General features: G+C 45.5%; 209 protein-coding genes and 2 tRNA genes (1 of these 211 cut by a window edge). 105 read left to right on the top strand and 106 right to left on the bottom strand.

Annotated elements, in window-relative coordinates:
• Positions 1 to 3,011 carry the 5' portion of a zinc-dependent metalloprotease gene (locus DB398_RS08965; protein ID WP_234416159.1) on the bottom strand. 646 nt of this gene lie to the left of the window's left edge, so 3,011 of the gene's 3,657 nt are visible here — the first part of the coding sequence; its start codon is at positions 3,009 to 3,011; its stop codon lies beyond the left edge, outside the window.
• Positions 3,012 to 3,181: 170 nt separating this feature from the next.
• Between DB398_RS08965 and DB398_RS08960 the strand changes: the two genes are divergently transcribed.
• The 19 genes from DB398_RS08960 (at position 3,182) to DB398_RS08870 (ending at position 17,446) form a co-directional block, all read left to right on the top strand.
• A complete protein-coding gene (locus DB398_RS08960; protein WP_108424056.1) occupies positions 3,182 to 4,111 on the top strand; it encodes a bifunctional riboflavin kinase/FAD synthetase in 930 nt (309 codons plus the stop codon).
• Entirely contained in the window at positions 4,112 to 5,428 is a 1,317-nt protein-coding gene (locus tag DB398_RS08955) for an HTTM domain-containing protein (RefSeq protein WP_108424055.1), read from the top strand. It abuts the gene before it with no gap.
• A gap of 52 nt (positions 5,429 to 5,480) precedes the next feature.
• Positions 5,481 to 6,752 (top strand): serine--tRNA ligase, encoded by a 1,272-nt coding sequence (gene serS / locus DB398_RS08950; RefSeq protein ID WP_108424054.1) that lies wholly within the window; start codon positions 5,481 to 5,483, stop codon positions 6,750 to 6,752.
• 99 nt (positions 6,753 to 6,851) lie between these two features.
• Entirely contained in the window at positions 6,852 to 7,469 is a 618-nt protein-coding gene (locus tag DB398_RS08945; protein ID WP_108424053.1) for an FEKKY domain-containing protein, read from the top strand.
• A 177-nt stretch (positions 7,470 to 7,646) separates the two neighbouring features.
• Positions 7,647 to 9,383, top strand: coding sequence for a tetratricopeptide repeat protein (locus tag DB398_RS08940; RefSeq protein ID WP_108424134.1), 1,737 nt, complete (start codon positions 7,647 to 7,649; stop codon positions 9,381 to 9,383).
• A 147-nt stretch (positions 9,384 to 9,530) separates the two neighbouring features.
• Positions 9,531 to 9,848 carry a DUF4286 family protein gene (locus DB398_RS08935; protein WP_108424052.1) on the top strand — a complete coding sequence of 106 codons (318 nt, stop codon included), beginning with the start codon at positions 9,531 to 9,533 and terminating at the stop codon, positions 9,846 to 9,848.
• A gap of 4 nt (positions 9,849 to 9,852) precedes the next feature.
• Positions 9,853 to 10,161 carry a gamma-glutamylcyclotransferase family protein gene (locus DB398_RS08930; RefSeq protein ID WP_159076369.1) on the top strand — a complete coding sequence of 103 codons (309 nt, stop codon included), beginning with the start codon at positions 9,853 to 9,855 and terminating at the stop codon, positions 10,159 to 10,161.
• A gap of 18 nt (positions 10,162 to 10,179) precedes the next feature.
• Positions 10,180 to 11,040: a 16S rRNA (adenine(1518)-N(6)/adenine(1519)-N(6))-dimethyltransferase RsmA gene (rsmA, locus tag DB398_RS08925; RefSeq protein ID WP_108424050.1), complete on the top strand. Its 861-nt coding sequence runs from the start codon at positions 10,180 to 10,182 to the stop codon at positions 11,038 to 11,040.
• Positions 11,027 to 12,382 (top strand): magnesium transporter, encoded by a 1,356-nt coding sequence (mgtE, locus tag DB398_RS08920; RefSeq protein ID WP_108424049.1) that lies wholly within the window; start codon positions 11,027 to 11,029, stop codon positions 12,380 to 12,382. Before rsmA ends, mgtE begins: the two co-directional genes overlap by 14 nt.
• Before the next feature lie 10 nt (positions 12,383 to 12,392).
• Positions 12,393 to 12,758 (top strand): cupin domain-containing protein, encoded by a 366-nt coding sequence (locus DB398_RS08915; protein ID WP_108424048.1) that lies wholly within the window; start codon positions 12,393 to 12,395, stop codon positions 12,756 to 12,758.
• Between the two features lie 19 nt (positions 12,759 to 12,777).
• Entirely contained in the window at positions 12,778 to 13,710 is a 933-nt protein-coding gene (locus tag DB398_RS08910; protein WP_108424047.1) for a 2-hydroxyacid dehydrogenase, read from the top strand.
• A 9-nt stretch (positions 13,711 to 13,719) separates the two neighbouring features.
• Complete coding sequence (locus DB398_RS18660; protein WP_108424046.1) at positions 13,720 to 14,136, top strand: response regulator transcription factor; 417 nt, start codon at positions 13,720 to 13,722, stop codon at positions 14,134 to 14,136.
• A gap of 98 nt (positions 14,137 to 14,234) precedes the next feature.
• Entirely contained in the window at positions 14,235 to 14,741 is a 507-nt protein-coding gene (locus tag DB398_RS08900; RefSeq protein ID WP_108424045.1) for a DUF4199 domain-containing protein, read from the top strand.
• Positions 14,742 to 14,748: 7 nt separating this feature from the next.
• Positions 14,749 to 15,207, top strand: coding sequence for a DUF1801 domain-containing protein (locus DB398_RS08895; protein WP_108424044.1), 459 nt, complete (start codon positions 14,749 to 14,751; stop codon positions 15,205 to 15,207).
• Positions 15,204 to 15,590, top strand: a complete 387-nt coding sequence (locus DB398_RS08890) for a VOC family protein (protein WP_108424043.1) — start codon at positions 15,204 to 15,206, stop codon at positions 15,588 to 15,590. Before DB398_RS08895 ends, DB398_RS08890 begins: the two co-directional genes overlap by 4 nt.
• 52 nt (positions 15,591 to 15,642) lie before the next feature.
• The gene (locus DB398_RS08885; protein WP_108424042.1) at positions 15,643 to 16,029 is read left to right on the top strand and encodes a hypothetical protein; all 387 of its coding nucleotides are present in this window, start codon (positions 15,643 to 15,645) and stop codon (positions 16,027 to 16,029) included.
• 99 nt (positions 16,030 to 16,128) lie between these two features.
• On the top strand, positions 16,129 to 16,452 hold the full coding sequence (locus tag DB398_RS08880; protein ID WP_108424041.1) for an ArsR/SmtB family transcription factor: 324 nt from the start codon (positions 16,129 to 16,131) through the stop codon (positions 16,450 to 16,452).
• A 2-nt stretch (positions 16,453 to 16,454) separates the two neighbouring features.
• Positions 16,455 to 16,943 (top strand): DUF6428 family protein, encoded by a 489-nt coding sequence (locus DB398_RS08875; protein ID WP_108424040.1) that lies wholly within the window; start codon positions 16,455 to 16,457, stop codon positions 16,941 to 16,943.
• Positions 16,944 to 16,954: 11 nt separating this feature from the next.
• Positions 16,955 to 17,446, top strand: coding sequence for a GNAT family N-acetyltransferase (locus DB398_RS08870; protein ID WP_108424039.1), 492 nt, complete (start codon positions 16,955 to 16,957; stop codon positions 17,444 to 17,446).
• A 1-nt stretch (position 17,447) separates the two neighbouring features.
• Here DB398_RS08870 and DB398_RS08865 read toward each other — a convergent pair whose 3' ends face one another.
• The 3 genes from DB398_RS08865 to DB398_RS08855 all read right to left on the bottom strand — a co-directional run bounded on the left by DB398_RS08865 (position 17,448) and on the right by DB398_RS08855 (position 21,105).
• Positions 17,448 to 19,265, bottom strand: a complete 1,818-nt coding sequence (locus DB398_RS08865) for a GNAT family N-acyltransferase (protein ID WP_108424038.1) — start codon at positions 19,263 to 19,265, stop codon at positions 17,448 to 17,450.
• Positions 19,266 to 19,345: 80 nt separating this feature from the next.
• A complete protein-coding gene (locus DB398_RS08860; protein WP_108424037.1) occupies positions 19,346 to 20,596 on the bottom strand; it encodes an aspartate kinase in 1,251 nt (416 codons plus the stop codon).
• Between the two features lie 26 nt (positions 20,597 to 20,622).
• Complete coding sequence (locus DB398_RS08855; RefSeq protein ID WP_108424036.1) at positions 20,623 to 21,105, bottom strand: GNAT family N-acetyltransferase; 483 nt, start codon at positions 21,103 to 21,105, stop codon at positions 20,623 to 20,625.
• A 110-nt stretch (positions 21,106 to 21,215) separates the two neighbouring features.
• Here DB398_RS08855 and fbp point away from each other — a divergent pair, with 110 nt between their 5' ends.
• Positions 21,216 to 22,223 (top strand): class 1 fructose-bisphosphatase, encoded by a 1,008-nt coding sequence (gene fbp / locus DB398_RS08850; RefSeq protein WP_108424035.1) that lies wholly within the window; start codon positions 21,216 to 21,218, stop codon positions 22,221 to 22,223.
• Here fbp and DB398_RS08845 read toward each other — a convergent pair.
• Positions 22,220 to 22,648, bottom strand: a complete 429-nt coding sequence (locus tag DB398_RS08845) for a tellurite resistance TerB family protein (RefSeq protein WP_108424034.1) — start codon at positions 22,646 to 22,648, stop codon at positions 22,220 to 22,222. The two genes, fbp and DB398_RS08845, sit on opposite strands and share 4 nt — an antisense overlap.
• Before the next feature lie 110 nt (positions 22,649 to 22,758).
• On the opposite strand from DB398_RS08845, the gene DB398_RS08840 reads away from it, so the two are divergent.
• The 3 genes from DB398_RS08840 (at position 22,759) to mfd (ending at position 29,547) form a co-directional block, all read left to right on the top strand.
• A complete protein-coding gene (locus DB398_RS08840) occupies positions 22,759 to 25,221 on the top strand; it encodes a ligase-associated DNA damage response DEXH box helicase (protein ID WP_108424033.1) in 2,463 nt (820 codons plus the stop codon).
• 101 nt (positions 25,222 to 25,322) lie between these two features.
• Complete coding sequence (gene pdeM, locus DB398_RS08835; RefSeq protein ID WP_108424032.1) at positions 25,323 to 25,955, top strand: ligase-associated DNA damage response endonuclease PdeM; 633 nt, start codon at positions 25,323 to 25,325, stop codon at positions 25,953 to 25,955.
• 178 nt (positions 25,956 to 26,133) lie between these two features.
• Positions 26,134 to 29,547, top strand: coding sequence for a transcription-repair coupling factor (gene mfd, locus DB398_RS08830; protein WP_108424031.1), 3,414 nt, complete (start codon positions 26,134 to 26,136; stop codon positions 29,545 to 29,547).
• Positions 29,548 to 29,608: 61 nt separating this feature from the next.
• Here the strand turns inward: mfd and DB398_RS08825 are convergent, their stop codons facing one another.
• The 3 genes from DB398_RS08825 to DB398_RS08815 all read right to left on the bottom strand — a co-directional run bounded on the left by DB398_RS08825 (position 29,609) and on the right by DB398_RS08815 (position 32,733).
• Complete coding sequence (locus tag DB398_RS08825) at positions 29,609 to 31,585, bottom strand: DUF3352 domain-containing protein (RefSeq protein WP_108424030.1); 1,977 nt, start codon at positions 31,583 to 31,585, stop codon at positions 29,609 to 29,611.
• A 74-nt stretch (positions 31,586 to 31,659) separates the two neighbouring features.
• Positions 31,660 to 32,319, bottom strand: a complete 660-nt coding sequence (locus DB398_RS08820; RefSeq protein ID WP_108424029.1) for an aspartate kinase — start codon at positions 32,317 to 32,319, stop codon at positions 31,660 to 31,662.
• 54 nt (positions 32,320 to 32,373) lie between these two features.
• Positions 32,374 to 32,733, bottom strand: coding sequence for a YraN family protein (locus DB398_RS08815; RefSeq protein WP_108424028.1), 360 nt, complete (start codon positions 32,731 to 32,733; stop codon positions 32,374 to 32,376).
• Between the two features lie 171 nt (positions 32,734 to 32,904).
• On the opposite strand from DB398_RS08815, the gene DB398_RS08810 reads away from it, so the two are divergent.
• The 9 genes from DB398_RS08810 (at position 32,905) to DB398_RS08775 (ending at position 45,698) form a co-directional block, all read left to right on the top strand.
• Entirely contained in the window at positions 32,905 to 34,395 is a 1,491-nt protein-coding gene (locus DB398_RS08810) for a DUF1800 domain-containing protein (protein ID WP_108424027.1), read from the top strand.
• Positions 34,396 to 34,406: 11 nt separating this feature from the next.
• Positions 34,407 to 36,119 carry a DUF1501 domain-containing protein gene (locus DB398_RS08805; protein ID WP_108424026.1) on the top strand — a complete coding sequence of 571 codons (1,713 nt, stop codon included), beginning with the start codon at positions 34,407 to 34,409 and terminating at the stop codon, positions 36,117 to 36,119.
• Between the two features lie 141 nt (positions 36,120 to 36,260).
• Positions 36,261 to 38,357, top strand: coding sequence for a methionine--tRNA ligase (gene metG, locus DB398_RS08800; protein ID WP_108424025.1), 2,097 nt, complete (start codon positions 36,261 to 36,263; stop codon positions 38,355 to 38,357).
• 13 nt (positions 38,358 to 38,370) lie between these two features.
• Positions 38,371 to 39,819: a hypothetical protein gene (locus DB398_RS08795; RefSeq protein ID WP_159076368.1), complete on the top strand. Its 1,449-nt coding sequence runs from the start codon at positions 38,371 to 38,373 to the stop codon at positions 39,817 to 39,819.
• 92 nt (positions 39,820 to 39,911) lie between these two features.
• Positions 39,912 to 42,035, top strand: coding sequence for a Tex family protein (locus DB398_RS08790; protein ID WP_108424023.1), 2,124 nt, complete (start codon positions 39,912 to 39,914; stop codon positions 42,033 to 42,035).
• A 7-nt stretch (positions 42,036 to 42,042) separates the two neighbouring features.
• The gene (locus DB398_RS08785; RefSeq protein WP_108424022.1) at positions 42,043 to 42,945 is read left to right on the top strand and encodes a histone deacetylase family protein; all 903 of its coding nucleotides are present in this window, start codon (positions 42,043 to 42,045) and stop codon (positions 42,943 to 42,945) included.
• Positions 42,946 to 42,975: 30 nt separating this feature from the next.
• Positions 42,976 to 43,815: a phosphatase PAP2 family protein gene (locus DB398_RS08780; RefSeq protein ID WP_108424021.1), complete on the top strand. Its 840-nt coding sequence runs from the start codon at positions 42,976 to 42,978 to the stop codon at positions 43,813 to 43,815.
• Between the two features lie 78 nt (positions 43,816 to 43,893).
• Positions 43,894 to 44,055 carry a hypothetical protein gene (locus DB398_RS18435; protein ID WP_199913372.1) on the top strand — a complete coding sequence of 54 codons (162 nt, stop codon included), beginning with the start codon at positions 43,894 to 43,896 and terminating at the stop codon, positions 44,053 to 44,055.
• 89 nt (positions 44,056 to 44,144) lie between these two features.
• Positions 44,145 to 45,698, top strand: coding sequence for a M20/M25/M40 family metallo-hydrolase (locus DB398_RS08775; RefSeq protein ID WP_108424020.1), 1,554 nt, complete (start codon positions 44,145 to 44,147; stop codon positions 45,696 to 45,698).
• A gap of 71 nt (positions 45,699 to 45,769) precedes the next feature.
• On the opposite strand, the gene DB398_RS08770 is transcribed toward DB398_RS08775, so the two are convergent.
• Together DB398_RS08770 and DB398_RS08765 are read right to left on the bottom strand one after the other, a co-directional pair.
• A complete protein-coding gene (locus tag DB398_RS08770; RefSeq protein WP_108424019.1) occupies positions 45,770 to 46,213 on the bottom strand; it encodes a hypothetical protein in 444 nt (147 codons plus the stop codon).
• 146 nt (positions 46,214 to 46,359) lie between these two features.
• Positions 46,360 to 46,692, bottom strand: coding sequence for a single-stranded DNA-binding protein (locus DB398_RS08765; protein WP_108424018.1), 333 nt, complete (start codon positions 46,690 to 46,692; stop codon positions 46,360 to 46,362).
• A gap of 127 nt (positions 46,693 to 46,819) precedes the next feature.
• Here DB398_RS08765 and DB398_RS08760 point away from each other — a divergent pair, with 127 nt between their 5' ends.
• The 4 genes from DB398_RS08760 (at position 46,820) to DB398_RS08745 (ending at position 49,247) form a co-directional block, all read left to right on the top strand.
• Positions 46,820 to 47,128 carry a hypothetical protein gene (locus DB398_RS08760; protein ID WP_159076367.1) on the top strand — a complete coding sequence of 103 codons (309 nt, stop codon included), beginning with the start codon at positions 46,820 to 46,822 and terminating at the stop codon, positions 47,126 to 47,128.
• Between the two features lie 386 nt (positions 47,129 to 47,514).
• On the top strand, positions 47,515 to 48,009 hold the full coding sequence (locus DB398_RS08755; RefSeq protein WP_108424016.1) for a Dps family protein: 495 nt from the start codon (positions 47,515 to 47,517) through the stop codon (positions 48,007 to 48,009).
• A gap of 49 nt (positions 48,010 to 48,058) precedes the next feature.
• On the top strand, positions 48,059 to 48,535 hold the full coding sequence (locus DB398_RS08750) for a hypothetical protein (RefSeq protein ID WP_159076366.1): 477 nt from the start codon (positions 48,059 to 48,061) through the stop codon (positions 48,533 to 48,535).
• A gap of 109 nt (positions 48,536 to 48,644) precedes the next feature.
• Positions 48,645 to 49,247, top strand: coding sequence for a GNAT family N-acetyltransferase (locus DB398_RS08745; RefSeq protein ID WP_108424014.1), 603 nt, complete (start codon positions 48,645 to 48,647; stop codon positions 49,245 to 49,247).
• Between the two features lie 12 nt (positions 49,248 to 49,259).
• Here DB398_RS08745 and DB398_RS08740 read toward each other — a convergent pair whose 3' ends face one another.
• On the bottom strand, positions 49,260 to 50,396 hold the full coding sequence (locus DB398_RS08740; protein ID WP_108424013.1) for a glycerate kinase: 1,137 nt from the start codon (positions 50,394 to 50,396) through the stop codon (positions 49,260 to 49,262).
• Positions 50,397 to 50,517: 121 nt separating this feature from the next.
• On the opposite strand from DB398_RS08740, the gene DB398_RS08735 reads away from it, so the two are divergent.
• The 4 genes from DB398_RS08735 (at position 50,518) to DB398_RS08720 (ending at position 52,740) form a co-directional block, all read left to right on the top strand.
• Positions 50,518 to 51,216, top strand: coding sequence for an SIMPL domain-containing protein (locus DB398_RS08735; RefSeq protein ID WP_108424133.1), 699 nt, complete (start codon positions 50,518 to 50,520; stop codon positions 51,214 to 51,216).
• Positions 51,217 to 51,248: 32 nt separating this feature from the next.
• Positions 51,249 to 51,740, top strand: a complete 492-nt coding sequence (locus DB398_RS08730; RefSeq protein ID WP_108424012.1) for a DUF6265 family protein — start codon at positions 51,249 to 51,251, stop codon at positions 51,738 to 51,740.
• Positions 51,741 to 51,804: 64 nt separating this feature from the next.
• Entirely contained in the window at positions 51,805 to 52,377 is a 573-nt protein-coding gene (locus DB398_RS08725) for a pentapeptide repeat-containing protein (protein WP_108424011.1), read from the top strand.
• Positions 52,378 to 52,386: 9 nt separating this feature from the next.
• Positions 52,387 to 52,740, top strand: a complete 354-nt coding sequence (locus DB398_RS08720) for a hypothetical protein (RefSeq protein WP_108424010.1) — start codon at positions 52,387 to 52,389, stop codon at positions 52,738 to 52,740.
• Between the two features lie 15 nt (positions 52,741 to 52,755).
• On the opposite strand, the gene DB398_RS08715 is transcribed toward DB398_RS08720, so the two are convergent.
• The 4 genes from DB398_RS08715 to DB398_RS08700 form a co-directional block, all read right to left on the bottom strand.
• Complete coding sequence (locus DB398_RS08715) at positions 52,756 to 53,874, bottom strand: efflux RND transporter periplasmic adaptor subunit (RefSeq protein WP_108424009.1); 1,119 nt, start codon at positions 53,872 to 53,874, stop codon at positions 52,756 to 52,758.
• Positions 53,875 to 53,878: 4 nt separating this feature from the next.
• Positions 53,879 to 57,040, bottom strand: a complete 3,162-nt coding sequence (locus DB398_RS08710; protein WP_108424008.1) for an efflux RND transporter permease subunit — start codon at positions 57,038 to 57,040, stop codon at positions 53,879 to 53,881.
• A gap of 6 nt (positions 57,041 to 57,046) precedes the next feature.
• A complete protein-coding gene (locus DB398_RS08705; RefSeq protein WP_108424007.1) occupies positions 57,047 to 58,486 on the bottom strand; it encodes a TolC family protein in 1,440 nt (479 codons plus the stop codon).
• A 622-nt stretch (positions 58,487 to 59,108) separates the two neighbouring features.
• Entirely contained in the window at positions 59,109 to 59,579 is a 471-nt protein-coding gene (locus DB398_RS08700) for a CBS domain-containing protein (protein ID WP_108424006.1), read from the bottom strand.
• 122 nt (positions 59,580 to 59,701) lie between these two features.
• On the opposite strand from DB398_RS08700, the gene DB398_RS08695 reads away from it, so the two are divergent.
• From DB398_RS08695 to DB398_RS08685, 3 genes are all read left to right on the top strand, one after another.
• On the top strand, positions 59,702 to 61,972 hold the full coding sequence (locus DB398_RS08695) for a M28 family peptidase (RefSeq protein ID WP_108424005.1): 2,271 nt from the start codon (positions 59,702 to 59,704) through the stop codon (positions 61,970 to 61,972).
• Positions 61,965 to 62,774: an SDR family oxidoreductase gene (locus tag DB398_RS08690; RefSeq protein ID WP_108424004.1), complete on the top strand. Its 810-nt coding sequence runs from the start codon at positions 61,965 to 61,967 to the stop codon at positions 62,772 to 62,774. Before DB398_RS08695 ends, DB398_RS08690 begins: the two co-directional genes overlap by 8 nt.
• A 78-nt stretch (positions 62,775 to 62,852) precedes the next feature.
• Complete coding sequence (locus DB398_RS08685; RefSeq protein ID WP_108424003.1) at positions 62,853 to 63,551, top strand: hypothetical protein; 699 nt, start codon at positions 62,853 to 62,855, stop codon at positions 63,549 to 63,551.
• A gap of 4 nt (positions 63,552 to 63,555) precedes the next feature.
• Here DB398_RS08685 and DB398_RS08680 read toward each other — a convergent pair whose 3' ends face one another.
• Together DB398_RS08680 and DB398_RS08675 are read right to left on the bottom strand one after the other, a co-directional pair.
• Positions 63,556 to 64,056, bottom strand: coding sequence for a nuclear transport factor 2 family protein (locus tag DB398_RS08680; RefSeq protein WP_108424002.1), 501 nt, complete (start codon positions 64,054 to 64,056; stop codon positions 63,556 to 63,558).
• The gene (locus DB398_RS08675; protein WP_108424001.1) at positions 64,046 to 64,543 is read right to left on the bottom strand and encodes a hypothetical protein; all 498 of its coding nucleotides are present in this window, start codon (positions 64,541 to 64,543) and stop codon (positions 64,046 to 64,048) included. Before DB398_RS08675 ends, DB398_RS08680 begins: the two co-directional genes overlap by 11 nt.
• A gap of 64 nt (positions 64,544 to 64,607) precedes the next feature.
• On the opposite strand from DB398_RS08675, the gene DB398_RS08670 reads away from it, so the two are divergent.
• Positions 64,608 to 65,546 carry an NAD-dependent epimerase/dehydratase family protein gene (locus tag DB398_RS08670; protein ID WP_108424000.1) on the top strand — a complete coding sequence of 313 codons (939 nt, stop codon included), beginning with the start codon at positions 64,608 to 64,610 and terminating at the stop codon, positions 65,544 to 65,546.
• An 11-nt stretch (positions 65,547 to 65,557) separates the two neighbouring features.
• Here the strand turns inward: DB398_RS08670 and DB398_RS08665 are convergent, their stop codons facing one another.
• The 4 genes from DB398_RS08665 to DB398_RS08650 all read right to left on the bottom strand — a co-directional run bounded on the left by DB398_RS08665 (position 65,558) and on the right by DB398_RS08650 (position 69,290).
• Positions 65,558 to 65,944 (bottom strand): hypothetical protein, encoded by a 387-nt coding sequence (locus tag DB398_RS08665; RefSeq protein ID WP_108423999.1) that lies wholly within the window; start codon positions 65,942 to 65,944, stop codon positions 65,558 to 65,560.
• A gap of 160 nt (positions 65,945 to 66,104) precedes the next feature.
• Positions 66,105 to 67,175 (bottom strand): PAS domain-containing sensor histidine kinase, encoded by a 1,071-nt coding sequence (locus DB398_RS08660; RefSeq protein WP_108423998.1) that lies wholly within the window; start codon positions 67,173 to 67,175, stop codon positions 66,105 to 66,107.
• A 128-nt stretch (positions 67,176 to 67,303) separates the two neighbouring features.
• Positions 67,304 to 68,311, bottom strand: coding sequence for a bestrophin family protein (locus DB398_RS08655; protein WP_108424132.1), 1,008 nt, complete (start codon positions 68,309 to 68,311; stop codon positions 67,304 to 67,306).
• Positions 68,312 to 68,324: 13 nt separating this feature from the next.
• Positions 68,325 to 69,290: a formylglycine-generating enzyme family protein gene (locus DB398_RS08650; protein ID WP_313777785.1), complete on the bottom strand. Its 966-nt coding sequence runs from the start codon at positions 69,288 to 69,290 to the stop codon at positions 68,325 to 68,327.
• Positions 69,291 to 69,770: 480 nt separating this feature from the next.
• Here DB398_RS08650 and DB398_RS08645 point away from each other — a divergent pair, with 480 nt between their 5' ends.
• Both DB398_RS08645 and DB398_RS08640 read left to right on the top strand, forming a co-directional pair.
• Positions 69,771 to 70,673, top strand: a complete 903-nt coding sequence (locus tag DB398_RS08645; RefSeq protein ID WP_108423996.1) for a serine hydrolase — start codon at positions 69,771 to 69,773, stop codon at positions 70,671 to 70,673.
• Between the two features lie 88 nt (positions 70,674 to 70,761).
• Entirely contained in the window at positions 70,762 to 73,497 is a 2,736-nt protein-coding gene (locus tag DB398_RS08640; RefSeq protein ID WP_159076365.1) for an NTP/NDP exchange transporter, read from the top strand.
• Here DB398_RS08640 and DB398_RS08635 read toward each other — a convergent pair.
• Together DB398_RS08635 and DB398_RS08630 are read right to left on the bottom strand one after the other, a co-directional pair.
• Entirely contained in the window at positions 73,484 to 74,749 is a 1,266-nt protein-coding gene (locus tag DB398_RS08635; RefSeq protein WP_108423994.1) for a serine hydrolase, read from the bottom strand. The genes DB398_RS08640 and DB398_RS08635 overlap by 14 nt on opposite strands.
• Positions 74,750 to 77,659, bottom strand: coding sequence for a PEP/pyruvate-binding domain-containing protein (locus DB398_RS08630; RefSeq protein ID WP_108423993.1), 2,910 nt, complete (start codon positions 77,657 to 77,659; stop codon positions 74,750 to 74,752).
• Between the two features lie 306 nt (positions 77,660 to 77,965).
• Here DB398_RS08630 and DB398_RS08625 point away from each other — a divergent pair, with 306 nt between their 5' ends.
• On the top strand, positions 77,966 to 79,588 hold the full coding sequence (locus DB398_RS08625; RefSeq protein ID WP_108423992.1) for an RluA family pseudouridine synthase: 1,623 nt from the start codon (positions 77,966 to 77,968) through the stop codon (positions 79,586 to 79,588).
• Between the two features lie 256 nt (positions 79,589 to 79,844).
• Here DB398_RS08625 and DB398_RS08620 read toward each other — a convergent pair whose 3' ends face one another.
• The 25 genes from DB398_RS08620 to DB398_RS08505 form a co-directional block, all read right to left on the bottom strand.
• On the bottom strand, positions 79,845 to 80,135 hold the full coding sequence (locus tag DB398_RS08620; RefSeq protein WP_108423991.1) for a hypothetical protein: 291 nt from the start codon (positions 80,133 to 80,135) through the stop codon (positions 79,845 to 79,847).
• 3 nt (positions 80,136 to 80,138) lie between these two features.
• A complete protein-coding gene (locus DB398_RS08615) occupies positions 80,139 to 80,675 on the bottom strand; it encodes a hypothetical protein (protein ID WP_108423990.1) in 537 nt (178 codons plus the stop codon).
• Positions 80,676 to 80,727: 52 nt separating this feature from the next.
• A complete protein-coding gene (locus DB398_RS08610) occupies positions 80,728 to 81,387 on the bottom strand; it encodes a hypothetical protein (RefSeq protein ID WP_159076364.1) in 660 nt (219 codons plus the stop codon).
• A 60-nt stretch (positions 81,388 to 81,447) separates the two neighbouring features.
• Complete coding sequence (locus tag DB398_RS08605) at positions 81,448 to 81,933, bottom strand: hypothetical protein (RefSeq protein WP_159076363.1); 486 nt, start codon at positions 81,931 to 81,933, stop codon at positions 81,448 to 81,450.
• 41 nt (positions 81,934 to 81,974) lie between these two features.
• Positions 81,975 to 82,217, bottom strand: coding sequence for a hypothetical protein (locus DB398_RS08600; RefSeq protein ID WP_159076362.1), 243 nt, complete (start codon positions 82,215 to 82,217; stop codon positions 81,975 to 81,977).
• Between the two features lie 31 nt (positions 82,218 to 82,248).
• Entirely contained in the window at positions 82,249 to 82,902 is a 654-nt protein-coding gene (locus DB398_RS08595) for a hypothetical protein (protein WP_108423986.1), read from the bottom strand.
• A 108-nt stretch (positions 82,903 to 83,010) separates the two neighbouring features.
• On the bottom strand, positions 83,011 to 83,427 hold the full coding sequence (locus DB398_RS08590; RefSeq protein ID WP_159076361.1) for a hypothetical protein: 417 nt from the start codon (positions 83,425 to 83,427) through the stop codon (positions 83,011 to 83,013).
• An 86-nt stretch (positions 83,428 to 83,513) separates the two neighbouring features.
• Positions 83,514 to 84,389 carry a carboxypeptidase-like regulatory domain-containing protein gene (locus tag DB398_RS08585; RefSeq protein ID WP_108423984.1) on the bottom strand — a complete coding sequence of 292 codons (876 nt, stop codon included), beginning with the start codon at positions 84,387 to 84,389 and terminating at the stop codon, positions 83,514 to 83,516.
• Between the two features lie 138 nt (positions 84,390 to 84,527).
• Positions 84,528 to 85,232 (bottom strand): hypothetical protein, encoded by a 705-nt coding sequence (locus DB398_RS08580; RefSeq protein ID WP_159076360.1) that lies wholly within the window; start codon positions 85,230 to 85,232, stop codon positions 84,528 to 84,530.
• Between the two features lie 63 nt (positions 85,233 to 85,295).
• Positions 85,296 to 88,559: a T9SS type B sorting domain-containing protein gene (locus tag DB398_RS08575; RefSeq protein WP_234416154.1), complete on the bottom strand. Its 3,264-nt coding sequence runs from the start codon at positions 88,557 to 88,559 to the stop codon at positions 85,296 to 85,298.
• Positions 88,560 to 88,669: 110 nt separating this feature from the next.
• The gene (locus DB398_RS08570) at positions 88,670 to 89,212 is read right to left on the bottom strand and encodes a hypothetical protein (RefSeq protein WP_108423981.1); all 543 of its coding nucleotides are present in this window, start codon (positions 89,210 to 89,212) and stop codon (positions 88,670 to 88,672) included.
• An 82-nt stretch (positions 89,213 to 89,294) separates the two neighbouring features.
• Positions 89,295 to 89,969 carry a recombinase family protein gene (locus DB398_RS08565; RefSeq protein WP_108423980.1) on the bottom strand — a complete coding sequence of 225 codons (675 nt, stop codon included), beginning with the start codon at positions 89,967 to 89,969 and terminating at the stop codon, positions 89,295 to 89,297.
• 241 nt (positions 89,970 to 90,210) lie between these two features.
• A complete protein-coding gene (locus DB398_RS08560; RefSeq protein WP_159076359.1) occupies positions 90,211 to 90,780 on the bottom strand; it encodes a BfmA/BtgA family mobilization protein in 570 nt (189 codons plus the stop codon).
• 352 nt (positions 90,781 to 91,132) lie between these two features.
• Positions 91,133 to 92,401, bottom strand: coding sequence for a site-specific integrase (locus tag DB398_RS08555; protein ID WP_108423978.1), 1,269 nt, complete (start codon positions 92,399 to 92,401; stop codon positions 91,133 to 91,135).
• Between the two features lie 231 nt (positions 92,402 to 92,632).
• Positions 92,633 to 92,704: transfer RNA gene (locus tag DB398_RS08550), tRNA-Arg, on the bottom strand.
• A 106-nt stretch (positions 92,705 to 92,810) separates the two neighbouring features.
• The gene (locus DB398_RS08545) at positions 92,811 to 93,221 is read right to left on the bottom strand and encodes a response regulator (RefSeq protein WP_108424131.1); all 411 of its coding nucleotides are present in this window, start codon (positions 93,219 to 93,221) and stop codon (positions 92,811 to 92,813) included.
• A 100-nt stretch (positions 93,222 to 93,321) separates the two neighbouring features.
• Positions 93,322 to 93,735, bottom strand: a complete 414-nt coding sequence (locus DB398_RS08540; RefSeq protein ID WP_108423977.1) for a DUF6691 family protein — start codon at positions 93,733 to 93,735, stop codon at positions 93,322 to 93,324.
• A complete protein-coding gene (locus tag DB398_RS08535; RefSeq protein WP_108423976.1) occupies positions 93,732 to 94,289 on the bottom strand; it encodes a YeeE/YedE family protein in 558 nt (185 codons plus the stop codon). Before DB398_RS08535 ends, DB398_RS08540 begins: the two co-directional genes overlap by 4 nt.
• A gap of 58 nt (positions 94,290 to 94,347) precedes the next feature.
• Positions 94,348 to 94,551, bottom strand: coding sequence for a YgaP family membrane protein (locus DB398_RS08530; RefSeq protein WP_108423975.1), 204 nt, complete (start codon positions 94,549 to 94,551; stop codon positions 94,348 to 94,350).
• 11 nt (positions 94,552 to 94,562) lie between these two features.
• On the bottom strand, positions 94,563 to 94,868 hold the full coding sequence (locus DB398_RS08525; RefSeq protein WP_108424130.1) for a hypothetical protein: 306 nt from the start codon (positions 94,866 to 94,868) through the stop codon (positions 94,563 to 94,565).
• A 1-nt stretch (position 94,869) separates the two neighbouring features.
• Positions 94,870 to 98,064, bottom strand: a complete 3,195-nt coding sequence (locus DB398_RS08520; protein ID WP_108423974.1) for an efflux RND transporter permease subunit — start codon at positions 98,062 to 98,064, stop codon at positions 94,870 to 94,872.
• A gap of 15 nt (positions 98,065 to 98,079) precedes the next feature.
• Positions 98,080 to 99,168, bottom strand: coding sequence for an efflux RND transporter periplasmic adaptor subunit (locus tag DB398_RS08515; RefSeq protein ID WP_108423973.1), 1,089 nt, complete (start codon positions 99,166 to 99,168; stop codon positions 98,080 to 98,082).
• 7 nt (positions 99,169 to 99,175) lie between these two features.
• Entirely contained in the window at positions 99,176 to 100,480 is a 1,305-nt protein-coding gene (locus DB398_RS08510) for a TolC family protein (protein ID WP_108423972.1), read from the bottom strand.
• 178 nt (positions 100,481 to 100,658) lie between these two features.
• A complete protein-coding gene (locus DB398_RS18615; RefSeq protein ID WP_262497739.1) occupies positions 100,659 to 100,787 on the bottom strand; it encodes a hypothetical protein in 129 nt (42 codons plus the stop codon).
• Between the two features lie 171 nt (positions 100,788 to 100,958).
• Positions 100,959 to 101,165: a YgaP family membrane protein gene (locus DB398_RS08505; RefSeq protein ID WP_108423971.1), complete on the bottom strand. Its 207-nt coding sequence runs from the start codon at positions 101,163 to 101,165 to the stop codon at positions 100,959 to 100,961.
• Positions 101,166 to 101,338: 173 nt separating this feature from the next.
• Between DB398_RS08505 and DB398_RS08500 the strand changes: the two genes are divergently transcribed.
• Genes DB398_RS08500 through DB398_RS08490 form a run of 3 tightly spaced genes read left to right on the top strand, consistent with a single transcriptional unit; the run spans position 101,339 to position 103,895 of the window.
• On the top strand, positions 101,339 to 102,559 hold the full coding sequence (locus tag DB398_RS08500) for a sulfite oxidase (protein ID WP_108423970.1): 1,221 nt from the start codon (positions 101,339 to 101,341) through the stop codon (positions 102,557 to 102,559).
• Position 102,560: 1 nt separating this feature from the next.
• The gene (locus DB398_RS08495) at positions 102,561 to 103,010 is read left to right on the top strand and encodes a monoheme cytochrome C (protein WP_108423969.1); all 450 of its coding nucleotides are present in this window, start codon (positions 102,561 to 102,563) and stop codon (positions 103,008 to 103,010) included.
• Between the two features lie 3 nt (positions 103,011 to 103,013).
• The gene (locus DB398_RS08490) at positions 103,014 to 103,895 is read left to right on the top strand and encodes a sterol desaturase family protein (protein WP_108423968.1); all 882 of its coding nucleotides are present in this window, start codon (positions 103,014 to 103,016) and stop codon (positions 103,893 to 103,895) included.
• Between the two features lie 45 nt (positions 103,896 to 103,940).
• Here DB398_RS08490 and DB398_RS08485 read toward each other — a convergent pair whose 3' ends face one another.
• The 10 genes from DB398_RS08485 to DB398_RS08440 all read right to left on the bottom strand — a co-directional run bounded on the left by DB398_RS08485 (position 103,941) and on the right by DB398_RS08440 (position 118,879).
• Positions 103,941 to 104,285 carry a rhodanese-like domain-containing protein gene (locus DB398_RS08485; protein WP_108423967.1) on the bottom strand — a complete coding sequence of 115 codons (345 nt, stop codon included), beginning with the start codon at positions 104,283 to 104,285 and terminating at the stop codon, positions 103,941 to 103,943.
• Positions 104,286 to 104,393: 108 nt separating this feature from the next.
• On the bottom strand, positions 104,394 to 105,803 hold the full coding sequence (locus DB398_RS08480) for an MBL fold metallo-hydrolase (protein WP_108424129.1): 1,410 nt from the start codon (positions 105,801 to 105,803) through the stop codon (positions 104,394 to 104,396).
• A gap of 58 nt (positions 105,804 to 105,861) precedes the next feature.
• Positions 105,862 to 107,595 carry a SulP family inorganic anion transporter gene (locus DB398_RS08475; RefSeq protein ID WP_108424128.1) on the bottom strand — a complete coding sequence of 578 codons (1,734 nt, stop codon included), beginning with the start codon at positions 107,593 to 107,595 and terminating at the stop codon, positions 105,862 to 105,864.
• Positions 107,596 to 107,658: 63 nt separating this feature from the next.
• A complete protein-coding gene (locus DB398_RS08470; protein ID WP_108423966.1) occupies positions 107,659 to 108,291 on the bottom strand; it encodes a Crp/Fnr family transcriptional regulator in 633 nt (210 codons plus the stop codon).
• A gap of 137 nt (positions 108,292 to 108,428) precedes the next feature.
• A complete protein-coding gene (locus DB398_RS08465; protein ID WP_108423965.1) occupies positions 108,429 to 109,499 on the bottom strand; it encodes a sulfatase-like hydrolase/transferase in 1,071 nt (356 codons plus the stop codon).
• Positions 109,496 to 111,091 (bottom strand): fibronectin type III domain-containing protein, encoded by a 1,596-nt coding sequence (locus DB398_RS08460; protein WP_108423964.1) that lies wholly within the window; start codon positions 111,089 to 111,091, stop codon positions 109,496 to 109,498. Before DB398_RS08460 ends, DB398_RS08465 begins: the two co-directional genes overlap by 4 nt.
• Positions 111,091 to 112,452: a (R)-1-hydroxy-2-aminoethylphosphonate ammonia-lyase gene (pbfA, locus tag DB398_RS08455; RefSeq protein WP_108423963.1), complete on the bottom strand. Its 1,362-nt coding sequence runs from the start codon at positions 112,450 to 112,452 to the stop codon at positions 111,091 to 111,093. Before pbfA ends, DB398_RS08460 begins: the two co-directional genes overlap by 1 nt.
• Before the next feature lie 15 nt (positions 112,453 to 112,467).
• Complete coding sequence (locus DB398_RS08450) at positions 112,468 to 114,126, bottom strand: alkaline phosphatase family protein (RefSeq protein ID WP_108423962.1); 1,659 nt, start codon at positions 114,124 to 114,126, stop codon at positions 112,468 to 112,470.
• Between the two features lie 76 nt (positions 114,127 to 114,202).
• Positions 114,203 to 115,651: a SusD/RagB family nutrient-binding outer membrane lipoprotein gene (locus tag DB398_RS08445; RefSeq protein ID WP_108423961.1), complete on the bottom strand. Its 1,449-nt coding sequence runs from the start codon at positions 115,649 to 115,651 to the stop codon at positions 114,203 to 114,205.
• 18 nt (positions 115,652 to 115,669) lie between these two features.
• A complete protein-coding gene (locus tag DB398_RS08440; protein ID WP_108423960.1) occupies positions 115,670 to 118,879 on the bottom strand; it encodes a SusC/RagA family TonB-linked outer membrane protein in 3,210 nt (1,069 codons plus the stop codon).
• A gap of 270 nt (positions 118,880 to 119,149) precedes the next feature.
• Here DB398_RS08440 and DB398_RS08435 point away from each other — a divergent pair, with 270 nt between their 5' ends.
• Positions 119,150 to 119,716, top strand: coding sequence for a helix-turn-helix domain-containing protein (locus tag DB398_RS08435; RefSeq protein ID WP_108423959.1), 567 nt, complete (start codon positions 119,150 to 119,152; stop codon positions 119,714 to 119,716).
• Here the strand turns inward: DB398_RS08435 and DB398_RS08430 are convergent, their stop codons facing one another.
• From DB398_RS08430 to DB398_RS08420, 3 genes are read right to left on the bottom strand one after another with little or no spacing between them, the layout of a single operon-like run.
• Positions 119,717 to 120,391 (bottom strand): phosphonatase-like hydrolase, encoded by a 675-nt coding sequence (locus DB398_RS08430; RefSeq protein WP_108423958.1) that lies wholly within the window; start codon positions 120,389 to 120,391, stop codon positions 119,717 to 119,719. It abuts the gene before it with no gap.
• Positions 120,388 to 121,560, bottom strand: coding sequence for a TIGR03364 family FAD-dependent oxidoreductase (locus tag DB398_RS08425; RefSeq protein ID WP_108423957.1), 1,173 nt, complete (start codon positions 121,558 to 121,560; stop codon positions 120,388 to 120,390). Before DB398_RS08425 ends, DB398_RS08430 begins: the two co-directional genes overlap by 4 nt.
• Positions 121,550 to 122,830, bottom strand: coding sequence for a DUF5690 family protein (locus DB398_RS08420; RefSeq protein WP_108423956.1), 1,281 nt, complete (start codon positions 122,828 to 122,830; stop codon positions 121,550 to 121,552). Before DB398_RS08420 ends, DB398_RS08425 begins: the two co-directional genes overlap by 11 nt.
• Before the next feature lie 399 nt (positions 122,831 to 123,229).
• On the opposite strand from DB398_RS08420, the gene DB398_RS08415 reads away from it, so the two are divergent.
• Complete coding sequence (locus DB398_RS08415; RefSeq protein WP_108423955.1) at positions 123,230 to 124,879, top strand: solute:sodium symporter family transporter; 1,650 nt, start codon at positions 123,230 to 123,232, stop codon at positions 124,877 to 124,879.
• A gap of 174 nt (positions 124,880 to 125,053) precedes the next feature.
• Here DB398_RS08415 and DB398_RS08410 read toward each other — a convergent pair whose 3' ends face one another.
• Positions 125,054 to 125,749: a LytR/AlgR family response regulator transcription factor gene (locus DB398_RS08410; protein ID WP_108423954.1), complete on the bottom strand. Its 696-nt coding sequence runs from the start codon at positions 125,747 to 125,749 to the stop codon at positions 125,054 to 125,056.
• A gap of 4 nt (positions 125,750 to 125,753) precedes the next feature.
• Positions 125,754 to 126,752 carry a sensor histidine kinase gene (locus DB398_RS08405; protein ID WP_108423953.1) on the bottom strand — a complete coding sequence of 333 codons (999 nt, stop codon included), beginning with the start codon at positions 126,750 to 126,752 and terminating at the stop codon, positions 125,754 to 125,756.
• 287 nt (positions 126,753 to 127,039) lie between these two features.
• Here DB398_RS08405 and DB398_RS08400 point away from each other — a divergent pair, with 287 nt between their 5' ends.
• On the top strand, positions 127,040 to 127,600 hold the full coding sequence (locus DB398_RS08400) for a YceI family protein (RefSeq protein WP_108423952.1): 561 nt from the start codon (positions 127,040 to 127,042) through the stop codon (positions 127,598 to 127,600).
• Positions 127,601 to 127,628: 28 nt separating this feature from the next.
• The gene (locus DB398_RS08395) at positions 127,629 to 128,177 is read left to right on the top strand and encodes a PepSY domain-containing protein (protein ID WP_262497738.1); all 549 of its coding nucleotides are present in this window, start codon (positions 127,629 to 127,631) and stop codon (positions 128,175 to 128,177) included.
• 13 nt (positions 128,178 to 128,190) lie between these two features.
• Here DB398_RS08395 and DB398_RS08390 read toward each other — a convergent pair whose 3' ends face one another.
• Positions 128,191 to 129,192, bottom strand: coding sequence for a DUF4421 family protein (locus tag DB398_RS08390; protein WP_159076358.1), 1,002 nt, complete (start codon positions 129,190 to 129,192; stop codon positions 128,191 to 128,193).
• Between the two features lie 344 nt (positions 129,193 to 129,536).
• Here DB398_RS08390 and DB398_RS08385 point away from each other — a divergent pair, with 344 nt between their 5' ends.
• Positions 129,537 to 130,757 carry a site-specific integrase gene (locus DB398_RS08385; protein ID WP_108424127.1) on the top strand — a complete coding sequence of 407 codons (1,221 nt, stop codon included), beginning with the start codon at positions 129,537 to 129,539 and terminating at the stop codon, positions 130,755 to 130,757.
• Between the two features lie 82 nt (positions 130,758 to 130,839).
• On the opposite strand, the gene DB398_RS08380 is transcribed toward DB398_RS08385, so the two are convergent.
• From DB398_RS08380 to DB398_RS08365, 4 genes are all read right to left on the bottom strand, one after another.
• Positions 130,840 to 131,586, bottom strand: a complete 747-nt coding sequence (locus tag DB398_RS08380) for a hypothetical protein (protein WP_108423949.1) — start codon at positions 131,584 to 131,586, stop codon at positions 130,840 to 130,842.
• Entirely contained in the window at positions 131,543 to 132,886 is a 1,344-nt protein-coding gene (locus tag DB398_RS08375; protein ID WP_108423948.1) for a hypothetical protein, read from the bottom strand. Before DB398_RS08375 ends, DB398_RS08380 begins: the two co-directional genes overlap by 44 nt.
• A gap of 494 nt (positions 132,887 to 133,380) precedes the next feature.
• Positions 133,381 to 133,563: a hypothetical protein gene (locus DB398_RS08370; RefSeq protein ID WP_108423947.1), complete on the bottom strand. Its 183-nt coding sequence runs from the start codon at positions 133,561 to 133,563 to the stop codon at positions 133,381 to 133,383.
• A 53-nt stretch (positions 133,564 to 133,616) separates the two neighbouring features.
• A complete protein-coding gene (locus DB398_RS08365; RefSeq protein ID WP_108423946.1) occupies positions 133,617 to 134,018 on the bottom strand; it encodes a helix-turn-helix domain-containing protein in 402 nt (133 codons plus the stop codon).
• A 252-nt stretch (positions 134,019 to 134,270) separates the two neighbouring features.
• Here DB398_RS08365 and DB398_RS08360 point away from each other — a divergent pair, with 252 nt between their 5' ends.
• Positions 134,271 to 135,878, top strand: a complete 1,608-nt coding sequence (locus DB398_RS08360) for a HEPN domain-containing protein (RefSeq protein WP_234416149.1) — start codon at positions 134,271 to 134,273, stop codon at positions 135,876 to 135,878.
• A gap of 57 nt (positions 135,879 to 135,935) precedes the next feature.
• Complete coding sequence (locus DB398_RS08355; protein WP_108423944.1) at positions 135,936 to 136,283, top strand: hypothetical protein; 348 nt, start codon at positions 135,936 to 135,938, stop codon at positions 136,281 to 136,283.
• Positions 136,284 to 136,482: 199 nt separating this feature from the next.
• On the opposite strand, the gene DB398_RS08350 is transcribed toward DB398_RS08355, so the two are convergent.
• Together DB398_RS08350 and DB398_RS08345 are read right to left on the bottom strand one after the other, a co-directional pair.
• Positions 136,483 to 136,929, bottom strand: a complete 447-nt coding sequence (locus DB398_RS08350; protein WP_108423943.1) for a hypothetical protein — start codon at positions 136,927 to 136,929, stop codon at positions 136,483 to 136,485.
• The gene (locus DB398_RS08345) at positions 136,919 to 137,500 is read right to left on the bottom strand and encodes a Panacea domain-containing protein (protein ID WP_159076356.1); all 582 of its coding nucleotides are present in this window, start codon (positions 137,498 to 137,500) and stop codon (positions 136,919 to 136,921) included. Before DB398_RS08345 ends, DB398_RS08350 begins: the two co-directional genes overlap by 11 nt.
• An 850-nt stretch (positions 137,501 to 138,350) precedes the next feature.
• Between DB398_RS08345 and DB398_RS08340 the strand changes: the two genes are divergently transcribed.
• The 4 genes from DB398_RS08340 to DB398_RS08325 all read left to right on the top strand — a co-directional run bounded on the left by DB398_RS08340 (position 138,351) and on the right by DB398_RS08325 (position 143,110).
• Positions 138,351 to 138,932: a hypothetical protein gene (locus tag DB398_RS08340; RefSeq protein WP_108423941.1), complete on the top strand. Its 582-nt coding sequence runs from the start codon at positions 138,351 to 138,353 to the stop codon at positions 138,930 to 138,932.
• A 115-nt stretch (positions 138,933 to 139,047) separates the two neighbouring features.
• Positions 139,048 to 139,953, top strand: coding sequence for a hypothetical protein (locus tag DB398_RS08335; RefSeq protein WP_108423940.1), 906 nt, complete (start codon positions 139,048 to 139,050; stop codon positions 139,951 to 139,953).
• 189 nt (positions 139,954 to 140,142) lie between these two features.
• Complete coding sequence (locus DB398_RS08330) at positions 140,143 to 141,414, top strand: SIR2 family protein (protein WP_108423939.1); 1,272 nt, start codon at positions 140,143 to 140,145, stop codon at positions 141,412 to 141,414.
• Positions 141,407 to 143,110, top strand: coding sequence for an ATP-binding protein (locus tag DB398_RS08325; RefSeq protein ID WP_108423938.1), 1,704 nt, complete (start codon positions 141,407 to 141,409; stop codon positions 143,108 to 143,110). Before DB398_RS08330 ends, DB398_RS08325 begins: the two co-directional genes overlap by 8 nt.
• Positions 143,111 to 143,493: 383 nt before the next feature.
• Here DB398_RS08325 and DB398_RS08320 read toward each other — a convergent pair.
• Together DB398_RS08320 and rseP are read right to left on the bottom strand one after the other, a co-directional pair.
• Positions 143,494 to 143,567: transfer RNA gene (locus DB398_RS08320), tRNA-Asn, on the bottom strand.
• A 178-nt stretch (positions 143,568 to 143,745) separates the two neighbouring features.
• Positions 143,746 to 145,104 carry an RIP metalloprotease RseP gene (gene rseP, locus DB398_RS08315; protein WP_108423937.1) on the bottom strand — a complete coding sequence of 453 codons (1,359 nt, stop codon included), beginning with the start codon at positions 145,102 to 145,104 and terminating at the stop codon, positions 143,746 to 143,748.
• A 151-nt stretch (positions 145,105 to 145,255) separates the two neighbouring features.
• On the opposite strand from rseP, the gene DB398_RS08310 reads away from it, so the two are divergent.
• The 8 genes from DB398_RS08310 (at position 145,256) to DB398_RS08280 (ending at position 151,659) form a co-directional block, all read left to right on the top strand.
• On the top strand, positions 145,256 to 145,930 hold the full coding sequence (locus DB398_RS08310) for an SCO family protein (protein WP_108423936.1): 675 nt from the start codon (positions 145,256 to 145,258) through the stop codon (positions 145,928 to 145,930).
• A gap of 87 nt (positions 145,931 to 146,017) precedes the next feature.
• Complete coding sequence (locus tag DB398_RS08305; protein WP_417935546.1) at positions 146,018 to 146,260, top strand: FeoA family protein; 243 nt, start codon at positions 146,018 to 146,020, stop codon at positions 146,258 to 146,260.
• Positions 146,257 to 148,473, top strand: coding sequence for a ferrous iron transport protein B (gene feoB, locus DB398_RS08300; RefSeq protein ID WP_108423934.1), 2,217 nt, complete (start codon positions 146,257 to 146,259; stop codon positions 148,471 to 148,473). Before DB398_RS08305 ends, feoB begins: the two co-directional genes overlap by 4 nt.
• Positions 148,474 to 148,475: 2 nt before the next feature.
• Complete coding sequence (locus DB398_RS18430) at positions 148,476 to 148,619, top strand: hypothetical protein (protein ID WP_177190054.1); 144 nt, start codon at positions 148,476 to 148,478, stop codon at positions 148,617 to 148,619.
• A 128-nt stretch (positions 148,620 to 148,747) separates the two neighbouring features.
• The gene (locus DB398_RS08295) at positions 148,748 to 149,272 is read left to right on the top strand and encodes an RNA polymerase sigma factor (RefSeq protein ID WP_159076355.1); all 525 of its coding nucleotides are present in this window, start codon (positions 148,748 to 148,750) and stop codon (positions 149,270 to 149,272) included.
• Between the two features lie 2 nt (positions 149,273 to 149,274).
• Entirely contained in the window at positions 149,275 to 150,066 is a 792-nt protein-coding gene (locus tag DB398_RS08290) for a HEAT repeat domain-containing protein (RefSeq protein ID WP_159076354.1), read from the top strand.
• A 19-nt stretch (positions 150,067 to 150,085) separates the two neighbouring features.
• Positions 150,086 to 150,838 (top strand): DUF4097 family beta strand repeat-containing protein, encoded by a 753-nt coding sequence (locus DB398_RS08285; RefSeq protein ID WP_108423931.1) that lies wholly within the window; start codon positions 150,086 to 150,088, stop codon positions 150,836 to 150,838.
• 107 nt (positions 150,839 to 150,945) lie between these two features.
• Positions 150,946 to 151,659, top strand: coding sequence for a DUF4097 family beta strand repeat-containing protein (locus tag DB398_RS08280; RefSeq protein WP_159076353.1), 714 nt, complete (start codon positions 150,946 to 150,948; stop codon positions 151,657 to 151,659).
• On the opposite strand, the gene DB398_RS08275 is transcribed toward DB398_RS08280, so the two are convergent.
• Genes DB398_RS08275 through DB398_RS08265 form a run of 3 tightly spaced genes read right to left on the bottom strand, consistent with a single transcriptional unit; the run spans position 151,656 to position 152,923 of the window.
• The gene (locus tag DB398_RS08275) at positions 151,656 to 152,048 is read right to left on the bottom strand and encodes a DUF423 domain-containing protein (protein WP_108423929.1); all 393 of its coding nucleotides are present in this window, start codon (positions 152,046 to 152,048) and stop codon (positions 151,656 to 151,658) included. The two genes, DB398_RS08280 and DB398_RS08275, sit on opposite strands and share 4 nt — an antisense overlap.
• Before the next feature lie 5 nt (positions 152,049 to 152,053).
• Positions 152,054 to 152,461: a DUF2141 domain-containing protein gene (locus DB398_RS08270; RefSeq protein WP_108423928.1), complete on the bottom strand. Its 408-nt coding sequence runs from the start codon at positions 152,459 to 152,461 to the stop codon at positions 152,054 to 152,056.
• A gap of 27 nt (positions 152,462 to 152,488) precedes the next feature.
• Complete coding sequence (locus DB398_RS08265; RefSeq protein WP_108423927.1) at positions 152,489 to 152,923, bottom strand: hypothetical protein; 435 nt, start codon at positions 152,921 to 152,923, stop codon at positions 152,489 to 152,491.
• A 105-nt stretch (positions 152,924 to 153,028) separates the two neighbouring features.
• On the opposite strand from DB398_RS08265, the gene DB398_RS08260 reads away from it, so the two are divergent.
• From DB398_RS08260 to DB398_RS08245, 4 genes are all read left to right on the top strand, one after another.
• Complete coding sequence (locus DB398_RS08260; protein ID WP_108423926.1) at positions 153,029 to 153,505, top strand: hypothetical protein; 477 nt, start codon at positions 153,029 to 153,031, stop codon at positions 153,503 to 153,505.
• Between the two features lie 124 nt (positions 153,506 to 153,629).
• Positions 153,630 to 154,028 carry a hypothetical protein gene (locus DB398_RS08255; protein WP_108423925.1) on the top strand — a complete coding sequence of 133 codons (399 nt, stop codon included), beginning with the start codon at positions 153,630 to 153,632 and terminating at the stop codon, positions 154,026 to 154,028.
• 79 nt (positions 154,029 to 154,107) lie between these two features.
• Positions 154,108 to 158,454: a CusA/CzcA family heavy metal efflux RND transporter gene (locus tag DB398_RS08250; protein ID WP_108423924.1), complete on the top strand. Its 4,347-nt coding sequence runs from the start codon at positions 154,108 to 154,110 to the stop codon at positions 158,452 to 158,454.
• Between the two features lie 2 nt (positions 158,455 to 158,456).
• Positions 158,457 to 159,581, top strand: a complete 1,125-nt coding sequence (locus DB398_RS08245; protein WP_108423923.1) for an efflux RND transporter periplasmic adaptor subunit — start codon at positions 158,457 to 158,459, stop codon at positions 159,579 to 159,581.
• Positions 159,582 to 159,585: 4 nt separating this feature from the next.
• On the opposite strand, the gene DB398_RS08240 is transcribed toward DB398_RS08245, so the two are convergent.
• Both DB398_RS08240 and DB398_RS08235 read right to left on the bottom strand, forming a co-directional pair.
• Positions 159,586 to 160,407: a ZIP family metal transporter gene (locus DB398_RS08240; RefSeq protein ID WP_108423922.1), complete on the bottom strand. Its 822-nt coding sequence runs from the start codon at positions 160,405 to 160,407 to the stop codon at positions 159,586 to 159,588.
• Entirely contained in the window at positions 160,407 to 161,063 is a 657-nt protein-coding gene (locus DB398_RS08235; RefSeq protein WP_108423921.1) for a metal-dependent transcriptional regulator, read from the bottom strand. The genes DB398_RS08240 and DB398_RS08235 overlap by 1 nt, the downstream gene beginning before the upstream one ends.
• Positions 161,064 to 161,136: 73 nt before the next feature.
• Between DB398_RS08235 and DB398_RS08230 the strand changes: the two genes are divergently transcribed.
• From DB398_RS08230 to DB398_RS08220, 3 genes are read left to right on the top strand one after another with little or no spacing between them, the layout of a single operon-like run.
• The gene (locus tag DB398_RS08230) at positions 161,137 to 163,413 is read left to right on the top strand and encodes a TonB-dependent receptor (RefSeq protein ID WP_417935547.1); all 2,277 of its coding nucleotides are present in this window, start codon (positions 161,137 to 161,139) and stop codon (positions 163,411 to 163,413) included.
• Positions 163,414 to 163,467: 54 nt separating this feature from the next.
• A complete protein-coding gene (locus DB398_RS08225; protein WP_159076352.1) occupies positions 163,468 to 163,950 on the top strand; it encodes a hypothetical protein in 483 nt (160 codons plus the stop codon).
• A 52-nt stretch (positions 163,951 to 164,002) separates the two neighbouring features.
• Complete coding sequence (locus DB398_RS08220) at positions 164,003 to 165,145, top strand: lycopene cyclase family protein (protein ID WP_108423918.1); 1,143 nt, start codon at positions 164,003 to 164,005, stop codon at positions 165,143 to 165,145.
• On the opposite strand, the gene DB398_RS08215 is transcribed toward DB398_RS08220, so the two are convergent.
• Positions 165,142 to 166,125, bottom strand: a complete 984-nt coding sequence (locus DB398_RS08215; RefSeq protein ID WP_108423917.1) for a polyprenyl synthetase family protein — start codon at positions 166,123 to 166,125, stop codon at positions 165,142 to 165,144. The genes DB398_RS08220 and DB398_RS08215 overlap by 4 nt on opposite strands.
• 289 nt (positions 166,126 to 166,414) lie before the next feature.
• Here DB398_RS08215 and DB398_RS08205 point away from each other — a divergent pair, with 289 nt between their 5' ends.
• From DB398_RS08205 to DB398_RS08180, 7 genes are all read left to right on the top strand, one after another.
• Positions 166,415 to 166,963: an RNA polymerase sigma factor gene (locus DB398_RS08205; protein WP_108423915.1), complete on the top strand. Its 549-nt coding sequence runs from the start codon at positions 166,415 to 166,417 to the stop codon at positions 166,961 to 166,963.
• Complete coding sequence (locus DB398_RS08200) at positions 166,953 to 167,375, top strand: hypothetical protein (protein WP_108423914.1); 423 nt, start codon at positions 166,953 to 166,955, stop codon at positions 167,373 to 167,375. The genes DB398_RS08205 and DB398_RS08200 overlap by 11 nt, the downstream gene beginning before the upstream one ends.
• Positions 167,362 to 167,505 (top strand): hypothetical protein, encoded by a 144-nt coding sequence (locus DB398_RS18310; protein ID WP_159076351.1) that lies wholly within the window; start codon positions 167,362 to 167,364, stop codon positions 167,503 to 167,505. Before DB398_RS08200 ends, DB398_RS18310 begins: the two co-directional genes overlap by 14 nt.
• 91 nt (positions 167,506 to 167,596) lie before the next feature.
• Complete coding sequence (locus DB398_RS08195; protein ID WP_108423913.1) at positions 167,597 to 168,202, top strand: TetR/AcrR family transcriptional regulator; 606 nt, start codon at positions 167,597 to 167,599, stop codon at positions 168,200 to 168,202.
• Positions 168,203 to 169,534, top strand: coding sequence for a TolC family protein (locus DB398_RS08190; RefSeq protein ID WP_108423912.1), 1,332 nt, complete (start codon positions 168,203 to 168,205; stop codon positions 169,532 to 169,534). It begins immediately after the preceding gene.
• A 25-nt stretch (positions 169,535 to 169,559) separates the two neighbouring features.
• Positions 169,560 to 170,729 carry an efflux RND transporter periplasmic adaptor subunit gene (locus tag DB398_RS08185; RefSeq protein ID WP_108423911.1) on the top strand — a complete coding sequence of 390 codons (1,170 nt, stop codon included), beginning with the start codon at positions 169,560 to 169,562 and terminating at the stop codon, positions 170,727 to 170,729.
• Between the two features lie 22 nt (positions 170,730 to 170,751).
• On the top strand, positions 170,752 to 174,264 hold the full coding sequence (locus DB398_RS08180) for an efflux RND transporter permease subunit (protein ID WP_108423910.1): 3,513 nt from the start codon (positions 170,752 to 170,754) through the stop codon (positions 174,262 to 174,264).
• A 71-nt stretch (positions 174,265 to 174,335) separates the two neighbouring features.
• Here the strand turns inward: DB398_RS08180 and DB398_RS08175 are convergent, their stop codons facing one another.
• The gene (locus DB398_RS08175) at positions 174,336 to 174,686 is read right to left on the bottom strand and encodes a toxin-antitoxin system YwqK family antitoxin (RefSeq protein WP_108423909.1); all 351 of its coding nucleotides are present in this window, start codon (positions 174,684 to 174,686) and stop codon (positions 174,336 to 174,338) included.
• 372 nt (positions 174,687 to 175,058) lie between these two features.
• On the opposite strand from DB398_RS08175, the gene aspS reads away from it, so the two are divergent.
• From aspS to DB398_RS08155, 4 genes are all read left to right on the top strand, one after another.
• Complete coding sequence (gene aspS, locus DB398_RS08170) at positions 175,059 to 176,813, top strand: aspartate--tRNA ligase (protein WP_108423908.1); 1,755 nt, start codon at positions 175,059 to 175,061, stop codon at positions 176,811 to 176,813.
• 35 nt (positions 176,814 to 176,848) lie between these two features.
• Complete coding sequence (locus DB398_RS08165) at positions 176,849 to 178,639, top strand: chloride channel protein (protein ID WP_108423907.1); 1,791 nt, start codon at positions 176,849 to 176,851, stop codon at positions 178,637 to 178,639.
• On the top strand, positions 178,636 to 178,899 hold the full coding sequence (locus tag DB398_RS08160; protein WP_108423906.1) for a hypothetical protein: 264 nt from the start codon (positions 178,636 to 178,638) through the stop codon (positions 178,897 to 178,899). The genes DB398_RS08165 and DB398_RS08160 overlap by 4 nt, the downstream gene beginning before the upstream one ends.
• 80 nt (positions 178,900 to 178,979) lie before the next feature.
• Positions 178,980 to 179,174, top strand: a complete 195-nt coding sequence (locus DB398_RS08155) for a cold-shock protein (protein ID WP_108423905.1) — start codon at positions 178,980 to 178,982, stop codon at positions 179,172 to 179,174.
• 56 nt (positions 179,175 to 179,230) lie between these two features.
• Here the strand turns inward: DB398_RS08155 and DB398_RS08150 are convergent, their stop codons facing one another.
• The gene (locus DB398_RS08150) at positions 179,231 to 179,677 is read right to left on the bottom strand and encodes a nucleoside deaminase (RefSeq protein ID WP_108423904.1); all 447 of its coding nucleotides are present in this window, start codon (positions 179,675 to 179,677) and stop codon (positions 179,231 to 179,233) included.
• An 88-nt stretch (positions 179,678 to 179,765) separates the two neighbouring features.
• On the opposite strand from DB398_RS08150, the gene dxs reads away from it, so the two are divergent.
• Together dxs and DB398_RS08140 are read left to right on the top strand one after the other, a co-directional pair.
• A complete protein-coding gene (gene dxs, locus DB398_RS08145; RefSeq protein WP_108423903.1) occupies positions 179,766 to 181,544 on the top strand; it encodes a 1-deoxy-D-xylulose-5-phosphate synthase in 1,779 nt (592 codons plus the stop codon).
• On the top strand, positions 181,535 to 182,593 hold the full coding sequence (locus DB398_RS08140) for a DUF3078 domain-containing protein (protein ID WP_108423902.1): 1,059 nt from the start codon (positions 181,535 to 181,537) through the stop codon (positions 182,591 to 182,593). Before dxs ends, DB398_RS08140 begins: the two co-directional genes overlap by 10 nt.
• Here the strand turns inward: DB398_RS08140 and dgt are convergent.
• Positions 182,590 to 183,948, bottom strand: coding sequence for a dGTP triphosphohydrolase (gene dgt, locus DB398_RS08135; protein WP_108423901.1), 1,359 nt, complete (start codon positions 183,946 to 183,948; stop codon positions 182,590 to 182,592). The two genes, DB398_RS08140 and dgt, sit on opposite strands and share 4 nt — an antisense overlap.
• 326 nt (positions 183,949 to 184,274) lie before the next feature.
• On the opposite strand from dgt, the gene DB398_RS08130 reads away from it, so the two are divergent.
• From DB398_RS08130 to DB398_RS08120, 3 genes are all read left to right on the top strand, one after another.
• The gene (locus tag DB398_RS08130; RefSeq protein ID WP_108423900.1) at positions 184,275 to 185,489 is read left to right on the top strand and encodes a porin; all 1,215 of its coding nucleotides are present in this window, start codon (positions 184,275 to 184,277) and stop codon (positions 185,487 to 185,489) included.
• A gap of 71 nt (positions 185,490 to 185,560) precedes the next feature.
• The gene (locus tag DB398_RS08125; protein ID WP_108423899.1) at positions 185,561 to 187,858 is read left to right on the top strand and encodes an inorganic phosphate transporter; all 2,298 of its coding nucleotides are present in this window, start codon (positions 185,561 to 185,563) and stop codon (positions 187,856 to 187,858) included.
• 35 nt (positions 187,859 to 187,893) lie between these two features.
• Positions 187,894 to 189,054: a glycoside hydrolase family 130 protein gene (locus tag DB398_RS08120; RefSeq protein ID WP_234416144.1), complete on the top strand. Its 1,161-nt coding sequence runs from the start codon at positions 187,894 to 187,896 to the stop codon at positions 189,052 to 189,054.
• A 4-nt stretch (positions 189,055 to 189,058) separates the two neighbouring features.
• Here the strand turns inward: DB398_RS08120 and nadD are convergent, their stop codons facing one another.
• The 6 genes from nadD to DB398_RS08090 all read right to left on the bottom strand — a co-directional run bounded on the left by nadD (position 189,059) and on the right by DB398_RS08090 (position 193,732).
• A complete protein-coding gene (gene nadD, locus DB398_RS08115) occupies positions 189,059 to 189,643 on the bottom strand; it encodes a nicotinate (nicotinamide) nucleotide adenylyltransferase (RefSeq protein WP_108423898.1) in 585 nt (194 codons plus the stop codon).
• Positions 189,644 to 189,645: 2 nt separating this feature from the next.
• Positions 189,646 to 190,245, bottom strand: a complete 600-nt coding sequence (gene gmk / locus DB398_RS08110) for a guanylate kinase (protein WP_108423897.1) — start codon at positions 190,243 to 190,245, stop codon at positions 189,646 to 189,648.
• The gene (locus DB398_RS08105; protein ID WP_108423896.1) at positions 190,242 to 191,099 is read right to left on the bottom strand and encodes a YicC/YloC family endoribonuclease; all 858 of its coding nucleotides are present in this window, start codon (positions 191,097 to 191,099) and stop codon (positions 190,242 to 190,244) included. The genes gmk and DB398_RS08105 overlap by 4 nt, the downstream gene beginning before the upstream one ends.
• A gap of 92 nt (positions 191,100 to 191,191) precedes the next feature.
• Complete coding sequence (locus DB398_RS08100; RefSeq protein ID WP_234416174.1) at positions 191,192 to 191,902, bottom strand: 3-keto-disaccharide hydrolase; 711 nt, start codon at positions 191,900 to 191,902, stop codon at positions 191,192 to 191,194.
• Between the two features lie 43 nt (positions 191,903 to 191,945).
• Positions 191,946 to 192,683 carry a 3-keto-disaccharide hydrolase gene (locus DB398_RS08095; RefSeq protein WP_108423894.1) on the bottom strand — a complete coding sequence of 246 codons (738 nt, stop codon included), beginning with the start codon at positions 192,681 to 192,683 and terminating at the stop codon, positions 191,946 to 191,948.
• Positions 192,680 to 193,732, bottom strand: a complete 1,053-nt coding sequence (locus tag DB398_RS08090; protein WP_108423893.1) for a sugar phosphate isomerase/epimerase family protein — start codon at positions 193,730 to 193,732, stop codon at positions 192,680 to 192,682. Before DB398_RS08090 ends, DB398_RS08095 begins: the two co-directional genes overlap by 4 nt.
• Positions 193,733 to 193,874: 142 nt before the next feature.
• Between DB398_RS08090 and DB398_RS08085 the strand changes: the two genes are divergently transcribed.
• On the top strand, positions 193,875 to 195,578 hold the full coding sequence (locus DB398_RS08085; protein ID WP_108423892.1) for a GMC oxidoreductase: 1,704 nt from the start codon (positions 193,875 to 193,877) through the stop codon (positions 195,576 to 195,578).
• A 9-nt stretch (positions 195,579 to 195,587) separates the two neighbouring features.
• Positions 195,588 to 196,052 (top strand): ASCH domain-containing protein, encoded by a 465-nt coding sequence (locus DB398_RS08080; protein ID WP_108423891.1) that lies wholly within the window; start codon positions 195,588 to 195,590, stop codon positions 196,050 to 196,052.
• Positions 196,053 to 196,097: 45 nt separating this feature from the next.
• Here the strand turns inward: DB398_RS08080 and DB398_RS08075 are convergent, their stop codons facing one another.
• The 5 genes from DB398_RS08075 to DB398_RS08055 are packed head-to-tail and all read right to left on the bottom strand — an operon-like array spanning position 196,098 to position 201,254.
• On the bottom strand, positions 196,098 to 197,234 hold the full coding sequence (locus DB398_RS08075; protein WP_108423890.1) for a Gfo/Idh/MocA family protein: 1,137 nt from the start codon (positions 197,232 to 197,234) through the stop codon (positions 196,098 to 196,100).
• A 21-nt stretch (positions 197,235 to 197,255) separates the two neighbouring features.
• The gene (locus DB398_RS08070) at positions 197,256 to 198,494 is read right to left on the bottom strand and encodes an MFS transporter (protein WP_108423889.1); all 1,239 of its coding nucleotides are present in this window, start codon (positions 198,492 to 198,494) and stop codon (positions 197,256 to 197,258) included.
• 50 nt (positions 198,495 to 198,544) lie between these two features.
• Complete coding sequence (locus DB398_RS08065; protein WP_108423888.1) at positions 198,545 to 199,771, bottom strand: nucleoside permease; 1,227 nt, start codon at positions 199,769 to 199,771, stop codon at positions 198,545 to 198,547.
• 20 nt (positions 199,772 to 199,791) lie between these two features.
• Positions 199,792 to 200,235 (bottom strand): DinB family protein, encoded by a 444-nt coding sequence (locus DB398_RS08060; RefSeq protein ID WP_108423887.1) that lies wholly within the window; start codon positions 200,233 to 200,235, stop codon positions 199,792 to 199,794.
• A gap of 11 nt (positions 200,236 to 200,246) precedes the next feature.
• Positions 200,247 to 201,254, bottom strand: a complete 1,008-nt coding sequence (locus DB398_RS08055) for a sugar phosphate isomerase/epimerase family protein (RefSeq protein ID WP_108423886.1) — start codon at positions 201,252 to 201,254, stop codon at positions 200,247 to 200,249.
• Positions 201,255 to 201,389: 135 nt separating this feature from the next.
• Between DB398_RS08055 and DB398_RS08050 the strand changes: the two genes are divergently transcribed.
• Together DB398_RS08050 and DB398_RS08045 are read left to right on the top strand one after the other, a co-directional pair.
• Positions 201,390 to 203,108 carry a GMC oxidoreductase gene (locus tag DB398_RS08050; protein ID WP_108423885.1) on the top strand — a complete coding sequence of 573 codons (1,719 nt, stop codon included), beginning with the start codon at positions 201,390 to 201,392 and terminating at the stop codon, positions 203,106 to 203,108.
• Positions 203,108 to 203,761 (top strand): gluconate 2-dehydrogenase subunit 3 family protein, encoded by a 654-nt coding sequence (locus DB398_RS08045; RefSeq protein WP_108423884.1) that lies wholly within the window; start codon positions 203,108 to 203,110, stop codon positions 203,759 to 203,761. Before DB398_RS08050 ends, DB398_RS08045 begins: the two co-directional genes overlap by 1 nt.
• Positions 203,762 to 203,930: 169 nt before the next feature.
• Here the strand turns inward: DB398_RS08045 and DB398_RS08040 are convergent, their stop codons facing one another.
• Both DB398_RS08040 and DB398_RS08035 read right to left on the bottom strand, forming a co-directional pair.
• A complete protein-coding gene (locus DB398_RS08040) occupies positions 203,931 to 206,399 on the bottom strand; it encodes a ribonucleoside-diphosphate reductase subunit alpha (protein WP_108423883.1) in 2,469 nt (822 codons plus the stop codon).
• Between the two features lie 131 nt (positions 206,400 to 206,530).
• Complete coding sequence (locus tag DB398_RS08035) at positions 206,531 to 207,517, bottom strand: ribonucleotide-diphosphate reductase subunit beta (protein ID WP_108423882.1); 987 nt, start codon at positions 207,515 to 207,517, stop codon at positions 206,531 to 206,533.
• 899 nt (positions 207,518 to 208,416) lie between these two features.
• Here DB398_RS08035 and DB398_RS08030 point away from each other — a divergent pair.
• On the top strand, positions 208,417 to 209,151 hold the full coding sequence (locus DB398_RS08030; protein WP_108423881.1) for a LytR/AlgR family response regulator transcription factor: 735 nt from the start codon (positions 208,417 to 208,419) through the stop codon (positions 209,149 to 209,151).
• 78 nt (positions 209,152 to 209,229) lie between these two features.
• Entirely contained in the window at positions 209,230 to 211,134 is a 1,905-nt protein-coding gene (locus DB398_RS08025) for a tetratricopeptide repeat-containing sensor histidine kinase (protein WP_234416142.1), read from the top strand.
• On the opposite strand, the gene DB398_RS08020 is transcribed toward DB398_RS08025, so the two are convergent.
• Entirely contained in the window at positions 211,124 to 211,696 is a 573-nt protein-coding gene (locus tag DB398_RS08020; RefSeq protein ID WP_108423879.1) for a DUF3109 family protein, read from the bottom strand. The genes DB398_RS08025 and DB398_RS08020 overlap by 11 nt on opposite strands.
• 124 nt (positions 211,697 to 211,820) lie before the next feature.
• Between DB398_RS08020 and DB398_RS08015 the strand changes: the two genes are divergently transcribed.
• Both DB398_RS08015 and DB398_RS08010 read left to right on the top strand, forming a co-directional pair.
• The gene (locus DB398_RS08015) at positions 211,821 to 212,405 is read left to right on the top strand and encodes a MarC family protein (RefSeq protein WP_108424125.1); all 585 of its coding nucleotides are present in this window, start codon (positions 211,821 to 211,823) and stop codon (positions 212,403 to 212,405) included.
• Positions 212,406 to 212,414: 9 nt separating this feature from the next.
• Positions 212,415 to 212,621 (top strand): hypothetical protein, encoded by a 207-nt coding sequence (locus DB398_RS08010; RefSeq protein ID WP_108423878.1) that lies wholly within the window; start codon positions 212,415 to 212,417, stop codon positions 212,619 to 212,621.
• A gap of 72 nt (positions 212,622 to 212,693) precedes the next feature.
• Here DB398_RS08010 and DB398_RS08005 read toward each other — a convergent pair whose 3' ends face one another.
• From DB398_RS08005 to DB398_RS07990, 4 genes are all read right to left on the bottom strand, one after another.
• Complete coding sequence (locus DB398_RS08005) at positions 212,694 to 214,322, bottom strand: S41 family peptidase (protein WP_108423877.1); 1,629 nt, start codon at positions 214,320 to 214,322, stop codon at positions 212,694 to 212,696.
• A 15-nt stretch (positions 214,323 to 214,337) separates the two neighbouring features.
• Positions 214,338 to 214,775, bottom strand: coding sequence for a deoxycytidylate deaminase (locus DB398_RS08000; RefSeq protein ID WP_108423876.1), 438 nt, complete (start codon positions 214,773 to 214,775; stop codon positions 214,338 to 214,340).
• 88 nt (positions 214,776 to 214,863) lie between these two features.
• Complete coding sequence (locus tag DB398_RS07995; protein WP_108423875.1) at positions 214,864 to 215,448, bottom strand: HupE/UreJ family protein; 585 nt, start codon at positions 215,446 to 215,448, stop codon at positions 214,864 to 214,866.
• A gap of 149 nt (positions 215,449 to 215,597) precedes the next feature.
• Positions 215,598 to 216,323 carry a TerB family tellurite resistance protein gene (locus DB398_RS07990; protein ID WP_108423874.1) on the bottom strand — a complete coding sequence of 242 codons (726 nt, stop codon included), beginning with the start codon at positions 216,321 to 216,323 and terminating at the stop codon, positions 215,598 to 215,600.
• A gap of 122 nt (positions 216,324 to 216,445) precedes the next feature.
• On the opposite strand from DB398_RS07990, the gene DB398_RS07985 reads away from it, so the two are divergent.
• From DB398_RS07985 to DB398_RS07970, 4 genes are all read left to right on the top strand, one after another.
• Positions 216,446 to 216,856, top strand: a complete 411-nt coding sequence (locus DB398_RS07985) for a BrxA/BrxB family bacilliredoxin (RefSeq protein WP_108423873.1) — start codon at positions 216,446 to 216,448, stop codon at positions 216,854 to 216,856.
• Positions 216,857 to 216,937: 81 nt separating this feature from the next.
• On the top strand, positions 216,938 to 217,675 hold the full coding sequence (locus DB398_RS07980; protein ID WP_108423872.1) for a lysophospholipid acyltransferase family protein: 738 nt from the start codon (positions 216,938 to 216,940) through the stop codon (positions 217,673 to 217,675).
• Complete coding sequence (locus tag DB398_RS07975; protein ID WP_108423871.1) at positions 217,672 to 218,331, top strand: HD domain-containing protein; 660 nt, start codon at positions 217,672 to 217,674, stop codon at positions 218,329 to 218,331. The genes DB398_RS07980 and DB398_RS07975 overlap by 4 nt, the downstream gene beginning before the upstream one ends.
• A gap of 59 nt (positions 218,332 to 218,390) precedes the next feature.
• Positions 218,391 to 219,815, top strand: a complete 1,425-nt coding sequence (locus DB398_RS07970) for a Gfo/Idh/MocA family protein (protein WP_108423870.1) — start codon at positions 218,391 to 218,393, stop codon at positions 219,813 to 219,815.
• A gap of 166 nt (positions 219,816 to 219,981) precedes the next feature.
• On the opposite strand, the gene DB398_RS07965 is transcribed toward DB398_RS07970, so the two are convergent.
• From DB398_RS07965 to DB398_RS07935, 7 genes are all read right to left on the bottom strand, one after another.
• On the bottom strand, positions 219,982 to 221,055 hold the full coding sequence (locus tag DB398_RS07965) for a PA0069 family radical SAM protein (RefSeq protein WP_108423869.1): 1,074 nt from the start codon (positions 221,053 to 221,055) through the stop codon (positions 219,982 to 219,984).
• A 148-nt stretch (positions 221,056 to 221,203) separates the two neighbouring features.
• A complete protein-coding gene (locus tag DB398_RS07960; RefSeq protein WP_199913371.1) occupies positions 221,204 to 221,821 on the bottom strand; it encodes a collagen-like protein in 618 nt (205 codons plus the stop codon).
• A gap of 424 nt (positions 221,822 to 222,245) precedes the next feature.
• Positions 222,246 to 223,799, bottom strand: coding sequence for a hypothetical protein (locus DB398_RS07955; protein ID WP_108423868.1), 1,554 nt, complete (start codon positions 223,797 to 223,799; stop codon positions 222,246 to 222,248).
• Between the two features lie 25 nt (positions 223,800 to 223,824).
• Complete coding sequence (locus DB398_RS07950; RefSeq protein WP_108423867.1) at positions 223,825 to 224,607, bottom strand: enoyl-CoA hydratase/isomerase family protein; 783 nt, start codon at positions 224,605 to 224,607, stop codon at positions 223,825 to 223,827.
• 44 nt (positions 224,608 to 224,651) lie between these two features.
• On the bottom strand, positions 224,652 to 226,064 hold the full coding sequence (locus tag DB398_RS07945; protein ID WP_108423866.1) for a sensor histidine kinase: 1,413 nt from the start codon (positions 226,062 to 226,064) through the stop codon (positions 224,652 to 224,654).
• Between the two features lie 190 nt (positions 226,065 to 226,254).
• Positions 226,255 to 226,803, bottom strand: a complete 549-nt coding sequence (locus tag DB398_RS07940; protein ID WP_108423865.1) for a CopD family protein — start codon at positions 226,801 to 226,803, stop codon at positions 226,255 to 226,257.
• 90 nt (positions 226,804 to 226,893) lie between these two features.
• Positions 226,894 to 230,028 (bottom strand): WD40/YVTN/BNR-like repeat-containing protein, encoded by a 3,135-nt coding sequence (locus tag DB398_RS07935; protein ID WP_108423864.1) that lies wholly within the window; start codon positions 230,026 to 230,028, stop codon positions 226,894 to 226,896.
• Positions 230,029 to 230,132: 104 nt separating this feature from the next.
• Here DB398_RS07935 and DB398_RS07930 point away from each other — a divergent pair.
• On the top strand, positions 230,133 to 230,686 hold a 554-nt coding region (locus tag DB398_RS07930; protein WP_108423863.1), incomplete at its 3' end, for a 3-keto-disaccharide hydrolase.

The raw sequence follows: 230,686 nt of genomic DNA, 5'->3' as shown, positions 1-230,686 counted from the left end.
ATGGAACCATTATTGCTGCTCCTACAGCTTTCACTTTGGATCTCTATCCCAAAATTATCCGAAGCAAACCGATAGATGGCACATCCATTGGTGTCCACCTCGACACCCTTCGGCGTTCCCAAACATAGGTCATCGCCATCATCAAAAACCCCGTCTTCGTCATCGTCAGGTCTGTACACTCCCTCCACGCAGATATCAAGGGAAAATGCCACCAACGCACCACCATCACTCGGAGCGGAATCCTGCACCTCCAATGTCCACTCCCCCAAAATGGATTCCCCCTGCAACGAGCCCAACGAGCCCAACGGCTGCACCGTTCCCGAAATTGCGGGGTTGCCGGAACACAAAATGGGGTCTCCATCGTCATCAAAAACCGCATTGATATTGTTCAATTCGCCACAGGTATTGGAAATCAGGGCCACTCTTGTGCCAGCCGGCGAGATCAAGGTGACGATGAGATCCTCCAAATAAGAATGGTCAATTTCCAGATTCACATTGATGTCCGAAATCGGCAGGTCTTCAAAAAACTGTATGGAAGAGGTCACCAAAGGTGTCCCCACGGATGAAATATCCTGAGGGACGTTCCTGGCCTCAGAGCTCTTACAATTCACCTGCGAAGTGGTAAAGCTAAAAGCAGTGCCAAAGGTCCCCGCGCCACAGCCATTACTGGGACGAACCCTCCAAAAATATTCGGTTTCTTCTTGTAGCATCGCGGTTTTGTAGAAATTGAAGGGCACCGTAACGGATTCTACCACATCCACAAAACCAATGTCGGTCGCGATTTCCACATCATAGCTTGAATAGAGTGGGCTTTCTTCCCAAAGAAGTTGGGCATTGAGAGAAACCCCGATCTCCCCGTTTGCAGGGGAACTGGGCAACACATCTGCAAATACCCCATCCTGTACCGTTAGGGACAAGACCACGCTCTTGGTCACGGAGGCGGAAGTGGAGGTTACCGTAATATCATAAACGCCGGGAGCAACTCCGATGGTGTTTGATAGGGTCAGATTGACGGCCGTATCATTGGCACTGGCATCCAAGGGGGCAAAAATGGCGTTGAGGCCCACAGGGACATCCGCAGAAAATGTGGATGTTTCGGCAAAGCCCGAATAGGTTTCATACACCAATGGGATCACAATATCATCTGGCTGACAGACTTCAAAGTCCAAGGCATCAAAATTCAATACCACCTGTGATTCTTCAATGGTAAAATCGGAAGCGTTCATGGCAAAGAAGATATTATCGCTCGCCTTTACCATGACCCTAGCGGAACCACTGATGTTTCCAGGCAGAAGGACTTCTTCGCTTCCATCGTTGAGGGTATTTTCCAACAAGGTGATTGGAAAGCTCAACCCCCCATCCAAAGAAAGAAAAATATCCACCATCTTGGCGTCTATGGGCAAGATATTGGTGTTGGCGACATCCCATGTAATTTCTTGAACGGAACCTGCTTGGTAAACTTCGCTGGAACTCTGTGAGGTGACCACAAAAGGTCCTGCGGCCTTGACCACCTTTACCTCCAACACATCGGAGATGACCTGTCCGCCACCTACCGCATTGTCCCTTACCGTAAAGGCAAACTGTAGGTCCCGCTCTATTTCGGACACCGTTTCCCATGCGCTGCCCACAGCGGGATCGGTCTGGGTCAGATTGCCCTGTGCAACTTCCGAAAGTCTGGGAAAATAGCGGGCAGGGTCCGTACTTGGGGGCAATGACCTGAAAATAGCCCCACTGGGATTGGACGGGCCAAAATTTGACCTGGTCACCACTCCATCATCTATTTGTTCCCACGTATAGGTGAGTACATCGCCCACATCAGGGTCCGTTGCATTACCTTCCAATACAAAAGCGGTGCCCCTGGGTATCGTAAAATCATCAACCGGGGTGAGCACGGGCGGAGCATTGGTCAATGGTGTTGTCACGGCACAGGAAACCGTTTCCAAATACGCGGATATTTGAAGTATGCTGTTGTAATGAAAATAATCATCACCGTTTGGAGCTACATTATTGCCCGACACGATTCCCGCATAGCCCATAATGGTGCTACCACTGGCCGGTTCGGCCTGTACCCCTGAGCCCTCCGATTCAAAGGACCACGTGTGGTTCGCCCCAAACTGGTGCCCAAGTTCATGCGAAACAAAATCGAGGTCGAAGACATCTCCTTGAGGGATGGATGCAGAAGAAAAGGCACTCCCCTTTCTATTATCGATACAAACCGAACCGATAAAACCCGCATTGCCATTGTTCTGTGAAGCCAACTGCACTTTGTGGAACAAATGGCCCACATCGTAATTCGCCTCTCCAATGACCGAAGTGAGCGTAGATTGCACCTGCGAGTTGAAACTGCTCCCATAAGGGTCGGTTGCGGAATCGGTGAAAATGATCAAATCGTTATTGGCAACCAGTTCCAAGGTAACGCCCAAATCGGTCTCAAAAACCTCGTTCACCCTAGTGATCGTGGCATTGATGGCCGCCAAGGCCCCTGCAACAGTGCCTCCATGAAAAGTGGTATACTCCCCAGTGGTCGAAACGGCAATCCTGAACTTTCGCAACACCTGATCGTCCACCAAGGGGACAATGGTCTTTGCCGTGGCCATTACGGATTTTTCGGTCTCGCAGATAAAGCCATCTTTTTCAGCTGCCCCGTCACCTTCTTCATACACCACATAAGTGTCCGTTGCATTGGACACCGGCTCCATAAAGGTCTTTCTATGAGTGCCCAGGTCCACCACCATGCCCTCAAGACCCTTGGGCGAACTACTGAGTTTGATCTTATATTTTCCATCGGGGCTTACCCCAGTGTAGGATTTGATATTTGGGTATTTTTTTGCGAGATCGGGGTGGAGTACCGGGGTTTCTTCCAAATAGAAAGGTAGGACCTCCCCATCGGGACCTGGCAGATAGACCACTTGTTTTCCTTTGGAAGAGGACATCGACCCCACCTCTTTGGAAAAAAGGGCCCTGTCCAAGGCAAGGACTTTTTTGGCCTTTCCCATATCCTTGATGGACACACTTTTTAGATGGGATTGTTTAGGGATGGATTTCCAATACCCCTGCTGCCCATGAACGTAAAAGCAGCTAAAAATTATGGTTATTGAAAAAACAAGGTGTAATTTAGCTCTCATACCGATTCAGGGCGTAGTATTAATTCAAATGTAAGCCTTTTTTATTTCTTGATCAGTTGGAAACAATCCATAACATTTCTCACTTCAACGACAATTCATTCCAAACGGTAACCACCATCGGTACCTTTGATGGTGTGCACCTAGGTCACCGAAAGATATTGGAACGCCTCACAAACAATGCCAAAAAAACAGGACTGAAATCCACAGTGCTCACTTTTTTCCCCCATCCGCGAATGGTACTGCAGAAAGATGTGGACATCAAACTGTTGAATACCTTGGAAGAAAAGACCCAGATATTGGAGACCTTGGGCCTGGATTACTTGATCGTGCATCCATTTACGATGGAATTTTCAAGGTTGTCCGCCACTGATTTTGTGAACGATGTTTTGGTGAACGGCCTAAAGACCAAAAAAATCATCATCGGTTATGACCATAGATTTGGGCGCAACAGAAATGCGAACATCCAAGATCTCATTGCCTTTGGTGAAACCCTGGACTTTGAAGTGGAAGAAATCCCCGCCCAGGAAGTGGACGACATTTCGGTGAGCTCCACAAAAATCAGAAAGGCACTTTTGGAAGGCGACATCACCACGGCCAACAATTATCTGAGCTATGCCTATATGCTCACAGGAACCGTAAAAAAAGGAAAGGGAATGGGCAGGGACTTTGGGTTCCCGACCGCGAACCTGCACATTGCCGAAACGTATAAACTCATTCCAAAAACAGGGGCCTACGTGGTCAGCAGCACCATCAACGGGAAAGTGTATTTTGGGATGATGAACATAGGATACAACCCCACGGTGGATGGCACCGAAAAGAGCATCGAGGTCAATTTCTTCGATTTTGAAGGCAACCTCTATGACCAAAAGATACAGGTATCCCTCCTCCATCGGATCCGTGACGAACAAAAATTCGGTTCCATTGAAGAACTCAAGGCGCAACTGAAAAAGGACAAAGATTACTCGTTGGAACTAATCGCGAAATAGATGCTCGCCCATTTCCTGTTCAAAAAGATAGACAACGCCCAGCTCATCGTCTTTCGCATTTTCTACGGGCTTTTGGTGAGTGCGGAATGCTATGGCGCCATAGCCACTGGTTGGGTACGGAGAACCTTGGTGGAACCCAAGTTCACCTTCTCCTTTATCGGTTTTGAATGGCTACAACCCCTTCCGGGCAACGGCATGTACATCTATTTCGCGATTATGGGCACTTTGGGACTTATGATCGCCTTGGGCTATCGGTACCGCTTTGCGGCACTCACCTTCGCCCTAATGTGGACCGGGGTCTATCTCATGCAAAAGACCTCCTATAACAACCACTATTACCTGTTGATGCTGCTGGCCTTCATCATGGCCTTTTTCCCTGCCCACAAAGATGCTTCGCTGGATGCAAGGCTCTATCCCAGGCTGCGGTCACACAGCATGTCCAACTGGATTCGGTGGACCATCATCCTACAATTGTTCATTGTCTACACCTATGCGTCCGTCGCCAAACTATATGCCGATTGGCTGGATTTCAGTATGATAGAAGTGTTGATGCAGTCCAAAAAGGATTACGCCCTGATCGGTGAGTTGCTCCAACAGAAGTGGGTGCACAAAATTGTGGCCATCTTCGGCATTCTCTTTGACCTGCTCATCGTTCCCGCACTTTTGTGGAGGCCCACACGGAAAATTGCCTTTGTGTTGTCCATTTTCTTCCATCTTTTCAATAGTATTGTGTTCCAGATCGGAATCTTCCCCTATCTGTCCCTTGCCTTTAGCCTGTTCTTTTTTGAACCACAGACCATCCGGAACATTTTTCTCAAGACCAAGACCGTTGAAATGGACGGGGCCCATGTCCTTCCAAAAAATAAAAACCGCATTCTGGTCATTTTAGGGATTTACTTTGTGATCCAGATCGCGTTGCCGCTGAGGCACCATTTTTTTGTGGATGATGTGCTCTGGACCGAGGAAGGGCATCGATTGAGCTGGCGCATGATGCTGCGCAGCCGCTCCGGGACCATCCGCTACCGGGTGGTGAACAAAGAGACCGAAAAGGTGACCTATATCTCCCTGCAAGATTATCTGACCACCAAACAACGAAATCGGGTGGCCTGCTATCCCGATTTTTCATGGCAGTTTGCCCAACGGCTCAAAAAGGAGTTTGCTGACAAAGGGGAAGATGTGCAAGTTTTTGTGGACAACAAGGTAAAGGTGAACCAAGGGTCGTACCACGAGTTCATCGACCCTGAGGTAGATCTAGCCAGCGTGCCATGGAAGCATTTCTCCCACAACGAATGGATTCTACCTTCACCCAAGGAATAATAAGTTGGGGACTTCTTAATATTCGATTAAATTTGCGGCTCAAAATAAGGCCATGCTTCAATTACAGATTCTCAGGGAAAACAAGGAAAATGTCATCACTGCTTTAAAAAAGCGCAATATCGATGCAGAACCCATGGTGTTCAAGGTTTTGGAACTCGATGAAAAACGACGTGCCATACAGACCCAATTGGACAACACATTGGCCGAATCCAACAAACTTTCCAAGGAAATTGGAATGCTCTTCAAATCTGGAAAAGCACAAGAGGCCAATGAACTGAAGGAAAAGACCGCTGGCCTGAAGGAAGCGTCAAAACAATTGGGCGACGACCTGAATGCCACTGCGACCGCTTTGCAGGACCAATTGTACCTGATTCCCAACATGCCCCATGCCTTGGTACCCGCCGGAAGTTCCGAAGCGGACAATGAGGAGGTTTTCAGCGAGGGTGACGTTCCCAAACTATCCGAAGGAGCATTACCACACTGGGAGCTGGCCAAAAAATACGACATCATTGATTTTGAACTAGGGGTCAAGATCACCGGGGCCGGGTTTCCCGTCTATAAAGGCAAGGGTGCCCGATTGCAACGCGCCCTGATTTCCTATTTCCTGGATAAGAACACCGAAGCAGGATATACCGAAATGCAAGTGCCACATTTGGTCAACGAAGCCTCTGGTTACGGCACGGGACAATTGCCCGACAAGGAAGGGCAAATGTACCACGTGCAGGCCGATGACCTGTACCTTATCCCGACCGCCGAGGTCCCCGTGACCAACCTGCACCGGGACGATTTGTTGGCCGAAAGCGATTTCCCCATCAAATACACGGGCTACACCCCTTGTTTCAGAAGGGAGGCCGGAAGCTATGGCGCCCATGTGCGCGGACTTAACCGCTTGCACCAGTTCGATAAGGTGGAAATTGTGCGTCTGGAACATCCCGACAATTCCTACAAGGCCTTGGACGAAATGGTGGAGCATGTGAAAAACATTCTTAGGGAACTGAAATTACCCTACCGTATCCTTCGCCTTTGTGGGGGTGATCTGGGGTTCACCTCTGCCCTAACCTACGATTTTGAAGTCTTTTCCACCGCGCAGGACCGCTGGTTGGAAATCAGTTCCGTTTCCAATTTCGAGACCTTTCAGGCCAATCGCCTCAAGCTACGCTACAAGGACGAGACCGGGAAGAGCCAGTTGGCCCACACCTTGAACGGCAGTTCTTTGGCATTGCCCAGGGTATTGGCGGGCATTTTGGAAAATTACCAGACCGAAAACGGCATCCAAATTCCTGAAGTGTTGGTCCCCTATTGCGGGTTCGATATGATCGACTAGGGTTTTTCCCTATCCCATTTTCCAGTTGATATCCAACTTTGGATAGGCATAGTTTGCAACTTTTTGGTTTATCGCAAGTCATTGCAAAAAGATAGATCCATGAAGATCATTCTCCTATTGATCGGTTTAATGCATTTTTCTCATGCGCAGGGTCCAAAGGGCGTCGATGTTGTTATAAAGTTCGACAATCCTCCAAATGAAGAGCTCACTCGCGGATTCATAACTGTTGAAAGTGGAAACTATCTTGATGTTGTCGAGATAAATTCTTTGGATGATCTAAAAATTTCAATTCCACAACAAGGAAAGTATATTTTCCAGTTCAGTTCTCCCGATTTTCAGGCTGATTTTATGGCCCCGAAAGTGGTATTTGACCAATCAGTCATAATCCTGAAAATTAAACCCATCATGTCAAAATCCTCAAATATACCAGCATTACCAAAAAAAGGGATTTTCCTTATTTATAAGGAAAAAGTGAATTTTTCCGATTTGGCCTTCTTGATGCACGGTATAACGAATCAAGGAGATGAAAGGTTCAAAAACTTCACCGATGAGTATGGGGTAACTTTTGAGTTCGGAAATTGTATGATCGACCCGCAGACATATCAACTCTCCAAGGCCAATAATTTATTGATTGCCAATCTACTCAAAAAAGAACATGGTAACTCTTGGGTGGAAGAACTGCCGACCCTGCCATTTGGACTTTTGGGGCAACCCTGATCGACCCCATCATTTCAATTTGATGACAAGCTCCTAATATCTGTCAGCGCAATTCCAATATTTATTTGGATTCGCTTAACAGAATCCCAGGTATTTCTACGTTATATTTGAAATAAAAACAAGCGATTGCGGCACTTTTTGTTTCTCATATCATTCTGCGTGCTCCACATCTCGGCCATGGCCCAAGAGGACTTTTTGGCCAAACAATATTTCAATGATGGGGACTATGAGAAAGCGGTGGTCTTCTACGAAAAGTTGGCTGAGAACAATCCCAGACGCACCGATTATGCCGAGGGACTGGTGGCCTGTTACCAACAATTGGAACGCTACGATGAGGCCGAGGCCTTTTTGCAGGAGAAGATAACCGACCCCTACGCCTTTCCCACTTTTTATATTGAACTGGGCTATAATTACACCCTTCAGGACCAATCTGAAAAAGCAGCCGTACACTATGAACAGGCCATCCAAAAAATAGACGAAAACCCCAATTATGGATACAGTGTGGGCTATCGTTTCCAAAAATACAACCTGCTCGACTATGCCATACGAGGCTACTCCAGGGCCATGGAGCTCAAGCCAGACTTGAACTACGACTTTCAACTGGCGCGCATCTACGGGGAACAAGGTGATATCGAGAAAATGTACCAATCCTATCTCAACCTGATCTGGGAAGGAAAGACATCGCGCTCCAATGTGCTTCGGAACATCGATGATTTTATTTCCGAAGACGCCACGGACGAAAACAACGCCCTACTCAGAAAGGTACTCCTCAGAAATGCGCAACAAAATCCCGATGTGCTCTGGAACGAACTTCTGAGCTGGCTCTTTGTGCAACAAAAACAATACAACAGTGCCTTTGGACAGGAAAAGGCCATTTATAAGCGTGCCGAAGGAAGCAACATGGACCGCTTGGAAAATCTGGGGGACATTGCCCTGGAGGACAAAGACCTTGAAACTGCCACCTCCATTTTCCAGTACATCGTGGACAGCAGTGACGACCCAAGGGTCAAACTGAATGCCCAACTCCAACTCATTGATATTGTGCTGGAAAATCCCACGCAAAAAACACTGGACGATGTGGAAAAACAGTTCAAGGACCTCGTGGCCGAGTATGGGAATCAAGGCCAAACGTTACAGCTGCAGATAGCCTACGCCAATTTTCTCACCTTCAAACGGGAAAGGCCCGAACCTGCCATTGGCATGCTCAAGGAAAGTCTGGAACTGCCCATGGGAAGGCTGGCCATGGCCTATGTAAAATTGGCCCTTGGAGATATTCTGGTGTACGACCAGCGGTTCAATGAGGCCCTCATCCTCTATACCCAAGTGCAAAAAAGCCTCAAGAACGATGTACTCGGACAAGATGCGCGCTTCAAGGTGGCACAGACCAGTTTCTACAAAGGGGATTTTGATTGGGCACTTACCCAATTGAAGGTGCTCAGAGGCTCCACCTCCCAGCTCATCGCCAACGACGCCATGCAACTGAGCCTTTTGATATCCGACAATTCCCTGGAAGATTCCACCCAGACCGCATTGAAAAAATATGCCCGGGCAGATTTGCTCGCCTACCAGAACAAGAACAAAGAGGCGATTGAGACCTTGGAGGACATTTTGCAAAACCACAAAGGGGAAAAGATCGAGGACGAGGCCCTGCTGAAACAGGCCCAACTTTTGGTGGAACAAAAGGAGTATGAGAGTGCCGAGTTCAACTATAAAAAAATCGTGGAGTTCTATGCGGATGGCATTTTAGCCGATGATGCCCATTTTGCCCTTGGGGAACTCTACCAAAACATCCTGAACGATCCAGAAAAGGCAAAGGCCCATTTTGAAAAGATCATCTACAACTATCAGGACAGTTATTATTTCCCACAGGCCCGGACCAATTTTAGAAAGCTCCGCGGGGATGCTATTAATTGATTTTTTGCAATTCCCACGAAGGCAGGAATCTCATCATAAAGATTTTTCAACTGTTCACTACCTACATTTGTTCCATGACGTCCGAAACTATTGGATTCCCAAAAAAAATAGACTAATTTTCACCTCTATCGAAATTTAAAACGACAAATGCTCATTTACAACGTCACCATCAATATTGATGAAAGTGTCCATGACAAATGGTTGGTATGGATGAGGGACAAACACATTCCCGATATGTTGGAAACCGGCAAATTCTCCCATGCCAAAATGGTCAAGGTCCTGGTGGAGGATGATATGGGCGGGGTCACCTATTCCATCCAATACACCACACAGGACAGGCAGACCCTCGAGGCCTATTATCGGGAAGATGCAAGCCGCCTGCGGGCCGAGGCACAAAAAAACTTTCCCAACAAATTTGTGGCCTTCAGGACAGAATTGGAAGTCATCAGCCAACAAATTCCCTAGCACCTTGGAACACCTTTTCACCTATGGCACCCTGCAAGAAGGGCAGGTACAGCAAGATGTCTTTGGGCGTCTCGTGCAAGGCCATCCCGATGCACTTTTGGGTTTCAAAAAGATGGAAAATGCCGTTTATGGCCAGTATCCTGTGGTCATCCCAACTGAAGACACGAAGGACAAGGTGAAAGGGACCGTGTACCAAGTCTCCATCACCGATCTGGAAAAGGCAGATGCCTATGAGACCGATGCCTACAAACGGGAAAAATTCCCTTTGGAATCTGGTCTGGAGGCATGGGTCTATATCGAAAATTCCCAGTAACTTGCAAAAAAACCGGCCGTGTCCAAAAAGAAGAAAAAATGGTCTGCCCAAGGCGGAGCCAAAAAACAGGAAGAAGGTGCCGTTCGGGCCAAGAAGCATTTGGGACAGCATTTTCTCACGGATGAGACCATTGCCGAACAGATAGCAGGGACCCTTACGCTAAAAGGGTACAAAAACGTGCTGGAGATCGGCCCCGGAATGGGTGTGCTCACCAAACATCTGCTCAAGCGTGATCTAGATCTCGTGGCCATGGACCTCGATGCGGAATCCATCGTGTACCTGAACCACAGTTTTCCCTTGGAACATTCGGAAATCCTTCAAAAAAACAATCGTCTGAACGTCATCGAGGCCGATTTTTTAAAGTTCGACCTGACGGAACTCTATGGCGATGAGCCATTTGCCATCACAGGCAACTTCCCCTACAACATTTCCAGTCAGATTGTTTTCAAAATGTTGGAAATGCGGGAACAGATCCCAGAATTTTCAGGGATGTTCCAAAAAGAAGTGGCCCAGCGCATCTGTGAAAAACCAGGGAGCAAGACTTATGGCATCCTGTCCGTGCTGGTACAGGCCTTCTATGAGGCTGAATACCTGTTCACCGTGCCACCCACCGTTTTTGACCCGCCACCAAAGGTGGATTCCGGTGTATTGCGCCTGATCCGAAGGGACGAACAGAAATTGGCCTGCGACGAACGCCTTTTTTTCAAAGTGGTGAAAACGGCCTTCAACCAACGGCGGAAGACCATCCGCAACAGTCTTAAAACCTTCGGCCTATCCAATAATCTCAAAGAAGATACTATCTTTGACCAACGCCCGGAACAGCTCAGTGTGGCAGATTTTGTAACGTTGACCCAAAAGATAGCCAATGACCCCGTTTAAACTTACAGACGAGCTTTTAGAAGAGATCCAGCAACTGATCGCGGAGCAGAAGAACGCCGAGCTCCAGTTGATGATGCAGGAATTCCACTATGCCGACATCGCAGAGATTGCCGATGAACTGGATGTGGACGAGGCCACCTATCTCATCAAGCTGCTGGACAGTGAGAAGACCTCCGATATCCTTGCGGAAATGCACGAGGACATCCGGGAAGCGGTATTGAACAACCTTACCGCCAAAGAGATCGCGAGCGAGTTGGAGGAACTGGATACCGACGACGCAGCGGACATCATCAACGAGCTGCCAAAGGAAATCATCCAAGAGGTGATCTCCGAAATCGAGGACAGGGAGCACGCCAAGCACATTGTGGACCTGTTGCGCTATGACGAGGACACCGCTGGGGGTTTGATGGCCAAAGAGCTTGTGAAAGTGAACGAAAACTGGAACGTGCTCACCTGCGTGAAGGAAATGCGGGCCCAAGCCGAAAATGTGACCCGTGTGCACTCCATTTATGTAGTGGACGACGAGGGAATACTCAAAGGAAGGCTCTCCTTGAAAGACCTGCTCACCACATCCACCAAAACGAACATCAAAGATGTGTACATTCCCAAAGTGGACTATGTCAATGTGAACGAAAACGCTGAGGATGTGGCCAAGATCATGTCCAAGTACGACTTGGAGGCCATTCCTGTAGTGGACGAGATCGGTAGACTGGTGGGGCGCATCACCATTGATGACATTGTGGACGTGATCCGGGAAGAGGCCGACAAGGATTATCAATTGGCCGCCGGTATCTCCAGGGAGGTGGAGGCCGACGACAGCATCTGGGAAATCACCCGCGCACGCCTACCCTGGCTACTCATAGGCATGTTCGGAGGCATCGGTGCAGCAAGCATCATCAACAGTTTCCAACCTTTGATGGGAGACTTTCCCATATTGCTCATTTTTGTACCCTTGATCCAGGCCACAGCCGGGAACGTTGGGGTCCAATCTTCGGCCATCATGGTACAGGGATTGGCCAACGACACGGTAAAGGGAGAGGTCATGAAACGACTTTTGAAAGAATTTGCCATTGGTCTCATCAATGGCCTCGCCATTGCTGCAGTGGTATTATTGGTCAGTCACTTTTTGTTCAACACCCCCTACGTGGTTTCCATTACCATTGGGATTGCCGTCATCCTCGTCATCATCATCGCGGCCCTTATCGGGACCTTTATCCCCGTGTTCTTGGACAGGCGAGGCATTGACCCCGCCATTGCCACAGGGCCATTCATCACCACAAGCAACGATATTTTTGGAATCTTGATCTATTTCTCCATCGCCAAACTGATCTTGGGGATTTAAATTTCTGCCGATGAAACCCATCAACCTAAAACAAAAACATGCCGAATTCACGAAGCAATGGCATCCGCACCAAATAGCCGTTGTGGACGATATGCAGGTACTTCTTGCCAAACTACAGGGCGAATTTGTCTGGCATTCCCACGAAAACGAGGATGAACTGTTCCAAGTGATCAAAGGGACCCTCTATATGCAATTTAGGGACAGGACCGAAGTGGTCCGTGAAGGTGAGATCATTGTAGTGCCCAAAGGGGTGGAGCACAACCCGATGACCAAGAACGGGGAAGAGGTGCATGTGCTGCTCTTTGAAAAACTGTCCACTTCGCATACCGGCAAGGTCCAACACGAAAAAACCCAGACCCACTATCCAAAAATCTAGGAATCGTATCTTTGATCCCATGAAAATTCTCCACGTTGACACCAACCACCCATTGCTCTTGGAGCAATTTGCCCAATTGGGATTTGAAAACCACGAAGACTATACCTCTACCAAAGAAGAAGTGGAAAAAAAAATCCACTTGTACGATGGAGTGATCATCAGGAGCCGGTTCACGCTGGACCAGCAATTTTTGGAAAAGGCAACCAACCTGAAGTTTATTGGCAGGGTCGGGGCCGGATTGGAAAACATCGATGTCCGTTATGCCAAACACAGGGGCATATACCTCGCTTCTGCACCCGAGGGCAACCGCAACGCTGTTGGCGAACACGCTTTGGGCATGTTGCTCTCCCTGATGAACCATATGTGCAAGGCCAACCGCGAGGTGAAAAAGGGCAAATGGGACCGTGAGGGTAACCGCGGTGTGGAACTGGACGGCAAGACCGTGGGGATCATCGGTTATGGGAACATGGGCAAGGCATTTGCCAAAAAACTAAGGGGCTTTGATGTAGAGGTGATCTGTTATGACATCGTGGGCGGCGTGGACGACGAGAATGCCCGTCAAGTAGGGATCATGGAGTTCCAGCAAAAATCCGATGTGGTGAGCCTTCACGTTCCCCAAACGGAACTTACCCAAGGCATAGTAAATTCCGAGTTCATCAATGCATTCCACAAACCTTTTTGGCTGTTGAATACTGCCCGGGGCAAATGTGTGGTGACCGAGGACCTCGTCACAGCATTGAAATCCGGGAAGGTATTGGGCGCTGGGCTGGATGTGTTGGAGTATGAGAAAAAATCCTTTGAGAACATGTTCGTCCAAAAACCCAAGGCCTTCAAATACCTCCGAAAGGCAAAGAACGTTCTGCTGACCCCCCATGTGGCCGGATGGACCGTGGAAAGCAAGGAAAAGCTGGCTCAGACCATTGTGGACAAGGTCAAGGCCAAATTTTGCTAATTTTATGGGGTGAAAAAGACTATTCTTGTGTTCTCTGCATTGATCATTGCCTTGTTGGCGCTCTTCAAGTTGAGTTCCTATGCCTACTTTTCCGGGGATACTTCCATTGAGATCATCCTTTCCGGAATAGCCCTTGTTTTTTTCTTCGTAGGGTTATACATCAACAGAAAGACCATTCGCCCATCCGCAGACCCCAGTGGTCCCATCGACCTAAAAAAAGTGGAGCAGCTCGGCATAAGCAAAAGGGAATATGAAGTACTGGTCCATATTTCCAAGGGATTGTCCAATAAGGAAATCGCGAATACCCTTTTTGTTTCCGAAAGCACCATCAAAACGCACGTTTCCAACCTCCTCCTAAAGCTCGATGCCAAGCGGAGAACCCAGGCCATACAAAAGGCCATAGACCTGCAAATTTTATCCATCTAGACTTTTTCAAAGGAGTTTTCCCCGATTTTGGTACTTTAGTATGAGCCCTCAACTGTACCGCACCCCTACTTTTGGTCCAATCTTTTAAATTGAAAACCATGAAAAAAACAGTAGTGAAATTTGGAGCGTATGGTGCCATCACCATTTGTGTCCTCTTTCTGATCAGTTGGTTTGCCTTGGATGGCCTCTCCTTATCGGTTCAGGAAGTGTTGGGCTATGTGTCCATTGTGCTTTCCCTCAGTTTTGTCTATTTTGGGATCAAACAGTATAGGGACAAGGAAAACGCAGGCAAGCTAAGTTTCAAGGATGCGTTGATCATCGGTATCCTGATCAGCCTTATCACTGCCCTTGTATTTGGGCTTTTGGATGTCTTTTACACCGAGGTGCTGAACCCTGATTTCATGGCCGATTACTATGAAAATGCCTCCGATAATTTAAGGGCATCCCTCCCTGCGGATGAGTTGGAGGCACAGTTGGCCCGACTGGAAGCGGAGCGTGAACAATTTTCCAATCCTCTGATGTCCTTCACCTTTATGGCCCTTACGGTTTTCATCATTGGGTTCATCATCAGTCTGCTTTCTTCATTGATCTTACATCGAAAATAATTCCAATATGACCATAGACGCCAAAACACCGGAAGAATACATCAGCAAAGTACCCGAAGAGCGCAAAGATGCCATTTCAAAATTGCGAGAGACCGTAAAAAACAACCTTCCCAAGGGTTTTGAGGAATGCATCAATTATGGGATGATCGGTTTTGTGGTGCCCCACTCCCTCTATCCGGACGGCTACCATTGCGACCCAAAGCTTCCCCTGCCCTTTGCCAACATTGCCTCACAGAAAAATTTTGTGGCCTTGTACCATTCGGCCATCTATGCCGATAAAAAAATTCATGATTGGTTCGTGGGCGAATATCCCAAACATGTGAGCACCAAACTGGACATGGGCAAAAGCTGCATCCGTTTCAAGAACATCCAGAACATTCCCTATCAACTCATCGGGGAATTGTGCCAAAAGATGACGCCTCAGGAATGGATCAAGATCTATGAACAAAACATCAAAAAATCATGAAAAATAGAGTAACGGGATTGGGCGGTTTTTTCTTCAAGACCAAAGACCCGGACAAAATCAAGGAATGGTACAAGGAGCATTTGGGCCTCAACACGGACCCTTACGGCTGTTCCTTTTGGTGGAAGGACCAAGAGGGCAAGGATTGCATGACGCAATGGAGCCCAATGGACGAACATTCATCCCATTTCCAACCCAGCGAAAAACAGTTTATGATGAACTTTAGGGTAGAAAACCTTGTGGAACTATTGGAAGCCCTCAAAAAGGAAGGGGTCCAGGTCATCGGGGAGATTAAAGAATATGAGTATGGAAAATTTGGTTGGATCATGGATCCCGAAGGCAACAAACTGGAACTATGGGAACCTGTTGATAAAGCATTCCTTTAGATATTGATTTATTTCCTACATTTAGCTTTCATTAACCAACACATTTAAAACAATGTCCGAAGAAAAAAAAGACTTAGGAGACAAAGCTGAAGAAGCTGCCAAAGAATTCAAAGAAGATGTAAAGGATACCTTTGATCCCAAAAATCCTGATAGTGGGAAAACTGTGGCGATTATTGCCCATTTGACCTTGATCGGATGGATCATAGCCATCATCATGAACAGTAGCAACAAAACCGCTATTGGTTCTTTTTACATCAGACAGATTCTTGGCATCTTCCTTTTGGGATTTGTCTTGGGAATCATTCCTATTGTGAATTTGATCGCATGGATTTTCCCGTTCATCTTATGGATCATGAGTTTGATCGGAGCCATCAACGGAAATCAAAAGCCTGTATTTTTGGTGGGTGAGCATTTCCAAAACTGGTTCAAAAGTCTATAATTGATAGTACCCAAAGCCGAATATTTTTCTGTTCGGCTTTTTTATTTCGATATATCATCGTAATATTGCAATATTAAATTTTCATTCATAGGCATTTTCATGGGAGCCTCCAAAACACATATGTTTTCCGCAACCCACAATGAGCTGGCAAAAATTGCCAAGGTCATGGCGCATCCTGCACGGGTCGCCATATTGGAGTATATCAGCAAACAGGAAAACTGCATCTGCAACGACCTTGTGGATGTAATTGGCCTGTCTCAGCCCACCATATCGCAACATTTGAACGAAATCAAGAAGATAGGTCTCCTCAAAGGCACCTTCGAAGGAAAGAACCTCTGCTACTGCATCAACCAAGAACGTTGGGAAGAACTGCAACAGTCCTTCCATCTGTTCTTTTCCAATATTAACCGTAATTGCTGTTAACCATGAAAACATCCGAATTCCTATCCCTTTTAAAACAACATCAAGACAAAAGTTTACACTTTGAATATGCACCGGAACGGTTCGTTGGGGCCAACTACCACATCACCGAAGTGAAGAACATCACCATTGACGCTGTTGACTGTGGTGCCAATACCGATTTTTGGAAAGAGACCATTATCCAGCTTTGGGAAAGTCCAAAGGAGAAAGGCAAGACCGAGTTTATGTCGGCCTATAAAGCGTTGGGTATCCTGAACAAGGTGGACCGCATCAAACCCATGGTCCAAGATGCCGAGATCAAATTTGAATACAGCAATCCTCAATTCCATACCGCCCAACTTTATGTGAGTGATTATGTTTTGGACAACAAGGCCCTCATCATGAAACTATCCGTTGAAAAAACGGATTGCAAGGCCAAGGAGACCTGCGGCGTTGTTGTGGAAGATCCAGTTGCCGAAAAAGCATGTTGTACCCCAGGATCAGGCTGTTGTTAATCCAGAGTGATATGATAGTCCGACAGATGATTGCTTCCGATTGGGAGCAGGTTTCCAACATCTATTCCGAAGGAATAGCTACAGGATTTGCTACATTTGAGACCAGTGCCCCTGGTTATGACCAATGGGACATCTCCCACACCACGCATTCCAGATTGGTTGTTGAGGAAAACGGTACCCTTTTGGGGTGGGCGGCCCTCTCACCGGTATCCAGCCGTTGTGTATATGGAGGTGTCGGTGAAGTCAGCATCTATATTTCCGCCCAGAGTCGCGGCAAGGGAATAGGCCGATTGTTGATGGAACGCTTGATCGAAGAAAGTGAAAAAGCCGGTTTTTGGACCATACAATCTGGAATCTTCCCTGAAAATTCGGACAGCATCAAACTCCATGAAAAGATGGGCTTCCGATATATTGGCAAACGCGAGCGGATAGGCAAGATCTATGGAGTATGGAAAGACAATCTGTTGTTTGAAAGGCGTAGCAGTACCGTAGGGATGGACTGATCTAGCTGACCACTGGACCATTGCCTTCGGCCATCTTTCGCTCCAACTCGGCCTGGAACTCCTCCATCACAGGTTTTACCGTGCTTTCGGGTAGATCGGCAATCTTGATGTACATAAGCCCATCCACAGAATTGTTGAAAAGAGGGTCCACATTGAAGGCCACCACTTTCGCATTCTGCTTGATGTACTTTTTGATCAATACCGGCAATCTTAAGTTCCCTGGCTCCACCTCGCTGATGAGCTTATCGAACTTGTTCAGGTCGGCCTGGGTCTCATCAAATACAAACTCCTTGTCAGCATCCTTGAGTTTTACCTTGAATTCCTTTTTGGGACGGATATATTGGGCCACATAAGGATCCCAATAGTTGGACTTCATGAACTCGATCATCAGGGATTTTGAAAAATTGGAGAACTGGTTGCTGATGCTCACCCCCCCGATCAGGTATTTATGCTCCGGATGCCTCAATGTGGTATGAACAATCCCCTTCCACAACAAGAACAAGGGCATGGGTTTTTGTTGGTATTCCTTGATGATGTAGGCCCTTCCCATTTCTATGGACTTGGCCATCATCCCATACAGTTCTGGCTCAAATCGAAAAAGATCTTGCAGATAGAACCCATCTATCCCATATTTCTCAAATATTTCGGAGCCCAATCCCATTCGGTAGGCCCCGACAATGGCCTTGTCGTCATCGTCCCAAAGAAAAAGATGGTGGTAATAGGAATCGAATTTGTCCAGGTCGATGGCATTGTTGGTCCCCTCTCCCACTTCCCTGAAGGTCACTTCGCGTTGCCTCCCAATTTCGTTCAGGCAAAAGGGCATATCCTCTTGCTTGGCCAGGAACACTTCATAATTTTTGCTCTGGAGCACGCGACAATCCTTTTCGCGCAACCGCTCTATTTCTTCGGCAAGCACTTTGGCATTGATGGGCGTTGCGATTTTCTGGGGCGGTTTCGGGATCTTCAAAGAGGTCGGTACCTTGTCTATCAAACGTTCCTTTTCAAAGGCATTGGCCAGCAGATAGGTCTTCTTTCTGAGCAGTTCGGTAAAGGATTCCAAAGTCTCCTCCTCGTTCTGTGTGGCCACCGATATGGGCTGCCCAATACGCACCTTAATGGGACGCATCCGCTGTGAGGTCAGCTCTGACGGTAGTTTGGCCGTCCGGAACACATCGTTCATTTTGGAAAGCGCATAGAAAAGACGACTGTTCCTCGCATGGAAATAGATGGGTACTACGGGCACTTCCGCTTTTCGGATCAGTTTGATGGCCGCTTCCTCCCAAGGCCTGTCCACCACTAATTTGCCATCTTTGTAAGTGGACACCTCCCCCGCCGGGAAAATCCCCAGTGGGTGGCCTTCCCTCAAATGGTTGAGTGCACTTTTGAAACCAGTGATACTGCTCTTGGCATCCTTGTGGCTCTCAAATGGGTTAACGGGCATGATGTAGGGCCGAAGGGGCTCTATCCGATGTAGCAGAAAATTGGCGATGATCTTGAAATCGGGACGCTCGTTGGACAACAGCTTAAGGAGCAGCACCCCATCTATTCCCCCAAGGGGATGGTTGCTTATGGTGATATAGGGCCCGGACTTGGGAAGTCTCTTCAGATCTTCCTCCGGAATCTCAAAATCAATTTCATAATGTTCAAGGATGGCATCCAGAAATTCCGGCCCCGGAAGTTCCTTGTTCTTGTTGTAGAATCGATTAATGGTGGTAATCTTGGTGGCAACCATCAAAAGCCATCCCACAAAAGTTCCCAAAAAGCCATATTTGTCCAGATGGACCACTTTTGCCACTTCTTTCGCAGTAACCAACCCCATGCATGTGTGTATTTAGGTAGGGGTAAAGATAAAAAATTACGGCCATTGTGTTTTCAGGTCCTACATCTGATCGGAAGTCCTTATTTCACAACAAGTTGCACCGTTTCCTTGCCACGTTGCTCCACCAATACGGATTTGCCGTTCTGTAGGGATTTGACCGCATCGTCATCAAAATGGCGAATGGTATAGAGCGATACGTCTTCGTGGCAGACCACCTTGAACTTTCGCTTCAATTCTTCCAACATTGGGTTAAGGCCATTGAACTTATTGTCCAGACAAACTGAAAAGCTGATGGCCGAATTCTGGATCATGTCCACTTTCAACCTATGGTCATGGAACAGTTTGAAGATTTCGCTGATATTGTCCTCCACGATAAATGAAAAATCCAAGGTGGAAAGTTTGAGTAGGACTTGGTTCTTTTTCACAATGAAACAGGGAACTTTTGGAACGATCCCGACTCCTTTGCCCACTGTGGTCCCTTTGTCCTTAGGGTTGATGAAGGATTTCACATGAAGTGGGATTTCCTTTCGTTGTAAGGGCTGTAATGTTTTGGGGTGGATCACAGAGGCACCGTAAAAGGCCAACTCTATGGCCTCCCTGTAAGAAATCAGGTCCAAAAGGGTTGTCTCCTGAAAGTTCCTTGGATCGGCGTTCAGGACCCCTGGCACATCCTTCCAGATGGTCACGGATTCCGCATTCAGGCAATAGGCCAAGATAGCGGCGGTATAGTCCGATCCCTCCCTCCCCAGAGTTGTGGTAAAGTTGTTGTCGTCACTCCCCAAAAAGCCCTGGGTGATGTTCAATTTGGACATATCCACCCTAGCCGACACCTCGGTTTGGGTCCGTTCCCAATTGATCTGGGCATCCCGGTAATTGTTGTCCGTCTTGATCATGGTCCGCACATCCAACCAGGTATTGGAAAGGCCCACCTCGTTCAAGTAGGCACTCATGATGGTCGTGGAGAAGAGTTCCCCATACCCTACCACTTGATCATATACGAAAGCGTATTTTGGTGATTTGTTCCAAGCCAGAAAACCCTTGACTTCTTCAAACAGCAGTTTTACTTTTTCGTGGATGGGGTGCTTGGGGTTTTTGAACAGGTCGGACAATATCCCGTTATGATACTCGATCACTTCCTGAATGGCCGCGGGAAGTGCGCTCTTATCATTAAAATAGGCCTCTACCACTTTTTCCATGGCGTTGGTGGTCTTCCCCATCGCAGAGATCACGACCAAGGTATCCTGGTAACCCACCTCTTTCAACACATTCACTACATTCTGCACCCCTTCAGCATCCTTCACAGAGGCACCCCCGAATTTAAAAACTCTCATTTATGGTATTTTTTAGTCAGGAAAGATCAGTTCAGGCTTTCCATATATTTTTTGATTCCGTTCTCGTCCAACTGTACCACATCCCAATCCCGCAGTACATTGGCCCCTTTTTTCTCATAAAATTCGATGGCCGGTTCGTTCCAATCCAAAACCTCCCAGCATATGCGCTTCACGCCAAGACCATGCCCATACCGCACCACCTCATCCAGCAAGGCAGTTCCCAGACCGCTCCCCCTCATCTTTTTGGAAACGATCAAATCCTCCAAATGGATGGCAGGACCCTTCCATGTGGAATATCTGGGATACACCAAGGCGATGCCGGCAATACCTTCATTTGTCTCGGCCACAAAGCAATGGAACAACTTGGTTTCCCCAAAACCATCCTTCACCAAATCCTCCTTGGTGATTTCAACGGCATCGGGTTCCTTTTCAAAATGGGCCAGTTCCTGGACAAGGGCAAATACTTGCGCCATGTCATCGGGCTTGGCATCTCTGATCGTGTATTCCATAATTGTTACAAATAAAACTCAAAGTTATAAAATTACAAAAATTGACATTGGCGAAATCGTTGTAGTTTCACAAAATGCACGATATTTGTCCACAAATAAAACAACCTTCCATGTTTGAAAAACAACACCGCACCTTGGGCGAGTTCATTATCGCCAATCAAAATTCATTTCAGTATACTTCAGGGGAACTTTCCCGCTTGTTGAACGGCATCCGTTTGGCCGCCAAAGTGGTGAACCATGAAGTGAACAAGGCCGGTCTTGTGGATATCATCGGAACGGCCGGGGACACCAACATTCAAGGTGAAGACCAACAAAAATTGGATGTGCTGGCCAATGAAAAGTTCATACAGACACTGAAAAACCGTGAAATTGTGTGCGGGATCGCCTCGGAGGAAGAGGATGATTTTATCAGCATCAACAGTTTTGACAAACAGCACCAAAACAAATATGTGGTGCTCATCGATCCTTTGGATGGCTCCTCGAACATTGACGTGAACGTTTCCGTAGGCACCATTTTTTCCATTTACCGAAGGGTTACCCCGGTAGGTACCCCGGTGACCCTTGAGGACTTTTTGCAGCCCGGAAAAAACCAGATCGCTGCGGGCTATATCATTTATGGAACCTCTACCATGCTGGTCTATACCACTGGGCACGGGGTGAACGGCTTTACGCTGAACCCTGCCCTAGGCACTTTTTACCTATCCCATCCCAACATGCAGTTTCCGGAAACAGGCAAGATCTATTCCGTGAACGAAGGGAACTATATCCATTTTCCACAAGGGGTGAAAGACTATATCAAATATTGCCAAATGGAGGAAGGCGATCGCCCCTATACGTCCCGATATATCGGGTCCTTGGTGTCGGATTTTCACCGGAACATGATCAAGGGGGGCATCTACATGTATCCCAAGAGCAGCAAAGTGCAGAACGGGAAGTTGCGTTTGCTCTACGAGTGCAATCCCATGGCCTTTTTGGCGGAGCAAGCCAATGGCAAGGCCAGTGATGGGTTTAGGCGCATTCTGGACATACAGCCCACAGAACTCCACGAACGGGTGCCCTTTTTCTGTGGGAGCAGAAAAATGGTGGAAAAGGCCGAGGAGTTTATCTCAAAGGCCTAGTCTTGTCTTTTAACAATCTCGTGGTAATCCTCAAAGGCAATCTTGCCCTTGAAGATGGCTATGGATTTATCAATGATATGAGAAGCCTTTTTGGGTGAGAATCCAAGTCCAATGGCATATTTTTCAACCATTCTGCGCTCCTGATCGTCTATATCATGGTCTGAAAAGATGATCTGGAAAAAATCGAACAGTCGCTGATACCTTTTCTCTCCACTATGAGGTGTCTCAATAGGGTATTTGTTCTCTTTTTTCATCACCTCTTTAATCTCATCCTCAGTAATGTCGAGTTTGAACGCAAACTTTTCCAAAATTGCCCGCTCTTCGGAGTTGATTTCTCCATCAATGGCAGCCAAACTGGCCAGAGTGGCAAAATGGGCCAAGTTTTTTCTATGGTCTCCGTGCTCGTAAAGGTCTAAAATGGGCATATCTCAAATTTTGTGGCACAAATATAAATCTTATCGTAAAAAAGGAGGATAAATCCCCATAAAAGAAATTCGTAATTTTCAATCCACGTACAACGGTCAACATCCAATCCCTGAAAAATCCTGAATTGTTCCATATTGCCGAAAGTTGGTTCCAGCAACAAAGTTGGAAGCCTTTTCCGTTCCAAAAGCAGACCTGGACCGCTTTTTTGGAAGGTAAGCACGGCCTATTGAATGCCCCCACCGGCAGTGGCAAGACCTATGCGCTGTGGTTTCCCATTGTGCTGAACTACATCCACAACCATCCGGATTACCAAACCAAACACAAAAAGGGATTGAAAGCGGTTTGGATCACTCCCCTCCGTGCCCTTTCCCAGGAAATCAAACAATCTGCAGAGCGTATAACCCAAGATTTGGGCACCCAAATGACGGTAGGTATTCGGACCGGGGACACCTCCACCAAGGAGCGATCCAAACAGCGGACGGCCATGCCGGATCTTTTGATCACTACTCCGGAAAGCCTGCATTTGTTGTTATCCTCCAAAGGCTATGCAAAACTTTTTAAGGATTGCACCGCTATAGTAGTGGACGAGTGGCACGAACTTTTGGGCACCAAACGGGGTGTTCAGATGGAGTTGGGCCTCTCCCGATTGAAAACCGTGTGCAAAAACCTTCGTATTTGGGGCATTTCGGCCACCATTGGCAATCTGGAGCAGGCGCGGGAAGTGCTGTTAGGTCCAACTTCCAAAGAACTGGAAAACTCGGTGTTGATCAAGGCAGAAATCAACAAGAAAATCACCGTCAAGAGCATCATCCCCGAGGAAATGGAAACGTTTCCATGGCGAGGTCATTTGGGGTTGCATCTTTTGGAAGACGTTATCCCCATCATCAATAATAGCAAGACCACCCTACTTTTTACCAACACCCGGAGCCAGTGCGAAATCTGGTTTCAAAAAATCTTGGAACAACACCCCGAATATGCCGGGGAACTGGCCATGCACCACGGCAGCATCAATAAAGAAACTCGACTTTGGGTGGAACAGGCCATCCGAAATGAAAGCTTGAGGGCAGTGGTCTGCACCTCCAGTTTGGACCTTGGTGTGGATTTCGCCCCCGTGGAAACCGTGATTCAGATCGGCGGCCCCAAAGGGGTGGCGCGATTTCTACAGCGTGCAGGGCGAAGCGGTCACCGACCCGGAAAGGAGAGCGTCATCTATTTTTTGCCCACCCATGCCATGGAACTTATCGAAGCTTCGGCCATGCAAAAAGCCGTTCGCCACCATGCTGTGGAAGATCGGATTCCGTACTTGAACAGTTTTGATGTGCTGCTGCAATATTTGACCACTTTGGCGGTTTCCGATGGGTTTTATCCTGATGAAATTTATGAGGAAGTGAAGCAGACCTTTTGCTATCAGGCCCTTTCCGAAGCACAATGGCAATGGCTGCTCAATTTCTTGGTGATGGGCAGTCAAAGTTTGAAGAGTTATGACGAATACAAAAAAGTGGAGGTTGAGGATGATGGTAAATTCATCGTGAACAGCAGGGCGGTTGCTATGCGGCACCGGTTCCAGATTGGGACCATTGTGGGCGATGCCACCATCCATGTGCGCTACCAAAAGGGAGGATATATCGGAAGCATTGAGGAATATTTCATTTCCAAGTTGAGTCCTGGGGATGTCTTCACGTTTGCTGGGCGAAATCTGGAATTCATTCGGATCAAGGGTATGTCGGCCCATGTGGTCAACTCCACCAAACGTACCAATAAAGTGCCCAGTTGGATGGGCGGTAGGTTAAGTTTCTCAGCTAAAATGTCGGAACTGCTTCGCGAGGAATTGTACACTGCCGAATTGCCCCAAAACGAACAATCGCCAGAAATCCAATCCCTTGCCCCCATGTTCACCAAGCAAAGGGAGGAAAGTATGGTGCCCCAACCTCATCAATTTTTGATAGAGACCTTTAAAACTTCGGACGGTTATCATCATATTTTTTATCCGTTCGAGGGGCGTGCCATTCACGAGGGAATGAGCAGCCTACTGGCCTATCGCATCAGTTTATTGACCCCCATCACCTGTTCCCTTGCCTTTAATGATTGTGGGTTTGAATTGCTGTCGGACAAAAAAATCGATATTCAAGCCATTTTGGACAATGACCTCTTCACTCCGGAATACATGCTGTCCGACCTTCAAAAAAGTCTGAATTCCAACGAAATGGCAAGACGAAAATTTCGGGATATTGCCGTCATCAGTGGAATGGTATTCACGGGGTATCCGGAAAAAGGGGTAAAAATGAAACACCTGCAAAGCAGTTCCGAACTGTTGTTCGATGTGTTCAAAGATTTTGAGGATGACAACCTATTATACCAACAAGCCTATACCGAAACCTTTGAACATCAATTGGAGGAAGGCCGATTACGATTGGCATTGGAACGCATTGCCCAACAAGAGATCGTGTGGAAACAATGCAAAAACCCCACTCCTTTTTCCTTTCCCATTATCACCGATCGGTTACGGGAAAAGTTGTCCAACGAAAAATTGGCGGATCGCATCAAACGCATGACCGCAAAGCTGACCCGATGACAATGTCATGCTGAACTTGATTCAGCATCTCACAAAATGACAATCCATTTAAAGTTAATAATGAAAACAAACTACTTTAAATTTGCAACAACAAGTCATCTGTGAGCCAAACCATCCAAATAAAAAACCAAAACTTTACTCTGCACCCTTTGGGTGGTCTTTTTTGGGAAGAGAAATCCCTGTTGCTCATCAGTGATGTGCATTTAGGGAAAGTGAACCATTTCCGAAAATTTGGGGCGGCTGTTCCTCGAAAGGCCATCCATCAAAATTTTGTGTTGTTGGACAGGATTGTGGCCGATTTCCAACCTTTTCAAATATGTTTTTTGGGCGACCTCTTCCATTCGTCATTGAACAAAGAATGGGAGCTTTTTGAAAACTGGGTGGCCAAAACGCCAGCCGAAATCATTTTGGTAACAGGCAACCACGATATCATCGCCCCAGAAAAATTCGAAAAATTGGACGTCAAGATCTTTCCAGAACTCATCATGGACCATTTTTTACTGACCCATCACCCAGAAGAGCGCGAGGGGTTCTTCACTTTTTGTGGACACATTCACCCCGCAGTAAAACTGAAGGGCTTAGGAAGACAACAGTTGCGGATCCCCTGTTTTTTTAAATCAGAGCACCAGATGGTCTTACCTGCTTTTGGGGAATTCACGGGAACCCATACCCTAAAACCTTCCAAAACCGATGAGGTTTTTGCCATTGTGGAGGACATGGTCGTAAAAGTTTAGCCTAATTGAGCCATACTACGATGTCATTCTGAAGACACAGAGTGTTTGAAGAATCCCTATCTAAAAAGAACAAGTTTAAGTTCAAATGCAAAAGGCTATACAATAATCGGATTTAGAAACCCAAAAAAACATTTTTCATAAAAACATTTCAGGTTATCTTTGCCGCAAAGTTTTTGGATTGACCAAAACCCCCATTTCCCAACGCTTTGCACAGTCTCCCACACTCGGGAAACTGCAGGATGCCATTGCCCAATCCCAAAATGACCCTCTCAAGATTAATCTGAAAGGATTGGTGGGATCATCACTTTCCTTTGTGGTCGCTGAAACATTCGGTCCGGTGGAAAGACCCTTTTTGTTGATTCTCAATGACAAGGAGGAAGCCGCTTATTACCTGAACGATCTGGAGCAGTTGATCGGTGAAAACGATGTGCTTTTCTATCCTGGAAGTTATCGTAGGCCTTACCAGATTGAAGAGACCGACAATGCCAATGTGTTGCTGCGTGCGGAAGTGCTCAACCGCATCAACTCACGGAAAAAACCAGCGGTGATCGTCACCTACCCCGATGCCCTTTTTGAAAAGGTGGTCACCCGAAAGGAACTGGACAAGAACACCCTGAAAATAAAACTGGAAGACACCCTTTCCCTCGACTTTTTGAACGAGGTGCTCTTTGAATACCAGTTCAAACGAGTGGATTTTGTGACCGAGCCCGGGGAGTTTTCGGTGCGCGGGGGCATTGTGGACGTGTTTTCCTTTTCACACGACCAACCTTATCGCATCGAATTTTTTGGTGACGAAGTGGACAGCATCCGAACGTTTGATGTGGAGACCCAACTCTCCACGGACAAGGTGAAGAAGATCACCATCATCCCGAATGTGGAGAACAAGTTTATGCAGGAATCCCGGGAGAGTTTCCTCAAATACATCGCCCCAAAAACAGTGGTCTTTGCCAAGAATCCGGCATTGATCTATGATCGCATCGATTCCTTTTTTGCCAAGGCCGAAGAAAGTTTTGCCAAATTGGGCAAAGAAATCAAGCATGCAGAACCCAAAGAACTCTTTTTGGATGCTGCTTCGTTGAGGCAGCAATTGGAGGATTTTTTATGTGTTGAGATTGGGGCTTCGACTCCGCTCAGCCCCCAAAATTTAGACGAAACGGTCACTGAGCGAAGTCGAAGTGATATGATGCAGTTCCACACCAAACCCCAACCCTCCTTCAATAAAAAATTTGACCTGCTCATCGAGAACCTGAACGAGAACCGGGAAGCAGGGTACACCAACTATATTTTTTGCTCCACCGAACAACAGGCCAAACGCTTTCACGACATTTTCTCGGAAGTGGACCATACGGTGCATTACCAGACCATAGTTTTGCCATTGTTCCAAGGTTTTATTGATGATGACCTGAAACTGGCCTGCTATACCGACCATCAGATTTTTGAACGCTACCACAAGTTCTCCCTTAAAAATGGCTATGCCAAGAAACAGGCCATTACCCTTAAGGAACTCAACAAATTGGAGATTGGGGACTATGTGACCCATATCGACCACGGGATTGGCAAATTCGGAGGGCTCCAAAAAATTGATGTGGAGGGCAAAAAACAGGAAGCCATCAAATTGATCTATGGCGATCGGGATATTTTGTACGTCAGCATCCATTCGCTACATAAAATCTCCAAATACAACGGCAAGGACGGGGCTCCGCCCAAAATCTACAAGCTCGGTTCCGCAGCTTGGAAGACCCTGAAACAAAAGACGAAGAGCCGCGTCAAACAGATCGCTTTCAATCTCATCCAAGTATATGCGAAGCGACGTCTGGAAAAAGGCTTTCAATATGCCCCCGACAGCTATTTACAGTATGAATTGGAGGCATCTTTCCTGTACGAGGACACCCCCGATCAGGAAAAATCGACCCAAGATGTAAAAATGGACATGGAAAGCGAACGCCCCATGGACCGACTCATCTGTGGAGACGTTGGTTTTGGAAAGACCGAAGTGGCCGTCCGTGCTGCCTTTAAAGCAGTGGACAACGGCAAACAAGTGGCCGTTTTGGTCCCAACCACCATTTTGGCCTTTCAACATAGCCGAACGTTCAGGGAACGCTTGAAGGATATGCCCGTTACAGTGGATTACCTAAACCGTTTCAGATCGGCGAAGGAAAAAAAGGATGTTTTGGAGCGATTGGCCGCCGGTAAAATCGATATCATCATCGGCACGCATCAGCTTGTGAACAAAAATGTACAGTTCAAGGATTTGGGACTGTTGATTGTGGACGAGGAACAGAAATTTGGGGTTTCCGTGAAGGAAAAACTGCGTTCCATCAAACAAAATGTAGATGTACTTACTTTGACTGCCACACCTATCCCAAGAACACTGCAATTCAGTTTGATGGCCGCCCGAGACCTCTCGGTCATCAATACCCCACCACCCAACCGATACCCCATCGACAGTCAGGTCATCCGATTCAATGAAGAGATTATTAGGGATGCCGTTTCCTATGAAATCCAAAGGGGCGGACAGGTGTTCTTTATCCATAACCGCATCGAGAACATCAAGGAAGTGGCCGGCATGATCCAACGCTTGGTACCCGATGCCAAAATAGGGATCGGCCATGGACAGATGGAGGGCAAAAAACTGGAACAGCTCATGCTTGCCTTTATGAACGGGGAGTTTGATGTGTTGGTCTCCACCACCATTGTGGAAAGCGGGTTGGATGTGACCAATGCGAACACCATTTTCATCAACAATGCGAATAATTTTGGATTAAGCGACCTCCACCAGATGCGTGGCCGTGTGGGACGAAGCAATAAAAAGGCATTCTGCTTTTTCATTACGCCACCTTATGAAGTAATGACCCCCGATGCCCGGAAACGTATCGAAGCTCTGGAACAATTCACCGATTTGGGAAGCGGTTTCAACATTGCCATGAAAGACCTTGAAATCCGTGGTGCCGGGGATTTATTGGGTGGCGAACAGAGTGGTTTCATCAACGAGATCGGGTTTGAGACCTACCAGAAAATATTGACGGAGGCCATTGACGAACTCAAGGAAAATGAGTTCAAGGAACTGTATGAAGAAGTGGAGGGCCACAAAGAGAAGGTCTATGTGAAGGACATTCAACTGGATACCGATTTTGAACTGCTCTTCCCAGATGACTACATCAACAACATTACGGAACGGTTGAACCTGTACACCCAACTCAATGAGATAAAGGATGAACAGGGACTTCAAAAATTTGAAGCGGATCTTGTGGACCGTTTTGGGGAATTGCCCAATCAGGCACAGGACTTGTTGAATTCCGTCCGCATCAAATGGATCGCGACCCATATTGGCTTGGAAAAAGTGGTGATGAAACAGGGCAAGTTCATGGGCTATTTTATTGCCGACCAGCAATCCAATTTTTACCAAACCCCTGTGTTCACCCAAGTTTTGCAGTACGTGCAGAGCCATTCCCAACAGGCCCGCCTCAAGGAAAAACAGACCCGTAGCGGATTGCGCTTATTGTTGGTTTTTGAAAAGATCAACAGCGTGGAAAAGGCCTTGAAGGTTTTGGGGCCTTTGAAATCAGTCCCTTCCCAAATCACATCCACATAATTTAAGATTCCCGGCGGCTTCTTCGAAAGTTCAGCACCAAGTACGAAATGTCATTTTGTGGCTAAAATCGCTTTTTATGTACTTGTTCCCCTTCTTCATTGTAGAATCGCCAAGTGCCCACTTGTTCGTCCTTTCGGAAACGGCCCGTCATTTTTTCGGTACCATTTGGATAGTATTCGGTGTAGCGCCCGTGCTTGAGGCCATCCTTCAATTCCACCTCAAACTTGGTGATTCCATTGGCATATTTTACGCTGAAGGTATCTGCATTGAGATCTGTGGGATAAATGGCCCTTAGGTCAAAAACGGCATCCGTGATCTCGACCGGATCGGCACTTTGGGGTTTGGCACTCGGGACCTTTACCTCCAACATTGTATTTTTTTTCACCTCTTGCACGTCTTGATAGTTGATCACCAACCTACTCTCGAAAAGGTCGTCCTCGGGGGTCAATTGCAGTCCAAACTGGGGAAAACAGATGATGAAGTCCTTGTTTTTGAGCATTTTTTGTTGGGTAGGCGCATCGGCCAACGCATACATATTGTCAAAAAACAGGGGCACATTGCTGTAGACGAAGACGGTGGATTCGGATTCAAACTTAGCATCAAAATCACGGAACTCTTTTGAAGTCGCCAGCGTTTCCCCTTCCAAAGCATCATCAATGATACTTTTGAGTGTGTTGGGGTTGTCACTAAAAATCACAAACTCATCGATCTGCGTAAAATAGGGCTTGTCAAATTCATCGAACCTACCGCCCAGCAACATCTTGAAAAATCCTTTGATGGAAAGGAAATTGATATCGTATTTCTTGTATTCCACTGTCTTGAACTTGACCGGGGTCTTCCTCCGGATCTGCTCCAGGACAAAATCGAGATTGGTCCTCGCCTTTTCCGCATCATTGGCCTTGAGCACCAGTGCCATATCATTTTTTCCTTTGGAAATGCGCGACTGGATCTGCAGCACAGCTATTTCATCATCGATCCAGCTCACAAAGTTTTCCTTCACATCGATCTTCAGGAACTTTTCCACTTTTTCGATGCCATTTTGATAGCTTTCAAACTGCTGGGGGTCGTTCTGCTGTACCTTTTCAAAATTTTTATAGAACTCGGAGAAACTATCGAACCCATAGCTGATGTAGAGCGCGGTGCGTTTGGGCACAATGGTGGGTATGGTCCTTTCCGCAGTTCCCGATTTTTGTAGGGCCTCCAAATAGTACTCGTTGGTCCCGCTGATGTTGGTGAACCCATTGGCCGTCAAGGTACTGTTCTTGTCAAGGTCAAAATAAAAGCCCGAAAACAAAAAATTCTCGCTCACCCTTCGTACCCAATCCGATGGGGTATCGGTAAACCGTTTTATGTAATCATCAAAATAATTATACTGGACATACATCCGGAAGAGGTCCTCATGCCCCACTTTTTGGTTGATCTGTAAAAAATTGAGATTCCTTCCCAAAACAGGTTCCTGATATTGATCGATGGAGGCTTCCACCAAGGTATGGGTATAGGAGGCCACCAGTTGGTTTTTGATAAAGGCCAGATACATGGTTTCCTTGCTCTCGCGATCGTGCACCTCCAAGATCTCATGGTTGTGGTAGGTGCGCTTGCTCATCACATAATCATCATTCAGCAAGGTGTTCAAATAGGTTTTCAGCAATTGCAGTTTGGCGATGCGCTTAAGGTCCAGCACATAAAAAATGCCATAGTCCTTGGGCGAGATCATATGGACGGAGATGAACAGCGAACGTCCATCAAAAAATTCGAACAACTTGTGGTTGTTGTTAAAGACCGTATCCACCTTTTGAATGTTCTCCGTGAGTTCGGAAAAGTAATCGTTCTTCCTGAGGTGGTGCCAAGCATTGCTCTCGCTCACCTTTTTCCAGCTCTCCACAGGCCGTTCCGATTCCACAATGAAAACAGCATCTTTGGGAATCAGATAAATGGATTGCAGATTGGTTTTGGGAGAAAGCAGAAAAATATAGGCCAAGTAGCACAGATAGAGCGCAAAAAGGGCCAATAATCCGTAAAGAATCCTTTTTTTGGTCATTCTACTGAAAAGTGTCTCCTTCTAAAACGAAAGAGTACGCATTTTAGTTTAGACCCCACAAAAGAGCTGCGATTTTATAGCAATTTAAGATCCTTGATGGTCTTGAAGGCCACATCCACCTGCTCGTCGTTCACCAAAATGGTAAACTCGTTGGTCGTGGAGATTACCTCATAGAGTACTATTCCCTCCCAGGCCAAGCGTTGAAAGATAAAGTAATAGATACCGGGCACGGAGACGTTCTCGGCGGGCAGCTTTACGGTGATGGAAGACAGACCCTCCGCCTTTTGGGTGCAACGTTCGTGTTTGAAACACTTTTCCACTACTTTGTCCATGATGTTGCTGATCACGATATTGATCTCGTTCACCCCGCGGGACGAGGTATAGAACACATCCTGGTTCACATTCACTTCCTCGAGCAATTTGGCCTGTTGCTGCAAGATGGTGTCCGAAGCCAAGAAGGTATAGTCGGAGAGGTTGGACCGTACGGTGATCTCACCAATGTTCTTCAGCACTTTCACAATTTTGTGGGTGGCCCTGAACTCCAGATCGTCCGAAAGGCGCTTGAGCGCCATCACAATGGCACCATCCTTTACATCTTTGCCCAGTTCGTCGGCAATCTCTGGCTTTATCTGCCTTGAAAGCGAAGTCAAGTTGATAATACCCTGTGCCAATGCGGTTTGCAAAAACGGTTTTTTCTTGATGTAGTGCTCAACTACAGCGGATATTGTTTTCATTTCTACAGTTGGTTTGGCACAAAAATAACATATTGTTACAAAACAAACAAATGGTTAAAAATGAAAGAATGCGTTTTCAAGATGTTCCAATTGGATTTCACGGCCCATTTTGATGACGGTGATCACATCGAACCTCACCTCAATATCGAGGTCATTTTCCTGTACATAGTGGTCGGCCGCCAAGGTCAAAAGTTTTATTTTCTTGGCATTCACCGTATCGTGAATATCTTCCAAAAAGCCCGTGTTTCTTGACTTTACCTCCACAATGGCCAAGGTGTTCCCATCTCGGGCAATGATGTCCACCTCCGCCTTGAGGTAACGGTAGTTCCGCTCTAGGATGGCGTATCCCTTTTCCTGCAAATGTTCCACGGCCATTTGCTCTCCCAACTTTCCAAAATCGTTGTTAGATTCCATATGGTTGGAAAAATATTAAAAAAATATGTGCAGTTCATCGAAAAAATTGGCGGTTCATGGACAAAATGACGTTATCATTGTAATTTGCTGGCTCTATTGAACCACACCCAACATTAGCTTAAACATATAGTTGACCCCGAACTATGTACTAAAATAACCCCAAACATTGCTATGGAGTACTTCGTCAATTGCAATACCTCAACTTTGGCGCCCTATAATACCCCATTGGATGAGGTTCGCGTAGCCCATTTGTACCGCAGGCTCGGTTTCAGTGCTTCTGTGCAGACCGTCAATGCAGGAATCGGGCAATCAGCTATTTCCCTCGTGGATAATCTTGTGGACCAGGCCATGGCCGCACCTTTGATCCCTCCACCCGAATGGGCGGATTGGACCGATGCCAATTATCCTGCCGACGATGAGCAGGCCGGTCAGATGCGCAGGACACAACTAAGGGAATATTCTACCTCATACGGGAATGCACTATTGGACAACAATCTCTTGGACCGAATGAGCTTTTTCTGGAGCAATCACTTCGTGACCCAATTGGAAGTTTATAACTGTAACCAGTTCTTGTATTATTACATCAATTGCCTACAAAGAAATGCGTTGGGCAATTTCAAGACACTGACCAGCGAGGTAGGCCTCACCAGTGCCATGCTGTATTATTTGGACGGTGCCAGAAACAGGGGAAACAATCCCAACGAAAACTATGCCCGAGAGCTCTATGAACTTTTTACCATGGGCGAAGGGAACAATTATACTGAACAGGATATTATTGAGACGGCCAAAGCCCTTTCAGGATATACCGAAAGAGGTGAGGAAGGTTGTACCCAAGTCACTTTTGACCCCACCGAGTTCAACACTGAGAACAAGACCATCTTTGGACAGACCGGGAATTGGGATTATGATGATGTGATCAATATCCTCTTCAATGAAAGGGCCAACGAAACAGCTTGGTTCATCTGCAAGAAACTGTACGAGTTTTTTGTGCATCCAGATTCAACGGATGAAGAAGGCAATGGCATTGCCCCACAGATCATCGATGGGATGGCACAGACCTTCATCTCCAACAATTTTGAAATAGCCCCGGTAATCCGACAACTTTTAAAAAGTCAGCACTTTTTTGATGAGACCGCCATTGGCGTCATCATAAAAAGTCCTTTTGATCTATATTTCAATCTGTTGAAAGAAACCGGGTTCAGCTATGACGACTCCACGGTGTTGAATATGATCGATTCGGCAGCGCTCATTGGTCAAGAACTCTTCAATCCACCGGAAGTGGAAGGTTGGCAACGTGACCGACAGTGGATCAACACCAATTTTATGATCGGTCGTTGGTTGACCGCTGAGGTATTTTTGGAGCGCTTCTTCCAAGCAGACTCCGAACAATTTCGAGATTTTGGAATCGCTGCCACTGGCGCCAATGGGGCCACTGTCAGTGACCCCGATGTAGTTGCAAGGGCAATAATTGACTTTATGTTGCCCAAAGGATTATTGACGGAAGATGATTATTCAGCAGCATTCACTGTTTTTCGTGAACCCTATAGAGACAACAACGTTTATGAAACAAACAGTTGGAACATGACTTTAGAAGATGCTGACTATCAGGTGTATTTATTGCTACTGAATATTGTCCGACAACCCGAATTTCAACTTAAATAACCCCAACAGCCATGTGCGATACCCACCACACCCACGATACATCTCCATACAAAGGTCTTGAGCATGAGGGCCATGACCTGGAGCACACCAAATGGAGCAGACGCTCGTTCATCCAGGCACTAGGTATAGCCGGTTCCGGGTCCATGTTCCTAGGAAGCCATTTGATCTCGGCTTCCGCCCCATCACCTTTGACTGCGGCCGTTGCGGCAGCTGAAACGGACAATATTCTGATATTGATCAGATTATCAGGTGGAAATGACGGTCTTAGCACCGTGATTCCCATCCAACAATACGACACCTATGCCAATGCCAGGCCCAATATCTATATCCCTGAGAGCAAGGTGCTGAAGCTTACCGACGATTTTGGTGTGCCCACCTATATGAGTGCCCTGGAATCCCTTTGGGGCGATGGACAGTTCAAAGCGGTACATGGCGTAGGCTATCAGAACCAAAGCCTCTCCCACTTTACGGGATCCGACATTTTTGCCAACACCGACCTCACCACCACTGGATTTTCTGGGGAAAACACAGGTTGGATGGGCAGACATTTTGAAGAACTCTACCCTGATTACCTCATCACTCCACCTCCGGCCCCTGCGGCCATCCAAATCGGGAACTTGGCCAACTTGGTCTTCCAAGGGGAAGAGACCAACTATGCGTTTGTAACCAACAATGTGGACCAATTGGAACAGATTGCCCAAACGGGTGCCTTCTATGATATTGAGAACGCTCCTTTCGACAATTGTATGTATGGCGATCAGCTCCGCTTCCTTCGCGGCGTGGCCAATACCACCTACGAATATGCAGGGACAATCCATGAGGCATACATGCGCGGGCAGAACCAAGTGGAATATCAGGACAACGGCTTTGCCAGGCAATTGGCTCTTTTGGCTCGATTGATCAAAGGAAATTTGGGCACCAAGGTCTATATGATCTCCATGGGCGGATTCGATACCCATGGCAACCAGCCTTTGGTCCACGAGCGATTGATGTCCAATCTGTCCATTGCCATCAACAATTTTTATGAGGATATTGCCTTTACCCAACAGGATGATAAGGTATTGAGTATGACCTTTTCCGAATTTGGCCGTAGGATCTTTGAAAACGGATCCAACGGTACCGATCACGGTAAGGCCGCCCCAACCCTGTTCTTTGGATCCGGGCTGAGCGGAAGTGCCTTTGTGGGCGAACATCCCTCCCTTGATGAACCGAACAATAGGGGCAATCTGGAGTACACCATGGACTTTAGGGACCTTTATGGCACCGTTTTGGCGGAATGGTTGTGCGTGCCCAGGGCTTCCGTGGAACAGCACCTTTTGGGCCATCCCTACCGGGCCATAGACCTAGGCTTTAACTGTAGTGGGGAGACCTTGGAGGACATTGCCATGGACAACGATCCGCCTGTTTTGCCAGAGACACCCCCTGGCCAAGATCCGAACAATCCGAGCCCGGATATTCTGGATGGCATCGTGCACTCGCCCTACTACCCCAATTCCAGCGCACCCCACATCCATTTGGAAATGCCCGTTTCGGCCCATGTGGACATTGAATTGTTCAATATTTTGGGACAACGTGTCGGGACGCTCTTGAATCAAATTATGCAGGAAGGCCCTATGGAAATCAACATCCGTGAACGTATGCGGGACAGCCTTTCCACAGGAAAATACATATATAGGATTTCGGTCGGAGGTAAAAAAATGAGTAAATCAATTATGATTTCCTAAGAAACCTTACGCTATCATTTATTTCGGGATTCCCTCGATGATGTACCCCACACCCCAAATTGGGTCGCATCTTCGGGGGTTTCCTTTTTTATGACCGATCCCGTTAAAATCAGTATTTTTGGGGCTTAATTTAGATTTTTCATGACCCAGAATACGCATCCTTCAAGATATACCATTACCGCGGCACTCCCCTATACCAACGGTCCTATCCACATTGGGCATTTGGCCGGCGTTTATGTTCCCGCGGACATCTACTCACGCTATTTAAGGCTCAAGGGCAACGATGTGGCGTTCATTTGCGGTAGCGACGAGCATGGGGTGGCCATACCGATGAAGGCCAAGAAGGAAGGGGTCAGCCCCAAGGAAATCATTGACAAATACCACGGGATCATCAAAAAGTCTTTCGCGGATTTCGGGATTTCTTTTGACAACTATTCCAGGACCTCGGCAGAAGTTCATCATAAAACGGCTTCCGATTTTTTCCAAAAAATGTATGACCAGGGCGACTTTATTGAAGAGGAGACCGAACAATTGTACGACGATGAGGCCAAACAATTTCTGGCAGACCGATTTGTGATCGGTACCTGCCCCAAATGCGGCAACGAAGAGGCCTATGGCGACCAATGTGAGCGCTGTGGCTCTTCCCTGAACGCCACCGACCTCATCAACCCAAAATCGACCATTACCGGTGCTGTTCCCATTCTGAAGACTACCAAACACTGGTTTTTGCCTTTGGACAGGTATGAAGAATTTTTAAAAGAATGGATCTTGGTGGGCCACAAGCCCGATTGGAAACCCAACGTGTATGGCCAGTGTAAATCCTGGATCGATGATGGCCTAAAACCGCGAGCGGTGACCCGCGACCTCGATTGGGGCATCCCGGTACCCGTGAAAGGGGGCGGAGGCAAGGTGCTCTATGTGTGGTTCGATGCGCCGATTGGGTATATTTCATCCACCAAGGAATGGGCCGAACGTGAAGGCAAGGACTGGAAACCCTACTGGATGGACCAAAGCACCAAATTGGTTCACTTTATCGGTAAGGACAACATTGTGTTCCACTGCATTGTGTTCCCCAGCATGCTGAAGGCCCATGGCGATTTCATTCTACCCGAAAACGTGCCCGCCAACGAGTTTTTGAACCTGGAAGGGAACAAGCTGTCCACCTCAAAGAATTGGGCCGTTTGGTTGCACGAGTATTTGGAAGAATTCCCCGATATGCAGGACGTGCTACGTTATGCCTTGACGGCCAATGCGCCAGAGACCAAGGACAACGACTTTACTTGGAAGGATTTTCAGGCACGCAACAACAACGAACTGGTGGCCATTTTTGGCAATTTCGTGAACCGGGTCGCAGTGCTCACCCAAAAATATTACAACGGAGTGGTCCCCTCTCCCGGTGCTTTTTCAGAAGTAGACAAAGAGACTTTGGAGGCCCTGAAAGGCTTTCCTGAAATCCTGTCCAACTCCTTGGAGCGTTACCGTTTCCGTGAAGGCAGTCAGGAATTGATGAACCTCGCCCGTTTGGGCAATAAATATTTGGCCGACGAAGAGCCTTGGAAACTCATCAAAACGGATGAAGAGCGTGTAAACACCATCATGTATGTGGCATTGCAGATCGCAACCGCGCTTGCCCTATTGAGCGAGCCGTTTCTGCCGTTTACCTCTTCAAAATTGAAAGGAATTTTACGTCATGCTGAACTTGATTCAGCATCTCAATGGGACGATGTTGCCTCTGAAGACATTTTACTCCCGGCTGGCCACCAGCTCAACCCAAGTGAATTGCTCTTCCGAAAAATCGAAGATGACGAGGTCCAAAAACAATTGGACAAACTGGAAGCCACTAAAAAAACCAACGCTTCGACTTCGCTCAGCGCAGGTGAAACTGAAAAAGAAATCATGCCACAAAAAGAAACCATCACCTACGAGGACTTTGCAAAATTGGACATGCGGGTAGGCACCATTTTGGAAGCGGAAAAAATGCCGAAGGCCGACAAGCTCTTGGTGTTGAAAATCGATACAGGTCTCGACACCCGAACCATTGTTTCCGGAATTGCCGAAAGCTTTAAACCAGAGGACATCATCGGTAAAAAAGTGACCGTTCTCGTAAACTTGGCCCCAAGAAAACTACGCGGTGTGGAAAGCGAGGGCATGATCTTGATGACCGAAAACCAAGAGGGAAAACTCGTTTTCATGAATCCTGATGAAGATGGGGTTGGGAATGGTGAAAATATATCCTAATCTAACTTAACCAATGAAGAAAACAGTCCAGTTACTCATTCTTGTGCTATCATTGTCCGTCTTTTCCCAGGAAAAATTTCTTGAAATAAACAACAATTTCAAAGAAGGAACCAGAAAAGTACACACTGCATTTCCTGTTGTAGATGAAGCAACTGGCAATTTTGCGATTTTCTTGGACGATGATAATAATATCTATGGATTTTTATATTCCGCTGCACTTGGTTTAATCGGTGAATTTGCTTCAGAGGGCCTCCCAAAGAAATACGAGCAAATTATAGGCTATTCTGTGAATGGTCAAAAAATCCGGTTATTCTTAAAAGATAGGAAGGATAAAACTTTTGGAAGTATTCTCTTCAATTTTGAAAATAAGTCTACAGAAGAAACCCTTTATGATTTCAAACTCAAAAATGAGGTTTACGTAGAAGGTTATAGCGATGCCTCCAAATTTCATCTAGTGACCATAAACAAGGAATCTAGTATCCTGAATTTTTATGTCTTTGAAGAAGGTAGTGAGTACAAGAAGCGGTCTTTGGACTTGTCGAAAGAGTCATTTTATGATAATCAGGGAGCTGTCCAACATCTTTATACCATCATGGCTACGGGAGGTTCTGAAACAAGATTTGGAAATTTGAATTCATTTAAAATTGACAAGATTGATTCCCATTCCCCTAATTCCATTGAAACCACTAGTGAAATTTTGAAGATGTATCCTGGAAAGCATGGGTTTAAATTGACCATTGACACTCAAATGCTCACCTATATCGTTGATGTTTCCACTGAAGAATTGAACTATACACTTTCCACTATTGAAAAACCTTCCATTTCGGCCCCTATGGTCAATTCCAATTCCTTCATTTTGGATGATGCGATTTATCTTATCTCCTCATCCGATGAAGAAATGGTCTTCTCAATAAAATCCCTGGAAACTGGTCAAGAACTGAAGAACCTCCAAGTAAAAAAAGATGAGGAAATCACTTTCAAAAACACTCCCATAATTCAAGAGGGTGGCACATACAAAGACTATAGGGAGATGGAAAAGAGCAGTAAATTTCTGAGAAGGCTCAGTAAAGAAGATATTGGCGTCGCTGTCATAAAGTCAAACAATGACTATGTCATTACCATGGGCTCCAAGAAAGAAATGGTAAGAGGGGGCGCTCCTATGATGATGCCTGGTTTTGGAATGCCTATGGGTGCCATTGGTGGATTTACTGTTACTTTCAACCCAACTTTTTATGCCTATGGAAGCTACACTTCCACAAAGGCAACACGTATTGAATGTTTGTTTGATCAGGATTTTAAGCATAAATCCGGTGATATCCCCAAAAATGTATTTGATATAATTACAGAATCCGCTGATACGTTTCCCAAAAAGGACGCGGAAACTGTTTTTAAGTTGAATGATTACTATATCTGGGGAGTTTACAGCAAAAAACTCAATCAATACACCCTTTTCAAATTCTAAAGTTTGAATTGAAATTGATGATATCGAGAGTAAAATGACTTGATCAAAATACTCTGATTTTTTTTAAAAAACCTACTTTACAAAAAAAGAAAATGCAACTCATCCCCTATATCGTTCAGCACACCCAATTATCGGAAAAAAGTGTGGAGAATACCGTGGCCCTTTTGAACGAGGATTGTACCATTCCCTTTATTTCCCGATACCGCAAGGAACGCACGGGAAATTTGGATGAAGTCCAAATCGGGGCCATTGTACAGTACAAGACCCAATTTGAGGCCCTCGAAAAAAGAAAGGTGGCCATCATCAAGGCGGTGGAAGAACAAGGAGCGCTCACCCCAGACCTCAAGGCCAAATTCTTGGGCTGTATGGACCTGACCAGCTTGGAAGACTTGTATTTACCTTTCAAGAAGAGCAAAAAGACAAAAGCAGAGACCGCCCGTAAAAATGGGTTGGAACCACTAGCGAAGATCATCATGGCGCAAAACGCGGATGAAATTGAATTCATCGCCTCCAAATACCTCAACAAGGAAGTCCAAAACGAGGATGAAGCCTTGGAAGGTGCCCGCCACATCATTGCTGAATGGATCAACGAACGGGGCGATATCCGAAACCAGCTCCGCGGCCAATTGGAACGCCATGCCATCATCACCACACAAGTGATCAAGACCAAAAAAGAGGACGAAAAGGCCCAAAAATTCCAGGATTATTTTGATTGGACCGAACCGTTGGACCGTTGCCCATCGCACCGTTTTTTGGCCATCATGAGGGCAGAAAAAGAAGGGTTCATCCGAGTGAAAATCGAAATTGACGAGGAACGTGCCCTTCAGAACATGGAACGCCGTTTGATCAAATCGAACAATGCCTGTACCGAACATATCGAAATGGCCATCGCCGATGCCTATAAAAGACTATTGTTCCCTTCGCTTTCCAACGAATTGTTGAACATTGCGAAGGAAAAAGCGGATTTGGCCGCCATACAGGTGTTCTCCAAAAACTTAAAACAGTTACTCTTGGGTGCACCCTTGGGCGAAAAACGCATTTTGGCCATCGACCCTGGGTTCCGCACGGGGTGTAAAGTAGTGTGTTTGGATGAACAGGGCGATTTGAAACACAACGAAACCATTTATCCCCACGCGCCACAGAATGACAGAAACGGGGCCATCAAGAAAATAAGTTCTTTGGTGGACGCCTATAAAATCGAGGCGATTGCCATAGGAAATGGTACTGCATCGCGCGAAACCGAGCAATTGATCAAACGCATTCCTTTTAAAAAGCCGATTGAAGTATTTGTAGTGAGCGAAGCAGGGGCCTCCATCTATTCGGCTTCCAAAATTGCTAGGGATGAGTTTCCTAATTATGATGTTACGGTGCGGGGAGCGGTTTCCATTGGTCGTAGGCTGGCCGATCCGTTGGCCGAACTGGTCAAGATCGATGCGAAATCCATCGGGGTGGGGCAATACCAGCACGATGTGGACCAAACCCAATTGAAAACCTCTTTGGACACCGTGGTGGAAAGTTGTGTGAATGCCGTAGGCGTCAACATCAACACGGCCAGTGTTCCCCTGCTCAGTTATGTTTCGGGCATAGGACCCAAACTGGCCGAAAACATTGTGACCCATCGCAATGAAAATGGGGCGTTCAAGAACCGGGAAGAAATCAAAAAAGTGGCCCGTTTGGGAGGAAAGGCGTTTGAGCAAAGTGCCGGCTTTTTGCGCATCAAAAATGGAGACAATCCTTTGGATGACTCCTCAGTGCACCCTGAAAGTTATAGTCTGGTGGCCAAAATGGCCAAGGATCAAAAAATTCCGCTTGAAGAAATTGTCGGTAACAAAGCTGCCCTGCAGCGCATCGACCTGAAATCCTATTGCACGGAAACCATTGGGATGCCCACTTTGGAGGACATTGTAAAAGAATTGGAAAAACCGGGTCTGGACCTGAGGGAAAAAGCCAAGGTGTTCACGTTTGACCAGAATATCCGGGAAATCACCGACCTGAGGCAAGGGCAATTGCTGCCCGGCATTGTGAACAACATTACCAACTTTGGGTGCTTTGTGGATGTTGGGATCAAGGAAAGTGGCCTCATCCATATTTCCAATCTGTCCGATACCTTTGTAAAGGATGTCAACGAACATGTGAGCCTTCACCAACAAGTGATCGTGAAGGTCTTGGATGTGGATGTGCCACGAAAACGGATACAGTTGGCCCTGCACAAATAACTTTTACATGCTCAAGATTGCCTATCATCCCATCTACAAACATCCATTGCCGGAGGGGCACCGTTTCCCGATGATCAAGTATGAGCTGCTGCCCCAACAATTGCTCCATGAAGGCACTTGTTCCGAAGAAAATTTCTTTGAGCCTTCCATTCCTGATGATAAATACATTTTGGCGGCCCACGATGAACGTTATTATCGGGATTTGGTAGGATTGGAGCTCTCCAAAAGTGCGGTACGGAAAATCGGTTTTCCGTTGAGCGATGCATTGGTCACTCGGGAACGCATCATTGCCGATGGTACCATCAAAGGGTGTGCGTTTGCCCTGGAACACGGCATCGCCATGAACATTGCAGGAGGCACCCACCATGCCTATTCCAATCGAGGAGAGGCTTTTTGCATGCTGAACGACCATGCCATTGGCGCCCGTTATCTTTTGGACAACCATCTGGCCAGCAACATCTTGATCGTGGATCTGGATGTACACCAAGGGAACGGGACTGCGGAGATTTTTCAGACTGACCGTTCTGTTTTTACATTTTCCATGCACGGAAAGGGAAATTATCCTTTTAAAAAGGAAGTTTCAAATCTGGATATCCCTTTGGAGAAAGGAACTACGGACAAGGAGTACCTATCCATCCTAAAAAAAACGCTCCCGGCATTGTTGGAAAAAGTTAGTCCACAGTTCATCTTTTACCTCTGCGGGGTGGATGTTTTGGAAACGGACAAACTGGGCACCTTGGCTATGACCTTGGAAGGTTGCCGGGAACGGGACCGTTTTGTGCTCCAAACCTGTCACGACGCCAACATCCCGGTTCAATGTAGCATGGGAGGTGGGTATTCGCCCGACATCAAAACCATTGTGGAGGCCCATGCGAACACATTTCGTTTGGCGCAGGATATTTATGCGTAATTTTACCGACTGTTCCTTTTATTTAACCTCATGAAAGCAGCTGTTCTCCTATTTGTAGCCCTACTGATTTACCCTGTTTTTGGACAGGAAGAGACCCCGGAAAAAGAGAAGAATATGTGGAACCACTTCACCTATGACGTGGGCAACATGTTCGGGGGTGTGGGTTATGCCTATTCCCGTCCGGTACATTGGAAAGGGAACGACTGGGCCAACTTTGGTTATTTGACCGCGGGCACCCTGCTTCTATTTACGGTGGACGATGAACTGAACGACTGGAAAAATGGTTTCAGACAGGATATTCCCGATGTGGTGATGGACTATGGACACGAGTACGGCAGCCCTGAAAACAATTATATGCTGACCGGCGGGGTTTATTTGGCGGGACTGTTCACCCAAAATGAAAAATTGAGACGGACCGGGGTTTTGTTGATTTCATCTGCAACCGCGGGTGGCTTTCTTCAGCAAGTGAGCAAACGGATCATTGGTCGGGCCAGACCCAAAAGTGGGGAGAGTTCGGATACTTTTGACCCCCTGCATCTGGATCGCGTCTATGATTACGACTCCTTCCCCTCCGGACATGCCATGTTGGCCTTCAGCAACGCCTATGCCATTGCCAAACAGTTCAAAAACCCTTGGGTCAAGGGAGGTCTCTATGCCATCGGTCTGGTGCCCGGTTTAGTGCGGGTGATGGATGATTTCCATTGGGTCTCCGATGTGGCCTTCAGTACGGTGCTGAGCATATTCATTGTGGAATCCATCGACCGATACTTGGATTCCAAGTATGACGAAAAGTACAACGACAATCCGAAACAAGTGAGTTGGAACCTTTCATTTGGTCCAAACACCTTGGGGGTCTCCCTCCACTTCTGATTCACCCTTAACACTTTAGTGTTAATTTCTTATTTAGATTGAATTAAAATAATTAGTTTTGCCTTCTCTATACTCATCATGGGAAAGAAGAAGGAAAAAAAGAAACTCAAAAAGGCATTGCTCAAAGAATTGTCCTCCCATGGCAATCTGAAGTCAAAATGCTGTGAGAAATACAAGAAAAAAGAAAGCAAGCGCTGCTCCAAATGCCCTTGTTTTGACCTTTTGAAAAAGGTGGCCTAGCCATTTTTTCCCATTTGTCCTCCTAGCTTGCAGTTCGTATTTCCAAACCTGCTTTTATTGTTCTATTTTTAGGACAAATTAAATCAACTATGATACGAAAAATAACGCTACTCAGTGCATTGCTGCTGGCCAACAGCCTATTCCTTTTGGCCCAGGAACAAGATCCTGTTGTCCAGGCCATCATCAAAGAGGCCAATGAAAACTCACAGCTCGAGGCACTTGGCCACGAACTTATGGATGGTATCGGTCCCCGTTTGGTGGGAACGCCCCAAATGAAAAAGGCCCACGATTGGGCGGTCGCCAAATATGCCGGTTGGGGAATCACGGCCCGCAACGAACAATGGGGCGAATGGAAAGGTTGGGAACGCGGAATTTCCCATATCGATATGGTATCCCCAAGGGTACAGAGCCTCCGCGGCACACAATTGGCCTGGAGCCCTGCCACACCCAAAAAAGGTGTCACTGCCGAGTTGGTGGTATTGCCCATGGTGAAGGATTCCATGGAATTTGTAAAATGGTTGCCCAATGTAAAGGGAAAACTGGTCATGGTATCCATGATGCAACCCACAGGTAGGCCCGATTATAACTGGGAGGAATTTGCCACCGAAAAGTCCTTTGCCAGCATGAAAGAAGAGCGTGAAGAGCAGACCAAAGCTTGGAACCAGAACATGAAAAACATGGGCCATAACACCAGATCATTGCCCGGCACATTGGAAGAAGCAGGTGCTGCGGGCATTGTGGCCTCCTACTGGTCACAAGGTTTTGGAGTGAACAAGATCTTTGGTGCCAACACTAAGGCCATCCCCACCGTGGACCTGGAACTGGAAGATTACGGCATGCTCTACCGTTTGGTGGAGTCCGGACAAAAACCACAGTTGCACATTGTGGCCGAATCCAAGGATTTGGGTGCCATGCCCACATTCAACACCATTGCCGAGATCAAAGGTTCCGAAAAACCGGACGAGTATGTGATCCTATCCGCCCACTTTGATTCTTGGGACGGAGGTACTGGTGCCACCGACAACGGAACAGGAACTTTGGTGATGATGGAGGCCATGCGCATCCTCAAAAAAGCCTATCCCAATCCCAAACGTACCATCTTGGTCGGACATTGGGGCAGTGAGGAACAGGGACTCAACGGCTCCAGAGCCTTTGTGGAGGACCATCCCGAGATTGTGGATGGTGTACAGGCACTTTTCAACCAAGATAACGGTACCGGAAGGGTAGTGAGCATTTCAGGAGGTGGATTCTTGGATGCCTATGACTATTTGGGCAAATGGCTACACCCCGTTCCACAGGAAATCACGGATGAAATAGAGACTTCGTTCCCGGGCACACCCGCTCGGGGCGGTTCCGATTATGCCTCGTTCCAAGCCGCAGGAGCCCCTGCCTTTAGCTTGAGTTCACTGAACTGGTCTTACTGGAACTACACTTGGCATACCAACCGTGACACCTATGACAAGATCATTTTTGATGATGTGAGGAACAACGCTATCCTTACGGCCATCCTTGCGTATATGGCCAGCGAGCACCCAGAGAAAACCCCACGCACAAAGGCAGTGCTTCCCATCAGCAACCGAACAGGGGAACAGTTGGAATGGCCCACTCCACGTTCACCACAACGAAAAGGAGGTTTGGACTAAAACCCAACCCCAATAACAAAAAACGCCCCAATAAATTGGGGCGTTTCTTTTATTAACCAACTAATTCAACCTTAGAAAATACTAAGTCCAACTCTTGGGGTGGCCACTCTGACCCCGGTCTGCACAACAGTGCTCCTTCGGGGGTAGTGGTACTCGTGATAGGTATAGTATATTTGGGCCTGACGGTGGTAGTGACCACTGTGGTGGCATTGGCTGTCACAATGGGCAGCGTGTTCTGCATAAGCGTCCCTTTTTCCTTTCATATAGGCCTTGTAGGCTTTTTTGTCTCGCTTTCTGAGGTCTTTCTCGTATTTGTCCTGGTCTTTCCAAAAATCCTTTTCATCCTCCTCATTGCGCATCGCCAATCCCTGTTCGTATTCGGCGTCTTCCTTGGCCCGTTGCTCATAGTAGGAATCCCTATCCTGTTCCGTTTCCGGCGTTCCATTTTCTTGGGCGGCCATTGCGGTGGAAAATGTCAGGGCCAAAATCATTATAAAAAATTCGATGTGTTTCATAGCGTAAAAAGTTTTAATCCGTGTCCTTATCTTATATACGGGATAAGTGGGCATTCAGTTCTATAACAACCAAAAATGGATTTACCCTAATTGGGTCCATAAAAAAAGGGGCAAAAATGCCCCTTCGTTATTGATTGTGGCAGGTATTATTTCCCCAACATCAAGAGCTCGTTGCACTTGATCTCGGTGATGTACCTCTTCTCCCCTTCCTTGGTTTCATAGGAGCGGGACATGAGCTTGCCTTCTACCATAATCTCCTTGCCCTTGGCAAGGTAATTTTCGGCAATCTCTGCCATTTTGCCCCAGGCCACGATATTGTGCCATTGGGTGTCCGTCACCTTTTCGCCCTCCGCATTTTTATAGGTCTCGTTGGTGGCCAGTGAAAACTTGGCCAATTTGCCCCCATTCTCCAGGGTGATGATTTCCGGGTCGCTGCCCAAGTGTCCAATCAACTGTACTTTGTTTTTCAGTGAATTCATTTTGATGTGATTTAAGCGTTAAACAGTCAATACCATCGAACTTCATTGTCCGACGAGGCAAACTTAGGGACAGGGAGATGGGCCAATCGGTATTGAATTGTTTGCTTTCGTTTGTAAACGGATGTAAATGATTGGAAGTAAGAAGAGGTGCCCAGAATGTGACCCCTCCCCTTTTTTTGGTGTCCTACAAAGTGACCCAAACAACAACCGTATGCCCATTCGCAGCATCAATAAATATACTGTGGTAAAAAGGTTCAGTCTCGGAAAGCGGATGTACGACAAACTGGACGTCATCTATATCCAAGAGCACGACTCCATGAACCGGGAGCCCCAAAAAGTCTTCAGTGCCGATAAGGAATATGTGACCGATATCTCGGCGGATATGTACCTGTCCCTCTGCAAGGGGTTCATTGTCCAGAATGCGGAAAACGCTTGATCTGGACATTTTCCGAGAAATGTTAAATCCTGTTAAATACTTGATTTTCTGACAAATATCTCTATATTGTTAGTATGGGTTGCACAAGAAACCACTTCAAGAAATTTGTGTTCTAGGTCAGTACACTGACCCAAAAACCCTTATGGGAAACTCTTTTTCCCATCTCCCAAGCAAACGCATATTTAGGTTGATGTCATCTCCCACACTTTGTTGCGTACCACAAAATGTCAAATTCATGTTTGGGTCAACAATTCTTTTAAATCCTGTTTTTGTCCTCTTGAGCGCAGTCGAAAGACTGACAAAAACATCTCGACTGCGCTCGATGTGACACTTGGGTTCAACACGGACACAATTACTATTAATGTCAAATCAAAAATTAAAACAAAATGGAAACTGTAAGCAGTAAAAACAAGACTTTCAAAAAATTAGGATTCACCTATCTGGAAACCGCTGAGATCGTGGTGACGTTGAACACTCTTTTGGCCAACTACCAAGTGTTCTACAACAAGTTGAGAAACTTTCACTGGAACATTGAGGGGCCGGAATTTTTTGAACTGCACGAGGAGTTCGAAAACGAATATAACACCACCAAGGAAAACATAGACATCGTGGCCGAGCGTATCCGCGCATTTGGAGTAAAGACCAAGTTCACCCTGAAAAAGACCATGGAGCTTTCCCAGATCAAAGAACCCACCAAGGAGCTGACCGCCATTGAAATGGTAAGGGAACTGCTCAAGGACTATGAAATCTTGCACAACAACATGCTGGATGGCGTAAATGCCGCCTTGGACAGTGGCGATGTGGTAACGGAACAGATCCTTACCGATTTTCTCACCCATCTGGAAAAGAGGAACTGGATGTTCACCTCATACCTGAAATAGGCAACGAACATCCCAAAAAAGATTCGAAAACTATAAAAAAAACATACCCATGAAAACACTCACAACACTTTTATACATACCAATGCTTTTGCTGGCCGGCTTCAGCAGTTATGGCCAAAGCACTAACCCAGGGCTGATGAACGCCACGATCCACAAAACCTTCTCCGTGGAGGAAAACGGGGTGAAAAAGGCCTATAACATCAAGGTCATGGAGCACAGAAACTACCCCATGGCCTTCGACAAAAGCGACCAAAAAGCAGAAAGTCGTGACCGCGATTCCAAACCTGCGCTGGTGACCAAACTCATCGCAGTGGATTCCAACAACGACAAGGAATACGAGCACTACATGGTGCTGAAATACAGAAGGTCGGTCACGGACGATTTTTCCGTGGTGGCCACCGATAAGGGATTTGCCGTAAAGGTGAAAGACCGTACCATGAAATACTTTGTCAAGGAAGGCATTTACTTTATTGACAACAAGGACCAAGACTTCTTCACTGTGGAGGAATTCAAGGAAATCGGGTGATTTCTAATTTTGTTTTTTTGATTGACAAGAGGGTCGGGGATAAACTCCCGGCCTTTTTGTTTGCCATTATGGCCCGATTAACGCCTATATTTGGGCAAAAATCCAACCTATGGAGTCTTGGTTACAACCCGTTGTGCTGGAAGGAGCGCTGGTGAAGCTCGTTCCTTTGGAAAAATCCCATAAAGTGGACCTTGCATTTGCAGCATCCGATGGCAACCTTTGGGAACTGTGGTACACCTCTGTCCCCACCCCTGCCACCACGGATGCCTTCATTAACACCGCCTTGTTGGAATTGGGGGCAGGCAAATCGCTCCCCTTTACCATCGTGGACAAAAGGACCAATGCCGTGGTGGGGACCACTCGGTACATGAATGTGGATGCCGCAAACAAACGGCTGGAAATCGGTCACACCTGGTATGCCAAACGTGTACAGCGCACCGGACTCAACACGGAATGCAAATATTTATTGCTGAAACATGCCTTTGAGACCTTAAAGTGCATTGCCGTGGAATTTCGGACCCACTTCCACAACCACCCGTCCCGAAATGCCATTTTGCGTTTGGGCGCCAAACAGGACGGAATCTTGAGAAACCACAAGGTTGATACAAACGGAAATCTAAGGGATACGGTTGTTTTTTCCATCTTGGACAGTGAATGGAAAACGGTAAAGACTTCCTTGGAATTCAAGATGAAGCAAGGCGCTTCAAAATAGCCCTTTCTAGGTTCAAAATTTGCTTATCTTCAAAAGATGGGCGAAGTTGTAGCTCGCCAATTCCAGATTGGGACGACTTTTGGTTTTGGCTTCGTCCAAATTTCCTACTTCATTCAGGATAGAGACCGCATAGGCCAGCCCCATTTGTTGCATATCGTCAATGGAAAGGTTCACCGATCCGCAAAAAGCGGCCACGGGAATCCCCTTTTGCTGCGCGGCATGGATCACCCCATTGATGGTTTTCCCGGAAAACGTTTGCCCATCCAATTGGCCTTCCCCGGTGATCACCCAATCCGCATCCGCCAACACTTCCTCAAAATTGGCCATCTGCATCACCAGATCCACCCCCGACACCAAATTGGCATTCAGAAAGACAACGGCACCGCCACCCACGCCACCGGCCGCACCAGCACCCGGAATTGTTTGCACATCTACCCCGAAAACACTGTGAAGTACTTTCGAAAAATGGGCCAACCCCTGATCCAAGAACTCAATTTCTTCGGCGGAAGCCCCTTTTTGGGGACCATATACTTTGGCCGCACCATTTTCGCCATGGAAGGGGTTGTTCACATCGCAGGCCACTTGGATAACCGCCTGTGACAATTTTGGGTGAACATCTTTATTGATTATTTGATCCACATGGACGAGATTCTTCCCCATTGGCTCCAACACCTTGCCGTTCTTGTCCAAAAAAGTGTGGCCCAATGCCTGTGCCATGCCCATACCCCCATCGTTGGTGGCGCTTCCCCCAATACCCAGGACAATTTTGCGTGCGCCTTTCTCCAGCGCATCCAAAATGAGTTCCCCTGTACCGAGAGAGGTGGTGTGCATGCAGTTCATTTCTCTCTTTCTGAGCAATTTGTAACCGGAAGCTTCGGACATTTCGATATAGGCTGTGAGCCCATCCCCGGAAAGTAGATAGCGGGCCTCCATGTTCCTGAACAGGGGATCCTTCACCTGTACCGATACAGAGGATGCTTCCAGATAGTTCCCAACCACCTCAATGGTACCGTCGCCCCCATCGGCCAAGGGCGTTTTCACCACTTCAGCTTTGGGAAACACTTTTTTGAGACCTTTTTCCACCGTATCGCAGAATTCCTTTCCCGTCAAGGAGCCTTTGTATTTATCGGGTGCGAGAACAAATTTCATACACACAATGTAATCAAGATAAATGGAGTGCCCATGTATTTCCGATCATTTTGGCTTAAAAACGGCACAGGTTTTGCTCATTGGGGTGAAGTATATACCTTTAAACAAAAAAATCTCTACTATGAAAAAAATGATTTTACCCTTGGCAACTTTGTTGCTTTCGACTTCAATCTTTGCCCAATCCAAAAACTTTTTGGACACCCCTTATCTGGAAACTTCGGCCCAAGTGGACACCTTGGTGACCCCGGACAAGATCCACCTCAACATCACCATCCAGGAAAAGGATTCCAAAGGAAAAGTATCCGTTGAAGAGCAGGAGAACAAAATGGCACAACGCCTAAAGGCCCTTGGGATAGATTTGGACGAACAATTGGTGATCAAGGACATGAGCAGCAATTTCAAAAAATACTTTCTCCGCGAAAAAGAAGTGCTGAAGAGCAAGGAATATTCCCTTGTCGTCTATTCAGGAAAGCAGGCCGGTGAGGTGATGGTCGCTTTGGAGCAGTTGGACATTGCCAATGCCTATGTGGAAAAAACGGAATATTCCAAAATGGACGAACTGGAACTGGAACTGAAGACCAGGGCCATCAAAAAGGCCAAGCTCAAGGCCGATGCCCTCACCAAACCGCTTGGACAGAAGTTGGGTGCCGCCCTTCACATTGTGGACAACTCGCAACCCTACTACCCCAGATACAACCAAGCCCCAATGATGGAAATGAAAGCAGTTTCCGCCGATATGGGAGCGCAACCGTTGGACATCGATTTTGAAAAAATACGGGTGGAAACCATGGTGAACGTCAAGTTTGCCCTCACCAATTAACATTCATTTACCAAACCCCAAAAACCTAACACATGAAAACAACATTGATCCTCTTTTTTTGCTGCGTGGGCCTTGTCTCCGCACAGCAGACCATGCAACTCCCCAAAGGGCAGGCATCTCCTGCGGCCTCCTTACACGAAGTGAATTGGATAGCAGGTCATTGGAAAGGTGAGGCTTTTGGTGGTACAGCAGAAGAAATCTGGAGTCCCCCGCTTGGGGGCTCCATGATGTTCGTGTTCAAACTGGCGAAGGACAACGCAATCTCTTTTTATGAGGTCGGTCACATCCAGAAATTGGACCACACCCTGATCCTACAGTTGAAGCACTTTGACGGCAACCTACGTGGATGGGAAGAAAAGGACCAAACCGTTGACTTCAGGTTGGTCAAAATTGAAAAGGACAAGGTGTATTTTGAAGGACTGACCATGGAAAAGGTAGGTCCCGACCAAATGAACGTGACCGTACTCATTGAAGAGGAAGGTAGTGCCGAGGAGGTCCTTTTTGCCTACAAAAGGGTGAAATAGGCTATCGCAGCACGGACATTTTTCCAATTAAGGCTTATCTTGGGACATCATATTTCCTGATTCCATGGATAAGCCTTTTATTTTTGATCAACTGTTTGAAAAACAGGATTTCTGCACCGTTCCACTTGCCAAGGGCGAATATGAAAACTGCATTTTTAGGGGATGCCGTTTTTCCGATGCCTTTTTGGACAACCAAAATTTCATGGAGTGTACTTTTGAGGAATGTGACCTTACCAATGCCAACATAACGCACACCATTTTCAAGGAAACCTTTTTTAAAGGGTGTAAATTGGTAGGGCTCCGCTTTGAGGATTGCAACGATTTTTTGATGTCGGTCCGGTTTGAAGGTTGCAACCTCACGCTGGCCTCTTTTAACGACCTTTCGTTGAAGGAAACCCCATTTATCGATTGTACCTTGACCCAGACGGACTTCACCGGCGCAGACCTTTCCCGATCCACTTTTCCCGGCTGCACCATGGAAAATACCCTGTTCCACACCACCAATCTGGAAGGGGCCGACCTTTCATCTGCCCTTGGTTTTGACATAGACCCATCCATCAACACATTGAAAAAGTGCAAGTTCAGCAAAGAAGGATTGATCGGTTTGCTGAAAAAGTATGATATTGTGGTCACCTAATCTTATCCCATGACCCAAAGAGAATGCTTGGAATGTGGCACAAAACTGCTTGGCCGCATAGACCAAAAGTACTGCTCCGACCACTGTCGCAATGCCTACAACAACCGTCTGAACCGGGACAGCAAGAACCTGCTGCGGAACATCAACAACAAGCTCCGAAAGAACTACCGTATCCTGGGCAGTTTCGCCTTGAAGGAAGGAAAGGCCAAGACCACAAAAATGCGATTGCTGGACAAGGGCTTCGATTTTGAACTCATCACCAACCTATACACCACCAAAAAGGGCAGCACCTACTATTTTGTGTACGACATGGGGTATTTGCCCCTGGACAACGATTATTACATGATCGTCAAAAGGGAATAGCAAGCCAACCCATTTCTAAAATCCCGCCGATTGACCCGTGGGTTTCACAGGTATTGGGTTGGTTTTGGAGCCGTTTCGTATCTCTTCGGCGGCCACAGAGACCAGATTATCGTTCACCTGCAGATCATTACTAAAAATTTCTATGGAATTGCTGTTGGAAAGTCCTGTACTGACCGGCACCCAAACAGCCCTGTTCTCTTTATCGATCTTGATCACATAGATGCCCTCTGTGGTGTTCATGATGCTGGATATCGGCACAATGAAATTGTCGCTCCTACTGTTGATGGGCAAAATGATCTCGGTGATCATTCCGGGCAACAAGCGCTTATTTTCATTGTCAATGTCCAGTTCCACCCGCTCCGAACGCAAACGCAGGTCCAATGCGCCCGACATTCTGGAAATTTTTGCCGTGAAGATTTCCCCGGGAAGCGAATTCACCCTAAAACTGAGTTCATCGCCCAAGTTCAAATATCCGGTATAGGCCTCCGGAATGGAAACGGCCAAACGCAATTTTTTCTGCTCAATGATGGACAGCAGTGGCTCTTCCCTTTGTCCCACAAAGGTGCCGATGTTCACGTTCCGGGCAGCCACTGTACCATCAAAAGGGGCATGTATCGTTAAATAGCCACGCATGGATTGGAGCTCTTGATAAGCCGCCCTAGCCGCCTCCAGATCGGCATTGTCCCCATTCTTTCTGGCCAAGGCCTGATCTAGATCGTTTTGGGAGATGGTCCCCTCCACCTTGCTGGTCTTCAGGATGCGCTCATAATTGCTGTTGCTGGCCAAATATTTGGCTTCCTGCGAATGGAACCGGGACTTGGCCGCAGCCAATTGTGCAATGATCTCCGGCGCATCAAGTTCCACCAACAATTGGCCCGTCCTTACCTGATCTCCAATATCCACTTTTAGTGTTTTCACATAGCTGTCCACTTTGGCGTGCACATCCACCTGCCTGAATCCCGATAACTCTCCTGGCAGTATGATCTCGGAATCCAATTTCTGTTTTTGCAGGCTCAAGGTCTCCACTTGGCTCACCGCACTCTCCTTTGGTGCTTTTTTGGCACCCTCCCCACACCCCATGGCCAACAATAGTGCCGACGAGGCCAAAACAATGGTATAAAACTTCTTGCTCATGGTATTATTCGGTTTCAATATAAAACTTACTGTTCTTGTCTTCCGGATCCAGGGACACCGAGTCCACAGTGGCATTTTTCCTCACCCAATAAAAGACGATCGGGATGATCACCAACACCGCAAATGTGGAAAAAATAAGTCCTCCGATCACCGCCCTGCCCAAAGGAGCAGCCTGTTCGCCACTTTCCCCATGCCCAATAGCCATGGGCAGCATCCCTGCGATCATCGCAATACTGGTCATGATGATGGGCCTTAACCTTATGGATGCCGCATCACGGGCAGCTGCCAGTGCGTCCCCTCCATTCTTCACCCTGAGTTCTTCCGCATTGGAGACCAAGAGGACCGCATTTGCAATGGAGACCCCAACGGCCAAGATAATGCCCATGTAGGATTGTAGGTTCAAGGTGGAACCTGTGGCAAGCAACAGGATCAAAGAACCCATCACCACCGCGGGTGCGGCTGTGAGTACCACAAACGACACATTGAACGATTGGAAGTTTGCCGCCAACATCAAAAAGATCACCACCATCGCAACAAAGAGGCCGGCTTGCAGACTGGAGAGCGTTTCCTCCAATACTTGGCTCAGCCCGATGAGTTCCACACTCAAACCCCTGGGCAAATCGCCAAAATCTGCAATCACCCGTTTCACCTCATCTGCGGCCGTGCCCAGATCGGTGTGGTCTATATTTGCCGTCACCGACACATAGGGAAGGGCTCCAAGATTGTCGTTCTCCCCATAAGTGGTCCCGGGGGTAATGGTGGCAACATCGCCCAGTACCGGTCTTGCCGTATTGGTCCGTATGGGGGTCTGTCCCAATTGCGGGATGCTGCTCACCTCACTGATGGGTACCTGCACCTGCACACTTACCGTTTGGCCTCTTTTTTCGTCCACCCAGACATTTTTGGCGGTGTACCTTGATGAGGATGTGGTGGCTATCAGGGAATTGGTGATCTCACTGACGTCCACACCGAGTTGTGCAGCCTTGGAACGATTGATGTCTATGTTCAGGGCGGGGTAGTTTGTGGACTGGGCAATTTGGGCATCCCGGAAATAGGGGATTTCCTCCAATTTGGCAATCATCTTTTTGGCATACTCCACATTGTTGATCTTGTCCACGCCCGAAAACCGTATCTCAATTGGAGTGGGCGACCCTTGACTGAGGATTTTTTCGGTCATTTCAATGGGTTCAAAGGACACTTTCAAACTGGGCAATTTTTTATGGATCCGTACCCGAAGGGAATCCTTGAAGGCATCCATATCGGTATGATAGTCCTTCAACGCCACTTGGTACAATATTTCATGCGGTTGGGCCATGAACAGGTACAGCGCCGAGACCGAATATTGGGAAGGGTGCATCCCAGCATAGACCGAAGAGATCCCGACATGCTCTGGGCCCACGATATCCTCTATTTCATCCAAGGCTTTCAGGGCAAGCTGTTCGGTAAGTTCCACCCGAGTGCCTTCCGGGGCGCGCAACCTCATCTGGAACTGGCTTGAATTGACCTTTGGAAAAACATCCCTTCCAATGATATTGATCAACAAAATGGCAATGCCCGATATCCCCACCAGATAGATGACGGATATGATTTTTCGTTGTGGCATCAGTTTCTCGATCAACCTATTGAACGAATTTCGAAATCTATCAAAACGGGATACCTTAGCCGCTCCATCCTGATGTCCATGTGTGTTCTTTTTCATGATCCAATTGGCCATTACGGGCACAAAGGTCTGCGACAACAAATAAGAGGTGGTCATGGAAAAACCGATGGCGAGGGACAAGGGCAGGAACAGTGATCCTGGAATACCGGCCATGGTGAAGGCAGGCGCAAAAATGGCCAGGATACACAGAAGGATCAATAATTTTGGGAAGGCTATTTCCATACAGGCATCCAAAATGGCCTTGGCCTTGGGTTTCCCCATATCCAAATGTTGGTGGATGTTCTCAATGGTAACGGTACTTTCATCCACCAAAATGCCAATGGCGAGTGCAAGACCACTCAGCGTCATCAGGTTGATGGTAAACCCGAAGAGGTTAAGAAACAGCACTCCCGATATGATGGAAATGGGTATGGTGAGGATAACGATGAGGGCCGCCCTTCTGTCCCCGAGGAACAAGACCACCATCAGTCCCGTGAGGATGGCCCCTATGGCTCCCTCCGTGATCAAACTCTTCATGGAGTTGATGATGTAAACGGACTGGTCAAATTCATAAGTGAGGGTAACGTCCTCTGGAAGGTTGTTCTGAATGCCCGGCATGGCCGCTTTGAGCTTTTTCACCACATCCCAGGTAGAGGCATCCGCAGATTTTGCTATACTCAAGAAAACGGAACGCCTACCATTTACCAATGCATATCCCCTAACAATGTCGGCCTCATTGCCCACGGTGGCCACATCCCCAATGGTCAAGTTTTCCACACTGCCCTTGAACAATGGAATTTTTTCAAAATCCGCCAAGTTTCTAAGGGTGTTGTTGGTCGGGGTGATATAGTCCTTATCGCCAATCCTTACATTTCCGGAAGGGGCCGTCCTGTTGTTCTCCATCAACGCGGCCACAATTTGGTCAGTGGTCAGGTTGTGGCTCCTCATCTTCGCAGGGTCCACATTCACGGTGATGGCCCTGGGGCTCCCTCCTGCCGGGGCCGGCGACATCAGTCCGGGAACCGATGTAAAGGAAGACCTCACATATTCGTTGGCAAGGTCTGCCAATTCGTTGTTTGTTCTGGTCTCGCTGCTTAAGACCAACTGTCCAACAGGAATGGTAGAGGAATCAAAACGGATGATAAAGGGAGGTTGGGTCCCCGGGGGGAATATGGCCTGCGCCCTATTGCACAATGCGGTGAGCTCGGCCGCCGCCTGTGCCATATTGGTCCCTTCATAATACGATAGCTTGATGAGGGTCAACCCTTGGATGTTCTTGGTCTCAATGGACTTCAATCCATTGTTGAAGACCAGCAAACGGACATAGCCCTTGGCAAAATAGGCCTCCATTTGGTCTGGTGTATATCCTCCAAAGGGTTGTGCCACATAGATTACCGGCATGTCCATAGTGGGCAAAATGTCCACTTTGATGTCCCTGATGGCCTGTATCCCAAAAAAGAAAAGGGCCCCAACGAACACTAGGATCGAAATAGGTTTGGCCAGTGCAAATTTTATTAAGTTCCGCAAGGTCGTTTATTTAAATTCATTTAAAAACAGGTCGAAATCCCCAGTAGCCGCAGCTTTCATTAAAAGTGCCTGCCATAAGTTGGTAAAGGCGATGTCCCTATCGGTCTCTGCACGGTTCAAGGTGTACAGTGCCGTGGTAACATCGGTCAGGGTGGTCAGCCCGTTCTCATAAAGCGCAATACGCTGTCTATATGCCGCTTGGGCCGCATCCACTTGTCTTGGTGCTTCTTTATAGGTGTCCAGGGCATATAATAATCGGGCATTGGCCGCATCGTCCATGGTTTCTATTTCCAAATCAAGTGCTCGGCTCTCCTCCTGTAATCCTTCGGTGATCAATTCCTGGGCCGCAAGTCTTTTGCTGGCCACCGATATATTGGTCAGGTTCCATACAAAACCCAATCCTATGAGATAGTTTTGGCGGGAAGGATTTATCCCATCCAAATAATCGTTTGAAAATGAGGTAGGGTCTGTGGCATAATCAGGGTTGACCCCCGAAGCCCTTGCCTGATATACGCCCAAAGCCGTAATGGAAGGAAAGTAACGGGACCTTGCCGCACCTTCCAATTGTTCACTCGTATTGATCCTACTCTGCATAAAGGTCTTGGCCGGATGTTCCTCGGAGGGGGCCATCTCTGCAATTTCCTGTATCATGCTCTTGGGCACTGTTGTGATGAAGGTGGTGTCCGCCAAATAGTTTTGGAGTTCGCCCCCCATAAATTCGATAAGCCTGTTGTTCTGGGTCTTCACCTGTTCCTTGACTTGGTTCAACGTGATCCTTGCCCTGGAAACCTCTGCCCTGGCCAGTGCGGAATCCACTCCCGGCATCAGCCCGTTCCGAACCCTTGCGGAAACATTGTCGTAGAATATCTTCGCGCGGGACAGGTTTTTCTGTTGGGACACCAAAAGCCGTTGACTTGCCAGAAGGTTCAGATAGGCACTACTGATCTTTACCTTGTGCTGAAAAAGTTCCTGTTCATAATCTTCTTGAAGTTCCCTTGCCTGCGCATTGGCAGTTTCTATGTCCCTTTTTCTTCGGCCAAATGAAAAGACCTCCCAATTGACATTCACAAAGTAAAGGGCTCCAAATGCAGCATTCCAACTTTGTTCCTCACGGTATGGGCCGGATGATCCGGCAAAGCCGTTCAGTCCGAAAAGGGGGCCAAACTGGCCGTTTATGGTGCCATAGCTCTGCTGCGCGGCCATGCTTACGCTGGGGAGGTAGGTACGGACCACCTCAGAGGTACGCTCGTTGGCCGCCAAGGCATATTTGCCCTTGGCCACTACGTTTCCATAGTTGGCAATGCCCATTTCCACAGCTTCCGGCAATCTAAGGTCCTGACCCGATGCAGTAAGGGCGAACCCGACCAAAAAGACCACGATGAGCCTTCTGAAAAAAATGAAATGTGAATATAGCCTACCAATGCGGGGGAGTCTCAACTGGTCCATGCTCCTTGACTGTTCTGTTTAATTTCTACCTTTATTTTACCTGGCTCCCATGGAAGACAGGCAGAATCAAATTCAAAAATGCAGCCAACCCATCCCCTCTCTCAATGAGGTCGATTGTTCTACATTTCTTGTTCCTTGTCCAAAGTTTGATCAAAAACAGCGTTGGTGCTCTACGTCAACCCAGTTTTTCGAGCGGCTTTTGTAGTGGTCAGAATATCATCTCCTGTTACCCATAAAGCCTGTCTCAGCAAATAACTTCATCAAAGCAGGTCATTTGCTTCAATAATGAAAAGGGGTAGTCAAAGGTTACGCTCAAACAAAACTCCCGTTTCTTTGATTTTGATTTCAAAAATGCACATCGAAATATGCTTCAACACAAAATCTTTGTAATGTTACTTATAAATTACCTCTTCAGGGACATAGCGTCTCCTTAAAGAATTGTTAAAATATATATTGATTTTTTTCTTGGGGATTTTTTAAAAAAAATCAAAAAAAATTCCTGATTACCAACAAAACCTTAACACCCTTAAGAAGAAAGTGGGTGGAAAAAGCATTCATTGCCGTTTGAAACAAAAATCGATTCAAAACCATGGTTCGTTAAAAGAAGGTTCTTGGGTTTGTTCTATTTCCAGCTATGGGCGGTCAATTTAAGGGCCGCGACCACAATGTCCTTTCGACTGATCTGGCCCACAAGGATGTCGTTTTTCATGACGGGCAGCCTGCGCCTGTTGTGCCTGTCAAAAACACCCGCAGCGTCAAAGATGCTCATGTCGTGTGGAACGGTCTCCACATTTTTGGTCATGAAGCGCTCCACGCTCTTGTCCAATATGGGCTGGTTGAAATACCTACTTTCGGAAATCTGCTTCATACAGTCCGCCTCGGAAATGATTCCCACCAAAAATCCACTGTTGTCCACCACGGGTCCACCCGAGATGTGGTATTTGGCAAAAGTCTCCATCACCTCCAAAATGGACTGGTCGGGAGAAAAGGTGATCAATTTTTTGGTCATGTAGTCCTCCACCAAAATTGGGGCATTGTACTTCTTCTTGGATTCCTCCTTCGAACGTACTCCTTGAAAACTTTTGATTGCCATGTGGTTAGAATTTGAAGTTGAACATTAAATATAGCTTTTTTTAGCGAAAAACCTAATTTTTTAGATCCAAATATGTGAACCCTTCATATTTTCATATTTTTATGCGACAACATCACCAAGCCATGAAACTTTCCCGGACAATTGCCCTTTTCCTCCTTTTTCTAGCAGCATATTGGAGCTTCAGATCTTTGACCCCTGATTACAGACCAGATGCAGACGCAGCACCCACCTCATTTTCCACCGACAACGCATTGTCCCATGTGAGGAACCTTTCTTTAGAACCACATGCCGTGGGGTTTCCCGGGCACGAGCGCACGCGGGCCTACATTATTTCCGAACTCAAAAAAATGGGGTTGGAGACCATCACCCAAGAAGGCTACACTGCCGGGGACTGGGCCAACTTGAGCAAGGCGACGAATATTTTGGCCCGGATAGAGGGCTCTGGCAATGGCAATGCACTTTTGTTGTTGTCCCATTATGACAGTAGCCCGCATTCGTCCTTGGGCGCAAGTGACGCCGGAAGTGGTGTTGCCACTATTTTGGAAGGAGTCAGGGCTTTTTTGGCCGAAGGAAAGACGCCGGAAAACGACATCATTGTCCTGATCACCGACGCCGAGGAACTGGGCCTCAACGGGGCGGATCTCTTTGTGAACAACCATCCTTGGGCAAAAGACGTGGGCCTTGTCCTGAACTTTGAGGCAAGGGGAAGCGGCGGCCCCAGTTATATGCTCATCGAGACCAATCGTGGCAATAGCACATTGATCAAGGAATTTACCAAGGCCAATCCCCAATACCCTGTGGCCAACTCTTTGGTCTATAGCATTTACAAGATGTTACCCAACGATACCGATCTTACGGTATTTCGGGAGGACGGGGACATCGAGGGCTTCAATTTTGCCTTTATCGATGATCATTTTGATTACCACACGGCCTTGGACAGGGCTGACCGGTTGGACAAGAACACCTTGGCGCACCAAGGCAGTTATTTGATGCCGCTTTTGCACTATTTCAGCAATGCCGATCTGGGCAATCTCAAGAGTCTGAACGATGACGTCTATTTCAACCTGCCCTTTTTTAAGTTTGTTTCCTATCCCTTTGACTGGATCTGGCCCATGTTCGTTATTGCGGCCCTGGCCTTTGTGGTCCTGCTTGTGCTTGGGTTCAAGAAGAAAAAATTACATGCCGTGGGCATCTTAAAAGGCTTTTTGCCCCTGCTCATCACTTTGGCCGTCAACGGGGTTGTCGGTTATTTCTGTTGGACGGTGATCACATGGTGGTATCCCGGCTTTAAGGACATGCTCCATGGGTTCACCTATAACGGCTACACCTACATCTTGGTCTATGTGGCCCTGTCCCTCGCCATCTGTTTTTACACCTACCACAAATTCCGCAAGACCGGCACCCCCAATCTTTTGGTCGCCCCCATTATCCTCTGGTTGGCCATTTGTGGATTGGTAGCTGCCTATCTGCAAGGCGCCAGCTTTTTCATTGTGCCCTTGATCGGAATGTTGGCCGCTTTTATGGTGACCATCAACCAAGAGGAGCCCAGCCCTTTCTTGTTGGTCTTCTTGGCCCTTCCAGCGGTGATCATCTATGCCCCGTTCATCAAAATGTTCCCTGTGGGCCTTGGCTTGAAAATGATGGTGGCCTCCACCCTGCTCACCACCTTGTTGTTTTTCTTGATACTGCCCTTTTTTGGGCAACTGAAGAGTATGGGCCGTGTGGCCTATCTGTTCCTGTTCCTCTTTTTCGCTTTTGGGGTGACCAGTCATATCCAATCCGATTTCAACGATAAACAACCAAAACCCAGCAGCCTGCTCTATGTTTACAATGCCGAAAAGGATTCTGCTGTTTGGGCCACCTATGACCAAAAACTCATTGGGTGGAACAGCCAGTTTCTAGGAAACACCAAAAGAAAACCAGAGGCGGAAACCTTGTTTAGCAAGTATAGGACCAAGCTGAGCTATATTGCCGATGCCCCTAAAAAAAACATTGCACTCCCCTATATTGAGACCCTAAGGGACACCGTTATCGGCGAGGAAAGACTGGTCGAACTCTGCGTTACCCCAAAAAGGAACGTGAACCGCCTGGACATCTACACCAATCCCATACCGTTGAAATCGGCCAAGGCGAACCAAATTGTACTTTCCCCTTATTTTCTGGAAAATAGGGGCAACCGTTTGATCACGCATTATGTCTCCAACAACGATTTTACCGAGTTGGAGTTGAGCTTCCCCAAAGATTCCATTCTGGAGCTTACCTTTTATGAAGCATCCAACGATCTTTTGAGCCATGGGGAGTTCAGTATCCCCAAGCGGCCCAGCAACAGCATTCCAATGCCCTTTGTGCTGAACGATGCCATACTGACCATCAAAACCTTACGATTTGACTAAAAAAATAGGGGTTTTGGGCTGTGGTTGGTTGGGATTGCCCTTGGCAAGGCAACTGGTCGGGAAATCCCACGAGGTTTACGGGACCACAACCTCGTCGGACAAATTGGACGTATTGGAGAAAGAAGGGATCATCCCTTATGTTATTTCATTATCTCCCGAAGAGATCTATGGGGACATCGAAGGTTTTCTGTCCCATATCGATATTTTGATCATCAATGTGCCCCCGAAATTACGGGGCAACCATGCGGAAAGTTTTATTGAAAAGATGGAACTGCTGTTGAATACCATCAAAAAAAGCCCCGTCACCAAAATTTTGTTCATCAGCAGCACTGCCGTATATGGTGAAATTGATGGAGAGGTAACGGAAGAAAGCCTTCCAAGCCCCACCACAGAATCAGGAAGGCAACTCTTGGCCAGCGAGGAGCTTTTTAAAAATTTGGACACCATACAGGCCACCATCCTACGGTTTGGAGGGCTCATCGGGCCCAAAAGGCACCCTGTGACCATGCTATCGGGCAGGGAAGACCTCTCCAATGGCGATGACCCTGTAAACCTGATCCATCAGGATGACTGCATCCGCATGGTGATCAACATCATCGATGAAAAGCTATGGGGCAAAACCTTTAATGGGGTATATCCGCTGCACCCCACCAAAAGGGAATACTATGGTTCCGAAGCGAAAAAAAGGGGTATTCCCCCACCCTCATACAAACCTGAAACCGCCACAAAAAAGGGAAAAACGGTGACCAGCTTGTATTTTGACCAAGGGCATCCCGTTTTCAAAATGTCCATTGAATCTTAGCCCAATCATTACTTATGGCATTCTTAACAGGATGGTATGGATAATTTTTTTAGTTTTGGCCCACTAAATTGAAAATGAATGAAAAAGACCGTATTGCTACTCCTCTTGCTCGTGGGCTTTGCCGGTACCTCACAGACCAAGAACGAACTTCTGGAACATTACAAAGCTTTCTACCAAGAAATGCGCCTACAAGGTGATGTCAACGGAGTGATCGGGGCACTGACCCACATGAACGTGCTTTCCCCATCCAAAGAAAGAAGGGACACCTTGGCATTTGTGTATATGAACGATGGCCAGCACATTCAGGCCCTGAACACCATTGGTATCGAGAAGAATGCAGATGATTCCGAGCTTGCCATCCAGATCAAAGCTGTTTCATTGAAGGCGTTGAACCAACCCAAAAGGGCCTTGGAGCATTTTGAGGCATTGTTCAGCAAGAATCCTTCCCCCTATATTGCCTATGAATTGGCCGATCTTAAAATACAGACCGGGGACATCAGTGGGGCCCTTACCAATATCGAATATGGTATAGCCAATGCCACCGATGAGATGCAATATGCCTTTTATGAGCGTCAACAGCCTTATGAGGTGCCGTTGAAAGCTGCTTTTTATCATCTGAAGGGGTTGACGGATTTCAACCAGGACAAAAACAATATCGATGCCGCCATAGTTTCTTTTGACGAGGCTTTGAAGATAGCACCAAACTTTAATTTGGCTAGTTTGAGCAAGCAGGCACTCCTATCCCGAAAGGAAGAGGCCGCCGCAGAAGGAAACTAGAACGTTATTGGTTTTTTTTTAGCTCCAGCAGCAATTTGTCGTCCTTTTTTTCCTTGATCTGGACCAGTTCGTCCACATCTTCATTGGGGACGGCTATGGAAAGTACATAATGGGCAATCTTCCATTGCCCATTTTCTTTTTTGAGCACCCCGGAACCACGACAGATCTTCATCTGGGTGTCCAGCAATTCATCGAACCAAGCAAAATTCTTGGCCTCGTCCACGTAAATATTTCGTTGCACCGCGGTGAAGTTCCAGGCCTTTCCCCTATCAAAATAAGGTTTGGAGAATGCCCTGAAATCCGCATTTTGCCAATTTTCCATGGCATCTGTACCGATAAAGACACCATCCTTGGTCATTTTACCAAAATAGCCTTCAAAATCAGCATTGGCAGCGGCGAGGTGCCAACTGTCCAAGACTTCATCTATTTTTTGTTTTTCGGTCATCTGCGCATTGAGAATCAATGTCACGACCATAAAGAAACAGCATAAAACCTTATTCTTCATCCAATATCAATTTTACGTCAAATTGACTGTTCATGATTACGTTGAACTGTTTGCGTATGGCATTGTAGGCATCCAGCATTTGAACGGCGGGTTCAGTGGTAGGCTGCTTTTCAAGGATAGCCGCCTTGGTTTTGTAGAGATAGGTGCGCAGCACCATCTGTCTGCTCTTTACTTGAAAGGTGTCGAAGAGTTCGGGGTACTGTCCCGCTTCCATCGCCTTCTCCTTTTCGATGAGATCGTCTATGGCAAGGGACAGGTCTTCGTTGTTGGTCGCCTTGTACAGCACATCCATGCTGGTGTTCAGCGCCTTGAATTCATCCCATGTTTCCACAATGGCGGTCGCCTTTTCGTTGATGACGGCCTTCTGGGGCAGTTTTTGGTAATTGAACGCAAGTTCCTCACCGGCAGTTTCCTCCGTGGCAGTCCCAGTTTTTTTGCAGCCCAACAAAACTGAAAAAAGAAGCAGTATGCCCAACAATTTTCGCATAGGCGAATGTACAAATTTTAATAAAGGGTATCTTTGTCGCGAATCGGAATTAACTTCATTTTTAATGCACAGACCCATTCTCATCATCGGCGCATGTGGCCAAATAGGCACGGAACTCACTATGGAACTCCGGGAAAAATATGGCAATGAAAGGGTAATCGCCAGTGATATCCGGGAGGGTGGTGATACCTTGATGGGCTCTGGCCCATTTGAACTTTTGGACGCCACCAACTATGCTGCCATCGAGGACGTGGTGATGCACTATGAGATCGATGAGATCTATTTGATGGCTGCCATGCTGAGCGCCACTGCGGAAAAGTTTCCGATGCGTGCCTGGAACCTGAACATGAGCTCGCTGTTCAATGTGCTCAATTTGGCCAAGGAAAGTAAGATCTCAAAGATTTTTTGGCCTTCGAGCATTGCCGTCTTTGGACCGAACACACCCAAGGAAGACACTGCCCAAAGCACCATTATGGAACCCAGTACGGTGTACGGCATCAGCAAACAGTCCGGGGAACGTTGGTGCGAGTACTATTTCAAAAAATATGGGGTGGATGTGCGGAGTGTCCGTTACCCGGGGCTCATCAGCTGGAAGACCATGCCAGGGGGCGGCACCACGGACTATGCCGTGGAGATCTACCACGAGGCGCTCAAGAAAGGGCACTACGAGAGCTTTTTGGCCAAAGGCACCAAACTTCCCATGATGTACATGGACGATGCCATCAGAGCTACCATCGATCTGATGGAAAGTCCATCAGAAAAGATCAAGGTACGATCGTCCTACAATTTGGCAAGCATGAGTTTTACGCCAGAAGAGATTGCAGAGAGCATCCAAAATCATATTCCAGATTTTACGATCAGCTATGCGCCGGATTTCAGGCAACAGATTGCGGATTCCTGGCCAAGCAGTATCGATGATTCCGCTGCCAAGGCGCAATGGGGTTGGGAGCCCAAGTTCAACTTGGACCAGACTACCCTTGAAATGCTAAACAATTTGAAGTAAATAGGCGAAGTTTATTCCTCTTCGTCATCATCCATATCCTCGGAATCCTCGACATCGTCGTTGTCATTGTCGTCGCTGTCATCGTCCGAATCTGAATCGGAATCCGAAAAGTCATCGTCGTCTCCTGGAAGTTTGCCCAAATCGTCGGTATCCAGTCCATCATCGTCATCCTCATCGTCAAAATTGGCCATGCTGCGTTCCAGTTTGGAGCTTATCTTGACCAGGTACTTGGTATCTTCCGTAGAAACCTCAACGGCCTCTATCAACTCTCCCTTCAGATTTCTAAAATTGATGACGTCGTTGTCCCCGTACCCATCCGGATATTTTTCCACCAAAAGTTTGAGTACTTCCGGGGTCAACTTTTTATAATCGACAATAACACGTTTGAGGTTATCCATAGCAATAAGATTTGTTCAGAATCGAGCTAAAATTAGAATAAAAGTAATTGCACGAAAAAAAAATATGAAAAAAATTATAGGTTGTCCTTATCCCGCCCTAGGCCTGTCTTCTTCTGGAGTCTCATCTTGTGGGAAAATAGGCCATCCTGAAGACTGATGTCTACTGCTTGGCAACCAAAAGCATTTTAGGCTCAAAGTTGATCGTAAAAGTGGTTCCTTCATTGACTTTGCTATCCACAGCGATGCTTCCCCCCAGACTGGTGATGTGGCTATGCACCAAATAGAGTCCCACACCCTTACTGTCTTTGTTTCCATGGAATTTCTGGTCCAAGCTGAAGACCAAATGCCCAACCTTATCCATGTCGAAACCCATTCCATTGTCCGAATAGATCAATGTTTGCCCGCCATCTTCCCAAACAGACCTGATGGAAATGACGGGAGGGACACCGGGACGTGCGTACTTGATGGAATTGGTGATCAGGTTGAGAAAAACACTTTCCATATATGAAGGGACAAACTCCACCCCTTCCAATGCAGAAAAATCCACCTCAAACATTGCCCCGGCATTCTGGATCAACGTGCCAATGGTTTTCTGCACTTTCAGTAGCGTTGCATAAAACCCCACTACTTCTTTTTTCTCGGCCAAGATGTTGTTTTCCACCAAGGAGTTCAGGGAGGTCTTTAATCCTTCCGCAGACAGTCTTATGTAACTGAGGATCTCCAATGTCTCCGTATCTTCTATGTTGGATGGATCAATCAAATCGACCATGGATATGAGATTGTTCAGTGGAGATCTGAGGTCATGGGAGGTGGTATAGTTCAACCGCTTCAGCTTCTCATTCACTTCGGAAAGCTGGCTCAGGCGTGAAACGCGCTCATTTTCAAGTTCCTTTTTGTACGTGACATCCTTGGCTATGGCATAGATCAATTGTTCTTTTTCCACAGGGATGGATGTCCAGTGCAACCAGACCAGTTCCCCATTTTTGCACACATATCTGTTCTCAAAATTGACCAAGGGGACATTCTGTTTCAATTTTGCCCTATGCCCTGCAGTGAGTTTCTTGTCTTCTTCATAAATGAACTCGGAAATCGGTTTGGAGCCCAATTCCTCTTCGGAATACCCCAAAAGTTTCACGAAGGCAGGATTGGTTTTTACAAAATATCCATCATAATCGGCAATGCAAAGACAATCAGTGGATTGCTCAAAGAGTGGTTCTAGTTGAAAGTACATTTGTTTGGTTGTTCATTTGGCTATCCACAAAGTTACTCCCAAGTTGTTTCCGATAACAGCCAAAGCCCAAATTTTTTATGTAGAAATTTGTTTGACCCCTTGTATTTGCTGTTTTTGTGGGGATATGCTTACATCAATATGTTGTTCACTGGCTCTACTGCTGGGGGGAGTTCCGTCTCTTCGAGCATTTCCCTTAGATCGATCTCTATGGTACGTGACAATGCGGCCATGGGAATATCATTGGCACCACCTTCAAAAGGGTTTTCGGTACTTTCCCCGACCTGTTCCAAGGAGGTGAACACCCACCCCACGACCACACTGAAGGGAATGGTGAGCCAAACCCCGTAGATGCCCACTTTTGCAAACTCATCCAACATGCCAAACGGCACCAAAATGGAGAACAGCACAATAAAGAACATATTGATACTGGCAAACTGGCGCGGATATGGAAAATTCTTGATGCGTTCTGCCTTACCTTGATGGGTGAAGAAATCTTTGAGCACCGATTCCATGGCCACATAGGGATAGGCGTCCACCATCCCTTTTTGTCGCAGCTCCCTCAGGTCTGCTGATTGGAGAGAAAGAAGCTGTGTGGCCCTGTTCTTCTTTTTGAGGATATACTCCATTTCCTCACCGGACAGGTAGGGCTGCAACTGTTCCTCCAACTGGGTTTCCCATTCGGGCACACTATAGTTCTTTCGGTATTCCTTGGCGTAGGCCTTCGTCAAGTTCTCCCAAGGTCTGGGTTGACGCAATTGGAACCTAAGGGCCGTTAGCCATGCAATATGTCTGTATATGAGCCTTTTGTGGACAGCATAGAGTTCTTCCTCTTTTGCAGTTGGGTCAATGACAAAATCTTTGGCCATGATGCCCCAAGTGCGACTATCGTTCACAATGGCACCCCAGATCATTCGGGCCTCCCACAAACGGTTGTACGTCTGGGTATTCTTGAACCCTGCTATGAATGCGGCGGCTGTGCCCACAAGGGCCACGGGCAGCCACGGGATCGCCAACCATTTTAGATCAAAAATTTCGTATAGGACCGTGGGGACAATGGACAACACCAACAACCAGATAATATTCCTTCGGGTCCACAGCAAAAATTCCTTGATTCGGTAATGGCTTCCTGTATGCATCTTGCTTTTTGTTTTATGGCTGATTTTCAAGATTCATTGCCACGCTAGGATCATATACCGTCCTGAAACCCAAATGTTCCATCCCCGAATCGGGACTGGTGGCCATTCGGGCACTGATGCGGTAGCTTGCACAGTACGAGGCACTGCAAAGGAACGAACCGCCTTTGATGACTTTTTCCTGGACATATGGATTGGAAGCATTGAATGCCCTTGATGCTCCTTTTGGATTTTTTGTAACAGCCTGTTTCAGCGACAATTCCTTGTAGTAATCCGTGTTGTACCAATCGCTGGTCCACTCCCATACATTGCCTGCCATATCGTACAGCCCAAAACCATTTTTGGGATAGCTCATCACGGGGGCCCTACGCTCAAAACCATCCGTCTTGGTATTGTTCACGGGAAACTCTCCTTCCCATGTATTGGCATGGGAGCTCAATTGATCCAGATCACTTCCCCAAAAAAACAGTTCGTTGCTTTGATCGGCCCGGGCAGCGTATTCCCATTCGGCCTCGGTCGGCAACCTTCTTCCTGCCCATTTACAATAGGCCTCGGCATCCTCAAATGCGATGTGCACCACAGGTTCGTTCTCTTTTCCCATAATGTCGGTTCCCGGTCCATTGGGGTGTTTCCAGCTGGCCCCGATCTTCCATTCCCACCATTGCGAATAGTCATACAGGTTCGGGACACTTGACTTGGTCTTTTTGAACACTAGCGAACCTGGTTGTAAAATGGAGTCATGGGGTTTTGGTGTGCCTTGTGGCAATTGCTTTTTCATTTCGTCCCAATCGATTTCCCGCTCTGCGACCGTCACATATCCTGTCTCTTCAACAAATCTTGAAAATTGGCCATTGGTCACTTCATGGATGTCCATAAAAAAACCGTCCAAAGCTATCTTATGGGCCGGTTTTTCATGCATCATCGCCATTTTGTCCTGAGATACGGCCCCTTGAACAAACTCTCCTCCCGGTATCCAGACCATCCCTTCTGGCGTTTGCGTCGACGGTGGTTCCGTCTTTTGCCTTACTGGTTCCAGCTGCCTTTCCCCATCAACGCTTTGGTGGTGCTTCTGGTCTTTATCTTTACAATTGGTGAAAGCCAACAAAAAAGTCGCCAGTAATAAAAACTTGAAATTTTGCTTCAATATCATCAATCTGCCATTGTTGTTTTAATGCTTTTCAAATACGTCCCAATTTAATCATAATACAACTATCAAAATCACAAAATACAGTATCCTGACCCAGATGCGCCTTGAAAAGCCATAAGATCTTTAAAGGAAATGACACGGTTTCAATCGTTGAATGAGTGCCATTAGTGCTTATTTTTAACACATTTCACACCAGTGTAATTTGGTAAACCGCACCAATGCTTATCATTTCATTTCGTCTAAAAAAATATTTTTAACATGTTGTGCGTTATTGGATTATATACTTTTGGCTAGTTTTTAATACGGTGTATTTTAATGAGGAACATCCTGCTTATCATTTTCGTTTTTGCCCTATGTTCATCCATTTCAGGACAGCAAGCCTTGCCGTTGAAACTGGGGAAGGAAAACATCAAACCCCTGACAAAATTGGTGGACACTTCCCTCCAAGCCAGCTTGGAAGAGGAAATGATGGGCAATGAGGTATGGTCCCATTTAATTTCACAGAAGAAAATGGCCATTGGCATTGTGGATCTGAGCAACCCGGAAAATGTCAGGTTTGCCCGAATCAACGGAAACTACATGATGTATGCCGCCAGTCTCCCTAAAATCGCGATTCTGCTATCCGCCATGGATGCCCTGGAAAAAGGGGAACTTGTGGAGACGCCAGAGGTAAAAAAAGACATGCGGCTGATGATCAGTAAATCGGACAATGCCGCTTCCACCCGTATGATCGACCGGATCGGATATGCCAAAATAGAATCTGTGATGACCGATCCCAATTATGAATTTTATGATGAGGACAATGGAGGGGGCCTATGGGTCGGCAAACGCTACGGAGGTGGAGGTGACACCAACAGGGAACCCTTAAAACAACTCAGCCATGCCGCTTCAGTGACCCAAGTTTGCCGCTTTTACTACTTACTCGCCAATGGCAGGCTGGTCAATGAAAAGAGGTCCAAACAGATGTTGAGCATTATGGAGAACCCAGAGCTCCATCACAAATTCGTGAACACCTTGGACATCATCGCGCCAACCGCACGTCTCTTTCGCAAATCTGGATCTTGGAAAACCTACCATTCCGATTCCATTTTGGTCTGGGGCAAAGAATCCAACCGAAGGTATATCCTAGTGGCCTTGGTGGATGACCCCGATGGGGAGCAAATCATTCGAAATTTGGTCAAACCCATCGAAAAAGTATTGAAAAAACCCGAAATTTAGTCATTGGATAGTCCCACGACCAATGATCTATAGACTGGCAAACAACTTTTTTGACATTAGAAAAGGGGAATACAAAATCTCCCTTTATATGTTTTTTTACATCTTTCTGATTATCTCCGTACTGTTGATCATTAAGCCGACCATCAATGCCCTGTTCCTTTCAGAGCTTGGTGCCGAAAAACTTTCCATAGCTTACGTACTGGTTGCCCTCACCGCCGTTCTCAGTTCCTTGTTCTACACCCGGGTACTGGCCAAATTTGGCCTGAACCATATCATAAAAACCACACTCACAACATCAATTATCGTGTTAGTGGCCTTGGGAAGCCTGTTGAAATTGGGATTGATGAACACCTATTTGCTCTTCTTTTTCTACATCTGGGTGGCCATTTATGCCGTGTTGTCCGCTTCCCAGTTTTGGGTCTTGGCCAATTTGGTCTTCAACGTCAGGGATGCAAAACGGCTTTTCGGATTTATTGGTTCCGGAGCCATCTTAGGTGGAATTTTTGGAGGATACCTTACGTCCATTTTTGCCCCTCTTTTTGGCAATGAGATCATGATTTTTATTGCGGCCCTGTTGCTGATGGGGTGTTTTCCCTTGCTTCGGTTCATTTGGAGGCTTCGGGTGAACAAATTGGATGAGTTCAAACAGAAAAAGCGCATCTCCCTGACCGATGGCCATCCCTATAAATTGATCAAAAAATCCCGACACCTTACTTACATGGCCCTCACCGTGGCCGTTGGGGTCTTGGTGGCCAAATTGGTGGATTACCTGTTCAGTGATTTTGCCGCCAAATCCATAGAAGACCCCGAGGAACTGACCTCATTTTTGGCCTTTTGGTTTTCCTCCTTCAATTTATTGTCGCTTGCGGTACAGCTCTTTCTCACGCATCGCATAGTGGGTATTTGGGGGGTTGGCTTCTCCTTGCTCCTATTGCCATTGGGCATCCTTTTTGGCGCAGTTTTTTTCTTGATACTTCCCGAACTCTCCGCAATCGTCGCCATCAAGGCGATGGATGGGGTATTGAAACAATCCATCAACAAAAGTGCATCAGAATTATTGGTGCTTCCCTTGCCCTTCGAACTGAAGAGCCGGACCAAATCCTTTATTGATGTGGTGGTGGACAGTATTGCCACCGGTTTCGCAGGTTTGTTGCTCATCTTCTTTGTCAGTGCGCTTGACCTCGGGACCACCAGCATTACCCTCTTGATCATTGGCTTGGTCTTGGTGTGGATTTTCTTTGTGGGGGTTTTGCGCAAAGAATATTATGCCACTTTCAGGAAAAATCTGGAAAACGCTTCAGACAAAACCACCGGTAATTCTGCCGAAAAGGTGAAAAAGGTTTCTGTAGTCGAGGGAATGAAAAGTGTTTTTTCAAGTGGAACCGAAGAGCAGCTCCTTTTTATGCTCAACAAGTTGATGGAAATCAATGATAGGAGGTTTTTGGATGATGTCATCCGATTATTGGACCATCCTTCACTAAAAGTGAAAGCAGCCGCCATGCGCAACCTCTACTTTTTGAACAGTGCCACCATGGTGGTCAACATCAATGAACTTTTGGGGTATGGGGATGAGGAATTGACTTTGGCCACTTTTGAGTATCTATTACTGCATTCAGACCAAAATGAGGAATATATTTTTGACCAATTTCTGGATGCGGAAAGCCCGCTGATTCGGGATACGGCACTGTACTGTTTGGCATTGGAAAGTGCGGGGAACATGACCCTAAAATCAAGACACGATTTGGCCGGAAGATTGGAAAAACGTCTGGCCCAAAAAGAAACTCCACTAAATCCACTGGTGCTGAAGACCATTGGCACAGCGGGATATTCGCACTATTATCCCGTGATCATGGAAAGCCTTGAAAGCAAAAATGAAACACTGAAGCAAGCTGCCATCATCGCCGCCGGCATCAGCATGCGGCCCATGTTCATCAACAAATTATTGCACTTGCTTCCCCAGAAAGCTACGCGACCACTGGTTGTTGAGGCCCTGAACAACTATGGGCCTGGGATTCTGCCCATTTTGGTCTCCCATGTAAAAAACCGGACGGTGAGCCTTGACATCTGCCGTTTTGTTCCGGTGGTGATAAAATCGTTCATGTCCAAAGAAGCGGTCCATTCGCTGTTTCTATTGTTTGATGATGTAGATCTCAGCATTCGCTTGGAAGTGGTGCGTGCCCTGAGCGATATTCGAAAAGAACGCCCTACCTTACGCTTCAATCGGTTTAAGATCGTGGCCAAGATCTTTGAGGAATGCAAACTGTACCATCAGACGCTTTCGGCCATGCACACGCAGATCATCATCTCGTACCGAAACCGGAAAAAATCAGGGGCAACTGTCAATTCCGAAGAAAGAGAAGCCCGTGCTTCACTTTTGGAACTTTTGGAACGAAGACTGGATTCCGGTTTGGAACGTATATTCAAACTTTTGGGATTGAAATATGTGCAGGAAGATGTACAGAATGCCTATTTGGGGCTTTTGAGTCCAAAAGAGGAATCGCGGAACAAGGCCATTGAGTTTTTGGACAACCTGCTTACGGGCAATCTGAAACAAAAGTTATTGCCCATCATTGAGGAAGCCACGATGGATTTCTCTTCCGAAGAATCCATACAGAAAATCAAACACGCTATTCCCAGTGAAATGGAGTGTTTTGAGCAATTGTTGCAAGTTCCGGATGTGAATTTGAGGTTGGCCGTGATCTACCTTATCGGCAAGCAAAAAGACAGTCGATTCAAACCCCTTTTGGAGCGGTTTGAGACCGATGACAACCCAAAACTCAAAGATTTCGCCCAAAAAGCCTTGGAAGAAATCAGCCTTTCCTAACAATTTTGTCAATGGCAGAGGCCAAATACATGTGGTCCGAAGCTGAGTTTTTCCGAAGCACGTTGGTCATCAACACCACCATATATCTGCAGTTGTCCGGGTGCTCCACAATGATGACGGAGTTCATGAAGTTTTGCACATTACCCATGTATTTTCCGCACTCTTCACCCTTACTTCGGTCGCATTTATAGAGACTCCCAGATTTAAAATAAACCGCAGCCTCTTTCAAAGCTGGGGATTGCGCATAGCGAATACGCCTGTCGGTCATGTACATCAAGCGTTTCATCTCCAAGCTGCTTGCTTCGTCTATCACTTTTCCCTGTTCCAACTGCACCAAAAATTTCATCAGGCCATAGGGTGTACCAATGCTTCCGCCCTTATCGCCCACATAGGTGTTGGCCCCGGAAGTAAAGAAACTGCCCAGTCGCCATTCATCCGAAGTAATGCCCAAATCGCGAAGCGGAACGTTCACCACATCATTGGCCAAATCGGTCAAATCCTTTTTGGGCGTTTCCTTAAAATAGGCCATGGCCTCTTCTTCTGTGAGTTCAGGATATTTTTCACCAAAAGCGGCCATCAAAAGTGCTTCGCGCCAAACAATACTGGCCGCCCCGTTATTGCTCACCGAAAGCATGTGGTCGACCCATTCGTATAAACTGAACATATCGCTGGCAATCACTTGGCGTTTCACCAAGGTATTTTTCTCCACGTTGAAAATTGGGATGGTATGCTCATCGGTCAGGCCCCAAACTCCTGCTTTGACCACCTTGTTTTTCAGTAATTGTGTGCGCAGCTCGAAAGAATCAGGGTAAATTTTGGCCAGTTGTTCAAAAAGCGCCGTAAGCACTGCCAATTTGCCCACACTTCCCGGCTGATAACCCAAGGTTTTGTTCCGTTCGGCATAGCGAACACTGTCAGGGTCTGAAATATCCAAAATGGTCAAGGAATAACTCTTGTCCAAACCACGGAACAACGCACCAACATCCTTTTGAAAGGCTTCATCCACCACAAAAAAGCTTCCCAAACTATCCTCCTTTCTGGACAACAAGTTCAGATGGATGTCTTCCCAAGATTTCTTAGCACCTTCGGGCAATGGGGAAGATGTCTCCTTCAATTCCCCATTCTTGATCATTTCAAGACGTTTAAGTCGCTTTATTCCCGTACGCTCATAACCGTCAATGGGATATTCCACAAATTCGGTGAATCCCAATCCTATCAAACCTAAAAATGCTAAAGCAAGTATCTTTTTCATCTACAGTTTTTTGGAAAGTGAAATGCGTTTGGCAAGGTCAATCTTGGGGGTGATGGATTCCAAATAGGTGGATCCCAATGCCTTTTTGTTCTCCACAAAAGGACGGATCTGGAACAACCAAAGCTTATTGTCCGTAAAGCCCAGCTCCACATCATAGGCCCCTTCGTAATCGGAATGGGTCTCTTTGGGGACCCGCTCCCGAATGGTGCGCGCCAAATCATGGATTTCCTTGATGTTCCGTTCGTTCAGGACACGATCTTGAAAAGTGGCCTTCTTCTTTTCGGTTCCACCCGTTTTGGGCAGACCGTTATAAAAACGTTCCCGAGCAGGTGCCAATAAAGTGTAACCTCCTTCATCTTTGATGAGGTATTGTTCCGCGGCCTGACCATCAACGGCGCCACCAGCACCTCTGCTGAATGCCACGGTAAGGTCCTTGTCCGTACCCGAACTGATTCCCTTGGTGATCAAAACACCGGAATAGTCCACATCCACACTGGGAATCACCAAAATGGAAGGGAACACATTCTCAGGGTTCAGCAGGTATTTTTGACGCCATTTAAAGCTTCGTTCGGTATAGGGTGATGCCCAAACATCCTTGATGCCTTCCAATATTTTTTCCTTATCCACGGAATTGAAGATGGTGAGGTTCAATCCTGCTCCCGTGAATTCCTTCAAATCTTCCATATTGGTATCGCTGCGCAGAAAAACGGGAAGGGTTCCCAATTCAGAACCCAAAATTTCCTTGAATCCGGTTTCCAGTTGATCGATAAAATTATCCTGTAATGGCATTTTTTTAATGGCCGCCCTCAAAATTTCCAATTGGCGCAGTTGGTAATTCTCCACCTCCATTTCGGATATGCCCGAAGCCGACATCCGGTTGGCCTCTTCGAACATTTTGGTCAGAAATTGCCAATACGACCCTTCTTGATCTGTCATTTTTTGATCCATATGTGTTCTGAAAATCCCGAAGGGAATCACCAAACCTTCCACTACTTTTTCGGGAAACATTTTTTTGAGCTGACCCAAATTGGCAGCTTTGGGACCACACAGTTTACCCGAGTCATCGGCATCCACGTTCCGCATGTCCAATACTTTGTTTTCGTCCAACCGTATTTGCCCTACAGGAACCTCAATACGTTCTTCTTTCCGTTCCACTTTCGCAAAAAGCGCCAATTCCTCTTTGGTCATTTGGTTTTCGGGTTTCAAGATCACGTTCCCTTTGTTGGAAACCGCGTAGAACACCCGGGTACCATCATATTTTTGAAGGTTTTGCAAGTTTTCATCCGATAGTGCCGCATTGGGAATCCCCAAGTTGCGGGCCAACAATTGCACGTGGGACACCATATTCCCTTCAGCAACCGTGGCGATACCGGCAACCGGTTTTAAATCGGAAGGCGGGCGTTGGAACACATAGATTTTGTCCGAGGAAACTTCAATATCATCCGAACTGCCTCCCACGACGACCAACTCCCCAAAAGCATAGCCTGGATTGAGTCCGCGGATGGTACTTTGGTTCCGTAGGTCCATCACCTTGTTCGCCAATTGGGATTCCGTTGAAATCAGATCGCCCAATTCCCCTACGCTCTGCCCTAAATGTAGCGCCACGGAACCACGGATCTTATCATCCACAAAACTGGCGGTAAGCGGTTCAAAGGCAACATATTCTTTTACAATGCCGTCATAATTGGCCTTGACCATGGCCGCGCTCCACTCCACCGCGGACCTTGCCCGGTTCAATACTTCGGTCAATTCGCCGAGGGAGCGTTCCTGGGTTTCATACTTGGTGAGATCACTGGCCAGTTGGTCCCATTCCCATTGCTCCAAATAGCCCGACCCGGTAACAGCCATACCCAAATAGCAGATTTTATGCAGGAGTTCATTTACGTTTTCAGGTTGATAGTCGGACGAACCTTTGAAAACGATTTCTTCGAGTTTTAGGGAAACATCCAGTAATTGGAGGCGAGCTTCGGGTCTTTTTTCTTCCATAAGACCGTTTCGGATATCGAACAGAAGTTGGGAAGCTTGCTCCAACAACAATTTTGGACTGTCCATCAATGTCGTATTGGAAGCGAAAGCCTGAATGGAATTCCCCAATGCGGTTCCTTTGGTCAAGGGAGCCATTTTGGGAAGTGCCGAAATGTCCACGGGTTTATGGAATTCCTTCATGGTGACCAACAGCTCATCCAATTTTTTGGAAATATCCGAGGTCATCTTGGCACTGTGGGCCTGCTTGAAGCGTACCACTTTTTGAATATCACCTTCTTCGGGTTGGCTGTGGATCTTCACCCGTAAATCCATAAATGGCAGATACAGATCTGATATCACTTTGGATTCGCTCCGCATCTTTTGGGCCACGTTGTCGTCCCCGTTGTGGGGAATATCTTTTAAAGATTGGCGGACCAAGAAGTATTCGTCCTTCAAAACGGCATCCTTCGCCAAAAGCCATTTGTAAAATTCGATGCCCCACGCTTGCTCATCCTCAGCCTGGATGGCACCTCTATAAAATTGTCCTTTTTGATTGATCCAACCATCATCTACACTCTTCAAATATTTGTCGAGTTGGTACTGCTTCAGTCGGGAATGGTCGTTTTCAGCATCCCAAAAAGGTTCTTGATCGGTGTAGGCCAATATCTGGCCCAAATAAATATGGTTGGATTTCCCCAAGGCCACCACTTCATCTTTATATCGAGCGTGCTGCACCCCTGGCCCTATCTCATCCGGGCAGGGATCCTTCGGTGCGCGGATGCTCCCATCGGTACAGAACCAACGGATGTCCTTGTAGGGTCCTCGAATATCGTTTTTAAACTTATTCACAAGCAAAGCAATATCCTTCGGCGGCACTTTTTGGGCCTGATTTGAAATGGGGAATAGGATTAAAAAGAATAATACAATTCTATACAAACGTTTCATAGCAATCACGTTTTGAGTAGGGTTCGGTGTAGTAAATATATTCAATTCACATCAGAAAATGTCATTCAAGTTCCATCTTGCCATTTCGGTACATTTCCAAAATTAGTTTGAATTACCGACCTACTTTATGTCAGAAATGATACCCCGGCAAAAGTCAACCCTCACTTTTAAACCCTAAAATGGCTTATCCAGAGAAGAACTGTAAATTTGCAAGAATGATCGAGTCCATACAGGACGAGTAATCAGCTAGAAAATTAACGGGTAGTGGCAACTGGTTCACCTTTAGAAGAATCCAAAATAGTTTATTTGACAACAATTGAACAGGACCCACTACCTGATTCCTTTGAATATCCCCATTTTTATACACCGATTGCCATTGCCAAAAAAGCGGCACAAGACCTTCAACATAGATTGAAACAAAGTCTACCGAAATTGGTGGATCAACCAACCGGACGTATGTTGGGCGTGCTTGTGGTGCAAACCAAAGACGGTGGACTTGGATATCTCAGTGCCTATTCGGGGGAGCTACAGCCTGAACTGGAAATCTTGCCTTTTGTACCTCCTGTCCATCAATTGCCAAAAGGGGAGGATTTTCCAGAAATGGCCGTCATCAATGCCATTAACAAAGAAGTAATGGAGTTGGAAGAAAGTGATGGGTTCATCAGTGCCGAGCAGCAATTAAAAAAAATCACCGAAGAGACCAAAGAAAATATATTGGCCGCCAAGAAAGCAGCAAAAAAGGGCAAAACGGAACGCGACAGGCTCAGGAAAGAGTCAATGCACCTTCCTGAAAAAGAACGCCAGAAACTCCTGGAAGATTTGGCAAATCAAGGGGCCAATGAAGGAATGGACCTGAGGCGTTTTACCCGTTCGGAGAACTTGCGGCTAGAAAAGACAATATCCGCATATGGGAAGTTCCATGAACGGATTGAAGCGCTAAAAACCCAGCGTAAAGCCAAGTCCATGGAGCTACAGGACTCCATTTTTAAATCCTACATTTTTTTGAACAGTCTCGGAGAAGGCAAAGATGTCAAGACGGTCTTTACCGATTTTGGGGTTGACGTGCCACCAGCCGGAGCTGGGGAATGTGCGGCTCCAAAACTGTTTCAGTACGCTTTTCAACAAGGAATGAAACCCGTGGCACTGGCTGAGTTTTGGTGGGGGCCTGCTCCCAATTCGGAGATACGGGAACATGGCAAGTTTTACCCAGCCTGTAAAGGGAAATGCCGCCCTATTTTGGCGCATATGCTCAAAGGAATTCCTGTAAAACCAAATCCCTTATTGGAAAATTTTGGAGCAGGAAAGAAACTGGAAATTCTTTTTGAGGACGAACATTTGGTGGTCGTGAACAAACCTGCCGGCATGTTGTCCGTGCCGGGAAGGCATATAAAGGACTCGGTCAAGACCCGTATTCAGGAAAAATATGCCAATGCCAACGGCCCAATGATTGTACACCGGCTGGATCAAGACACCTCGGGGATCATGATCGTTGCCCTTTCCAAAAAAGCGCACAAACTGCTCCAACAGCAATTCTTGGAGCGGACCATTCACAAAACCTATTTTGCAATACTGGAAAAATCTGTTGAAGAAACGTCTGGAAAAATTGAGCTTCCCCTTGTTTTGGATATTCACAACAGGCCCATGCAAATGGTACATTATGAGCATGGCCGACCTGCATTGACACTTTATGAGGTGATACAAAAGACAGCCACCCAAACTTTGATCAAATTGAATCCTGTAACGGGACGTTCGCATCAATTGCGGGTGCACTGTGCGCATAAATCGGGACTACATGCGCCAATTGTTGGGGATAATTTATATGGCACTCCGTCTGAGCGACTTTATTTACATGCGCAACAGGTAGCATTTATGCATCCCATGACCAAAAAGCCGATGAAGATAGGAACGGAAATTCCTTTTGGTATATAATAATTAGGGTGCTGGTCACCAATTCCGAAAACAGTATTTTATTGCTTTCGATCGGTTGGAGAAAAGTAGCCTCGGCAAGAATCGAACTTTATGCCCGGACTCCCATATTTACTGGGGTTTCCACTTTTTGAATTCAAAATGTTGACGATTTGTGAACTTTTGTGATTGATTTGTCTTGCGTCATTTCAAAGATAATCAAACTGGTTTAAATGATTGACTTTGAAGTCAAAGACTATCGTTCGTTTGAACTTTTTATTCATTGTTTTGCCTTATCAAAGCAGTCCTGCGTTATTGATTGTTCGTACTCTAGAATTGTTTTCGCTCCTACATTCGAGTTTTTATATTTTCCTCCAAGATTTTCAAAGACACATTCACAGTATTCATCTGCTATTTTTTTGTCAATTTCTGGATTGGTATTTCTGAATTTCTTACTGCATTCTACAATAACATTTTCTTGAACATTCCTTTTTACTCTAAAGTAGTCATATACATTATAACCAATAACGATGATTACTATTGCAAGGCCAAGGTGTTTATACTTCTGCATCGTTTATTTGAACTTTCTATTTTTTTGTTTTAAGCTATAGATTATTCCAGTAACTAGTCCCAACAGACCACCTATATAACTGAAATTATGCATAGTACCAACTGCAATAAAATTTTTGTTGTCAATTAAGTTTTGAGGTAACCACCAATTAACCCCTGTTTTGGCCAGATAGAGTTGACCATACACCAATCCGATTAATCCCGTCAAAAAAGCGACCATCATAGTTATTAATATTGCTTTCATTGTAATTCTGAACATCAATTTTTGGTTTTGATGTATCAATCCAACTAAGCCAAGTATCATACCAACTGGTAATCCCACCCACCAAGTTGCCATAAATCCAACAATGGAAACTTCAAATCTTGGATTGGAAAATATTGCCTCGCTTCCGGAATCGACCAGTCCAAATTGATAAAATTTAAATTTTGTATAGTATTCTGGGGAAATTGTATAGGTTAGTTGGTCGTGCAGAATGCCGTAGATTCCACCAATTAAAGGTGCCATTAGAATTATTAAAATCAGAATAATTAATTTCTTCATTTAAGGAATTTAAATGCACAATCGTTTATTTGAACTTTGTATTGACTCAGTTTTATTTGTTTTTCCGTTTAGCTTTTCTATTCATTTTTCTAATATCCCTCTTTTCAAGCCTTATGGCCTTTTTATCCCTTTTTTGTTTATCATTTTGGGTCAGAAAATGAATAGCAAGAACAATTTGTACATTTCGGTCTTCCAGATCCCAATTTTGAGGATATTCTATTATATTCCAGACCAGAAAATTTCCAGAATCAAAAGATCCAACGTTTTCTAATTTTTCAGCATAACCTTCTAGATACGGATTTGATTCCCCCATTTTTTTTAAGAACCTGATGAAATTTTCATTTTGGCTGAAACAAATGCTTTTATATTCATACTTCGGTTCTATTGTCCTCCAAGTCTTGCAAAGACCCCATATTTTATCAAATGTTGAATCAGATATTTCAGAATATAATCTTTTCTGCCTTCGCCAACTTATTTTGTCTTGCACATAAGATTGTTTCCAATCTGCTAAGTCAGGCAAAGAAAATTTAAAACAATTCCCGAATTTGGTCTCATCCACACTGCCACAAAGTTCTCTCTGCACAAAATCTGCCATAGTATTCAAGTCCTTGACCTCGGTATCAGAAAAATATTCGTTTAGGTCAACTTTGGATTCTTGTCCAGTACAAATCCCTAAACTTAGAATACATATAATTAGCAACTTATATTTCACTGGGTTAGATTGAATCAAACTTATCTTAATCGTTTATTTGAACTTTCTTGTCTTTAGTGGCTACTGTTTTCCTATTATTTTTGGAATGAACACATCTTCTTTTCCAAATTGATAATCGATTTTCATTTCTTTCAAAAACTCCAATATCTCAATAAGCTGGTTTCTGTTTATTTGACTTTCAAGAGTTACAAAAATCCAATTATTCTCCCCAGGTTTATTTTCCGTGAATGGGAGGTTTGCCATGATTTCATTTTTGCAAGAGGCCACGGTGTGAAATTTTAGGTCTTTCATCATAAGCCCATCTTCAGAAAACAATATGAAATTATTAACCATTCTCTCGGGTTTTAAACCCAAGGATAGAGGATCGTTCTTCAAAGAATCAACCCAGCTATTAAATTTACTGGTAAAAGCATGTAGTTCGGAGTTGGATGTTGAATCAAGCTTTTCTCCTTGGATTTCAAATGTGCCGTTATTCTGTCCAATCATTAAAATTGGAACTTGAAAAAGAAGGATTATGATAACTGCTCTAATCATATTATTTAGCATAAGGGGATAGTTGTTTTTTTGAACTTTAGAAATTAAACATTCTATCTTCTCAAATTATTCTCTAATTCTGCAACCATCATTATTAGCTTATCTTTTTCTTCTGAAGACATATCACGTGAATATAAAGCTTGAATATCTTTTAGTTCGGTCAAAAGCTCATGCCAGCCATCCGTCATACCATTTACATGCTTTCTTGCACCTTCTAACCTCTTGGAAATTTCAGTTCTTCCTGATTCCTTAAACATAAAACCAAATGACTCGTACTTTTCCCAGTAATCACTCATCGTTTATTTGAACTTTAATTATTAATAATAGTTATTTTAATACGATGGTTTGTTCAATCGGTTCGTTGATATAATTAAAACCTAGCTTTTTCATTTTGTGTATTGGACTGTCAAACCCAATAATATTTTTTCCGCCAAATGACCTTAAATCCAAAACCTGAAATTTCCTTTTGTACTTAGAAATAGTAAGTTTTTCCAAATCCACTATTCCTATTTTTTGATGAGTCCCTCCAAAAAAGGACTTGTCCCAAATCGGCATTGCCACCTTTAGTCCATTGCGAGTCCAGATTGCAGGTCCACCGCAATTTTCTGTAATTAGAATTTCCTTAGCGTCATTTATTATGACCTTACATTTTCCGCTTAAAGGTGAACCCATTCCAATTTCTTTAAGATCGGAATAGATCAATGTAGCCTTATTTTCATTTTCTTTTCCGTTTGGGTTCTCAATCGGAAAATCCCAAGGATTAGGGTATTTTAATGATTCCATAGTGAACCCAACAATTCTACCAATTGAAAGTTCGTCAAACTTTAATGCCTGAAGAATCGTTCGAGCTTTGTCTTTGTCCGATTTTTTGGCTATATCAAATTCATCCATAAGACCACTTTCCCAAAGACGTTCATTTCCCGTCATTCCTTCAATTCCGACTACGCTATTCGCTTTAAGGTAAATTTCTTCTTTGGTCATTTTCTTACTGGAACAACTTGATTAATAGGGTTTTGCCTTAATCGTTTATTTAAACTTTTAATTTCTTATCACTCTAAAATCACAACTAAATTTTTTCAGCGTTTCTATTTAAAGTGACTTTTCAATTATTCTATGATTTTTCAATATTGAGTTTAAATCCATTGGTTGTATAAAATCCGTAAAGCAGTTTTTACAAATCCATTCAAACTCCGAGTGATATCCCTCTACTTCATATTCCGAGGTGGCTTCCCCTTCTGAAATAGTTGCATAACATATTTCACAATGGTCATGAGCCCACCCACCCTTTATAAGTGTCACTTTGGATTCGTCATATTTTTGACCAGTATAAAGCCAAGTTGAACCACCATTGATGGCTATCAATGCATCAGGGCAAGAATATTTTCTGAATTCCCAAGCATACTGGCGTAATTCAATTAAGTAATCCACTGGTATTTCACCATTTTGGACGAGTAAATATTTTTTGATTTCACTTTCCATTTTCAAACTTGAATTCAACTTCTTCATTGGGATATTTGACTTATCCAACGACTTTCAATTTTGTTTAAAATTGATTTAATGCCCAATCATTTATTTGAACTTAGTTAAATGAATTAATAAAATAGATTATAACCGATTCCCAGACTTAACTCATTAAAAGAACTTAATTTATAATATTTTAGGAATATCAAAAATCGTTTAAAACTTCCTTGAATTTTACCTTGATACACAATATTATCTTCATAAATCGAAATTTTTCCCACTAATTCTGGATATAATGGTCTTCCAAATGAAGTGCCAAATCCAATTAACAACCCTGAAGAATTATACTTTCTTGAAGCATTTATGTTATTATAATCTAGATGGCTATACCCCGCGATAAAACTTATTCTGGAAAGATTAAAGTCTGCTTCAATTGAAAAAGAGTTGTTGTTAAATTCATGGTCAAATTTAAAATCTCGGTAGCTAGCCCTGAAATCAATATCAAATTCGCAATTTGATATTGAATGTTTGAACTCTAAGCTACCTTCTTGGAAAACATTTTCTTTCGAATTTGTCTGATAGCTGTAACTGGCTTCCAATACCCCTCCAAAATAAATGTATGGGGAGGCAATATCAATTTGTCCACCAATTGGATTGTTTATTAGTCCAGACTGCCCATAAATTCTAATCCTGTTTGAATCAAAAAAATCTTTGTTGCAATCCCATTTCGTTGTTACTATAATTTTATTTTCTCCTTTAAGGCTATATTCTTTGGTTACCATTCCAACAAATGAAAAAACCAAGATTGCATTAGGCTCTGAAACTTCAATCGAAAATTGACCGTCAAAGTCTGTTTGAGCTCCATTTTCAGTGCCCTTTTCTTTTACGATTACACCAGGGATTGAATCATTATCGGCTTTAGATATTACAACCCCAGATACTTTGAATTGACTCCAACTCAAAATTGGAACTAAAAACAAGGCTAATATCAGATGCTTTCTATTCAATTTTTTGAGTGATTACTGCACAACTTGTTTATAGAGATGTATATATCATCTTTTATTGGAATCCAAAATATTGTTTGCATCCTCTAAATCAAAGTCCAAATGAGTGTAAGGTTATTTTTGATGAGTAAGAGCAATGGTTTATTTGAACTTTAATATAGGTCCATTGTTGACTAAATCCCGGTCAAAATTTTTCACCTTTAACTCTGCATTTAATTTTAAAGTCTGGTCTTGGTATAAGTCATCGAGTGTATATATAGAAAACTTTTGTCCATTTCCTGTCCGACCAATGATATTATGCCCTGTATTTTTATCTGAATAGGAGTAATAATTCATCCTGCCAGATTTAAAAACCCCCCAACTGTCCTTTATATCATTACAAAAGTGTTGTGTTAATATACTGAAATCATAAAAAGTAATTTGGTGTGGACATTGAATAATAATAGGTTCGGTGTTTTTTATCTGGAAATTTTCCAGTCTCAGTTTTCCATCACAAAAACCCAGAAAGTCTTCAATCATAAATTTTGCTTTCTTATTGGATGTCTTTGAAACAATATACTTTTCACCCATTGAAAAGTCTAATTGCAATTTCTCTGTGAAGGAGTATTTTTCAAGACCATCACTGTTGCCATATTTATCAATGATGTCCCATCCAAAGCCCTTTTCTAATGCATATCCAATCAACCAAATTGGGCTAAGAAACCAACTTATTGGATGAAACAAATCTGGTTTACACATATTAACCAAACCAAGGACAATCTCTTTGAAGTCTTTTACCAATATATATGCAAGTCCTATCAATAAAAGGATAAAAACTGCAACAAATAGGTATATGACTATCTCCAAGCTATCTTAATCATTAATTTAAACTTCCCGTGTTTGGTTACAAGCAACTCACACAATGGCACTTTATCTTTTCAATGTGAAATGACCTGAAAATACAGTTCCATTACCTAAGTCCGATTTGAACCAATAATCACTGGACATCATTTCATCACCATTGTAAGTGCCGTCCCAACCTGTATCACTTGACGAAAGTTGCTTCAATAACTTACCATATCGGTCAAATATGAAAACATCTGCATTTGGATATGCATCAATCCCAAGAATATGCCAAAAATCATTGTGACCATCATGATTGGGAGTGAAGAATTTAGGATAATCAATTACGACAATTTCTTCGGAATCTTCTCCACAGCCATTTTTGTCCCTAACAAAAACCGTATACTTACCGCCAATAAGATTGGTAAATATGTGGGAGTCCTTAAAGTTTACACCGTCTATCGAATATTCAAAGTCCCCATCGCCGGAAGCAGTGATCTCGATGGAATTATTGTGGGATAACTGTTGGTAGGCTACATCGATTATGGTTGGGGGCATCGAACGAATTAATTCGAATTCATAATTATTCTCACAATAGACGTTATTCTCCAATGCGCCCACTAACAAGTTATACTTCCCAGCTTTTGCAAGATTCGCTTCTTGAGTTGTCGAAATGATAGTGCCATCTTCATAGATCCAATTATAATTTTCCCATCCAGAAGCTACATTCACAGGTAAGAAAGGCTCCAAATTGCACAAAAAATAAGAAGTCTCAATTGATACCGTTGGTAGTTCCTGAACTATAAGGTCAAAACTCCTTTCGGTATAGCACAAACTGTTCAATTGGTTTTCCACACGAACGTAAATGGTTTGGCGCCAAGGCTCCGTATTTTGAAACATGTCAGGTAAAGGGCTAGGCAATTGCTCCCCATCATCATTGTAGAACTTGATTGTCAAACCAGTTTGATTACCTATTATTTGAGCCTCGATTCCAGCAGTATCAAATTGGGCAAAACCACTGCCCTGGTCACAAGCATATATGTGCTGCGGGGAACTGATTTGTGGCTGTGTTGCAGTTCTGAGCAACAATGGTGTTTCTTCATAACAATTGGTGAGAGAGTTCGTAACCCTGACCGTAATGGTTTCTTCATTGGGCAATATATTGGTATAAGGGTTGGGTAGAGGGCTTGGTAATGGTGTTCCACTGGCATCAAAATAGGATACCTCTATGTTAGCTTGATTTCCGACAACCTCGGATTCTATATTCGAGGTATCAAAATATTCGGAAATACCATCATTATTATCATCACAACCAATTAGGACATTTAAGGTATTTGCCACAGGCAATGGGTTCGCCATAATTTTAAAGGTGGTCTCATTGTAACAATTATTGACCGGTTCAATCACACGGACGGTGATTTCTTCTTCATTTACAACCAAATTTTCAATGGCATTCAGCGGGCCTTGTATTTGAGTTCCACTTTCATGATAAAAGGAGATAGCAATTGTACCATTGTCCACCTGAATCTCATCATACACTTGCTGTAAATCAAAAATTGCAAAGCCATTTGTCTCATTGCTACAAACAAACAGGTCTGTGACCGAGGTCAAATCGGGTATAGGGTTTGTAATTAAATCAAAGGTGGTTTCTGAAAAGCAGCAGGGATTATCGTCATGGGCCACCCGTACGGTTATAGTTTCCCTGTTTGCAACGGTATTGGTAAAAGGATTGGGCAATACATCATATTCTTTACCTGCTCCATCGATAAAGGTGACCACTTTATTGTTTTGTCCTCCTAAGACCTGTTGTTGCACATTAGAAACATCAAAAGTAGAAGAAATACCAGTATTAAAATTGTCCTCACATGCGTATATATCATTGATGCCATAAGCATTGGGTGGTTCTTTGACATCAATGGTTTCGGTAATAACCTCAATATTGCCATTGGTGTCCATCACTGTAGCACTTACAGTATAGACGCCGTCCACAGAAAAATCGTGGAAAGGAGATATGTCGGTAGAAGTATTGTCGGTTCCCGAAGCAGGGTCCCCGAAATCCCACGTCACGGATGCAACATTGGTATTTGGAACAACGCCAAATTCCTTTAAGAACTCCGAACAGATGTTCGAAATATCCATAGCAAAATTGTTGGTTACGTGATCGACATCTCCGGTTACATTTATAAAGAATTTAGCATCTGGATACCCCAAATCCTTCACATCCACAAACTCTCCCAAAGGGTAGCACCCACCATGATATGATCTGATCCATGAAACAGCCCCGTCATCTTCTGTGGTACTGGTAGGAAAAGACCCATTGTTTGTTTGAAAAACTTCCACCAGTATCCTTTCCACATTTGCCGGAACAACAATGGGAGTGGTAAATTCCACATCAAAAATTCTTGGTGTATTTTGATTGGACGTACCAAAATTGGGTATTCGAATGAGTTCACTGCTTCCAAGCAAATCAGTATCAGAGAATGAAGATGGGAAATTATTGTCGATGGCATACACCCTAAATTGTATTTCAACACCCCATCCCGCATAATTGATACCTACTTGTCCTCGCTCCAATATGAATTCCTCTTCAGTGGAAATACCGAAATCTTCCAACCAAAAATCCCTTGACCAGCTCATACCCCCTGAACTACATCCAAAAATATGGGCGTCAATAAAGTCCTCACAAATACTATGCGTAAGCACAGTGGTACTTCCTGTGCTTTGTGCATGTAAGGTTTCACCGGTAACATTGATGAAAAAGTTGGCGTTGGGTACTGGTGTAGCTAAATCTACCGTGGACACGAAGGAGTAATATTCTCTACAACCTCGAAAATAAGAGGGACTACCATCATCAAATTGGTTGCCTGCAATCTTAACTTTTTTGAAATCATCATTATAGATGTCCTCCATCTGGGAAACCTCCACCAAAATCCTTTCCACGTTGGCAGGAACAACAACAGGATTTGCAAATTCAATTTGTACAATTTCTGGTGTGTCACCTATCTCTGGAGCGGTTACTACGTTGCCGTAACTGAGTCTCGTTGGTTCTGAACTAGGAAAATTAGCATCTATACTATAAATATTAAAGACTAGCATCGCTCCGTCGTAAGAATTGCTGATTGCTACTTGTCCAGAGTTTATGATGAATTGTTCATTGACCGTTATCCCGAAATCGGATAGTTTAAAGGTTCGGGCCCATATCTCTTCGTAATCACAGGAATACATGTTAGAGGGAACAGATGTATTCCCTGAATTATGTGTCAATGTTATTTGTGCTAGCCCAAATTGAATGGAAATCAGAAAAACAAATAGAGTAATTTTTTTGTGCATATTTGTTTTCAGTCTTTTCAAGATTTAATTCTCTGTTTGATGTGGGTATGTACTTTAGTTTGTAAGATACATCTCTCAGAATCATCAAAGGAATTTATTTGTTGTAATTTATTGTTTTTTTGAACCTTTATTTAATTCTGAGAATCCTCGAACTTATTTTCTTTAGTGACAAACAAGCTCGAAATCCTTTTATAGTTGGTTAATATTATAAACCCTATTAAAACGTTTAATCCAGAAATCACCCACCAATTATAATCCAATTGTTGGTCGAGCATCAGACCATCAATTTCATCAAGTCCGTTTGCCGAAATCTGCTTTTTGAATAGCAAATAACAGTTGTTTAAAAATTGGGCAATGTTATCAGCAATCATTAACAGTCCAATTAATATCAACCCAAGTTTTAAAAGTCCCTCTTCGTTTAAATTGGAGGAATCAATATTGTTGGTATCAAAACCTTTATCAAGGCGAAACAATTTTATGATCCTGTCCGTTCCAAACAATAAGAGGAAAGCAATAACTCCAGTAATTAACAAGTAAACCAAACTTACCATCAAACTGAAGGAATAAAAACCACCTGAAAATGAAATATTTGGAATCAAACGAAAGAGAGCTTCAATAAAACAATAAATCCCAAATGTTTTAATGATGGCTCTGAATAGGTCGGTTTTGGTCATTGGTTAGTTGTATGATTTGTTTAAATGTAGGAAATTTCCATTAATCATAAATTGGGTTTTCGGTGAAAGGGGAGTAAAACAGTCAATTGGGTTTGATTTTCTTCTTGTGCTTTTTGCAATAAGCTTTGTCCAATGCTTGTTTCTTGTCCCAGAAGAGTGTACCGCATTCAAGGCACTTTCTCCTGCCTTGGTAAGCCAGATATTTATAGAGGGTCTTTTTTGATCCAACATCAATAAGTTTCATGATTTCCTCTATACTCAACTTGTTATCCCTGTAGTATCGTTCTGCCAACATTGCTTTATTCAAAGCCTGTTTACTGAGCCCAGGTTTTCTTCCGATTTTCAAGCCACGCCTTCTTGAACTTTCCAATCCAGCTCTTGTCCGTTCCATAATGATGTCCCGTTCCAATTGGGCAACCGAAGCAAACAAGTTGAAGATAAACCTGCCGTGTGGGGATGTCGTATCAATGAAATTCTCCTGAATGCTTTTGAAGTGAATTCCCTTTTTCTCGAAGTCCTCGATGAGTTTGGTCAAGTGTGAAAGGCTTCTGGCAATTCGGTCCAGTTTCCAAACCACAAGGGTGTCACCTTCCCTCAAAATGGATAACAGCTCATCGAGTCCTTTTCGTTCCGCTTTTGCCCCTGATGAAATATCGGCATAGATGTTCTTAGGTTTGATTCCTTCTTTCAAAAAGGCATCAACCTGCAAATCGTGTTTCTGTGATTTTGTGCTCACTCTTGCATAACCGAACTTCATCTTAGGTGTAAAAAAGGGTATATAAGGTAAACTATTTAAGTGTACCGAAAAAGTAAACCACTTAGAATCAGTAAACTTGTTTAAGAGTGAAAGTTCAATTTAACGGTGCCTTAAAATCTCTTGGTCCCATTTGGAAATCTGGACAAAGGCGAACGTAACGAAGTGGAGTGCTGCAAGCCCCAAATCTTACCCTTAACTAATACTACTGAGCGAGGTAATTCTATCCATCTAAACATTCCTCTCATCCTTTGAGGTAATCCAAAGGTTTGTTTGAATCCAGTTTATATCGTTCCAACCTACCTTCCGTTATTTCAAGCTTCAGATAGCTCTTCCCAAAATTACTCTTGACCACCTTGACCTTATCAAGGATATCCTTTAAATCTGTTTGCATTGAAGCCGCCCTTTCCTCCAAACGATCATATTTGATCCTGGGAACCATCACCTCCCCCTCAAATACCGGATAAGGCTTTGGAGGATTCTTTTCGATCATATCCTCAAGAAAATCATCCCCTTCCTCTTCATGGTCCAATTCTTGATTGAACAAGGCCTGCATCATACCAATGGTAGGAAGTGTCTGGTTCTTTTCAATGTCCCTGATGATGGCAATGACCGCATCCGTACGCTTTCTGTTCTTGATAATCTCTTGGCCAATGCTCTTCTCAAATCTTTCTGACGGCAAAAACCCATGCCACTCAAAAAAGTCCATGACCATATCCAAGGTATGGGAATAACTCTTGCCCACCTTTCTAGAAAAGACCTTAAATCTTGATAAAGTCCTTTTCTTTATCCTAACTGCTCTAAAATCATCCATATTTCAAGTTTTAAGGGGTACAATTGTTACAATTCCGTTCAGTCTTTACAGGAAATCCCAGCGTTATTGTAACAATAAATTTTAAAGTTCCTGAAACCATCCATTTCCAAAAACCCTCATAAACAGGGCTTTTCCGAAGGAAAATGAATTAGTAGCATCGCTTTAGCGTGCTACCCTCTTGCTTTTCCATTTAGTGTCGAAAAGCGACCCTAAACAGAAAACTTTTACCAAAGCACATTGTTGGTTGCCCCTATTTCAATTTTTCTACACGCTTATCTTCCCGAACACTATAAAATTGAATCAGGATCCTTGCGCAAAAGTTTGGGTAAGGTTTGGAACTTATAGCACTCCGTTACCCTCTGTTCAATTTCTTTTTTAGGTCAGATTCCATAGGCATTTCCAATTTGCTTCTTAACACTTCCATATCCTCACCCACTTTTCTTTCCAAAACCTTTGCATAAATCTGTGTAGTGGTAAGTTTTCGATGACCCAACATTTTTGAAATGGTTTCAATAGGTACACCATTGGTCAAGGTAACTGTAGTCGCAAAAGTGTGCCTTGCCATATGAAATGTCAGGTTCTTTTTAATTTTTGCTCCACTAGCAATCTCTTTCAAGTATGCGTTCATCTTTTGATTAGAAATTCTAGGAAACAACGTATTGTTTATAATGGCCCCTGGGTCTCGCTTATATCTTTCTATCAAATCAAGAGCCTTTTTTAACAGCGGTATTTTAACCGGATTATGTGTTTTCTGTCTTTTAGTTATGATCCAATATTTCTTATCCAACCCCATGACCACATTATCCTCCGTGAGCAACATCAAATCAGTATAGCATATCCCAGTATAACAACTGAAGACAAAAAGATCTCGGACGGTTTTTAATCGCTTACTTTGAAGCTCAAGTTCTTCAATGGCTTGAAGTTCCTCGGAACCTAAATACCCTCTATGGGTGGGGGTCAATCTCTGTTTAAACTGCCTGAAGGGATCCTTATCTATCCATTCCAATCGATATGCCAAAGAAACCATCTTCCTTAATCTTTGAATATGTTTCATTACGGCATTGTTACCTATTTGTTTTTGGTAGTGATTGGGTTTATGTCTACGGAGAAAATTTTCAAAGTCGAGAATGAACTTATAGTTCAATTCATCAAGTCGGATGTCGTCTTTTTTCAGCTTCATCTTCAAGAACAAAAAAATATATTTTTGGCTTGTTAGATATAGTCTTGAGGTATTACCGTGTAACTTGGGAAACATGTTGGAATTATGATAGGCCACCAACTCCTTCATTGTAAAATGTGGATTGTCCAATTCCTCATCCATAAATCTGGCTTTTATATTTTGAGGAGTGATGTGTTTTCCCTCTATTCGTAATTGTTGGAATGAATGGAACAGACCAGAATAGAACTCATCAAGATATTGGTTGGTGGATTTGGCATGGATGGAAGAGCTCTTTACACGCTGCTTGTTTGAATCCCATTCATTGATTTGGATTCTTCTCTTTAGACTGATGTTAAGCTTTTTTCCATTTACAGAAATCCGGGCATAAATGGGAGCATTACCATTTTTTGACCTACTGGAATAAAGCCAAAACAGGACGGAAAATGTGGAATTTGACCTCATAATTGTCTTCTTTAAGTGAAATGTTGGCGAAGACGAAAGTCAAATCAAATCGAGTATATCAACTAAATTACTGAATTTTAATTGCTTAACACATAACAGTAACTTAAAAAATGTTGACGATTTGTGAACTCTAAAAGCCGAAATCAAAGGAATTCAATTAAAATCAAAAAATATTAAGTAATTGATTTTCATTTATTTAATGATTTATTGAATCATTCGGAAGTCAAAAAGTAGCCTCGGCAAGAATCGAACTTGCATCTAAAGTTTAGGAAACTTCTATTCTATCCATTGAACTACGAGGCCGTTTCCATAATGGAGTGCAAAAATATGTTTTTTTGGAAAACTTTCCATCAAACAATGCCTCCATCAACCAGAAATTTGAAAATTCAGCTCAAAAAAGGGACTTCCACTAAAAGGCATTGCGTTTTTTCCCTTCTTCCTTCAATATCTTATCCAAAAAGGATCGGGACAATGGTTTGTCGATATAGCCCGATATAAGCTTGTGGTCCTTGGCTATGCTACGGTCGCTTGTGTTCACAAAGGCGGAAAGCACATAGACGCTGGGCAACTCACAATCCTTGAACAGGTTTTGCAGGTTGTGCAGAAAATCCCAACCGCTCATTCCACCCATCACTAGGTCCAAAAAAATGATGTCCGGTAGTTTATTGCTGTTCTCCAATAGCTCAAAACAGGATTTTAGCCCTTCCTCCCCACTGGAGCAGGTGATGATATCAAAATCCCCATTGGATTGTTGAATACAGTATCGGGTCGCAAATTGCGACACCAAATCATCATCTATGATACAGGCGGTAAGCTTCATTCCGGATTTAAGTAGATTTGGGTTGTCCGCAAAGCTAAACCCTTGCCCATCCCAAGCCATCCAAAATCGTTGTTTTGCCCAAAATCCCGTTGAGAAAACCTTAATGGGGCAGTTTGTTCCTCAAAATCCCATACACAAAGGCTCCGAGTACCGCTCCCACCAAGACAATGAAAATAGGCCAATACCCAGCCCCGGCCAAAACATACATGGGTCCGGGACACGCACCTCCCAAGGCCCAGCCCAAACCAAAAAGGGTGCCGCCCACAATATAACGGGTAAACGATCTTTCCTTATCCTGAATGTTGATGTTCTCCCCGAAAAATGACTTGACCTTGGTTCTTTTGATCCATTGTACCAGAAGGATTCCCAGAGCCAATGCAGAACCAATGATGCCGTACATGTGGAACGAATCGAACTGGAACATTTCATAAATACGGAACCAAGAGGCAGCTTCCGACTTGTACAGGATAACCCCAAAAAAGGTGCCTACGATGATGTACAATACACTTTTCATGCTCCAAAGATTAAGGGGAAAACAATATGGACCATAATCAGCCCACCTATGAAAAAGCCGATCACGGCAATCAACGAAGGTCTTTGTAGATTGCTCAAGCCCGAAATGGCATGGCCCGATGTGCAGCCTCCGGCATATCTGGTTCCGAAACCGACCAAAAATCCGGCAACCAGGAGCAAAACCCAAACGATTGGATTTGCCAAAGCTTCCATACTGAACAATTCTGTCGGCAAATAGGCAGTTCCTGCACTATCAAAACCAAGCTCGTTAAGTTTGGCAACTGTCTTTTCGGAAATTTCAACAGCAGGATTGGGGGAAAGCACACGGGCGCCTAAAAATCCGCCAATGACCGAACCCAATACCACCAAAAGGTTCCAACGTTTGGATTTAAGATCCACTTTAAAATAGTCTGTAAACTTGCCGGCACCACCAATAGAACAAAAGGTCTCTAAATTGGAGGACATGCCAAAGCGTTTGCCCATCAGAATCAAAACGGCCATGACCAAGGCAATAAGGGGCCCGGCGATATACCAAGGCCAAGGTTGATAAAGCATTTTCTCGGATTTTAGACAAAAATGGAGAAAATGCTTTGATTTTCAAACTTCGTTACCCTTAACAACACTTCTTATCGGGATCGGAAACCCCGAATTTTTTCAGGATGTCTTCCAAGAGGCACCATTTGGTCAAGGAAGATTGCAACAAATTGGCCCCCACAAAGGCCGTAAACCACAACCAATTGATGTTCACATAAATGGCCAAGGCCAAACTTATCAAGATAAAGGTGCCAGCGACTCCTCTTACGATTCTATTTCTCATTTTTGATTTTTTTAAACGGTTCTTTCAATGGGAACTTCAACGGCCCTGATGGGGTTGGTGGTTCCACTCTTCGCGTTGAACTCTTTCAGTAACTTGAAAAATTCAGTGACTTTCTCTTCTTCGGTAAAGGAAAAAAATAAGTTGGAGGCCGCCCCTCCCTTCTCACTGGGAAACCAACTATTGGTGTAGAACAACGGAGGTGTGTTCTTGTACCCATCTATATCGGACCCGCTGAAATTTTCTATCCCTGCTTTTTTGAATAAGTTGAACACTTCGTTTTCGTATTCTTCAACGGTGGTAACAATGATCATTTTCATATCAATCATAATTTTTACGTTCAATCATATAATACACCAACGGCACCACCAATAGGGTCAAAATGGTAGACACTATGGTTCCGCCCATCAGTGAAATGGCCAATCCCTGGAAAATGGGGTCGAACAATATCACAAAAGCTCCAATCACAACAGTTCCTGCTGTTAACAAAATAGGTGTCGTACGGACCGCTCCGGCTTCAATAACGGCTTGCTTAAGGGGAACTCCTTCGTTCAACCTTAGGTTGATGAAGTCGATAAGCAATACCGAGTTCCGCACCATGATTCCTGCCAAGGCAATCATACCGATGAAAGAAGTAGCGGTGAAAAAAGCTCCCAAGAACCAGTGACCCAGCACAATCCCGATCAAGGACAATGGAATGGCCACCATCATCACCATAGGTGCCTTAAAGTTTTGGAACCAACCCACGATCAACATATAAATGATCACAATGACACCCAAGAAAGCAATGCCCAAATCACGGAACACTTCCAACGTAATTTGCCATTCCCCATCCCATTTCACGGTATAGTCATCCTCAAACTGGGGCTGTTCCATGTAGAGTTCGTTCATGTTATAACCTTCGGGCAATTCCAATTGGTTCAACTTGTCGGTCATTCCCAAAATGGCATACACAGGGCTTTCCAATTCACCCGCCATATCGGACATTACATACACTACTCGTTTTTGGTTTTTTCTGTAGATACTCTTCGCTTTGATTCCTTCGTTGATGGTCACCAAGTCACCCACAGCAATCATATTGCCTTGTTGGGAGGCTACTTTTAGTTGTTTGATGGCATCCAAGGTGGATTTATCCTTTTCGCTGATGGAAAGCACAATCCCAATCTGATCAAAGGAATTTTCGTCATACACATGGGAAACCGGCATTTCCCTAAAAGCCATTCCCATGACTTGAACGATCTGTTGAGGCGTAACTCCGTAAAGCATGGCCTTTTCCTTGTCCACTTCAAAATTGTATTCCACTTGGTCGTCTTCCACCATCCAATCTACATCTACCACATCTGTAGTGTTGTTCAAAATGCCTTTTACCTTGTCTGCAACGGCAATCTGCTCTTTATAATCAGGTCCGTAGACTTCGGCCACAATGGTAGACAACACGGGTGGGCCCGGTGGCACCTCAACAATCTTTACATTGGCATTGTACTTTTTGCCCAGCTCTTGCATTTTGGGTCTAAGCAATTTGGCAATATCATGGCTCTGCTCGCTGCGATCGTGCTTATCAACAAGGTTGACCTGAATATCGGCCATATTGCTGCCTCCACGCAAGTCGTAATGCCTTACCAAGCCATTGAAGGTTATTGGTGCGGAGGTACCCACATAACTCTGATAATTCACCACTTCGGGTCTTGTGGAGAGATATGCCCCTATTTCCTTGGCCACGGCTGATGTTCGTTCCAAAGTGGTCCCTTCGGGAAGGTCGATCACTACTTGGAACTCATTCTTGTTATCAAAAGGAAGCATTTTTACGGCTACCGATTTGGTAAAGAACATGGCGATAGAAGCCAACAACAAGACCACCGTAATGCCCAAGAACAACCATCTTTTCTTGCCGCTCTCAATCAAGGGTTTTTCGAATCGCTCGTAAGCTTTGTAAATAAACGTATCCTGAATTTCAATTGCTTCTTTTTCCTTTTTCTTCTTTTTGTCCTTTTCCCTGAGGAAGATGTATCCCAAATATGGGGTTATGGTCAAGGCCACGAACAAGGACAACAACATGGCAATGGATGCACCAATGGGCATGGGTGACATATAGGGCCCCATTAAACCAGATACAAAGGCCATGGGCAATACGGATGCGATTACAGTAAAAGTGGCCAAAATGGTAGGGTTTCCAACCTCATTGATGGCATAGATGGCCGCATCTTTGAAGGGCAACCGTTTCATTTTAAAATGGCGGTGCATATTTTCCGCAATAATGATAGAGTCATCCACCACAATACCCGTTACGAAAACCAAAGCGAACAAGGTGATTCGGTTAAGGGTGTAATCCAGCATATAGTAGCTCAAAAGTGTCAAAGCAAACGTGATGGGCACGGACAGGAAAACCACCAATCCACCTCGCCATCCCATGGCCAACATTACTACAAAGGTTACCGCAATGATGGCCCCGATCAAGTGCATCAACAACTCTGAAACTTTTTGGGAGGCCGTCTCCCCATAGTTTCGGGTCACTTCCACATGAACGTCATCTGGAATCAAATTCTTTTTCAAATGTTCCACCTTCTCCAATACCACATCGGAAATCTTCATGGCATCGGCCCCTTTTCTTTTGGCAATGGAAAGGGTCACCGCTGGGTATTCGGATTTGTATTCCGATGATTTCTCACTGGCAGCTCCAAATCCAAGGGAAACATAGTTTTTGGGCAACTCAGGTCCATCCAAAACGTTCGCCAACTGTTTTAAGTAGATGGGTTGACCTTGTTTGGTTCCCACGATCAAGTTTTCCAAATCTTCTTTGGTCTCCAAGAATCTCCCAGTGGCAATATGGAACTCGGTATCGTTGTTCAAAAAGTTACCGGAATCCATTTGTTGGTTGTTGGCCTTGATCATTTGGGCAACCGCCAAAAGGTCAATTCCGGACTCGGCCATTTTATCCTTTTCCATCACAATGCGAAGTTGACGGCTACGACCTCCTATCTTTTTAGTGATAGAAACCCCGTTCACTTTCTCTATCTCGTTGATGAGTTCCCCCGAGATTTCGCGCAATTGGAAATCGTTGTATTCATCGCTCCAAAGGGTCAATGCTAACATGGGCACATCGTCAATGGCACGGGTTTTCACCAAAGGCATGGTGACACCATCTGGCATTTGGTCCATGTGCTTGTTGATCTCATCGTACAACCGCACCAAGGAACGTTCAATATCCTCACCCACATAAAACTGTACAATGGCCATTCCCTGCTCCTGCATGGAAGTGGTGTACACGTACTCTACCCCTTTTATGTTGGATATGATCTTTTCAAGCGGTTTGGTGATCCTGGATTCCACCTCGGTTGGGCTGGCCCCGGGATATCCCACGAAAATGTCCGCCATGGGCACATCGATCTGCGGCTCTTCTTCCCTTGGAATCAGGAAGGAACTGTATACCCCAATGACCATAAACACGATCATCAAGAGTACCGTTAACTTGGAGCTGATGAACCCTCTCGCTATTTTGCCTGCAAGTCCGTCTTTCATTGTTCCTTTTTTAGGTTATTGAATGGTCACTTTAGCTCCATTGAACAGTTTGCCTTCAGCAGAAACGATGTATGTTTCTCCTTGCGACAGACCGGACAATACTTCCACCTCATCGCCATAGGTCTCACCCAAACGCAACCAACGCAATAGGGCCACATTGTCTTGACCCAAGGTATAGATTCCGCTCAACTGGCCTTTTTGGATCAAGGCTTTGGACGGAACCGTAACCATGGTTTTTTCATTGCTAGCTTTGTCTGTCTCCAGCCTTACGGTTGCATACATACCTGACAAAATTTTGGCATCCGTTTGATCCAATTGTACTTTCATCAAATACTGCCCACCTGTATTTTGGGCGGAAGCACTCAATTCGGTCACTTTTCCTGTAATGATGGTATCCAAGGCTTTCACTTGAACCAAGGCTTTGGTTCCCACTTGGATCCCGGTGATATTGTTCTCAGCCACTTTGGCCACTACTTCAAATCCGCCTGGAGATTCCACGGAAACCAATGGCACCCCTGGATTTGCCATATCACCTTCTTCGATATATGTATTGGTCACCACCCCGCTGAATGGAGCACGAATGTTGGCATAAGCAAATTGAGAATTGACCTCATTCTTCATTTGGTTGGCCGATTCCAATCGGGCCTTGGCCATTTCGTAGCGGGCAGTCATATCATCCAGTTCCTTTTGGGAAGCACTGCTTTCCCTGAAAAGATTCTGGAACCTTTCGTAATCTTTTTTGGCATTGTTGAAAGCTACTGTTGCCTCAGCGATTGACGCCTCCACTTGTGCTTTTTTGGCACGCAAATCCACATTGTTGATGGAAATCAACAAATCTCCTTTGTTTACTTTTTGGCCAATTTTCACTGGCAACGATTCCACGTAGCCCATCATTCGAGTACTGAGGGTGGCATTGTTCAAAGCGGTTATCTGTCCGCTACCGGCCAAAATGGTATTACTGTCACCTGTTTCCACTTCGGCAACGGTCACGGGAACAACTGGTCCACCGTCCTGTTTCTGTTCCTTGTCGCCGCCACAGCTTGCAAGGGTGATGCCCAACGTAAGGGCAATGAAGGCATTTTTATATATCGTAGTGTTTTTCATATCGCAATTATTCTTTGGTTAAAAATGTTAGTAGGGATTGTGCTTGGTTATACTCGAAAATGGTCTGGTAATAAGCCAATTGCTTTTCGGCATACATGGCCTCTGCCATCAATAGATCGGTTGTTTTTTCCAAGCCTTCCTTAAAGCGGTTTGTACGTATTCTCAAGGATTCTTCGGATTGATCCATAGCCAATTTTGAGGTCTGGAGTCTGTTGTGCGCATCTTCGACCATCCTTCTGGTGCGTTGTAGCTCCATAGAACTTTTGGCAACGTACTGTTCGTATTCCTGTTTTGCTTTCTCGTAATTGGTTTTGCTCTTGCCCACTTTTGCAAAGCGTTGGGCTCCTTTAAAAACATCCCAGCTTAAACTGGCTCCGATGATATATCCCTTGGCATCTGCACGGAAAATTTGATCATCGTACATTTCGTAACTGGCAAAGGCATTCAACCGTGGCAAAAAGGTCATGTTCTCCGCTCTCATGTTAGCCTTGTATGCTTCGGAAACCAAGTCCATCGCCCGCACATCGGCACGGTTTTCCAAGGTTGCCCCAGGAGTTCCACCAAGGTCGTTCGGCATCAGTTCCTCTGAAGGTTCATACACCACATTACCTTGTTCGTTCATCAAAAAAGCCAAATAATCGGATGCATTTTTTACGTTGCTTTTGGCCGAGTTCAATTGGTTCTCCACTTCGGTGACCCGAACTTTCACTTCCAACAAGTCCGCTTTTTGGAGCAATCCTTGATTGAAGCTGTTCTGGGCCGTGTTCAGGTTGGCATTGGTCGCTTCGAAGGCTTTTTCCAATACCTTTACCGCCCTATGGGCCAATTGCAATTGTCCAAAAGCCTTTTGGGCCTCAAAATCCAAATAATCCCTAGTGCGAAGCGCTTGAAGGTCTTTGGCTTCCATAGTGGTTTTAGCTGCTTTGCGCTGGTAGAAACCGTCCATATTGATGAGTGGCTGCTCCACAGCTATCTTGGTCGCAAAGTTTTCTATATGATCGGGATCGTTCAATAGGGCAGGGTTAAAATCTGCCTGGGTCAATATCTCTTGGTTCAGTTTGGAACCGAAGGCCATCAAAGGGTTGGTGGTCGTGATTCCGGTATGGGAAACCGATATCTGTGGCAAAAAAATGGAGCTTGAAAACTGGTAATCGTATTTCGCCATCTTTGCCTCCTGTTCGGACACTTTGATACTGGCATTGGACTCCTGCACCCTTTCCAAGACATCCTCCAAGGAAATCTTCACATGGTCTTGGGCCAACAGGGTTCCCTGGAGTAAAATGAATGCTATAAAAACTAAAAATTGCCTCATAAATCATAGAATTTGAGACAAAATTAAAAGCGCAAAACCACCTCCACAGTAACATTGGTTACCTTAAAAGTAAAATGGGACGAAAGTAGTCGAAACCTATAATACCAACGTGTTTCCCAACGGTCGGTATACCATCAGGAGAAAAAAAGAAATGTGAATAGTGGAATGAAGAATGTCTTTATTTTTCGCCGCTGTTCATCATAAGAAGAACGGCAAGAACCAAAGCAACGGCAACAGCACCAAATACGGCGATCATAACGATGCCATTGTCCCATGAGACCAAGGAAAAGGATAGAAAAGTTTTCATAAGTATGGTTTTTACAGGGCTAAAAGTAAAAGTAATCTGACTCCTAAATCATGACAATTCTCATATTCGGTCCCTTTTAATGATTTCATGGCCTGTGAAAAGACCAATGATGCTCCGTCAAAAAACAAGGCCGCTCTCTTTGGAGCGGCCTTATATCAACCAACCAAAAAACTAGTTTTTGACCTTGCACGTATTGATCCCCAAAAGGGTATACAAAGGGCAAAAGCTCACAAAGCTTGTTAGGACAAATATGGCCGCCAAAGCCAGCAACACATATGCCAACGTTCCTGAAATCACATTGAAGTAGTACAGTGCAACTACTGCAAGTGCCAGAATGATCCGAATCGTGCGGTCTGCACCGCCCATGTTTTTTTTCATGATCTTCAGTTTATGGTTCTTTCCTACAAGGTACCAAAAATTGGAACAGATTCCCTTCCCACTTTTTGATTATCAGAACATTACTCCAAATGTAGGGATTCATCCAAAAGCAAATGGTAACATTGGTTACATAGCTTTCCTTATTTTTACGGTACATTTAATTCTCATATTTTATGAACAGAAGGGAATTCACTTTGGGAATGTCATTGGCCAGCATGGCCAGTATCTTGGGTGTTGAGATTGTATATGGAGGTCTCATGCCGGAAGGATACCGCCCTTTGGGCCTTCAGGACCCGGACCCTTTTAAAATGTTCCACAAGGACAAGGAAATGGTCGTTTTGAACGATCGCCCCTGGAACATGGAGGCGAAAGCCCATCTATTGAACGATAGGGTGACGCCGAACCAATACATGTTCATTCGAAACAACGGAAACATCCCTGAGGGCATTGATGTGTCCAAATGGACCCTCACCATCGATGGAGAATCCGTCAAAAACAAAAAAACTTACTCCCTCTCCGAACTAAAATCCAAGTTTGGGCATCATACCTATCAATTGGCCTTGGAATGTGGTGGAAATGGCCGAAGCGAGTTCAATCCACCGGCCAAGGGAAACCAATGGACCGTTGGGGCAATTTCGTGTGCCGAATGGACCGGGGTTCGTTTGCGTGATGTGTTGGAAGATGTCGGAATCACATCCGATGCCGTGTACATTGGCTACCATGCTGCGGACACCCATTTGAGCGGAGATCTGAAAAAAGAACCCATCTCCCGGGGCGTTCCCATTGCCAAGGCATTGCAAGATGAAACCCTGCTCGCTTTTGCCATGAACGGCGAGGACATTCCCTTGGCACATGGTCATCCCTTGCGATTGGTCTGTGGCGGTTGGCCCGCTTCCACATCGGGCAAATGGCTCACCCGCATCAGCGTCCGGAACAAGGAACACGATGGTGAGAAGATGGGCGGCAGTTCGTACCGGGTACCCTGCGAGAATGTCGCTCCCGGCAGTGAAGTGGACGATGCCAACATGTGCATCATCGAATCCATGCCCATAAAATCGTTGATCACATCACCCAAAAGTGGTGCATTGATCAAAAATGGAAAATCCTTGACCATCAACGGACACGCATGGGCCGGCGAGCTTGAAGTTTCAAAAATGGAATATTCCATTGATTTTGGAAGCACTTGGCATCCATGCTCGCTTGAAAAACCCGCAAACCGATTGGCCTGGCAACATTTTAAGACCACAATTTCCTTTCCACAAAAGGGATATTATGAAATTTGGGCCAAGGCCACGGACTCCAATGGAAAGGGGCAACCTATGGTTTTGCCGGGCTGGAACCCCAAAGGCTACCTCAACAATGCCTGTCATCGCATAGCGGTCAAAATCGTTTAAGATGGAGGACTTTCGAAAACAGGTCGGTGCACTGTCCAAAGCACTTTGGGCATTTTTGGGATTGATAGTGGTCCTTTTCGCAGGACTTTTTTATTGGGTTAACTATACACCTCCCCCTACTTATGAAGAAATCCCGATGAAAGAAACCACTACCGATTTCGACCAAATTGAAAACGGTGTCCATGTGGCCACCGGTTTTGTGGTGGATGAAGGGATGGAGGCAACCATTCAGAATTGTACCGGTTGTCATTCCGCCAAATTGGTGACCCAGAACAGAATGGATCTGGAGGGATGGAAAGCCACCATCAAATGGATGCAGGAAACCCAAAACCTATGGGACTTGGGAGCGAATGAAACACTGATTTTATCCTATTTGTCAAAAAACTATGCCCCAAAAGAGCAGGGAAGAAGGCAAAACTTGGAAGATATTGATTGGTATGAACTAAAGTGATTTATGGAAGCTTATGTAGATGCCTTTATGAACGGTTTCTGGGGGACCATCAACTGGACCTGGAAATCCATGTTGTTCGAGGTGCCTTGGTACACCAACTATTTCTGGGGCCTTATCTTGATTTCCCTTTTGGTTTGGGGCTTGGAAATCCTCTTCCCTTGGCGTAAGGAACAATCCATCATCAGGAAAGATTTTTGGCTTGACGGATTTTACATGTTCTTCAATTTCTTCCTATTCGCCATTGTCATCAACGGGATCTACAAAATGTTGGGGGTTTTGTTCGGAGACATTGGGATTACTTCCAAGACCTTGGCCATTGTTGATATTGCCCATTGGCCACAATGGGTGCAGCTGGTTGTGTTTTTTATCATTTTGGATTTTGTGCAATGGTTCACCCATGTGCTTTTGCACAAATACCCAGCGCTTTGGGAATTCCATAAAGTGCACCACAGCGTAAAAGAGATGGGCTTTGCCGCCCATTTGCGTTACCATTGGATGGAAAACATCCTGTACAAACCTTTAAAGACTTTAGGGGTGATGGTGCTCGGTGGATTTGAACCTGAACAGGCCTATATTGTGCATTTTGCCGCCATTGCCATTGGGCATTTCAACCACTCCAACATCAAACTGACCTATGGTCCGTTGAAGTATATCCTGAACAATCCCGTGATGCACCTGTACCATCATGCCTACACCATCCCCGAAGGTTCTTATGGTGTGAACTTTGGGATCAGCCTGAGTATTTGGGACTATCTGTTCAAAACAAATTACATTCCGGAGAGCAGTGGGAAAATTGAACTCGGTTTTCCTGGCGATGATCAACTCCCGAAAGGATTTTGGAGCCAATTGACCTATGGTTTCAAAAGAAACAAGGGGAAAGTGTGACCAACCCCATTTAGAAACCTCGACGGCAACCTCCAAACAACTTGCTCAATAGCTCCAGGACCTGTATCCGCCCCTAAGGTCGTACACTTTTGTAAATCCAAGATCCACGAGTCTCTTGGCCGCCCTTTGGCTCCTGCTCCCAGATTGACAATAAATGTACACGGGAGCATCTTTTTTTAATGTGGAAAAGGCGGCCTCAAATGCAGGTCCTTGAAAAAAATCAATGTTTTTGGCGCCTTTGATGTGGCCCGACATGAATTCCGCCTTGGTCCTGACATCCACCAATTGGACCTTGCCCTTGGAAATGGCTTCTTTGTATACTTCCCTATCCATGATCTGAATTTCATCGGGAAGGTTTTGTCCTTTGAACAAAAAACTGAATATTGACATCGTATCGTTGTTTTGAGGGTCAAAAATACCCCACCCAACCCATCGGGGTCAGTAACGATGGTTACACAAAGCCAACTTTTCTAGAATTTTTTCGGCGTTGTCCGGGCCTTATTTCAACGTAGTGGGACACACATAGTCCGTTACGGGAATACCGGCCTTTTTGATGTCGGCAAAACCTCCTGCCACATCGACCAGGTTATGGATGCCCCTACTCTTGAGGATGGAAGAAGCGATCATGCTCCTATAGCCTCCTGCGCAATGCACATAAAAGGTTTCCTTCTCTGGAAATTCCGCCAAATGGTCGTTGATGAAGTCCAACGGGGTCAGATGGGCATCTTCCACATGCTCTGCAATGTACTCGGACTCCTTTCTCACATCGTATACGGGCACCCCTTTTTCCATAAGGGTTTTCAACTGCCCAGCATTCAGGCTGTCCACCGTATCGATTTCCTTGCCCGCTTCTTTCCAAGCCGAAATGCCTCCTTTCAGATAGCCCAAGGTATGGTCAAAACCGACCCTTGAAAGTCGGGTAACGGTCTCTTCCTCCCTGCCTTCAGGAGTCACGAGGAGTATGGGTTGCTTCACATCGGCGATCAATGCGCCCACCCAAGGTGCAAAGCTTCCATCCAGGCCGATGAATATGGAGCGGGGCACATGGCCTTTGGCAAAATCATCTTGATGGCGAACATCCAGCACTATGGCCCCTGTTTCGTTGGCAGCAGCTTCAAAAGCCTCTGGTGTCAGGGCCTGCGTTCCTCTTTCCAGAACGGTGTCGATATCTTCGTAGCCCTCCTTGTTCATTTTTACGTTCAAGGGGAAGTATTGTGGGGGGGGCAAAAGGCCATCTGTCACTTCCTTGATGAATTCTTCTCGGGTCATATCTGCCCTAAGGGCATAATTCATCTTTTTCTGGTTGCCCAAGGTATCCACCGTTTCCTTCATCATGTTCTTTCCGCAGGCGGAACCGGCTCCGTGGGCCGGATATACGATCACATCGTCGGCCAACGGCATAATCTTGCTACGAAGGCTGTCGAACAGGGTTCCGGCCAGCTCCTCTTGGGTCATGTGGGCCGCTTTCTGGGCCAGGTCCGGACGGCCTACATCTCCTAAAAACAAGGTATCCCCACTAAAAATGGCATGGTCCTTTCCTGATTCGTCCTTCAGCAAAAAAGTAGTGCTTTCCATGGTGTGCCCTGGGGTGTGCAACACCTTGATGGTCAATTTTCCCAAAGGGAACTCCTGTCCATCCTTGGCAATAATGGCCTCAAAAGCGGGTTGGGCCGTTGGGCCATAAATGATCGGTGCGCCCGTCTCCTTGGAAAGGGTGACGTGACCGCTCACAAAATCGGCATGGAAATGGGTCTCAAAAATATACTTGATGACGGCTCCTTCGTCCTTGGCCCTTTTTAGATAGGGTTCCACTTCGCGAAGCGGATCTATAATGGCAGCTTCCCCTTCACTTTCAATATAATAGGCGCCTTGCGCCAAACATCCGGTATATATCTGTTCTATTTTCATCTCCTCTGATTTTTTCATCAAAATTAATAGGGTGCAGCGTACTGCACAGTCACCAAAGTTACAAACTCTTTGTCTTGGACTGCAATGTTATCTTTTTTTGCATGTCACTCCTTTCCTTCTTTTCGGAACAGGAAGCCACCGCGTCAAAGGTCTGGACAAACAGGTTTTCCTCCCCAAGTATGTCGACGATTCCACTACTGTACAGAATGTCCCTTGTGGGGCCTATGGCCGCAGCGATCATGAAATGGATACCCCTTTGCCTAAAATCCAATATGATGCGTTCCAACATGGCCGAGGCACTACTGTCTATATAATTGATGGGTTCGGCATTCAGGATGATATACTTCAGAACGGGGCCCTTTTTCGCCATTTGCCGATAGAGTTGCTTTTTGAAATAATCCTTGTTCCCGAAATACAATTGGGCATCGAACCGTATGACCAGTTTGTCGGCATCCACTTCAACATCCCCCGAGAAACGGTCGATATTCTTGAAATAGTTGGTGCCCTTGATCCTTCCCAAGACCGCCATGTGCGGTTTGGATATTCGATACACCACCAGCATCAGGGACAGCAATACCCCGAACAGGATTCCCTCCATCAACCCGATAAAGAGCGTCATCAAAAAAGTGGCGGCCAGCAGCAGGAACTCGTCCTTCCTGTTTTTCCAGAGGGCCAATGGGTATTGGACATCGATAAGTCCTATCACGGAAACGATGATGATGGCACCCAAGATCACCGCGGGCAGGTTATAGAACAAAGGGGTCAGGAAGAGCAGTACCCCTGCAATAATCAGGGTACTAATGATCAGGGACATTCCCGTCTTGGCCCCGGCTTGATCGTTCACTGCTGTCCTAGAGAAACTTCCGGAGACCGAAAAAGACTGGAAAAACGACCCCAAAACATTGGAAAGGCCCAGTGCCCGAAGTTCCTGATCGGGATCCAGTTCGTATTCCGGATGTTTTTCCTCGATGGTCTTGGCGATGGAGACGGACTCCATGAACCCGAACAATGCCACGGTGATGGCAATGGGCATCAGTTGGCCCATCTTGTCCCATTGGAACTCGGGCGCCTGAAAACCGGGAAGCCCTTTTGGAATATCGCCCACAATGTGGATTCCCTTGGTCTCCAAACCAAAAATCACCACGGCCAAGATACCAAGCACCACCATCAGCAAGGGAACTGGCAGTTTTTTGTTGAACTTGTTCAACAGGAATATCAATGCGATGGACCCCACGCCAAGTCCAAAGGTAAGCCAGTGGATATACCCCAAACTTCCGATGATATTGGGGATCAGTTCATGTACCCTGCTGGTCTGTGCAAAGTTGGTGCCCAATATATGGTTCAATTGTCCCAAGCTGATCAAAATAGCGGCGGCCGATGTAAACCCACTGATGACCGGTTTGGACAAAAAGTTGACAAAGAAACCCATCCTGAAGAAGCCCATCAAAAGTTGCAGCCCCCCAATGAGCAGCGTCAAGAAAAGTACGGCTGCCACATAGTCCTCTTCATTGAGCAAACGCAGGGCACCTACGCCGGTTGCGACCAACAAGGAATCCATGGCCACAGGGCCCACGGCCAACTGTCGGGACGTTCCCATAAGGGCATACACCAACTGGGGCACCAAAGCGGCATATAGTCCATAAATAGGGGGCATTCCCGCTATCATGGCATAGGCCATTCCCTGGGGCACCAACATGATTCCAACGGTAAGGCCCGCAGTGAGGTCCCCGCGCAGCAATGCCTTGTTGTATGTGGCCATCCATGCTAAAAATGGAAAGAACCTCTTGATCATGCGGTAGGTTTTATGCAAAAATAGGGAGCCCAAGGGCAACCCACGGTAACTTAGGGCACAAAGTTACAGGTCCACCACTTGGATGTAACTTCTGTGTAGCACCAGTTTTTTCATTTTTTCGAGCTTTTTCAACAATCTGGAAACCACGACCCTAGAGGTATGCAGGTCATAGGCAATCTCCTGATGGGTACTCTGGATCTTGTTGTCGTTGGTGACTTCCACCTTCTTTTTGAGGTAGTCCACCAAACGTTGGTCCAAGTTCTTGAACGCAATACTGTCCACGGTCTGCAACAACTCGTTCAGGCGGTTGTGGTAGCTTTCGAAAACGTAGTTGCGCCATCCTTTGTACTTGCCCATCCATTCTTCCATTTTCTGCACGGGAATCATCACAATGCTGGTATCGGTCTCTGCAATGGCCCTGATCTCGCTCTTGGTATGCCCCATACAGCAGGCCATAGTGACCGAACAGGTCTCCCCTTGTTCCAGATAGTACAAAAGCAGTTCGTCGCCTTCCTCATCTTCCCTAAGGACCTTTATGGCCCCGGACAACAGTAGGGGTATACTCCTGATGTACTGACCGATATCCATGATGGTCTCTCCCGCAGGTACTTCAACTAGTTTGCCAACCTCAAGGATCTCCTCCATCAGCGGTTTTTCAAAATGTCCCCGGAACGTCTCTAAAAGTTCTTCTTTCATGTTGTAGAAATCGCCCTCCTAAGGTAACCATTTTGAAAAAAAGATGCCCTGTTTTCGCATTCCCATCAATTGCAAGGCCCATACCTTAAGGTATGGGCCTTGAACATACTAATTAACTGAAATAAAACCTACTTAAACTAAAGCTTTAGGAGCGACCCTTCCATTTCTTTGGGTACAGGGACGTCCAATAGATTCAATATTGTGGGTGCAATCTGGTTGGAATGCAACTGTTCTTCTTGTTTTACCTCGCCCAAGGCTTTGACCCCTTTTCCAAAAGTGACCATCCAGACCTCATTGGCCCCTTTGATATCACTCCCGTGTCCTCTCCAAGTATCCAAAGGTTCGGTTCCCCTACCGTGGTCGGTAGTGATGATAAAAACGGTTTGGTCCTTATAAAAATCATCCTGTTGGGTAAAGTCCCAAAGCTCTTTGATCAAGGCATCGGTATTGTGGGCCGATTTCAGATACGCTTGATAATCGCCATCGTGGGCAAAGTCATCCGTTTCCCCATAAGAGACAAATACCAGCTTCGGATGCGCCTTTTTCATGTGTTCCAAGGCATAATGGTGCGTAAAGGCATCCAAACGAACGCTCCCCCAAGGGCTTGGAATTTGATCCTGAAGTTGGTTCAGGAATTTTTCCCTTTCGGTGAGATTATCGGCGGCCGTTTCAAAACCGGCATTCACAGGAACCCCGGAACGCTCCGCATTGATGATGGACGGGAATACATCCCAACTGCCAAAGGCGGCCACTTTGCCTTTCCCTTCCGGAGTATTGTTGTAACGCTCCAAAATGGTGGTGTTGGGGTTGGGTACCTTGTCATTGCTGCGGATATTCTTGTCATCGGCGGTCCCGGTCAGGATTTCGTTGTAACCCGGATAGGAAAACCATAGGGTATTGGTCAGGTCCACTTTGCTGCCCAAGTCTCTGTTGCCGTGCAATTGGCCCATTTTGGACACTTGGGTCCAGAAAAAGGGCATCAAAACTTCTCTTCGCTCTTGGGGGGTTTCTTTCCAAAAAGCCTCCTTCAATGCGTCTATTTCGTGAACATAGGTTTTATTGCCGATCAATAGGGAATCGGCACCCGTGAAGAGCTCTTGCCAACGGTAGCCGTCCAAAGTGATCAAAATGATCTTGGTGTCGGAATCTTGTGCATTGATCTTTAGAAAAGCTGTCAGGGCAACAAAAAGCAATATCTTCTTTTTCATTTCTGTTTGGTTTTGAATGATGCGGTTTCAGACCAATCACTCCAATTGAGGTTTTGATCCCGGTAGCGGACCCTCCAATAATAAGTGGTCCCCGATTTCAAGCGTTTGGTCTTTTCATCGGTAAGATCGTCATTTTTTTGACGGTCTTCCTCATAGTACCAGTTTTCGAATTGTTTCCAACTGTCCAAAGCCAATTTTTCAAAACCCTCGGTTTCAGAAACCTGCCAATGGGCGGCGGCATGAAAAGCTCCGTTGATCGGACTTGAAAATTCCCCAGCCTTTAACATAGCAAACTCACCTTCAACCTCCGCATCGATTGAAGGGGAAATGGTTTTGGGCGCATCGGGTTTCTTTTCGAGTCTCCAAATAGTGATGCTATCGCGGAGCTCATTCTCCCTAAACTTGGATTCATTGCCACGACTGATCCGTTTGATGGTAAATTTGGGGTCGTTTCGGTTGCCATCCACTTCCACCATCACAAAACCATATTCATCCTGGGAAACGGTAAACTCATCGTAATCCCTGCCTTCGAATTCGCCCCAATTGTCTAGGGAGCCCCCTGCTGAAGCCACATTGATCCATAAATGTTTATGGTCCTTGGACTGTCCACGGGAATATCCGTGTGTATGTCCAAAAAAATGAACGCTTGGTTTTCCGGTCTTTGTGGAGAATTCCTCCAGCATTTTGACCACTTTTCCTGTAGATTCCTCTTCCCCGGGAATCCAAAGCTCCGATTTGTGGGGATGGTGGAGCTGGGCAAAGACAAAATCGATATTGTTGTCCTTTTCCGTTTCGGCCAAGACCTTTTCCAGCCACTGGTATTGATCTTTCAAATCCCGATACCCTTCATTGGAGTTGAGTCCGATCACACGGGTATTGCCGTAATCCTTGTACCACCAATGTTCCGCAAAGGCGGGGGTACCGTTTTCGGGCAGACTGAAATATTTGAAGTAAAAAATGGAGTTGCGTTCATGGTTGCCCAAAACTGGATATACGGGCACCTCGGCAAATAATTTTTGGGCGGGGTCAAAAAAGTGTTCCTTCCACTGGTAGTATTCGCTCCCACTGGCCACCAAGTCTCCCGGAATCATCACCATGGCCAAATTATCGGGCAATTTGCCGCCATATTCCTTTTTTAAATATTGAATGATGCCCTCGTTCACCACTTCTGAAAATTTATTCGGGTTTTGATGGTCGTATTGCATGTCGCTCATGGCAACAATGTTGAACGATTCCTCATCACTGGCAAACGGCGGTGTCTTGAATTGAAAGATTTCCGATTGCGCCTTGCCCGTTTTCACACGATAGTAGTATTCGGTAAAGCGGTCCAAGCCTGTCAACTTTACAGTATGTACCCTGGATGCTGAAAAATTGATGCCCTCGGCCTTGCCTTGGGCCTTTTTGCCCAATTTTGGCGAAGTCCCATATTCCACAATGCTTTCCTCTCCATGGGAGGTCTCCCACATGATGGTGATGGAATGGGGCTCGGCATCCTGTAGATAGGGTTGTATCAACATCTTTGGCTCCGTTTGGGCCATCATCGGGGCGATGCCCACAAATAGGCAGATCAGTAGTTGGTTGATTTTTTTCATTAAGCTATAGCGTTGGTTTTTAAAAAGGCTTCGTTCAATATTTCCAGGGCTTTTTCCAGTTCTTCCCTGGATATGGTCAAAGGCGGGGAGAGTTGCAGTACGTTTCCTTTGGAAACTTTGAAACTCAACCCATTCTTAAGGCATTCGTACATGATTTCCTCAGCTTCGGAACTCGCTTTTTCCTTGGTGGTCCGATTGGTCACCAATTCGATGCCCCATAACAGCCCGACTCCTCTTACATCTCCAATTAGAGAGTATTTTCGATGCATTTTGTAAAGGGCCTTTTTCATGAATTCCTCATCAGCCTTTACTTTTTGCAATAGATTTTCTTCTTCGATGATTTCCAAAAGGGTCAATCCGGCGACAGAACCCAACGGGCTTTTTTCGTGGGTGTAGTGCCCCAAGGAGATATGCCCGAATCGATTGTACTCTTCACGGGTGACGATGGCCGCTTGGGGAACAATACCCCCGCCCAAGCCCTTGCCCAAACAAAGAATGTCCGGTTCAATTCCGAACAGTTCGTAGGCGAACATTTTTCCGGTGCGCCCAAAAGCAATCGGGATTTCATCCAAAATCAACAGTACCCCATATTTGTCACAAAGTTCACGGGCTCCTTGCCAATATTTGGCGGAAGGAATCTGCACATCGGTGTTGCGTATGGTCTCGGCCAAAAAGGCACCGATCTCATCATCCTTGGACAACACATGCTCCAAATACTCCAATGCCTTCTCCTCGTTCCCTTCAAAAATACCGCGATAGGTAATGGGTGGCGGAATGCGTTCCACGCCCGGCATCAACGGCCCCATATGTTCCTGAAAAATGGATTCGCCTCCTACGCTGATGGCATCCAAGTTTGCGCCATGGAACGAATCCCAAAAGGAAACCACCTTATGTTTTCCAGTCACCGCACGGGCCAATTTTAAAGCAATACTGATGGAAGAGCTGCCATTCGGGGTAAGCAAAATACGGTTCAGGCCTTTTGGGGTGTAGGACGTCAATTTCTCGGCAAACCGGATGGCCTTTTCATTGGTATATCTTCGGGTTGAAAACGTGAGTTCCTGAAGTTGTCCCATGAGCGCACTCACCATTTTTGGATGGGAAAATCCCACTTGGTGCACGTTGTTGCCATGAAAATCCAGATATCGTTTCCCAGAGATACTCTCCAAATAAGAGCCTTCGCAATTTTTCAAAACGTCCAAACACGGGGTGGACATGGATTGGTGCAAAAAGTATTGGGCATCTTTTGCCAACAGTTCCTTGGTCTGGTCGTTCACTTCTTCCTTTAACCATTCGCCCCTTGCAGAGGTAAGGTTGATGTCGCCTTCCACAACAGATTCTGCGTTGTGCCTATCGTGCTTCATATGGTTGATTTTATGCTATTTTTCCCTGTACAAATGGTTGGCGGGAATGATCTGTTTGGGAATAGTGGCCCCTTGGTACTTCACATCCAAGTGGTAGCCTCCCCCTCCATTAAAAAATTCTACCCTGACCAAATGTTTGCCCTTGGTCAATTCCACACCCTCTCCACGCTCCATAACACCATGGTCGCCGTCGTTGTCCACCACTAATTTTCCATCCACATAGAGTTTGCTACCATCATCGCTGTTGGTAAAAAATCCATATTTCCCTTCTTCAGGGATGTCCAAATAACTTTCCAGCACCAAGGCCACCTGTTCTTGTTGGACACCTTCCGTCAATATCGCTTTAGGGGAGAATTCTGTCACAAAACCCCTTTTTACAGGTTTCAAGGTAGAGAAATCGGGTAATTTGTCCATCCCTTCGCCATAATACATGGTATAGGCAACAGGGCCTTCTTTGATTTCAGAAACCAATCGGAAATTGGCCTCCGCAATGGTGCTCACCAATTGCCCTTCTTGAAAAATCCCGGCTTTGACAATCTCGGTTTGCTTCAAATAGAAGGTATCTTGATATGTTTTGCTGTTTTCTAGGGTCGGAACAGCATTGCCAATGGCATACCTAATTTCACCTATATTGTTGGGGTTTTGCATCACCACGGCAACCGAATCTGATTTGAAAATACCTCCTGCTGGTTCAAAATGGCCTGCATCGGGAAGAATCTTGGGTTGGGCGATCCGTTCTTTTCGTTTATAGATCAAATTGGGTTTTTCGTTGCCGATAAAAGCTCCTTTTACAGGTCTCCCGATCCAAGATTGGGGTGTTTGCAGTCCCATGGCATAGGCCACGGTCGGTGCATTGTCGTATTGGTAAACGGTCTCTTCAATTTCGTACCCTTTTTTGATGCCGGCCCCAAAAAGAATGAAGGGAATCTCCATTTCGGCCAAACTTTCTCCTCCATGTCCCAAACCGATTCCTCCGTGATCGGCAGAAACGATGAACAGGGTCTTTTCGAAAATGCCCGCTTCTTTGGTGGCATTGACAATCTCCATGATCAAGGAGTCGGCCTTTTCCACCGCTTTGAAATACTCAGGAGTGCCATGGCCCAAGGAGTGACCTGCATGATCTACATGGTCCAAATGCACAAAAGTGAATTTTGGGGTGTGTTCTTTGATATACTTTACCGCCTGTTGTGTGGTATTGTCCTCGTGGTCCCCGTCAATGTCAAAATCCACATCTTCTTTTTCGAACAACCGTCCAAATCCGTCCCAATCGTAAATGGCCCCTACATGGGCATCGGGTTGTTGGTCATGGAACAAGGTGAAAATGGTAGGAAAGGTTCCATTTTTGGTCGCCACTACGGGAGGCAACTGGTGGTCGAACTTTTCCCACCCATTCGAGGTGATGCCGTGCTGCTCGGTATCGGTACCCATGATCATGCTGGCCCAATTGGGGCTGGAACTTGAGGGTAAAACCGAACGGGCATGCATGGTGGCCGCCCCGTTTTGGATCATGGAATCCATCATAGGTGTATGTGCCTTCTGGATGCCATTGGGACTCATCCCATCCACTCCAATGATCACAATATGTTGTATATCAGTGTTTTTATCTGTGTTTTGAGTACAGGCCGATAAAAAAATCGTGACCAAACCAATCGCAAAAAATACATTCTTTGTCATGTGATTTTATTTTAACAACAATGGCTGCCCCGTTTCCGGGGCAACCATTTGTCGGTTATTTAATGGTCAACTCTTTTTAATACCTGTTTCCAGTTTCCCACCAACCGGGGGTATTGATGTCGTCACCTTCACCGCCCATGGCTTGGACCGCTGCATCGTAATTGGCCTTGTTCAGGGTCTGCTCCGAGGAAGGGTACAGAAAGCGGACGGGATAGCGCCCTCCGTTCAAGTCATCTTGACCGGTTTCCAAAGCGGGCATTCCGGTCCTTCTGTAATCCATCCAACCTTGATAATCCACATTCCAAAGGGCAATGGTCTTTTGGGTCAACAATAGTTCCAAAGTGCCATCGTATTGTACCGTTGGCCCTGCCAAATAGGTGTCGATGTCCGCATCTGGAACTCCCCAGTAGGACAGACTAGCCCTTATGCCTTCATTGTAATAGGTTTCGGCATTCCCTGCGATAAAACCTCTTTCTGCAGCTTCGGCCAAAATGAACTGTACTTCTGAATTTTTCATGATGTATGCCTGGGCAGCCGTTCTGGAAAAATAGAACAGTTCCACATCCAAGCGGCTTGGGCTGTATTGGTCGTCATAGGCACGGGCATTGTCCTGATTGAGACCGATGGGAATTCCCACCCATTCGCCATCACTGTTTCGGTCGAACCAGATATCCAATCTTGGATCGTTGAAGTTTTCAAAATAGCCCAATAGCGTGGTACACAAGCTCTTTTCATCGAACCCACCGATACGACCGGTGCTTTCGGGCCAAGAGTCCGTGTTGGACGTACCGCTATATATCAGTGTGGCATTATCGTCATTGGAGCCGATGTAATTGCCAGCATTCACGATGGCCTGCATTTCTGCCGAAACATCCCTTCTTTTCGAAATTCGCATCAAATAGCGAAGACGAAGTGAATTGGCCAATTTTCTCCATTGCGCAGCATCGCCATCATAGATGACATCGCCGGATGACCCTGGAATGGCCTCCCCTTTCGCCAATGCGGCATCGGCATCTGCCAAATCCTGTAGCACACCGTTGTATACGGTTTCCTGATCATCGTATTTTGGGGTAAAAATACCTGAACTCTCTCCGGACATTGCCTCTGTATAGGGCACATAGCCATAAAGGTCCGTAAGATTGGCAAAACTCAAAGCGCGCATGGTCAGGGCAATTCCTTCATACGTTGCATTCTGTGTGCCTTGGGCCCTTGAAATTTCCAAAATATCATTGATTTCGGGCAAATAGCTGTAAAACAGGTTCCACATCCCTTGATCTCCCCAGTCAAACTGGCTGAAACCGGGGAAGTTGTTCTTGGCCATCAGCTGGGTGATGGTATTTCCATCGCTGTAACCCTCTTGGGTAAGCTGCCGGGTAAGTTCGGAAGTCACGGTGGACAACAACAAGTTGGCGCTTACTTGTTCGGGGGCGTTGGGGTTGGAGTTGATTTCCTCAAAATTTTCCGTACAGGAAACCAAAACGCTTCCTGCGAACAATAGTGATGTTATGACGTTTGATGTTTTCATCTTCTTGATTCTTGGGTATTAAAATTCTACGTTTAGATTCAGACCGAAGCTTCTGGTGCTTGGCAGGGCCATATCCTCAACCCCTGGCACGATGGTACCACCGGATAGGGAAATGGTCTCGGGATCCACATGGTCGTTCTCCGTCCACAAGGCCAGGTTACGACCGACCAAAGCAACGGATGCCGACCTCAACGGGGTCTTTTCCAATAATTTTCTTGGGAAGGTATAGCCCAGTTTCACTTCTCTCAGTTTTACATAGGTGGCATCGAACATGGAGCTTTGCTCATTTCCGCGATCATACACGTGGGAATAGTAATTGGATGCATTTACACTGGTGGTGTTGGGGGTATATGACCCATTTCCATTGTCGACCACACCTTGGGCAACGATTCCTGATTCACGTCCGGGTACCGTAAAGTCGAGCATCCCTGTTGTTCCTCCAATGGCCACTGTTCTGGAATGGTAAACCCCTCCCTGTCTCCAATCGAACAAGAATCCGAACTTGAAGTTCTTGTAGCTAAAGCTGTTCTGGAAACCGACCATAAAATCTGGATTGTAGTTCCCTAGGTTTCTGAGTTCATTGCTTCTGATGGGAAGACCGGAATTGGGGTCGATGATCCATTGTCCGTAATATGGGCTGCTTTTATCGGTTACCTGTTCAAAACCAGTTCCGTACAAATCTCCCATACGGCCACCTACTTCCGCTACCACTTGCAGGTAGTTGGATTTCACCAAATAGCTATCCAATCCATCGGTAAGTTCCTTGACCTCTCCTCGGTTGGCGGTAAAATTGATATTGGTGTTCCAGCTAAAGTTATTGGTCTGAACCGGGGTGGCGTTCAACGTAATCTCCAAACCTTTGTTCTCCACTTCCCCAGCATTGATGACCCTGCTGCTGTAACCTGATGTATTGGAAACAGGAAGGGAAAGAATCTGGTTGTTGGTCACCGATGTATAGGCCGCTACGTCCAAGCCCAATCTACTGCCAAAGAACCTCACATCGGCACCTACCTCAAAGGAGTTGGTACGCTCAGGTTTCAGGTCGGCCAATTTTAGCTCAGAAGGTGAATATACCCTTGAGAAACCATTAAACGTGTTTCCAAAACCATAAGTGGCGGCCAAATTGTATGGATTGGTATCGTTACCGACACTGGCCCAACCTCCCCTAAGTTTTGCAAAGCTGATGGCTTGGGGCATGGTGAACATATCAGAAAGGATAAAGCTCAATCCCACGGATGGGTAGAAGTAACTGTTGTTCCCATCAGGCAAAGTGGAGGACCAATCATTACGTGCGGTCACATCCAAAAATGCATAGTCTTTATAGGAAACGTTCGAAAAGGCATAGAGACTGTTCACGGTAAACTTGCCATCATAATCGCTCTGCGTCAATGGTTCGGCTGCATTACCAAAATTATAGATGCCAGGGATGGACAGTGAGTTGGCACTAATCCGCTGGTACCTGTTCTTTGAGGAACGGTGGTTGCCACCAAACGAAACGCCGAAATCAAAATCTTGATTGATCTCCGTGTTGTAGGCCAACAAGAAATCCGTATTCTGCTCGTAGGCATACGTGAAATCCTCCCGATACTGTCCATTGGGGAAACGCTGGGTGGAATAGGCCCTTTTGCGCTTGTCCAATTCGTTAGAATAATCGAAACCGGAACGGAACATGAAACTAAGGCCTTTGGCCAACTGGATATCCGCCCTGAGGTTGGTGATCAAACGGTCCTTGTTAAAGGCATTGGTGTTTTCGAAAACCGTGAAGAACGGGTTGTCGTGATAGTTGTAGTTGTAGTTGAATTGCTGCACCCCTTCCAGTCCGGGCTGCCAGTAATCCCTTAAATTGTTCATGTTGATGTGACGTCCAAACCAGATCCAGAGGTACATTACGTTCTCGGTACCGTAGGAGTTGTTCGGACGGTTGCGCGAATTGGAATTGATATAGTTCATGGAACCGGTCACCTTTAACCAATCCGTTAGGTTATAGGATCCGTTCACCTGATAGGCCCTTCTTTTAAAGTTGGAGTTTGGGATCACACTCTCGCTCTGAAGATCGGTAAAAGAAACCCTGAAATTTCCATCCTCATTGCCACCGGTCAAGGCAATATTATTGCTCAGTGTAAAACCGGTCCTGAAGAAATCGTCAATATTGCTTGGCTGCGGTGAAAATGGCGTGGCAATGATCTCATCGGCAAAAGTACCATCAGAATTCCTTGGCCTTACATGCACATCTCCTGCACGCAGACCACTTGTGGTAGGGCTATCGTGCTGTGGGATCAACTGTCCGTTCAAGGCAGGACCCCAGCTCTCATCCACATGGTCGTTGATACCACCCGTCAAGGAACGGTTCTGTCCACCATCATTGAAGGCGAACTGGCCGCTAGACCCCTGTCCGTAGCGGTTTTGGTATTTGGGCAAGGTCAACAGATCTTCAAATGTGGTGTTGTTGGTATATGAAACCCCGATTCCTTTGGAACCCTTACCCGATTTGGTGGTGATCAAGATGACCCCATTGGCACCTCTGGAACCGTAAAGTGCAGTGGCATTGGGCCCTTTCAGCACGGTCATGTCCTCCACATCGTCCGGGTTGATGTCCATGGCACCGTTACCATAATCAACGCCCATGTTACCCTCGCTTCCAGTGTTGTTCACATTGTTGTTCACGGGGATTCCATCGACCACAAATAGCGGGGAGTTGGCATTGGGACTGGGGTTCAATGAATTTTCACCCCTGATGATGATCTGTGAAGTGGACCCAACGCCCGAGTTTCCACCCGTGACCTGCACCCCTGCCATTTTACCGGCCAGCGAGTTCACTACATTGGTCTCCTTTGCCTCAGATATTTCCTCCCCGGAAACTTTCTGTACGGCATAGGCCAGCTTTTTGGTCTCCCTTTGGATGCCCAAGGCCGTTACCACCACCTCGTCCAATTGTTGCGAATCGGGCTGTAGCATAATGGTTGCCGTCGTCTTTCCCGCTGTGTCAAAATCTTGGGACACATATCCTATATAGGATACCTCCAAGATCTCGCCTCCCTGTGAAAGCTGAATCTCGAAATTCCCATCAAAATCCGTGGCCACACCTATGGTGCCTCCTTTAACAACCACGGATGCCCCAGGCAAGGGCACATTGTTCTCATCCACCACCTTTCCAGAAAAGGTGCCTTGTGAATAGCCTATGATACTTACGGTAAAGGCAAGTAAAAACGCTACGATTGATTTTTTCATTTGTTGAATATTTGTAAATATTGGTTAATTATTTATCAACAAATATCCAACACAAGAGTTAAGACATGCCGTTGTACAGATTAAAAAAAAGATATGGAATGGTTAAAATAATCCATTGAATGTTAGGTAAATATTATTTACAAATATTCACTTTTTAAACTGCTTCAAAAACAGTACTTTTCAATGTTCGTGGAGCGTATTACAGGGTTTACGGAGTTTTTTTAGTATTTATGACCTTTGAAAAATAGCCATCGGCATTAACCCCATTATATGGAAGACTATCTTATTGGTATAGGCAAGCGGATCAAGGAAATCCGTAAGGACAATAAAAGGACCATCAGTGAAGTTGCGATCGATGCCGGAGTGACCGCTGGGCTCATTTCCCGCATCGAAAATGGAAGGACCATCCCCTCCCTGCCCGTGTTCCTGAAGATCGTTGGCGCACTGGGTACGGAATTGACCGCTTTTTTTGATGGTATGCCCAAGGTAAATGGGCAAAATTTTCTGGTTTCCCGAAAGGACGACCACACCCTTATTGAAAAGGAGGATGAGGCGATAGGGTTCAGCTACAGTTACATTTTTGGCAAGCAATTGAACTCGGTAGGGTTTGAAAGTGTATTGCTGGAGGTAAAACCCAATTCCAAACGTGAGAAGGTGGTCACGGATGCGTTTGAGTTCAAATATGTGCTGAGCGGGGAATGCTATTACGAGGTAGGGGACCAAGAGGTGCTGCTCCAAGAAGGGGATTCCATTTTCTTTGATGGCAGAATCCCCCATGTTCCCATAAATCGGGGCAAGGTCGCCTCGAAGATGTTAGTGGTCTACTTCTTTATTTGATCAAGGGAACAAAACCTTGGCCAGTTCGCTCAAGGAATCGAGTATCATGGTCGGATCTGCGGTCTCCAATTGTCCTCGGGTCTGCGCTCCCGTGAGCACTCCCACGGTGATGCCGCAATTGGCGTTCTTGCCCTCTTCAATATCGATCACGGAATCTCCGGCTTTGAGCACCTGTCCTGAATCTGTTATGCGGAACATTTCCATGGCCTTGTCTATCATTTCCGAAGAAGGCCTTCCCTGCTCCACATCATCGGCCGTGATGAGGCCATCAATCTGAAGCCCAACGACCCATCCCAATTTATCCAAAAGGGACTGTGCTGTTTTCCTATCGTAGCCCGTGTTGAGCACGACCTTCACCCCATGGGCCTTTAAAACCCCGAACAGGTCCTCCACTCCGTCGTAGGAGGTCACTTCAAGATGTTCATAGGCCTCTTTCAGCAGCACTTTGAAATCTTCAAACACGGCCTTGGCATCCACTCCATTGGTTTGCTTCTCTTCCAGGATATCGGATATGGCCTTGAACTTTTCCTTTCCGGCGCCAAATTCCAAAACGGTGTCCAACGTGACCTCCACTCCTGATCGGGCCAATGCCTTCCTGACGGTTTTGTACACTACATTATCCTCGTTCACCGTGGTGCCGGCCATATCAAAAACCGCAAGTTTTATTTCCTTCATAGGTTGATTCTCTCTTTATTAAAAATAGTTGCAATATTCTTTTTTGAAAAACCCGCACTTCCCGTCATGCCCTTACCGCCAATTCCGGTGACAATGTGGATATGTTCGTCAATGGTCGTTTGAAAAATATCTTTTGTTTTGCACTGCGAATACATCCCATACCATCTTCTGTGTATCTCGTAAGTGGGGAGTTCCATTATTTTTTTGGCCTCTTCCAACATAAAATGGTCTATGTCCATATCCAGATCATACCCAAGGTCTTCCATGTTGTCCACATCGGCATATTGATGCGAATCGCCCAAGATCACCGAACCGTCCACCGCCTGCTTGAAAAGGATGTGCACGCCCCATTTTTTTTGAAGGCTGTCCGCCGGCTCATGCTGTTTGACCTGGGCAAATGATGGGCATTCATGGAACGCCTCGTACCTTCTGATGGACCAACCGGTCAAGATGGACCCTTTCAAGGAATAGTTTTTCTGCGGTTTGGTCTGCATCATCTGCAATTTGGACACTTCCAGATCGCTCTGGGTAAACACCTCTGGATATAGATTTTTGAAATCACTGCCATTACAAATGATTACCTTTTTGGCCAACACGGCTTCATTTCCGGTGCTCCTCACCGTTGTCCAATCCCCATTTCTTTCACAGGACACCGCAGTGAAATGTGTCTTTAAGCTCAACCCCTTTTGGGTGGTCAAATACTCTTGGAGTCTATGGATCATGGTCCTTGGTTCCACTGTGACCTCATCGGGAAAAAAGAGTCCGGCCTTCACATATTCCTTTCGCAGTCCTGGATACCGTTCCAGACATTCACCTTTGGTGAGCATTCGGGAAGCATAGTCATTGTTGTTGTTGATGGCCCTGAGTTCTACCAAAAGCTGTTCCTCTTCTTCATTGGAGGCCAGATAGACGGTTCCGTTTTGGCGAATGCCAATGTCAAACTGGGATTGGATGTTCGTATAGATGCGGAGGCTCTCCCTACCCAATTTTTGCCATTTGGAGTTCATCCCGGATGGCACCACCTGCCCAAAATTTTGGGTGGTCGCCCCTTGCGGATAGGCATCTTTTTCCAGTAAACAGACCTTAAGGCCCAGTTCCAGTGCGTGATAAGCATGAAAAGTGCCCAAAATGCCCCCGCCCACTATCGCAACGTCATATCTATTGTCCATAATCCAATTGTTTGTTGGTCTGTTCAGATTTTCGTCTTGCCCCAAAATGAAGGAACAGTACAATGGTGATCCCTATACCGATAACTGCCACGGCATAAGTGCCATACACAAAGAAATTGAGCCAGGACAGTTTGGCCTGTCCAAAGTTTTTGTACAACAATACCAGCACACTGCCCATATACCCGAAGGCATCGGCAATATAGATCAGAAAACCTGAGTTTCCCTTGATTTTAAAAGTGGCGATGAATCGGTCAAAAAAGAGGCAGTTGAAGGGCACATAACAGATGTAGAGCCCAAAACCCGTACAGACCATCCATAGAAAGGAATCCAAGACCCCCGTTTGGAACATCACCGTGGAGATGCCAAGCACCAATGCCCCCAACAAGAGCAACAAGTGATAGGTCAACAAGGCCCGATAATTGTCCTTGATGTAAAAAATGGACCCTATGATCACGAGCACCACTATGGCGATGATGATCTCCGATGTGGAAAATACCGAAATGTCCCCTTGGTACCCGATGCTGTCCCAAAGCTCGCGGGCAAAGTTGTCCCTAAAGTCCCTGAAAGCGGTAAGAAAGGTATAAAACACGACCACCAACAGCAGGGGAAAGAAGAATTGCTTGACCAAAAGTTTCCTATCCGCTCCCGTCATGGGCACACGTTCTGTTCGTGATTCGATGTCCTCTGCCGTAGGCGGTGGTACTTTTTGCAACAGGTAAGCGCACAAAAGCAGGGGCAAAAAGAACAGGGCACCGGTGACGGAGGGCATCCAAAACTCGCTCACGCCCCAAAAATCCATCACAGAAAGCCCTACTGACTTCACCACGCCACTGGACACGATAAAACTGGCACATAGCACAACGCCCAAGACATCGGTAAACTTTCTTCCTTCGATATAGGAGAACACAATGCCCCAGATCATCCCCAAGGGCAGGCCGTTCAGGAACATGAAAACGAGATTATAGGGTGCAGGGACAAAGGCGAACAATACCAGTGACAGTTCGGCCAACAGGATCAATGTAATGAAAAAAAACAGTCTTTTGTTGGATTTGAGTTCCGATATGATCTTTATCCCCACAAATTTGGAGAGGGCATAACCTAAAACCTGGGCAATCACCAACAAAATTTTGTAGTTGATTCCCATAAAGGCCATCCCCTCAAAAGTGGCGACCGAAAACGGCTTCCTGAAAGCGTACATGCAGAAATAAGCCCCAAAAGCCGCGAGCGACGCATGTAGCACAAAGACCAAGCTGGAGTGTTTTTTGGGCATGTTTTCGTTGAAAAAAGTTTACAAATACTAAATTTATTTTTCAAATAACTCAAATTAGTATAAACCCATCTTCTCTTTAAGATTAAAAAAAGGTTAGCAAAAACAATTTGTCCCTCCCACTTCCATTTTTATAAAAAATGGCCTATAACTTTAAAGAGTAGATCCAATTCTGTTATGGAAACATTCCGCAAGTGATTGCTGACGGTCAACCGTATTTTGGAAAATTCCGATTATATTAGCAGGGCAAGAGACCGTCATGCCCCTTTTGAATTTTGAATCGGTTTACACCTAAAAAAGAGGGTAACGGTTATCGGAAAAATACCAATGACCAATTTATTTAACAGAACAAACTAATCCATTTGGTCCTTTACCTTGGGCCGAACAATCAAAATGTAACACATGTCACTCATATCATTTTTGGGTTTTACGCTCCTGGTAGCATTTATTTCTTGGTGGTCCGTCCGCAAAACGGACGAAACATCTTCTGACGGTTACTTCTTGGGAGGAAGGAGCCTCACCGCTGGCGTCATTGCCGGCTCATTGCTATTGACCAACCTTTCGACCGAACAAATTGTGGGCCTCAACGGTAGTGCCTACAAGGATGGACTTTCGGTAATGGCATGGGAAACCTTGGCCGCCTTGGCCATTGTGGTAACGGCCATGTTCCTGTTGCCCCGCTATTTGAAAGGTGGCCTGACCACTGTTCCGCAATTCTTGGCCAAAAGGTTCGACACCACTACCAAAACCATTACCTCGGGACTGTTCTTGACGGGTTATGTTGTGGTGCTTCTGCCGGTGATTTTGTATTCAGGCTCCGTTGCCATCAGTGGAATGTTCGATGTCCCCCAATTGCTTGGTGTTTCGGATTCCACGGCATTGCTCCTCTGCATTTGGGGCATCGGTATCGTGGGTTCCATTTATGCGGTTTTTGGAGGACTGAAGGCCGTGGCCGTTTCTGATAGTATCAATGCGATTGGACTTATTATAGGAGGATTGCTCATTCCCGTATTTGGATTGATGGCCATTGGTGATGGCAGTGTTTTGAACGGTTTGGATATGTTGATGGCAGCAAACCCGGAACGTTTCGATTCTACGGGAAATCCGGGGCAGGAAGTCCCCTTCTCGACCATTTTTACGGGCATGATGCTGGTCCAATTGTTTTATTGGGGAACCAACCAGCAGATCATTCAAAGGGGATTGGGCGCCAAAAACTTGGCTGAAGGACAAAAAGGTCTGCTATTGGCCGCCTTTTTGAAGATTTTGGGACCCATTATCTTGGTCTTGCCCGGAATGATCGCTTACTATTATTTTGAAGGCGGATTGTCCAGCAGCGACCTAGCCTACCCCGAACTGGTAAGGGCCGTATTGCCAAAACCCTTGATGGGCTTTTTTGCCGCCGTGCTCTTTGGGGCCATCCTGAGCTCCTTCAATAGTGTACTCAACAGTTCGGTGACGCTATTTGGCATCGACATCTACAAGCAGCACATCAACAAGGAGGCTTCCGAAATGACCATCGTGAAATACGGAAAGATCTTCGGTATCTGTTTGGCACTGGCCGCCATGTTCATTGCGCCGCTGATTGCCAATGCCGGAAGCCTTTTCAATTATTTACAGGAAATCAACGGAATTTATAGCATCCCCATCTTCACCATCATTGTAGTGGGGTATCTCACCAAAAGGGTTCCTGCCATTGCGGCCAAAATCGGCATCCTCTCAGGTTCCATTTTATACATCATCAGCCAGTTCATCGTAGGCCCAAGAATGGTGGCCAATGCACTGGCCGAAGCCAAGGCAAACGGCATTACGGACCCGGAAGCACTGCACATGGTGGAAGCGGGTGCCTATCCGCATTACCTCCACGTGATGGCGATATTGTTCATCACCAACATTGTCATCATGCTGATCATTGGTAAGATATATCCTAGGAAAGAAGCTTTTGAACTGGAATATACCAAGCAAGTATCGATAGAGCCTTGGAAACACGTCAAATTGGCTAGTGCCTTCATCTGTGTGGTCGTGATAGCGATCTACGTGTACTTTGCTAAGTAATCTGTTGAAACAAAAAAGCTGTCTTAAAAGTGTCATTCTGAATGAAATGAAGAATCTTTTTGGAATTCAACTATTTGACAATAACCCAATAAAGATTTTTTAGACTGTCCCTTCGACTTCGCTCAGGGTGACAGCCAAAAATGACAATTTAATCACTTTTAAGACAGCCTTTTTTTATTGCTGTAGGATACTTTTCAGGAAATGTTCCTTGTATGCCCGTCCGAGCGGGATTTTTGAACCATCGCTCATCAAAACTTGGTTGCCGGATATCCGGTCTATCTTTTGGGTGTTGATGATATGGGATTTGTGTACTTGGTAAAACTGACCTGCCCCCAGAATGTCCAACCAATGGCGTAGGGGTTCATTGGAAAGGATCTTTTTGTTCTTTAGGTGGATCTCGGTGTAATCGGAATCCGAGGAAATGGTATAGATGTCCTTCACCAGCACCTTAATGTGCTCGTGACTGGATTTGACATAGATTTCACTGATCTGCACCTTTTCGTTACCCGTTGCAATGCTCTCTTGCTTTGCAATCACTTTGTTCACCGCCTGCAAAAATCGCTGGAAAGAAAAAGGTTTCAACAAATAGTCCACCACATTGAGGTCATACCCTTCCAGTGCATATTCCGAAAAAGCGGTGGTCAATATCACCTGTGGAGGCTCGGGAATACTTTTTAGAAAGTCCAATCCGTTGATCTTGGGCAAATGGATATCCAAAAACATGAGGTGGACAGGTTCGGCATTCAAAAACGCCATGGCCTGAATACCATCGGAAAACACGCCAACAAGATCCAAGGCTGGTACTTCATCAATGAACTTCTTAAGGATCCGCTGTGCTGGCGGTTGGTCCTCAACAATGATACATCTCATATGGCTATATTTTTTCCAGTTCCAGTTTTAAGTACACTTGGTAACTGTTATCCTTCTCTTTGATTTCCAACTGATGCTTATTGGGATACAACAGCTCCAAACGTTTCTGTACATTTTTCAAGCCAATTCCTTTGGCCACGGTATCCAGACTGGGCACCGTTTCGAAATTGTTGTTGCAGTGAAACTCCAGTACAGCACCTTCCATTTGTACCGAAATATCTATCACGATATTGGATGACAGTCCGGATTGACTATGCTTGAACGCATTTTCAATGAACACGATCAATATCAAAGGGGCTATTCGATATTCCTCTTGCATATCACCCACTTCGAAACGGACAATGCCCCTATCCTCTATCTGCAATCGGTACAAACGGATAAAGTTGCCCAACTGCTCCAGTTCCTTTTTTAAAGGTACGAACTGTTCCTTGGATTCGTACAGCATATATCGCAAAACACCGCTCATCTCCAAGATGATCTCTGGGGTCTTTGGGGAATTCTGCAATGCGTAGGAATATAGGTTGTTCAAATTGTTGAACAAAAAATGGGGATTGATCTGTGACCTCAAAAACTGAAGTTCGCTCTCCTGGATGGTACTTTGCAACTCATCTATTTGGTCTTGCTTCTGCAAGGCATCCCATCCAAATTTACAGCCAGAAAGGATAAACATGACCGGCAGCACCCCCAACAGGGATATATAGATCCCCGGAAATGAGTTTCCCCGTTTTGTGTTTGGGAACATGATGGGTTCCAATATCAGCTCTTCTATGGCGATGACAGCCACAACCACCAAAATGAACCCGAGAAAAAACTGCCAGTATTTTTTTCTGTAGAGAAATCTTGGCATCAGGAAATAGGTGACCGCAATAGTGGCAACACTATAGAACAGCAGAAAAATGGCCTTGTGTACAATAATACCTCCCTGGTTCCTGTCAAAAGAAAAAAACAGCAGGACAAGAACATGGAGCACTATCTGAAAAAGAAGTTCCTTCTTGGAAATCAATACCTTTCAATTAATTCAAAATCAAAACTATGGATTAAACCCATTTAAAAAAAAAGCAGGTTTATGAACAGCACTATTACTCCCCCCAACGACAATTTAGGCCTGTTTTTCACTACGGATCGGTCGGTCATGGGAAGCGCTTTGTTGTTCACGGAAAATAGTACGTCCCTTCCAAATTAATTGTCCAAATTGGTTAGGGTTTTTTCAATGGCCCATGGGACGTATTCCAAATATCATTATTTTTCGGAGCAATTGAACAATAACTATAAACACTTAATTTTACAACTATGAAGAAAAGGATCATTGCATTTGCCCTTATGACAGGCCTGTTCGCCACGGCACAATCTACATGGAAATTGGACAAATCACATTCCAAGGTAGGTTTTGCCATCACCCACTTGATGATTTCGGAAGTAGAGGGACATTTTAGCGATTTTGACATCATGGCAACCGCATCCGATACGTTTGGGGATGCCGAATTCACAGTGGACATCAAGACCACCAGCATCAACACCGATAATGAAAGACGGGACAATCACCTGAGGAGTGCGGACTTTTTTGATGCCGAAAAGTATCCATCCATCACCTTCCAGAGCACCGGCTATGAAAAAACAGGGGACAAGACCTTTAAATTGACAGGGGACCTCACCATGCACGGGGTCACCAAACCAATTACCCTCGAAGGCAAGGTGAACGGGGTGATCACCGATCAGCGCAGCCAAAAACTAAAAGCGGGGCTTAAACTCACCGGCACCATCAACCGATTGGATTTTGGCGTTGGCGGAGAGACTGCTTCCTTGGGCAACGAGGTTGAGCTGACCATCAACTTGGAAATGGCGCAACAATAATAAAACACAATACCATCATGGAGAGAGGTTGGCCCATGGCCACCTTTCTTCATTTATTTTTATACATATGGGAAGAAAATCCGAAAACACTTTTAGGGAGTTCCATCGCTATCTGGGGTTCTTTTTGGCAGGAATCATGGCCGTATATGCCATCAGCGGCATTGTACTGACGTTCCGAAATACGGATTACATGAAAAGCGAAGTGCAGATGATCACCACCCTGGAACCCAATCTTGGCGAAGAGACCTTGGGTACCGCATTGCGGAAACGTGGCTTCAAAGTGGACAGAACAGAGGGCAATCTCATGTACTTTGAGGGAGGTACGTACAATTTTGAGACCGGGGAGGCTTCCTATACCGAAAAACGTTTGCCAAAGATCCTGGACAATATGAACAAGCTGCACAAAATGCATTCGGGCCACCCCTTGTTCTGGCTGGGAATTTTCTTTGGAATCGCTTTATTGTTCTTTGCGGTTTCGGCTTTTTTTATGTTCCGGCCCAGTGCCCCAATCTACAAAAAGGGCCTCTATTTTGCCGTAGCAGGATTTCTTTTGACGGTTGTATTGTTGTTGGTTTAAAGGAAAGCCATTCTTATCTGTGTTTTCCGATTACAGGTTTGTTCCTGTCAAAAAAGTCTTTTAACTTTTTTGGTGGCTCCAATCGATAGCCTACATAAAACACGGCATGCCATAGGTTATTGGAAATGTCATTGGAGTCGGAATCCCGGTAGGATGTACCGTTCAATTCCCCGATGATGCCCATGTAAAAACGGTCTGTGTTATAACCCAACTGAAGTCCGGCACCATATTCCGCCACTAGATAATTGTTCTTTTCCACTTGGCCCGCCAAGGTATATTTGGAAAACTTGGGGCCTATGCCTGCACGTAGCGATGGGGCGATGTTCAGCTTGGGCGCCACCACCCAATTGTAATAATAGCCCATCCCTGCCCTGAGGTCAACAATATTTTCCTTTCCATAGGTATCGTCCTCAAAATTGTTGGTCATTTTGGTGAATTCATACCGTATCATCGGCACAAGGCTTCCCCTGCTCTCCAATTGCCATTCTTGACGGTTCAACAATGCCCTTAGGGAAAAGTCCCTGTTCAGCACAAAACCCGTACTGCCTCCCCAAGTAATGCTTTTTAGGTCGGGAAACTGCAGATAGGGGCCACCCACGTTCCATGTCGGCAAAAAATCTGAAGTGTTCTCCACATAAAAGCCTTTCATCCTTCTAAAAAACACATTCTGCACCAGCCTTCCCGGGAACACATTGACTTGATAACTCTGAAAAGAACTCTCGCCGCGCTGCCCATCATCGTCATTACCGGGCAGGAATCCTGGTGTGAAACCGGCACTGACACCAAAAATCTTATAGTTGAGCCTTAGGGTGAGTTTGACCTCGTTGTTGGTCACCAAATGAAAGTTGCCGACATCGGGACTGTCCACCATGAATTCATCAAAATCGGTACTCAAATCGATGCCGAACGTTAGTTTATCATCATAGGAAATGACTGAAATGGAGTCCTTCACCTGCCCATGGCCCTGGACACCCAAAAGACAGGTTCCCATCGAAATGAAGCAAGGAATCGACATGAAAAAGGATTCAATCTTAGCCATACATATCTTACTGGAGATGTGTAATTTATAAAAAAACTTCTTATCAGCTTTTCCACAGCTATGGTTTAATAAAATCGAAATCATAAAAAACAAAAAAAGCCCACTCCTTTCGGAATGGGCTTTCATTTCTGCTCCCCCTCTTGGGCTCGAACCAAGGACCCTCTGATTAACAGCGTCGCCGAATGGGGTATAAGCAACTGTTAAAAATCTTATATTTTATTGATTATCAGTATTTTAATAAATTCTGTTATCAAATAACATCAAATGAATCCAAGCTTTTGCGTGCAAATTGCGTGCAAATTTTTTTATAACTTATGTTCATGAACACGAGTATAAAGCTAAGTTTGGACACCCGCAGAATGACCCAAAATGGATGTTTTCCAATCATTTTGAGGCTGACCCATTTTAGAAAAACCACTTCAATCAAAACAGGGCATTATGTCCCAGAAGAATACTGGGATCACCACAGGTGCAAAGTAAAAAGAAATTTTCCAGATGTTGATTCGGTTCACTTGATGAATACCCTTTTATTAAAAAAACAACTCAAGGCACAAGAAGTAATCAATAGACTGGCCGACAATGATCAATTGGATAGATTAACAGCCAAAGATATTGCTGATAAAATTGTCAACAGAAAACGGTTGAACTCATTCTATGAGTTCGGTCTTCAAAAAGCAGAAGAGCTTATAAGAGAAAAACGGATTGGCACAGCCAGAAACTATTCGGGGATTATTGGAAGGCTTAAGGTATTTACCAACAATAAGGATTTAAAATTCAATGAACTCAATCTTGAATTCCTAAAACGGTTTGAAAGGCACCATTTATCAAAACCAGGCAATACCATTAATGGAATTGCATCTTATATGAGAACGATAAAGGCCATCTACAACAAAGGAATCAAGGAGGGCATGGTGGATGAAGCATTATACCCTTTTAAATACTACACCATAAAAACAAAGCCCACTGAGAAAAGAGCCATTAAGATTGAAAGCATCAAGAAAATACTTGAAATGGAAACCAAGATAGGTTCCAATCATTTTCACTATCGCAATTATTTTATTCTTTCCTATCTGATGTTGGGCATGTCCTTTATTGATATGGCATTTCTGAAAAGAGATAATATCATCGATGGCCGCGTAAAATTTCAAAGACGTAAAACTGGAAAGCGCTACGACATAATTATAACAGATCAGATTAAACCCATCATTCAATACTATCTGGACAATCCTAACCCTTCTGGTTTTTTATTACCCATAATTTATCGGGACACATTGGAATTGCAGTACAAAGATGCCCAATGGGAGCTTAGACGTTACAATATTGGATTAAAAGAAATTGCAAAAGAGTGTAAGATTGAAGAACGTTTGACCTCCTATGTTTCAAGGCATAGTTTTGCGACTCATGCCATGTTCAAAAAAGTTCCGCTGGAAGCCATTTCCGCAATGATGGGACATAATAAACTCAGTACTACCCAAATCTACTTGAAGTCGTTGCCAAGTAACGTTCTTGACTCCTATCAACTGGAACTGAACTCGTTATAAATCAATCCTATTATTTGCATTTCAAGAACAACATTAGTTAGATACTGATAATCAATTTAGACCAAAGGCTACTTGAGCAGAATTATATCCTAAGCAATATTATCTTTTCACCATCTGGAAGCTTAGTCATCCGTATCTCCTTCTTGTTCTGTTGTTTAAAATGATACTTTTCTATTTTATTACTTTTACTATAGATGCTATCGGTGGATTTCATAATAATCTCGATATGAGAATCGAACCCAAAAAGTGATGCCGTAGGAATCTCAACCTCTTGTTGTCCTAAGGAAGAAACAATTATCTTGTGGAATAAATCGCTTTGTATATTGAGCGTGGGAAATTCTCCAGTTCCATCAGAAATAAATACCATTAATTGCTTCCCCTCTTTGTCTTGCATTAAAAGATTAGCCCCTTTGATTGGCTTCATATCTTCACCAAGAACAACTATTTTAGCGATCAAAGAGCTTTCTGTTTCTTTAAAAATAGGAGGAACTTGAATTTTGGTTTTTTGAAAAGCCATATTTGAAGTATCCGAAGTATCATATGGAACAAAATTTAGCGTCAAAGTATCATTTTTAATGAAAAATCTTCCTTTGGAAAATTCTTTTGACCCTAAGTGTAGATTTGTAATTTGTTCGAATTCTCCATTTGGACTAAATCGATATTCAACGCTTATTTCTTTTGATGCAATGGTCGGATCAACCCTCTTGAAACTTCCAGACAATTTTTGTTGAGCAGCACAACTATTAATTGATAAGAGGCATACTATTTGGAAAAGTATGAGAACCCTAGCACCCTGCATTATTGCCCTTTTGTGGTTTTGTATTTCCATTTGTATCTTTTTTTGTCAATTCAGTTGCAATTGTGTCAAGTATCCTTTGCTGTTCAGAAGCGGAAAGTGATTGAAAAGCAGGGGTATTATGAAGTCCAGCCCATGCCATATCTTCATAAAACTGCCTACTTAGATTATATCCCATTGAATTCCCAAATTCTTCTAATGAATTTGCCATGGGACCAATATAATTGTCCGCAATATAATTATGTCCATAATTAAGATAAGCCGAGGCCCAATTTGGCCCAAGTAATGTTTGTCTTCCGGCTACAGTTGTTGTATTATAGTTTACAGCTATGACATAAGCATGGATGGATTCATGCAATATTGTCCTTGCCCAAGAAAGATCAGTTGCGTTTGGCCATGCTTGGGAATCGAAGGTAGTCGTTACTGTTCCTGTAGCACTATTATAGGCAACACTGGTTTGAGCAGTTGGCCCACCCAAACTCCCATCCTGTACATTCCAATTATAACCTGGGTCCGTCCCGGCGAATTTATTTATCATATAACCAATTCCAGTATTGGAACCTGTGAGATCGGTCATGATACCTTTCATACATGGATATAAATTATTGATAATGTTATAATCCAAATTGCCTGGATTAGTTGGGTTCGTTACTGTAAAGGATCCAACAATTACATTAGGTTCAATAAAGTTGATATACCAATCAAGACCAATAGGCTCATTCGGAACGGCAGGGGCAGTAACTACTACACCATCCAATTCAATACCACAAACACTAGGCGGGCAGTAATTTGCTTGATGACATACATAACAATATTCATTTTCTACTATCCCGCTATTGGTCAATTTATCGTTTTTCGATTTTACAGGTAAGCCATCAATAAGATTAATTTTCTTAACAGTATTATTGTTTAAATTAATCATCTCCATTTTACCTGTATAACCATTTATTAGGTCATGGGTATTTAATGACACCAAAACACCCCTTTCCTTTCCTTTAAGCCCTTCTATTCCAAAATTATAAACTATACCATAAAATATACCTTCCTCAAAGGTGACATTTAAAAACTTAAGTTCTTCTTTCGAAACATTCCCTATTGGAATCGAAGCTATAGCCACTTCTCCATTATTTCTATATCTAAATTGAATTTCCTCCCAATTAGCATCTTCTAGACCTTCAAATACAATATTACTTTCGGTCAACCATTTTTGGATTTGGTCCGATAAGGCTTTTTCTTCGGCATTCAAGGAAATATATTCATCATTTTTTTGGCAAGCCAATACCAATGATAAAACAGAAAACAAAATCATGTAATGGTGAAATAGTTTTTTCATATCGATATGTTTGGTTAACCGACAAAGTCGGTTTTGATTAATTCTAGCTGCGGGGGATACGAAAAAATAGTGTATTTACTTACACAAATACAGGGTTTAATTTACAATTAATATTTTAATTAGACTTAATAAAAATTATTTTTTATTTATCACACAGAATTTATAAACAATTATGTTGAATAATCTTAATGCTTTTTCTGTTGTTCGGAGGTTAATTCAAGATGTGTCATTGTCATGACAAATCTTGCTTTTGCTCCCGAAGGTCGCAAAAGGGAACTGAAATAAAAGCGAACGGAACGAAGTGAAGTGCTGCAAGCCCCAAATCTTGCCAAACTAATTTACTGAGCGAGGCAAAATCAGTTAAGTTTTAAAAAGTTCTTATAAAACCTTTTTGAGAGAGACACTAACGCATGACCATTAGAAGAGATAGACTTTTTAACCTGTTTTTATTGTTGGTCATTTCCAAAAAAGTTGGATAACCTCCTTCCATTGCCTCATTTCCCTGTAGTGATCTGTATGACGAATTTATTCTCATCATGTTTGGCCTTGGTGGGAAATCGGTTGATGCGTTGCATTAGTTCCAAGAAACGGTAAACACGCTCAATAGGGGAAAGTGCCAAGAAATCCCTTTCCTGTTCCATATTGGCCTCATCCTTGGTACGAAATTGAACTTGCATTTGTCTATATATTATCGTTCTATGATATAAAGAAATTACAAATTGAAAACAGCCTATTTGATTAGCTTTTCCAAATAGGCAACCTTGTCCTTTTCCGCTTGCAATAAACGCTCATAAAGCTTCTTATTTTCTTCATAAGCATCTATTAATTTATCCAAAGGATTGAACGTACAACCATAATTAACAGCAGAAGAATTATCTACATGGTAAGTATTACCAATGATATTCAAAATAGCTTCCTCCGAAAAATTTTCAATACCTTCTTTGGTGACCCCCAAAGCCTTGGCAATCTCTTCAAGTTTCACATCATCCACCTTCTCGCTGTTCTCAATGTTGGAAACGGCCTGTTGGCTAATGCCCAGTTCTTCGGCAAGGGTTTCTTGTTTCATTCCACGGAGTTCCCTGATCCTACTGATCTTTCTGCCTATATGGTTATTCTTGGTCTTTGTCTGCATATCTCAAATATAGGGTGTTTCCCACAATAATCCGATTGTAATATACAAAACAGGTTCAATAAAATACAAGTGTCCATAGTGGGGTACTTGGGAATGTAGACTTAATATGGCCTTCGATTCTCAAACCCTTTAAAGTACCAACACATGGATCATTATATAGACATTGCGAAAAACTTTGAAAAGAAGGAGGAACTCTCCAGTCTGGTTGACAACATTCTGAACGTCATCACCATTGATGCCATATTTCTATCAATGGAACAAAAGGAGGGTAACTCCTATTATCATATCCTTACTCTTTTTGTTGATGTCAACAACAATCCCATTCCAAATGAAATACTGGACTTAGTATCAAAGATGGGAAAGGAACACACCGATTTCCGAATCAAAATATATACAGAGGAGCAATCCGAGATTGGAATCTTACGTGGTTCGCTCTATTTCTTGGAGCATTGCTGCCTTGGAGAAATGGTATATGCCCACCCAGAGGGAACAAACCTTTTGGATTACCCCGAATTGGCCCTTGGGAACATCCTTAAAAGAGCTGAACGTTATTTCGATTCAGAGATGAAAAAGGTCAAAGCATTTGCAAATACTGCGGACATATTGATAAAGGAAGGTGACCATACTATTGCCACTTTCAACCTTCACCAAGCCTTTGAACTTGCTTTCCGTTTCCTGGAACAAATGTGCATCGGCCAGAGCAAAGTGACCCATAGCATCATCAGCCATATCAACTTTTGCAAAGAATACTTTCCAAAGTTACGTCCGTTTCCAAAGACATCTGAAATGGACAATAATGAACTGTTGCTCCTTTTGGAGCATTCATATAGTGCAGCTCGTTATGGAAATGAATTCGAGATCAACAAAAGACAGTCCCAAATTATCCAGTCTGAATTCCAATCCTTTGTCAAACAAGTTGAAGACATCTTCAATGGGCATCTGGAACTTTGTAGGGAAAGAATCCATGGAGATGATGAGGGTTATTCTTCCCAAGTTTTCAATAAAGATGAAAACTGTATTGAGGAACTCACAACAGTCCTAGATAAACCAGTTGATGCGATTCTACATGAAATTGTATCGTTAATTAAAAAGAGAATGGCCCCCACCCATATCTATCTTGTGAAAAAAAGAACTTTTCAAACCCATGATGAAAACCATTTTCTTGATGCATTTGATGGTTCAACTGACTGCATCCATTATTGGTTATTTATTGTTTCAGAGAATGGCAACATTGATTCTATTCATAGAATAGTTGATACCATCCAACAAAAATTTCAGAGGATAAGCCTTTGTTTGTGCATGGAAACTCCAGAAGTATTCTCCAAAAAACTCAATAAAGACAACCTCTTTTTTAAGACGATTGTTTCTAAGGCCAAGCTCCTGTTTCAAGGTGAAGGCGTCTTGGATATTATGACCAAGGACGATTCTCCTATAACAAAAACTAAAAAAACAAGACAGACAATCAGTAGCAGGTACAGGAGGGCAAGAAACTATTTATTGGTGGCTGAATCCCCAATAGATGACCCATTGATGGCCGTTCATTTTATTTCCTTGGCGGTTGAACAAACCTGTCTTGGGTTGATCTATGGTATCTTAAAGTATAGGCCCAAAAACTATTCCCTGTCGCATCTGATAAATTTGTGTGCCTATTTTTATCCTAATATCCATAACTATTTCCCCACGAAAACGGAACTTGACCGGGACCTGTTCCAACTATTGAGAAATGCGAGGTCAAAATTACGTTTTCAAATCAGGGATGAAGAAATAGAGGAAATCAAAGCGGATATGCTAATTCATCGTATCAAAGAGTTTTTGACCAATAGTAGAGATTTTATCCATACGACGCAATCAACGGAATAATGTCCATATTACACATAAGCTAAAAAAGTCTATTCAAAAAGCAAACAACAAATTGCCATGAACCCGAACGAAGAAAAGCTTATAAAGGATTTAAGACATCATGCGAATGATTATACCCCGACCCTGGCTCCACATCCGTGGTTCAAGGACAAGTTCCAACCAACCTTCTTTTACCTTGACGGTCATGCCGATCTCTTGTTGACCGTTCGTGCATTGCTATACCTTTCCATGAGAGCAATCAACCCAGAATTGGGTTCGGATGATGTAATGGACAGAAACGAGGAGGAATTCATCCATCAAGCCATGACCATTGCAAACCGATTGATGCCAGTCGGAGAAGAGGCCTTGATGGACCATTTGAACCAATTTTACAGGCAAGAAAAGAAAGCCAAAGAAGAGGAATGAATCAAATCCTTCTTAACCCCAAGAAAGCACCCTATACTTAATTTTCCGTTAGAAATTCCTTGATTTAATTGAGCTGAACACATTTTTTCTTTAAAGAAGGGGTGAATCCAAAAATATTAGAAAGCCAACTTAATCAAAAGAAATCCGCACCTGATTTCAACACTTTCAATAACCACGATATTAACGAGTAATATGTGAATTAAACCGAGAGGTATCTCTTTATTTTATTCTTAACCCTAGAACTATTCAAAATACATTTTAAAAGATCTTCTTTGATTGATTTGGAAAGACTCCCCTTAGTATGATAATCTATTCCTTCTACAGGGTATACTGACTCGAATATATCTTTATCATAATCATCTATTTGATCCAGATAAATAAAAGTGTCAAGAGGAAATGCAAAACCCGAATCATCACAGATAATTTTCCCACTAGGAAAATGAAAGCAACTAATACATTTATCAGGGTATTCTATGCAACCATATTTTTTTATATCATCTGGAACGAAATCCTGAGAACTAGGTAAACTTGCAATAATCAATTTACTCCCATCCAAATATAAGGGTATAAAGTATTTAGGCTTAGAACCTCCATTTTTGAAATAGAAAGTAGGAAAATATAGGAGAGAAAATGGATTAATAGCCATAAATCCGTTTAATATCCCTTTGTTCCAAGTAATTTAAGAAGATTTCCTTTTTATCATCTGACAATAAGTTGGATAAATCAATCTTTATATCCGTAGTTGTCATTGTTTTTTTACTGAAACTTTCTAATAGATTATTCTCCTTTGAAAGTTTATACCAAAGTGTGTGAGGCCTGTGTGTTAACTCAATAAGTTCACTAGCAGTTTTACTTCCAAGTTTTTCAATTAACAAATTCAACAACTCAATATCAGAATTTGAAAACTCATCATCATTAAACTCACCTTTAGCACATATGAAATTACCCTCATAACCCTTTAGTGCAGTGGTCTCAATAAAATCAGACAACATAAAAGGGTCATTTATCTCTGCATAGAGGTCTTCGGCCACCGGGCCAAGATGCCATACTTCCCATTCCAATCCTAGAAAAGGTTTTCCATATTTTTTAATGGAAAACTCTTCTATAAAATATAAGAGCTTTATAGCCTTGGTTTTAGAAATAGGCTCTCCAATATTCTTGCACAAATAAATAAGAGTGTTCCCGAGTTTATCGATTTCGGATTTTGAGTAGGCCATATGGTTACTTGTAGCATTCATCTATATAATATACGCATTATAGACGAAAAAAGTGTGCCAAAGATATAAAAATTAGAATACAATTAACTTAAAATGCAATGATTACATAGACCAAAGCCAAATAATGAGCTATGGAAAATAACGAGGAGGAATTCATCCATCTGGCTGTAACCAGATGCCAGTTGGATATGGATCAATGATGGGCAAGAACCCATATTGCAGTATTACAGGCAGGAAAAGAAATACCAAGAAGAGGATTTAGTAACGAAGAAAGCATTCTTGCCTTAAAAAATCAACTTATTTTGATTTTTCCGTGAAAAATTCCTTGATTTTATTGGGCTGAACACCTTTTTCCGTGAAAAATAAGAGATTAGCCATAAAATTATATGGATAAATAAAGTCTTCATTCTTGAATTAAGCCCTACTTCAAAAAATCATTTTTTAGTAAAAAATCTATTGATTTTATTAAGCTGAAGCCTCTTTTTAGTAAAAAATGCTATAAAAGTCATTAATCTATATTTTCGAAGAACATACTAAAAATGGGCTTTTCCGAAGGAAAATGAATCAATAACAGTGCGCCAGCCTGTTATCCTCTTGCTTTACATTTTTCTTTTGCGAAGCAAAACAAAAACGAAAGCAATCTAATTCTGGAATCTAAATCATTGATTCGTATAGATTATTAAACCTTATACGGAATTCCACATTTAACAATTAAATGAAATTTCTTACATTTAGCATAATCTCCCCCAAATTCAATGTTCGTCCAGTAATTTTTTGGGCATAGCCAACAAAATAGTAAAATATGCTGATAAAAGTTGGGTATATATCCAAGTTGTGGTGCATTTAAGAAATGAAAGAGAAGAACGTAAAAGATACAATCCTTAGATATTTAGTTGACAAGGAAGTTCCTATTGCTCCCAGGAATGAACTATTAGAAAATATCAAGTTCGAACAGAATGAAATTGAGTTTGCTATTCTTGAGATGGAAAGAGATGGCAACTTAGCCGTTTTTCCCCCTGAGTACAAGGGAGACATTTTAAAATATGGCTTGACTCAAAATGGAGAAATCCTAATCCGAAATTCAAGCTACTACAAGGAATTCCGCAAGACTAAACAAAGTACTTTTTTAAAAATCGCAGATAAGGCTATAGCAATTCTAGGTGTTTTGACAGGGATAATTTTTGGAATTCATTCCTGCTCAACAAGTTCTACCAATGACAGCTTGATTAAAATGATTGAAACGAAAGACAGTATAATTGTGAATCAGCGAAAAAGTCTGAACAGAATTGATAATTTCAACACTAAGATAGATAGTCTTAAAAAGGAAATAGATCAACTAAAAAAACGCACAACAACAACACCTAAAGCTAATGCGGGCATTTCATCTTCGACAGACACAGGCTCGGTTGACGATGACGATTCCGGTTCTTAAGGAATTTACGAATAGCCGCACTAGCTTTAGCCAAAACGTTGTATGGAATTTAAACAACGCTTATAAACTCGGAAAATGTTCGAGTAAACCTAGATAAATGATAAAAATTTAAAAAATGAAAATAGGGAAATCGAGAGTAAGAAATATTAATCCATATTTGAGATTAATACCTGCAAATGCAGATTTTTTCATTGGTCTTACTGATTTACAAAATCATCATGAAAGATTAATTGAGATCGGTTTCACAAATGAACTAAATGTGAACGAGCAAGTTCTCCCAACTTCAATTGGCCCTATTTCTGAATATAATAGCGAAGGAAAGTATAACATTAGGAAAGATTTGGAGAAAGAAACTTATTATCAAACACGTGAATGGACTTGGAAAGATTGGAGTGGATATGAACATTCAAAAATTGTTTACATAGCTCGTGAGCGTTACCCAAGAGAATTTGTTCCGCCACCGAGTGAAGAGTTTAAAATCGCAATCAAAGACGGTTCAAAGCTTCTTATTTCTAAACAATTAAACAAAGCCGATAATGCAGATGAAATTAGGCACATTATCAATTTATATTTAGAATTATTTGGCGAATGTGATGTCTTAACAGCAGAAATGGCACCACCATTATCACCAAATGTCATCAGATTAAATTGGAGGATATTACCACCAGGAGAATACCCTTGGGAAGTCGTTCAAAATGAAGTTACTGATATTATTCAGAGACAACCGGAAGGCAATAGACCAGTAGCTAATTACAGAATTGAAACTATATCTGACCATACACCGAATTTTGTTGCAGTAGGACAAGGTGGTTTCAATGATTATTTGGTTTTTGGTTTCCCTAATAAAAACATCTACGTTTTAGAAAGTATTAGAACAGGAAATGCTACTTATGTTTTTGATAGAAATTGGCAAGAACTTTCTCAACTTTCAAAAAAGGAAATATTGGATAACGATTTATACGAGGAAAGAATAATTCACAGAGAAGGTTGGGAAGAAAACATTAATAACTTGTTGAATTAAAAATTGCATACAGCTACAGATGGCGACAAAAAGCAATTTATTTGTTTGGATGTAACCTTTGCAAATGAAACGGCAGAACATTTCAAAACCCATACCGACCAAAAATTGATTGTGCTTGAAAGTACCTTAGACACCACAAAAATGGAATCTGAAACAGGCGATGGGAGATAAGTTTAATGCTTTTTAAATATGGCAAAAGAAGAAAAAGAGGAATGGAAATACATTTTAATCAATGGAAAATCTAAAACTATAGAGGTTAAAGATTCAGAATTTGATAAGGGAAAACTTATAAAACTTTCAGGTATCCGACCTTTTAATAATAAAGATGCAGAAGGTAGGAACCTAGAACCTAGTGTTGAACTCGCAAATAGTGAAAAACGCAAAGTTTACACTGCATTTTTCCAAAAGCCATTTAAGAATTTAGTACTTCTTACTGGAGCGGGTTCTTCAATGGATGTAAAGGGTCTTTCAATGGCTCAATTGTGGGACGAAGCAGTTAAAGAATTTAAAACAGATAAGGTTGATGGTTTAGGCAACATCATTAAGGCTGTAAAATTTCCTAACGAGAAAAAAGAAAAAAAGGATATTGAATCCTTATTGAGCCAAGTTGAAGGCTTCATAAAATTTTCAGAAGATTCAGAGATTGTTTTTAAAGATGAAAAGAAAAAACTATCCGAGTTAAAGGATTTACTTTTCAATCTCATACAAGCAAAATGTACCATTCCAACGCCAAAAAATGATGCATTTCCACATAAAGTTTTACTTGAAAAAGTGTTGCAACGTAAGCAAACCAGCCCACGAGTTAAAGTATTTACTTTAAATTATGACTTACTTTTTGAAGATGCCGCAACAGCTGTAAACGCAATTGTCATTGATGGTTTTTCATATACATTTCCAAGAACATTCAGCGGTAGATATTTTGATTATGATTTTGTACAAAGAGAAGGAAGCAAACTCAAAGAAGAAGATAATTTTGTACAGCGTGTTTTTCATTTACACAAATTACACGGTTCTATCAACTGGGAAAGAATTGAAGAAACTGGCAGTGTAGTAATTAAAGAAAAGCCTAAAAGAGCTTTGATGGTTTATCCTAGAGAAGCCAAATATGAAGATTCATACGAGCAACCATTTTTTGAAATGATGGCCCGGTTTCAAAAAAACCTTAGGTTAAATGGTGATACTTTATTGGTTTGTATAGGTTACAGTTTTAATGATAAGCATATTAATGCAGCAATAGAGGAAGCATTGAATCAAAACCCAGGTTTTAGATTGGCAATAATTGACCCTGGATTTGACAGTGATGTCGCTTCAAAATCACTAAAAACCATAAAGGATGCTGCATTGCAAACCGAAAGAATTTTAATGGTTTCAGAAACATTTACGGACTTTGCCAATTATTTTCCGGAGATAAAAACATATGAAAACCCCCAACAAGTCACAATAAGCCTCAAAAATGAGTAACCAAAAGATAAATCCTTTCAAGCACGAATATTTTCTAGGTTATATCAATCAGGTTTTACCGCAATTTGTGAAAGTTCATTTTCCTTCATCGGTGTTATTGAATGGATTCACTCATTTTGGTAAAGAATTTAACGGCGGCTTGGTGGGTAGTTTTGTCGTGATTGAAGGCGATAAATTTGGTTTTTTAGGTAGAATTACAGAATTATCATTACCAGAATCAGAACGACTTTCTTTGAATGAGAAAGCATTTCAAACCAGTGATTTTCATCCCACAGGAAAAATTGAAATTCTTTTATCTTTTGATCTATACAATCCGTTTGATGTTAAAAAGGGATTAACAGCCTATCCAAACATTGGAGCAAAAGTATTTGTAAGTTCAGGAGAATTGGTGCAAGAATATATGTCAAGGTTTGGAGTAAGAAGTGGCGAAATCGCAAAAACAATTGCAATAGGAGGTTTAGTTTCAAGTCCAAATACCAATGTCAAAATAAATTTGCAATCCATTTTTGGACGCCATTGTGCTATTGTTGGTACTACAGGAGGAGGAAAAAGTTATACGGTAAGTAAATTGGTAGAATCATTAGTAGCAATAGGTAATAAAACAATTTTGATTGATGCGACTGGAGAGTATAGTGGGAAATACGACCAATCTAAAACTATTTCCGTTGGTGATGGGACTCATATGTTTCATTATTCACAACTTACAATTGATGATTTATTTGTATTGCTAAAACCTTCTGTAAAAACGCAAGCTCCAAAATTAATGGAAGCAATTCGGTCATTGAAAATAGTAAGGCTCGCTAATTCGAATGAATTAAATTATAAAGGTGAAACTATTGAAATAACGGAGGGAATTCTAAAAAAAGAAAACTCCAAAAAATCTCCTTACAACAAGTTTTATTTTGATAATGTTACTTCTATAGAGAACAACAAAGCGGATTTTGATTTTACAAAATTAAACCTTCAAATAGCACAAGAATGTGCATACGACAAAGGGACACATTGGGAAAACATTTATAATACTGATTTTGCGTATTGCGTGAGTTTAGTCTCTCGTATAAACAACCTTATAAACACTTCTGAGTTTGATGAAATCTTTGGTTTTACAAAGACAAAGGACGAATATGACTTAACTGATGTACTCAATCAATTTATATCCATCGAAAATACTGATGACAAATTATTGCGCCTAAACTTAGAAAACGTAAAATATGATTTTCAAGTTAGAGAAACATTAGTAAATGCAATTGGGAAATTTCTTTTAGCCAAAGCAAGAGGTGGTTCATTCAAAGATATCCCAGTTGTGGTTTTTATTGATGAAGCGCATCAGTTTCTAAATAAGTCTATTAAAGACGAGTATTTTGATAGTAAACCGTTAGATGCTTTCGATTCCATAGCCAAAGAATGTAGAAAACATGGGCTGTTCCTCTGTATAGCAACCCAAATGCCAAGAGATATTCCACAAGGCACACTAAGTCAAATGGGAACATTTATAGCACACCGACTAATTAATCATTTTGACAAAGAAGCAGTAAGTAATGCTTGTAGTACCGCCAATAAAAACACATTGGATTTTTTACCAATTCTTGGAGAAGGAGAGGCCATTTTAACAGGCGTAGATTTTCCTATGCCAATCATAATGAAGTTTGACGAACCTAATATCAAACCAGACTCAAGCACACCAAAATTAAACTAAAAAAGGAATACAGCCTGCCCTAAAAGTCATACAAATTGCCAAGTCACTCAAAAACCACCGTACGGGCCAAAACTGTATCCATCCCCCATAAAACAGGACCAACTCAAATAAGATTTAGCCGGAACATTAATACAAAGGTAGGTTGTACCCTATTTCAATTTTTATTGCACGTTTTTCTTCCTGAACACTATAAAATTGAAACAAGATCCTGTGCAAAAGTTTTAGGGTAAGTATTTGGGACAAATCTCAATTTATTTTGGAAAACTTTAAACTGAAATGTTAAAATTTGGGTTCAAATTTTATTTTTTTCAATCTGCGTGCAAATTGCGTGCAAATGAAAAAGGCTCCAGAGTTTGAATTTCTCTGAAGCCTTGCTATTGCTGCTCCCCCTCTTGGGCTCGAACCAAGGACCCTCTGATTAACAGTCAGATGCTCTAACCAACTGAGCTAAGGAGGAATGTCATTAAACTAATTTTTAAGTCTTTTGTTGACTTTTAACCTAACCTTCTGCCGGGTTTTCTCAAAGCTCAGTTCTGAGCCCTGCCTGCCGGCAGGCAGGTAAGGAGGAATTTTATCGTAAGCGGGTGCAAATATAGCAGATTCTTTATTACACCACAAACAAAAAAATCGCTTTTCTATTTAAAAAGCCATTTGTATAGGTCATTTCCGTTGGCAAACAGCAGCAAACCAATCAATAGGAAAAAACCGACCATCTGTGCATACTCCAAAAACTTGTCGCTGGGCTTGCGTCCAGTCACCATTTCATAGAGCAGGAACATCACATGCCCACCATCCAATGCCGGTATGGGCAAAATGTTCATAAAGGCCAGTATGATGGATATAAAAGCCGTAGTGGCCCAAAATGCTGGCCAGTTCCACGTATCGGGGAACATGCCCCCAATCGCTGCAAAACCTCCTACTTCTTTATACGCCCCCGTGTCGGGGTTAAAAATCTTTTTCATCCCCTTGATATAGTCGGAGAGCGTCCTGACACCCCTGTTCCAACCTGCCGGAATGGATTCAAGAAAATTGTACCTCAAGGTTTTCCACTCAACGTAACCCGCCTCTTTGTATTCCTCAGGGGTCATCCCCACATAAACGCCCAAGGTACCTTCGTCCGCCACCTTAACTTTCAAATCGATTCGTTCTCCCCCTCGATCTACAACAGCTAGGATAGTCTTTCCTTTGTTCTTCTCCAAAATAGGGACTATCTGATCCTTGTATTCCACAGGCTGCCCATTCATTTCTACTACAAAATCACCAGACTCAAGGCCGCTGCTTTTATTGATGGAATTATCCGGAACCTGACTTACAACAAAAGGCACCCGATATGTGATCAGAGATCTGATTTTATCCCTGTCTTCTTCTTGCGATAAGGTTTCAATGACATCCACTGGGACTTCTTTCTCTATCACTTCACCATTTCGCTCCATAGTATATTGATTCCCCAAAGCAAATCCAGGGATTATCTCCGATAAAGCTTCAACTTTCTTGCCATCAATCGTCAAAATCTTATCCCCGGTCTGTATACCCAATTCATCCCCCAAGGCCTTATCGGTCACCCAAATACCATCTTTAAGACTATCTGCAGCAATGTATTGTTCTCCGTAGGCAAAAACCAACCCAATAAAAATGACCACAGCCAGTACAAAGTTCACCGTAACCCCGCCCAACATGATGATCAAACGCTGCCAGGCCGGTTTGCTTCGGAATTCCCAAGGTTTAGGCTCTTCCTTCATCTGTTCGGTGTCCATGCTCTCATCGATCATGCCCGAGATCTTCACATAGCCTCCCAAGGGCAACCAACCGATACCATAAACGGTCTCCCCTATTTTCTTCTTGAAGAGCGAAAATTTCACATCAAAGAACAGATAGAACTTCTCCACCCGCGTCTTGAATATCTTCGCCGGGATAAAGTGCCCAAGCTCATGGAGTACAATGAGCAGGGAAAGACTTAGAAAGAATTGTATGGTCTTTATCAGTATAGGGGTCATCGTTCGTCTTTTGTTAAAACGCACAAAAGTAAACTTTTACGAAGTGATAAAAAAACAGCAGTTTTGGATAAGTTCTTGATTTAAGAAAGATTTAGTAACAAAAACAGCCTCAAGGCTTGAAGAATCATGCTTCGGGTCGTAATTTTGCAACATGGGTTCATTCTTTGCCAAATACAAGTTTTTCGGCTTGGTTTTGTTGGGGCTTTCCGCAGTGATCGTCTATTTGTTCTACAATGCACTGCAACCCCAAAAATTGCTCCCGGTGTACCAGCCGTCCATGGTGGACCCCTCGTTGGTGGACAGCACCTTGCACTACAAGAAAAAATACCACACCATTGCCGACTTTTCCCTGACCAACCAAAACGGGGAGACCATCACCCAAGAAAATTACAAGGACAAGATCTACGTGGCGGATTTCTTTTTCACCACCTGCCCCACCATTTGCCCCATCATGACCAAGAACATGGCCGAGATCCAAAACGCGGTCCTGGACGATCCCGAGGTGATGTTGCTCTCGCATTCGGTCACCCCGGTGATCGACTCCGTACCCCAACTGAAAAAATATGCCTTGGAAAAAGGCGTGGTGGACAGCAAATGGAACTTGGTGACGGGTGAAAAAAAACAGATCTACGAGCTGGCCCGAAAATCCTATCTGGCCGTAAAGACCGACGGGGACGGAGGCCCATACGACATGATCCACACCGAAAATTTCATCTTGGTGGACAAGGAACGCCGCATCAGGGGCTTTTATGATGGCACCAATCGGGAAGAGATCAACAAACTGCTCGAAGACCTCAACGTACTCAAGGAGAGCTACAAAGAATAACACCTAAACCTTTACCGTGGATTTGACCCCTTTTTATACATTTTTACTTATTTTTGCCCTTAATTAAATTCAATCTAAATAAGTATTGTGGCTAGCGTTATAGATTTGGCATATGGGCAAAAGGGAATCATCAAGGATTTTTCCGAACATGTGCTTCCCATCAAGCTTTTGGAATTGGGGTGCCTGCCCGGCAACAGCGTGGAACTGGTCCAGATTGCCCCTTTGAACGACCCCATATACATCAACCTTAATGGAAGCCACATCGCCATAAGGCGCTCATTGGCCCAGCTCATTGAGCTTGATATAGTTGAAGAAACCCAAGCCCCATGAGTAAAAGCATCAATGTTGCCCTGATCGGTAATCCCAATACCGGAAAGACCTCCATTTTCAACCAACTTACAGGCCTCAAGCAAAAAGTGGGCAACTATCCCGGCATCACTGTGGAAAAAAAGGAAGGGATCTGCAAGCTGCCAAGGGGCGTAAAGGCACATATTCTAGACCTTCCCGGCACCTATAGCCTCAACACCACCTCCTTGGACGAAAGTTTGGTGGTGGAACTATTGCTCAACAAAAACGACAAGGATTTTCCGGATGTGGCCGTAGTGATCACCGATGTGGAAAACCTCAAAAGGAACCTGTTCCTGTTTACCCAGATCAAAGATCTGAAGATTCCCGCCATCCTTGTCATCAACATGGCAGACCGGATGTCCCGCAAAGGCATTTCCTTGGATATCGAGGCCATGGAAAAACAACTGGACACCAAGATTGCCCTGGTGAGTACCCGCAAAGGTGAGGGCATCGACCGCATCAAAGAGTTGATTGCCGATTACAGATCTTTGTCCACTGCTCCCAACCTTGATGCATCACGCATTTCCCCGGATTATTTCAAGAATCTCCAAAAAGCCTTCCCCAATGAGGATCCCTACAAACTTTGGTTGGTCATCACGCAGGACGTGAACTTCATGCCGATCGAAAAAAAACAGATCCAGGATGCCACTTCCTTTTTTACCAAATCAAAGGAAGAACTGAAAAAACTACAGCACCGCGAAACAGTACTACGCTATCAGTTCATCAACGATACGCTCAAGTCGACCTACAAAGTGGACCAGTTGGCCGCGAAGGGGCTAAGGGCCTCTATCGATAAGATCCTGACTCACAAAGTGTTCGGTTACCTTATTTTCTTTGCCATCCTTCTGCTTATTTTTCAGACCATCTTTGAGTGGAGCAGCTATCCGATGGATTTTATTGACGAACAGTTTGCCGCGGCAAGCGAATGGATCAAGAACACACTACCCGCCGGATTGTTTACCGATCTGTTGGCCGAAGGGATCCTGGCCGGTATCGGAGGGGTGGTCATTTTTATCCCGCAGATTGCCTTTCTGTTCCTTTTCATTTCCCTTTTGGAAGAATCGGGCTATATGAGCCGGGTCGTTTTCCTGATGGACCGTTTGATGCGCCCCTTTGGTTTGAGCGGAAAAAGTGTGGTGCCCTTGATCTCGGGCAATGCATGTGCCATTCCCGCCATTATGGCCACCCGTACCATAGAAAACTGGAAGGAACGCCTCATCACCATTTTGGTGACGCCCTTTACCACGTGTTCTGCCAGACTGCCCGTGTACCTCATATTGATTGCCCTTGTAATTCCCGAAGGAAGCGTATTGGGTCTTAGCTACCAAGCATTGACCCTTATGCTGCTGTATCTTCTAGGGTTTGGGATGGCCCTCTTTTCCGCCATGGTACTGGACAAGATCTTAAAAATCAAAAGTAGGTCGCTCTTCATGGTGGAAATGCCCACCTACCGCATGCCCTTGATCAAAAATGTGGGCTATACCGTTCTGGAAAAGACCAAGAGTTTTGTATTCGGGGCAGGGAAGATCATTTTGGCCCTCTCCATCGTGCTTTGGTTCTTGGGGTCCAATGGATACTCGGACGATTTTCAAAATGCCGAAGAGATCGTCAGTGAACGAATCACCAACGAAGGCTTGAGCACCTACAGCAATAACTATATCCAGACCAACATTGATTCCTATTTGGAAGAAGTGAAATCGGAAGGACTTGCGCCAAGCGCTGTGCAGGATTCGGTCCAAACCCTGACCGCGGAACTCACCGAAAGTGCCAAGGCACAGGAAATTGCCAGCTACAAGTTGGAGCATTCCTATATCGGTCAGGCCGGAAAGGCCTTTGAACCCATTGTGAAGCCCTTGGGCTATGACTGGAAGATCGGGATCGCCGTATTGACCTCCTTTGCAGCCCGGGAAGTGTTTGTGGGCACCCTTGCCACCATTTACAGTGTGGGAAGCGATGAGGAAGAGACCATTCAGAACAGGATGGCCGCAGAACTGGATGATGATGGAAAACCCCTGTTCAATTTGGCAACAGGCGTATCGTTGATGCTGTTCTATGCCTTGGCCATGCAATGTATGAGCACGCTGGCCATTGTTAAACGAGAGACAAATTCCTGGAAATGGCCCATGATCCAACTGGGCTTCATGAGTGTTTTGGCCTATGTTGTGGCATTGGCCGCTTATCAAATTCTGGCATAGTCATGGAAGTACAACAGATTTTAGTCTATATCACCTTGGCCTTGGCAGTTGGCTATTTGGTCTGGAAGTTCCTTTTACCCAAGTCGGTCTTCGGTAAAAAGAAAGGTTCCAAGTCCTGCGGTCAGGACAATTGTGGCTGTAGTTGAGCATATAATACTTCGAATTCCAATCGCTTTCTCCACAAAGCGATTTTTTTTGACTTTTTTCATCCCCTCTGTGTAACCTTTTTTAATTTCCAGACTATATAAGTTGAACACCAACTAAAAAACATTGTTTGGAAGCGCTTTCAGATGAGATCATAATGCAAAAAGTTGCTGAGGGCAACCTTGATCTGCTCAAGATCCTTTTCGACAGATATCACAAGCACGTCTATCATTTTCTATATAAAATGTGCGGTGACCATATGTTGAGCGAAGATCTGACACAGGATGTCTTTTATAAATTGATCAAGTACAGGAGCTCGTACAAGAACGGATCGTTCAAGGCTTGGCTCTTTACCATCGCCCGAAACAACTTGAAGACACATTTCACAAGGGACCACAAGCCCCATGAGGACATCAAGGTGTTGGCCTACAAAGCGGTGGAGGAAGAAGATGAAATAATGGATAACAATACCCACTTGCAGAACGCCCTGAACCAACTGGACCCGGCCGACCGGGAGCTGGTTATCTTGAGCCGATACAAGGAAATACGCTACGAAGAGTTGGCAGAAATGATCGGAAGTACCCCCGGCGCGGTAAAGACCAAAGTTTGCCGGGTCTTGAAAAAATTGAAAACAATATACCTACAAAGCATATGACCATGGAAAACAATCACATTTCAGACCTCATCCCAGACTATCTGGACGGTACTTTGGACATGGAGACTAGGAGAAAAGTGGAACAGCATCTGGGCAAATGCAACGAATGCCAACAAGACCTCGAAGAAATGAAGGCCCTGTTCCATGCCTTTGACAGCCAAGACATCCCAGTTCCTTCGGAAAGGCTGAGGGCTTCCTTTGAAATGGCCCTGGAAGCCGAAAAGGAAAGCCGGGGCAAAGTGGTTCCCCTATCCTCCCCCGAAAAGAAAACAAACTGGGGGGGCAACCTGCTCAAAATTGCGGCCAGTGTGGCACTTTTGGCAGTCTCATTTCAAATGGGATCCCTGTTCCAACAGCACAAGGTAGATGGGGACATTGCCCTGCTGCGGGACGAGACCTTGCAGATGAAACAGACCGCCATGCTTTCCCTCATGGAAAACCAATCGGCCAGCAAGCGCATCCAAGGGGTGAACTATATCGAAGAATTTGAGCAGCCCGATGAAGCCATCATTGAGGCTTTGGGCAACAGGCTCTTGTATGATGAAAACGACAACGTCCGCTTGACCGCCTTCGAGGCACTGTCCAAGTTCACTTCATCGGAAACTGTAAAAAACCTGCTGATCGAAGCGCTCGAAAAAGAAAAGAACCCGAGTATCCAAGTGGCCATTATCCAAGTTCTGGTGGAGATCCAGGAGAAAAAGGCCGCGGAGCCCATGAAAAAACTGCTGGAACAGGAAGATACCCAACCCTTTATTAAAGAACAGATCAAAGCTGTATTACCAAGTATAACATAAACATCAAAAAACGAAAATCATGAGAAAATTCAAATTTTTACTAACCGCCCTTTTGGTGGGTACCCTAGCCAAGGCGCAATCCGATTATACCAAATCCTTAAATGGGGTCCAATGGGTCAAGATCGAATCCAAATCCGACATCACGGTAAGGACACACAGTTCCAATGAGCTGCTCATCAAATCAGGGCCATCGGTAGAAACCCCAGAAAGGGCAAAAGGCCTAAAATTGGTGGGCGAAGGAGGAACGGACAACACCAGTGTCGGCTTCTCCGTCATCCAAGACGGGAACACCCTTATCGTGACCAACCTTAGAAAGTCCGAAGGGGCCGAGATCTACCTTCCCAAAAACCAGAACATTTCTGCCAAGAGCACTTGGAACGGTGACATCGAAATTGATGGGTTTGCGGGTGAGATCGAAGCAGACGCCCAACTCAATGGCAGCGTCAAGATCCTGAACGTGAACGGTCCCGTTACCGCCAACACCTTGAACGGTGAGCTTACGGTGGAGTTTGGCACCGTAAAACAAGGGTCCCCTATTTCCCTATATTCCACCAATGGGGCCGTGGATGTGAGCCTTCCCGGCAATACCCCGGCCAACCTGTCCATGAGCACCATCAACGGCAACGTCTATACCGATTTTGACGTAAAGTTGAACGAAAAAGATGGCCTCAAGTCGGTTTTGGGACGAAAAATAAGCGCAACCATCAACAATGGTGGAGTGGACATCACACTGAAATCCACCAATGGAAACATGTATCTCAGAAAAAAATAAGCTCACCCTTGTCACATCGAGCGTAGTCGAGAGGTGTTGTCCATCTTTCGACTGCGCTCAAGAGGACAAAACATCAATCAAACACTAAAATCAAAAAACGAAACGTCATGAAAAAATTAATCGTCGCTGCATTTGTGGGATTGGCCACCCTGTCCCTATCTGCCCAAAAAATCATTGAAAAGAACATCAACTACTCCGGTCAGTTCATTGACCTTGATGTAAAGTTTGCTTCTGACATCGAAGTCAAGACCTGGGACAAGTCCACTGTCTATTTCAAAGCGGACATTACCACAAAAGATGGAAAGTTCCTGGATCTGTACAAGCTCAATATTGATGAGAGCAGCAGTTCCATTACCATTGCATCCGATGCAAAACCCATTTTCGAAGCCTTTTATGACGAATGGAACAAAAACAACCCCGATAAAAAGAAGCGCTACTATACCACGGGGGACACCTATGAATTCAACTATGTACTCTATGTCCCAAAAAATGCCCGCTTCAAGGTGAGCAGCATCAATGGCGACCTAAAGGCAGAGGTCATCCAAGGGAACTTTACCGCAGAATTGATCAACGGCAATATCGACATCAAAACGTATGATGGGGATATGGATCTGCAGACCATTAACGGAGAAATTGATCTGGTGATGAAAAATTCCAAGTTGGTCGCCGAGACGATTCATGGGAACATTTATGCCGATGAAAAACTGAACCTCAAGGTCACCGATCGGTATGTGGGCCAAAAGGTGGAGGGAAGCTTTGACAAGGCCACCCATCGCCTCAAGCTGAACACCATCAACGGGAATATGTACCTACGGCTCTAAATCAAATTGGCAACAAAGGAATAGAGCAACAAGGCCCATCCCACGACCAGCAACAATCCGCCAATGGGAGTGACCGGCCCCAACCAACGGGGCTTGTCCCCTTTGGCCGCACCCAAGCAAAGGGCGTAGATGCTGAAAGAAAACAATAGCGTACCAAAAATAAAACAGTTGACGATGGCCGAATCCAACGGTCCGTCAAAACTGAGGTTGAAACCCAAGACCAACAGCACAATGGCATGGTACATTTGATACTTGACCCCTGTCTCAAAACTATGGAGCAACTCAGGGGTCAGTTTCTTTTTGAGGGCATGGGCACCAAAAGCGCCAAAAACCACGGCCAAAAGTCCAAATACCGCGCCCATCACTTGGGCCATCAAAATTGTTCCCATATTATTTACAGATCTATGCTGATTTCATGGTCAGCGGTTACCTTAAAGGCACATTCCTTGTATTTCGGGGGGCCAAAAGTTTTCATCTTGCCATGTGAAAATGCAACCCTTTCCTTTGGAATGCCCAACCAGTTGGTGTCCAGCTTTCCATTTCCATTTTCATCGTGGAACACCGCCAAGGCATATTCACCTGAAGGGATGTTCTCCATTCTCAAAATCACCTGCCCTTTTTGGGCCTTCACATTACTGCCCCGATATACCTGCTCAAATGACAAAAAAGAATCATCGGAATCATAAATGGCCACCTTGATCTGCCCTTCATTGGACTCCACATTGTTGATGTGTACCGAAATGGTGTTCTGCGAAAAAACCCATAAGGGTGCCAGTACAGTAAAAAAGAGCATTTTTCTCATGGGAAACTTGGGACTGTTTCAGTTCGATCATTGAGGCTGCTTGGTGCGTTCCATCAATTCGGCGTGCAAAATAGTATATATTCCCTGGGTTTCTATGCTATCCTGAAGGTTTAAGTATAATTTAAGGGAGTCGTGGTGCACCACTTTGATCTTTTGTTGCCTTAGGTCATCCACAAAAACATAGACCTTGCTCTGGGTAATGGAGTCCTTGAACACCCCTTTTTCCTTGGCCATCCACGAAAAGCCATTGGAACGCTCCATTTCGGGGAGCTTGTCCACGAAAACCACACTGTCTATTTCCATCAAAGGGATTTTTTGATAATAGATCCCGGAAAGAACCTTTAGGTTCCCCTCCTCGATCTTGCACCAATTTTTGTAGTGTTCCACAAAGGCGAAAATGCACAGGCCCAACGTGAGAACGATCAACACGTTCCATAACCAATGTCTTTTTTTTGTTGTCATACCAAGGTAAAACTTAAAGGAATTGCCGACTTTAAAGGTAGTGCAATTCATTTTAAGGGTCAAGAAGATGCATTCCTAGTATATTTGAAGGATCAAGTCCAGCTTATGAAAGCCGCCACCATTGCACAATTGAAAAAAGAACTCCAGTTCCGATCGCAGGACGAGGTGATGCAGCTCTGTTTGCGGCTGGCCCGTTTCAAAAAGGAAAACAAGGAACTGCTCACCTATCTGCTCTTTGAAGCGGACAGTGAGGAAGGCTATATCGAAGCCGTAAAACAGGAAATGGACGAAATGTTCTCGGAAATCAATGTCAATAGCTTTTTCTACATCAAGAAAAGCGTCCGGAAGATCCTCAGGAACCTCAAAAAATACATCCGTTATTCGGGCGAAAAGGCCACTGAAGTGGAACTATTGCTGTACTTCTGCGAAAAATTGAAGGATTTCAGGCCCTCCATCCGCCGCAACACTACCCTGCTCAACCTTTACCAAAGGCAACTGGAATACATCGAGAAAAAAATCCCGTTGCTCCACGAAGACCTGCAGCATGATTATGGCCTGGTCCTGCAAGAATTAAAACCGTAAGTACAAAAATGTTGCCTACGGGAAAGCTTGGAGAGACATTGGATCCCATACAAAATCAGATTCATTCTAAATTATTTCCAAGCATTTGGATGATTCATAGAATTCGTAATTTTGTGGGACTGGCATGAAAAAGATTTTCACCATAGGAACGGCCTTGCTCTTTTTTCTACAGAGCGTCAATATCCATTTCAACGATTTGATTGAGATGGGCAACTTTTTTGAGCACTACCAGTTCCATATCGATGAATATGGCGATGACCTTTCCGTTTTTGTGTCCAAACACTATGGCAACCTAAAGGCCTCCCATAGCGAAAAACACCAAGAGGAACAGCAAGAGCACGAGCAATTGCCCTTTCAGCATCAATCCCAATGCTCGCAGCTTATGGCCTTCGTAATTGAACCGGAACCCTATTTCCAATCCAACTCTGAGGTTCCGCTCGACAGTGCTAGTAATTTCCATTACCAAGTATCGTATTCCCCCATTTGGGGCGATGGGCCTTTTCAGCCCCCAAAACAAGCCTAATTCATAGTATGCCAGCTTTGCTGGACCTATTTCCGTAAGCCTTATCGAATTTATAACGCTATACATTTCTCTATGAATTATGTTTTCAAACATTATATCCTTTAGCATAAGGAACAAGTTCATTGTTCTTCTCTTTACGGCGGGCATTGCCTTGGTGGGGCTCTATTCGCTGTCACAAATACCCATCGGGGCCGTTCCCGATATCACCAACAACCAGGTTCAGGTCTTGACCACATCAAATAGTCTGTCCACCCAGGACATGGAAAAGTTTGTCACCTATCCGGTGGAACTGGAGATGGCAAACCTTCCGGGGGTCAAGGAAATCCGTTCGGTTTCCAAGTTCGGCCTCTCCGTGGTCACCATTGTTTTTGAGGACAATATGGGGACCTACCTCCCTAGGCAACTTATCGCCGAAAAGATAAAGTCCGCGACCAGCCGTATCCCAGATGGGTTCGGAAACCCGGAAATGGGCCCCATAACCACGGGGTTGGGCGAGATCTACCAATATGTACTGGATGTGGAACCTGCCTACAAGGACCTTTACAGCTCCACAGAACTCAGGACCATACAGGACTGGATCGTAAAACGCCAACTCTCCGGTATTCCCGGGGTGGTGGAGGTCAACACCTGGGGCGGACACCTCAAACAATATGAGGTAGCCATCCAGACCCAAAAACTGAACGCCTTCAATATTACCGCAAAAGAAATCTTCACCGCCTTGGAAATGAACAACAGTGTTACCGGCGGTGGCTATATCGAAAAAGTGAACCAAGCCTATTTTATCCGCGGGGAAGGCTTGGTCGGAAGCCTCAAGGATATCGAAAACATTGTGGTGACCACCAGAAATGGCATTCCCATCTATGTCAAGGACGTGGCCAAGGTCGGTTTTGGAAGTGCTCCCCGGTTTGGGGCGATCACTGGCAATGGAGAGGGCGAAAAAGTCCTTGGTCAGATCATGATGCTGAAAGATGCCGATTCCAAACGTGTGATCGAAGCCGTAAAAGAAAGGGTCACGGCCATTTCCAAATCCTTGCCCGAAGGGGTCTATATCAATCCATTCTTGGATCGAAGTGAACTTATTGGACGGACCACCTTCACCGTAACGGAAAATCTAGTGCTCGGTTGCCTTATCGTTATATTCGTTGTGGTCCTGCTCTTGGGCAATTGGCGGTCCGGGCTTGTGGTGGCATCGGTGATCCCTCTCTGTTTGCTATTCGCGCTGACGCTGATGAACATCTTTGGGGTGGATGCCAACCTGTTGAGCCTTGGGGCCATCGATTTTGGGATCATCATAGACGGGGCAGTGATCATCGTGGAATACATCGCTTTCCAGATTACACAAAAGAAAGCCGATCTGGCCCATTTGGACAAGGCGAAAACACAGTCCGTCAAAGATGACGTCACTTTGAAAGGAGCCACAAAAATGATGAATTCCGCCGTCTTTGGGCAGCTTATCATTCTCATTGTCTTCATCCCCATTCTTTCGTTGAGCGGTGTGGAGGGCAAAATGTTCAAACCCATGGCCCTGACCTTCAGTTTTGCCCTCTTGGGTGCCATCCTGTTGTGTTTCACTTATGTGCCCGTGGCCTCAGCATTGTTCCTAAAACCCTCGAAAGAATCGCCCAAGAGCATATCCACCCGTTTGGTCAACTGGATCAACCGTCGGTATGAACCGGTCATCGAATGGGCCATGAAAAGCAAGAAACTGGTCCTTTCCGTTGCAGCGGCACTGTTGGTGGGAGCCATTTTGCTCTTTTCCTCGATGGGAGGCGAATTCGTTCCCACACTGGACGAAGGGGATTTTGTGATCCAGCCTGTTTTGAAAACAGGTACCACTTTGGCCAAGACCATCGAAACAACGACCAAAATGGAACAGATCCTATTGGAAAAGTTCCCTGAGGTAAAACAGGTGGTGAGCCGTATCGGGGCCGCAGAAGTGCCCACGGACCCGATGTCCATGGAAGAAAGTGATGTGATCATTTCCCTGAAACCAAAGAGTGAATGGGTCTCTGCCGAAACCAAGGATGAACTCGCCGACAAGTTCAAGGAGGCCTTGGCGGTCATTCCGGGAATAGAACTGGAGTTTACCCAGCCCATTGAAATGCGTTTCAATGAATTGATCACAGGGGTACGGGCCGACATCGCCATCAAAATTTTTGGGCAGGACCTGGAAATCCTGAACAAGAAGGCCAACGAGATCAAGGACCTTATCCAAAATGTGGAAGGGGCCTCGGACATCATTGTGGAAAAAGTGGAAGGTCTCCCCCAAATGAACGTATCTTTTGACCGTGCCAAAATTGCTCGGCATGGACTCAACATCGCCGACCTGAACGAGATGATTGCCATGGGTTTTGCAGGCAAAGTGGTGGGAAGTGTGTTCGAAGGGGAACGCCAATTTGATATGGCCGTTCGGTTGGATTCGGAAAACCGAAAGGATATTTCCAACCTGAAAAACCTTTATGTGGACATTCCCAACGGCGGAAAGATCCCGATGAGCGAACTTGCGGAGATCAGCTATCAAAAAGGGGCCGCCAAAATCTCGAGGGACAATACCCAACGGCGTATCGTGGTCGGCATCAACGTCAGGAACAGGGACCTCCAATCCGTTGTAGACGATGTGCAGTTCCTGATCGATCAAAACATAACATTGCCCCCTGGATATATTGTCACCTATGGAGGCCAGTTCGAAAATCTTCAGAATGCCAAAGCCAGGTTGACGATTGCCGTACCCATTGCATTGTTGCTCATTTTCATCATGCTCTACTTTGCGTTCGGTTCGGTCAAGGAAGCCCTTCTCATCTTCTCGGCCATTCCGCTATCTGCTGTGGGAGGTGTGCTTTTGCTCTGGCTACGGGGCATGCCCTTCAGCATATCGGCGGGGGTAGGTTTTATTGCGCTTTTTGGTATTGCGGTACTGAACGGGATCGTGCTGATAGAGCATTTCAAGGAACTCAAGGGCAAAGACTTTGATTCCATGGAAGACCTCATCAAACAGGGTACCAAGGACAGGCTCCGTGCCGTTCTGTTGACCGCATCGGCTGCGGCATTGGGATTCTTGCCCATGGCCGTGTCCACCAATGCCGGGGCAGAGGTGCAAAGACCGTTGGCCACGGTGGTGATCGGCGGATTGGTAACGGCGACCATACTCACCCTGGTGATCCTACCAGTTTTGTATGCCTATTCCCATAACATCAAATTCCGAGGAATGAGAAAAAGAAGAAAAGAACGAAAATTGAACAGGAACGGATTGACCATCCTGCTTCTTTTGATGGCAGCTTCCGGATTTTCCCAAGAAAAGTTGGACCTCGAAGCCCTTATGACGCTTTCATTGAAAAACAACAAGGGGATTCAGGCCGGTTCGTTGATGGTAGATCAAGCGGAAACGCTCAAGGGAACCGCCTTTGAGTTTGACAAAACGGACATCTATTACCAATATGATGAAAACAACCTTGCGTTGAACGGAGAGCCCTTGAAGGTTTTTGGGGCACAGCAACAGTTTGAGTTTCCCACCGTATATGGGGCGAAGAGCAGGCTTCAAAAATCCAATCACGAGTTTCAAAAATCATCATTTGAAATTCAAAAGAAGCAACTGTACCAATCGCTGAGCAATGCCTATTACCAATACCAGACCTTGACCCAAAAGGCAAAGCTCTATGGGACACTGGACAGCATTTACAGCAATTTTGCCCACGCGGCCAACAGGCGTTTTGAACTTGGGGAGACCAATTATCTGGAAAAAGTGACGGCCACGGCCAAGCAACGCCAGATCACGAACACCTATTCCAAAATAAAACAGCAGATCCTGACCACCTATGGTAAGATCGTGAGCTTGGTGCAAAGCGGGAATACCCTGGATATTCTGGAAGAGCAACCCGAAAAACTCACGGTACTGAACGCCCAGGGAATGTTGGAAACGGAAACCTCCTTTTTGGACCATCGCCAAGAGCTCAGCAATGCCCAAAAAAGCTTGGAGGAAAACCGTTTATTGCCTGACCTGAACCTGGAGTATTTTCAAGGGACCAATAAAGGTCTTGGGACATCACTGTACGGAATCCAGCTGGGGGTTCGCATCCCGATTTTCTTTTTCGGCCATAGCAGCAAGGTGAAATCGTCCAAGATACAGACCAAGATCACGGAGATGGAAAACACAGAGATTACCGTTGCCATGAACCAACGCTACAAAACCTTGTTGGGACAATTGGAGCAACAGGCCCAAGAACTCTCCTATTATGAGGACGAGGGCGGTCAGCTTTCCGATCAGATCTTGAAGGCGGCCTCCGGAAATTTTCAAAATGGGGAAATCGACTTTTTCCAATACATCCAAAGTCTGGAGAACGCCTACGACATCCAACTCAATTATCTGGATGTCCTCCACCAATACAATCAGACTGTAATCGCCATTAATTACTTGACCATAACATTATAACAATGAAACATATCATCCAATTTGCCACAGTTTTCCTTTTGTTGACGGGCTGCGGCAATACAAACAATGAAAAATCCACTTCCGAGGAACAGACGGAAGAAAAGGGAATCGTGGTGACACAAGACCAATTTGACGCCAATTCCCTGACATTGGGAACCATGGAAAGGAGAACGTTCCCCAAAATGGTGGAAACCTCGGGAATGATTGACGTTCCGCCCGAAAATCGGGCCAGTGTCACGGCCTTTATGGGCGGTTTCGTAAAAAAGACCACCCTATTGATTGGTGACCGAGTCCAAAAGGGACAATTGTTGGTGACCTTGGAAAACCAGGAATTTGTACAGATGCAACAGGAATACCTTGAGGTTTTCAACCAATTGGATTTTTTGAAGTCCGAATTTGAACGCAACCAGACCCTTTTTGATGAAAAAATAGCCTCACAAAAGAATTTCCTACAAGCGAAGAGCAATTATGAAATGGCGAAGGCCCGCTACCAAGGTTTGAGGGAACAATTGCAGATGCTCAACATTTCACCCAGCAAGGTGGAGCAAGGGCAGATTTCACCTGAGACAGCAATTTATGCCCCTATCTCGGGAAGCATCATCCAAATGAACGTGGGCAGAGGAAGCTATGTCTCCCCTGCCACCGAGATTTTGGAGATTGTGGACAACAGTCATGTACATTTGGAACTCACTGTTTTTGAAAAGGACATCCTCAAAGTGAAGAAAGGACAAAAGATCCAGTTTAAAATTCCTGAGGCATCCGAAGAAACCTTCAACGCAGAGGTCCATTTAGTGGGAGCCTCCATTGACGGGGCCAAACGTTCCATACAGGTCCATGGCCATTTGGAACGCGAGGACGGGAATTTTCTGCCGGGTATGTTCGTGGATGCCATGATCATGACGGATACCATCAAAACCTGGTCATTGCCAGAAGAAGCGGTGATCGAGTCCGAGGGGAATCATTTCGTGCTCAAATTGGTGGGCCAGGAAGACGGAGGTTACACTTTTGAGCGTGTGGCCGTAAAACAAGGGAACACGTTTGATGGCCATACCGAAATCATCGGCACGGAATGGTCAGAAACGGACCAATTTTTGACCAAGGGTGTCTTTGATCTGATCGGGGGATAATTTATTATCCCAGTCCCACATCCAAAGTCATCATAATGATAAATCCACCGATAAAACCCATGGTGGCGATATCGGTGTATTTGTCCTGTTGCGTTTCAGGAATCACCTCCTCGACCACTACAAAGATCATGGCCCCGGCAGCAAAAGAAAGGGCATAGGGCAAAATGGGCTCAAAAGTGAGTACGGCCCAAGCTCCAAGCACACCTGCTATGGGCTCCACGATGGCAGAGGCCTGTCCATAGACCCAACTTTTCCATCTGCTCAATCCATGTCGCCTGAGCGGCATGGCCACGGCAAAGCCTTCGGGAAAGTTCTGTAGTCCAATACCAATGGCCAGTGCAACGGCACCCCCGATGGAGGCTCCTTCAAAACCGGCAGCCACCCCTCCAAAAAGGACGCCCACGGCCAATCCTTCGGGAATATTGTGCAGCGTAATGGCCAAGGTGAGCAAGATGGTGCGGTGCCAAGGGGTCTTTATCCCTTCGGCCTCGCTCATTTTAAAATTGATGTGGAGGTGGGGCAATACTTTGTCCAGACCAAAAATAAACCCGGCTCCCAACAAGAAGCCCACTGCCGCAGGGATTACTTTAACAAAACCTTCGCCTTCGCTCATCTCGATCCCCGGTGCCAAGAGGCTCCAGAAACTTGCGGCCACCATCACTCCACCCGTGAACCCCAACATGCCATCCAGCACGGCACGGTTGGCCGTTTTAAAGAAGAACACCAGTCCGGCTCCCAATGCGGTGAGTCCCCAAGTGAACAATGTGGCATAAAAAGCCGCCAAAACGGGATCTATTTCCTCAAAATACTGTATTACTTGTTCCATCAGTCATTCTTTTTAACGTAAAGGTTGGATGCTATCTGGTGGGAAATCCGAAGTTCCCTGCCTTCCATTTGTATCTGCAGGGATTGGTCAAAATCTTCTTTATCCAAAATCTTGATCGTGTTTCCCAAAGCTATTTTGTTCTTGTCCAAAAATTTCAGGAACGGAGCGGAGGAATCCTTGACCCCGACACACACACCTTGGGCATGTATGGGCATCTCACTGAGCAATTGCTTGTCCCGCTCCATGAACTTTCCGTCCTTGGTGGGAATGGGATCCCCGTGCGGATCGTATTTGGGAAAATCCAACAACGCATCGATCTTATCGATCAATTTTTCGCTTTTGATGTGTTCCAACTGCTCGGCCACTTCATGCACCTCATCCCAGGTAAAATCCAGTTTTTTCACCAAGAACACTTCCCAGAGCCTATGTTTCCTGATAATGGAGAGTGCCGTCCGAGTACCGGCATCGGTCAGGGAAATTCCTTGGTACTTCTTATAATGCACCAAGCCCTTTTCAGCCAGTTTCTTGGCCATATCGGTAACGGACGAGGGTTTGGTCTCCATCTGTTCCGCAATGGCATTGGTACTGATGGAACCCGCTTCCCCGTTGCCCAGGTGAAAAATGGCCTTCAAATAATTCTCCTCCGATCGGGTCATGAAAAAAATTTTTCCAAAAATACATTTTTATTTATCAAAACCTATTTTTAGATTTGTCTAAATTTTAATTTTTATACAACTGAATTCAATTTGCAAATATATCGTCCTGTTGTGGATTGTCTTGGTAAGCCATTGTTGCTTATCCCAGACAACCAGCTTGAAGGGGAAGGTCACCGACAATGGTGAGCCCTTACCTTTGGCCAGTGTTTTATTGAAAGGAACCGAAATGGGCGCCGCCACGGATATGGATGGCCTCTTTGAGCTGAAGAACATTCCTCCGGGCAATCATGTGTTGCTGATATCCTCCTTGGGGTTCCTGCCCTATCAAACCAAAATCATATTGGGTCCGGGCGAGTCCAAAACCATCAATATATCGCTTGAAGCCTCCGCAGAAAGTCTGGACGAAACCGTGGTGACGGGCACCTTAAAACCGGTCAGCCGTTTGGAAAGTCCGGTCCCTGTCGAGGTCTATTCGCCTACCTTTCTCAAAAAAAACCCCACCGCCAGTGTTTTTGATGCGCTCCAGAACGTGAACGGGGTGCGGCCACAGATCAATTGCAATGTGTGCAACACGGGGGACATCCACATCAACGGACTGGAAGGCCCTTATACTCTCGTCCTCATCGACGGGATGCCCATTGTAAGCGGTCTGGGCACGGTGTACGGCCTCACGGGCATTCCGAACTCCCTCATCGAACAGATCGAGATCGTGAAGGGTCCTGCCTCTTCACTTTACGGCAGCGAAGCGGTGGGTGGGCTCATCAACATCATCACCAAAAATGCCCTCAGCGCCCCTGAATTTTTTGCGGATGGCTTTGCCACAGGTTGGGGCGAGTACAATCTGGATGTGGGCAGTAAAATTTCCATCGGACAAAAAACGGACCTGCTGCTCGGGGTCAACTATTTCAATTACGAGAACCCAGTGGACAATAACGGCGACAATTTTACCGACCTGACCCTCCAAGACCGTATCTCGATTTTCCAAAAGTGGGATGTTGAACGGAAAAACAGCCGTTTGCTCTCTTTGGCTGGACGCTTTTTCTATGAAGACCGATGGGGCGGTGAAATGCAATGGACCCCTGAGTTCCGCGGTGGGGATGAAATCTATGGGGAAAGCATCTATACCCGGCGTTGGGAGGTGTTGGGAAAATACCAATTGCCGCTTGAAGAAAAATTGCTGCTTTCCGTTTCGTATAATGACCATAGCCAAAATTCAGTGTATGGAGACACGGAATATTTAGCGGACCAGCGCATCGGCTTTGCTCAGCTCACGTGGGACAAAACCTTGGGGCATCACGACCTATTGTTCGGAAGTGCGGTCCGGTACAATTATTACGATGACAACACCCCGGCGACCGGCGAAGCGGACCAAATTTGGATTCCGAGTGTCTTTGCCCAAGATGAATACTCGTTTGCCCCCAAACATTCATTTTTGGGTGGCTTGCGGTATGATCATGACCAAAGACATGGCAACATTTTAACGCCACGTGCAGCCTACAAATGGAAGATTTCGGACCATGATATCTTTCGAGTGAATGCCGGGACCGGTTTTCGGGTGGTCAATCTTTTTACCGAAGAACATGCTGCCCTCACGGGTGCGCGAGAGGTCGTAATTGCCGAAGAGCTGAAACCGGAACGCTCCGTGAATGTCAACCTCAATTATTTGAAGAAGATTTACAGCGACAATGGCACTTTTATCGGGATAGATGCCTCAGCATTCTACACCCGGTTCTCCAACGTGATCCTCCCCGATTATGAGACCGATCCCAACCAGATCATTTATGACAATCTGGATGGCAAATCGGTATCCCAAGGTGTCAGTGCGAATTTGGACATTGCCTTTCCCAGCAGTTTGAAGATTATGGTGGGGGCTACGTGGCAGGATGTGAGCAATACAGAAAATGGGGTGACCCAGCAGCAGATTTTGACCGAGAGCATCACCGCAACTTGGAACCTTTCCTATACCTTTCACTCCCTCAAACTTACGGCCGATTACACAGGGAATCTCTATGGACCCATGCGGTTGCCCCTTTTGGGTGAGCTTGATCCAAGACGGGAATACTCCCCCACTTGGAGCATCCAGAACATTCAGTTTACGTATAAGGGACTGCACAATTTTGAGGTATATGGGGGCGTCAAAAACCTATTGGACTGGACCCCGAACCGTGGCAATCCCTTCATCATTGCTCGGGCCAATGATCCGTTCGACAAAGAAGTCACCTTTGACAGCAATGGCAATGCCGTGTCCACATCGAACAACCCTTATGCGCTTACCTTTGATCCCGCTTATGTGTACGGGCCCAATCAGGGCATCCGTGGGTTCTTCGGGGTAAGGTATACGGTTTTTTAGAGGTGTTGAAAGATTGGTTATATTGGAAAGTCAAAAAGAAAACCAGTCAAACAAATGCAACATATTGTAACTTACTTAAAACCAGTTTCAATCTTGAAAAAAGCCTTTGGCACCACCATATTTATATTCGCCTTTTATGTGATAGTTTATCAAAGTCTCCTTTTTGGTTTTTTCATGATTTCCTTTTCCGTTTACTTGATTTCTTCCGAAGGAACACAGATAAATCTGGACAATAATACATATCGAAACATTTGGTCCATTTTTGCAATTCACTTTGGAAAATGGAAGCCAAACCCCGAATTTGAATACATTTCGGTTTTTAAAGGAAAACAAAAGCAACGTGTAAATTCGTTGGGAGCGTCAACTTCTTTTACGGATGTAGTATTTCTCATCAATTTATTCTACAATAAAAACAAACATCTGACCTTTTATAGAACCTTTGATAAAGAAGATGCTTTTAAAGTGGCCCAGCATTTTAAATTGGCATTAGGGATTGATATTCTTGATGCCACCGAACGAGAACAAAAATGGCTATAGCAGCCCATCCAGCGTTGGCCTTCTTTACTTCCGTTATCCTATCTTTGAACCTATGTCCCATTACGATTACATCATTATAGGAGCTGGAGCTGCAGGTCTATTGTTGGCCGATGCTTTGGGCGGGGACGAGTTCTTTGCCTCCAAATCCATTTTGGTGCTGGACAAGGACAACAAAACCAAAAACGATCGTACCTGGTGTTTTTGGGAACGGGGCAAAGGCCCGTTTGATGATTTGGTCCACAAAAACTGGGACAATATTTATGTGGGGGGGCAACAGTCTCAAAAATCAACTTCCATTCTGCCTTACACCTACAAAATGCTTCGCGGGATCGATTTCTACAATCACTTTTTACCAAAGGTAAAAGTCCATCCGAACATCACTTGGGCACAAGAAGAAGTGCTCGACATTCAAGAGGGGGAAAATGAGGTGTTGGTATCCACAGCCAACCAAAAACACTCAGGACGAACGGTATTTTCCAGTGGCTATGACCCTTCCACCCCTTTAAAACAAAAGGAGTTTCCCGTTTTACAGCAACATTTCCTAGGATGGAAAATAAAAACCGACCAGTTGGTATTTAACGTGGATGAGGTGACCTTTATGGACTTTTCCGTGCCTCAAAAAGGCAACACGCGGTTCATGTACGTACTCCCCTTTTCGGAAAATGAGGCCTTGGTGGAATACACCTTGTTTTCAGAGCACCTATTGGAAAAAAGTGAATACGAAGAAGCCATTAAAACCTATATCACAACAAATTTTGGCGACATCAAATACACCATCGAAGAAACTGAATTCGGCAGCATTCCCATGACCTGCTATCCTTTTCACCAACACAATACGGACCGTGTTTTCCATATCGGTATTGCGGGCGGATGGGCCAAACCGAGCACGGGATATACCTTTTACAATACCAGTCGGCAAGTCCCAAAATTGGTGGAATACCTAAAAAAGGGAAAACGGTTGTCCGAGTTCCATCAAAAAAGCAGGTTTATGTTCTATGATATGCTCCTGCTCGACATTTTGCACGAGAACAACCACTTGGGTCACGACATATTCGAGTCGATGTTCAATAAAAGAAAGGCATCACTCATCCTAAAATTCCTCGAAAACGAGACCAATCTGTGGGAAGAATTGAAAATTGTCACGGCCCCAAAACCACTTCCGTTCATTAAGGCCCTGTTCAAAAGGATGTTTTAAACGGTACGCTGCATCAGGCCCTCACCAAACTTTTTGAGCAAAGCTTTGCTTTCCTTTGGCAAATCGATTTTTTCCAACTCCCCAAAAGCTTTTTGGGTAAACTCACTGATGGCAGCCTTGGTCTCCCCAACGGCATCGCTTTCCATAAAAATAGACTTTACCGCTTCCACTTTGGCCGTGGAATCTTCGGGCTTAATGGAATAGAGGTGCAAAAGGCTTTCTTTGTCCTGTTTGTTCGCCTTTTCCAATGCTTTTAGGTACAAAAAGGTCTTCTTGTTCTCCAAAATGTCACCGCCGACCTGCTTGCCAAAGGTCTCCGGGTCTCCAAAAGCATCCAAGTAATCGTCCTGCAGCTGAAAGGCTATGCCCAGGTTTCTCCCGAATTCGTAAATGGCGTCTGCATCCTTTTGGGGAGCTTTGGCCACTAGGGCTCCCATTTTCATGGCGGCGGCTACCAAAACGGAAGTCTTGTACTCGATCATTTTCAAGTATTCGGGAATGGTGACATCGTCCCGGGTCTCAAAATCCACATCATATTGCTGTCCTTCGCAGACCTCAATGGCCGTTTTGCTGAAAAGCGAGGTCAGTTCCTTGTACGTTTCGGGCGGGTAGCTCTCAAAAAACTGATAGGAAAGAATCAACATGGCATCCCCGGAAAGGATTCCCGTGTTCAGGTCCCATTTTTCATGGACGGTGATATTACCCCTGCGGAGCGGAGCATCGTCCATGATATCATCGTGCACCAGTGAAAAATTATGGAACATTTCCACGGCCAAAGCGGCATCCATGGCCTCCGCTACTTTTCCCCCAAAAAGTTCCGTGGTCATCAAAGTGAGGATGGGGCGCAACCGCTTTCCGCCCAGCCCTAGGATATACTGTATGGGAGCATACAGGTTTTGGGGTTCCGTCTTAGGGGTGCGGGCCTCCAAATGGGCAACAAAACCATCCCTGTAGGTATCGATGAATTGAGTTTCAGACATAGGGCCAAAAATACATTCAAAAATTCGAAAAGAAAATGGATCACGCCGAGTTCTTGTTGTTTGGGCATTTATGGAATATGGAATGATAGGATTGATCGAATATTGGGTTGATGGATTTGAGTTTGAACTTAATCCTTGAACTTGAAATTTGTCATTTATCTGATTTTCAACCCCAAGCAGGGCAACCAAAAGCAAAAAAACACATCAATGGAAAAAAATTGCTTAAAAATTGCAATAGATTTGAAATCCTTCGTCTCTATCATTGAAGAGAGCAATGAATCATACTTGAGTGGCTGGCCAGACAGAAAACCATAATAACCTTAGTACCTTTTTCAACGAGGAATACAGTTCGTTGAGGTCGTATGTGCAATCCAAGATCCGGGACACCTCGGAAAGGGATGCGGAGGATATTGTACAGGACGTTGCCCTTCGGATTTTCTCGCGTGCGGACGATGCCATCCCCATCAACAACATCGGTGGGTTTGTGTACAACGCCATACGCAACAGGATCATAGACATCATGAGGGGCAAAAAGGAAAGAAAGCTCCCCAGTGAGGACATAGACCAACAGTGGCAGGAATTTGCAGAACTGTTCTATGGCGATGCGGACAATAGCTATTCCCCTGAAATGGAAGCGGCCCTTAAAAAGGCCATAACGGACTTGAAGCCGGTGTACAGGGATATTGTCATTGCCATTGATTTTGAAGGATTTACCTATAAAGAATTGGCCGAACGCACCGGCATACCCTCAGGGACATTGATGTCCCGAAGGCACCGGGCCATGTCGGAATTATCAAAAAGCTTGGAAAACATAAAAGAATCAAATTATGGAACGTAAAAATGACTTCGGAAGAAGTGTCGAAAAAAAGGTGGAACACAAGGTGAAGAAAATCGTAAAGGTAATGGCCATGGTGCTCTTCGGAGTGGCAATGTTCCTCTTGGCAAACTACCTTCTGATGCGATTGTGGAACTGGCTCATGCCCGACCTTTTTGGACTGTCCACCATCACCTACTGGCAATCCTTGGGCATCTTCGTCCTGGCCAAACTCCTTTTTGGATTTGGCGGTGGAGGAAAAAAAGGGGGCGGTCCGCGTCACAAATCGAAAATAAAATCGTCAAACAGATGTGTTTCACTTCGAAGGGACTTTGACGAATGGAAACATTACGACCAATTCTGGAAAGAAGAGGGCGAAGAAGCCTATAAGGCTTATGTAGAAAGAATCAAAAACGAAAATCATGATACCGAGTAAAAAGAACAACATCAAACAAAAGTACTTTCTAAGGTACAGGCCCTTTTTCTGGAACTTAGGGCCGAAAAGCTCCGACACGCCCGACCCGGACGAACTGTCTGAACAGTCTGTCCTGAAGGTTTCCAATTGATAGCCAAGAACAAAGCCCCGGTTAAAAAATTGTAAAACCTAGGAAACTTTTTTTGTTTTTAAAGTTTCCTAGACTACTTTTGCCCCTCATTATGCGGGAAAAAATCATACACAAAGCAACGGAGCTGTTCATCAACCTAGGTTTTAAGAGCGTGACCATGGACGATCTTGCCAATGATATGGGCATTTCAAAGAAGACCATCTACTCCCATTTCAGGAACAAGACCGAACTGGTGGAAGAGGCAACCATGACCATGTGCGATATCATCACCAGTGGGATAGACCACATCGTTTCGCACCAAAAAGACCCTATTGAGGAACTTTATGAGATCAAAAAATTTGTCATGGTGCACCTAAAGGATGAAAAATCGTCCCCAGTGTACCAATTGCAGAAATATTATCCCAAGATCCACGAAGCCTTGAAACAAAAGCAATACGATTCCATGCATGGCTGTGTTGCCGAAAATGTAAGACGGGGCATGGAAATGGGGATCTATCGGGACAACCTCAACGTGGAGTTTGTGTCCCGGATCTATTTTTCGGGGGTGACCAGCATCAAGGACAACCGGCTGTTTCCCACAGAAATTTTCAGCAAGGCGCAGATTTTGGACTATTATCTGGAGTACCATCTCCGTGGCATCGTGACCCCGAAAGGAAGAAAAATTCTGAACTCAATCATCAATTCAAATCAAGAATAAATGCGAACAACCCTAATCACCCTTTTATTACTATTGCCCTGGCTTGCATCGGCCCAAGATACCATCCACAGTTTCAACATGGATGAGGCCATTGCCTATGCCTTGGAGCACAACTACAGTGCCATCAATGCCTCTCGGGACATTGAGGACGCCCAAAAGCAAAAATGGGAGACCATTGCGACGGGACTACCCCAGATATCGGGAGCGGTGAGCTATCAGAACCAGTTGAAGCAGCCCGTTTCCCAGATTCCTGCGGAATTCTTTGGCGGCGAACCGGGAACCTACCAGGAAGTGGTATTCGGACAGGCACAATCCATGTCCGCCACGGCCACATTACGCCAAAAGATCTTTGACGGATCCTACATTGTGGGCGTACAGGCCACCAAGACTTTTTTGGACTACAGCCAGAACAACAAGGAAAAAACGGAACTGGAAGTGCGGAAATCCGTAGTGGAGGCCTATGGCAATGTGCTGTTGGCCCAAGAAAGCGTCCTGATCTCCGAAAGGAACAAGGCCACTTTGGAAAAAAACCTCTATGAGACCAAGCGCATCTTCGAAAATGGTCTTGGGGACGAAGAGAGTGTGGACCAATTGCAGATAACGCTCTCCTCTGTTGACAACCAGTTGAAGAATGCCAGACGGTTGGAAAAAATCACCTTGCAGATGTTGAACCTGATGTTGGGAATCCCCATCGACGCGCCAACGGTCCTGACCGAAAATTTGGACGACCTTACCCAAAAGCAGATAGACCTAGGGTTATTGGATAGCGAATTCAATATAGCGAACAACATCGATTACAAATTGGCATTGAACCTGAACGAGCAGCGGGCATTGGAACTGAAGTTGGCAAAAAGCTACGCATTGCCCACCCTCAATGCTTTTGTGAACTACGGGGGAAATTCCTTCAGCAACGATTTCAACTTTTTGAGCAGTGGACAACAATGGTTCGGGTCGTCCATTTTGGGCGTGGACCTGAACATTCCCATCTTCAGTTCTTTGGGAAGAAGTGCCACCACCCAGCGGGCCAAGATAGCCCTGGAAAAGGCAAAGACCCAGTTCACCGAGGCCCAGGCACAGATCCGCCTTCAGTTGGAGAGTGCCAAGAGCGATTACATCCTTTCCATAGAGCAATATGGCACCTCAAAGGAAAATCTGGATCTCGCCGAACGTATCGAAAGGAAGAACCAAATCAAGTATGAGGAAGGATTGGCCACCAGTTTCGACCTGAGACAGGCCCAGACCCAATTGTACTCCACCCAGCAGGAATACCTGCAATCCATGGTAGATGTCATCAACAAGAAAATCGAACTGGAAAACATATTGAATCAATAAACACAAAAGAGAAAACCATTCCATCATGAAAAAAGCAATATATATAACATTTACAGCTGCGGTTCTTGCCTCCTGTGGGGGCGGAGGCAACAAGTCATTCGAAAATGTCCTTGCCAGTAAGGACATGGCTGCCATCCGTGCCAAACATGCTGAAATTTCCCAACAGCACAAAGCACTCGAAACACAGTTGAAGTCACTTGACTCCGCCATAGCCCTTCTGGACGACAGCGCAAAGCTGCCCTTGGTCACGGCTTTTGAGGCCAAGCCACGGCAATTTGACCACTATTTGGAGCTACAGGGCGATGTCACCACCAAACAGAACGTGCTCATCTACCCAGAAATGGCAGGCACACTGCAACGGGTGTATGTGAAGGAAGGACAGAAGGTGTCCAAAGGGCAACTATTGGCCACCATTGACGATGGGGGACTTTCCAGCCAATTGGCCCAATTGAAGACCCAGGCTGAATTGAGCCGAACCACTTTTGAACGCCAAAAAAGGCTTTGGGAGCAGAATATCGGTTCCGAGATCCAGTACCTTCAGGCCAAGACCAACTATGAGGCCCAGGAAAGCGCTGTGAAACAAATGGAGAGCCAAGTGGGCAAATCGTCCATCAGGGCCCCTTTTGATGGCATCATTGATGACGTGATCAAAGATCAGGGCAATGTGGTGGCCCCAGGTGCAGGATCCGAAGTGTTCCGCATCGTGAACCTTACCAACATGTACATCAACGTGGAGGTTCCCGAAAGCCATTTGCCCAACGTTACCCCAGGAAAGGACGTCAAGGTGTATTTCCCCGTATTGGGCGACAGTGTCACCACCAAGATCAGGCAGACCGGGAACTTCATCAACCCGAGCAACCGTTCGTACACGGCCGAAATCCCTGTACCCAGCCTAGGCGGCAAAATCAAGCCTAATCTAACGGCAAGGGTAATGATCAATGACTACACCAGTGAGAATGCCATCCTTATCCCCCAGAGCATCCTATCTGAAAATGCCGAAGGAGAGCAATATGTGTTCTTGGTGGATGCCGACTCCATTTCCTCCGAGCCCGTGGCCAAAAAAGTGGTCATCAAAACAGGGAAGACCCAAGGTGATTTTGTTGAGGTGCTTTCCGGAATCAATGACGGCGATGCCATTATTGACGAAGGGGCCAGAAGCGTGAAGGAAGGACAGAAAGTCAAGATAAAAAATTAGATAGCCAAAGCAATCCATCATTATGAGCAAACAAAAAAAACAAGTAGATAAGGAATTTGGCTTTTCCTCTTGGGCCATCGACAATAAGACGACGATGTATGTGCTGATGTTCGTCATCCTTATCCTTGGCGGCATGGCCTACTTCAGTATGCCCAGGGAAAGCTTTCCCGAGGTCAAGGAGACCAAGATATACATCAGCTCGCTCTATCCGGGCAATACGGCCGAGGATATAGAAAAACTCATCACGGACCCCCTCGAAGACCAATTGAAGACCGTGAGCAATGTGGTGGAGATCACCTCTACCTCCCAGGAAGACTACTCCATGATCATTGTGGAGTTTGACGAGAACATTTCCGTGGAGGGAGCCTTGCAAAAGGTAAAGGACGAGGTGGATTCCGAGACCGCAGGCGAGGATTGGCCCACCTTCAACGGAGCCAAGGTGGAACCCAATGTGTTCGACCTGAGCCTTTCCGAGGAAATGCCCATTCTCAACATCAACATTTCTGGGGATTATCCCGTGGACAAACTCAAGGAATATGGGGAATATCTGGAAGATGAGATCGAAAGCCTGATGGAAATCAAACAGGTGGACATCCGTGGTGCACAGGAAAAGGAAGTGGAAGTGGCCGTGGACATCTACAAAATGATGGCCGCCAAGATCAGTTTCAGCGACATCATCAACACCATCAACAATGAGAACATGACCACTTCCGCAGGTAACCTCATTACCAGCGGACAGCGAAGGACCATCCGGATCGTGGGGGAAATCGATGAACCCAAAGACTTGGAGAATTTCGTGGTAAAGTCAGAAAACGGCAACCCCACTTACTTGAGGGACATTGCCAAGATCACTTTCAAGGAAGAGGACAGGACCACCTATGCACGTGAGTTCGGTCACCCCGTAGTGATGTTGGACGTCAAAAAACGCTCGGGCAAGAACATGGTGGCAGCAGCGGAACAGATCCAGGTAATCGTTGACGATGCCGTAAAAAATGTGTTCCCACAAGATTTGACAGTGACCATTGCCAATGACCAATCTTCCATGACCATCGGGCAAGTGGACGATTTGGTGAACAACATCATCTTTGGTATCATCCTCGTGGTCACCGTACTGATGTTCTTCCTAGGGTTCAAGAACGCCCTTTTTGTTGGGTTTGCCATCCCTATGTCCATGTTCATGTCCCTGATGATCTTGAATGCATTGGGCTATACCATGAACACCATGATCCTTTTCGGGCTCATCATGGGATTGGGAATGCTGGTGGACAACGGTATCGTGGTCGTGGAAAATGTGTACCGACTCATGGATGAGGAAGGGATGTCCAGGACCGAGGCCGCCAAAAAAGGAATCGGGGAGATTGCCTTCCCCATCATCATTTCCACATTGACCACCGTAGCTGCATTCGTGCCACTAGGGTTATGGCCAGGTATTATGGGGCAGTTCATGATGTACTTCCCGATTACCCTGTCCGTGGTACTGGGCTCCTCCCTCTTTGTGGCCATATTCTTCAACTCCGTGCTGGTATCCAGGTACATGACCACGGAGGACAAGGAAATGCCCTTGAGACAGATTGTGCGCACAACGGTCATCATTTCGGCCATCGGTCTGCTTATCATCCTCTTTGGTGGAACCTATAGAGGACTTGGCACGGTGATGGTGCTGACGGCCATCATGCTATGGGTATATCGCCTCTTTTTGAGGGGGTGGGCCAACAGCTTCCAATTCAATATCCTGCCCAGATGGGAACGTTTTTACGAAAGGACTTTGCGATGGGCGCTGGCCAAAAGAAGACCCATTTTCATCGCCATAACCACCTTGGTATTGCTCGTGATCGCCTTCATGGGATTTGGGGCATCCGTAGGCAGCCAAAGAACCAAAGTCGAGTTCTTCCCGGACAATACCCCGAACCAGGTCATTGTCTATATTGAATACCCGGAAGGAACGGACATTGAAAAGACCAATGCCATCACCAAGGATATAGAAGATCGGGTGTACGCCATCATCAATTCGGAAGCCTATATGAACGGTGACTATAACTTCCTCACCGAAAGTGCGGTCTCCCAAGTGGGCGAAGGTGCCGGAAACCCACAAACAGATGGGGGCTCTGCTGCCGAAATGCCTCACCGCGGAAAGATTACCGCCACCATGCGTGAATTCAAATACCGGGAAGGTGCGGACAGTCAAGAACTTTTGCGCAAAGTGCAGGAAGACCTGAAGGATATTTATCCCGGAGTGGCCATTTCTGTGGAAAAAGATGCCGTTGGCCCTCCTGCCGGATACCCTATCAACATTGAGATTGAAGGGGATGACTATACCGAGCTGATCGTTACCGCCGAAAACATGCGGAACTTCATCAATTCCAGGAACATTCCAGGAGTGGATGAGCTCAAGATAGATGTGAACAAATCCAAGCCTTCCATGGTCGTTGCCGTGGACCGAAAGAAATCCGGCGAACTGGGCGTGGCCACTGGACAAGTGGGCCAACAGCTCCGGAATTCCATTTTTGGGGCAAAAGCAGGCATCTATAAAGAAGGCGGGGAGGATTATGACATTTACGTTCGCTTTAAGGAGGAAGATCGGTACAACACCAGTGCCCTTTTCAACCAAAGGATCACCTTTAGGGATGCCTCCTCTGGCCAGATCAAGGAAGTGCCCATTTCGGCCGTGGCCAATCAGGTGAACAGTACAGGGTTCAGTGCCATCAAGCACCGTGACGCCCGTCGGGTGGTTACCGTCTATTCGGCCCTGGCCCCCGGATACACCGATGCGGGAGCCATTGTGGGGAAAATCCAAGAAGAAATGAACGATTTTGAGGGGCTTCCTTCGGGCATCAAAATCGATTATACAGGACAGATCGAGGAGCAGAACAAACAAATGGCCTTTTTGATGGGTGCCTTTTTCACAGGTCTGGGGCTTATCTTTTTCATATTGATCTTCCAATTCAACTCCATTTCAAAACCGGGCATCATCATGCTTGCCATTTTCTTGAGCTTGATCGGGGTTTTTGGTGGATTGGTCGCCACAGGTAGTGCCTTCGTGATCATGATGACGATGATGGGCATCATTTCCTTGGCGGGAATCGTAGTGAACAATGGGGTGGTCTTGTTGGATTACACCCAGTTGTTGATCGATAGGAAAAAGGACAAGTTGGACATGGACGAGGATGAACTGTTGCCCATTGAAGACTTCACGGAAGCCGTGGTAAAAGGAGGCAAGGCAAGGCTACGACCAGTACTGCTCACAGCCATTACCACCATTTTGGGATTGATTCCCTTGGCCACTGGTTTCAACATCAACTTCTTTACCCTGATGGCGGATTTTAACCCGAACATTTACATTGGGGGGGACAACGTGATCTTCTGGGGGCCCTTGGCATGGACCGTTATCTACGGACTGTTCGTGGCCACGTTCCTTACGTTGATCGTGGTGCCCATCCTGTTCAGTTTGGTGTACAAACTGAAAATAAGGATCCAAAGGGCCAAGACAAGAAGGGAAGAACGCAAGAATGAAAAATTGGATACCGCCACTGCTTAGTGCAGCAAAGTAGGCATATAAAAAAAGCCCCGACCTTTCGTCGGGGCTTTTTTGTTCATCTTAAGTCCAAGTTATTTGTTCACGGAAACAACTTCGGACTGGCTCCAATCCTTTACGTTGACAATGCGGTTATCGGAAAAATCAACTTCGCGCAAAACATCTTCTTTCCAAAAGAACCACTTTCCGGTCTTCTTGCCATTGTCATACTTTCCAGCGGCCATCTTTTTGCCATTGGTATCAAACATAAGCCAATCCCCATGTAACTTTCCTTTCAGCATATAACCTGTCTGGGAAACTTCCCCGTTTTCGTGAAAATATGTGGCCTTCACCATTTTCCCCACTTTTTCCAAAGTCGGTTTTGTCTCCTGTGAAAACATACAGACCGAAAACATGACCGCTAAAAAAAATACAGCTTTCTTCATAGTATATGGGTTTTATAAATTCTTCATTACCAAAGGGTAACTACACAAAGTTATCTAAAATAGATTTCATAATAACATTTAAACAACAATTAATTTACATTAAGTTAACTTTAAAGTTATATATAGTTGATTTGCAGTTATTTATATAATAAAAGATAATTCAGGTTATCGTATTAAAAGGGTTTTTATCCCCAAAAAGGATGTTCCAATGTAAATTTAATGTTAAGAAATAGATCAAAAAACAACCTAAAACACCTGAAGCACCCATTATGCCGTATGGTCCAGAAATGAAGGGTCATGGACAGAAAATCGGTTTATCTCGCTATAAATATGTGGTTTCCTATTAAATTTGCCCTCTCATTAACAAACATCATGTATAGAAGCAATTCTTGTGGCGAACTAAGGGCGTCACACATAGGTTCAGAGGTTATTTTAAGTGGTTGGGTACACAAGCTACGGGACAAGGGTTTTGTGGCCTGGGTGGATCTGCGCGACCGTTACGGCATCACGCAATTGGTATTTGATGAGGAGCGCACTTCAAAAGAACTTTTGGAACAGGCCAGGGAACTGGGACGGGAGACCGTTATCCAGGCCAAGGGACAGGTCATAGAACGGGCCTCCAAAAACCCCAACATCCCCACAGGCGAGATTGAGGTATTGGTGACCGAACTGACCATCCTGAACACCTCCCTCCTGCCCCCCTTCACCATTGAGGATGATACCGATGGTGGTGAGGACATTCGCATGAAGTACCGTTATTTGGATATTCGCCGGAATCCGGTAAAAAATAATCTCATTTTCAGGCACAAGGTGAGCATGGAAGTCCGAAAATACCTTTCGGACCAAGGCTTTATCGATGTGGAGACCCCATATTTGATCAAATCCACCCCAGAGGGTGCCCGTGACTTTTTGGTACCAAGCCGAATGAACGAAGGACAATTCTATGCCCTTCCACAATCCCCCCAGACCTTCAAACAGTTGTTGATGGTGGGCGGCATGGACAAATATTTCCAGATCGTAAAATGCTTCAGGGACGAAGACCTCCGTGCGGACAGGCAGCCGGAATTCACCCAAATCGATTGTGAAATGGCCTTTGTGGAACAGGAGGACATCCTCAACACCTTCGAGGGACTCACCAAACACCTTTTGAAGGAAATCAAAGGTGTAGATATTCAGGAATTTCCAAGAATGACCTATGACGATGCCATGCGCCTTTATGGCAACGACAAGCCGGACATCCGTTTCGGGATGCAGTTCGGTGAACTGAACGCCGTGGCTCAGCACAAGGATTTCAATGTGTTCAACACTGCCGAATTGGTAGTGGGCATTGCAGTTCCCGGTGCATCGGAATATACCCGAAAGGAAATTGACGCTTTGATCGATTGGGTAAAACGCCCACAGGTCGGCGCCAAGGGCATGGTCTATGTAAAATGTAACGAAGATGGCTCCTACAAATCCTCAGTGGACAAATTCTACGACGAACAAGATTTGGCCAAATGGGCCGAAGTCACCGGGGCCAAACCGGGCGACCTCATCTTTGTGCTGTCGGGCGATGCCAACGTTACCCGTGCACAACTCAGTGCGCTCCGCATGGAACTGGCCACTAGGCTCGGACTCCGAAAACCGAATGAATTTGCCCCACTTTGGGTAGTGGACTTCCCACTGTTGGAACTGGATGAGGAAACAGGCACCTATCATGCCATGCACCATCCCTTTACCTCGCCCAAACCCGGTCAATTGGAGCTTTTGGAAACCAATCCCGGCGCGGTCAAGGCCAATGCCTATGACCTGGTGCTGAACGGGAATGAAATTGGTGGGGGATCCATCCGTATCCATGACAAGGAAACCCAAGCCACCATGTTCAAACATTTGGGCTTTACCCCCGAAGAGGCAAAAGCCCAGTTCGGCTTTTTGATGGATGCCTTCCAGTATGGTGCCCCGCCCCACGGTGGAATTGCCTTCGGTCTGGACCGTTTGGTTTCCATTTTGGGTGGACAGGAGACCATCAGGGATTTTATCGCATTCCCCAAGAACAACAGCGGAAGGGATGTGATGATAGATGCCCCTGCAACCATAGACAAGGCCCAATTGGATGAATTGAGCATTTGTTTGGCCAATAATAAGTAAATTAATACCGTGGGGGCTTTTTGAAACTTTGACAGATGGCACATAAAAAATCTTGGTTGACAAAATTTTTGGTATGGCGTGCCAAACACATCACCCATACTCAATTTGTTGCCATATTGAGCATATTGGTGGGGTTTACTTCGGGATTGGGTGCCGTGCTCCTGAAAAACCTTACCCATTTTTTTCAACACTTGATGAAGGGCAAATTGGTGCAGGATTACCACCATGCCTTTTATTTTGTTTTTCCCATCATAGGCTTGACCTTGGTGTACCTCATCATCAAATACATCATCCGAAAGAAAGTAAGCCATGGAATCCCGTCCACACTCTATGCCATTTCGAAAAGAAAGGGGGTCATCCCACGTTACCAGATGTTCGGCTCCCTGTTGACCGCACCGGTCACTGTAGGTTTTGGGGGATCGGTAGGGCTGGAAGGACCTACGGTGGCCACTGGGACCGCCATTAGTTCCAACATTGCCAGGGCATTGCACCTGAACCATGCCACCCGCATCCTGCTCATCAGTTGTGCCTCGGCAGGGGCATTGTCCTCGATATTCAAAGCTCCCATTGCCGCTATTGTGTTTGCCATTGAGGTCTTCAGTCTGGATCTGACCTTGGTTTCCCTTTTGCCCTTGTTGCTCGCATCGCTTTCGGCCATCATCACCTCTTATTTCTTTTTTGGCGACGATGCCCTCCTTGCATTCGATATCGTGGATGGTTTTAGTATATCCGATGTTCCGTATTATGTTGTCCTAGGGATCATTGGTGGCATCACTTCCATATATTTTTATGAAGCATACACCCGGATACAGAACATGTTCGACAAACTGTCGTCCCCCATTTCTAAATTGTTGTTGGGTGGTGTCGGCATCGGCATACTTTTGTTCTTGGTCCCGCCACTATATGGTGAAGGCTTTGATGCCATGAACAATCTTGTGCAAGGAAATACCAATGCCGTACTGGAAAACAACATCCTAAATTTGAATCTTGACAATGCCTGGGTCGTTATATTTCTGTTAGCAGGTCTCGTTATCTTCAAGATAATCGCCAGTGCCATGACCTTTGGTGCAGGAGGGGTTGGTGGCATCTTTGCCCCTACTCTTTTTATGGGGAGCCTTATGGGGAATTGTGTGGCCAAAATCATAAACCATGTGGGGATTTTCAAAGATGCGGTCTCGGAAAGCAACTTTACATTGGTGGGCATGACCGGGCTCATGGCAGGTGTACTCCATGCCCCCCTTACTGCCATTTTTCTGATCGCGGAAGTAACGGGAGGTTACGAACTCTTCATTCCATTGATGCTGACCGCTGCCATATCCTATGCTTTGGCACGATATGCCCATCCTCACTCGGTATATGCGGTACAATTGGCTCGGAAAGGGGAGCTACTCACCCACAATAAGGACCATACTGTGCTGATGCTCATGGAAATAGAAAAGGTCATTGAAAAAAACTTTTTGCCCGTTTTTCCCTCTATGACCCTTCGGGACCTGTTACACAACATTGTTACCAAATCCAACCGGAACATCTTTCCCGTGATAAGCGAAAAGGACGGTACACTTTTGGGCATCATTCTTTTGGACGACATACGGCCCATTATGTTCGACCAATCCCTTTACGATAAAATACTGGCCCGGGATGTGATGCACACCCCACCCAGCACCATAACTTTGGAAAGCGACAAGATGGCGGACGTGATGCAAAAATTCCAGGACAGTGGTGCTTGGAACCTTCCTGTCATCAAAGATGGGAAATACGTGGGCTTCATCTCAAAGTCAAAACTCTTGACGGCCTATCGCAGGGAATTGATCAATTACACGCAATGAAAATCAAATTGAAATATATCGTCCTTCTGGTCACTTTGGCCTCCATTGCTTCCATCATCTATGGCTTTTCCATCAAGGAAGACAACCCGAACTGGGGGCATAAATGCATAGGCCTGGGCACTGTGTCCCTCTTTTTTGTGGCCATGCCCCTCTTCTTGTTCAAAGAGAGTAAAGGGAAAAACATGAAAGATTATATGTTGACAAAGGAAAACATTATGAAAATGCAGGAAAAGGAGCGAAAAAAGACTGAAAATCAATAATTTTCTTAAGATTTAATATTCAATTCATCCATCGCTACCCAAAAAACTCTACTTTCGTGTTTTAACAAATATTTACATTAATGACTGGTACAGTAAAATTTTTTAATGGATCCAAAGGTTATGGGTTCATTACCAACGACGACACAGGAAAGGACATCTTTGTTCACGTTACAGCTTTGAACGGGGTGGAATTGAACGAAGGTGACAAAGTAGAATACCAAGAAGAAGACGGAAGAAAAGGAGTGGTTGCTGCACGTGTGCAAGTAATCGGATAACAACAATATTTTATTTTGATTTTTTGTAGAACCCTGGCAGTGTCAGGGTTTTTTATTTAATTCAAGTTCCTTCGCTGGATAAAGAACCTTTTGAGCAGTTCGGAGGCCTCATTTTCCATGACCCCTCCAAGAATCTCGGTCTTTGGATGCAGGTTCCCGCCTACCACATTGAACCCACGCTCCAGATCGGCCGCCCCATAGACCACTTTGGAAATCTGGCTCCAATAGAGTGCCCCGGCACACATTTGGCAAGGTTCCAAGGTCACATAGAGTGTGCACCCGTGTAGGTATTTGCCCCCAAGAAAATTGGATGCGGCCGTGATGGCTTGCATTTCAGCATGTGCCGTGACATCCCTTAGACGCTCGGTGAGGTTATGGGCACTGCCTATGATCCTGTTGTTCACCACCACCACGGCACCGACCGGCACTTCGCCGATCTCGAAGGCGGTTTCGGCCTGTTGCAGGGCCTTTTTCATGAAATACTGGTCATCAAACAGGTTCATTCGAAAAAAAAGTTGAAAAAATTCATTGAAGGGCTAAGCTACGTATAAAAAAAGTTAGTCGATAATCGGTACTTTTGTTTTTTGCGCCTTGAAAACACTTTTAACACATATCAATTCCCCTGAAGACCTCAAAAAACTGGCCTTGGACGAACTCCCTAGGCTTGCGCAAGAACTGAGGGATTTCATCATTGATATTGTTTCTACCAAAGAAGGTCACCTAGGCGCCAGTTTGGGTGTCGTGGAACTCACCATTGCCCTTCACTATGTGTTTGACTCTCCAAAGGACAAACTCATTTGGGATGTAGGCCACCAGGCCTACGGACACAAGATACTGACAGGGAGAAAGGAAATTTTTGGGACCAACAGGCAACTTGGCGGCATCAGCGGATTTCCCAAGCGGAGTGAGAGCGTGTACGACGATTTTGGCACGGGCCACAGCTCCACCGCCATTTCCGCTATTTTGGGCATGGCCATGGCCTCAAGATTGAACGGCGACCATACCAGACAACACATTGCCGTGGTAGGCGATGCTTCCATAGCCAGCGGGATGGCCTTTGAGGGGCTGAACCATTTGGGTGTTGCCGATGTGAACGCACTCATCATCCTGAACGACAATGCCATTGGCATAGACCCAAGTGTGGGGGCGCTCAAAAAATACCTCACCAATGTCAAAAAAGGGACCGCGAAGGACGAGAACATCTTCGAATGCCTCAACCTGAACTATTCCGGACCTATTGATGGACATGACATTCAGACCCTCGTAAACGAACTGGAGCGATTGAAGCAATTGGATGGACCAAAATTACTGCACATCATAACCACCAAGGGAAGAGGTTTGAAAAAAGCCGAGGAGGATCAAGTGGTCTATCATGCGCCTGGAAAATTTGATAAAGTGACCGGGGAACGGCTGAAAAAATCCAAAGGAAACGAACCTCCCAAATATCAAGATGTCTTTGGGCATACTTTGGTGGAATTGGCCGAGAGGAACGATAAGATAGTGGGAATCACCCCTGCCATGCCCACTGGCAGCTCCCTAAAATTCATGATGGACAAAATGCCCCATCGTGCATTTGATGTGGGGATTGCCGAGCAGCACGCAGTCACCTTGGCGGCAGGAATGGCCACACAGGGCCTTGTTCCTTTTTGTAATATCTATTCCACTTTTTTACAACGGGCCTATGACCAGATCATCCACGATGTGGCCCTTCAGAAGATTCCAGTGATCTTTTGTTTGGACCGAGCCGGACTGGTGGGACAAGATGGGCCAACGCATCATGGGGTGTTTGACCTTGCCTATTTGAGGTGCATCCCCAACCTTGTTGTTTTTGCCCCGATGAACGAGATGGAGCTGAGGAACATCATGTACACTGCCCAATTGGGGCTAAATGGACCCATTGCCATCCGATACCCTCGAGGACAGGGCACCACCTTGGATTGGAAAAATGAATTTGAACCGATTGAAATCGGTACGGCCAGATGTATGAAGGAGGGAGCCAAAGTAGCCGTACTCTCCATTGGCCACATCGGAAATGAAGTGGAACGGGCCATAGCAACCGTGGACAGGCCGGAAGGGATTGGCCACTACGATATGCGATTTGCCAAACCCTTGGACCAAAAGATGCTACGTGCTATTTTTGAAAAGTATGACCATATCATCACTGTGGAAGATGGATGCAAAATGGGTGGATTTGGTTCGGCCGTACTGGAATTTGCAAATGGGGAAAAACTGTCCAAACCTGTTACCATTCTCGGCATTCCGGACAAGTTTGTGGATCATGGCACAATGGAAGAGACCCACAAGATGGCTGGTATAGATTTTGATACGCTTTTTTCGAACATACAATCAACCTTGGACCAATGCGGATAATTTGTTTTCTGATTTTATTCTTTACTGTTTTCCTTTCGTCACATGCACAGATCAATCGTTTAAAAGTCTTCGAACCCGATAGTACGGAAACGGGTTTCAAGATTGTCCGCATCAAGGACACCAAACTCAGATATCTTACCCGGGAGGCAAAGCTCACCGATCCGCGGACCGTGCTGAACCGGGTAAAGCCGTTGAAAAGATGGTACAAACGCTTCAAACCTACTTCCTTTTGGAAAAAAGTGAACGAATTTGGCCTTAACGTCAATGAAGTCTCCTTTGTGAACTGGAACGCGGGTGGGGACAATTCCGTCTCCGCTCTGGCAAGCTTCCGTTTTGCTCGGAACTATAAGTTCCGTTATCTGAACTGGGACAATGAGGCACAGCTCCGGTATGGGATGAATGCCCAAGAAGGCAGAAAGCTCCGAAAGACGGATGATCAGCTAAGGCTTTCGACCACCATAAGTTTCAGGAAGGACACCATAACCAACTGGTATTATTCCGTGAAGGCCAATTTCAACACCCAATTCTCGAACGGCTTCAAATATCCGGACAGGGTAACCCCCATTTCCAGGTTCATGGCCCCCGGTTACCTTTTCGTGGGTATTGGTACTTCCTATATACCACCCAATGACAAGTTCAACCTCTACATCTCTCCCGCTACCATGAAATCCACCTTTGTTCTGGATGAGGCGCTTTCCGATCTAGGATCCTTCGGTGTGGAAGCAGGGGACAACGTTTTCATGGAAATGGGATTTCTCATTACCAATACCTGGGAGAAAGAAGTGCTGAAAAATGTACATATGAAACACCGGATAAATCTTTACACCGATTATGTGCGGAGTTTTGGCAATGTTGATGTGGATTGGGAGATGAATTTCAACCTCAAGGTCAATCAGTACATCAATGCGAACATAGGCACCCATCTCATTTTTGACGATGACATCAAGTTTGACGAGGTGGTTGCGGATGACGGCACCATAGTGGACCCCGGCATCTCCCGAATCCAGTTCAAGCAACTGTTGGGCGTGGGTATCCTATATAATTTTTAGAACGTTCTCCCGGTCAATTTATCGTGGATGTGCACTGCCGCACTATCCGATAGACTGGCCACGAAGCAACTGGTGCCCAATAATATCGAATAGATGTCAACGTCTGTTTTCCGATACATTTCGGGCAGACTTTTCACAAGAAGTCGGTCATAGTTGGTGTCACTCCCTTCCTTGATGTTGACCAATGCCGTGGTATATATTTCCAAAAGGTCGGATATGATGCGATAGCCCGCCAGTTCCTTGTCGATTACTTCGGTGGACTGATAGATCCGCTCCACGCTCAATTTTATGATGTCGTCTACTTGGGCCTTGTATTTTCCCTTGTCCAAAAGCGCAGCATCAAAATTGCCTTCCAAGATCTTGTCCTCGTTCGCCACAAAAGTTTCAACGGCATCACCGATAAGGGTATTGATGGCCAAGGCCCTCAAATAGCTCAATCGGTCACTGGAACTGGTCATGGCATTATATTTTTGCGTATTGATGTTCCCTTTCACCAGATTGATCAGGTATTCCAAGGCGTATTCTTCCGGAACAAGCCCAAGGTTGATACCATCCTCAAAGTCGATGATGGTATAGCAGATATCATCGGCAGCCTCCACCAGATAGGTCAATGGGTGCCGATAGAAAGCTGTCCCAAGTGCATTGGGGTTGGGCACGAGTCCAATTTCATCGGCAACTTCCAAAAAGAAGTCCTTTTCCGATTGGAAATACCCAAACTTTTTGTCCGCAATATGCCGGGAAGGCTTTTTGGGCAACGAGGCCTTGGGGTATTTCATAAAAGTGCCCAAAGTGGCATAGCTCAACCGAAGCCCCCCGGGAACCCCTTCCCTGGATTCGGTCAGCAATTTGAAGCCATTTGCGTTTCCTTCAAAATCAATCAAATCCTGATACTCCAAATCAGAAAGGATATCCCTATATTTTTGGCCGGCGCCTTGGGCAAAGTAGTTCCCAATCGCCTTTTCCCCACTGTGCCCAAAGGGCGGATTGCCGATGTCGTGAGCTAGGGCCGCGGCGGCCACAATGGCCCCAAAATCATTGAACTGATAGCCGTGCACTTCGGACAGAAAGGGATATTTGGACAAGATCTGCTGTCCTGCGATTCGACCAAGGCTTCTTCCCACTACGGAAACCTCCAAACTGTGGGTGAGGCGGGTATGTACAAAATCCTTTTTGGACCCAACGCTGATGGGCATCGGGATGACCTGTGTCTTATCCTGAAGGCTCCTGAAGGCTGAAGAGAAAATGATACGGTCATAATCCACTTCAAAACCCAAACGGGTCTCGTTTTGCTCTTTGCGCAATCTTTTTCCCTTGTCCCCGAATCTCCGTAATGAGAGTAGCTGTTCCCAGTCCATAGTTTACTATTGGTGCAATATACGCCTAAGCTTCCATATGCGCCAAGCCAACCTGAAAGTAGGCTTGTTTTCCCCAGTATTTTGAATTTTAATGATTTCTTCATTTTAGCATTACACTTAGGACATCTAGAAGGAGCTATTTTGTAGAGTTTACAATAAGGTTTTCGTTACGGATATTAGTTTTTGTCGACTATTCTTCGAAATCCTAGGGCTGCCTTTTTCAATAAGGTGGCCCTTTTTGTATAATACATTCTTATCATAACATACAGGAAACATTAATTTAACATAAGGTACGGTTCTTTGCAGCGACAAAAACTAGTACTGTAATGGATTTCAAAAAGTTGGCCCTTTTGGGGTCTTACTTTCTTTTCCTATGCATTCATTTTTCCTATTCGCAATACCAGTCCCAAACCACATTTGGCAATGGATTGCTCAATATTGTCGGTAAGGACAGTAGTTGGACCGCAAAAGTGGGGGCACGAATGCAGATCTTGGCCATTTCATCTTGGGAAGAAACCCAAAATGGAGGGTTTGGAAACCCTGACCAGAATTTTTTGGTCCGTAGGGCCCGATTGAAGTTTGATGGATTCGTTCACACCCCAAAACTCAGGTACAAATTGGAACTTGGGCTATCCAACCGTGATGTTTCAGGCGGTTCGGAATATACGGGGAATACCCCCAGATATGTTATGGATGCTGTGGTAATGTGGAACTTTTACCAAAATTTTGAACTCTGGTTCGGGCAGACCAAACTTCCCGGGAACATAGAGCGGGTCATCTCATCGGCAGACCTCCAACTGGTGGACAGATCGTTGCTCAACGGCAAATTCAACATAGACCGTGACATGGGCATTCAGCTAAGGCACCATTTCAAGTTGGGAAAAAAAACATTGCTACGGGAAAAGTTTGCTTTTTCCCAAGGTGAAGGACGGAACGTTACCGTAGGCAATCAGGGAGGACATCAATACACCTCTCGATTGGAATTCCTCCCGTTTGGCACGTTCGTTTCCAAAGGGGACTACAAAGGAGCCGACCTGAGCCGGGAACAGACTCCAAAACTGATGCTCGGGGCCACCTATGACATCAACAAAGATGCCGTAAGGACCAGAAGCAACATGGGAACATTCATGCAGACCGATGTTGGATTGCACGAAACGGACATTTCGACACTTTTTATGGACTTCATGTTCAAATACAGTGGGTTTTCCCTCATGGGCGAATATGCCCATCGCGATGCGGACGAACCGGTGGCCCTTAATCTGGACGGTACGGAAACGGGGGACATTGTGCAGGTGGGGAATGCCCTGAACCTTCAGACAGGCTATCTTTTCAAGACCAATTGGGAAGTTTCCGCAAGGTACACCCACCTTGAATTGGATTGGGACATCACTGGAAAAAATCCAGAAGATCAATATACACTGGGACTTTCAAAGTATATTGTGGGACACAAACTGAAGGTGCAGACAGACCTCAGTTATTTGGATGTGGACAACGGGACGGATGAGGTGATGTTCCGGTTGCAATTGGACGTACACCTATAAAAAATAACCTTAACATAACTTAATCGTAGGTCAATCTCTTGATATTTGAAAAATTTTTTTGATTTTTAACTATGGACAATATTTACTTCCTCATAATGGTTGCGCTTGCGGTACTGGCCATTGCCGATCTTGTAGTTGGTGTGAGCAATGATGCCGTGAACTTCCTGAACTCAGCCATTGGATCCAAGGCCCTTTCCTTCAAGACCGTCATGATCGTGGCGAGCATAGGCATTGCCTGTGGCGCCATTTTTTCCAGTGGACTTATGGAAGTTGCCCGAAAAGGGATCTTTAACCCCGGGGAATTCTATTTTGATGAGATCATGTTCATCTTTATGGCCGTGATGATCACGGACATTCTCTTGCTCGACTTTTTCAACACTTTGGGAATGCCCACCTCTACCACGGTCTCCATTGTATTCAACCTTTTGGGGGCAGCGGTGGCCATGGCCTTGATCAAAATAGGGGCGGCAAACGGAAATTTTTCCGATGTCATCAACTATATCAATACTGAAAAGGCCGTTGAGATCATCATGGGGATCCTGTCCTCGGTCGTGATCGCTTTTACCATTGGAGCTGTGGTGCAATGGGTCTCTAGGCTTTTATTGTCCTATGATTTCCTGAAAAAACCCAAATGGACCGGTGCCATTTTTGGGGGACTTGCCCTTTCGGCCATCACCTATTTCATTTTGATCAAAGGGATCAGCGGCACTCCATTTGCGGACCGCACCTACGGTTTCATTGGGGACATGACCATCAAGGAATACATCGAAACCAGTGTCTATCAGGTCATGGTCGTCAACTTTTTGGCTTGGGCCATTATTTCGTATGTCCTTATTATGTTCGCCAACACGAATATCTATAAACTCATCATCGGCGTGGGAACTTTTTCCCTTGCCCTTGCCTTTGCGGGCAACGACCTTGTGAACTTCATCGGGGTGCCCATAGCGGGGCTACAGTCCTATCAGGCTTGGGCCGCTTCGGGAATCCCCGCCTCCGAGTTCAGTATGGAAGTACTTTCCACCAAAGTGGAAACCCCTACCCTGCTGCTGTTCATTTCAGGCATGGTGATGGTGGCCACTTTGTGGCTGTCCAAAAAGGCACGATATGTAGCCGATACCGAAATCAACCTTTCCCGTGAAGGAGAGGCGAACGAAAGGTTCCAGCCCAACTATTTGTCCAGAAGCTTGGTCCGGTATTCCATCGCCGTCTCGGAATGGGTATCGTCCATGGTGCCTTCCAATGTAAAAACAGCGGTTGACAAAAGGTTCCAAAAACCTGTTATCAGTCTATCCAAGGACAAAGTGCACCATTTGCCCGCCTTCGATATGATCAGGGCCTCTGTGAACCTTATGGTGGCCGGTATCCTGATCTCCGTGGCCACATCCTACAAATTGCCGCTTTCCACTACATATGTGACCTTCATGGTTGCCATGGGTACCTCTTTGGCCGATAGGGCCTGGGGCGCTGAAAGTGCCGTTTACCGTGTGGCCGGGGTATTGAACGTGATCGCTGGATGGTTCAGTACCGCCATCATTGCGTTTATAGCGTCTGGGACCATCTTGGCACTGATCAGTTTTGGTAAGGGTGCGGCCATCGCCATTTTGCTGTTCGCCTCCGTACTCCTATTGGTGAGGAACTACATCTCCTACAACAAAAAGACAAAGGAGATCAAGGTGGAAGATCGTCTAAGAAGGGCCGAGAGCAGCTCCATACAGGGTGTGATCGAAGAAAGTGCCGCGAACATTGCCAATGTGGTGAAACGTAGCAAAAAGATCTATTCCAATTCCATAAACGGGTTGGCCAAACAGGACCTCAACTTTTTGAAGAAGAACAAAAAACAGGGAAATAAGTTGGCCGGGGAAATCGAAGACCTTCGGGAACATACCTTTTACTTCATCAAAAATCTTGAGGAAGCCCATATTGGCGCCAGTAATTTTTACATCAATGCCATGGGTCACCTGACGGATGTTTCCCAATCCCTTGAATATATAGGGAAGGTGAGCTACAACCACGTGCACAACAACCACAAGAAACTAAAGTATAACCAGATCAAGGAACTAAAGGAAATAGACCAAAAGCTGGAGGAACTTTTTGACAGGACCCAAAATGCCTTTGAGGCCAAATCCTTTGAACAGATCGGGGCCATTCTGAATTCCAAGCAGGATCTATACGATATGGTTTCGCAAAAAATAGACAGGCAGGTTTCTAGGACAAGAACGGAAGAGTCCAGCCCCAAGAACACTACCCTCTATTTCTCCCTTTTGTTGGAAACTCGTGATTTGATGACGGCCATGATGGATCTGTTGGAGCAGTATTACCAACAGCATGACAGCTCCGTAACACCGGCCAAGATCACGGAGAAGAAATAAAAAAACGTATCTTTTCCAGCAAATCCGGCTGAATAATGATGCAAAATTTCTTCGCTTTTAACATTACGGCTCCCTCTAAAAATGGCCTAATGATGCTTCGTGGGTTCGTCCATGTGTTTCTCATGTTCTACTCTTTCTCTGCTTTGGCACAAACCAAGGAAAAGGAATGGATGTTGGGGCCCTTTGAACGCGATCAAGATGCACGACCCATTCTTCAGCAGAATTCGGAATCCGAGTTTAAAGACCCGATAACCCATCAAATTTCGCATTGGGAATCCATGGCCACTTTCAATCCGGCCGCCATTGTTAAGGAAGGGAGGATATATGTGCTTTATAGAGCCGAAGAGAAATTAGGGGAAAAGGAAATTGGAGGGCACCGCTCCCGAATCGGGATGGCCGTTTCCGAAGATGGGACCATCTATACCAAACAGCCTGTGCCCGTTTTTTATCCCAATGAAGACCATCAAAAGCAGAATGAATGGCCTGGCGGTACGGAAGACCCAAGGATCGTGGAAATGGAAGATGGAACCTACGTGCTGACCTATACCCAATGGAACCGCGAAGTACCTCACCTTGCAGTGGCCACTTCCAAAGATCTGCTGCATTGGGAAAAGCATGGCCCTGTTTTCAAAAAGTATAAGGAAGAGATCTACCACACAAGCGAGACCAAATCTGGGGCCATCGTGACCGAGCTCAAAAATGGGAAGTTGGTCGCAGCAAAGATCAATGGAAAATATTGGATGTACTATGGAGTTCCACACATTTGGCTGGCCAGTTCAACAAATCTGAAAGACTGGGCTCCCGTGGAAACCTACGAAGGTAAACTTGCCCCAGTTTTAAGCCCTAGACCCGGTTATTTTGATTCTTGGCTGGTGGAGGCAGGACCACCTCCCTTGCTCACGGAAAATGGTATTGTGGTGCTCTACAATGCAGGAAACTCGCAGAACATCGGCGTAAAGGAACTGGGCAATCGAATTTACACGGGTGGACAGGCACTTTTTGACCCAAACGAGCCCTGGAAACTACTGGACCGCACCGATGTGCCCTTTATCAAGCCCGAACTGCCTTTTGAAAAATCGGGACAGTACGTAGATGGCACCACTTTTTTGGAAGGACTTGTACTGTTCAATGGGACTTGGCACTTGTACTACGGCACGGCCGATAGCATGGTGGGAGTAGTGAAGGCCAAGCAATGACCTGCTATCTGTAAAAATTCATTTCATCCATATATTTCCATACGGCAGAAGGAAGCAATGGTTTAATGTTTTTTCCCAATTTATGGGCCTTACGGATGAAGGTAGATGAGATTTCCACTATGGGGGCATCCACTTTTTTGATCTTGGGGTTTCCCTGAAACTGATGGTCCACAGTTCCTTCGGAAATTCTGGGATACACGTAGATGAAATGGAGTTCCAAAATGGTCTCATAGTTTTTCCACTTGTGGAGGCTTTTCAGGTTGTCCTCCCCCATGATGAGCGAAAACTGATGTCCCTCTCCATATTTTTCCCCCAAATGGACCAAGGTGTTGATGGTGTAATTGGGCTGCGGCAGATCAAATTCGATCTTGCTCGGTTTCAGCTTGTCATAATCCTGTACGGCCTCGTACACCATTTGGTACCTGTGGTGGTCCTCCAAAAGCGATTGCTTGGTCTTGAACGGACTTTGGGGGGTAATGACGAACCAAACCTCATCCAGGTCCGAAAACTCCACCAAATGGTTGGCTATGATCAAATGGCCTATATGTATCGGGTTGAAGGTCCCAAAAAAGAGCCCTACCTTTTTCATACTTATTCTTCTTTTGGACCGGGCACCTTGGCACCGACATATTCGGCGACCAGCTGGTGTGCCTCGTTGAGTGCCACATCCAAATCGTAATTCTTTATGATCTTATCAAACTGTGGGGCCGTGGCCAGTTCCACAGAGGCTTTGGCAATCCGCATATTGATCTTGTCGTCGCTTTCGGTACTCCTTTTCTTCAGTCTGATCTTCAACTCGTCCACACTGGGCGGTTTCACAAAAACGGCCAATGTTGCTTCCGGAAATTTCTTCTTGATCCGAAGGCCGCCTACCACATCAATATCAAAGATCACATTTTTACCTTCGGCCCATAGACGTTCCACTTCACTCTTCAGCGTTCCATAGAAATTGTCGCGGTACACTTCCTCCCACTCCAAAAAATCCTCGTTCTTGATGTGTCGCTTAAATTCCGACACCGACATGAAGTAATAATTGACACCGTGCTTTTCTTTCCCTCTTCGCGGTCTTGAGGTTGCGGATACGGAAAAAGCCAAGTTCAGTTCGGGTTGTTTCAACAAATGTTGGACAATAGTGGTCTTTCCACTACCGGACGGTGCCGAAAAAATGATGAGTTTTCCTCCTTCTGTCATAATACGTTGAGCATTTGTTCCTTTATCTTTTCCAGTTCGTCCTTCATCTGCACCACCAATTGCTGCATGGGCGCATAGTTGGCCTTGGAACCAATGGTATTGATCTCCCTACCGATTTCCTGTGCGATGAACCCCAGTTTTTTTCCATTGGAATCATGGGATTTCAAGGTAGTTTTGAAATAGTCCAAGTGGTTGGCCAAGCGTACTTTTTCCTCGGTGATGTCGTATTTTTCAAGGTAATAGATGAGTTCCTGCTCAAATCGGTTGGCGTCCAGTTCCACCTTGAGGTCCGCCACGGCCTTTTCCAAACGCTCCCTTACCGTTGCCAGTCGCTCCGGGTCCATCACCTTGATCTGTGCCAACAAGGTGTTCAGGTTGTCGAGGCGCTCGTCAAAATCCTTCTCCAACACTTTTCCTTCTTCGTTCCTAAAGGAAACGATCTCGGAAAGTGCCTCTTCCATGGCCCCTGTTATGGCCTCGTATTCCGCTTCATTGATATCGTCCCTCTCGGTCTTCAAGGTATCCGGCATGCGCAATGCCAGTTCCAATAGTTTGATATCATCGCCTTTGGCAATGTTCGCCAACTGTTCCATGTATTTCTTTACCATACCCTGGTTCACTTCCGCAGTGGTCTCCTCCCCGGTGATCTCCACATAAAGGGCAAGGTCCACTTTTCCGCGGATCAGGACGTCGGCGATCATCTTTCGGAGTTCCAGTTCTTTTTCCCTATAGGTTTGCGGGATCCTTGCATTGATGTCCAAGTTCTTGCTGTTGAGCGATTTTAGCTCAACGGTAATCTTCTTTGAAGGGAGCTGCACGATGTGCTTCCCAAAGCCGGTCATGGATTGGATCATATATACATGAAAATTTTGCCAAAGGTAACCAAAATAGCTTTTGGCCTCTTTGCCTTCTGAAAATGTTAGGTATGGGAGTGGCTATGGAACTGTTATAGCTCCCTCAACCAAATGTTTCTATAGCTCACCCTGCTATTGTCCCCATGGTCTTGCAGCCTGATGGGACCCTTGCCGTGTGGCGGGTTTTTGGGCCACCCAATATAGGGGGTCGTACCCTTGATCTCGGCATGGTCCTGTACCAAAACACCATTGTGGATGACCGTCAATGTCCCTGAGGTCACTTTTTGTCCCTTTTCAAAAACAGGGGCATGGTAGATGATGTCATACACATTCCACTCGCCTGTGGGCACGGAAGCCATGGCCAGAGGGATATGTTGTTTGTATATGGACGCCACCTGACCGTTCACATAGGTATCATTATCATTGTTGTCCAGAACCTGCACTTCGTAGAGGTTGGAAAGGAACACCCCACTATTTCCCCTGCTCTGGCCCTTGCCCTGCACCTCAGCAGGTGATCTCCATTCGATATGGAGCTGGACACTGCCAAAATTCTGCTTAGTCTGGATATCCCCTGTCCTGTTCTTCACGGTGACGCTACCGTCCTTGTTGAGGGTCCATTTGGCCGCAGTGCTATCCACGGAACTGATCCATTGGTCCAAGTTGGTGCCGTCAAAAAGCACAATGGCATCACTGGGAGGGGCGCCCTGTTCGCCGGGCACCACCTTTGGTGGTACGGGCTGATAGCTTTCGGTTTCCTCTGGTTTGGCAGGTTCCACTTCTTGGGCGGACACGTATAGGCCCATCAGTATGGCCAGGGCCACGAAGATGTTTCTGAATGTTGACATGCTATAGTTCTTTGATCTTGATATTTCTAAAAGACACCACATTGCCGTGGTCCTGTAGTCCTATTTTACCTGTTTTGAAAGCTCCAAAAGCTTCCCAATCCGCAAACTTTGAATCGGCGACCAATGCATCCCATCCTTCACCTTCAACAGGAAATTCAACAACCTTGGTCCCATTGAGCATGATGTAGCCTTCATTCGTCTTGTGGTTGATCATGACTTCAACGGCATTCCATTCCCCCGCAGGTTTGACCACATTTGCCGATGGGGATACCATATCATACAATGCGCCGGCCAAACGATCGGTACCGTTCTTGGCATCGGGGTGCCTCTCATCATCCAGCACTTGGATTTCAGGACCGGTCACATAGGGTTGTCCATATTCTTCACTTTCATTGACCCCCCAGAAAATGCCGCTGTTCCCTCCTTCGGCTATGTTCCATTCCAAGGTGAGCACAAAATCGGTGAATTCCTTGTCCGTGACCAGATTGTAATTGGATCCTTCGGGCCTTGTTTCCGGTGGATAGAGCACCATGCTGCCATCCTCTATCTTCCAAGGTGCACCTACTTCCCCTCCATTGTAAAAGTGCCATCCTTCAAAGGATGTGCCGTCAAATAGTGTGGTCCATTCAGTTTCTTCCACTACCTCAATGATTTCTTCCGTTACCGCGGTTTCTTCCTTTGGTTTTTCCTTGCAGGCAAAGGTCAGGGCCAATGCGACCAAAACAATTGGTTTTTTCATAATCCTAATATTCGTTTTAGTTGATTTTTATCTATTTCTGCTCCAGCAAAATCATCAAAGGTTTTGGTGGTTGCCTCAATGATGTGATCTTGTATGAATTTGGCCCCCTCACGAGCTCCCTGTTCGGGGCTCTTGATACAGCATTCCCATTCCATTACGGCCCAAACATCGCATCCGTATTGGGTGAGTTTGGAGAAGATGGTCTTAAAATCGATTTGGCCATCTCCCAAGGAACGGTACCTACCGGCCCTATCACCCCAATCATTGTACCCTCCAAAGGCACCTTTCTTGCCCGTAGGATTAAATTCCGAATCCTTCACATGGAATGCTTTGATGAACTCATGGTAATGATCTATGTATGCAATATAGTCCAACTGCTGCAATACAAAATGGCTTGGGTCGTACAGAATGTTCACCCGCTTATGGTTGCCCGTTGCGGCCAAAAAGCGTTCAAAGGTGTCCCCATCATGTAGGTCTTCCCCAGGATGGATCTCATAGCAGACATCCACTCCCTGTTCATCAAAATGGTTCAGGATGGGCAGCCATCTGTTGGCAAGCTCCTCAAAACCCATTTCCACCAATCCGGCAGGGCGTTGTGGCCAAGGATGGGCCGTGTGCCAAAGCAATGCCCCTGAAAAAGTGGCATGTGCATTAAGACCCAACCTTCTGCTTGCGATAGCTGCTTTTTTTACGGTTTCAATGGCCCACTGGGTACGCTCTTTGGGCTTGCCCTTAAGGGCATCGGGCGCAAAGTTATCGAACATGATGTCATAGGCTGGATGCACCGCTACCAATTGTCCTTGCAAGTGGGTGGAAAGCTCTGTGATCTCCAATCCGTAGGAATTGACCTTTCCTTTCAGTTCGTCACAATAATCCTGGCTTTCGGCTGCCTTGTCCAAATCGATGAGGAACGATACCCAAGTGGGTATCTGGATACCTTTGTACCCCAAACTCGATGCCCATTTGCAAAGTCCGTCCAAGGAGTTGAACGGAGGTTGACTGTCCACAAATTGCGCTAAGAATACAGCCGGTCCTTTGATTGTCTTCATTTAAAATTGATTTTAAGAATTTATAAATCCGCATCCATTTGGGATTTATCTTCTATATTTAAGAAAAAAACTGTGTTAATTTTACATCTCATGAAGTAAAACATAAATATAGGGATTCAATAACAATTAAAACAATACTAAGGTGTACGAAAACAAAGTTTATGATGCTATTGTTGTTGGCACAGGTATAAGTGGGGGCTGGGCCGCCAAGGAACTGTGTGAAAATGGTCTTACGACCTTGGTACTGGAACGTGGTCCGATGGTAAAACATGTGGAGGACTACAAGACCATGAACAAGGACACATGGGATTTTCCCTATAAGGGAAACCTGAGCCGGGAGGACCAAGAAAAGTACCATAAACAATTACGCGTTGGTTGGGCTCCCCGAGACGATGTAAAGCATTTTTTTGTGAACGACCTGGAACATCCCTACCAAGAAACCAAAAGGTTCGATTGGATCAGGGGATACCAAGTGGGTGGACGCTCCCTGACCTGGGGCCGACAAAGCTACCGATGGAGCGATATTGATTTTGAAGCCAATAAAAATGAGGGCATTGCCGTAGATTGGCCGGTACGTTATGAAGACATAGCCCCTTGGTACGATAAAGTGGAAACCTACATTGGGATAAGCGGCGAAAAATTGGGCCTGAAACAGTTGCCCGATGGACAATTTCAGCCTGCCATGGAACTGAACTGTGTGGAAAAAGAGCTGCAACAAACCTTGGGCTCAAAATTCGATGATGATCGGCTCTTGACCATTGGCCGGGTGGCCCACATTACTGATAAAGAACCCAATATTGAAGGCCGGGGTCCTTGCCAATACAGAAACCGGTGTTGGAGAGGATGTCCGTTCGGAGGATATTTCAGCAGTAATTCCTCTACCCTGCCCGCTGCAGAGCGCACCGGAAATCTGACCCTGCGCCCCAATTCCATTGTGTATGAGGTGGTGTATGATGAAAATCAAAAAAGGGCCACCGGGGTAAAGATCGTGGATGCCGAAACCCATGAAAAAATAGAGTTCAAGGCAAAAATTGTTTTTCTCTGTGCCTCGGCCATGGCCTCTGTGGGCATTTTATTGCAATCCAAATCGAAGGTGTTCCCCAACGGCATGGGCAATAACCATGACCAGCTCGGTCGGAACATCATGGACCATCACTACCAATTGGGTGCTTCTGCCAAGGTAGATGGCCATTTGGACAACTATTACAAGGGAAGAAGGCCCAATGGGTTCTATATCCCTCGGTTTGTCAACCTTGATGAAAAAACCAAACAAAAGGATTTTCTACGTGGTTTTGGCTACCAAGGCAGTGCCAGTAGGGGCAATTGGGCCGAAACTGTGGCCGAACTGGGTTATGGTGCCAATCTCAAAGAAGCCATTTTAGAACCGGGAGGATGGGAAATCGGGATGACCGGTTTTGGTGAAATGCTCCCATACCACGACAATCGCGTGACCCTGAGCCAGGACAAAAAAGACCAATGGGGATTGCCCCAATTGGACTTTGATGTGGAATTCAAGGAGAATGAATATAAAATGAGGGAGGCCATTAAGGAAGAAGCCACTGCCATGCTTAAAGCCGCTGGCTTTAGGAACGTCACCGCCTACGATAGGGAAACAGGTCCCGGTCTTGGCATTCACGAAATGGGAGGGGCAAGAATGGGACACGACCCAAAAACATCCATCCTGAACAAACATAACCAATTGCATGATGTTCCCAACGTATATGTTACCGACGGGGCATTCATGACCTCGGCCAACTGTGTAAACCCATCGTTGACCTATATGGCCTTTACTGCAAGGGCCGCAAACCATGCCGCACAACAATTCAAACAACATAAATTTTCTTAAACCCTGCTTATGGAAAATGCCTCTGCCCGAAATCTTTGGGGCGATTTTTTGGATGCCCATTTGGAATTTGCCTCCGAAGATGCCCCCAAAGTCATTTATTTCGGTGACAATGAAAAGGATGCCGATACCTGTGCCGACCTTGTCTGCAAGGAAATCAAGAGGGCCACTTCCCCTTCTTTGAAGGGAATCCAGCTACGGAACGAAAAATTGCCCAAAATAGGTGACTTTTATGTGGTCACGGACTGGAAAGGAACTGCCAAATGTGTCATTCGGACCACCTCGGTGAAGTTGGTCCCCTATTTTGCCATTCGAGAAGAACATGCCCGTATTGAAGGTGAAGGAGACAAGAGCCTCGCCCATTGGAAAAAGGTCCATTGGGACTTTTACACCCGAGAGCTTGCCAAATTTGGCACCCAACCTACGGAAAGTATGATCGTGGTCTTTGAAACGTTTGAAATGTTATATAAAAAATAATGTCCGCCAAAAGCGGACATTATTTTCAATGTTTTAGGGCAAACATCAATCCATATCCACCCAAATATTTCCCTGTTTGTGGGAGGCCACGGTATTCTCAATAAAATTGAGACCGCGCACGCCGTCCAACAAGGTGGGGAATTCCCCACTATTGTATTGCTCTCCACGGATGGCCCTTGCCACACCCAAATAGATATTGGCCATGGCATCAAAAATACCTTCCGGATGTCCGGGGGGCAGTTTGGTTCCGTCCAGCGATAGTTCGGAATTGTATGCATGGCCCGGTTTGTAGACCTGCAATGGTTCGGGGTCGTTCAACTTGTAGAGGTAATTTGGGTTTTCCTGTTCCCATTTCAACCCTCCTTTTTGACCATAGATGGCAATGGTAATATTGTTTTCCTCACCAGTGGCCACTTGGCTCGCCCTAATGACGCCCTTTACGTTCTTGCCCATTCGGATGAGCACGGTTCCGTCCATGTCCATCACATTGTCATCGTAGAGGTAGTTGAAATCGCATAAAAGCGACTGTATTTGCAATCCTGTGGTAAATTCGATCATGTTGAAGGCATGCACGCCTATATCCCCCATACAGGAACTGATGCCCGCCTTTTTGGGGTCGAGTCTCCAAACCGTTCCACGCTTTTCCTTGTCGTGGATTATGGGGTTCATCCAGCCTTGGTAGTATTGTGCATCCACTTTGTGGACTTTCCCTATCACACCATCTTTGATCATCTCCCGCATCTGGCGGACCATGGGATAGCCTGTGTAGGTATGTGTCACGGCAAAAACGGTACCCGCTTTTTCCAAGGTGTCCTGCAAAATCTTGGCCTCATCATAGGTTGTGGTCATCGGCTTTTCACAGATGACATGGAACCCGTTTTCCAAGAGCTTCTTGGCCATTGGAAAATGCAGGAAATTGGGCGTAAGGATGGAACATACTTGTATGCGTTCGTCCTCGGGCAATTTCATTTCCTCTTCGATCAACGTATCAAAATCCTTGTAGATACGGTTGGTAGGGATATCTATTTCCTTTGCGAAATCTAAACTTTGCTCGTAGTCTGGATTGAATACCGCTCCTACGATTTCATAGTTGTCATTAATGAAAGAGGCCACTCTGTGCAACACCCCGATGAGGGAATCACCGCCTCCTCCAAGAATTCCAAGTCTTATTTTTTTTGGCATTTTCTATTTTTTACTATTTAATTAAACAATTTCCTCTGAAACATGGCCTTGTGGCACTCTTCTTTCCTCGAGTTTCTTTCGGAACAAGAACAATAATGCGAACAAGACGGCAACAGCCAAGGGGAAAAACATCATCTTTCCTAAGGTGGCCTTGCCTGCAGTAAGCTCAGCAACTTGTTCCGTTATCCCTGAGGCAACTGCAGCTTCCTTGGCGTCATCCAACCATGTACCTATGACAGGTTGCCAGATCGAGGTAGCAAACATTCCGGCCCCTCCCACCAAGGACATTCCCAATGCCCCGGTCTTGGGGAGGTATTCCGAGGTGAAACCGATCATGGTCGGCCAGAAGTAACAAACGCCCAAGGCAAAAAGAACAGCTGCCAAATAGATCATGGACCCTTCGGCGATGCTCATGCTATACACGGCTGCGGTGGTTATGATCGCGGACAACAAAAGTACGCCTATTGGATTCAACCTGTGCACAATTGGACCAGCAAAGTACCTCCCTATTGCCATGATTCCCGTTACCATGGCCAAAACAAGCATTGGACTGGCCCCAGAGTTCCCCAAAATACGTTCTACCCATTGTTGTGGCCCAAATTCTGAAATGGCGGTAAGGGTCATGCATGCCAAAATGAAAATGAACAAGGGATCGGCAAGTGATTTGATGTTCTTGGCCGTATCCGTTTCGATATGCTCGCTTTCTGGAAATTCTTGCTTGAAGAACATGTAGCCATAAATCAGGGTTGGTATCAGCATCACCCCAATCTGCAACTGCCATCCCATTCCAAAATCGGTCATGAACTTTGAGATCAAAGAACCTATCACAATACCTCCAGGAAACCAAACATGGAATTTATTGAGCATTGCTGTACGGTTTTTGGTGTACATATCCGCAATCATAGGGTTACAGGCCGCCTCAACAGATCCGTTGGCAAAGCCAATAAAGAATGTGGAGATGATCAAGGTCCAGAAACCTCCTGCCATTATGGTAAGCACCAATCCAAGCAGGTGGCAGACAAAAGCGGCCACCATAAGTTTTCGCGCCCCTACTTTGTTATAAAGCAGCCCTCCAAGAATCATCGCTAGAGGAAAGCCTAAAAAGGCCATACTGTTTATCCAGCCCAGTTGTTGGTTGGAAATCCCGAATTCCAGTCCCAATTGGGTCAATATCCCTGCCCTGATGGCAAAGGTCATGGAAGTGACGACCAAGGATATGCAGGCCGCCAAAAATAGCTGGTTCTTATTTACGTTTTTCATGGTTTGCTTTTGTTATTTATGTGTCCCTACTTATATATGGTCGTTTGCTTTTATGATTTATAGGCTACTTCTTCATTTTTGAAGAACAGTACGAACAATATGGCCACCAGTAAGGCAAAGCCCGCTGGGTACATCCATATATTCTGCCATTCGTGCACACCTTCTATTTTAAAATAATCTGCTATTTTTCCAGCGACCCAGAACCCAATAAGCATACCTACACCATAGGTGGCCAAGGTAATCAGTCCCTGTGCAGAACTTTTATATTTCTCTCCTGCTTTTGAATCGGTGTAGATCTGTCCTGAAACAAAGAAGAAGTCATAACAGATTCCGTGGAGCGCGATCCCAATGATAAGCATGAACAAAAGTTCTCCTGTATCCCCATATGCAAAAAGCAAATATCTCACGGTCCAGGCCAGCATCCCTGCCAATATGGTTTTCTTGAATCCAAATTTCTTGAAGAAATAAGGGAGCAACAACATGAACAACACCTCTGAACCCTGCCCAATGGTCATCAGCCCCGTTGGGTTTTCCACGCCGATCTCGGCAAGGAACGGGTTTGCGTTTTGGTAATAAAATGCCAGAGGAATGCATATCAATACTGAAGATATAAAGAACAGAAGGAAGTTTTTGTCCTTCAAAAGTTTCAGGGCATCCAAGCCCAATATCTCAGAAATGTCCACTTTTTCATTTCGATTTACTTTTGGTGGAGTCTTTGGCAGTGTGAAGCTAAAAAGGCCCAAAAGTGCCGAAGCGATTCCCGTCATTAAAAAGGTGTTCTTCAACAGACCTGCCTCCCTACCTTCGGGCGAATCCCAGAAAAAAACATAACTGATCAAAAGCCCGGCAACGATCCATCCGATGGTACCAAAAACCCGTACAAATGAAAATTGTTTGGCCGGATCCGACATTTGGTTGAAAGAGACCGAGTTCACCAAGGCCAGTGTGGGCATGTACAGAATCATATAAATCAGGACATACGGATAGAAGGTGGCAAAATCGGTACTTTGATACATCAGGTACATCAATACGGCACCCATGAGGTGCAAGACCCCTAAAATCCGTTCTGCGTTAAAATAGCGGTCCGCAATCAGACCAATGATGAACGGGGCTATGATGGCACCCCAGGATTGTGTGGAAAAAGCCATGGCAAGCTGTGCGTCCGTTGCTTGCAAATTGTTTCCTAAAAATGTGCCCAAGGACACGAACCAACCTCCCCAAATAAAAAATTCGAGGAACATCATAAAGGAAAGTTGGAATTTGGTTTTACTGTTCATGCTAGATATTTAGTAGGTAATCATCGTTTGTAATGTACGTAATCCAACGGTTCTGGCACTGTTCCAGAGGCACGCAGTTCCATCATGATCTGGCCCCTATGGTGCGTGGAATGATTGATGATATGGAAAAGCATATCCTTGACCTCATTGGAAAAGGTCCTGCCTTGGCTATTCTCATATTCCACCCGTTTCATAAAATCGTCGGTGTTGGTCACAATTTCAAAAGAGGTGCGCTGGTTTTCATAATGGACCTCTTCCCACTTTTCAAAAGGTTGTGCATCCCACACCCCAAACTCACTGGGCTTGCCCAACAATCTGTGGTTCCAGATATGATGGGCGTTCAAAATATGGCTGAAAAGCCTTTGGCAATTGTCAGGGACTGTATCCAGACTGCCACACTGTTGAATGATTTTTTTGTTACAATGGAAATTGTAATCGAAGAGCTGTTGTAAAAATCCCTTCATGGGCCCTAGAATTATTCGGGTAAATTAAGCACTTTTTCCAATAACTTTTTAGTGGCCAAAATACCTTCCTCTTCGCTGAGCTCGCTTCCTTCATATTCAACACCCACAAAGCCTGAATAGCCCGCTTCTTCCACAATGCCCATTATTTTTTCATAATCCACACGGGTCTCGTTGCCTTCGGCATCAAAACTGTAGGATTTGGCACTTACGGCCTTGGCGTAGGGCATCAACTCTTCAACTCCTTTATATCTGTCATATTCCTCAAGGCATTTGGACTCATAGTAGTCGCCTGCCTCTCTTTTGATACAGAAATTTCCAAAGTCGGGTAGTGTGCCGCAATTGTCCATTCCCACTTTTTTCATCACCTCGACCAACAAGGCTGCATTTGAGGAAGGTCCACCATGGTTCTCCACAATGATGTTGATGTTCTTGTCCTTGGCATAGGTGGCCAATTGGGTAAGTCCGTCCACCGATGCGGGCACCCATGGTTCAGGATCCTGTGTTCCGTTCAGGTTGACACGGATGGAATGGCATCCCAATGCAGCAGCGGCATCTACCCACTTGTAATGGTTCTCCACGGCCGCTTTCCTCTCCTTTGCATCAGTGGCCGCCAAGTCGCCCTGACCGTCCACCATGATGAGCAGGTTTTTCATACCGTGCTTCTCACTTTCCGCCTTGCTCTTTTCCACCCAGTTGTTCATGGCCTCTTCAGAGAAATTGGCCGCCTGGAGTTCCTTGTAATAAAGTCCGCTCACATATTCCAGACCTTCAAAACCCCATCCTTTGGCCTTCTCGGCAAAGGTGTAAGGGTCCATCCCTTCTTCCAATATCATTTTGTGCATGGACCACTGGGCCAACGAAAGTTTGATGTCCGATTCGGTTTGCTCAACGGTCATCTCTTGGGCCGTCTCTACTTCGGTAACTTCCTTTTTTGGATTCTGTTTGCAGGAAATAATCCCGAACAATACAACTGCAAATACCGATAAAATACCTTTTTGGGCTAAACTACTCCTGTTCATATTTTTAAGTTGAAAATTTGATGTAGAATCCAAAAACTACAACGTTATAGTAGTGAATTCTCAATAAACATAGGGATTAAATGTAGAAAATTAATTTAATAATTGATACATTTAGCAAATAAACAATCCGAATAAATGAGTAAATTTTATTACAACCAAGAGCAAGAATCCTATGATGCCATCGTGGTAGGAACGGGCATCAGTGGTGGTTGGGCTGCCAAGGAACTATGCGAAAATGGGCTCAAGACCTTGGTCTTGGAACGTGGTCCAATGGTGAAACACCGTGAGGATTACCCCACAGCCAACCTAGACCCTTGGGATTTTCCAAATGCGGGACAACCCACCAGGGAGGAACTAAAGCAACAAGAAAAGCAGGCCAGAACCGGATATACTGTAAGGGCCGAATCCAAACATTGGTTCGTGAACGATCTGGAACATCCTTACAATGAGGTAAAGCGTTTTGACTGGATGAGGGGCTACCATGTGGGTGGCCGTTCCATTATGTGGGGCCGTCACAGTTACCGCTGGAGCGACATCGATTTTGCCGCCAATAAGAACGAAGGCATTGCCGTGGATTGGCCCGTGCGCTACAAGGACATTGCCCCTTGGTACGATAAGGTTGAAAGTTATATCGGTGTATCGGGCGAAAGCCTGGGCCTTCCCCAACTGCCTGATGGGCAATTTGAGCCCATGATGGAGCTCAACTGTGTGGAAGAACACGTAAAAGGAAAAGTGGCCGAGCACTTCAACGGCCGTGTGATCACCGCTGGAAGGGTGGCCCACATCAACAGTGATAAAAAATTCGAAGGAGACGGAAGGGTACGTTGCCAATTCCGTAACCGTTGTGTGAGAGGGTGTCCATTTGGGGCCTATTTCAGCAGTGTGTCATCCACATTGCCCGCTGCGGAAAGGACCGGGAACATGACCCTTAGACCGGATTCCATCGTGCACGAGATCATTTATGATCCCAATACCAAAAAAGCGACCGGTGTCAAGGTGATCGATAGGGAAACCAAAGAAGTGTTCGAGTTCAAGGCCAAGGTCATTTTCCTTTGTGCCTCGGCAATTGCCACCACTTCCATTTTGATGCAATCCAAATCGGACAGGTTCCCTAACGGATTGGGGAACGACTCCGACCAATTGGGCCGAAACGTCATGGACCACCATTTCTTGGTTGGTGCCAGTGGCAAGTTTGAAGGTTTTGATGACAAATACTATAAGGGACGAAAGCCCAACGGAACCTATATCCCAAGGTTCCGGAACCTTGGTGGGGATTCCGACATGAAGGACTTTACCCGTGGCTATGGCTACCAAGGTGGAGCCAGTCGGGGCAATTATGAGGAATTGGTCGCTGAGGCCTCCTTCGGAAAAGGCTACAAGGATGCGATCCTGACACCCGGTGGATGGACGATGAACATGTTGGCCTTCGGGGAAATCCTTCCGTATGAAGACAACAGAATGATCTTGGATTACGACAAAAAGGACAAATGGGGACTACCCACGGTTACCTTCGATGCGGAAATCAGACAGAACGAGCTGAACATGCGCAAGGACATGCAGGACCAAGCGGTACAGATGCTTGAAAAGGCCGGTGCCAAGGACATCACGCCCTATGACAACCCTTATGCCCTTGGATTGGGTATCCACGAAATGGGTACTGCCCGAATGGGCCTTGATCCAAAGACCTCTGTGGTGAACGGATACAACCAAGTCCACGCCTGTAAGAACGTTTATGTGACCGATGGGGCCTTTATGGCCTCTGCAAGTTGCGTGAACCCCTCTTTGACCTATATGGCATTTACAGCAAGGGCCGCGAACCATGCCGCCCAAGAACTCAAAAAAGGAAACATATAATGGAAAGAAGATCTGCACTTAAGAATATGGGATTGGCCTTTGGTTATGCCGTGGCCACACCGACCCTTTTGGGACTGCTCCAGAGCTGCAAGGACAAACCGGCCTATGCCGAGTGGGTACCAAGTTTTCTGGACAAAGAAAAAGGATATGCACTCGCCCAGACACTGGACGTGATTCTTCCGAAAACAGATACCCCATCCGCAACAGAAATGAACGTACACGTTTTCATCGACAAATACTTGGATGAGGTAATGCCCTTGGAGCAAAGGGATTTTGTTCTGATGAAGATGAACAAATTCTACGACAAAGTCTTGGCAGATTCTGGCAAGGAGACCTTGATGGACATTGAAGCCGCGGACATTGAGCCTGCTCTTCAAACATACCTCAAGAAGCGTTCGGACGAGGAAGAGATAGCGCATTTTGAAGCCATCAACAGCTACATGGAAGCCATCATGCAGGGAGGCCAGGCCACTCTGGACGATGATATTTCCCGCTTCTCCTTTGCCAACGATCTGAGAGATCTGGGCACTTGGGCCTACAAATCATCCGAATATGTAGGCGAAGAGGTCTTGGCCTATTTGCCTATACCAGGAGAGTACATCGCCTGTGAAGATGTCAACACGCTGACCGGTGGAAAAGCCTGGTCCTTATAAGTTCAATCTCTTTTTGAGATATAAAAACCTCCAATAAAATTGGAGGTTTTTTTGTGTCCGAATCTGTTCAAAAAAATACCCCGGAATTGTCCCAAGTGGGGTGAACGTTCCGGGGCATTTGGTCAATAAACACTATCACATGCACTGATAAAGTCCAGTGCCGACTATGTTATGAACCGCACATGAGGCAGTCGTCGTCTGCCTGGCCTTCCTTGGCCCGTGCAATCATTTCCCTCATTTCTTCAGGGGTCATGGGCTGTATGTCCACTTCTTGCTGCTGCTCTGCAGAAATAGCCTCCACAGTGATCTCTTGCGCCACTGCTGCCGACGCTGCTTCTGCCTCTACCTCAACGGGGACTTCTTGCTTCTTGGTATTGTCCAACGTAAACTTGATGGCATCCACCGCTGCTTTGGTACGGAGGTAGTACATCCCCGTTTTCAGGCCGCTCTTCCAAGCATAGAAATGCATCGAGGTAAGCTTGGCGTAATTGGCGTTCTCCATGAACAGGTTCAGCGATTGGCTTTGATCAATGAAATAACCGCGTTGTCTGCTCATATCGATGATGTCCTTCATGCTGAGCTCCCAAACGGTCTTGTACAGCTCCTTGATATCCTCTGGGATGGCATCTATGCCCTGAACGGAACCATTGGCCCTCATGAGCTCTTGCTTTAGATTCTCGTTCCATAGGCCGAGCTTCACCAAATCTTCCAATAAGTGCTTGTTCACCACAATGAACTCCCCGGAAAGTACCCTACGGGTGTATATGTTGGAGGTATAGGGTTCAAAGCACTCATTGTTGCCCAATATCTGCGATGTGGACGCTGTGGGCATCGGAGCCACCAACAAGGAGTTCCTGACACCATACTGTAGCACTTCCTTTCTAAGTTTGTCCCAATCCCATCGGCCGGACAGTTCCTCATCCTTGATACCCCATAGGTTGAACTGAAACTCGCCCTTGGACATTGGGGAACCTTTGTATGTGGAATAGGCTCCTTCTTCCTGGGCCATTTCCATGGAAGCGCTTACCGCGGCAAAGTACAGTGTCTCAAAAATCTCTTGGTTCAGTTTTTTGGCCTCGTCGCTGGTAAAGGGCATCCGCAACATGATGAAGGCATCTGCCAAGCCCTGCACACCCAACCCTATGGGTCTGTGCCTCATGTTGGAGTTTCTGGCTTCCTCCACTGGGTAGAAGTTCCTATCAATGACCTTGTTCAGGTTTCTGGTGACGCGCTTGGTGACCTTAAAGAGTTCCTTATGGTCAAACTCACCATTTTTCACGAACATGGGCAATGCTATGGATGCCAAGTTGCATACCGCAACTTCATCAGGTGAGGTATATTCCAAAATCTCCGTGCAGAGGTTGGAGGAACGTATGGTCCCCAAATTTTTCTGGTTGCTCTTCCTGTTCGCTGCATCCTTGTAGAGCATATAGGGGGTGCCTGTCTCTATTTGGGATTCCAATATCTTCTCCCAAAGGTCCCTCGCCCTTATCTTTTTGCGGCCTTTTCCTTCGGCCTCATATTTGGTGTAGAGTGCCTCAAATTCTTCGCTGTGGGTACTGAAAAGCCCAGGGCATTCGTTGGGACACATCAAGGTCCACTCCCCGTCGGCCTCCACTCGCTTCATGAACAGATCGGGAATCCACATGGCATAGAACAGATCGCGTGCCCGCATCTCTTCTTTACCGTGGTTCTTTTTAAGCTCCAAAAAGTCGAAAATATCGGCATGCCAAGGCTCCACATAAATAGCGAAGCTCCCTTTCCGTTTTCCGCCGCCTTGGTCCACATAGCGAGCCGTGTCGTTGTACACACGGAGCATGGGCACAATCCCATTGGAGGTTCCATTGGTCCCTGCGATGTATGATCCCGTAGCCCTGATATTGTGGATGGAAAGGCCAATTCCTCCTGCAGACTGTGAAATCTTTGCCGTTTGTTTCAAGGTGTCATAGATCCCGTCAATGCTATCGTCCTTCATCGCCAAAAGGAAGCAAGAGGACATCTGAGGTTTTGGGGTCCCAGAATTGAACAGGGTGGGCGTGGCATGGGTGAAATACTTTTTGGACATCAGCTCGTAGGTTTCCACCACGGCATCCATATCGTCCAAATGGATTCCCACAGCAACCCTCATGAGCATCTGTTGGGGGCGTTCCGCTATCTTTCCATTGATTTTTAACAGGTAGGAACGTTCCAAGGTCTTGAACCCAAAATAGTCATAGCCAAAGTCACGGTTATAGATAATGGTGGAGTCCAACTGTTCCGCATGTTCGGCAATCACCTGATACACTTCATCGGAAAGCAGGGGCGCCTTTTTTCCGGTTCTGGGGTTGACATATTCGTAGAGGTCCTTCATGGTCTCGGAGAAGGACTTTTTGGTGTTTTTGTGCAGGTTGGAAACGGATATCCGCGCAGCCAGTTTTGCATAATCCGGATGCGTGGTGGTCATGGTCGCCGCTATTTCCGCCGCCAGGTTGTCCAGCTCGGAGGTGGTGACACCATCATACAGTCCCTCGATGACCCTCATGGCCACTTTTACGGGATCTACCAGATTGTTGAGTCCATAACAAAGTTTTCTGACCCTGGCCGTGATCTTATCGAACATTATCGGCTCTTTTCTACCGTCTCTTTTTACTACATACATGTCGCTACGAATATTTTTGTTGATACTGTTGGTTCTTCCACAGCCCTGTTAAAAAAATTAACATTTTTAGGTTAAGGCCTATAAGACCCTCAAGAAAGGGGCATTCTTGGGGTCATGGTTCTTTTTGTTCCTTAAAAGTCCGCGTCGAAACTGATTTTCTGCGAATCGGAGTCACTTTCCTTGTTCAACACGCCCGCTTTTTGGTATTCGGATACGCGTTTTTCAAAGAAATTGGTCTTGCCTTGGAGCGAGATCATGTCCATAAAATCGAACGGATTGGTGGCGTTATATACTTTCTCGCATTCCAGTTCCACCAACAATCTGTCCGTGACAAACTCCAAGTACTGGGTCATCAATTTGGCGTTCATCCCGATAAGGCTCACGGGGAGCGATTCCGTGATGAACTCTCTTTCTATGTTGAGTGCATCCACGATGATCTCCGAGATGCGCTCTTTTGGCACTTTGTTCACCAGGTGCCTGTTGTGCAAGTGAACGGCATAGTCGCAGTGCATGCCCTCGTCCCTGGAGATAAGCTCATTGGAAAAGGTGAGCCCTGGCATCAAGCCTCTTTTCTTCAACCAAAAGATGGAACAGAAGGCACCTGAGAAGAAAATCCCCTCAACGGCTGCAAAGGCGATGAGACGCTCGGCAAAGCTGGGTGATTCTATCCATTTGAGGGCCCAATCCGCTTTTTTCTTGATGGCCGGGAAGTTTTCGATGGCCTTAAAGAGCACGTTTTTCTCCTTTTCGTCCTTCACATAGGTGTCAATGAGCAGGGAATAGGTCTCGGAGTGGATGTTCTCCATCATGATCTGGAAGCCATAGAAGAACTTGGCCTCGGAATACTGGACCTCGTTCACGAAGTTTTCCGCAAGGTTCTCGTTCACAATCCCATCCGAAGCTGCAAAAAACGCGAGGATGTGCTTGATGAAATATTGCTCGTCTTCATTCAATTTGGTGTTCCAGTCCGTGAGGTCCTGGTGCAGATCTATTTCTTCCGCGGTCCAAAAACAGGCCTCACATTTTTTGTACCACTCCCACAGATCATGGTGCTGAATGGGGAAGATGACAAACCTGTCTTTGTTTTCCTGCAAAATGGGCTCTGTTGCTGCGGACATAATAGCTCGTTATAAAAGTTTATAGTTCGGAAGGGTTCAAAAGGTTAACAAAGATTTAAAAATGTTGTTAGAATGTAAAGGGCACTTATTTGAAACAGGGGCAAAGTTTTTAACACCAAATGTTGAAATCTTGGATGGCCAGTGATGTTTCTTGGGCTTAGGAAAGACGCCGATGTGGAAAGATTTTTTCCATTCTGGGCCACAATAAAAAAAGACCAAAAAGTATATTGGTTTCTATACTGATTGGTCTTGTTTTTTTACGGAAGAAACATATCTCCCTCTATATATTACCAAAGGTACGGCCTGTCCCCGTCCGACTGTTTTGTGATCTTTTTTTGTAACAGGTAGTTCCCCCGAAACCTATTTCCAAATCCAGATCTTGGCCAAACCGGAGATTTTTTCTTGCAAGCGGTTTCTATAATCAAGAGTTTGATTGCTGCGGCCGTACGTATGTTTGGTAATACAAAATTGTTTAAGAGCGTATTTTTGCCGGGACTGTCATTTCTTGGCAATGACCTTGTCCCATTCTGTCCGTATCTTAATCGGTTCGCGTTCAGATACTGCGGCAATGATCAAAGCAACGATCAAAATCACAAATAAAACTGCACATTTTTTCATCTCTAGCTGCTTTTTGTCAAACTTTTATTTTTTGACACGGCCAAGATAAAGAACAAAAATGCGTCTCCTTTGGAGGATGTATAAACGGTCCTTTTTTGTGTATAACTGGTTTTTCTCCCTCCGGATGCCCTCCCAAAATGCAAGTCATGTAGCCAAAAATGGGGTTTTCACCCCCTAAATTGGCATTTTGTGCCAGTTATACGTGTTAGCCATCCATTAGCACATAATTTTAGTGGTGTTTGAAGAATAATCCTAAATTTGGTAAGACCTATACGTGTACTATGCTAGAAGCTGTAATTGTGGACGATGAAATAAAGGCCCTACAGAGTTTGAGCTGGGAACTGACCAACTTGAGCGACGAAGTGGACATTGTTGCTTCTTTTACCGATGCGAACGAGGCATTGGAATATCTGGAGCGCAATACCCCGGACTGCCTTTTTCTGGACATAGAGATGCCTGCCATGGATGGGTTCCAGTTCATCAAAAACCTCAAGAACAAGGATTTTCCAGTGGTCATCACCACCGCGTACAACCAATATGCCCTTCAGGCACTCAAGAACGAGGCCATTGATTACCTCTTGAAACCCATTGACTCGGACGACCTAGAAATCACCATTGCCAAAATAAAGCGGTACAACTCCAAGAACCTCACCGTAAATAGACTGGAGAAAATTCTATTGAATTTCAATTCGGAATCGCACAGCAAAAAAATCACCATCAACACGGACGGTAAATTGCTCTTCCTCAACAGCGATGAAATCCTATATGCCGAATCCGATGGAAATTACAGCACCATCTTCCTAAAGGATGGCCAAAAGATATTGCTCACCAAAAAATTAAAGGAAGTGAACTCGCTCTTACCTGAAAGTAGTTTCTTCCGGATCCATAATTCATACATCATCAACCTCAATAAGATAAAGGAGTTCTTGAAGACCGATGGCTATGTGGTTTTGGAGTCCAATCACAAAATTCCCGTATCCCGGCAAAAGAAATCCGACTTTTTGGATATGCTGTAACCCTCCCCTATATACGTGCCTAAGCTAAAGTTCAAACAAATCGAAAACCTACATCGAGTACAAAGAACTACTCTGGCATTGGCATTGTTCCTATTCCTATCCCAAGTCTCGAAAGCACAAAAAGTGCCTGCCGACTTTGTGGAAAAGGCCAAGGCCATTATCCAATTACAGCCCAAGACCTACGAATCCTTGGATGAAGATTTGGACGCGGACAAAAACGACACTCTCCTGTTGCGCTATTTTGCCCAATTGAGCAAAGAAAACAACTATCCGGAAGGCCAGGCCTATGCCCTGAACCAATTGGGATCCAAGTACCGGAACATCTCTCAGTACAAAAAAGCCGCCGACCTGCACGAACAGGCACTTGCCGCTTCCGAAGAGGCCAATAACACCGAACTCCGGGTACTCAGCCTGAATATGCTCGGGGTGGTCTATAGAAGGACCGATGCCATAAAAACGGCATTGGACTATAACCAAAAGGCCTTGGAACTGGCCGAAACGGTGGAAAACCCTTCCAACCATATCAAAAGGAGCATCAATGTGGCCTTGAACGGTATCGGGAACCTATACCAGACCTTGGAACAGTACGATCTGGCCATCATACAGTTCCGAAGGGCACTGAAATTGGAAGAGGAACTGGGCAATAAATTGGGGCTGGCCATCAACCATCAGAACATTGGCCACTGTATGGAAGAAAAGGGAGACCTGGAAGGCGCACTGGAAAACTACCGAAAGTCCCTTGCCTACAACGAGGAGATCAATTCGGAATACGGAAGCATCATCTGCAAGAACAGTCTGGCACAGATCTATCTGAAGCAAGAAATGCCCTATGCCGCTTTGGTGTTGTTGGAGCCCTTGTTGGAAGCTTCACAAAGAATCGGGGACTTTTTCATCACCCCTTCGATATTCATCAATACCGGGTGGGCACACACCAAATTGGGCAACTATGAAAAGGCAAGGGAGTTCATCGAAGAAGGTCTTGGTATGGCCCAAAGCCACAACTTGCCCAGCAGTATTCTTTATGCCTACCAAAAATTGTCGGAGTTGGAAAGCATCAGGGGCGATTTCAAAAAAGCCTATGAGTTCTACAAAAAGGCAGATGAATATGAAGCGGAGATCTCCAGTGCCACCAACTTGAGGTACATGAACGACATCATCGTCCGGTACGAAGCTGAAAAGAAGAACAACCAGATTTCTGTTCTGGCCAAGGAAAACGAAATCGTGCGGCTGCGGCTGAAAAAAAACCAGACCACGCTTTTGGTGAGTGCACTGATCGTGGGGCTCATCTCCTCCATTCTCTACATCCTGTACCGCCAGTACCAGAGCAAGAATGAGAAAAGGGTGCTTACGCTGGAGCAAAAAATGCTCCGTAGCCAGATGAATCCACACTTTTTGTTCAACTCGTTGAATTCCATCAAGTTGTACATCATCAACAACGAGCAAAAAAATGCGGTACACTACCTGAACAAGTTTTCGAAACTGGTGCGGAAAATTCTGGAAGCCTCTTCACAAAAAGAAATTTCCTTGGCAGAAGAATTGGAAACCGTGGAACTATACATGAACATTGAAAACATACGGTTCTCCAATGAGATCGATTTCCGAATCGATGTGGACAAGGAGATATTCATAGACAACATCAAGATTCCTTCACTGACCTTGCAACCCTTTCTTGAAAACTCGCTATGGCATGGGCTTTCCCCAAAGGATGGTGAGAAGAAGATCCACGTCAATGTACGCAAGAAGGACAAGGGCCATGTGACCATAGAGATCATCGATAATGGTGTGGGCCGTCTGGCCGCCGAGGCCAACAAAGAAAATAGGGTGCTCAAGAGAAAATCCGTGGGCATCCACATCACCAAGGAACGCTTGGCCAATTTTTCCAAGGACTATCAGAATAAGTTTGATGTGTCCTTGGTGGATCTTTTTGACGAAAATGGGATTCCGAACGGCACCAAGGTGGTGCTGGACATCCCTACGATTTAGGTTTCCCCTCAGCTACCTCTTCCAGCTCTCGGTACCATGCCTTTCCAAACTTTCGTATCAAGGCGTCCTTCACGAACTTGTAAATGGGCACTTTCAATTCTCTTCCCAAGCTGCATGCGGGATCGCATATTTCCCATTTGTGGTAATTGACCGCCGTGAACTCCGAATATTCACGTGTGCGAACGGGGTACAAATGGCAGGAAACGGGTTTTTTCCATTTCGTGGCACCGGCCTCGTAGGCTGCCTCTATGCCACATTTGGCCACCCCTGAATCCGAGAAGATCACGTAGGCACATTCATTATTGTTTACCAAAGGAGTTTCCCATTCACCGTCCTCGCCTTCCACAAAGGCGCCTTGCTCCTCAATGGCCTTCACGCCCTCTGGTCTCAAAAAAGGCTTTACCTCTTCAAAAATATTGACGAGCTTGTCCGTTTCCGAATCTTCCAATGGTGCACCATACTCACCCCCAACACAACAAGCACCTTTGCAGGCATTCAGGTTGCAGACAAAGTCGTTCTCCAATATCTCTTCGGACACAATGGTTTTTCCTATCTGGAACATAATGGGCTAATCACTTTTGCGGCAAAGGTAGTCCAAAACCTAAAATTTGACATTTTCTAAACCTTTTTATATGGTCCAAAAGGTTTTTTTACTCGTAAATTTGCAGTCCGAAAAAAATAACGCCATGAATTTCAATTTTAAGGAGATAGCCACCGCTGGAATGATCTTGTTTGCCGTGATAGACATCTTGGGAAGTATCCCGATCATTATCTCATTGCGGAACAAGGTGGGCCACATCCAATCCGAAAAGGCTTCCATTGTGGCCGCCTGCATCATGGTCTCCTTTCTGTTTGTTGGGGAAAGGATCTTGTCCTTGATCGGGATAGATGTGAACTCCTTCGCGGTCGCGGGATCGTTCATCATTTTTTTCCTGGCCATTGAAATGATCTTGGGCATCACACTCTACAGGGACGATGTGCCCGAGACCGCCTCCATTGTACCCATCGCCTTCCCCCTTATTGCCGGGGCCGGGACCATGACCTCCCTCTTGGCGCTACGGGCAGAATATCATGTGGAGAACATTATTGTTGCCATTGTTCTAAACGTTATCTTTGTATATGCCGTTCTGAAGTCCAGTGCCAAGATTGAACGGGTATTGGGAAAGAACGGACTCAGTATCATCCGGAAAGTTTTTGGGGTGGTGCTATTGGCCATTGCCGTGAAATTGTTTGCCACCAACATCAACCAGCTCTTTGAGCACGGGCTTTAAAGATTTGTCATGAACAGAACATTCAGTGTAATCCTCATTATTTTGGCCTTGGGCCTTATTGCGTACAATGTGACCTTGGTGGATTTTGAAGAACCTTTCCAAGGAGACAGTACCATTGCCCTGATTGGTATCATGGCCTCTTTGTGTGCCGTAGTGCTGCTGTTGATCTACATTACCTCCAAGAAGGTGGAGAACAAGCTGAAAAACAAGAACTGAGCAGAATCTCCTAGCCTAAATTAGAATCAGGACCACTCAAATAGTCTAATTCTTGTCTATTGCTTTGATAAATTATCGGTCAAGGTTTACCGCACCGACCTGTGACTTTTCAAAGGCCTCTACATCCAGTTCCTTGATCTTGATCAACATGGCATCAAAATCGCCCTTGATCTGCGCGGAAAGGTTGGGTGAAAAAAGTTGCTCCGCAATATTGGCCTTCAAATAGGCCTTTATTTTTTCTTCGTAGGCATAGAAGTCCAGTTTCACCTTTCTGTCCAAAACGAATTGGATGAACTGGTCAAAAAGGATATCGTCCACAGTGAACTCATCCAAAAACTGGTTTTGGTCGTATCCCGAATACCGGGTCCGGTCTTCTTCCAAATGTTCGAAAACAAATCGGGAGAAGAACTGATAGGTATCATCCATACTCTCAATGGCCTCTTCCTCATTGCTGCCGATGGGCACGAAGACATCGGGGATAATGCCCCCTCCTCCATACACCACTTTTCCTTTGGGTGTCACAAACCGCAACGAATCCGCCACTTTGATACTGTCCGCGGAAACCAGTTCTCCACTGCTATAGCGCTCCATGAATTTGTGGTAATAATCCTTATTTCCATCCTTATAAGACCTTTGTATGGAACGTCCCGTGGGCGTGTAGTACCTGGAAACCGTAAGGCGGACCGCTGAGCCGTCGCCGAGGTCCATTTCCCGCTGCACGAGTCCCTTTCCAAAGGAACGCCTGCCCACTATGGTGCCTATGTCATTGTCCTGCAATGCTCCGGCAATAATCTCACTGGCCGACGCAGAGCGTTCATTGATCAAGACATACACGGGTTTGTCCTCAAAATCCCCTTTATCGGTGGCAAAGGCTTTTTTGATGCGCCCTTTTTTGTTCTTGGTAAAGAGGATGAGCTTGTCCTCACTCAAAAATTCATCGGCCAATTTCTCGGCAATGCCCAAATATCCCCCGGGATTGTCCCTTAGGTCCAAGACCAGTTTTTCTGCACCTCTCAGTTTCAATTTTTTTAGGGCATCCTTGAATTCCCCAAATGTGGATTCGGCAAAACGGTTGATCTTGATGTAGCCAATGTCCTTGGTGAGCATGTAATATCCATCCACACTCCTGATGGGCACTCTATCACGCGTAACCGCCAAATCCATCATCCTGTTCTCCGACTTCCTGTACACCTTTAGGTTCACCTTGGTACCTACTTTACCTTTTAGGGTGGCCACCACGTCATCGTTGGGTATCCTTCTCCCAAACAGGGTGTCCTTGTCGGCCATCAATATGCGATCGCCCGGTCTGATGCCACTGATGTAACTGGGCCCGTTCTTTATGGTCCTGATGACGGTGATCGTATCACGGAACATATAAAAGCTCACGCCTATGCCCGCAAAATCCCCTTTCATGTTCTCGGAGACCTCGTTCATCTCGCTTTTTGGAATATAGACGGAATGGGGATCCAATTTGCCCAAGATATTGTTCACGGTAACATCCACGATACTGTCCGTGTCGATTTCATCCACATATTCATAGTCAATGTAGTCGATAAGACGGTTGAGCTTGTCCTTTTTGGAATTGGTGGAGAAGAGTTTTTCAGGACTGTCGTTGAAATGGAGCTTTCCTCCTATAAAAATACCAGCGGCTACCGCAAAGGCAAGCAACGTTGGCCATAAATACCCTTTGATCTTTTTCATAATAGCAATTGAGGTTCAAACCATTTCCTCCACAACGGGCAAATGTAAAATCTCTACACCGGCCTTCTCCAGGAATTTCAACCCAGAATCATCTTTGTATGCCTGCTGGTACACCACACGTTTTATGCCAGACTGGTGCACCAGTTTACTGCATTCCCTGCATGGGGACAATGTGATGTACAATGTGGCCCCTTCACAGGACTGGGTGGAGGAAGCTACTTTGAGTATGGCGTTTGCCTCGGCATGGAGCACATACCATTTGGTATATCCTTCATCGTCCTCGCAAATGTTCTCAAAACCAGTGGGCGTTCCGTTGTATCCATCGGATATGATCATACGGTCCTTGACAATGATGGCCCCTACCTGTCTTCTTTTGCAGTAGGAGAGTTTTCCCCATTCCTGGGCCATCCGCAGGTAGGCCTTGTCATATTTTTCTTGTTTGCTCTCCGTCATAGGTCAATATCAAAAATGCTGATGCTGAAATAAATATACCTGCTTTGCAAGACCCTTACAACCTTATTCGGTTAAATTTAACGGGGCCCTACATGGGAAACGTGGCAATGAGCAGGGGTATTGTGATGGCGATGATCAAAATGGAGGCCACCGTGATAAAAATACGCCTTTTGACCTTCAAAAGGTCCAATACCACATAGGCAATGGTGAGCACTACCAAGATGATAGTCACCTGCGAAAGCTCAATGCCCGTTGCGAAACCCAACAAAGGGGTAATCTTGTCCTCCTCTTCTGCCATCAACATTTTAAAATAGTTGGAAAACCCAAATCCATGCACCAAACCAAAAAAAGAAGTGGCCAAAATGTGCAGAAAAAGCCCAACATCCATGGCCTCCTTGAACACGTAGGTGAAGTTGAAAAGAGCCGTCAGCAAAATCGTCACCGGAATCAGAAACTCGATAAGGCCCACATCCACGGTAACGACCTCATAAACGGAAAACGCCAAGGAAATACAGTGGGTGATGGTGAACACCGTGGCCAGGATCAACACCCGTTTCCATTGCTTGAACGTAAAGGGCACGGCCAATGCAGATAAGAAGAGGATGTGGTCATAAGCCCCAAAATCCAATACATGGTTCAGCCCCAGTTGGATGTAAAATATAAAATCTTGCATGGTATTGTTGATTCTGTTATTAGGTTATTTGGAGTTAGATACTCGGTGCTTGGTGTCAAATATTCTGTTGTTGTTTCAAGTTTCAGGTTTGATAAAGTTTAGGGGTTTTTAGTTCAAGCTGAAACGCACTATCCACAAATTCCTAAAAATTAAGCGATGCCCCGTTCCTTTTGTATGGTCTCATAGGCTTTCTGCACCTCTTTGAACTTCTCCTCAGCCCCTTTCTTGATGGCCTCATCCTCAGTCACTACACGGTCAGGATGGTATTTTTTGGCCATGCTCCGATAGGCTTTTTTTATTTCTTCGTCCGTAGCATCCTTGTTCACCTCCAAAATCTTGTAGGCATTGTCCGCAGACTTGATGAACATTGCCATGATACTCTCAAAATCGTATTGGCCCACTTTCAGATAGCCCGCAATCTCCCTCAACTTGTTGATTTCGGCCTGGCTCACCTGTCCATCGGCCTGTGCTATCCCGAACAGAAAGTGCAACAACTGCAACCGGACCTCATATCGGGTACGCTGCGACAGATAGGAGCAAATGCGCTGTGCCGATATCTCCCTTTTTTTGATGACCTCGTTGAAGGTCCTAAAAATGGCATTGGCCTTTTCCTTGCCATAGGTGCTCAAAAAGTACTGTCGCACATAGTCGAGCTCCTTTTGGCTCACCTGTCCATCGGCCTTGATGATGATGGAACAAAGGGAAAGTAGGTTCAGTTCAAAATCAGCGGGGGAGACCGTCTGTCGGGTAAAACTTTTTGCCCCACTGTCAGATTTTCCAAGACTGTCCATAAGGCTTCCCAAAAAAAAGCCCAACACTGCACCAGGAAACCGAAACAAAAAAAAGCCGAGAACGGCGGCCACCCATTTGACCATCCTACAAATTTTAAACCCCAAATATAGGGCTTTACCCAAGAAACAAAGTCTTAAGCTATGTTAAGGGTGATGAAAAAAACCCGACAATGCCGTATCTTTGTACTTCATTAAAAAAGAAGCCTATGTATCCCGAAGAATTGGTAAAACCCATGCGAGCAGACTTGGCCACAGCCGGGTTTGAAGAACTATATACAAGTGAGGCCGTTGAAAACGCCCTGAAGAAGGATGGAACCACCCTTGTCGTGGTCAATTCCGTTTGTGGTTGTGCCGCGGCCAACGCCAGGCCAGCTGCCAAATTGAGCCTACAGAACAGCAAGAAACCGAACCATTTGGTGACCGTTTTTGCCGGGGTGGACACCGAAGCGGTGAACACTGCAAGAAACCACATGGTCCCTTTCCCCCCATCTTCACCCAGTATGGCCCTTTTCAGGGACGGTGAATTGGTACACATGATAGAAAGGCACCACATTGAGGGAAGACCAGCGGAACTCATCGCCGAAAATTTGATGGAAGCCTACAACGAGTTTTGTTGATTCCTTCCATGACTTAAATTCCATGCCACCCTAAAGGGTGGTTTTTTTATTTTTACCATCAACTATATGTAAGTTTTTGCCGTGATAAAATTGCTATCCTATCCCCTGACCGTCCTTTTCTTCCTTTTATTTGGATTGGTACTGGTGCTGTTCCATCCTATCCAATGGTTCTGTTTGAAGGTGTTCGGCTACGATGCGCACAAAAGGAGCGTGACCGTACTGAACTGGTTCATTATGCGATGTACCAACGTGCTGGGCACACGCTACAGTTTTGAAAATCCCCATAACATTCCAACGGACAGGCCACTGATCATTGTGACCAACCACCAGAGCATGTACGACATTCCCCCTCTGATCTGTTACATGCGGAAACACCATCCCAAATTTGTGAGCAAAATAGAACTGGGCAAGGGCATCCCGAGTGTGTCCTTCAACCTAAGGCATGGTGGATCGGCACTTATCGACAGGAAAGATCCCAAACAATCCATCACCGAGCTTCAAAAATTGGGAAAGTATATTGAAACACACCAACGCAGCGCGGTCATTTTCCCTGAGGGCACCCGCAGTCGCACAGGAGATCCAAAACCTTTCAGGACCACTGGGCTAAAGGTCTTGATGAAGCAGGCCCCATCGGCCCTGATCGTTCCCATCAGCATCAACAATTCCTGGAAACTGCTCCGCTATGGAAAATTTCCGATGGGGCTGGGCTCGCATGTCCAGTTTCAAGTACATGCCCCATTTGAGAACAAAGGGAATGCCGACGAACTCATTGCCCGTGCCGAAGCACAGATTGTATCAGGAATACATACTTCCAAATGAACAACGAAGCTCTCCTAGAAAAAACTATCCAATTTGTCAAGGAAACGCTCCATGATGCGGAAGGCGGACATGATTGGTTCCATATTGAGCGGGTGTTCAACACCTCCAAAATGCTCTTACAGCATGAAAGTGCAGATGCGCTGACCGTGCAATTGGCAGCACTTTTACACGACATTGCCGACCCCAAGTTCCATCAGGGTGATGAATCCATTGGTCCGAAAATAGCCCGGGGGTTTCTGGAATCCGAAGGCGTGGATGAAAATACCATCGAGCATGTGGTGCTGATCGTCCAACACATGTCCTTTAAAAACAGTCTGGATGGGGAGGGGCAAAAATTCACCTCCAAAGAACTGGAAATCATGCAAGATGCGGACCGATTGGATGCCATGGGTGCCATTGGCATTGCCCGGGCCTTCAACTATGGCGGTTTCAAAAACAGGGCACTCTACGACCCGAACATCCCCCCCAGCCCCAACATGACGAAGGAGGAATACAAGGCCTCCCAAGCCCCGACCATCAACCACTTTTATGAAAAGCTATTGTTGCTGAAAGACGGCATCAACACCGAAACTGGAAAAAAAATGGCCCAAGAGAGACACCTATTCATGCTGGACTATCTGGAACGGTTTTATAGCGAGTGGAATGGAAAGGAATAATCTTCCTTCTCCTACACTTTTTTGTATCTTGTGATGGACATTTAATCAAACTAAACAAAATGCAAAGAAGAAAGTTCCTAAAAAATGCCGCGGCTGCCTCGGCCGCGTTTTCCATTGTACCAAGCCATGTTTTGGGCAAAATGCATGTTCCACCAAGTGATACCCTTTATGTTGCCGCTTTTGGTGTAGGTGGTAGGGGGAATGGTGTGGTCAAAGGATTGAACGCCACCGGCAGAGTCAAATTTGTATCCTTCTGTGATGTGGACGACCGAAGGGCAAAACCTACCTACGATCTTTTCCCTGACGTAAAACGATATAAGGATTTCAGAAAGGTCTATGATGAACAATTGAAAGACATTGATGCCGTAATGGTCGCAACCCCAGACCATACCCATGCCACCATAGCGCTTCCCTTTATGCGGGAGAAAAAACATGCCTATGTTGAAAAACCATTGACCCATAACATCCACGAGGCCCGCTTGATGACCCAAGTGGCCAAAGAGAAGGGCATTGTGACCCAAATGGGCAACCAAGGAGCTTCCAGCGATGACAGCCGTATCGCCCGGGAATGGGTGGAGTCCGGTGTCATCGGAAAAATACACACCATTGACTGTTGGACCAACCGTCCCGTGTGGCCACAAGGCGTGCCTACGCCTACCCAAAAAGACCGTATTCCCAAAGAATTGGACTGGGACCTTTGGTTGGGCCCTGCAGCTATGAGAGATTACAACGATGCTTATCTTCCCTTCAAATGGAGAGGGTTCTGGGATTTTGGAACAGGTGCGTTGGGTGATATGGGCTGCCACATCATGGAAACCCCTTTCAGTGTGCTGGACCTTGGGTATCCCACCGAAGCAGAAGCCAGTTGCACCACGGTTTGGGTAGATGATTTTGTGGAAGCCGATTACAGCCAATCCTGTCCGCCTTCCTCCAAGATCCACTTGAAATTTGAGCATGAGGAACATGGTGATATCGCCCTTAACTGGTATGATGGAGGCCTTAAGCCCGATCTTCCGGATGAACTAAAAGACGGTGAAACTATTGGCGATACTGGTGGAGGTACCATCATGTATGGGGATAAGGGTACTTTGGTATGCGATACCTATTCCAGAAATGCCCGTTTGTTGCCTTCCGATATGATGGACCTATACAAATCGCCCGCTCCAAAATACCCAAGGATCCCCGGAGGTATGGACGGACACATTGCCAACTTTGTTGATGGTTGCCTCAACGGTGCCGCCACATCATCCAACTTTGATAAGGCAGGTAGGTTGACAGAAACCGTACTTATGGGGAACTTGGCCGTGAAAGCCTATCAATACAAGGAACTGAAACCCGGAAAAACTGCACGGGACTGGGAACCTTTCGATTCCCCCGGTAGAAGAAAACTACTTTGGGATGGGGAGAACATGAAGATCACCAACTATGACAAGGCCAATGAATGGGTGACCCGCGACTATCGCAAAGGGTGGGAACTGAAGTAAGCCTCGCATATTAGAAGTAAAAGAGGTGTCCTAAAAGGTTACCCTCTGTCAATTCGAGCGCAGTCGAGAATTTCAATAGGTTTCGACTGCGCTCAACTTGACATATTCCGCAATCTGCACCCATATTTTGTAAATACAAGTAATGGTTGTTCATTGCCATTTTACTTCAGAACAACCTCATCTGGCCATCTTTGTATTGCTCATGGAGTTCCTTGTTCAGAATGGGGAACTCTTTGCCCATGAAATACTTTTTCCTCGCCAATCGGGCCATATCATGTATTTGAGAAGCTATCTTTCCCTCTCCCCTGTTCCTTAACCCAAACCGACTGTCGTTTATGGTGCCGCCATGGCAGTCCTGGATCTGGTGGAGTACTTTTTCGGCGCGGTCCGGCATGGCCTTTTTGATCCAATCCGTAAAAATCTGTCCAATGGCCCCGTTCAGCCTAACCACGGTGAACCCAAAAGAAAGCGCCCCATGCTCGGATACCGTTTTTGCCAACGGCAACAGTTCATGGCTGTTGATTCCGGGAATCATGGGAGCCAACATGGCGTTCACAGGAATATTGTTCTCTGACAGGACTTGGATGGTCTTCAATCTTTTCTGGATGGATGCCGTGCGGGGTTCTAGTTTTCTTCTCGTCGCCTCGGAAAGTGAGGTAACGGATATGTTCACGGCCAGCAATCTGTGGGCATTCAGTTCTTTTAAAACATCCAGATCACGCAATACCAAGGCATTTTTAGTGATGATGCCCACGGGATGCCTGTATTTTAAGAACACCTCCAAACATTTTCGGGTGATCTCGAATTTTTGCTCAGCTGGTTGGTAGCAATCCGTGTTGCCCGACAGGACGATGGTCTGTGCCTTCCAATTTTTGTGTTTTATCTTGGCCTCCAACAGCTCTGGGGCCGATTTCTTCACCAAGATCTTTCGTTCAAAATCCAATCCGGCACTATATCCCCAATATTCGTGGGCATTTCTTGCATAGCAATAGATACAGCCATGTTCACAGCCTTGGTATGGGTTCATGGAGAACATCATCCCCACATCCGGGCTGTCCACTTTGTTCACTATGGTCTTTGGGAAAATGGGGATATATTGGGTCTTATTGCTTTCGGCTTCCTCACCCTCTATCCTACAAAATTCCAAAAAGTCCTCCCGCATCTCATATACATGCTGTAAAAATTGATTGGGCGTGTTTTTTTGTGCACCCCTGCCCTTTAGGAAATTATCGGAAGACATAAAAATAGGATTTATTCCAAATTTATGGAATATTTCCTATAATTGATTTTATGTATTGTTAAAACTCAATCAGAAAAATAAAAGCCGGACAGTGTCCGGCTTTCCGCTTAATGGTTGGGATGTGCCCCAAAAGGGGTAATTTCCTTTTTTAGTGCAGACCAAAATAGGCTGCCACCGCATGATAATCGTTGGTGTCCACTCCTGCGGCTTTGAGTTCGGCCATCATATCTCCAGTACCGGCTTTGCCTTGCATGGTATTAACCTCTATGGCAACAATGACAAGGTTAAGGTAAAAACCGGGAGGTACATTAAAAAGAGCTCCTTGGCTATCCTTGAACACAATAATCCCATTCGGACTTTCATCGGAATTGGCCAAAAAACTCACATCTGTCGTGAAAAGGTCAAAAACAGGCCCGCCTGGAACCGAATGTACTGCAACTTCAGCTTCAATAAAATATTCCATGTAAAAAAGGAAGGCAAAATTGGATCTCTTTTCCGCTACAATCGGCATATCGAATTCAAAGAACTCCCCTCCATTCCATGCCTCCATGTTTATTTTGACCGATTGCACATTGGCATTGCCGTCCACACCATTCGTTCCATTGGTGCCGTTGGTTCCATTAGTTCCATCCTCGCCATCAGCTCCTGCCGGCCCTTGAACACCTGCTGGTCCCTGAAGGCCACGTTCCCCGTCCTCACCAGAACAGGACATTAAAACCATTGCCATACAGAGCATGGCCATACTGAACAACTTAACTGTTTTCATAAAATCAATTTGAAAGTTTATACCAACCAAAAGTAGCGCAGTGCCTTTTAGGAATTGGGGCCAACTAACGGATGCCCAATACTAATTGACCCATGTGCCTTTGGAATTGACGGATGAAAAAGTTTGTAGGGATATTCTTTCTTGAAATTTCAACTCTCAGTAAACAGTAAGCAATGGGCAGTAGGCAGTTCAACTTTAAATAAGAACAATCATGAACACAACATCAGATTGCAATAACCAACGACTCGGTTAACAGTGGATAGTTGGCAATATGCCAGTTCAAGTTCACACGTTCGGCCAGCAAGCATGAACAAGGAAAAACCTGAAACAAGAGATTTGAAGCCCTACCGAGTTCCAGCGTTTCGACTGCACTCAATGTGAAGCTTCGAACTTCGGACTTCGAGCATCAAACAACCAAGTACCCTTAATTGAAACCCACTTTCACCAATTGCTTTTTGCCGCCTCTTTTGGCGTAGAAGAGCATATTGCTGTCCACTTCGTCCTTCAAGGGTTTGGAAACCATGAGGGGAAGTCTGGCCTCCTGCTGGTCAATGATCTTTTCGTAGTCCATGGTCCCGTTCTCATCCAAAGAGATCAAGAAGACGTTCCGGTTGCGGCTCAGGCCTTGTTTGAAGATTAGGCGTTCGTTGTTGATGAGTTGCGGGTTTTCCGCCGCGGTACAGATAAAGAAGTAGGTCTTCCCATCCTTGCAATACGAGCTGTAGGATGCATAGGCACCATCGCCCTGTGTCACCTCGGTCTTGTTGATGTTTCTGGCCCATTCCATATTCCCATCGGCCCCCAACTTCACGCTCACGATGTCGTTGTGATGGTACCGCTCAATCTTTACCCTTTGCCCAGCTCCGGTAACTTCCATTCCCGATGTGACAAAATATTCCTCTGCATTGAAGAAGATTTCGTTGTTCTGGGTAACCTCGACCCCTTTGAACACCAAGTTCTTGATGACCTTGTCCCCTTCTCGGCCAAATTTGTCGTCCATGAACTGCTCCGAAAAGGCATTGTACCTATTGGTCCGTATGGCGAGGGTGGAGGGGTCCACATCAAAATAAGCGATGCCATTGTAGCGATTGTCCTTTCGGTCGGCATAGAAACCAACGCAGACTAGTTTGTTCTTTAGGATGATGGGGTACAGACCTTCGGGATATTTGCCGGGATCCACAAAAGATTGCGTCTGACTACTATTTTGTGATACTTTCACGAGTTCATACTGGAACTTGCGCTCATCCACCTGAAAACGGTTCCGTTTGAAATAGGCCTTGCCAATGATATAGGCCGTTTGCAGGTCGGAGGAAATGGCCACGCTCTCAAAAGCATAGTTCTTTTCCTCTATCTCTGCCGAAAAATCATGCTCAAACCGCTTGTTCAGGGCAGTGTCGAACAAATGGATGATATGCTTGTTGTCCTTCCCCTTTTTGTGGTGGGTACTTATGATGAACCCCGTTTTTTCCTCATTGAACAGGATGGCCGTGGAGAACCCACTGGAAAAATTACGGTTGTAGAAATTTTTCCCGACCGGATCGCCCACCTGTTCCGATGCTATGGAAAGTAGCTGTTTTGTGCTAAAATTAAAATCGATGATGGGACTGGTATGCACCCAATATTCGTATTGGCCCCTTGCCCCGTTATAGTTGAGGAACAATAGGTTCAGTTGCCCATTTTTGAAGAATCCTTCCACAAATTCCTGATCCTTCAGCTTGTAGTTGTATTCGTTCACCAGTTCCAGGGCACTGTTATAATGTTCAATCAGATATCCCTTTGGCTTCAGAATGAGACCTTGGTAATAGGCGCGGACCAAAAGATACCCACCTGTCCCATCTTCATCGATGGTCATTAGATTAGAGTATCGGTATCGATCGTTGTATTTTTCACCAAAGTCGTAAGTGACCGGCATTTTTTGGGCCATGGTCACCATGGCAAACAACAAAGAACAAAGTAGGAAAAAGTGGTTTCTGATCATGGTTTGGCTGAGTTCAGGCCAACGGTCACGACCCCGGAAAATCTGCCTGACGCTTTTCCAAAAAGGCGGATGTCCCCTCCTTGAAATCGTCGGTGCCAAAACAATGGCCAAAGGCATCTATCTCCGTGGCATAGCCATCGGCGTCATACCCAAAACCAGCATTTACCGCTTTTATTGCATGCTTGATGGCCACTGTGGAATTTTTCGATATCCTGCCCGCTATTTTAACACAAAGGGGCAACAGTTCTTCCTGCGACACCACATGATTCACCAATCCAAAGGCAAAAGCCTTGTCCGCATCTATCATCCCTGCGGTCATGATGAGTTCCATCGCCCTTCCCTTCCCAATGAGCTGTGGCAAGCGCTGTGTGCCCCCGTAGCCTGGGATCACGCCAAGGGAAACTTCTGGAAGTCCCATGCGGGCATTGCTGCTGGCCACCCTGAAATGGCTGGCCATGGCGAGCTCCAATCCGCCGCCAAGCGCAAAACCGTTGATGGCCGCTATGACGGGCGTGGACAGGTTCTCCACTAGGTTGAACAAATTTTTCTGCCCCATGGCTGCCAATTGACGGCCTTCCTTGACCGAAAAATTGGCAAATTCCGAAATATCCGCACCGGCCACAAAGGCCTTTTCACCACTTCCTGTGATGATGATGACCTTGATCTCACTGTCCTCGTCCAACTCCTTGAAAGCGACATGGAGTTCCTCAATGGTCCTTTGGTTGAGCGCATTCAATTTATTGGGCCTGTTGATGGTGATGATGGCCAAATTGTTCTCTTCTTCGATGTAGATGTTTTCGTAGTCCATGTGCAATCGTTTAGGAATGGTCCATGACGGACCTGTACTTGAATTTATTTGCGTTGTTTGGGGAATTTGATGGTAAAGACCGTTCCCTTGCCCTCTTTTGAAGTAAAGGTAATGGTTCCCTTATAGTTTTCCACAATATTCTTGACCATCCCCAGGCCAAGGCCAGTACCGCTTGACTTGGTCGTAAATTTAGGCTCAAATACACGGTACCTCAGGTCATCTGGAATGCCCACACCATTGTCGGCAACGGAAATTTTCACGTACTGGTCTTCGGTGGCCACCGTGACCAATATCCGGGGCGATTCAACTTCGGGAACGGCCTGTATGGCATTTTTCACCAAGTTGGTGATGACCCGGATGAGTTGGGTACGGTCCAGTTTGGCAATGATCTCTTCTTCATCCGCAATGAAATGGATGTAGTCCTCATTGAAGATCTCCAAGGCCAGTTTCACGATATTCACCACATTCAACGTCTCGTTCTGCTGCGCGGGCATATCTGCAAAACTGGAGAAGGCCGTGGCTATGTTGCTCATCGTATCTATCTGTTGCACCAAGGTCTTGGAAAACTCCTTTACCTTTTTTTGGATATCGGGGTCGTTGGGGTCGAACTTGCGCTCAAAACTCTGGACGGTAAGCCGCAATGGGGTCAGGGGGTTCTTGATCTCGTGTGCCACCTGCTTGGCCATTTCCCGCCAGGCCTGCTCCCTTTCACTACGTGCCAATTTCACGGCACTCTCTTCCAATTCATCGATCATCCGGTTATAGGAATCCACCAGTTTGCCGATTTCTTCCCCAGGACTCTCCAAATAGATCTTCTCGTTCCTTCGGGTGAGGTTGGTCCGGTACATTTTATCGGATATGGTCTGGAGTGATCTCGTAATGTATTTTGAAATGAAATAGGCCAGTACTATGGCCGAAATCAGCATCAACAGATACACTCCGCCCAACCGAAAAAGAAACTCCCTCAACTCTTTGTTGTTGAACGTGTTATCCTCAAAATAAGGAAGGCTCATGATGCCGATGGGCTTGAACTTGGGGTCGTTGATATAGGAATAGGTGGCCTGATAGTTATCGCCCGCCGCACGTTTTTCCTCCACATATCTTTTATTGCCACTATCCCGAAGGTAATTCAGGATTTTGGCATCCAAGCAGCTGGCAATGGAATCCTCTTCAAAGCTGGGACGGGAACTTTTGATGAGATTGCCCTCCAGGTCATAGATGTTGAAGTTTACGTTCTGCACGTCCGCGATCTTATAGATCTCGTCCCTGAAAATATGTCCCAAGTTTTCGGTGGTGACCGGGTAGGTGGTCTCTTTTAAGGCATAGGAAATGCTCTGCAACACCTGTTCTTCCTTTCGTTCCAACCTATCGTTGTGATAGTCCTTCCCCTCTTCCCTGTATTGATAGATGGTGACGGCCACAATCAATACGGAAGCGATGACCACCAACATGATCATGGCGAAAAAAATACGGGACCTTAAGGATAGCTTCTTCAACAAACTTGGCTGATTTGCGATAAATTTAAACAATTATCAAGCCAAATGAGGTAGAAGAGCACATTCAAGTTTCAAGTGACAAACTCAAGGTCAACTAAATTCGAATCTTGTCCATTTGAGCTTGATACTTGTTCTTGATGTTTGAACCTTTTTAAGCATCAGGATTTTTATCCCGAATACGCTTGTACAGTCGAATGCCCAACATGAGCAGTATGGCCAAAACAAAAATGCCGATCACCCCATAGATCCAATTGAAAGCGTTTTTCAAAATGACCAAGAACACCACGGCAAAAAGGATAAGGGTGGCCCCTTCGTTCCAAACACGCATAAACTTTGAGGTGTATTTCACTTCATCGCGTTGCAGTTGTTTGAATATTTGATGGCACTTTAGGTGGTAAACGAAGAGCAGTGCGACAAAGGCCAGTTTCACGTGCATCCACGATTGTTGCAACCAACCCGGCATCAAAACCAAAAGCCAAATGGCAAAGAGGGTGCACAGAATGGCAGATGGCCATGTGATGATATACCACAACCGTTTGGTCATCAACTTGAGCTGATCACTGAGGATTTCTTTTTCCGGTGATGGTTTTTGCCATGCCTCAATGTGGTAAATGAAAAGTCTCGGGATATAGAACAGTCCCGCGAACCAGGTGACCACAAAGATCAAGTGAAGTGATTTGATGTAATTATAGATTTCCATTTGCTTGGCCCGATGTAATAGGAGTCAAAGGTAAAGGGAAGATGGCAGATATGAAACAACCTTCGCCCTTTACCTTTTGTACTTCTTGTCTTATTCCTCTACGGACAGATAGTTCAGTTTTAAATTGTTGAACTCTTCATTGAATGCTGCTATCTCTTTGTCCACCAAAGCATCAAAAGCGGTCAACTGCTCTTTTATTTTGGCGGAGAGTTCATTTTTCACGGCAATGTCCTGCTCGGTGGGCGGAAAATCGTCCAAAGCGACCAAACTGTTCAAATGGCCCAATTTGTTCGTGAGCCTGATCGGGAAGTTCAGGGGGTCTTGGTTACTTTGGTTCTTTGTTTGGTACAGTGCTTTTTCAATTTCCCCAAAGCCTTCCTTCATTTTTTTTGCTTTTTCCACCAAGGCCTTGGTAGCTTCGTTGTCCTTGTATTGCTTAACGAACTCATCCAGTTTGCCGTTGATGTTCCTGATCTTTTTGATGGATTGGTGTGCCCTGTCCACAGTCGCGTTCACATCGGAGATAAAATCGTACTGTTCCTGCATTTCTGCCACGCTGGCCTCCGACCTTGGATCGGGCAAGATCTTGAATTCTTGGGATTGTTCCTCTCCATTGACGTTCAAATGCACCTTGTAGGAACCCGGAACTGCCTTTGCCCCGTTCAGGTTGGCCCACCAGAGAATCATGCCCTGCAGCCTTTCGGCCCCTTTGCCCCTAGTGTCCCAAACGTGGATGTTGCCCCCTTTCTTCACTTCCAGTTTTTTGTCCCTTTCTTTGGCATAAGTGCTAAAGGAAGCCAAGGTGTCCCCATTCATTTGTGTATAGCTAAGGGCTATACTGTCTTTTTCCTGAACATCTTTTAGGTAGAAGTGGGTGATTACCCCATTGGCGAGGTTTTGCCCTTCTGTTTTGGAAGGCCTTCTTGCTGCATTGCCCTTGGTTCGATAACTGTCCTTGGGATGATACAGGATGGCACTGGCGGATTTCTTCGCATCGTTCAACTGATGCAATACCGTAAGGTCATCGATTACCCAAAGGCTTCTTCCCTGAGTGGCCACGATCAGGTTGTCATCTTTGATGGTCAGGTCCGTGATGGGCACAATGGGCAAGTTCAACTGGAATTTCTCCCAGTTTTGGCCATCATTGAACGAAATATACATCCCGGTTTCTGTTCCAGCATAGAGCAACCCCTTTCTTTTGGGATCTTCACGGACCACACGGGTAAAATGCTCGGCCTCGATACCATTGGTGATCTTGGTCCACGTTTTCCCGTAGTCGGTGGTCTTGTAGAGGTAGGGGGCAAAATCGCCCAATTTGTATCGGGTGGCCGCTACATAGCAGGTACCCTCATCAAAAGCGGATGGTTCTATACTGTTGATCATGTTCCACTCGGGCATGTTCGACGGGGTGACATTTTCCCATGTCTTTCCACCATCCTTGGTCACATGGATGAGTCCGTCATCACTGCCCACCCATAGCAATCCTTCTTTCAACGGGCTTTCATTGGCGGCAAAAATGGTACAGTAGTATTCCACACTGGTGTTGTCTTGGGTGATGGGTCCCCCACTGGAGACCATCTTTGCAGGATCGTTCCGTGTCAAATCCCCACTGAGCAACTCCCAGCTTTGCCCTTCATTGGTGGTCCTATGCACATGATTGGAGAAAGTGTATAGTTTTTTGGGATCATGCTTGCTGAAAATAATGGGGAAGTTCCATTGGAATCGATATTTCATGCCTTCGGCACCATAACCCATAGGGTTATCAGGCCAGACATTGATGCCCCTAACGGTCTTGTTCTTGTGGTTGACGCGGGTCAGGAATCCACCATAGCTGCCACCATATACAATGTCGTCGTTCGCAGGATCAACAGCGATATGGGCCGATTCACCTCCAGCGGTTTCCTCCCAATCATCTTCCCCAATGGAATTGTCATCGCTTCGATAATTGATCCGCAAAGTAGAATTGTCCTGCTGTGCCACATAGATGCGGTATGGAAAGGCATTGTCCGTGACCACCCTATAAAACTGGGCCGTGGGCTGGTTGTAATAGGTGCTCCATGTTTCACCGCCATCATAACTGATCTGGGCCCCTCCATCGTCACCAATGATCATACGTTGGGAATTTTCAGGAGCGATCCAAAGATCATGGTGGTCCCCATGCGGCGCATTGAACGACTCAAAGGTCTTTCCGCCATCCGTACTTCTGTGATAGCTTACATTCAGCACATAGACTTTGTCCAGATCCTCAGCATCGGCATACACCCGGGTGTAGTACCATGCCCTTTGCCGTAAACTACGATCACTGTTGACCAATGTCCATTTTTTTCCTCCATCGTCCGAACGATAAAGCCCTCCCTTTTCCTTATTCTCCACAATGGCCCAGACCCTATCGCTATTTTGTGGCGAAACGGTCACGCCCATGATTCCCAAGGTATCTTTCGGGAAGCCTTCATTTTTTGAAATCTCCGTCCAAGTTTCCCCACTGTCCGTGCTCTTCCATAGCGCCGAACCATCGCCGCCACTGCTCAGACTATAAGGGGTGCGCTGGACTCTCCAAGTGGATGCGTATAAAATCCGGGGATTGTTGGGGTCGAAGGTAAGATCCACTGCTCCGGACTGATCGTTCACAAAAAGAACTTTTTCCCAAGATGCTCCACCATCTGTGCTTTTATAGATTCCCCTGTCTTTCGCTGGCTTGTAGATATCGCCCATGACAGCAGCATACACGATATTATGATCTGTGGGATGAACCCGCAATCTTGGGATATGTCTTGTGTTTTCCAACCCTACAGACTTCCACGTTTTTCCGGCATCCTCAGTCTTCCAGACCCCATAGCCCGAAGAAACATTTCCACGGACCGTTTTTTCTCCACCGCCCACATAGATCACATTGGGGTCACTTTTGGCCACCTCCACCGAGCCGATACTCCCTCCAAAATAACCATCGGAAATGTTTTCCCAACTACGCCCGCCATCAGTGGTTTTCCATACCCCGCCGCCAGTCGCTCCAAAATAAAACAGATTGGGTTCTCCCGGCACTCCGGTGACCGCTGCGGAACGACCGCCCCGAAACGGACCTATCAATCGATACTCCAAACTGGAATAGAGTTCCTTGGGGTATTCCGGTCCCGTCTGGCTGTTCTTTTTTCTTTGGGAATGAATGGGCGTAATGCAGAAAACGACGGCAAGTGAAAGCATACCGATTTTAAAAAGGCGAGTCTTCATTGTTTAAGGTGTTCAGTTAGTCATTTAAATGTAATCAAAAAGCTGTAAAAAAAGTTTTCCAATATTTCGTACTTTAACCCTCCAGATAAAAAAACCTTAGTACTATGCAAAATTTGTTCAGGCTCGCCTTGCTATCCATCCTTCTTGTGGCCTGTAAAAACCAATCGAAACAAACAGAAGAAACAACAACCGCCCAACCTGAGGAGAAGAAATCCGAATGGGTCCATCTTTTTGATGGTACCAGTCTGGAAGGTTGGAGAGGATACAACATGGATTCCCTTCCCCCCGGATGGACGATCAAGGACAGCATATTGACCTTTGACACCGAACTGGGCATGGAACAGGATTATAAAGGCGGAAAGGACATCATATATGGTGCCGAGGAGTTCGACAATTTCGAGCTCTATCTGGAGTGGAAGATCCCCGAGGGGGCCAACAGCGGTATTTTTTATCACGTGAAAGAAGGTTATGACGGCCCGCCCGTGGTGGCCCCGGAATATCAGATCATAGATGATGAAAATTATGCGAACATCCACGATTTGACCGGGTACAACTCCCAATTTGGTGCCGAGCACCCCGAGCTGCTCCAGGACTGGCAGAGGACCGGTGCCGACTATGCCATGCACGTGGCGGACGAATCACAGAAACAATTGAACCC

It is taken from the genome of Flagellimonas amoyensis, from assembly GCF_003058265.1.
Classification (GTDB): Bacteria; Bacteroidota; Bacteroidia; order Flavobacteriales; family Flavobacteriaceae; genus Flagellimonas; species Flagellimonas amoyensis.
Note: the sequence above shows the minus strand (reverse complement) of the source record. Positions and strands in the feature narration are given on the sequence as shown.

What these genes read in the sequence shown, in the direction of transcription:
- DB398_RS08490 (WP_108423968.1), top strand. Translation starts at nt 103,014, where the DNA reads ATGGAAGCTTATGTAGATGCCTTTATGAACGGTTTCTGGGGGACCATC.
- serS (WP_108424054.1), top strand. Translation starts at nt 5,481, where the DNA reads ATGCTTCAATTACAGATTCTCAGGGAAAACAAGGAAAATGTCATCACT.
- DB398_RS08180 (WP_108423910.1), top strand. Translation starts at nt 170,752, where the DNA reads ATGAGCAAACAAAAAAAACAAGTAGATAAGGAATTTGGCTTTTCCTCT.
- DB398_RS08195 (WP_108423913.1), top strand. Translation starts at nt 167,597, where the DNA reads ATGCGGGAAAAAATCATACACAAAGCAACGGAGCTGTTCATCAACCTA.
- DB398_RS08035 (WP_108423882.1), bottom strand. Translation starts at nt 207,517, where the DNA reads ATGTCCGCAGCAACAGAGCCCATTTTGCAGGAAAACAAAGACAGGTTT.
- DB398_RS08695 (WP_108424005.1), top strand. Translation starts at nt 59,702, where the DNA reads ATGAAACTTTCCCGGACAATTGCCCTTTTCCTCCTTTTTCTAGCAGCA.
- DB398_RS08525 (WP_108424130.1), bottom strand. Translation starts at nt 94,868, where the DNA reads ATGAAAATGATCATTGTTACCACCGTTGAAGAATACGAAAACGAAGTG.
- dgt (WP_108423901.1), bottom strand. Translation starts at nt 183,948, where the DNA reads ATGGACTGGGAACAGCTACTCTCATTACGGAGATTCGGGGACAAGGGA.
- DB398_RS08105 (WP_108423896.1), bottom strand. Translation starts at nt 191,099, where the DNA reads ATGATCCAATCCATGACCGGCTTTGGGAAGCACATCGTGCAGCTCCCT.
- DB398_RS08355 (WP_108423944.1), top strand. Translation starts at nt 135,936, where the DNA reads ATGAACCCGAACGAAGAAAAGCTTATAAAGGATTTAAGACATCATGCG.
- DB398_RS08815 (WP_108424028.1), bottom strand. Translation starts at nt 32,733, where the DNA reads ATGGAATCTAACAACGATTTTGGAAAGTTGGGAGAGCAAATGGCCGTG.
- gmk (WP_108423897.1), bottom strand. Translation starts at nt 190,245, where the DNA reads ATGACAGAAGGAGGAAAACTCATCATTTTTTCGGCACCGTCCGGTAGT.
- DB398_RS08235 (WP_108423921.1), bottom strand. Translation starts at nt 161,063, where the DNA reads ATGACCCGATCGGAGGAGAATTATTTGAAGGCCATTTTTCACCTGGGC.
- DB398_RS08500 (WP_108423970.1), top strand. Translation starts at nt 101,339, where the DNA reads ATGAACAGAAGGGAATTCACTTTGGGAATGTCATTGGCCAGCATGGCC.
- DB398_RS08615 (WP_108423990.1), bottom strand. Translation starts at nt 80,675, where the DNA reads ATGAAGAAATTAATTATTCTGATTTTAATAATTCTAATGGCACCTTTA.
- fbp (WP_108424035.1), top strand. Translation starts at nt 21,216, where the DNA reads ATGTTTGAAAAACAACACCGCACCTTGGGCGAGTTCATTATCGCCAAT.
- DB398_RS08255 (WP_108423925.1), top strand. Translation starts at nt 153,630, where the DNA reads ATGAAAAAGATTTTCACCATAGGAACGGCCTTGCTCTTTTTTCTACAG.
- DB398_RS08045 (WP_108423884.1), top strand. Translation starts at nt 203,108, where the DNA reads ATGGAAAGAAGATCTGCACTTAAGAATATGGGATTGGCCTTTGGTTAT.
- DB398_RS08915 (WP_108424048.1), top strand. Translation starts at nt 12,393, where the DNA reads ATGAAACCCATCAACCTAAAACAAAAACATGCCGAATTCACGAAGCAA.
- DB398_RS08090 (WP_108423893.1), bottom strand. Translation starts at nt 193,732, where the DNA reads ATGAAGACAATCAAAGGACCGGCTGTATTCTTAGCGCAATTTGTGGAC.
- nadD (WP_108423898.1), bottom strand. Translation starts at nt 189,643, where the DNA reads ATGAAAAAGGTAGGGCTCTTTTTTGGGACCTTCAACCCGATACATATA.
- DB398_RS08370 (WP_108423947.1), bottom strand. Translation starts at nt 133,563, where the DNA reads ATGCAAGTTCAATTTCGTACCAAGGATGAGGCCAATATGGAACAGGAA.
- DB398_RS08870 (WP_108424039.1), top strand. Translation starts at nt 16,955, where the DNA reads ATGATAGTCCGACAGATGATTGCTTCCGATTGGGAGCAGGTTTCCAAC.
- DB398_RS08125 (WP_108423899.1), top strand. Translation starts at nt 185,561, where the DNA reads ATGGACAATATTTACTTCCTCATAATGGTTGCGCTTGCGGTACTGGCC.
- DB398_RS08890 (WP_108424043.1), top strand. Translation starts at nt 15,204, where the DNA reads ATGAAAAATAGAGTAACGGGATTGGGCGGTTTTTTCTTCAAGACCAAA.
- DB398_RS08810 (WP_108424027.1), top strand. Translation starts at nt 32,905, where the DNA reads ATGGAGTACTTCGTCAATTGCAATACCTCAACTTTGGCGCCCTATAAT.
- DB398_RS08380 (WP_108423949.1), bottom strand. Translation starts at nt 131,586, where the DNA reads ATGGAAATACAAAACCACAAAAGGGCAATAATGCAGGGTGCTAGGGTT.
- DB398_RS08735 (WP_108424133.1), top strand. Translation starts at nt 50,518, where the DNA reads ATGAAAAAAATGATTTTACCCTTGGCAACTTTGTTGCTTTCGACTTCA.
- DB398_RS08465 (WP_108423965.1), bottom strand. Translation starts at nt 109,499, where the DNA reads ATGAAAAAGAAGATATTGCTTTTTGTTGCCCTGACAGCTTTTCTAAAG.
- DB398_RS08530 (WP_108423975.1), bottom strand. Translation starts at nt 94,551, where the DNA reads ATGAGAAATAGAATCGTAAGAGGAGTCGCTGGCACCTTTATCTTGATA.
- DB398_RS08600 (WP_159076362.1), bottom strand. Translation starts at nt 82,217, where the DNA reads ATGAGTGATTACTGGGAAAAGTACGAGTCATTTGGTTTTATGTTTAAG.
- DB398_RS08885 (WP_108424042.1), top strand. Translation starts at nt 15,643, where the DNA reads ATGTCCGAAGAAAAAAAAGACTTAGGAGACAAAGCTGAAGAAGCTGCC.
- DB398_RS08100 (WP_234416174.1), bottom strand. Translation starts at nt 191,902, where the DNA reads ATGGGCCTATACGTGTCCGCCCAAGAAGTGGAACCTGCCAAACCAGAG.
- DB398_RS07940 (WP_108423865.1), bottom strand. Translation starts at nt 226,803, where the DNA reads ATGGAAATCTATAATTACATCAAATCACTTCACTTGATCTTTGTGGTC.
- DB398_RS08165 (WP_108423907.1), top strand. Translation starts at nt 176,849, where the DNA reads ATGGCACATAAAAAATCTTGGTTGACAAAATTTTTGGTATGGCGTGCC.
- DB398_RS18430 (WP_177190054.1), top strand. Translation starts at nt 148,476, where the DNA reads ATGGAAGTACAACAGATTTTAGTCTATATCACCTTGGCCTTGGCAGTT.
- metG (WP_108424025.1), top strand. Translation starts at nt 36,261, where the DNA reads ATGACCCAGAATACGCATCCTTCAAGATATACCATTACCGCGGCACTC.
- DB398_RS08450 (WP_108423962.1), bottom strand. Translation starts at nt 114,126, where the DNA reads ATGACAAAGAATGTATTTTTTGCGATTGGTTTGGTCACGATTTTTTTA.
- DB398_RS08855 (WP_108424036.1), bottom strand. Translation starts at nt 21,105, where the DNA reads ATGGAATACACGATCAGAGATGCCAAGCCCGATGACATGGCGCAAGTA.
- pbfA (WP_108423963.1), bottom strand. Translation starts at nt 112,452, where the DNA reads ATGAAGCACGATAGGCACAACGCAGAATCTGTTGTGGAAGGCGACATC.
- DB398_RS08820 (WP_108424029.1), bottom strand. Translation starts at nt 32,319, where the DNA reads ATGAAAACAATATCCGCTGTAGTTGAGCACTACATCAAGAAAAAACCG.
- DB398_RS18310 (WP_159076351.1), top strand. Translation starts at nt 167,362, where the DNA reads ATGATACCGAGTAAAAAGAACAACATCAAACAAAAGTACTTTCTAAGG.
- DB398_RS08945 (WP_108424053.1), top strand. Translation starts at nt 6,852, where the DNA reads ATGAAGATCATTCTCCTATTGATCGGTTTAATGCATTTTTCTCATGCG.
- DB398_RS08350 (WP_108423943.1), bottom strand. Translation starts at nt 136,929, where the DNA reads ATGGCTATTAATCCATTTTCTCTCCTATATTTTCCTACTTTCTATTTC.
- DB398_RS08150 (WP_108423904.1), bottom strand. Translation starts at nt 179,677, where the DNA reads ATGAACCTGTTTGATGACCAGTATTTCATGAAAAAGGCCCTGCAACAG.
- DB398_RS08050 (WP_108423885.1), top strand. Translation starts at nt 201,390, where the DNA reads ATGAGTAAATTTTATTACAACCAAGAGCAAGAATCCTATGATGCCATC.
- DB398_RS08400 (WP_108423952.1), top strand. Translation starts at nt 127,040, where the DNA reads ATGAAGAAAAGGATCATTGCATTTGCCCTTATGACAGGCCTGTTCGCC.
- DB398_RS08565 (WP_108423980.1), bottom strand. Translation starts at nt 89,969, where the DNA reads ATGAAGTTCGGTTATGCAAGAGTGAGCACAAAATCACAGAAACACGAT.
- DB398_RS08080 (WP_108423891.1), top strand. Translation starts at nt 195,588, where the DNA reads ATGGAAAATGCCTCTGCCCGAAATCTTTGGGGCGATTTTTTGGATGCC.
- DB398_RS08420 (WP_108423956.1), bottom strand. Translation starts at nt 122,830, where the DNA reads ATGCCCAAAAAACACTCCAGCTTGGTCTTTGTGCTACATGCGTCGCTC.
- DB398_RS07990 (WP_108423874.1), bottom strand. Translation starts at nt 216,323, where the DNA reads ATGGTCAAATGGGTGGCCGCCGTTCTCGGCTTTTTTTTGTTTCGGTTT.
- DB398_RS08700 (WP_108424006.1), bottom strand. Translation starts at nt 59,579, where the DNA reads ATGGCAATCAAAAGTTTTCAAGGAGTACGTTCGAAGGAGGAATCCAAG.
- DB398_RS08055 (WP_108423886.1), bottom strand. Translation starts at nt 201,254, where the DNA reads ATGAACAGGAGTAGTTTAGCCCAAAAAGGTATTTTATCGGTATTTGCA.
- DB398_RS08005 (WP_108423877.1), bottom strand. Translation starts at nt 214,322, where the DNA reads ATGAAAAAGATCAAAGGGTATTTATGGCCAACGTTGCTTGCCTTTGCG.
- DB398_RS08645 (WP_108423996.1), top strand. Translation starts at nt 69,771, where the DNA reads ATGAGGAACATCCTGCTTATCATTTTCGTTTTTGCCCTATGTTCATCC.
- DB398_RS08470 (WP_108423966.1), bottom strand. Translation starts at nt 108,291, where the DNA reads ATGAAAGAAGAACTTTTAGAGACGTTCCGGGGACATTTTGAAAAACCG.
- DB398_RS08415 (WP_108423955.1), top strand. Translation starts at nt 123,230, where the DNA reads ATGTCACTCATATCATTTTTGGGTTTTACGCTCCTGGTAGCATTTATT.
- DB398_RS08175 (WP_108423909.1), bottom strand. Translation starts at nt 174,686, where the DNA reads ATGAAGAAAGCTGTATTTTTTTTAGCGGTCATGTTTTCGGTCTGTATG.
- mgtE (WP_108424049.1), top strand. Translation starts at nt 11,027, where the DNA reads ATGACCCCGTTTAAACTTACAGACGAGCTTTTAGAAGAGATCCAGCAA.
- DB398_RS08510 (WP_108423972.1), bottom strand. Translation starts at nt 100,480, where the DNA reads ATGAGGCAATTTTTAGTTTTTATAGCATTCATTTTACTCCAGGGAACC.
- DB398_RS08020 (WP_108423879.1), bottom strand. Translation starts at nt 211,696, where the DNA reads ATGTTCCAGATAGGAAAAACCATTGTGTCCGAAGAGATATTGGAGAAC.
- DB398_RS08285 (WP_108423931.1), top strand. Translation starts at nt 150,086, where the DNA reads ATGAGAAAATTCAAATTTTTACTAACCGCCCTTTTGGTGGGTACCCTA.
- DB398_RS08015 (WP_108424125.1), top strand. Translation starts at nt 211,821, where the DNA reads ATGAATTTCAATTTTAAGGAGATAGCCACCGCTGGAATGATCTTGTTT.
- DB398_RS08290 (WP_159076354.1), top strand. Translation starts at nt 149,275, where the DNA reads ATGGAAAACAATCACATTTCAGACCTCATCCCAGACTATCTGGACGGT.
- DB398_RS08825 (WP_108424030.1), bottom strand. Translation starts at nt 31,585, where the DNA reads ATGACCAAAAAAAGGATTCTTTACGGATTATTGGCCCTTTTTGCGCTC.
- DB398_RS08185 (WP_108423911.1), top strand. Translation starts at nt 169,560, where the DNA reads ATGAAAAAAGCAATATATATAACATTTACAGCTGCGGTTCTTGCCTCC.
- DB398_RS08685 (WP_108424003.1), top strand. Translation starts at nt 62,853, where the DNA reads ATGAAAAAGACCGTATTGCTACTCCTCTTGCTCGTGGGCTTTGCCGGT.
- DB398_RS08955 (WP_108424055.1), top strand. Translation starts at nt 4,112, where the DNA reads ATGCTCGCCCATTTCCTGTTCAAAAAGATAGACAACGCCCAGCTCATC.
- DB398_RS08265 (WP_108423927.1), bottom strand. Translation starts at nt 152,923, where the DNA reads ATGACAACAAAAAAAAGACATTGGTTATGGAACGTGTTGATCGTTCTC.
- DB398_RS08225 (WP_159076352.1), top strand. Translation starts at nt 163,468, where the DNA reads ATGCAACATATTGTAACTTACTTAAAACCAGTTTCAATCTTGAAAAAA.
- DB398_RS08725 (WP_108424011.1), top strand. Translation starts at nt 51,805, where the DNA reads ATGGATAAGCCTTTTATTTTTGATCAACTGTTTGAAAAACAGGATTTC.
- DB398_RS08705 (WP_108424007.1), bottom strand. Translation starts at nt 58,486, where the DNA reads ATGGACCAGTTGAGACTCCCCCGCATTGGTAGGCTATATTCACATTTC.
- DB398_RS08535 (WP_108423976.1), bottom strand. Translation starts at nt 94,289, where the DNA reads ATGCTTTATCAACCTTGGCCTTGGTATATCGCCGGGCCCCTTATTGCC.
- DB398_RS08250 (WP_108423924.1), top strand. Translation starts at nt 154,108, where the DNA reads ATGTTTTCAAACATTATATCCTTTAGCATAAGGAACAAGTTCATTGTT.
- DB398_RS08895 (WP_108424044.1), top strand. Translation starts at nt 14,749, where the DNA reads ATGACCATAGACGCCAAAACACCGGAAGAATACATCAGCAAAGTACCC.
- DB398_RS08805 (WP_108424026.1), top strand. Translation starts at nt 34,407, where the DNA reads ATGTGCGATACCCACCACACCCACGATACATCTCCATACAAAGGTCTT.
- DB398_RS08770 (WP_108424019.1), bottom strand. Translation starts at nt 46,213, where the DNA reads ATGAAACACATCGAATTTTTTATAATGATTTTGGCCCTGACATTTTCC.
- DB398_RS08385 (WP_108424127.1), top strand. Translation starts at nt 129,537, where the DNA reads ATGAACACGAGTATAAAGCTAAGTTTGGACACCCGCAGAATGACCCAA.
- DB398_RS08140 (WP_108423902.1), top strand. Translation starts at nt 181,535, where the DNA reads ATGCGGATAATTTGTTTTCTGATTTTATTCTTTACTGTTTTCCTTTCG.
- DB398_RS08780 (WP_108424021.1), top strand. Translation starts at nt 42,976, where the DNA reads ATGAAAGCAGCTGTTCTCCTATTTGTAGCCCTACTGATTTACCCTGTT.
- DB398_RS08345 (WP_159076356.1), bottom strand. Translation starts at nt 137,500, where the DNA reads ATGGCCTACTCAAAATCCGAAATCGATAAACTCGGGAACACTCTTATT.
- DB398_RS08640 (WP_159076365.1), top strand. Translation starts at nt 70,762, where the DNA reads ATGTTTTTTTACATCTTTCTGATTATCTCCGTACTGTTGATCATTAAG.
- DB398_RS08875 (WP_108424040.1), top strand. Translation starts at nt 16,455, where the DNA reads ATGAAAACATCCGAATTCCTATCCCTTTTAAAACAACATCAAGACAAA.
- DB398_RS08605 (WP_159076363.1), bottom strand. Translation starts at nt 81,933, where the DNA reads ATGCTAAATAATATGATTAGAGCAGTTATCATAATCCTTCTTTTTCAA.
- DB398_RS08030 (WP_108423881.1), top strand. Translation starts at nt 208,417, where the DNA reads ATGCTAGAAGCTGTAATTGTGGACGATGAAATAAAGGCCCTACAGAGT.
- DB398_RS08325 (WP_108423938.1), top strand. Translation starts at nt 141,407, where the DNA reads ATGAGTAACCAAAAGATAAATCCTTTCAAGCACGAATATTTTCTAGGT.
- DB398_RS08555 (WP_108423978.1), bottom strand. Translation starts at nt 92,401, where the DNA reads ATGAGGTCAAATTCCACATTTTCCGTCCTGTTTTGGCTTTATTCCAGT.
- DB398_RS08275 (WP_108423929.1), bottom strand. Translation starts at nt 152,048, where the DNA reads ATGGGAACAATTTTGATGGCCCAAGTGATGGGCGCGGTATTTGGACTT.
- DB398_RS08635 (WP_108423994.1), bottom strand. Translation starts at nt 74,749, where the DNA reads ATGAAAAAGATACTTGCTTTAGCATTTTTAGGTTTGATAGGATTGGGA.
- DB398_RS07945 (WP_108423866.1), bottom strand. Translation starts at nt 226,064, where the DNA reads ATGATCATGTTGGTGGTCATCGCTTCCGTATTGATTGTGGCCGTCACC.
- DB398_RS08900 (WP_108424045.1), top strand. Translation starts at nt 14,235, where the DNA reads ATGAAAAAAACAGTAGTGAAATTTGGAGCGTATGGTGCCATCACCATT.
- DB398_RS08665 (WP_108423999.1), bottom strand. Translation starts at nt 65,944, where the DNA reads ATGGATAACCTCAAACGTGTTATTGTCGATTATAAAAAGTTGACCCCG.
- DB398_RS08860 (WP_108424037.1), bottom strand. Translation starts at nt 20,596, where the DNA reads ATGAGAGTTTTTAAATTCGGGGGTGCCTCTGTGAAGGATGCTGAAGGG.
- DB398_RS07960 (WP_199913371.1), bottom strand. Translation starts at nt 221,821, where the DNA reads ATGAAAACAGTTAAGTTGTTCAGTATGGCCATGCTCTGTATGGCAATG.
- DB398_RS08910 (WP_108424047.1), top strand. Translation starts at nt 12,778, where the DNA reads ATGAAAATTCTCCACGTTGACACCAACCACCCATTGCTCTTGGAGCAA.
- DB398_RS18435 (WP_199913372.1), top strand. Translation starts at nt 43,894, where the DNA reads ATGGGAAAGAAGAAGGAAAAAAAGAAACTCAAAAAGGCATTGCTCAAA.
- DB398_RS08430 (WP_108423958.1), bottom strand. Translation starts at nt 120,391, where the DNA reads ATGAAGGAAATAAAACTTGCGGTTTTTGATATGGCCGGCACCACGGTG.
- DB398_RS08375 (WP_108423948.1), bottom strand. Translation starts at nt 132,886, where the DNA reads ATGAAAAAACTATTTCACCATTACATGATTTTGTTTTCTGTTTTATCA.
- DB398_RS08365 (WP_108423946.1), bottom strand. Translation starts at nt 134,018, where the DNA reads ATGCAGACAAAGACCAAGAATAACCATATAGGCAGAAAGATCAGTAGG.
- DB398_RS07985 (WP_108423873.1), top strand. Translation starts at nt 216,446, where the DNA reads ATGTATCCCGAAGAATTGGTAAAACCCATGCGAGCAGACTTGGCCACA.
- DB398_RS08560 (WP_159076359.1), bottom strand. Translation starts at nt 90,780, where the DNA reads ATGGATGATTTTAGAGCAGTTAGGATAAAGAAAAGGACTTTATCAAGA.
- DB398_RS08620 (WP_108423991.1), bottom strand. Translation starts at nt 80,135, where the DNA reads ATGCAGAAGTATAAACACCTTGGCCTTGCAATAGTAATCATCGTTATT.
- DB398_RS08790 (WP_108424023.1), top strand. Translation starts at nt 39,912, where the DNA reads ATGCAACTCATCCCCTATATCGTTCAGCACACCCAATTATCGGAAAAA.
- DB398_RS08200 (WP_108423914.1), top strand. Translation starts at nt 166,953, where the DNA reads ATGGAACGTAAAAATGACTTCGGAAGAAGTGTCGAAAAAAAGGTGGAA.
- DB398_RS08360 (WP_234416149.1), top strand. Translation starts at nt 134,271, where the DNA reads ATGGAACAAAAGGAGGGTAACTCCTATTATCATATCCTTACTCTTTTT.
- DB398_RS08680 (WP_108424002.1), bottom strand. Translation starts at nt 64,056, where the DNA reads ATGAAGAATAAGGTTTTATGCTGTTTCTTTATGGTCGTGACATTGATT.
- DB398_RS08270 (WP_108423928.1), bottom strand. Translation starts at nt 152,461, where the DNA reads ATGAGAAAAATGCTCTTTTTTACTGTACTGGCACCCTTATGGGTTTTT.
- DB398_RS08280 (WP_159076353.1), top strand. Translation starts at nt 150,946, where the DNA reads ATGAAAAAATTAATCGTCGCTGCATTTGTGGGATTGGCCACCCTGTCC.
- DB398_RS08485 (WP_108423967.1), bottom strand. Translation starts at nt 104,285, where the DNA reads ATGTCAATATTCAGTTTTTTGTTCAAAGGACAAAACCTTCCCGATGAA.
- DB398_RS08220 (WP_108423918.1), top strand. Translation starts at nt 164,003, where the DNA reads ATGTCCCATTACGATTACATCATTATAGGAGCTGGAGCTGCAGGTCTA.
- DB398_RS08070 (WP_108423889.1), bottom strand. Translation starts at nt 198,494, where the DNA reads ATGAAAAACGTAAATAAGAACCAGCTATTTTTGGCGGCCTGCATATCC.
- DB398_RS08460 (WP_108423964.1), bottom strand. Translation starts at nt 111,091, where the DNA reads ATGAAAAAAATCAACCAACTACTGATCTGCCTATTTGTGGGCATCGCC.
- DB398_RS08190 (WP_108423912.1), top strand. Translation starts at nt 168,203, where the DNA reads ATGCGAACAACCCTAATCACCCTTTTATTACTATTGCCCTGGCTTGCA.
- DB398_RS08570 (WP_108423981.1), bottom strand. Translation starts at nt 89,212, where the DNA reads ATGACCAAAACCGACCTATTCAGAGCCATCATTAAAACATTTGGGATT.
- DB398_RS08475 (WP_108424128.1), bottom strand. Translation starts at nt 107,595, where the DNA reads ATGATCAAGAGGTTCTTTCCATTTTTAGCATGGATGGCCACATACAAC.
- DB398_RS08660 (WP_108423998.1), bottom strand. Translation starts at nt 67,175, where the DNA reads ATGTACTTTCAACTAGAACCACTCTTTGAGCAATCCACTGATTGTCTT.
- DB398_RS08065 (WP_108423888.1), bottom strand. Translation starts at nt 199,771, where the DNA reads ATGAACAGTAAAACCAAATTCCAACTTTCCTTTATGATGTTCCTCGAA.
- DB398_RS08940 (WP_108424134.1), top strand. Translation starts at nt 7,647, where the DNA reads ATGGCCCAAGAGGACTTTTTGGCCAAACAATATTTCAATGATGGGGAC.
- DB398_RS08445 (WP_108423961.1), bottom strand. Translation starts at nt 115,651, where the DNA reads ATGAAAACATCAAACGTCATAACATCACTATTGTTCGCAGGAAGCGTT.
- DB398_RS08120 (WP_234416144.1), top strand. Translation starts at nt 187,894, where the DNA reads ATGATGCAAAATTTCTTCGCTTTTAACATTACGGCTCCCTCTAAAAAT.
- DB398_RS08795 (WP_159076368.1), top strand. Translation starts at nt 38,371, where the DNA reads ATGAAGAAAACAGTCCAGTTACTCATTCTTGTGCTATCATTGTCCGTC.
- DB398_RS08390 (WP_159076358.1), bottom strand. Translation starts at nt 129,192, where the DNA reads ATGTCGATTCCTTGCTTCATTTCGATGGGAACCTGTCTTTTGGGTGTC.
- DB398_RS08750 (WP_159076366.1), top strand. Translation starts at nt 48,059, where the DNA reads ATGAAAACACTCACAACACTTTTATACATACCAATGCTTTTGCTGGCC.
- DB398_RS08670 (WP_108424000.1), top strand. Translation starts at nt 64,608, where the DNA reads ATGCACAGACCCATTCTCATCATCGGCGCATGTGGCCAAATAGGCACG.
- DB398_RS08330 (WP_108423939.1), top strand. Translation starts at nt 140,143, where the DNA reads ATGGCAAAAGAAGAAAAAGAGGAATGGAAATACATTTTAATCAATGGA.
- DB398_RS08775 (WP_108424020.1), top strand. Translation starts at nt 44,145, where the DNA reads ATGATACGAAAAATAACGCTACTCAGTGCATTGCTGCTGGCCAACAGC.
- DB398_RS08245 (WP_108423923.1), top strand. Translation starts at nt 158,457, where the DNA reads ATGAAACATATCATCCAATTTGCCACAGTTTTCCTTTTGTTGACGGGC.
- DB398_RS08095 (WP_108423894.1), bottom strand. Translation starts at nt 192,683, where the DNA reads ATGAAAAAACCAATTGTTTTGGTCGCATTGGCCCTGACCTTTGCCTGC.
- DB398_RS07935 (WP_108423864.1), bottom strand. Translation starts at nt 230,028, where the DNA reads ATGAAGACTCGCCTTTTTAAAATCGGTATGCTTTCACTTGCCGTCGTT.
- DB398_RS08410 (WP_108423954.1), bottom strand. Translation starts at nt 125,749, where the DNA reads ATGAGATGTATCATTGTTGAGGACCAACCGCCAGCACAGCGGATCCTT.
- DB398_RS08010 (WP_108423878.1), top strand. Translation starts at nt 212,415, where the DNA reads ATGAACAGAACATTCAGTGTAATCCTCATTATTTTGGCCTTGGGCCTT.
- DB398_RS08040 (WP_108423883.1), bottom strand. Translation starts at nt 206,399, where the DNA reads ATGTATGTAGTAAAAAGAGACGGTAGAAAAGAGCCGATAATGTTCGAT.
- DB398_RS08650 (WP_313777785.1), bottom strand. Translation starts at nt 69,290, where the DNA reads ATGGTCTGGATACCGGGAGGAGAGTTTGTTCAAGGGGCCGTATCTCAG.
- DB398_RS08845 (WP_108424034.1), bottom strand. Translation starts at nt 22,648, where the DNA reads ATGCCCATTTTAGACCTTTACGAGCACGGAGACCATAGAAAAAACTTG.
- DB398_RS08590 (WP_159076361.1), bottom strand. Translation starts at nt 83,427, where the DNA reads ATGAAGAAGTTGAATTCAAGTTTGAAAATGGAAAGTGAAATCAAAAAA.
- DB398_RS08540 (WP_108423977.1), bottom strand. Translation starts at nt 93,735, where the DNA reads ATGAAAAGTGTATTGTACATCATCGTAGGCACCTTTTTTGGGGTTATC.
- DB398_RS08515 (WP_108423973.1), bottom strand. Translation starts at nt 99,168, where the DNA reads ATGAAAAACACTACGATATATAAAAATGCCTTCATTGCCCTTACGTTG.
- DB398_RS08340 (WP_108423941.1), top strand. Translation starts at nt 138,351, where the DNA reads ATGAAAGAGAAGAACGTAAAAGATACAATCCTTAGATATTTAGTTGAC.
- DB398_RS08745 (WP_108424014.1), top strand. Translation starts at nt 48,645, where the DNA reads ATGGAGTCTTGGTTACAACCCGTTGTGCTGGAAGGAGCGCTGGTGAAG.
- rseP (WP_108423937.1), bottom strand. Translation starts at nt 145,104, where the DNA reads ATGACCCCTATACTGATAAAGACCATACAATTCTTTCTAAGTCTTTCC.
- DB398_RS08425 (WP_108423957.1), bottom strand. Translation starts at nt 121,560, where the DNA reads ATGGACAATAGATATGACGTTGCGATAGTGGGCGGGGGCATTTTGGGC.
- DB398_RS08075 (WP_108423890.1), bottom strand. Translation starts at nt 197,234, where the DNA reads ATGCCAAAAAAAATAAGACTTGGAATTCTTGGAGGAGGCGGTGATTCC.
- DB398_RS07950 (WP_108423867.1), bottom strand. Translation starts at nt 224,607, where the DNA reads ATGGACTACGAAAACATCTACATCGAAGAAGAGAACAATTTGGCCATC.
- DB398_RS08335 (WP_108423940.1), top strand. Translation starts at nt 139,048, where the DNA reads ATGAAAATAGGGAAATCGAGAGTAAGAAATATTAATCCATATTTGAGA.
- DB398_RS08740 (WP_108424013.1), bottom strand. Translation starts at nt 50,396, where the DNA reads ATGAAATTTGTTCTCGCACCCGATAAATACAAAGGCTCCTTGACGGGA.
- DB398_RS08240 (WP_108423922.1), bottom strand. Translation starts at nt 160,407, where the DNA reads ATGGAACAAGTAATACAGTATTTTGAGGAAATAGATCCCGTTTTGGCG.
- DB398_RS08130 (WP_108423900.1), top strand. Translation starts at nt 184,275, where the DNA reads ATGGATTTCAAAAAGTTGGCCCTTTTGGGGTCTTACTTTCTTTTCCTA.
- DB398_RS08260 (WP_108423926.1), top strand. Translation starts at nt 153,029, where the DNA reads ATGAAAGCCGCCACCATTGCACAATTGAAAAAAGAACTCCAGTTCCGA.
- DB398_RS08310 (WP_108423936.1), top strand. Translation starts at nt 145,256, where the DNA reads ATGGGTTCATTCTTTGCCAAATACAAGTTTTTCGGCTTGGTTTTGTTG.
- feoB (WP_108423934.1), top strand. Translation starts at nt 146,257, where the DNA reads ATGAGTAAAAGCATCAATGTTGCCCTGATCGGTAATCCCAATACCGGA.
- DB398_RS08935 (WP_108424052.1), top strand. Translation starts at nt 9,531, where the DNA reads ATGCTCATTTACAACGTCACCATCAATATTGATGAAAGTGTCCATGAC.
- DB398_RS08215 (WP_108423917.1), bottom strand. Translation starts at nt 166,125, where the DNA reads ATGTCTGAAACTCAATTCATCGATACCTACAGGGATGGTTTTGTTGCC.
- DB398_RS08480 (WP_108424129.1), bottom strand. Translation starts at nt 105,803, where the DNA reads ATGAAAATAGAACAGATATATACCGGATGTTTGGCGCAAGGCGCCTAT.
- DB398_RS08655 (WP_108424132.1), bottom strand. Translation starts at nt 68,311, where the DNA reads ATGCATACAGGAAGCCATTACCGAATCAAGGAATTTTTGCTGTGGACC.
- DB398_RS08495 (WP_108423969.1), top strand. Translation starts at nt 102,561, where the DNA reads ATGGAGGACTTTCGAAAACAGGTCGGTGCACTGTCCAAAGCACTTTGG.
- DB398_RS08760 (WP_159076367.1), top strand. Translation starts at nt 46,820, where the DNA reads ATGATTGGAAGTAAGAAGAGGTGCCCAGAATGTGACCCCTCCCCTTTT.
- DB398_RS08865 (WP_108424038.1), bottom strand. Translation starts at nt 19,265, where the DNA reads ATGGGGTTGGTTACTGCGAAAGAAGTGGCAAAAGTGGTCCATCTGGAC.
- DB398_RS08595 (WP_108423986.1), bottom strand. Translation starts at nt 82,902, where the DNA reads ATGACCAAAGAAGAAATTTACCTTAAAGCGAATAGCGTAGTCGGAATT.
- DB398_RS08880 (WP_108424041.1), top strand. Translation starts at nt 16,129, where the DNA reads ATGGGAGCCTCCAAAACACATATGTTTTCCGCAACCCACAATGAGCTG.
- DB398_RS07975 (WP_108423871.1), top strand. Translation starts at nt 217,672, where the DNA reads ATGAACAACGAAGCTCTCCTAGAAAAAACTATCCAATTTGTCAAGGAA.
- DB398_RS08755 (WP_108424016.1), top strand. Translation starts at nt 47,515, where the DNA reads ATGGAAACTGTAAGCAGTAAAAACAAGACTTTCAAAAAATTAGGATTC.
- DB398_RS08440 (WP_108423960.1), bottom strand. Translation starts at nt 118,879, where the DNA reads ATGAAAAAATCAATCGTAGCGTTTTTACTTGCCTTTACCGTAAGTATC.
- DB398_RS08435 (WP_108423959.1), top strand. Translation starts at nt 119,150, where the DNA reads ATGGAAGACTATCTTATTGGTATAGGCAAGCGGATCAAGGAAATCCGT.
- DB398_RS08155 (WP_108423905.1), top strand. Translation starts at nt 178,980, where the DNA reads ATGACTGGTACAGTAAAATTTTTTAATGGATCCAAAGGTTATGGGTTC.
- DB398_RS08545 (WP_108424131.1), bottom strand. Translation starts at nt 93,221, where the DNA reads ATGAAGCTTACCGCCTGTATCATAGATGATGATTTGGTGTCGCAATTT.
- DB398_RS08675 (WP_108424001.1), bottom strand. Translation starts at nt 64,543, where the DNA reads ATGCGAAAATTGTTGGGCATACTGCTTCTTTTTTCAGTTTTGTTGGGC.
- DB398_RS07970 (WP_108423870.1), top strand. Translation starts at nt 218,391, where the DNA reads ATGCAAAGAAGAAAGTTCCTAAAAAATGCCGCGGCTGCCTCGGCCGCG.
- aspS (WP_108423908.1), top strand. Translation starts at nt 175,059, where the DNA reads ATGTATAGAAGCAATTCTTGTGGCGAACTAAGGGCGTCACACATAGGT.
- DB398_RS08720 (WP_108424010.1), top strand. Translation starts at nt 52,387, where the DNA reads ATGACCCAAAGAGAATGCTTGGAATGTGGCACAAAACTGCTTGGCCGC.
- DB398_RS08160 (WP_108423906.1), top strand. Translation starts at nt 178,636, where the DNA reads ATGAAAATCAAATTGAAATATATCGTCCTTCTGGTCACTTTGGCCTCC.
- DB398_RS08785 (WP_108424022.1), top strand. Translation starts at nt 42,043, where the DNA reads ATGCTCAAGATTGCCTATCATCCCATCTACAAACATCCATTGCCGGAG.
- DB398_RS07965 (WP_108423869.1), bottom strand. Translation starts at nt 221,055, where the DNA reads ATGTCTTCCGATAATTTCCTAAAGGGCAGGGGTGCACAAAAAAACACG.
- DB398_RS08765 (WP_108424018.1), bottom strand. Translation starts at nt 46,692, where the DNA reads ATGAATTCACTGAAAAACAAAGTACAGTTGATTGGACACTTGGGCAGC.
- DB398_RS08520 (WP_108423974.1), bottom strand. Translation starts at nt 98,064, where the DNA reads ATGAAAGACGGACTTGCAGGCAAAATAGCGAGAGGGTTCATCAGCTCC.
- DB398_RS08630 (WP_108423993.1), bottom strand. Translation starts at nt 77,659, where the DNA reads ATGAAACGTTTGTATAGAATTGTATTATTCTTTTTAATCCTATTCCCC.
- DB398_RS07995 (WP_108423875.1), bottom strand. Translation starts at nt 215,448, where the DNA reads ATGCAAGATTTTATATTTTACATCCAACTGGGGCTGAACCATGTATTG.
- DB398_RS08715 (WP_108424009.1), bottom strand. Translation starts at nt 53,874, where the DNA reads ATGAGCAAGAAGTTTTATACCATTGTTTTGGCCTCGTCGGCACTATTG.
- DB398_RS08000 (WP_108423876.1), bottom strand. Translation starts at nt 214,775, where the DNA reads ATGACGGAGAGCAAACAAGAAAAATATGACAAGGCCTACCTGCGGATG.
- DB398_RS08730 (WP_108424012.1), top strand. Translation starts at nt 51,249, where the DNA reads ATGAAAACAACATTGATCCTCTTTTTTTGCTGCGTGGGCCTTGTCTCC.
- DB398_RS08505 (WP_108423971.1), bottom strand. Translation starts at nt 101,165, where the DNA reads ATGAAAAAAAACATGGGCGGTGCAGACCGCACGATTCGGATCATTCTG.
- DB398_RS07955 (WP_108423868.1), bottom strand. Translation starts at nt 223,799, where the DNA reads ATGATCAGAAACCACTTTTTCCTACTTTGTTCTTTGTTGTTTGCCATG.
- DB398_RS18615 (WP_262497739.1), bottom strand. Translation starts at nt 100,787, where the DNA reads ATGAAAACTTTTCTATCCTTTTCCTTGGTCTCATGGGACAATGGCATC.
- DB398_RS08060 (WP_108423887.1), bottom strand. Translation starts at nt 200,235, where the DNA reads ATGAAGGGATTTTTACAACAGCTCTTCGATTACAATTTCCATTGTAAC.